At 72.8% G+C, this 230,686-nt stretch carries 193 protein-coding genes and 1 pseudogene (2 of these 194 running past the window's edge); 73 read left to right on the top strand and 121 right to left on the bottom strand.

The annotated features are described in order from the left end of the window. The 3 genes from ACZ5T9_RS07100 to ACZ5T9_RS07090 form a co-directional block, all read right to left on the bottom strand. Positions 1 to 1,552: the 5' portion of an ABC1 kinase family protein gene (locus ACZ5T9_RS07100; protein ID WP_464832395.1), read on the bottom strand. Its footprint begins 311 nt before the window's first position; 1,552 of the gene's 1,863 nt are visible here — the first part of the coding sequence; the start codon lies at positions 1,550 to 1,552; its stop codon lies off the left edge, out of view. Between the two features lie 37 nt (positions 1,553 to 1,589). Further along, positions 1,590 to 2,492: a Dph6-related ATP pyrophosphatase gene (locus tag ACZ5T9_RS07095; protein WP_464832394.1), complete on the bottom strand. Its 903-nt coding sequence runs from the start codon at positions 2,490 to 2,492 to the stop codon at positions 1,590 to 1,592. A 92-nt stretch (positions 2,493 to 2,584) separates the two neighbouring features. Further along, entirely contained in the window at positions 2,585 to 3,883 is a 1,299-nt protein-coding gene (locus ACZ5T9_RS07090; protein ID WP_464832392.1) for a M20 family metallopeptidase, read from the bottom strand. Between the two features lie 182 nt (positions 3,884 to 4,065). Here ACZ5T9_RS07090 and bshA point away from each other — a divergent pair, with 182 nt between their 5' ends. The 4 genes from bshA to ACZ5T9_RS07070 all read left to right on the top strand — a co-directional run bounded on the left by bshA (position 4,066) and on the right by ACZ5T9_RS07070 (position 8,174). Further along, positions 4,066 to 5,271: an N-acetyl-alpha-D-glucosaminyl L-malate synthase BshA gene (gene bshA / locus ACZ5T9_RS07085; RefSeq protein ID WP_464832390.1), complete on the top strand. Its 1,206-nt coding sequence runs from the start codon at positions 4,066 to 4,068 to the stop codon at positions 5,269 to 5,271. A gap of 31 nt (positions 5,272 to 5,302) precedes the next feature. Continuing rightward, entirely contained in the window at positions 5,303 to 5,665 is a 363-nt protein-coding gene (locus ACZ5T9_RS07080) for a S1 RNA-binding domain-containing protein (RefSeq protein ID WP_006903783.1), read from the top strand. A 272-nt stretch (positions 5,666 to 5,937) separates the two neighbouring features. After that, complete coding sequence (locus ACZ5T9_RS07075) at positions 5,938 to 7,554, top strand: oligosaccharide flippase family protein (RefSeq protein ID WP_464832389.1); 1,617 nt, start codon at positions 5,938 to 5,940, stop codon at positions 7,552 to 7,554. 194 nt (positions 7,555 to 7,748) lie between these two features. Continuing rightward, positions 7,749 to 8,174: a methylglyoxal synthase gene (locus ACZ5T9_RS07070; protein ID WP_464832388.1), complete on the top strand. Its 426-nt coding sequence runs from the start codon at positions 7,749 to 7,751 to the stop codon at positions 8,172 to 8,174. Between the two features lie 188 nt (positions 8,175 to 8,362). Here ACZ5T9_RS07070 and ltrA (ACZ5T9_RS07065) read toward each other — a convergent pair whose 3' ends face one another. After that, complete coding sequence (ltrA, locus tag ACZ5T9_RS07065) at positions 8,363 to 9,655, bottom strand: group II intron reverse transcriptase/maturase (protein ID WP_464834381.1); 1,293 nt, start codon at positions 9,653 to 9,655, stop codon at positions 8,363 to 8,365. Between the two features lie 670 nt (positions 9,656 to 10,325). Further along, positions 10,326 to 10,586, bottom strand: coding sequence for an alpha/beta-type small acid-soluble spore protein (locus tag ACZ5T9_RS07060; protein WP_006903780.1), 261 nt, complete (start codon positions 10,584 to 10,586; stop codon positions 10,326 to 10,328). Positions 10,587 to 10,925: 339 nt separating this feature from the next. On the opposite strand from ACZ5T9_RS07060, the gene ACZ5T9_RS07055 reads away from it, so the two are divergent. From ACZ5T9_RS07055 to ACZ5T9_RS07045, 3 genes are all read left to right on the top strand, one after another. Continuing rightward, positions 10,926 to 12,701 carry a 2-oxoacid:acceptor oxidoreductase subunit alpha gene (locus ACZ5T9_RS07055; protein ID WP_464832387.1) on the top strand — a complete coding sequence of 592 codons (1,776 nt, stop codon included), beginning with the start codon at positions 10,926 to 10,928 and terminating at the stop codon, positions 12,699 to 12,701. A 3-nt stretch (positions 12,702 to 12,704) separates the two neighbouring features. Next, positions 12,705 to 13,583, top strand: a complete 879-nt coding sequence (locus ACZ5T9_RS07050; protein WP_006903778.1) for a 2-oxoacid:ferredoxin oxidoreductase subunit beta — start codon at positions 12,705 to 12,707, stop codon at positions 13,581 to 13,583. 498 nt (positions 13,584 to 14,081) lie between these two features. Continuing rightward, the gene (locus ACZ5T9_RS07045) at positions 14,082 to 14,660 is read left to right on the top strand and encodes a DinB family protein (RefSeq protein ID WP_464832386.1); all 579 of its coding nucleotides are present in this window, start codon (positions 14,082 to 14,084) and stop codon (positions 14,658 to 14,660) included. 160 nt (positions 14,661 to 14,820) lie between these two features. Here ACZ5T9_RS07045 and yjjX read toward each other — a convergent pair whose 3' ends face one another. The 5 genes from yjjX to ACZ5T9_RS07020 form a co-directional block, all read right to left on the bottom strand. Continuing rightward, entirely contained in the window at positions 14,821 to 15,363 is a 543-nt protein-coding gene (yjjX, locus tag ACZ5T9_RS07040; protein WP_006903775.1) for an inosine/xanthosine triphosphatase, read from the bottom strand. Between the two features lie 78 nt (positions 15,364 to 15,441). Further along, a complete protein-coding gene (locus ACZ5T9_RS07035) occupies positions 15,442 to 16,260 on the bottom strand; it encodes a response regulator (protein WP_464832385.1) in 819 nt (272 codons plus the stop codon). Next, positions 16,253 to 17,485, bottom strand: a complete 1,233-nt coding sequence (locus tag ACZ5T9_RS07030) for a sensor histidine kinase (RefSeq protein ID WP_464832384.1) — start codon at positions 17,483 to 17,485, stop codon at positions 16,253 to 16,255. The genes ACZ5T9_RS07035 and ACZ5T9_RS07030 overlap by 8 nt, the downstream gene beginning before the upstream one ends. 351 nt (positions 17,486 to 17,836) lie before the next feature. Beyond that, positions 17,837 to 18,163 (bottom strand): AzlD domain-containing protein, encoded by a 327-nt coding sequence (locus ACZ5T9_RS07025; RefSeq protein ID WP_006903772.1) that lies wholly within the window; start codon positions 18,161 to 18,163, stop codon positions 17,837 to 17,839. Then, positions 18,130 to 18,798, bottom strand: coding sequence for an AzlC family ABC transporter permease (locus tag ACZ5T9_RS07020; RefSeq protein ID WP_051009301.1), 669 nt, complete (start codon positions 18,796 to 18,798; stop codon positions 18,130 to 18,132). The genes ACZ5T9_RS07025 and ACZ5T9_RS07020 overlap by 34 nt, the downstream gene beginning before the upstream one ends. Positions 18,799 to 19,249: 451 nt before the next feature. Here ACZ5T9_RS07020 and ACZ5T9_RS07015 point away from each other — a divergent pair, with 451 nt between their 5' ends. From ACZ5T9_RS07015 to ACZ5T9_RS07005, 3 genes are all read left to right on the top strand, one after another. Next, complete coding sequence (locus tag ACZ5T9_RS07015) at positions 19,250 to 20,041, top strand: NUDIX hydrolase (protein ID WP_464832382.1); 792 nt, start codon at positions 19,250 to 19,252, stop codon at positions 20,039 to 20,041. 2 nt (positions 20,042 to 20,043) lie between these two features. After that, positions 20,044 to 21,429 (top strand): M20/M25/M40 family metallo-hydrolase, encoded by a 1,386-nt coding sequence (locus tag ACZ5T9_RS07010; RefSeq protein WP_464834408.1) that lies wholly within the window; start codon positions 20,044 to 20,046, stop codon positions 21,427 to 21,429. A gap of 104 nt (positions 21,430 to 21,533) precedes the next feature. Further along, on the top strand, positions 21,534 to 22,244 hold the full coding sequence (locus ACZ5T9_RS07005) for a hypothetical protein (RefSeq protein ID WP_464832381.1): 711 nt from the start codon (positions 21,534 to 21,536) through the stop codon (positions 22,242 to 22,244). Here ACZ5T9_RS07005 and ACZ5T9_RS07000 read toward each other — a convergent pair. The 7 genes from ACZ5T9_RS07000 to yfmH all read right to left on the bottom strand — a co-directional run bounded on the left by ACZ5T9_RS07000 (position 22,241) and on the right by yfmH (position 28,069). Next, positions 22,241 to 22,789 carry a hypothetical protein gene (locus ACZ5T9_RS07000; protein WP_464832380.1) on the bottom strand — a complete coding sequence of 183 codons (549 nt, stop codon included), beginning with the start codon at positions 22,787 to 22,789 and terminating at the stop codon, positions 22,241 to 22,243. The two genes, ACZ5T9_RS07005 and ACZ5T9_RS07000, sit on opposite strands and share 4 nt — an antisense overlap. Before the next feature lie 93 nt (positions 22,790 to 22,882). Then, positions 22,883 to 23,725 (bottom strand): PIG-L deacetylase family protein, encoded by an 843-nt coding sequence (locus ACZ5T9_RS06995; protein ID WP_464832378.1) that lies wholly within the window; start codon positions 23,723 to 23,725, stop codon positions 22,883 to 22,885. After that, positions 23,718 to 24,503, bottom strand: coding sequence for a twin-arginine translocase subunit TatC (tatC, locus tag ACZ5T9_RS06990; protein ID WP_464832376.1), 786 nt, complete (start codon positions 24,501 to 24,503; stop codon positions 23,718 to 23,720). Before tatC ends, ACZ5T9_RS06995 begins: the two co-directional genes overlap by 8 nt. A 15-nt stretch (positions 24,504 to 24,518) precedes the next feature. Continuing rightward, positions 24,519 to 24,824 (bottom strand): twin-arginine translocase TatA/TatE family subunit, encoded by a 306-nt coding sequence (locus ACZ5T9_RS06985; protein ID WP_464832375.1) that lies wholly within the window; start codon positions 24,822 to 24,824, stop codon positions 24,519 to 24,521. 233 nt (positions 24,825 to 25,057) lie between these two features. Continuing rightward, positions 25,058 to 25,429 (bottom strand): hypothetical protein, encoded by a 372-nt coding sequence (locus tag ACZ5T9_RS06980; protein ID WP_464832374.1) that lies wholly within the window; start codon positions 25,427 to 25,429, stop codon positions 25,058 to 25,060. Beyond that, positions 25,416 to 26,771, bottom strand: a complete 1,356-nt coding sequence (gene yfmF / locus ACZ5T9_RS06975) for an EF-P 5-aminopentanol modification-associated protein YfmF (protein ID WP_464832373.1) — start codon at positions 26,769 to 26,771, stop codon at positions 25,416 to 25,418. Before yfmF ends, ACZ5T9_RS06980 begins: the two co-directional genes overlap by 14 nt. Beyond that, positions 26,768 to 28,069: an EF-P 5-aminopentanol modification-associated protein YfmH gene (gene yfmH, locus ACZ5T9_RS06970; RefSeq protein WP_464832372.1), complete on the bottom strand. Its 1,302-nt coding sequence runs from the start codon at positions 28,067 to 28,069 to the stop codon at positions 26,768 to 26,770. Before yfmH ends, yfmF begins: the two co-directional genes overlap by 4 nt. 234 nt (positions 28,070 to 28,303) lie before the next feature. On the opposite strand from yfmH, the gene ACZ5T9_RS06965 reads away from it, so the two are divergent. After that, the gene (locus ACZ5T9_RS06965) at positions 28,304 to 28,567 is read left to right on the top strand and encodes a DUF3243 family protein (protein ID WP_464832371.1); all 264 of its coding nucleotides are present in this window, start codon (positions 28,304 to 28,306) and stop codon (positions 28,565 to 28,567) included. A gap of 263 nt (positions 28,568 to 28,830) precedes the next feature. Here the strand turns inward: ACZ5T9_RS06965 and ACZ5T9_RS06960 are convergent, their stop codons facing one another. Then, positions 28,831 to 29,694, bottom strand: a complete 864-nt coding sequence (locus ACZ5T9_RS06960) for a substrate-binding domain-containing protein (protein WP_006903758.1) — start codon at positions 29,692 to 29,694, stop codon at positions 28,831 to 28,833. 152 nt (positions 29,695 to 29,846) lie between these two features. Here ACZ5T9_RS06960 and ACZ5T9_RS06955 point away from each other — a divergent pair, with 152 nt between their 5' ends. Then, the gene (locus ACZ5T9_RS06955; RefSeq protein WP_464832370.1) at positions 29,847 to 30,356 is read left to right on the top strand and encodes an SH3 domain-containing protein; all 510 of its coding nucleotides are present in this window, start codon (positions 29,847 to 29,849) and stop codon (positions 30,354 to 30,356) included. 289 nt (positions 30,357 to 30,645) lie between these two features. On the opposite strand, the gene ACZ5T9_RS06950 is transcribed toward ACZ5T9_RS06955, so the two are convergent. From ACZ5T9_RS06950 to ACZ5T9_RS06915, 8 genes are all read right to left on the bottom strand, one after another. Further along, positions 30,646 to 31,041 (bottom strand): response regulator, encoded by a 396-nt coding sequence (locus ACZ5T9_RS06950; RefSeq protein ID WP_006903756.1) that lies wholly within the window; start codon positions 31,039 to 31,041, stop codon positions 30,646 to 30,648. Positions 31,042 to 31,356: 315 nt separating this feature from the next. Then, positions 31,357 to 32,898, bottom strand: coding sequence for an acyl-CoA carboxylase subunit beta (locus ACZ5T9_RS06945; RefSeq protein ID WP_006903755.1), 1,542 nt, complete (start codon positions 32,896 to 32,898; stop codon positions 31,357 to 31,359). Between the two features lie 39 nt (positions 32,899 to 32,937). Further along, positions 32,938 to 33,150: an acetyl-CoA carboxylase biotin carboxyl carrier protein subunit gene (locus ACZ5T9_RS06940; RefSeq protein ID WP_006903754.1), complete on the bottom strand. Its 213-nt coding sequence runs from the start codon at positions 33,148 to 33,150 to the stop codon at positions 32,938 to 32,940. Positions 33,151 to 33,242: 92 nt separating this feature from the next. Then, positions 33,243 to 33,848: a 30S ribosomal protein S4 gene (rpsD, locus tag ACZ5T9_RS06935; protein WP_464832368.1), complete on the bottom strand. Its 606-nt coding sequence runs from the start codon at positions 33,846 to 33,848 to the stop codon at positions 33,243 to 33,245. Between the two features lie 85 nt (positions 33,849 to 33,933). Next, positions 33,934 to 35,742 (bottom strand): PLP-dependent aspartate aminotransferase family protein, encoded by a 1,809-nt coding sequence (locus ACZ5T9_RS06930; protein ID WP_006903752.1) that lies wholly within the window; start codon positions 35,740 to 35,742, stop codon positions 33,934 to 33,936. Positions 35,743 to 35,878: 136 nt separating this feature from the next. Further along, positions 35,879 to 36,469, bottom strand: coding sequence for a GTP cyclohydrolase I FolE (gene folE, locus ACZ5T9_RS06925; protein ID WP_006903751.1), 591 nt, complete (start codon positions 36,467 to 36,469; stop codon positions 35,879 to 35,881). A 243-nt stretch (positions 36,470 to 36,712) separates the two neighbouring features. Then, entirely contained in the window at positions 36,713 to 37,180 is a 468-nt protein-coding gene (locus ACZ5T9_RS06920) for a CopD family protein (protein WP_464832366.1), read from the bottom strand. A 197-nt stretch (positions 37,181 to 37,377) separates the two neighbouring features. Beyond that, complete coding sequence (locus tag ACZ5T9_RS06915) at positions 37,378 to 37,932, bottom strand: hypothetical protein (RefSeq protein WP_464832365.1); 555 nt, start codon at positions 37,930 to 37,932, stop codon at positions 37,378 to 37,380. A 140-nt stretch (positions 37,933 to 38,072) separates the two neighbouring features. Between ACZ5T9_RS06915 and ACZ5T9_RS06910 the strand changes: the two genes are divergently transcribed. Further along, on the top strand, positions 38,073 to 38,939 hold the full coding sequence (locus ACZ5T9_RS06910; protein WP_464832363.1) for a thioredoxin family protein: 867 nt from the start codon (positions 38,073 to 38,075) through the stop codon (positions 38,937 to 38,939). Between the two features lie 217 nt (positions 38,940 to 39,156). Here ACZ5T9_RS06910 and aceB read toward each other — a convergent pair whose 3' ends face one another. The 6 genes from aceB to ACZ5T9_RS06880 form a co-directional block, all read right to left on the bottom strand. Then, the gene (gene aceB / locus ACZ5T9_RS06905) at positions 39,157 to 40,752 is read right to left on the bottom strand and encodes a malate synthase A (protein ID WP_464832362.1); all 1,596 of its coding nucleotides are present in this window, start codon (positions 40,750 to 40,752) and stop codon (positions 39,157 to 39,159) included. Between the two features lie 378 nt (positions 40,753 to 41,130). Further along, the gene (locus ACZ5T9_RS06900; RefSeq protein WP_464832361.1) at positions 41,131 to 42,603 is read right to left on the bottom strand and encodes an Nramp family divalent metal transporter; all 1,473 of its coding nucleotides are present in this window, start codon (positions 42,601 to 42,603) and stop codon (positions 41,131 to 41,133) included. Between the two features lie 440 nt (positions 42,604 to 43,043). Then, positions 43,044 to 44,483 carry an FAD-binding oxidoreductase gene (locus tag ACZ5T9_RS06895; RefSeq protein ID WP_464832360.1) on the bottom strand — a complete coding sequence of 480 codons (1,440 nt, stop codon included), beginning with the start codon at positions 44,481 to 44,483 and terminating at the stop codon, positions 43,044 to 43,046. 76 nt (positions 44,484 to 44,559) lie between these two features. After that, complete coding sequence (locus ACZ5T9_RS06890) at positions 44,560 to 45,963, bottom strand: (Fe-S)-binding protein (protein WP_464832359.1); 1,404 nt, start codon at positions 45,961 to 45,963, stop codon at positions 44,560 to 44,562. A 61-nt stretch (positions 45,964 to 46,024) separates the two neighbouring features. Beyond that, positions 46,025 to 47,599, bottom strand: a complete 1,575-nt coding sequence (locus ACZ5T9_RS06885; protein WP_464832358.1) for an FAD-binding oxidoreductase — start codon at positions 47,597 to 47,599, stop codon at positions 46,025 to 46,027. Then, positions 47,596 to 49,128 carry an FAD-binding oxidoreductase gene (locus ACZ5T9_RS06880; protein WP_464832357.1) on the bottom strand — a complete coding sequence of 511 codons (1,533 nt, stop codon included), beginning with the start codon at positions 49,126 to 49,128 and terminating at the stop codon, positions 47,596 to 47,598. The genes ACZ5T9_RS06885 and ACZ5T9_RS06880 overlap by 4 nt, the downstream gene beginning before the upstream one ends. Positions 49,129 to 49,370: 242 nt before the next feature. Here ACZ5T9_RS06880 and ACZ5T9_RS06875 point away from each other — a divergent pair, with 242 nt between their 5' ends. Together ACZ5T9_RS06875 and ACZ5T9_RS06870 are read left to right on the top strand one after the other, a co-directional pair. Further along, positions 49,371 to 51,266 (top strand): glycerophosphodiester phosphodiesterase family protein, encoded by a 1,896-nt coding sequence (locus tag ACZ5T9_RS06875; protein WP_464832356.1) that lies wholly within the window; start codon positions 49,371 to 49,373, stop codon positions 51,264 to 51,266. A gap of 245 nt (positions 51,267 to 51,511) precedes the next feature. Then, positions 51,512 to 52,690: an alpha-hydroxy-acid oxidizing protein gene (locus ACZ5T9_RS06870; protein ID WP_464832355.1), complete on the top strand. Its 1,179-nt coding sequence runs from the start codon at positions 51,512 to 51,514 to the stop codon at positions 52,688 to 52,690. A 350-nt stretch (positions 52,691 to 53,040) separates the two neighbouring features. Here the strand turns inward: ACZ5T9_RS06870 and ACZ5T9_RS06865 are convergent, their stop codons facing one another. From ACZ5T9_RS06865 to ACZ5T9_RS06840, 6 genes are all read right to left on the bottom strand, one after another. Further along, on the bottom strand, positions 53,041 to 53,940 hold the full coding sequence (locus ACZ5T9_RS06865; RefSeq protein ID WP_464832354.1) for an SDR family oxidoreductase: 900 nt from the start codon (positions 53,938 to 53,940) through the stop codon (positions 53,041 to 53,043). Between the two features lie 175 nt (positions 53,941 to 54,115). Then, entirely contained in the window at positions 54,116 to 54,424 is a 309-nt protein-coding gene (locus ACZ5T9_RS06860; RefSeq protein ID WP_464832353.1) for a hypothetical protein, read from the bottom strand. Next, positions 54,421 to 55,308 (bottom strand): FAD binding domain-containing protein, encoded by an 888-nt coding sequence (locus ACZ5T9_RS06855; RefSeq protein ID WP_464832351.1) that lies wholly within the window; start codon positions 55,306 to 55,308, stop codon positions 54,421 to 54,423. Before ACZ5T9_RS06855 ends, ACZ5T9_RS06860 begins: the two co-directional genes overlap by 4 nt. Beyond that, on the bottom strand, positions 55,305 to 57,788 hold the full coding sequence (locus ACZ5T9_RS06850; RefSeq protein WP_464832349.1) for a xanthine dehydrogenase family protein molybdopterin-binding subunit: 2,484 nt from the start codon (positions 57,786 to 57,788) through the stop codon (positions 55,305 to 55,307). Before ACZ5T9_RS06850 ends, ACZ5T9_RS06855 begins: the two co-directional genes overlap by 4 nt. After that, positions 57,772 to 58,431, bottom strand: coding sequence for a (2Fe-2S)-binding protein (locus ACZ5T9_RS06845; protein WP_464832347.1), 660 nt, complete (start codon positions 58,429 to 58,431; stop codon positions 57,772 to 57,774). Before ACZ5T9_RS06845 ends, ACZ5T9_RS06850 begins: the two co-directional genes overlap by 17 nt. A gap of 17 nt (positions 58,432 to 58,448) precedes the next feature. Further along, positions 58,449 to 59,249 carry an enoyl-CoA hydratase-related protein gene (locus ACZ5T9_RS06840; protein WP_464832345.1) on the bottom strand — a complete coding sequence of 267 codons (801 nt, stop codon included), beginning with the start codon at positions 59,247 to 59,249 and terminating at the stop codon, positions 58,449 to 58,451. Between the two features lie 157 nt (positions 59,250 to 59,406). On the opposite strand from ACZ5T9_RS06840, the gene ACZ5T9_RS06835 reads away from it, so the two are divergent. Beyond that, entirely contained in the window at positions 59,407 to 61,521 is a 2,115-nt protein-coding gene (locus tag ACZ5T9_RS06835; protein ID WP_464832343.1) for a hypothetical protein, read from the top strand. A gap of 20 nt (positions 61,522 to 61,541) precedes the next feature. Here ACZ5T9_RS06835 and ACZ5T9_RS06830 read toward each other — a convergent pair whose 3' ends face one another. From ACZ5T9_RS06830 to ACZ5T9_RS06810, 5 genes are all read right to left on the bottom strand, one after another. Next, complete coding sequence (locus tag ACZ5T9_RS06830) at positions 61,542 to 61,892, bottom strand: hypothetical protein (protein ID WP_464832341.1); 351 nt, start codon at positions 61,890 to 61,892, stop codon at positions 61,542 to 61,544. Beyond that, positions 61,852 to 62,709 (bottom strand): cobalamin-binding protein, encoded by an 858-nt coding sequence (locus ACZ5T9_RS06825; RefSeq protein WP_464832339.1) that lies wholly within the window; start codon positions 62,707 to 62,709, stop codon positions 61,852 to 61,854. The genes ACZ5T9_RS06830 and ACZ5T9_RS06825 overlap by 41 nt, the downstream gene beginning before the upstream one ends. A gap of 110 nt (positions 62,710 to 62,819) precedes the next feature. Beyond that, the gene (locus ACZ5T9_RS06820; RefSeq protein ID WP_464832337.1) at positions 62,820 to 63,389 is read right to left on the bottom strand and encodes an HD domain-containing protein; all 570 of its coding nucleotides are present in this window, start codon (positions 63,387 to 63,389) and stop codon (positions 62,820 to 62,822) included. A 169-nt stretch (positions 63,390 to 63,558) separates the two neighbouring features. After that, positions 63,559 to 64,641 (bottom strand): GTP 3',8-cyclase MoaA, encoded by a 1,083-nt coding sequence (gene moaA / locus ACZ5T9_RS06815; RefSeq protein WP_464832336.1) that lies wholly within the window; start codon positions 64,639 to 64,641, stop codon positions 63,559 to 63,561. A 225-nt stretch (positions 64,642 to 64,866) separates the two neighbouring features. After that, complete coding sequence (locus ACZ5T9_RS06810; RefSeq protein WP_464832334.1) at positions 64,867 to 65,751, bottom strand: polysaccharide deacetylase family protein; 885 nt, start codon at positions 65,749 to 65,751, stop codon at positions 64,867 to 64,869. A gap of 314 nt (positions 65,752 to 66,065) precedes the next feature. Here ACZ5T9_RS06810 and ACZ5T9_RS06805 point away from each other — a divergent pair, with 314 nt between their 5' ends. After that, positions 66,066 to 66,692: a TetR/AcrR family transcriptional regulator gene (locus tag ACZ5T9_RS06805; RefSeq protein WP_006903728.1), complete on the top strand. Its 627-nt coding sequence runs from the start codon at positions 66,066 to 66,068 to the stop codon at positions 66,690 to 66,692. Positions 66,693 to 66,757: 65 nt separating this feature from the next. On the opposite strand, the gene ACZ5T9_RS06800 is transcribed toward ACZ5T9_RS06805, so the two are convergent. From ACZ5T9_RS06800 to purE, 18 genes are all read right to left on the bottom strand, one after another. Continuing rightward, positions 66,758 to 66,997, bottom strand: coding sequence for a hypothetical protein (locus tag ACZ5T9_RS06800; protein WP_464832332.1), 240 nt, complete (start codon positions 66,995 to 66,997; stop codon positions 66,758 to 66,760). Between the two features lie 93 nt (positions 66,998 to 67,090). Continuing rightward, positions 67,091 to 68,314, bottom strand: coding sequence for a Ger(x)C family spore germination protein (locus tag ACZ5T9_RS06795; protein WP_464832330.1), 1,224 nt, complete (start codon positions 68,312 to 68,314; stop codon positions 67,091 to 67,093). A 3-nt stretch (positions 68,315 to 68,317) separates the two neighbouring features. Further along, positions 68,318 to 69,547 carry a GerAB/ArcD/ProY family transporter gene (locus ACZ5T9_RS06790; protein WP_464832328.1) on the bottom strand — a complete coding sequence of 410 codons (1,230 nt, stop codon included), beginning with the start codon at positions 69,545 to 69,547 and terminating at the stop codon, positions 68,318 to 68,320. Positions 69,548 to 69,569: 22 nt separating this feature from the next. Then, entirely contained in the window at positions 69,570 to 71,144 is a 1,575-nt protein-coding gene (locus ACZ5T9_RS06785; RefSeq protein WP_464832326.1) for a spore germination protein, read from the bottom strand. Positions 71,145 to 71,293: 149 nt separating this feature from the next. Further along, a complete protein-coding gene (gene ribH, locus ACZ5T9_RS06780) occupies positions 71,294 to 71,767 on the bottom strand; it encodes a 6,7-dimethyl-8-ribityllumazine synthase (RefSeq protein WP_464832324.1) in 474 nt (157 codons plus the stop codon). A 3-nt stretch (positions 71,768 to 71,770) separates the two neighbouring features. Further along, positions 71,771 to 73,810, bottom strand: a complete 2,040-nt coding sequence (gene ribB, locus ACZ5T9_RS06775) for a 3,4-dihydroxy-2-butanone-4-phosphate synthase (RefSeq protein ID WP_464832322.1) — start codon at positions 73,808 to 73,810, stop codon at positions 71,771 to 71,773. Positions 73,811 to 73,885: 75 nt separating this feature from the next. Further along, the gene (ribD, locus tag ACZ5T9_RS06770) at positions 73,886 to 75,217 is read right to left on the bottom strand and encodes a bifunctional diaminohydroxyphosphoribosylaminopyrimidine deaminase/5-amino-6-(5-phosphoribosylamino)uracil reductase RibD (RefSeq protein ID WP_464832321.1); all 1,332 of its coding nucleotides are present in this window, start codon (positions 75,215 to 75,217) and stop codon (positions 73,886 to 73,888) included. Positions 75,218 to 75,859: 642 nt separating this feature from the next. After that, positions 75,860 to 77,206, bottom strand: coding sequence for a phosphoribosylamine--glycine ligase (gene purD, locus ACZ5T9_RS06765; protein ID WP_464832320.1), 1,347 nt, complete (start codon positions 77,204 to 77,206; stop codon positions 75,860 to 75,862). A gap of 87 nt (positions 77,207 to 77,293) precedes the next feature. Continuing rightward, positions 77,294 to 79,234: a bifunctional phosphoribosylaminoimidazolecarboxamide formyltransferase/inosine monophosphate cyclohydrolase gene (locus ACZ5T9_RS06760; protein ID WP_464832319.1), complete on the bottom strand. Its 1,941-nt coding sequence runs from the start codon at positions 79,232 to 79,234 to the stop codon at positions 77,294 to 77,296. Continuing rightward, the gene (gene purN / locus ACZ5T9_RS06755) at positions 79,231 to 79,923 is read right to left on the bottom strand and encodes a phosphoribosylglycinamide formyltransferase (protein WP_464832318.1); all 693 of its coding nucleotides are present in this window, start codon (positions 79,921 to 79,923) and stop codon (positions 79,231 to 79,233) included. Before purN ends, ACZ5T9_RS06760 begins: the two co-directional genes overlap by 4 nt. Beyond that, entirely contained in the window at positions 79,920 to 81,035 is a 1,116-nt protein-coding gene (purM, locus tag ACZ5T9_RS06750) for a phosphoribosylformylglycinamidine cyclo-ligase (protein ID WP_464832317.1), read from the bottom strand. The genes purN and purM overlap by 4 nt, the downstream gene beginning before the upstream one ends. A 175-nt stretch (positions 81,036 to 81,210) precedes the next feature. After that, on the bottom strand, positions 81,211 to 82,932 hold the full coding sequence (locus ACZ5T9_RS06745; RefSeq protein WP_464832316.1) for an amidophosphoribosyltransferase: 1,722 nt from the start codon (positions 82,930 to 82,932) through the stop codon (positions 81,211 to 81,213). Then, positions 82,890 to 85,769, bottom strand: a complete 2,880-nt coding sequence (locus ACZ5T9_RS06740) for an AIR synthase related protein (RefSeq protein WP_464832315.1) — start codon at positions 85,767 to 85,769, stop codon at positions 82,890 to 82,892. Before ACZ5T9_RS06740 ends, ACZ5T9_RS06745 begins: the two co-directional genes overlap by 43 nt. Positions 85,770 to 85,774: 5 nt before the next feature. Further along, on the bottom strand, positions 85,775 to 86,713 hold the full coding sequence (purQ, locus tag ACZ5T9_RS06735) for a phosphoribosylformylglycinamidine synthase I (RefSeq protein ID WP_464832314.1): 939 nt from the start codon (positions 86,711 to 86,713) through the stop codon (positions 85,775 to 85,777). An 82-nt stretch (positions 86,714 to 86,795) separates the two neighbouring features. Continuing rightward, a complete protein-coding gene (gene purS, locus ACZ5T9_RS06730) occupies positions 86,796 to 87,119 on the bottom strand; it encodes a phosphoribosylformylglycinamidine synthase subunit PurS (protein ID WP_464832313.1) in 324 nt (107 codons plus the stop codon). A gap of 290 nt (positions 87,120 to 87,409) precedes the next feature. Continuing rightward, on the bottom strand, positions 87,410 to 88,324 hold the full coding sequence (locus ACZ5T9_RS06725) for a phosphoribosylaminoimidazolesuccinocarboxamide synthase (RefSeq protein ID WP_464832312.1): 915 nt from the start codon (positions 88,322 to 88,324) through the stop codon (positions 87,410 to 87,412). Positions 88,325 to 88,351: 27 nt separating this feature from the next. Continuing rightward, positions 88,352 to 89,662 (bottom strand): adenylosuccinate lyase, encoded by a 1,311-nt coding sequence (gene purB, locus ACZ5T9_RS06720; protein WP_464832311.1) that lies wholly within the window; start codon positions 89,660 to 89,662, stop codon positions 88,352 to 88,354. Beyond that, the gene (gene purE / locus ACZ5T9_RS06715) at positions 89,659 to 90,387 is read right to left on the bottom strand and encodes a 5-(carboxyamino)imidazole ribonucleotide mutase (protein WP_464832310.1); all 729 of its coding nucleotides are present in this window, start codon (positions 90,385 to 90,387) and stop codon (positions 89,659 to 89,661) included. Before purE ends, purB begins: the two co-directional genes overlap by 4 nt. Before the next feature lie 496 nt (positions 90,388 to 90,883). Here purE and ACZ5T9_RS06710 point away from each other — a divergent pair, with 496 nt between their 5' ends. From ACZ5T9_RS06710 to cimA, 3 genes are all read left to right on the top strand, one after another. Continuing rightward, a complete protein-coding gene (locus ACZ5T9_RS06710; RefSeq protein ID WP_464832309.1) occupies positions 90,884 to 91,231 on the top strand; it encodes an antibiotic biosynthesis monooxygenase family protein in 348 nt (115 codons plus the stop codon). Between the two features lie 377 nt (positions 91,232 to 91,608). Continuing rightward, entirely contained in the window at positions 91,609 to 92,067 is a 459-nt protein-coding gene (locus tag ACZ5T9_RS06705) for a DUF4395 domain-containing protein (protein WP_464832308.1), read from the top strand. Between the two features lie 749 nt (positions 92,068 to 92,816). Continuing rightward, entirely contained in the window at positions 92,817 to 94,556 is a 1,740-nt protein-coding gene (gene cimA / locus ACZ5T9_RS06700) for a citramalate synthase (protein ID WP_464832307.1), read from the top strand. An 85-nt stretch (positions 94,557 to 94,641) separates the two neighbouring features. On the opposite strand, the gene erpA is transcribed toward cimA, so the two are convergent. From erpA to ACZ5T9_RS06660, 8 genes are all read right to left on the bottom strand, one after another. Next, complete coding sequence (gene erpA / locus ACZ5T9_RS06695) at positions 94,642 to 95,016, bottom strand: iron-sulfur cluster insertion protein ErpA (RefSeq protein ID WP_006903705.1); 375 nt, start codon at positions 95,014 to 95,016, stop codon at positions 94,642 to 94,644. Between the two features lie 292 nt (positions 95,017 to 95,308). Further along, positions 95,309 to 96,169: a 2-oxoacid:ferredoxin oxidoreductase subunit beta gene (locus ACZ5T9_RS06690; protein WP_464832306.1), complete on the bottom strand. Its 861-nt coding sequence runs from the start codon at positions 96,167 to 96,169 to the stop codon at positions 95,309 to 95,311. Next, a complete protein-coding gene (locus ACZ5T9_RS06685) occupies positions 96,162 to 97,955 on the bottom strand; it encodes a 2-oxoacid:acceptor oxidoreductase subunit alpha (protein ID WP_464832305.1) in 1,794 nt (597 codons plus the stop codon). The genes ACZ5T9_RS06690 and ACZ5T9_RS06685 overlap by 8 nt, the downstream gene beginning before the upstream one ends. Positions 97,956 to 98,674: 719 nt before the next feature. Next, entirely contained in the window at positions 98,675 to 99,889 is a 1,215-nt protein-coding gene (locus tag ACZ5T9_RS06680; RefSeq protein WP_464832304.1) for an NAD(P)/FAD-dependent oxidoreductase, read from the bottom strand. Positions 99,890 to 100,173: 284 nt separating this feature from the next. Next, positions 100,174 to 100,902, bottom strand: a complete 729-nt coding sequence (locus ACZ5T9_RS06675; protein WP_040827019.1) for an amino acid ABC transporter ATP-binding protein — start codon at positions 100,900 to 100,902, stop codon at positions 100,174 to 100,176. Positions 100,903 to 101,208: 306 nt separating this feature from the next. Next, complete coding sequence (locus ACZ5T9_RS06670) at positions 101,209 to 102,336, bottom strand: amino acid ABC transporter permease (protein WP_464832303.1); 1,128 nt, start codon at positions 102,334 to 102,336, stop codon at positions 101,209 to 101,211. Continuing rightward, positions 102,337 to 103,515, bottom strand: a complete 1,179-nt coding sequence (locus ACZ5T9_RS06665) for an amino acid ABC transporter permease (RefSeq protein WP_464832302.1) — start codon at positions 103,513 to 103,515, stop codon at positions 102,337 to 102,339. A gap of 252 nt (positions 103,516 to 103,767) precedes the next feature. Then, entirely contained in the window at positions 103,768 to 104,877 is a 1,110-nt protein-coding gene (locus ACZ5T9_RS06660) for an amino acid ABC transporter substrate-binding protein (RefSeq protein ID WP_242823249.1), read from the bottom strand. Positions 104,878 to 105,798: 921 nt separating this feature from the next. On the opposite strand from ACZ5T9_RS06660, the gene proC reads away from it, so the two are divergent. The 4 genes from proC (at position 105,799) to ACZ5T9_RS06640 (ending at position 109,398) form a co-directional block, all read left to right on the top strand. Further along, positions 105,799 to 106,749: a pyrroline-5-carboxylate reductase gene (gene proC, locus ACZ5T9_RS06655; RefSeq protein WP_464832301.1), complete on the top strand. Its 951-nt coding sequence runs from the start codon at positions 105,799 to 105,801 to the stop codon at positions 106,747 to 106,749. A 183-nt stretch (positions 106,750 to 106,932) separates the two neighbouring features. After that, positions 106,933 to 107,253, top strand: a complete 321-nt coding sequence (locus ACZ5T9_RS06650) for a 4a-hydroxytetrahydrobiopterin dehydratase (protein WP_464832300.1) — start codon at positions 106,933 to 106,935, stop codon at positions 107,251 to 107,253. Further along, entirely contained in the window at positions 107,250 to 107,960 is a 711-nt protein-coding gene (locus tag ACZ5T9_RS06645) for a PaaI family thioesterase (protein WP_464832299.1), read from the top strand. The genes ACZ5T9_RS06650 and ACZ5T9_RS06645 overlap by 4 nt, the downstream gene beginning before the upstream one ends. A gap of 154 nt (positions 107,961 to 108,114) precedes the next feature. Continuing rightward, positions 108,115 to 109,398 carry a class I SAM-dependent rRNA methyltransferase gene (locus ACZ5T9_RS06640; protein ID WP_464832298.1) on the top strand — a complete coding sequence of 428 codons (1,284 nt, stop codon included), beginning with the start codon at positions 108,115 to 108,117 and terminating at the stop codon, positions 109,396 to 109,398. Between the two features lie 76 nt (positions 109,399 to 109,474). On the opposite strand, the gene ACZ5T9_RS06635 is transcribed toward ACZ5T9_RS06640, so the two are convergent. Further along, on the bottom strand, positions 109,475 to 110,449 hold the full coding sequence (locus tag ACZ5T9_RS06635) for a TIGR01777 family oxidoreductase (RefSeq protein ID WP_464832297.1): 975 nt from the start codon (positions 110,447 to 110,449) through the stop codon (positions 109,475 to 109,477). A gap of 460 nt (positions 110,450 to 110,909) precedes the next feature. On the opposite strand from ACZ5T9_RS06635, the gene ACZ5T9_RS06630 reads away from it, so the two are divergent. The 4 genes from ACZ5T9_RS06630 to ACZ5T9_RS06615 all read left to right on the top strand — a co-directional run bounded on the left by ACZ5T9_RS06630 (position 110,910) and on the right by ACZ5T9_RS06615 (position 114,700). Beyond that, positions 110,910 to 112,382 (top strand): MFS transporter, encoded by a 1,473-nt coding sequence (locus tag ACZ5T9_RS06630; RefSeq protein ID WP_464832296.1) that lies wholly within the window; start codon positions 110,910 to 110,912, stop codon positions 112,380 to 112,382. Continuing rightward, positions 112,379 to 112,900, top strand: coding sequence for a DUF2089 family protein (locus tag ACZ5T9_RS06625; RefSeq protein WP_464832295.1), 522 nt, complete (start codon positions 112,379 to 112,381; stop codon positions 112,898 to 112,900). Before ACZ5T9_RS06630 ends, ACZ5T9_RS06625 begins: the two co-directional genes overlap by 4 nt. Then, entirely contained in the window at positions 112,897 to 114,165 is a 1,269-nt protein-coding gene (locus ACZ5T9_RS06620) for a DUF4097 family beta strand repeat-containing protein (protein ID WP_464832294.1), read from the top strand. Before ACZ5T9_RS06625 ends, ACZ5T9_RS06620 begins: the two co-directional genes overlap by 4 nt. Before the next feature lie 169 nt (positions 114,166 to 114,334). Continuing rightward, positions 114,335 to 114,700, top strand: a complete 366-nt coding sequence (locus tag ACZ5T9_RS06615; protein WP_006903689.1) for a hypothetical protein — start codon at positions 114,335 to 114,337, stop codon at positions 114,698 to 114,700. A gap of 106 nt (positions 114,701 to 114,806) precedes the next feature. On the opposite strand, the gene ACZ5T9_RS06610 is transcribed toward ACZ5T9_RS06615, so the two are convergent. From ACZ5T9_RS06610 to fdhD, 14 genes and pseudogenes are all read right to left on the bottom strand, one after another. Further along, a complete protein-coding gene (locus ACZ5T9_RS06610) occupies positions 114,807 to 115,139 on the bottom strand; it encodes an SgrR family transcriptional regulator (protein ID WP_464832293.1) in 333 nt (110 codons plus the stop codon). Between the two features lie 201 nt (positions 115,140 to 115,340). After that, a complete protein-coding gene (locus tag ACZ5T9_RS06605; protein ID WP_464832292.1) occupies positions 115,341 to 115,805 on the bottom strand; it encodes an ArsI/CadI family heavy metal resistance metalloenzyme in 465 nt (154 codons plus the stop codon). 150 nt (positions 115,806 to 115,955) lie between these two features. Then, positions 115,956 to 116,894, bottom strand: a complete 939-nt coding sequence (gene trpA / locus ACZ5T9_RS06600; RefSeq protein ID WP_464832291.1) for a tryptophan synthase subunit alpha — start codon at positions 116,892 to 116,894, stop codon at positions 115,956 to 115,958. Positions 116,895 to 117,148: 254 nt separating this feature from the next. Beyond that, positions 117,149 to 118,378 (bottom strand): annotated as a pseudogene (gene trpB / locus ACZ5T9_RS06595) (tryptophan synthase subunit beta); the annotation flags it as partial. Between the two features lie 135 nt (positions 118,379 to 118,513). Next, positions 118,514 to 119,464, bottom strand: a complete 951-nt coding sequence (locus ACZ5T9_RS06590) for a phosphoribosylanthranilate isomerase (RefSeq protein WP_464832290.1) — start codon at positions 119,462 to 119,464, stop codon at positions 118,514 to 118,516. Positions 119,465 to 119,720: 256 nt separating this feature from the next. Continuing rightward, entirely contained in the window at positions 119,721 to 120,563 is an 843-nt protein-coding gene (locus ACZ5T9_RS06585) for an indole-3-glycerol phosphate synthase TrpC (protein ID WP_006903684.1), read from the bottom strand. After that, positions 120,560 to 121,615: an anthranilate phosphoribosyltransferase gene (gene trpD / locus ACZ5T9_RS06580; RefSeq protein ID WP_006903683.1), complete on the bottom strand. Its 1,056-nt coding sequence runs from the start codon at positions 121,613 to 121,615 to the stop codon at positions 120,560 to 120,562. Before trpD ends, ACZ5T9_RS06585 begins: the two co-directional genes overlap by 4 nt. Beyond that, a complete protein-coding gene (locus tag ACZ5T9_RS06575; protein ID WP_006903682.1) occupies positions 121,616 to 122,332 on the bottom strand; it encodes an anthranilate synthase component II in 717 nt (238 codons plus the stop codon). Next, positions 122,329 to 124,224, bottom strand: a complete 1,896-nt coding sequence (locus ACZ5T9_RS06570) for an anthranilate synthase component I family protein (protein ID WP_464832289.1) — start codon at positions 124,222 to 124,224, stop codon at positions 122,329 to 122,331. The genes ACZ5T9_RS06575 and ACZ5T9_RS06570 overlap by 4 nt, the downstream gene beginning before the upstream one ends. A gap of 614 nt (positions 124,225 to 124,838) precedes the next feature. Further along, positions 124,839 to 126,320, bottom strand: a complete 1,482-nt coding sequence (locus tag ACZ5T9_RS06565; protein ID WP_464832288.1) for a S1C family serine protease — start codon at positions 126,318 to 126,320, stop codon at positions 124,839 to 124,841. Between the two features lie 447 nt (positions 126,321 to 126,767). Further along, a complete protein-coding gene (locus ACZ5T9_RS06560) occupies positions 126,768 to 128,033 on the bottom strand; it encodes an L-lactate MFS transporter (RefSeq protein WP_464832287.1) in 1,266 nt (421 codons plus the stop codon). 135 nt (positions 128,034 to 128,168) lie between these two features. Beyond that, a complete protein-coding gene (locus ACZ5T9_RS06555) occupies positions 128,169 to 130,520 on the bottom strand; it encodes an FdhF/YdeP family oxidoreductase (RefSeq protein ID WP_464832286.1) in 2,352 nt (783 codons plus the stop codon). Then, positions 130,504 to 132,729, bottom strand: a complete 2,226-nt coding sequence (locus ACZ5T9_RS06550) for a molybdopterin-guanine dinucleotide biosynthesis protein MobB (RefSeq protein ID WP_464832285.1) — start codon at positions 132,727 to 132,729, stop codon at positions 130,504 to 130,506. Before ACZ5T9_RS06550 ends, ACZ5T9_RS06555 begins: the two co-directional genes overlap by 17 nt. 118 nt (positions 132,730 to 132,847) lie before the next feature. Beyond that, positions 132,848 to 133,720 carry a formate dehydrogenase accessory sulfurtransferase FdhD gene (gene fdhD, locus ACZ5T9_RS06545; RefSeq protein WP_464832284.1) on the bottom strand — a complete coding sequence of 291 codons (873 nt, stop codon included), beginning with the start codon at positions 133,718 to 133,720 and terminating at the stop codon, positions 132,848 to 132,850. A 300-nt stretch (positions 133,721 to 134,020) separates the two neighbouring features. Between fdhD and mobA the strand changes: the two genes are divergently transcribed. The 11 genes from mobA to ACZ5T9_RS06490 all read left to right on the top strand — a co-directional run bounded on the left by mobA (position 134,021) and on the right by ACZ5T9_RS06490 (position 147,102). Continuing rightward, positions 134,021 to 134,737: a molybdenum cofactor guanylyltransferase gene (mobA, locus tag ACZ5T9_RS06540; RefSeq protein ID WP_464832283.1), complete on the top strand. Its 717-nt coding sequence runs from the start codon at positions 134,021 to 134,023 to the stop codon at positions 134,735 to 134,737. A 341-nt stretch (positions 134,738 to 135,078) separates the two neighbouring features. Beyond that, positions 135,079 to 136,404 (top strand): phenylacetate--CoA ligase family protein, encoded by a 1,326-nt coding sequence (locus ACZ5T9_RS06535; RefSeq protein WP_464832282.1) that lies wholly within the window; start codon positions 135,079 to 135,081, stop codon positions 136,402 to 136,404. Positions 136,405 to 136,605: 201 nt separating this feature from the next. Continuing rightward, positions 136,606 to 137,589, top strand: coding sequence for an NAD(P)H-quinone oxidoreductase (locus tag ACZ5T9_RS06530; protein ID WP_464832281.1), 984 nt, complete (start codon positions 136,606 to 136,608; stop codon positions 137,587 to 137,589). A 284-nt stretch (positions 137,590 to 137,873) separates the two neighbouring features. Beyond that, positions 137,874 to 138,683: an IclR family transcriptional regulator gene (locus ACZ5T9_RS06525; RefSeq protein ID WP_464832280.1), complete on the top strand. Its 810-nt coding sequence runs from the start codon at positions 137,874 to 137,876 to the stop codon at positions 138,681 to 138,683. 85 nt (positions 138,684 to 138,768) lie between these two features. Beyond that, positions 138,769 to 140,415 carry an ABC transporter substrate-binding protein gene (locus ACZ5T9_RS06520; RefSeq protein ID WP_464832279.1) on the top strand — a complete coding sequence of 549 codons (1,647 nt, stop codon included), beginning with the start codon at positions 138,769 to 138,771 and terminating at the stop codon, positions 140,413 to 140,415. Positions 140,416 to 140,563: 148 nt separating this feature from the next. Further along, positions 140,564 to 141,520 carry an ABC transporter permease gene (locus ACZ5T9_RS06515; protein ID WP_006903654.1) on the top strand — a complete coding sequence of 319 codons (957 nt, stop codon included), beginning with the start codon at positions 140,564 to 140,566 and terminating at the stop codon, positions 141,518 to 141,520. Next, positions 141,520 to 142,446, top strand: coding sequence for an ABC transporter permease (locus ACZ5T9_RS06510; RefSeq protein WP_464832278.1), 927 nt, complete (start codon positions 141,520 to 141,522; stop codon positions 142,444 to 142,446). Before ACZ5T9_RS06515 ends, ACZ5T9_RS06510 begins: the two co-directional genes overlap by 1 nt. Before the next feature lie 130 nt (positions 142,447 to 142,576). Then, positions 142,577 to 143,104 carry a chromate transporter gene (locus tag ACZ5T9_RS06505; protein ID WP_006903652.1) on the top strand — a complete coding sequence of 176 codons (528 nt, stop codon included), beginning with the start codon at positions 142,577 to 142,579 and terminating at the stop codon, positions 143,102 to 143,104. Between the two features lie 58 nt (positions 143,105 to 143,162). Continuing rightward, entirely contained in the window at positions 143,163 to 144,887 is a 1,725-nt protein-coding gene (locus tag ACZ5T9_RS06500) for a gamma-glutamyltransferase family protein (RefSeq protein ID WP_464832277.1), read from the top strand. A gap of 35 nt (positions 144,888 to 144,922) precedes the next feature. Next, the gene (locus ACZ5T9_RS06495) at positions 144,923 to 146,062 is read left to right on the top strand and encodes an ABC transporter ATP-binding protein (RefSeq protein ID WP_464832276.1); all 1,140 of its coding nucleotides are present in this window, start codon (positions 144,923 to 144,925) and stop codon (positions 146,060 to 146,062) included. Next, on the top strand, positions 146,059 to 147,102 hold the full coding sequence (locus ACZ5T9_RS06490; protein WP_464832275.1) for an ABC transporter ATP-binding protein: 1,044 nt from the start codon (positions 146,059 to 146,061) through the stop codon (positions 147,100 to 147,102). The genes ACZ5T9_RS06495 and ACZ5T9_RS06490 overlap by 4 nt, the downstream gene beginning before the upstream one ends. Before the next feature lie 91 nt (positions 147,103 to 147,193). Here the strand turns inward: ACZ5T9_RS06490 and arcC are convergent, their stop codons facing one another. The 4 genes from arcC to ACZ5T9_RS06470 form a co-directional block, all read right to left on the bottom strand. Next, entirely contained in the window at positions 147,194 to 148,252 is a 1,059-nt protein-coding gene (arcC, locus tag ACZ5T9_RS06485) for a carbamate kinase (protein ID WP_464832274.1), read from the bottom strand. A gap of 76 nt (positions 148,253 to 148,328) precedes the next feature. Beyond that, positions 148,329 to 149,126, bottom strand: coding sequence for a cyclase family protein (locus tag ACZ5T9_RS06480; RefSeq protein ID WP_464832273.1), 798 nt, complete (start codon positions 149,124 to 149,126; stop codon positions 148,329 to 148,331). Positions 149,127 to 149,228: 102 nt separating this feature from the next. Next, positions 149,229 to 150,302 carry an oxamate carbamoyltransferase subunit AllH family protein gene (locus ACZ5T9_RS06475; protein WP_464832272.1) on the bottom strand — a complete coding sequence of 358 codons (1,074 nt, stop codon included), beginning with the start codon at positions 150,300 to 150,302 and terminating at the stop codon, positions 149,229 to 149,231. A gap of 148 nt (positions 150,303 to 150,450) precedes the next feature. Continuing rightward, positions 150,451 to 151,794 (bottom strand): uracil-xanthine permease family protein, encoded by a 1,344-nt coding sequence (locus ACZ5T9_RS06470; protein ID WP_464832271.1) that lies wholly within the window; start codon positions 151,792 to 151,794, stop codon positions 150,451 to 150,453. A gap of 331 nt (positions 151,795 to 152,125) precedes the next feature. Between ACZ5T9_RS06470 and ACZ5T9_RS06465 the strand changes: the two genes are divergently transcribed. Continuing rightward, positions 152,126 to 154,147, top strand: a complete 2,022-nt coding sequence (locus ACZ5T9_RS06465; RefSeq protein WP_464832270.1) for a protein FdrA — start codon at positions 152,126 to 152,128, stop codon at positions 154,145 to 154,147. A gap of 127 nt (positions 154,148 to 154,274) precedes the next feature. Continuing rightward, positions 154,275 to 155,561 carry a YlbE family protein gene (locus ACZ5T9_RS06460; RefSeq protein WP_006903643.1) on the top strand — a complete coding sequence of 429 codons (1,287 nt, stop codon included), beginning with the start codon at positions 154,275 to 154,277 and terminating at the stop codon, positions 155,559 to 155,561. Positions 155,562 to 155,684: 123 nt separating this feature from the next. Here the strand turns inward: ACZ5T9_RS06460 and codB are convergent, their stop codons facing one another. The 5 genes from codB to ACZ5T9_RS06435 all read right to left on the bottom strand — a co-directional run bounded on the left by codB (position 155,685) and on the right by ACZ5T9_RS06435 (position 162,767). Beyond that, positions 155,685 to 157,040, bottom strand: a complete 1,356-nt coding sequence (codB, locus tag ACZ5T9_RS06455) for a cytosine permease (RefSeq protein WP_464834407.1) — start codon at positions 157,038 to 157,040, stop codon at positions 155,685 to 155,687. A 44-nt stretch (positions 157,041 to 157,084) separates the two neighbouring features. Further along, positions 157,085 to 158,359 carry a cytosine deaminase gene (codA, locus tag ACZ5T9_RS06450; RefSeq protein WP_464832269.1) on the bottom strand — a complete coding sequence of 425 codons (1,275 nt, stop codon included), beginning with the start codon at positions 158,357 to 158,359 and terminating at the stop codon, positions 157,085 to 157,087. 388 nt (positions 158,360 to 158,747) lie between these two features. Next, a complete protein-coding gene (locus ACZ5T9_RS06445; protein WP_006903640.1) occupies positions 158,748 to 161,090 on the bottom strand; it encodes a xanthine dehydrogenase family protein molybdopterin-binding subunit in 2,343 nt (780 codons plus the stop codon). Position 161,091: 1 nt separating this feature from the next. Then, entirely contained in the window at positions 161,092 to 161,874 is a 783-nt protein-coding gene (locus ACZ5T9_RS06440; protein ID WP_464832268.1) for a (2Fe-2S)-binding protein, read from the bottom strand. After that, positions 161,871 to 162,767, bottom strand: coding sequence for an FAD binding domain-containing protein (locus ACZ5T9_RS06435; protein ID WP_464832267.1), 897 nt, complete (start codon positions 162,765 to 162,767; stop codon positions 161,871 to 161,873). Before ACZ5T9_RS06435 ends, ACZ5T9_RS06440 begins: the two co-directional genes overlap by 4 nt. Positions 162,768 to 163,356: 589 nt before the next feature. On the opposite strand from ACZ5T9_RS06435, the gene ACZ5T9_RS06430 reads away from it, so the two are divergent. Next, positions 163,357 to 164,847, top strand: a complete 1,491-nt coding sequence (locus ACZ5T9_RS06430; protein WP_464832266.1) for an RRXRR domain-containing protein — start codon at positions 163,357 to 163,359, stop codon at positions 164,845 to 164,847. A gap of 170 nt (positions 164,848 to 165,017) precedes the next feature. Then, positions 165,018 to 167,156: a PucR family transcriptional regulator gene (locus ACZ5T9_RS06425; protein WP_464832265.1), complete on the top strand. Its 2,139-nt coding sequence runs from the start codon at positions 165,018 to 165,020 to the stop codon at positions 167,154 to 167,156. A 17-nt stretch (positions 167,157 to 167,173) separates the two neighbouring features. On the opposite strand, the gene ACZ5T9_RS06420 is transcribed toward ACZ5T9_RS06425, so the two are convergent. Beyond that, on the bottom strand, positions 167,174 to 168,061 hold the full coding sequence (locus tag ACZ5T9_RS06420) for an enoyl-CoA hydratase/isomerase family protein (protein WP_464832264.1): 888 nt from the start codon (positions 168,059 to 168,061) through the stop codon (positions 167,174 to 167,176). A 289-nt stretch (positions 168,062 to 168,350) separates the two neighbouring features. Between ACZ5T9_RS06420 and ACZ5T9_RS06415 the strand changes: the two genes are divergently transcribed. Together ACZ5T9_RS06415 and ACZ5T9_RS06410 are read left to right on the top strand one after the other, a co-directional pair. Then, positions 168,351 to 168,533, top strand: a complete 183-nt coding sequence (locus ACZ5T9_RS06415; RefSeq protein WP_464832263.1) for an acetyl-coenzyme A synthetase N-terminal domain-containing protein — start codon at positions 168,351 to 168,353, stop codon at positions 168,531 to 168,533. A gap of 111 nt (positions 168,534 to 168,644) precedes the next feature. After that, entirely contained in the window at positions 168,645 to 170,306 is a 1,662-nt protein-coding gene (locus tag ACZ5T9_RS06410) for an acyl-CoA synthetase (RefSeq protein WP_464832262.1), read from the top strand. 158 nt (positions 170,307 to 170,464) lie between these two features. Here ACZ5T9_RS06410 and ACZ5T9_RS06405 read toward each other — a convergent pair whose 3' ends face one another. Beyond that, on the bottom strand, positions 170,465 to 171,748 hold the full coding sequence (locus tag ACZ5T9_RS06405; protein ID WP_464832261.1) for an MFS transporter: 1,284 nt from the start codon (positions 171,746 to 171,748) through the stop codon (positions 170,465 to 170,467). A gap of 248 nt (positions 171,749 to 171,996) precedes the next feature. Here ACZ5T9_RS06405 and ACZ5T9_RS06400 point away from each other — a divergent pair, with 248 nt between their 5' ends. The 3 genes from ACZ5T9_RS06400 to ACZ5T9_RS06390 are packed head-to-tail and all read left to right on the top strand — an operon-like array spanning position 171,997 to position 175,706. After that, positions 171,997 to 173,910: a 2-oxoacid:acceptor oxidoreductase subunit alpha gene (locus ACZ5T9_RS06400; RefSeq protein WP_464832260.1), complete on the top strand. Its 1,914-nt coding sequence runs from the start codon at positions 171,997 to 171,999 to the stop codon at positions 173,908 to 173,910. Next, positions 173,903 to 175,249 (top strand): 2-oxoacid:ferredoxin oxidoreductase subunit beta, encoded by a 1,347-nt coding sequence (locus tag ACZ5T9_RS06395; protein ID WP_464832259.1) that lies wholly within the window; start codon positions 173,903 to 173,905, stop codon positions 175,247 to 175,249. The genes ACZ5T9_RS06400 and ACZ5T9_RS06395 overlap by 8 nt, the downstream gene beginning before the upstream one ends. A 25-nt stretch (positions 175,250 to 175,274) precedes the next feature. Beyond that, complete coding sequence (locus tag ACZ5T9_RS06390) at positions 175,275 to 175,706, top strand: DUF2267 domain-containing protein (protein ID WP_006903632.1); 432 nt, start codon at positions 175,275 to 175,277, stop codon at positions 175,704 to 175,706. A 102-nt stretch (positions 175,707 to 175,808) separates the two neighbouring features. On the opposite strand, the gene ACZ5T9_RS06385 is transcribed toward ACZ5T9_RS06390, so the two are convergent. The 9 genes from ACZ5T9_RS06385 to ACZ5T9_RS06345 all read right to left on the bottom strand — a co-directional run bounded on the left by ACZ5T9_RS06385 (position 175,809) and on the right by ACZ5T9_RS06345 (position 183,623). Further along, on the bottom strand, positions 175,809 to 177,047 hold the full coding sequence (locus ACZ5T9_RS06385) for an XdhC family protein (protein WP_006903631.1): 1,239 nt from the start codon (positions 177,045 to 177,047) through the stop codon (positions 175,809 to 175,811). Positions 177,048 to 177,052: 5 nt separating this feature from the next. Further along, on the bottom strand, positions 177,053 to 177,547 hold the full coding sequence (locus ACZ5T9_RS06380; protein WP_006903630.1) for a CoxG family protein: 495 nt from the start codon (positions 177,545 to 177,547) through the stop codon (positions 177,053 to 177,055). Positions 177,548 to 177,651: 104 nt separating this feature from the next. Next, positions 177,652 to 179,997, bottom strand: a complete 2,346-nt coding sequence (locus tag ACZ5T9_RS06375; protein WP_464832258.1) for an aerobic carbon-monoxide dehydrogenase large subunit — start codon at positions 179,995 to 179,997, stop codon at positions 177,652 to 177,654. Positions 179,998 to 180,000: 3 nt separating this feature from the next. Further along, on the bottom strand, positions 180,001 to 180,528 hold the full coding sequence (locus ACZ5T9_RS06370; protein ID WP_464834406.1) for a (2Fe-2S)-binding protein: 528 nt from the start codon (positions 180,526 to 180,528) through the stop codon (positions 180,001 to 180,003). A gap of 34 nt (positions 180,529 to 180,562) precedes the next feature. Further along, positions 180,563 to 181,435 (bottom strand): FAD binding domain-containing protein, encoded by an 873-nt coding sequence (locus ACZ5T9_RS06365; protein ID WP_006903627.1) that lies wholly within the window; start codon positions 181,433 to 181,435, stop codon positions 180,563 to 180,565. A 224-nt stretch (positions 181,436 to 181,659) separates the two neighbouring features. Beyond that, entirely contained in the window at positions 181,660 to 182,049 is a 390-nt protein-coding gene (locus ACZ5T9_RS06360; RefSeq protein ID WP_464832257.1) for a PfkB family carbohydrate kinase, read from the bottom strand. Positions 182,050 to 182,092: 43 nt separating this feature from the next. Then, positions 182,093 to 182,473, bottom strand: coding sequence for a class II fructose-bisphosphate aldolase (locus ACZ5T9_RS06355; RefSeq protein WP_464832256.1), 381 nt, complete (start codon positions 182,471 to 182,473; stop codon positions 182,093 to 182,095). Further along, on the bottom strand, positions 182,388 to 182,669 hold the full coding sequence (locus ACZ5T9_RS06350; RefSeq protein ID WP_464834405.1) for a class II fructose-bisphosphate aldolase: 282 nt from the start codon (positions 182,667 to 182,669) through the stop codon (positions 182,388 to 182,390). Before ACZ5T9_RS06350 ends, ACZ5T9_RS06355 begins: the two co-directional genes overlap by 86 nt. 576 nt (positions 182,670 to 183,245) lie before the next feature. Next, positions 183,246 to 183,623, bottom strand: a complete 378-nt coding sequence (locus tag ACZ5T9_RS06345; RefSeq protein ID WP_006903610.1) for a PH domain-containing protein — start codon at positions 183,621 to 183,623, stop codon at positions 183,246 to 183,248. A 211-nt stretch (positions 183,624 to 183,834) separates the two neighbouring features. On the opposite strand from ACZ5T9_RS06345, the gene ACZ5T9_RS06340 reads away from it, so the two are divergent. The 3 genes from ACZ5T9_RS06340 (at position 183,835) to ACZ5T9_RS06330 (ending at position 186,229) form a co-directional block, all read left to right on the top strand. Beyond that, positions 183,835 to 184,035: a hypothetical protein gene (locus ACZ5T9_RS06340; RefSeq protein ID WP_464832255.1), complete on the top strand. Its 201-nt coding sequence runs from the start codon at positions 183,835 to 183,837 to the stop codon at positions 184,033 to 184,035. A gap of 251 nt (positions 184,036 to 184,286) precedes the next feature. Continuing rightward, positions 184,287 to 185,906 carry a hypothetical protein gene (locus ACZ5T9_RS06335; RefSeq protein WP_464832254.1) on the top strand — a complete coding sequence of 540 codons (1,620 nt, stop codon included), beginning with the start codon at positions 184,287 to 184,289 and terminating at the stop codon, positions 185,904 to 185,906. 5 nt (positions 185,907 to 185,911) lie between these two features. Continuing rightward, positions 185,912 to 186,229: a metal-sulfur cluster assembly factor gene (locus ACZ5T9_RS06330; protein WP_006903607.1), complete on the top strand. Its 318-nt coding sequence runs from the start codon at positions 185,912 to 185,914 to the stop codon at positions 186,227 to 186,229. A 249-nt stretch (positions 186,230 to 186,478) separates the two neighbouring features. On the opposite strand, the gene ACZ5T9_RS06325 is transcribed toward ACZ5T9_RS06330, so the two are convergent. Then, a complete protein-coding gene (locus tag ACZ5T9_RS06325) occupies positions 186,479 to 187,231 on the bottom strand; it encodes a DUF2249 domain-containing protein (RefSeq protein ID WP_006903606.1) in 753 nt (250 codons plus the stop codon). A 680-nt stretch (positions 187,232 to 187,911) separates the two neighbouring features. Here ACZ5T9_RS06325 and ACZ5T9_RS06320 point away from each other — a divergent pair. The 5 genes from ACZ5T9_RS06320 (at position 187,912) to ACZ5T9_RS06300 (ending at position 192,797) form a co-directional block, all read left to right on the top strand. Then, positions 187,912 to 189,261, top strand: a complete 1,350-nt coding sequence (locus ACZ5T9_RS06320; protein WP_464832253.1) for a sulfurtransferase TusA family protein — start codon at positions 187,912 to 187,914, stop codon at positions 189,259 to 189,261. A gap of 502 nt (positions 189,262 to 189,763) precedes the next feature. Further along, positions 189,764 to 189,961, top strand: coding sequence for a hypothetical protein (locus tag ACZ5T9_RS06315; protein ID WP_464832252.1), 198 nt, complete (start codon positions 189,764 to 189,766; stop codon positions 189,959 to 189,961). A 16-nt stretch (positions 189,962 to 189,977) separates the two neighbouring features. Then, on the top strand, positions 189,978 to 190,775 hold the full coding sequence (locus ACZ5T9_RS06310) for a Fur family transcriptional regulator (protein WP_464832251.1): 798 nt from the start codon (positions 189,978 to 189,980) through the stop codon (positions 190,773 to 190,775). Positions 190,776 to 190,812: 37 nt separating this feature from the next. Next, complete coding sequence (locus ACZ5T9_RS06305; RefSeq protein ID WP_464832250.1) at positions 190,813 to 191,367, top strand: TQO small subunit DoxD; 555 nt, start codon at positions 190,813 to 190,815, stop codon at positions 191,365 to 191,367. A gap of 320 nt (positions 191,368 to 191,687) precedes the next feature. Continuing rightward, on the top strand, positions 191,688 to 192,797 hold the full coding sequence (locus ACZ5T9_RS06300) for an Mrp/NBP35 family ATP-binding protein (RefSeq protein WP_464832249.1): 1,110 nt from the start codon (positions 191,688 to 191,690) through the stop codon (positions 192,795 to 192,797). Positions 192,798 to 193,083: 286 nt separating this feature from the next. Here ACZ5T9_RS06300 and ACZ5T9_RS06295 read toward each other — a convergent pair whose 3' ends face one another. Both ACZ5T9_RS06295 and ACZ5T9_RS06290 read right to left on the bottom strand, forming a co-directional pair. After that, the gene (locus ACZ5T9_RS06295; RefSeq protein ID WP_006903600.1) at positions 193,084 to 193,320 is read right to left on the bottom strand and encodes a ferredoxin; all 237 of its coding nucleotides are present in this window, start codon (positions 193,318 to 193,320) and stop codon (positions 193,084 to 193,086) included. Positions 193,321 to 193,408: 88 nt separating this feature from the next. Next, positions 193,409 to 194,152 carry a DUF2249 domain-containing protein gene (locus tag ACZ5T9_RS06290; RefSeq protein WP_464832248.1) on the bottom strand — a complete coding sequence of 248 codons (744 nt, stop codon included), beginning with the start codon at positions 194,150 to 194,152 and terminating at the stop codon, positions 193,409 to 193,411. A 174-nt stretch (positions 194,153 to 194,326) separates the two neighbouring features. On the opposite strand from ACZ5T9_RS06290, the gene ACZ5T9_RS06285 reads away from it, so the two are divergent. The 5 genes from ACZ5T9_RS06285 to ACZ5T9_RS06265 all read left to right on the top strand — a co-directional run bounded on the left by ACZ5T9_RS06285 (position 194,327) and on the right by ACZ5T9_RS06265 (position 198,863). Further along, positions 194,327 to 194,809, top strand: coding sequence for a DUF4149 domain-containing protein (locus tag ACZ5T9_RS06285; protein WP_464832247.1), 483 nt, complete (start codon positions 194,327 to 194,329; stop codon positions 194,807 to 194,809). A 182-nt stretch (positions 194,810 to 194,991) separates the two neighbouring features. Then, the gene (nirK, locus tag ACZ5T9_RS06280) at positions 194,992 to 196,125 is read left to right on the top strand and encodes a copper-containing nitrite reductase (RefSeq protein WP_464832246.1); all 1,134 of its coding nucleotides are present in this window, start codon (positions 194,992 to 194,994) and stop codon (positions 196,123 to 196,125) included. A gap of 223 nt (positions 196,126 to 196,348) precedes the next feature. Continuing rightward, positions 196,349 to 197,446: a radical SAM protein gene (locus tag ACZ5T9_RS06275; RefSeq protein WP_006903596.1), complete on the top strand. Its 1,098-nt coding sequence runs from the start codon at positions 196,349 to 196,351 to the stop codon at positions 197,444 to 197,446. Positions 197,447 to 197,750: 304 nt separating this feature from the next. Next, positions 197,751 to 197,885: a hypothetical protein gene (locus ACZ5T9_RS06270; protein WP_464832245.1), complete on the top strand. Its 135-nt coding sequence runs from the start codon at positions 197,751 to 197,753 to the stop codon at positions 197,883 to 197,885. 3 nt (positions 197,886 to 197,888) lie between these two features. Next, complete coding sequence (locus ACZ5T9_RS06265) at positions 197,889 to 198,863, top strand: multicopper oxidase family protein (protein WP_464832244.1); 975 nt, start codon at positions 197,889 to 197,891, stop codon at positions 198,861 to 198,863. Positions 198,864 to 199,074: 211 nt separating this feature from the next. Here the strand turns inward: ACZ5T9_RS06265 and ACZ5T9_RS06260 are convergent, their stop codons facing one another. After that, positions 199,075 to 199,767, bottom strand: coding sequence for a Crp/Fnr family transcriptional regulator (locus ACZ5T9_RS06260; RefSeq protein WP_006903594.1), 693 nt, complete (start codon positions 199,765 to 199,767; stop codon positions 199,075 to 199,077). Positions 199,768 to 200,510: 743 nt separating this feature from the next. Between ACZ5T9_RS06260 and ACZ5T9_RS06255 the strand changes: the two genes are divergently transcribed. After that, positions 200,511 to 201,935: a hypothetical protein gene (locus ACZ5T9_RS06255; RefSeq protein ID WP_464832243.1), complete on the top strand. Its 1,425-nt coding sequence runs from the start codon at positions 200,511 to 200,513 to the stop codon at positions 201,933 to 201,935. Between the two features lie 145 nt (positions 201,936 to 202,080). Here the strand turns inward: ACZ5T9_RS06255 and ACZ5T9_RS06250 are convergent, their stop codons facing one another. The 6 genes from ACZ5T9_RS06250 to ACZ5T9_RS06225 all read right to left on the bottom strand — a co-directional run bounded on the left by ACZ5T9_RS06250 (position 202,081) and on the right by ACZ5T9_RS06225 (position 208,109). Next, complete coding sequence (locus ACZ5T9_RS06250; protein WP_464832242.1) at positions 202,081 to 202,935, bottom strand: YhfC family glutamic-type intramembrane protease; 855 nt, start codon at positions 202,933 to 202,935, stop codon at positions 202,081 to 202,083. Positions 202,936 to 202,981: 46 nt separating this feature from the next. Beyond that, a complete protein-coding gene (locus tag ACZ5T9_RS06245) occupies positions 202,982 to 204,508 on the bottom strand; it encodes an aldehyde dehydrogenase family protein (RefSeq protein WP_464832241.1) in 1,527 nt (508 codons plus the stop codon). Beyond that, positions 204,505 to 205,554, bottom strand: coding sequence for a R2-like ligand-binding oxidase (locus ACZ5T9_RS06240; RefSeq protein WP_464832240.1), 1,050 nt, complete (start codon positions 205,552 to 205,554; stop codon positions 204,505 to 204,507). The genes ACZ5T9_RS06245 and ACZ5T9_RS06240 overlap by 4 nt, the downstream gene beginning before the upstream one ends. 104 nt (positions 205,555 to 205,658) lie before the next feature. After that, positions 205,659 to 206,705 (bottom strand): alcohol dehydrogenase family protein, encoded by a 1,047-nt coding sequence (locus ACZ5T9_RS06235; RefSeq protein WP_464832239.1) that lies wholly within the window; start codon positions 206,703 to 206,705, stop codon positions 205,659 to 205,661. 98 nt (positions 206,706 to 206,803) lie between these two features. After that, complete coding sequence (locus tag ACZ5T9_RS06230) at positions 206,804 to 207,232, bottom strand: SCP2 sterol-binding domain-containing protein (protein WP_006903588.1); 429 nt, start codon at positions 207,230 to 207,232, stop codon at positions 206,804 to 206,806. A 151-nt stretch (positions 207,233 to 207,383) separates the two neighbouring features. Further along, complete coding sequence (locus ACZ5T9_RS06225; protein WP_464832238.1) at positions 207,384 to 208,109, bottom strand: TetR/AcrR family transcriptional regulator; 726 nt, start codon at positions 208,107 to 208,109, stop codon at positions 207,384 to 207,386. Positions 208,110 to 208,715: 606 nt separating this feature from the next. Between ACZ5T9_RS06225 and ACZ5T9_RS06220 the strand changes: the two genes are divergently transcribed. The 7 genes from ACZ5T9_RS06220 to ACZ5T9_RS06190 all read left to right on the top strand — a co-directional run bounded on the left by ACZ5T9_RS06220 (position 208,716) and on the right by ACZ5T9_RS06190 (position 217,141). Continuing rightward, positions 208,716 to 209,405, top strand: a complete 690-nt coding sequence (locus ACZ5T9_RS06220; RefSeq protein ID WP_464832237.1) for a nucleotidyltransferase family protein — start codon at positions 208,716 to 208,718, stop codon at positions 209,403 to 209,405. Further along, complete coding sequence (locus tag ACZ5T9_RS06215) at positions 209,405 to 209,971, top strand: PH domain-containing protein (protein ID WP_006903585.1); 567 nt, start codon at positions 209,405 to 209,407, stop codon at positions 209,969 to 209,971. Before ACZ5T9_RS06220 ends, ACZ5T9_RS06215 begins: the two co-directional genes overlap by 1 nt. Positions 209,972 to 210,085: 114 nt before the next feature. Next, entirely contained in the window at positions 210,086 to 211,102 is a 1,017-nt protein-coding gene (locus tag ACZ5T9_RS06210) for a WD40/YVTN/BNR-like repeat-containing protein (RefSeq protein WP_464832236.1), read from the top strand. 498 nt (positions 211,103 to 211,600) lie between these two features. Next, positions 211,601 to 213,397 (top strand): ABC1 kinase family protein, encoded by a 1,797-nt coding sequence (locus tag ACZ5T9_RS06205; protein ID WP_464832235.1) that lies wholly within the window; start codon positions 211,601 to 211,603, stop codon positions 213,395 to 213,397. A gap of 27 nt (positions 213,398 to 213,424) precedes the next feature. Next, the gene (locus tag ACZ5T9_RS06200; protein ID WP_464832234.1) at positions 213,425 to 216,043 is read left to right on the top strand and encodes a long-chain-fatty-acid--CoA ligase; all 2,619 of its coding nucleotides are present in this window, start codon (positions 213,425 to 213,427) and stop codon (positions 216,041 to 216,043) included. 33 nt (positions 216,044 to 216,076) lie between these two features. Further along, on the top strand, positions 216,077 to 216,451 hold the full coding sequence (locus ACZ5T9_RS06195) for a hypothetical protein (RefSeq protein WP_006903581.1): 375 nt from the start codon (positions 216,077 to 216,079) through the stop codon (positions 216,449 to 216,451). Between the two features lie 192 nt (positions 216,452 to 216,643). After that, positions 216,644 to 217,141 carry a CocE/NonD family hydrolase C-terminal non-catalytic domain-containing protein gene (locus ACZ5T9_RS06190; protein ID WP_464832233.1) on the top strand — a complete coding sequence of 166 codons (498 nt, stop codon included), beginning with the start codon at positions 216,644 to 216,646 and terminating at the stop codon, positions 217,139 to 217,141. A 53-nt stretch (positions 217,142 to 217,194) separates the two neighbouring features. Here the strand turns inward: ACZ5T9_RS06190 and tnpB are convergent, their stop codons facing one another. Beyond that, the gene (gene tnpB / locus ACZ5T9_RS06185) at positions 217,195 to 218,463 is read right to left on the bottom strand and encodes an IS607 family element RNA-guided endonuclease TnpB (RefSeq protein ID WP_464832232.1); all 1,269 of its coding nucleotides are present in this window, start codon (positions 218,461 to 218,463) and stop codon (positions 217,195 to 217,197) included. Between the two features lie 82 nt (positions 218,464 to 218,545). Between tnpB and ACZ5T9_RS06180 the strand changes: the two genes are divergently transcribed. Next, positions 218,546 to 218,872 (top strand): hypothetical protein, encoded by a 327-nt coding sequence (locus ACZ5T9_RS06180; protein WP_006903577.1) that lies wholly within the window; start codon positions 218,546 to 218,548, stop codon positions 218,870 to 218,872. 280 nt (positions 218,873 to 219,152) lie between these two features. Here ACZ5T9_RS06180 and ltrA (ACZ5T9_RS06175) read toward each other — a convergent pair whose 3' ends face one another. The 6 genes from ltrA (ACZ5T9_RS06175) to ACZ5T9_RS06150 all read right to left on the bottom strand — a co-directional run bounded on the left by ltrA (ACZ5T9_RS06175) (position 219,153) and on the right by ACZ5T9_RS06150 (position 226,967). Further along, positions 219,153 to 220,406, bottom strand: coding sequence for a group II intron reverse transcriptase/maturase (gene ltrA / locus ACZ5T9_RS06175; RefSeq protein WP_464834379.1), 1,254 nt, complete (start codon positions 220,404 to 220,406; stop codon positions 219,153 to 219,155). A gap of 711 nt (positions 220,407 to 221,117) precedes the next feature. Then, positions 221,118 to 222,371 (bottom strand): ribokinase, encoded by a 1,254-nt coding sequence (locus ACZ5T9_RS06170; protein WP_464832231.1) that lies wholly within the window; start codon positions 222,369 to 222,371, stop codon positions 221,118 to 221,120. Next, complete coding sequence (locus ACZ5T9_RS06165; protein ID WP_464834404.1) at positions 222,368 to 223,444, bottom strand: carbohydrate kinase family protein; 1,077 nt, start codon at positions 223,442 to 223,444, stop codon at positions 222,368 to 222,370. The genes ACZ5T9_RS06170 and ACZ5T9_RS06165 overlap by 4 nt, the downstream gene beginning before the upstream one ends. Positions 223,445 to 223,449: 5 nt before the next feature. After that, complete coding sequence (locus ACZ5T9_RS06160; RefSeq protein ID WP_464832230.1) at positions 223,450 to 224,598, bottom strand: pseudouridine-5'-phosphate glycosidase; 1,149 nt, start codon at positions 224,596 to 224,598, stop codon at positions 223,450 to 223,452. Further along, positions 224,595 to 225,941 (bottom strand): XdhC family protein, encoded by a 1,347-nt coding sequence (locus ACZ5T9_RS06155; protein ID WP_464832229.1) that lies wholly within the window; start codon positions 225,939 to 225,941, stop codon positions 224,595 to 224,597. The genes ACZ5T9_RS06160 and ACZ5T9_RS06155 overlap by 4 nt, the downstream gene beginning before the upstream one ends. A 138-nt stretch (positions 225,942 to 226,079) precedes the next feature. Next, complete coding sequence (locus ACZ5T9_RS06150) at positions 226,080 to 226,967, bottom strand: AAA family ATPase (protein WP_006903571.1); 888 nt, start codon at positions 226,965 to 226,967, stop codon at positions 226,080 to 226,082. A gap of 226 nt (positions 226,968 to 227,193) precedes the next feature. On the opposite strand from ACZ5T9_RS06150, the gene ACZ5T9_RS06145 reads away from it, so the two are divergent. From ACZ5T9_RS06145 to ACZ5T9_RS06135, 3 genes are all read left to right on the top strand, one after another. Continuing rightward, entirely contained in the window at positions 227,194 to 228,447 is a 1,254-nt protein-coding gene (locus tag ACZ5T9_RS06145; protein WP_135225720.1) for an ROK family transcriptional regulator, read from the top strand. Positions 228,448 to 228,576: 129 nt separating this feature from the next. Beyond that, positions 228,577 to 229,929, top strand: a complete 1,353-nt coding sequence (locus ACZ5T9_RS06140; RefSeq protein ID WP_464832228.1) for an ABC transporter substrate-binding protein — start codon at positions 228,577 to 228,579, stop codon at positions 229,927 to 229,929. A gap of 74 nt (positions 229,930 to 230,003) precedes the next feature. Beyond that, positions 230,004 to 230,686, top strand: partial view of a carbohydrate ABC transporter permease gene (locus ACZ5T9_RS06135; protein ID WP_464832227.1) — the 5' portion only. Its footprint extends 421 nt past the window's final position; only the first 683 of its 1,104 coding nucleotides appear in the window; the start codon lies at positions 230,004 to 230,006; its stop codon lies off the right edge, out of view.

Here is a 230,686-nt window from a genome sequence, read left to right as displayed (position 1 = left end):
GCTCGGCCCGTTCTTCCCAGCGGTCCAGCCAGCGGCGGCCCACCTCGGCCGGCGAGAGGTAATGGCGCAGCAGGCGCCGCCCCAGGGGCCGGGCCAGGTCCAGCACCGCCAGGTCGGGGTCGATGGCCCGCACTACGCCCTGCAGGGCCAGCAGGGTCTTGCCCACCAGGGCCAGATCGGCCGGAACCCGGATGCGGTAGCGGCGCAGCAGGTCGAAGAAGACCGGCAGGATCTCCCCCAGGTCGAGCCGGCTCAGGGGAACGTCCAGGTACCGGTCGAGGAGCAGCTCCAGGTCGCGGCGCAGCAGGCGCCGGTCCGTACCCGGCGGAATGACGGCCAGGCCTTCCACCGCCTGCAGCAGCCCGCCCGCGTCGCCGCGCCAGAGGGCGATCACCATGGCGGCCAGTCGCCGGCGGGTGATGCGGTCCAGCTGTCCGGTGATACCGAAATCCACCAGGCCCACCCGGCCCCCGGGAAGCACCAGGATGTTGCCCGGGTGCGGGTCGGCGTGGAAGAACCCGGCCCGGAAGAGGGGGTCCAGCACCGCATCGACCAGGGTGCGGGCCAGGCGACGGGCCCCGGCGGGCTCCAGCCGCCCCGCCTCCGCCAGGCGGACGCCCTCCAGCCGTTCCAGGGTGAGGACCCGCGGCGTGGTGTACTCCCAGATCACCTGGGGCACCTGGATTCCCGGCCGGCCGGCCAGAAGCCGCGCCAGTCGCTGCGCGTTCCGCGCCTCCCGGACGAAGTCCAGCTCGGCCCTCAGGCTGGCGGCCAGCTCCGCGGCGATGTCGCGGAAGGGGTAGAAGGCCGCCCAGGGGCTGTAGCGCTCGGCCAGTTCGGCCAGATCCATGAGCAGGGCCAGATCGGCTTCGACGGTGCGGCGGATCCCGGGCCGCTGGACCTTGACCACCACCGCCCGGCCGTCGGGCAGCTGGGCGGCGTGGACCTGGCCGATGGAGGCGGCGGCCAGGGGGCGCGGGTCGAAACGGCGGAACAGCTGGTGGAGGGGACGCCCCAGCTCCTGCTCGATCTGGGCGGCGGCCTCCTCGAAGGGAAAGGGCGGCACCCGGTCCTGCAGCCGCTCCAACTCCCGCAGCACGTCGGGAGGCAGGAGGTCGGGCCGCGTGCTGAGCAGCTGCCCCAGCTTGACAAAGGTCGGCCCCAGCTCTTCCAGGGCCTGGCGCAGGTGGACGCCAAATCTGCGGCCTCCCTCTGCGGCCGCCACCTTCCCTGCCGCGGCCGGGACCGTCCCGTCGCCGGCGGTTCGGGCCCCCGGCGTCCCCCGGGTGACGGCTTCCCCTGCCCCTGGCCCGCCCCGCCCCGCCGGCCCCCCGGCCGGCGGGGCGGCCGCCCCTGCCGGCGGCACCGCCGCCGTGCCGTCGCGCCGGAGGCGCCACCGGCGCCGCGGCCAGGGCCAGCGGTCCCGCCGTCCCTGGCGGGGCAGGCCGGCCTGTTCCACCAGCACCGTCAGGCCGTGGCGGGCCAGGACGGCCGCAATCTCCCGGTACCGCCGCAGGTTGCGCAACCGCTGGTAACGGCTGGTCGCCGCCATCCCTCCGCCTCCTCGCCGGCCCCTGGGGCGGGGCGGGTCAAAGCGCCCTCCCCGGCGGCCCGTCAGGTTCCCCCGGCGCCGCCGGCAGCAGATCCAGGTACCAGAAGCCGCCGCGTTCCACCCGCTCTCCGGGGCGGAAGGCCACCGGCTCCCGGAAGGCGGGCCCGTCATAGACAAAGGTGTGGAACTCGCCCCGCTCGCCGCAAGGGTCCACGGCGGCCGGCAGCTCCGCGAGCAACCGGGCGTCGTAGGGCCGGCCCAGCCACCGGGGCCCGAGCTCCGGACCCGACGCCACCACCACCGCGCGGATCCCCGACGCCACCACCTCGGCCGCCAGTTCCCGGGTATCTTTCCCCCACAGGGGAAACAGGGCGGTCATCCCCGCCCGGGCCAGTTGCCGTTCCCGGTAGGCGCGGATGTCGGCCAGGAAGAGGTCGCCGAAGGCGACGGTGCGGACGCCCTGGCCTGCCAGCCGGGCGAGGGCGCGGGCCATCCGTTCTTCGTAGTCGGCATTGGAACAGGGGTCGGGCAGGGGTACCCACCACAAGGGCAGGCCCAGGGCCCGGGCCTGGGCCTCCACCAGCGCCCGGCGGACCCCATGGATGCTGATCCGCCCCGTGACCTCGTTGCCGGTGGCCAGCAGGCCCGCCACCCGGACCTGCGGGTCGGCGGCCAGACGTGCCAGGGCCAGGGCCGAGTCCTTGCCACCGCTCCAGCTCAGGACCACGGGACGGACCGGCCCGGGCGCCGGTGGCGCCGTGGCGGCCCGCGGACCCACCGGCCGCGCACGGGCGCCCTGCCGGCCGGACCCCGCCCCCTTCGGGGCGTGGCCGGTCCCCCGGGCCTCCGCTCCGGCCACGGGCCGGGCGGCGCCATGCCCGGCCGGCGCCCGCAGCCCGGCACCGCCTGCCGCCTGGACGCCTCCGGACGGCCTGTCCATCCTCACCCTCCCCCGTTCCGCTGCAGGCATGGCCGGTCCGGACCCCACGGGGCACCTGGCGGCCCGGGGAGTGCCGGGCACGCGCCTGCCCCTCACGCCGGCCATCCGGCGACGCCGAGCCACCCGGCAAAGGCCGCCGCATAGAAAAGGGCGCCCTGAACCAGTTCGTCCACGGTGATGAACTCGCCGGGGGCATGGGCCAGATCGGGCCGGCCTGGTCCCGCGATCACCGTGGGGATGCCCGCGGCCACCAGGTAACGCATGTCCGTTACCGCCACCGTCCCGGCTTCGGGCATGTCCTGGCCCGTGACCGCCAGTCCCGCCGCCCGGACGAGCTCCACGATGGCCGCATCCGCGGGAGTTTCGGCCGGCTCGGCCCATTGCCAGCGGGTGATGGCGGCCGTCACGCCGGGATGGCGGGCCAGCACCTCGGCCACCACGGCTTCCACCTCCTGGCGCACCGACCCTGCGGTCTCCCCCGGCACCGCTCGCCGGTCGATCACCAGCTCGCAGCGCTCGGGGACCCGGTTGGGACTGTCGCCGCCGCGGATGCGGCCCACGCTGGCCGTGGGTGGGCCGAGCAGGGGGTGGAAGGCGTCCCAGACCCGCTCCTCCAGGGCCAGCACCAGCCGGGCAGCGGCCGCCACCGCGCTGGCCCCCAGGTGGGGCACGGCGGCATGGGCGGGCCGCCCCTGCAGGCGCAGGTGGATCCAGGCCGCCCCCCGCTGGGCCCGGACCAGGTGCAGGCGCGTCGGCTCGCCCACGATGGCGCCATCGGCCCGCAGCAGCCCGCGCCGGGCCAGCCAGCCCGCGCCATGACGCCCCATGGCCTCCTCGTCGGCCACCAGGGCCAGCACCAGCTGGCCGCGCCGGGGGCCGCCCAGGCGGGCGACGGCCGCAGCCGCCGCCAGGGCAGCCGCCACCGGCCCCTTCATGTCCACCGCCCCGCGGCCGTAGATCCGGTCGCCGTCCAGAACCCCGGCGAAGGGGGGATGGGGCCAGGCGGCCGGGTCCCCCGCCTCGACCACGTCCAGGTGCCCGCACCAGAGCAGGGTGGGTCCGGGCTCGGCGCCCTGGCGGCGGGCGATCAGGCTGGTCCGCCCGGGACGGGGCTCGTAGGTTGCCACGTCAAAACCGTGGCGCTGCAGCCAGGGTACGGCCACGGCCGCCGCCTGGGCCTCGCCGCCCGGCGGGTTGACGGTCCGGGCGCGGATCAACGCCTGGGCCAGCGGGACCAGCTCCTGCCGGGGAAGGGCCCCTTCCAGCCTGGGCAGGAGGGCCCGGATGGCGGCCGGGGCGGCGGCCCGCGGCGGCACGGCGGTCCGGGCCGGGGCGCCCGCCGGAGCCGGCCCGGCGGAGGATGCCGGTTCGTCCCTCGGGGGTTCTTGCACCGTGCTCTCCCTCCCTTCGCCGCCGTCGCGGGCGGCCCTTGCCGGCCCGCCGGGGCGACGCCAGTGGTTGTTGGCAGGCCGCCTGCTGGTACAATGGCGGCGGAAAACCCGCAATCCCCCGGAGGGCCGGTCCCCGCACCGGGGTTCCTGCGGGCCAGGGTCAGATCGGGAGGTGGGCGCCTTTGGCCCCCGGAGCGGCACGCTCCCTGCGCATCGGCATCAGCTGTTATCCCTCCTCCGGGGGCAGCGGCGTGGTGGCCACCGAACTGGGCCACCAGCTGGCCGCCCGGGGCCACCAGGTCCACTTTATCAGCCACGACGTGCCCTTCCGCCTGGACCTGACCCGGCCGGGGATCCACTTCCACCCCGTGGAGGTCCCCTCCTACCCGCTGTTCACCTACCCGCCCTACGACCTGGCCCTGGCCAGCCAGATGGCCGCGGTGGCCGAGGAACGGCAGCTGGACCTGCTCCACGTCCACTACGCCATTCCTCACGCCACCGCCGCTTACCTGGCACGGGCCATGCTGGCGCCCCGGCACCACCTGCGGGTGGTGACGACCCTTCACGGCACCGACATCACCCTGCTGGGCACCCACCCGTCCTTCCAGCGGATCGTGGAGTTCAGCATCAACCAGTCCGACGCGGTGACGGTGGTATCCCACTACCTGCGGGAGGCCACCCTGGCCGCCTTCCGGGTGGAACGGGAGCTGGAGGTCATCCCCAACTTCGTGGATCCGGCCGTCTTCCATCCCGGGCGGCGCGGCGATCCGGCCCTGCGCCGCGGGCTGGCCGAGCCAGGGGAGCGGGTGCTGGTGCATATCTCCAATTTCCGCCCGGCCAAGGATGCCCCGGCGGTCATCGCGGTCTTCGCCCGGGTGTGCCGGGAGGTGCCGGCCCGGCTGCTGCTCATCGGCCACGGTCCCGACGTGGACCGCTGCGCCCACATGGCCCGGCGGCTGGGAATCGCAGACCGGGTGCGTTTTCTCGGCGAGCATACCGACGTGGCCCGCCTGCTGGCGGCCGCGGACCTCTTCCTGCTGCCGTCCCGACAGGAGGCCTTCGGCCTTGCCGCCCTGGAGGCCATGGCGTGCGGCGTACCGGTGATCGCCGCCCGCACCGGGGGCCTGCCCGAGGTGGTCGAACACGGCCGCACGGGCTACCTGCTGCCGCCCGGGGACGTGGAGGGCATGGCCCGCCGCGCCCTGGAACTGCTGCAGGATCCCGCCCGCCACGCGGTCTTCTCCCGCGCCGCCGCCCGGTCCGCCCACCGCCGTTTCGCGGCAGGGACAGTAATCCCGCGCTACGAAGCCCTCTACCGGCGCCTGCTGGGCGAGGACGGCCCCTCCTCGGGCCCCTCCTCTTCAGTTCCGCGCCCGGATGTGAGATAATAGGCCCATCCTGGCATCTAGGAGGCGCGGCATGGCGGAAGCATATTCGGTCGGGGACATCGTCGAGGGCACGGTGGACGGGATCACCGGCTTCGGCGCCTTTGTCAAGCTGCCCGATGGGCGGACCGGGCTGGTCCACATCTCGGAAGTCGCCCACGGGTGGGTTGAAAACGTCAGCGACCACCTTTCGGTCGGCGACACGGTGAAGGTCAAGATCCTGCGCATCGACGAGGCCAACAACAAGATCGCCCTGTCCATCAAGGCGACCCAGCCGGCGCCGGCTGACGGCGGCCGCCGGCCCCGGCGCGACAATCGCGACTTCGAGCGCAAGCTGGCCGACTTCCTGAAGCAGTCGGAGAAGAAGTTGCGCGACGCCCGGCTCGAGCGCTGGTAAGCCCGAGGACCGGTCAGCGGGCGGCAGGCAGGCGACCGCCCGGCAGGCGGCAAGACGGGTTCCGTGAACGGCCACCTGTTGCGGAGCGGCGACCTCTTGCTCCCGTGACCCGTGGTTCCCTCACCCGCACATGGTTCCATCACCCGCACCCGGACCGCCGGTTCGACCGCCGGCGGTCTTGTTTTTCCGGCGGGCCTGGCCCGCGCGTCCTCCTGGTTTGAGCCCGTCCCCGGCGGCATAGGCATGGTGGCGTGAGAGGGGACGGGATCGGCATGGGGGGCATCCTGCGCGCCACCCTGTGGCTCACGGCGGGCAACCTGGCGAACCGGATCCTGGGCCTGCTCTACCGGCTCCTCTTGGGCCGGCTTCTCGACCCTGCTCGCCTGGGCCTGTTCCAGCTGGCCATGTCGCTGTACTTTTCCCTGCTGACCCCGGTGGTGGCCGGGCTGCCCGACGCCGTGGCCCGGGTGACGGCCCGCAGCGCCGGGCATCCGGCCCTTCCCCGGGTGATCACCCGCACCGCCGCCCTGGCGGTGGCCGGCGTGGCCCTGCCTGCCGCCTGGCTGCTGCTCACGGGCTGGACGCCGCCCGGCCCGGGCTGGGTGGAGGCCCGCCAGGCCGTGCCCCTGGTGCTGCTGCTCCCGGCCATCGCCCTGGCGGCGGCCTCGGCCGTGCTGCGAGGCCAGTTCCTCGGCGACGGGCGCTCGGCCTGGATCGTCATCGCCCAGCTGGTGGAACAGGTGGTGCGGGTGGGCGCCCTGGCCCTGGCGGTCCATCCCGGCGTCCGGCTGCCCTGGCCGCCCCTGGTGTTCCTCACCGGCCTTCTGGTGGCGGGGGAGGCCGTGGGTTTCCTCTCCACCTGGCTCGCTTACCGGTCCGTCGCGCCGCCGGCGGGCAGCGGCTCGCCGCCCGGGCGGGGCACGGTGGGGCAGCCGCCGCCCCCTGCCGGCGGGCCCGGGCACGGGGCGGCGGCCATGCGGCCGGCGGGCCCGCCCGGGCAGGGCGGCGGTCCGGCTCCCAGCCTGGGGGAGGTGCTGGCGCTGGCGGGCCCGGCCACGGTGGAGCGAATCCTGCTGTCTGCGGCACGGCTGCTGGAGGCCACGTTGATTCCCACCCGCCTGGTTCAGACCGGCCTGACGGTCACCCAGGCCCTGGCCGTGTACGGCGAACTGGGCGGGCTGGCCGCGCCCCTGCTCCTGCTGCCCACGGTCTTCAGCGGCGCCCTGGCCGCGGCCATCGTCCCGGCAGTGGCCCAGGCGGAACACGATCCCCGCAGGCTGCGGGACCAGGTGCGACGCGTGGTGGCGGTGGCGCTGCACCTGGGTGTGCTGGCCGCCGTGCTGTTCGCCCGGGAGGGAACCGCCCTGGCCGCCCTGCTCTTCCCCGGCGCTGCCGGTGGCGACTACCCGGGAGCCGGTCGCCTGATCCACTGGATCGCTCCGGCGGCGCTGCTGCTGTACGCCGACCAGGTGGCGGCGGCGGTGATGCGGGGTCTGGGCCGCCCCCTGGAACCCATGGTGGTCGACCTGGCCTCGGCGGGAGTGCGCATCGCCGTCATCGCCTGGGGCATCCGCCCGGGGATGCCGCCCGACGCGGCGGTGCGCGTGGTTTGCCTTTCCCTGGTCGCCGACGTGGTGGTGGCCGGCGGTGGCAACCTGGCCTGCGCCCTCTGGCGGACCGGCACGGCCCCGGACCTGGTGGGCTGGGTCGTCCTGCCGGCCTGCGCCGGGCTGGCCGCCCTGGGGATCCTGGACGGCCTGGCCCCCCTGCTGGGTTCCGGGCTGGCAGGCCGGCTGCTCAGCTGGAGCGCTGCCGGCGCGGCCGTGGCCGCCATCGCCTGGGTCGCCGCCGCGCCGCCCCGGCCACCCCGGACGGCGCTGCCGTCGTAAGCGCCCGCCGGAGGGAGGGTACGGGGGGCATGAAGGCCCCCCTGGCCAGGACCGGAGGCACGGGACCCGGGGAGGGCGGCCGTCTCCTCCCGGCCCGCAGGGGCTCTTGAAACGCGGCCGCCCCCGCCGGCCCGCTGGCGCCTGGCCGCTAGCCGGCCCGGCAGGGCATAATGGCAGCGGGGAGGCGGTTTGGCTTGAGGGTGGCACTCATTGCCCACGACAAGAAAAAGCCGGATCTGTTGCGGTTCGTCCAGCGATACCGCGAGGTGCTGGCCCGCCACCAGCTGGTGGCCACGGGCACGACGGGCCGCATGGTGGCCGAGGCGACGGGCCTGCCGGTGCACTGCTACCTCTCCGGACCTCTGGGGGGTGACCAGCAGATCGGCAGCGAGATCGCCGGGGGCCGGATCGACGTGGTCTTCTTCCTGCGCGATCCGCTGACGGCCCATCCCCACGAGCCCGATGTCAGCGCCCTGCTGCGCCTGTGTGACGTCCACAACCTGCCCATCGCCACCAACCTGGGCACCGCCGAGGCCGTGATGGCCCACCTGGCGCGCCAGGACGCGGACGCGGCCGGAGCTTCCGGCGACGGGGCGGTGACGCCGCCCGCCCGGGGGTAGAACGGGGCCGCAGCCCTCCTCGTCTTCGTCGGCCTGCGCGCTGGCGTGGCTGGGCTGGCGAGAGCCGCGTACCGGCGCGGGGGGTGGTCAGGGCTCCTGGGGGGCGAGGTGATCCCGGCGGGGGGCAGGTTCCGCCGCGGCGGATCCTGCGCAATCGAGTAGGAGGGGCCGGTCACGGCCCCGTCCTCTCACACCACCCGGCATGCGGGTCCGCACCGGGCGGTTCGTCGAGCATGGCGAAGTTGGTGGTAGTACTGGGTCAGGCTCAGCAGCCCCTGGGCAAGCCAGTAGCGCTTGCCCAGGGCGCTGTTGAGCGGGCCGCCAGCCATGGCCCAATAACCCCGGCGCGAAAAGGCCCACTGCCGGGCCTTCCACTCGGGATGTCCCAGGGCGCGGAGTTCCCGCAAACGGGTGCGGGGCCGTTTCCATTGCTTCCAAAGGCACGCCTGCAAGCGTCGCCGGAGCCAACCTTCCACGGTATCGAGGAGGCTTGCCATGTCCGCAATCCGGAAGTACGCAAGCCAGCCCCGCAGGTAAGTGTTGATCCGGCGGATCCGCTCGGTCATGGAAACGGACCACGTCCGGCTGGTCAGGGTGCGAAGCCGGTCTTTGAGCCGCTGCACCGTTTGGGGGGCCACCCGCAGGCGGACGCCGTCCCGGCCGTGATACATGCTGAAGCCGAGGAACTTGCGTCGCCACGGCCGATCAACCGCGCTCTTTTGTTCGTTGACCTTGAGCCGAAGCCGCTGCTCGAGGAAGCGCCGTACGCCTGCCATGACCCGGTGCCCTGCCCGTTCCGAGCGGACGTAGATGTTGCAATCGTCCGCATAACGGACAAAGCGGTGTCCCCGCCGTTCCAGCTCTTTGTCCAGGTCGTCGAGAAGGATGTTGGCCAAGAGCGGGCTGAGGGGGCCGCCCTGGGGCGTCCCTTCTTCCGTCCGCACCTTCACCCCACCGACCATCACGCCGGCCTGCAGGTAGCGGCGGATCAGCATGCGGACGCGCTTGTCCGCGACCTTCCGCATCACCCGGGCCATCAGGACGTCATGGTTCACCCGGTCAAAGAACTGTTCGAGGTCCAGGTCGACCACCCAGGCGTACCCTTCCTCGACGTGCCGCCGCGCCGCTTCGACTGCCTGGTGCGCGGAGCGTCCCGGCCGAAAGCCGTAACTGTGCTCCGAAAAGTCGGGGTCGAAGATCGGCGTCAGCACCTGCAGCAAAGCCTGCTGGATCAGGCGGTCCAGGACGGTCGGGATACCCAGTAGGCGCGTGCCGCCCCCGGGTTTGGGGATCGCCACCCGGCGGACGGGCTGCGGCTGGTAGGTTCCCGCCAGCAGCTGGGCGCGTACCTGCGGCCACCGCTCCCGCAGAAAACCCCGCAGTTGTTCGACGGTCATGCCGTCGATACCCGGCGCGCCCCGGTTCTGCTCCACCCGTCGTAGGGCGGCCCCCATGTTCTCCCGGGCCACCACCTGCTCCATCAGGTCCACGCCACCACGTCCTCCGCGGGGAGGGGCGCCGGTCTGTCCCGGCCGGGTGCTCCGCTCTCACCCAGGCCCCGGTGGGATTCACCACCGCTTCCTGGGCGAGGCCCTCTCGGGTTGGCTGCTCTCCTCGCACCCGGCGCGAACGCGCCAACACCCTCCCGGACTCGACGTTCGGCCCTTCCCGCCGGCCCGGCCGGCGGTACTACGGCCTCTGCTGACTCCTGCCGGCTCAGCCGCGCCTTGCGGTCGCGGGTTGCCAGCTCCGCTGGCCTACCGGCAGGCCTCCCCGGGTAAGAGCGAGCACTTTCGTCGCACACCCGCCGCGTTTACAGCGCCGCCCTTCGGCCCATCTCGGGCTTCGCTGTGTTGTGCCAGCTCGCCCAGACGGCGCCGCCTCGCCCGCGGTTCCTGGTCGTCGGGTCGCGACTTTGCCTCCGGCTTCCTTCGGATCCCGCGTCGCCGCGGGCACCCTTGCCTTCGGCTAGCGGTTGTACGGGGCCACCCTCCGCAGGGGACTTTCACCCCTTAGCACTCGCCCATGCCGGGCGCACACAGGAAGGAGGCGGGGACCTGAGCCCCCGCCTCATCGGGGTGTCCTGGGGCCGAGCCGGGAGCCGGTTCGTCCCGCGGATGCGGGCCCGTCACCCGGCATGCTCATGCCCGCTTACCGGGTCTGCTGGCCGGGGATCTGCTGGCTCACCGGCGGCAGCGTGCCCTGCTGCGCCAGCTGCTGCTCCGCCAGCGCGATCATGCGCCGCACCATGTGACCGCCCACGGCACCGGTCAGGCGGGTGGGCATGTCACCCCAGTAACCGTCCTGCGGGACCTGGATCCCCAGCTCCTGCGCCACCTCATACTTGAAGCGGTCCAGCGCCTGCTCCGCACCGCGGAAGAGGGCGCGGTTCCGCTGCTGACCCTGGGCCATTGTCGCACCTCCTTTTACGGCTTCTTGAGGGCCGTCGTTGCCCGAGGCAGTCATAGCATGAGGACGGCCTTCCCCCTTCATGCTGCCAAGCTCAGGCTTCTTCACCGGCATCCGGTTCCGGCCGCCTCAAGAGCCGGCACGCGGCAAGGTGCGCGGGTGATCCGGCCCCCGGCGCGCCACGCCGCCGGCGACGTTGTGGAATGGAATGGCAGACGTGCAGGAAACGTTGCGTCCCCCTGCAAAGTTGCATGGGCGGTTGCGGAGCGGTCGTAGTACAATGACGGTGCGGCAAAGAACGGATGGCGGCTTCCGCCGAATCCTTCTAAGGAGGCAGCGTCCGTGAGCAATGAGCTCACCTGGGTGGTAGGCGGCCAGCAGGGCGAGGGGATCGATACGACGGGTGAGATCCTGGCGTCGGCGCTGAACCGCCTTGGCTATTATATCTACGGTTATCGGACCTTCGGGTCCCGGATCAAAGGCGGGCATACGAACTACCGGATCCGTATCGCGCAGCGGCCGGTCTACGGCATTGCACCCCAGATCGACGTCCTCATCGCGTTCGATCAGGACAGCATCAACCGCCTCGCCGGCGAGATGGCCCCGGGAGGCGTCGTTGTTTTTAACGGCAAGGGCGGCCGGGGCAAGCTGCCACCCGGTGTGGAGGGCGTCCGGCTGATCGAGGTCCCCATGCTCGACCTGGCCCGCGAGCTGGGCAACCCGATCATGAAGAACATGGTCGGCGTCGGCGTCTCCGCCGCGCTGCTGGGGCTGGCCCCGGAAGACATCGAGCCCATCATCGACGAGCGCTTCGCCGGGAAGGGCGGCAAGCTCGTGGAGGCCAACAAGACCGCCCTGCGCCGGGGTTATGATGCGGCCCTGCAAGCCCTGGGCGAGGCGGACGGCCACCTGCACCTGGCCCCGGCCGACGGCCGGCGCCGCTACCTGATGACCGGCGACGAGGCGGCAGCCTTCGGCGCGCTGGTGGCGGGCTGCCGTCTGGTGGCGGCCTATCCCATCACCCCGGCCTCGGAGATCATGCACTGGCTGGTCAAGAAGCTGCCCCAGTACGGCGGCGTGGTCGTCCAGTCCGAGGACGAGATCGCCGCCATCAGCACCGTCATCGGCGCCGGTTACGCCGGCGTGCGCGCCCTGACGTCCACCTCGGGCCCGGGCTTCTCCCTGATGCAGGAGGCCCTGGGCTACGCGGGGATGATCGAGGCGCCTTGCGTCATCGTCAACGTGCAGCGCGCCGGTCCCAGCACGGGCATGCCCACCAAGCACGAGCAGTCCGACCTGTTCGAGATGGTGATGGGTTCCCACGGCGACCTGCCGCGCATCGTCCTGGCGCCGGTGACCATCGAAGACTGCTTCTACGGCGCCGTGGACGCCTTCAACCTGGCGGACCGCTACCAGACGCCGGTGATCCTGGCCCTGGACCTGGCCCTGGGCCTGGCGAAGCAGACGGTGGAAGGCATCGACTTCGAGAGGGTGCGCATCGACCGCGGCGCCGTGGCGCTGCCCGACGACCTGAACTGGGAAGGCGGCGACTTCAAGCGCTACCGGTTCACGGACACCGGGATCTCGCCCCGCTCCCTGCCGGGCATGCCGGGCGGCCTGCACCTGGCCACGGGCCTGGAGCACGACGAAACGGGTCATATCACCGAGGACCGCGGAAACCGCGTCCGCATGATGCAGAAGCGGCTGCGCAAGTTCACCCAGGTGGACGGGGTGGAGGCGGTGCGCTACGAGGGCCCCGAGCAGCCCGAGGTGCTGCTGGTCGGCTGGGGAGCCAGCTACGGCGCCCTGCGGGAAGCCCGGGAGATCCTGACGGAGCGCGGCGTTGCCACGGGCCACGCCCACATCCGGCTGCTGGCCCCCTTCCCCGTGGGGCCGGTGGCCGAACTGCTTGGCCGCGCCAGGCACGTGTTCGTGGCCGAGAACAACGCCCAGGGCCAGCTGGCGGCCCTGATGCGCCAGCACATTGACAGCGCCGACAAGGCGCGCCTGCGGACCGTGAACAAGTACGACGGGACCCTGTTCCTGCCGGCGGAGATCGTGGAGCCGGTGCTGGCCGCGGTGTCGCCCATGGCGGCGTCGGCCAAGGAGGTTGGATGAGGCATGGCGACGGTGATCCGCACGCCCAAGGACTACCGGACGAACGCGGCGCCCTGGTGGTGCCCCGGCTGCGGCGACTTCGGCGTGCTGCGCGCGCTGCAGGAGGCGGCCGCCAAGCTCAACCTGGCGCCGGAGAACGTGGTCCTGGTGGCCGGCATCGGCTGCTCGGGCAAGATCGGCGACTATTTCCGGTCGTACAGCGTGCACACCGTCCACGGCCGCACCATGCCCGTGGCGATGGGCATCAAGCTGGCCAACCGGGACCTCACGGTGATCGCCGCGGGCGGCGACGGCGACGGCTACGGCATCGGCCTGAACCACTTCATCCACGCGGTGCGCCGGAACATCGACATCACCTACATCGTGATGGACAACCACATCTACGGGCTGACCAAGGGCCAGTTCTCGCCCACCAGCGCCCAGGGCTTCAAGACCACCTCGTCGCCCGCGGGCACGGCGGACCGGCCCATCAAGCCCCTGCAGCTGGCCCTCTCGGCCGGGGTCACCTATCTGGCCCAGGCCTTCTCGTCCCATCCCGACCACATGGCCGAGATCATCGCCGAGGCCATCCAGCACAAGGGCTTCTCGCTGGTGAACTGCATCAGCCCGTGCGTGACCTACAACAAGGTCAACACCTACGACTTCTACAAGGAGAACCTGGTCAACCTGGACGAGGACCCGGACTACGACCCGCGCAACTACGACCTGGCCGTGGAGACGGTGCGCAAGTACGACGAGCTGGTCATCGGCCGGATCTACATCGACGACAGCCAGCCCTCGTACCAGGACCTTTTGCCGGGCTACGCGGAAGAGCCCCTGGTCAAGGCCCGGCTGGAATACGAGCCCGAGCACTGGCAGGCGATCCTCAAGGAGTTCGCCTGACCCGGGCGCCCCGGGCCCCTGCCGCCGCGCTGACCGGCGGGCGGCGGCCGCCGGTCAGCGCGGCGGCAGCGACAGCGTGACGCTCCTGCACGCCCCCGGAAGCACCCGGCCGCGGCACGGCCGGGTGCTTCCGGGGGCGCGTTCTTGGCGGGGCCTCCTGGCTCCGCCAACCCCGGCCCGCCCGGGACCGGAGGGGTGCCGGCAAAGCCACGGGGCAGCCGTTCCCGGGAGCGCCGTGCAGGCGCCCTGCTGACCCGCGGGCTCCGCCGCCAGGCGCCGCCTGGGCCGGCGCGCCGGATGCCGCCACCCGGCGGCCCGGCGCCACTGCTCACCGGCTGCCACCGGCCGGTGCGGGCCCGGCCACGCATGGACGTCGATGCTTGGGTACAATACGAACAAACCTTACAAGGGACGGGCGCCGCGGAAGCCGTGACGCCCTGCCCTGGGGCTCCGGCCGCGGGCGGCGGCCGGCCCGGCGGCCAGTGGGAGGTGCCCGCCATGCCGGTGCACACCCTGGAGGATCTGCAAAGCTACCTGGACCACTCCCGGCGCAAGGTGCTGCGCCTGGCCGTGCAGGTGCCGCGACCCCTGTGGCACCAGCGCCCGGCCCCCGATCGCTGGTCGGTGCTGGACAACCTGGAACACCTGGTGTTGACCGAGCGGTTTTGCGGGGATCTTCTGGAGCGCATGCTGGAGAGGGCCCGGCGCGAGGGCCGGATGAGCCGCGGCCTGCCCGTCCAGTGGGTCGATGCCCGCCCCGTCATGCTGGACGCCGAGGGCAAGACCTACAGCGCGCCCGTGTGGGCAGAACCCCGGGGCCGCTGGCACGACGAGGAGGTGGCGGAGGAGCTGGCGGCCAGCCGCCGGCGCCTCGAAGCCATTCTCCCTGACCTGCCGCGGTACGACGTGGAGCGGGTGATCGAGCCGCACCCTCTCTACGGCTGGCCCTTCAACGCCGCCCAGTGGATCCACTTCGTGGGCTTGCACGAGAACGTCCACGCCCGCCAGCTGGAACGCATCGCCCGCCACTGGGTCCAGCAGGGTGCCATGGAACCCTTGCCGCAGGACCCCCGCTGAGCCCCGCCGCCCTCCACCGCCGTCCGGACTCCCGGCGCCGGACCTCGGCGAAGCCGCTGATGACATCCCAGCAGGGCGGCCCGCCCGGGCGCTGGCCCCGGCGGCACCTGGCACGCTGGCGAAGAGGCGCCGGCCGTGGCGGGCGCTCACGGCGCCGGCATCATCCGGCCGGGGACGAGAACCAGTCCCACTGGGGCGTGAGCCAGGGCGCCAGAGCGCCGGCCACGGCCATTTGCCAGAGCTGGGTGCGGTCGACCAGCCCCCGGGTGAACAGGCCCACGGCTCCGGGGCCACGCCCGATGCCGGCCACGCCGCCCAGGCGCTCCAGCAACGGGCCCAGTTCCTCCCCGTGGAGGACGGCCCGCACCACCACCGGCGGCAGGGGCATCCGCAGGCTCCAGGCCACGCTTTCCCGGCCCTTCCGGTCGCGGGCGCAGCAGGCGCTGAGGAGGAACCCGGCCGGATCAACCCCACCCTCCAAGCCGATCCCCAGATCCGCCACCCCGCCCGCCCACTCCAGGGCCAGGCGGGCCCGCTGCCGCGCTCCCGCCTCCGTCTGGGCGGCTCCCAGCGGCTGGTCCGGCACCCCGCTGGGCACCTGGTGGCCCGTCACCTCCGCGCCCGGCCAGGCGGCGGTGATCACCCGGCGCACGGCCTCCACCTTGGTGGGGTTGGTCGAACCCACGGCCACCCGGCGTGGCACCAGCGCCTCCTCCACCTCCAGCCCCCCGTCCCCGGAGCCTCCGCCCTCCGCCGCCTCCGGCCCGCCGCCCCGGTCCCGTCAGTCGTCCAGGGAGATCAGGCCGTGGCGGATGGCGTACTTGGTGAGTTCCACGGCGTCATGCAGGTCCAGCTTCTCCATGATGTTGGAGCGGTGCGCCTGGACCGTCTTGATGCTGATGAACAGGCGGTCGGCGATCTCCTGGTTGGTCAGCCCCTGGGCGATCAGGGTCAGCACCTCGGTCTCCCGCTCCGTGAGGCCGTCCACCCGGCGGGGCGCCCCCTCGCCGGCCCCCTCCCCCTTCTGGCGCCGGGCGGCGCCGCCCACCACCTTGGCCGCCACATCGGGATGCAGGATGGTGTGCCCCTGCACCACCGCCCGCAGGGCCGACACCAGTTCCGTGGCCGCGGAGCGCTTGAGCACGTAGCCCGCCGCCCCCGCTTCCAGGATGGGGAAGATGTACTCCTCGTTGTCGTGCATGGAGAGGATCAGCACGCGGGTTTCGGGGCGCTGCTTGAGGATCGCCCGGGTCGCCTCGATGCCGTTCATCCCCGGCATCCCGATGTCCAGCAGCACCACGTCGGGCTGCAGCCGCCGCGCCAGTTCCACCGCCTCGCGGCCGTCGGCCGCCTCCCCCACCACGGCGATGTCGGGGTGGGCTTCCAGCAGGGTCCGAATGCCGTCCCGCAGGATGGCGTGGTCGTCGCAGACCAGCACCCGGATGGGCCGCTGGACCTCGCGGCCCGCGCCAGCTTCCGGCCCCCCCGGCTCCCGGCCGCCTGCCCCGCTCGCCGCGCCCGCCCCCCCTGCCGGGTCCGCCCGGCGGCCGGCGGCGTCGCCCGCGCCGCCGGGGCCGGTCCGTCCTGCGAACTCAGACATGGCCCATGGCCGCCTCCTCCCGGGCATCTTCCCCGCCGCCACTGCCGGCGACGGTCACGGGTGCCGCCGGCCCCGCGAGGGAACCCGGCGCCCCGGGCGCATCCGGCACTCCGGCAGGGTGCGTCCCGGCTCCTTTCCCAGGGGCCGCGGCGTCCCCGGCCGGATGGCCCGGCAGGCCCTCCAGGGGGATCCAGACCCGCAGCCGGGTGCCCTGGCCCGGCCGGGAATGCAGTTCGATCCGGCCGCCCACCAGGGCGGCCCGCTCCCGCATGCCGAAGAGCCCCAGGCCACGTCCCGGATCGGGACCCGCGCCAGGAATCATCTGGCGAGGATTGAACCCGACCCCGTTGTCCCGGATCTCCGCCGACACGCCGCCGGGTTCCCGCCGCAGCATGACCTGGGCCCGGGTCGCGCGGGAATGCTTGAGGATGTTGGTCAGGGCTTCCTGGACGATGCGGAAGAGGGCCGTCTCGATCTCGTCCCGCAACCGGCCGTTGAAGCCGCTGGCGCTGAGTTCGACCTCGATGCCGGCCGGCTCCAGCACGTTCTGGACGTACCACCGCACCGCGGGGACCAGCCCCAGGTCGTCCAGGATGGTCGGGCGGAGGTCAAAGGTGAGGCGGCGGATCTCCTCCAGCGTGTCGCTGGTCAGCTGGCGGATGAAGGCCAGCTTGCGCTGGACGTCCTCGGGGGCGTCGCCGCCCAGCCGCTCCTTCAAGAGGTCCAGGTGGATGAGCAGGGAGGTCAGCACCTGGCTGGTCTGGTCATGCAGCTCGCGGGCGATGCGCTTGCGCTCCTCTTCAAGGGCCCGCAGCACCTGGGAGGCCGTGGCCCGGCGGTATTCGTCCAGCCGGTCCAGCACCTCGTTGAAGATGGCGCCCATGGCCGCCACGTCCGGGTCCCCCACGATGGCCGGCGCCCGGGCGTGGAACTGGCCGGCCCGCACGTCGTCCATGATCTCCCGCAGCCGGAACAGGGGCAGGAAGGCCACCCGCAGGATGACCCAGTTGATCCCCAGGCTCACCACCAGCCCGGCGGTGAGGAAAGCCAGGATCACCACGGTCAGCGCCTGGTCCTGCAGCCACCGCTGGACCAGCGGCAGCTGCCGCACATGGGCCGCCAGCACCGCCGCCCCGATCCCCGTGGCCACCAGCAGGACCGCGTTGGCGATCAGGACCTTCTGGAAAATGTTCAAGCGATTGTGGATGGCGTAAATCCAGCGCATCCGCGGAGCCTCGCCCATGGCGGGGGTATGATACGCCCGCGCCGGCTGCCCGTCCATCGGACGGCAGCCGGAAGGCGGCGCCGACTCCACCGGGCAGAGAGCCGATGGTGCGTCGCAACGGCCCTTAAACGACCCGGTGAAGACCCGGCTCCACCCGGTTGGGCACCCGATCCCGCCATCGCCAGCATACGGCGCGGGGGGCGAGGGCGCAAGGCGCAAGGAACCAGGACCCCCGGCCCGGGGCACGGCGCCGCCGCCGGGAAGAGCACCACACCGGGGGACAAGGCCCGCCGCGCCGCGCCCTGGGGTACCCCCGCGGAGGACGGGGACACTCCGGCCCCGGGCGCTCCCCTAGCCGGCGGGCACGCCCCGCGACAACAGCGCGTAGGCCGCAACCCCCACCACCACCGTCCAGGCCATGTTGCGGGTCCACAGGGCGACGACGGCCGCCGGCACCGCCGCGGCCAGCCGGGGCCCCAGTCCCCAGGGCGGCTGTCCCCAGGTGGCCGCCAGGTCCGGCGCCACCAGGGCAGCCATGACGGCAATGCCGACGTACCGCAGGGCATCTTCTACCAGCCGGGGCAGGCGCACCCGGCTGAGGCCCACCAGCGGCAGGCAACGGGGCAGGTAGGTGACGATGCCCATCAGGAGGAAGGCCGCCACCACCGACGGGCGCACCGGTCCATCACCACCCCCACGGCGCTGCCTGCCACGGCGGCACCCAGGACGCGCCAGTGGGGCCAGCCGGCAGCGCCCAGAGCCAGGGACACGCCGGCCGCCACCAGGGCGACCACCAGGCCCCGGCCCACCCGCCCGCCCAGCTGGAGGGCGATCAGGGCCAGAAACATGGCCGGCAGCGCGTAATCCAGTCCCCAGTCCCCCAGACCGGTCAGGGCGTCGCCGATCCAGGCTCCCAGCCAGGAGGCACCGCACCAGGAGGCATAGGCGGCCACCTCCAGACCCAGCAGGTACGGCCAGGGCCGGGCAACGCCTTCCAGCGTGGCCTGGGCCACGGCGAACACCTCGTCGGTCAAGCCGAAGGCCGCCAACGCCAGGCGGCCCCAGCGCCTTTCCGCCAGGCGCGGGGCCAGGGCGGCGCCGAAGAGGACGTGGCGCAGGTTGATGAGGAAGGTGGTGGCCACCAGGGTGGCCGTGGCCGCGCCCGCTGCCATCATCCCCGCGGCGGCGAACTGGGCCGAACCCGCAAAGACCAGCACGGACATGGCCAGCGCCTCGAGGGGCGTCAGGCCCGCCTGGACGGCGACCACCCCGTAGGCCAGCCCAATGGGAAGGTAGCCGGCGACGATGGGCATACCCGCCACCAGCCCGCGGGCGAAGGCCCCCCGCTCGCCGGAACCAGCCCACGCCGGGGCAGGAAGAATCCTGTTCATATTCTTAAGGGGTTACCACGTGCCCGGCCGGGCTCCTGCCGGCAGCGGCGGGCGCCGGGGCAGGCGGGCACGAGGTCGGAACGCCGGCGGGAAGAGGCGCGGTTGCGGCGGTTACGGCCCTGGCGCCCGCTGACGCTGCCGCGGTGGGCACGGTGGTCCCAGGGCGGGCCCGCCCGGCACGGCGCTGGCGAGGCCGGGCCCGGCAGCGGCCATGGCGGCGGCCACCGGGAGGATCCGCCGGGGCTCGGGCGGCCCCGGGGGAGGGCCGGTTCGCCGGGGACGGGTGCTATACTGGGGATAGCGGATCGGGCTGGCAGCCCCGCCGGAGCCGGCCAGAACCCCATGGGAGACCGCCGGAGAGGAGTCCCGGGCCTTGTTCGACCCCGATTTCCCCGCAGAGGAGCTGGCTGCCGTGGAGGCCCGCCTGGGCCGGCCCCAGTGCCTGCAGTGGACCGGCGAGGTGGGTCCCGAGGAGCTGGAACTGGTCCGGGCCAGCACCCGGCGCGGGCGTCACCATGATCTGACCTTCTTCGTCTTCGACCCCGCGGGACGGGTCGCCGCCATCCGCAAGCCCTCTTTCCCCCCCGGCATCTACCGGGCACCCAGCGGCGGTGCGCGGCCCGGCGAGCCGCTGCTGGAAGGCCTGCGGCGGGAGGCGTGGGAGGAAACGGGGCTTGACATCGAACCCACGCGCTACCTGTTGCGCATCCATGCCCGGTTCACCTGCGGGGACCAGTGGGAGGACTGGGTAAGCCACGTCTTCGCGGCCCGCACCGCGTCGTCCCGGCTGGACCCCCACGACCCCGGGGAGATCGCCGAGGCGCGCTTCGTCACCCTGGAGGAACTGGCCGGGCCCATCCGCCAGCGGATGCTGGCCACCGGGCGCGGTCTCTTCCGCTATCGCGTGGCCCTGACCGATGCCGCCCTGGCCGCCCTGGCCGGAGAGCCCACACCGTGGGGAGCCGGTTCGTCCCGTACCGCCCCGCCGGTTCCTTCCCCCTGGGGCGCTGCCTCCCGGGGCGGCATGGCCCCCTGCAATCCGGACGGCGCGTCGGGCGAGCCCGGCGTCCGGGCGAATCTCCCTTCCGGGACCCGCGGCGCGCCGGGCACCCGTCCGGAGGTTGCAGGGCCGGAAGGGCGGGGGGAGCGTGACGGGCACCCGTGAGCATGCCGCCGCCGACTCCCGCCCGCTCCGCCGGGGAAGCCGCCGCGGCCGCGGCGGCCGGCCCGCTGGTCCGGCAGGTCCTGCAGGACCCCACCTGGCGCCACGCCTGGTCCTATCTCAGGCGCCAGCTGGACCGCTACGTGGAAGAGATCGTCCGGATCACCCAGATCCCCGCTCCCACCTTTGCGGAAGAACCCCGCGCCCGCTATGTGGCGGCCCGCCTGGAAGAGCTGGGGCTGGCGGTCCGGCGGGACGAGGCGGGCAACGTGTGGGCGCCCTGGCCCGCACTCAAGCCGGCCCCGGCCCCGGCCCCGCGGGACCTCGCGGGGCGCGGCCGCCCAACCGGCCATGGCACTGGGGACGGTGCCGGATCCCCGGCCCCGGTGGTGATCTCGGCCCACCTGGACACCGTGTTCCCGCCGGAGACCCCCCTGACCGTGCGCCGCCAGGGCCGGCGGCTGTACGGGCCGGGAATCGGCGACAACTCGGCTTCGGTGGCGTGCCTGCTGCTGCTGGCCGAGGCCCTGTCCCACGCCGGCTTCGCGCCGCCCGTGCCGGTGATCTGGCTGTTCAATACCGGGGAGGAAGGACTGGGCAACCTGCGGGGGATGCGCGCCTTCCTGGACGCCTGCCCCGTCCCCCCGGCGGCCATGCTCGTGCTGGACGGTGGCCTGGGCATGCTGTGCTACCGGGGCATCGGCAGCCGGCGGCTGCGGGTTACCTTCACCGGCCCCGGCGGGCACAGCTGGAAGGACTTCGGCCAGCCCAGCGCCATCGTCGCCGCGGGCCGCGCCCTGGCCCGGCTGGCAAGCCTGCCGATGCCCTCCGAGCCCCGCACCACCTGGAACGCCGGCCGCATCAGCGGCGGCACGTCGGTCAACACCATCGCCTCCACCTGCCAGCTGGAGCTGGACCTGCGGTCGGAAGACGCCACCGCCCTGGCGAGCCTGGAACAGGCCGTGCGCCAGGTGCTGGCAAAGGCCGCCGGGGAAGAAGGAGTGGATGTGGACGTGGCGGTGGCCGGTGACCGGCCCCAGGGCGCCCTGGCGCCGGACCACCCCCTGGTGGCCCTGGTGCGGGAAGCCATGCGCACCTGCGGCATCCCCGCCCACGACCTGCCGGCCAGCACCGACGCCAACCTGCCCCTGAGCCGCGGCATCCCTGCCGTGACCTTCGGCATCCGCCACGGCGACGGCGCCCACACCCTGGACGAGTACATCGATCGATCCGGCCTGGACCGGGGCCTCCGGCTGGCGCTCCTGGCCCTGCTGGCGACGGTAGGCTGGGCGGCGGCCGGCGGCGGGAGGGCAGCGGGGGCAGCGGCGGGACCTTCCAGCGCGGCCTCTCCGGGAGCCGCGGCATCGCAATCCTCCGGTCGGGAACAATAGGGCCGGACAAGGCGGCAGGCGGCCCGGTGCGCCAGGCGCCGGCAGCCCGCCCCGGCGGTGCACCGCCCTCTAAGGCGGTCCGCCGCCCGGAGGAGGCCCCCACGGTGACACGGTTTCTGCTCCAACCGGTGCCCTATGTCGTGCTCGGCATTCTGGGACTGGTCGCCCTGGCCGGTATGGTGGCGGGGGTCACCGCCATCGTCACCGGCCGCAGCAGCCTGTTCCGCCTGCGCAGCCATGCGGCGGGCTGGTTGACGGCGGCCGTCTCCCTGGCCGTGCTCTCCCTGGCGGTGTGGGTGGGCTGGGAGCCTCACAGCGCCGGCAGGGCGGCGGTGTTCACCAAGCCGCGGTGGAACGAGGGCCCCCTGCTGAGCGCCGACCTCCAGGCAGCGGTGACCCCGTCCAACCGGGGCGAAAACCGCAAGGTCTTCGTCCAGCAAGGGCCCGAGGATCACCGCCGATCCCAGGCGGCCAGCACCACGCTGCTGGTCACCCTGCGGGCCGACCGGGCGGCCTCCCGCGAGGCGCTGAAGGCCGCCATCCTTGAGGATTGCCGTCGGATCATGGACGTGGTCTTCGGCCGGCCGGAGTACGAGAAGTGGCAGGCCGTGTCGGTGGGAGCCACGTACCCCACCACCCGCGCCGGCGAGCAGATGGTGGCGGCGGTGACCCTCACCCGGGAGGAGTACCGTCAGGCCACCCGCGACGGCCGCCTGGACCCCCAGGAGCTGGCCGAGGTCGGTACGGTCACGTGGCTCCCGCCCCTGGCGCCGGGCGACACCCGGGGGGTCGGCGAGTTGCGCCTGGGCCGTTAAGCGCCCGATCCCCGGCTGAGATAGCGGGCGATGAGCTCCTCGAACTGCCGCAGGGTCTCCTCGATCACCTCCAGGCGGCGACCCGCGTAGTGGGGGCCTTCCATGGCTTTCACCTCGATGTTGCTCAGGATCACCGCCTCCAGGTCCCGCAGGAAGTCCGCCACCACCTCCGGCTCCACGGGTCCCCACTCGCCGGCGTCCAGTCGCTGCAGGAACTGCTCAAGATCGACGCCCTCCATGGACACCTCGTAATAAAGATCCATAAGGGCCTCCGGGTCGCTGGGGCCTGTGGCCGGCCCCGTGGCGCCTGGACCGGCCGGCGGCGTCGCGCCTGCGTCCGCGCCCTGTCCCGCATGGCCCCTGCCGGACGAACCGGCCCGCCCCGCCTCGCTCCCGGCGGGCCCGGCCGCACCCGGGTCCCCGGCCTGCGGGCGCCCTTCGCCCCGAGGCGCCGCCCCTGCGGATTTGGCCTGCCCCGGGCCGCCTGCGGCGTCGCTTCCCCCTACCCTCTCCGGCTCCGGCCGGTTCCGCTCCCGATCGTCCACGGTATCGCCTCCTGGGTTGCTGCGATCGCTGCCGGCGCGGCCCGCCTCGCCGGCGCCACCCGCCTCGCCGCCGCCGCCCGCTGGACCCGCCCGCTAGCCGGCGGCCGCAGGGAAGAGGCCCCACTCCACCGCGCCGGCTACGGCCGGGCGCACCTCCTCGGGAGCCGCCGCCGCCGCGGCCACCGCCTCTGGGTGGGGTGGCAGGCCTGCCGGGAGGGGCGGCCACGCCCTGTAAAAGAATTCCCATCCCAGCCGCGGTGACGGTGGCGGCGGGAAGCCGCCGAAGGCCCGTTCCACCGACCGGTGCTGGGTGCGGTGACAGGCCAGGGCGGCCCGCTTGCGCTCCGCCCAGGCGCGGGCATCGACCACGGTGGTGACGGTGGCGTCCAGGGGATGGGGCGGGCGACCCAGCCCGTTGAGCCGGTAGACGGCGGCAGGCAGGGTGAAGTAGTAGAGCCGCGACCGGTCCCCTGGTGCCAGCACTTGGCGGAAGGCCTGTTCCACCGCCCGGGACAGCACCCGGTGGTCGGTATGGCCAGAGATACCCCCCGGCGGAAAGGTCAGCACCACGTCGGGCTCGAGCCGCTCCATCCGGCCGGCCAGGACCGCGACCAGCTCCGCCGGGGCCACCTGGGCCAGTCGCCCGTCCTCGTAGTCCAGCATATGGACCCGGGCCACCCCCAGCTCCCGGCAGGCGGCCCGCAGTTCCTGCTCCCGCACGCGGGGCAGCTCGGCCCGGCTGCAGAGGGGCGGGTCACCCGCCTTGCCGGCCTGGCCGCGGGTGGCGCACACCACCGTCACCTCCACCCCTTCGGCGGCGTACCGGGCCAGAGAGGCGCCCGGACTGAAGGACTCGTCATCCGGGTGGGCCGTCAGGCAGAGCAAGCGGCGCCCGCCTCCCTGCAAGCGGTGGCCGCCTCCCTCCGGCTCAGGCATCGGCCACTCCTCCCCCCTGCGGCCCGCCTCCCTGGGGCGCGGGCCGCCCCTGCGACGACCGCCGCCGGTGGATGAGCCAGCACAGGCCGTAACCGGCCTCGTACAGCACGGCCAGGGGCACGCTGAAGACCAGCTGGGTGATGATGTCGGTGGTCGGCGTGAGGAAGGCCGCCACCACCAGGGAGGCCAGCAGAGCGTACTTGCGCAGGTGCGCCATGAACGGCGGGGTGAGGAGCCCGATCTCCGTCAAGATCCCCACCACCACCGGCAACTCGAAGATGAAGCCGAAGGGCCAGACCAGGCCGGTGACGAAGTCGACGTAGGCCTGCACCGAGAGGGTGCGCTCGATGGGGCCGGCATTGAACCCCAGGAGAAAGTCCAGCGCCATGGGCACCGCGACCAGGAGGCCGAAGGCCAGCCCCGCGGCGAAAAGGACCAGGGCCGGGAACGCGTACCAGCGCACGTACCGGCGCTCCGCCTCGGTGAGCCCCGGCCAGATGAAGCGCAGGGCCTGGTAGACCACCACGGGCGACGCCAGGCCGAGGCCCAGCAGCACGGCGATGCGCAGGGTGACCAGGAAGGCCTCCGCGGGAGCCAGGGCCACCAGCTTGACCTCGGGGCCCTTCTCGATCAGCCATTCCAAAACCGGCCGGGCGTAGACGAACCCTACCGCCACGCCGGCCACCAGGGCCAGCCCGCTGTAGATCAGGCGCAGCCGCAGCTCGCTGAGGTGCGCGGCCAGGGAGGGCCAGAAGCCGCTTCCTCCGGTCTCCTCCACCGCTGGGGCCATCCTTCATCCGGCCGGTTCCTGGCGGCTCGGCTCGCCGGCCGGAGCCCCCTCCGCCGGCTGCACGCCCGCCCCGGCCCCGGCCGTGCGGGCCGCTGCCGTGCTGCCCTTTCCGGCCGTCGCCGTCCCTCCGGCCGTCCCGCGGGCTGGGGAGGCGTCCTCGTCGCCGTCGTCCAGAGACCGGACCGCCGAGCGGAACTCGCGCATGGCCCGGCCCAGGGAGCGGCCCAGCTCGGGCAGGCGCGCCGGGCCGAAGACGATCAAAGCCACCGCGCCGATCAACAGGAGCTCTGGCAAGCCAATCGGTCCCACGCTGGCACCTCCTCGGGCCGCTCCCCCATCCCAGGGGAGCGCCCCACCGGCCGCGGGCGGCCGGCCTCGTCCCTCAAGGTTTCGTCGCTATTGTAGCGCACCGGTCCCTAGGGCGGGGACCCGGTTCGTCCCCGCACGCGGGCAGGCTCGGGCCCCGTCGGCCTGGCAGGCTTCCCTCCACCCCGCTGGCCCTGGCCAGCCGATCGCCCCGCCCCCTGCCCACCCGGCCCTCCTCAGCCGCCGGCGAGCAGCCACAACACGAACAGCACCGCCCCCGCCAGCGCCAGCTGGACGAACAGCTCGTCCCGCCGGGCCAGTTCTTCGGGCGGGGGGTGGGGCTGGGCCGTGACCAGCTCGAGAAAGGTCCGCCGGCCCCACAAGAACCCGGAGTAGTTCAGGGCCGACAGGAGGACCAGGGCCACCTCGACGGCCAGGGCCCGGCCCAGGACCTCCCGCCGGAAGGGCCCCGGCCAGAGGAACACGGCCAGGGCCGTCAACGCGCCCAGGGCCAGCGCCGCGGCCACGGGCACCAGCCACCGGGCGGGACCCGCCCCCCGGCCCGGGGCTTCGGGTTCCAGGGAACGGGGTTTTTCAGGCCGTGCCATGGCCACCTTCACTGCCCTGGGTTCCGGAGCCGCCGTGCAGGAAATAGACGGTATCCAGCCCCACCTGCCGGGCCACCGCCTGGATGTCCGCCCGGCCCATGCCCTGCCAGGCGCGGATCAGCTCTTCCGGGTCGTCCCGGTGACCGTGGACCTCCGCTTCCAGGGCGGCGCGGATCAGGGCACCCGGCTGGTCCAGCTCCGCCCGCAGGCGTTCCACCAGCGAGCGGCGGGTGGCCTCCAGTTCCTCGTCACTGATGCGGCCGGCCGCCATGTCTTCCACCTGGCGCAGCATGATGGCTTCGGCGTCCTGGCGGCGGCGGGGGTCGATGCCCGCCATGGCCAGGATCAGCCCCTTGCCGCGGACCAGGCGGGACCAGGCGGAGTAAGCCAGGCTGGCCCGCTCCCGCACGTTGAGGAAGAGCTTGGAGTGGACGAACCCGCCCAGGATGCCGTTGTACATCTCCAGCGCCGGCCGCAGCGGGTGGTCGAAACCGATGGGGGCCCTCAGCCCCAGGACCAGCCATCCCTGTTCCATGGGCAAGGTCTCCTCCACCCGCCGGGGTTCGGGGCGGGGGCCCCGGATCACCGCCGGAGGCAGGGACAGGACCTCCCTGGGCCCGCCGCCCGCCCGCTCCCAGGCGGCGGCCACCGCCTCCACCAGGGAGCCGGGCTCGACCGGCCCGGCGACGAACAGGTCCAGGGGAGCCACGGCCCGCACCCGCCGGTGCATGCGGAGCAGGTCCTCGCCGTCCAGCATGGCCAGGCGCTCCGGGTCCCCCAGCTCGCTGAGGCCGTAAGGCTCGCCGGCGCAAAGATGCTCCAGGCAGTGACGCAAGGCATAGGTCGCCTTGTCGTTGACCAGGGCCCGGATGCGCTGGATCTGCGCCTCCTTCTCCTCCGCGACCCGGTCCGCCGGAAACCCCGTGCCGTCCAGGTAGGGGTCGGTGAACACCTCCATCAACAGCCCTGCGGCGCGCGCCACCAGGCCGCCGGCGCCCTCCTCCCGGGCCCCCGGGACGAAGCGGCCCGCGGGCCACGTCAACGTCAAGGTGGCCACGTGCCGGTCGCCCATCTTTTCCACGCCCGCGCCCAGGCTGGCCCCGTAGAGCTCCGCCAGCGCCCGCTCCAGGGCGGGCAGGTCGGGATGGTGCCGGGTCCCGCGGCGCAGCAACCGGGGAAGCAGGGCGAAGGGGCTGGCGGTGTCCGTCGCCAGGGGCATCTGCCAGGCCAGGACGGCCGCCACCCGCTTGAACCGGGGGTCGGGCCGCACGTGCACGCGCAGGCCGGGCAGGTCATGCCGGATGAAGCCCGCCGCCCGCCCTAGATCCAGGCCGCCGCTCATGATGCCGCCTCCTTCCCCGGCAGCACCGCGGCCCGCACCGTGCGCCGCGGGTCGGCGTGCTCCCGCAGCCAGCGGTCGGCCGCTTCCACATCGACCCGTTCCAGGATCTCCAGCCGCCGGTAGAAGTCCCACCCCAGGAAGCGGTCCGTGAGGAAGGCGTGGGCCAGGTCTTCCGGCGAGTCCAGCACCGACAGGAACTCGCCCAGGGCCTTGCGCCGCACCGCTTCGAAAAGGCCAGGGTCGAGCCCTCCGCTCAGAGCCTCCCCCAGGCGCTGGCTGCAGGCCGCGGCGAAGGCGTCGGGGTCGCCGGTCTCGCCGCCCACCTCCCAGTGGGCGGCGCCGGGCACCACCGACAGGCCGAACCAGTAGCGGTCGGTGATCACGTGACGGCGGTACTGCTGTTCATACCACGGGCTCAGGCGGCCGAACAGCGCCTCCGCCACCAGATCCCCCAGGACGGCATCGCGCAAGCCCTCTTCCGCGGCCGGGAAGGGACCGAACTTGATGCCCCACTGCACGTAGGGGCGGGAAACGGCCATCTGCCGCTCCACCGCGGGACGCGCCAGGTCGGGACCCTCCTCGGGCACTTCCCGGCGCGGCCGGGGCCGCGCCGGGAAGCGGCGCCGGGCCAGGTCGGCGGCCACCATGTCCACCACCCGCCGGGGATCCACGTCCCCCACCACGCAGACGGTCATGTTGGCCGGGTGGTAGTAGGTGCGGTGAATGGCCTCCAGCAACTCCGGCGTCAGGGTGGCGATGGATTCGGGCGATCCCAGGATCCAGTCGCGCACGGGGTGCTCGCGGTACATGGCCTCGAGGAAGTCGTAGTAGAGCCGGTGCACCGGGTGGTCGTAGGCCGTGGCGATCTCCTGGCCGATGATCCCCTGCTCCTTCGCCACGCTTTCCGGGGTGAAGCGCGGGTCCTGCACGTAGTCCAGCAGCAGCTCAAAGCAGGGCTCGAAGGCTTCCACCACCGAGAAGAGGTAGACGGTGTAGAAGTGGCCCGTGTAGGCATTCATGCTGGCGCCCAGCCGGGCAAAGCGCTCGAGGATGCTGCCCTCGGGCTTGTCGAACATCTTGTGCTCAAGGAAATGGGCCGCCCCGGGCGGGATCTCCATCCGGCGCCCCGTCTCCGGGTCCTGCAGCACCCGGTCGATGCTGCCGTACCGGGTGGCATAGGTCGCGTATTTCTTCCCGAATCCCGGCTTGCGGATCACCACCACCTCGGCGCCCGGTTCCACCCGCGCTTCATAGACCCGCTCGTCCAGGGCCGGCAGCACCCGCTCCTCGAGCTGCACGCCCTCACACCTCCTCCATCCGCCTGCGGCACCCCGCCCTCCGCCCCCCTCCACGCCCTCCAGGTCCGCCACCTCGGGCCGCCGGGCCGGGCTCGCGCGGCCAGAGCTCGACCGGAGCGCGGCCGGCCCCTGCCCCGCGGTGGCCCCACGCTCCGGCCCGGTTCTTCCTTAGGAATACCGCCGCGGGGGTACGCGGATACTACGCCCGACCCAACGGGAAGGAGGCGGTTTCCCATGCCCGTGACCGACCAGTTCCAGCAGTTCGCCCGGGAACTCTCCCAGCGCATCCAGGCCGCCCGGCAGGCCGGGATGTCCCAGCAGGACATCAAGGCGCGCGCCCAGCAGATCGGTGACTGGCTGGCGCAGGAGGTCGAACCCCGCACGCCCGAACAGCGGCTGCTCAAGGAGATGTGGCAGGTGGCCAACCAGCAGGAACAGGAGGCCATCGCCAGCTCCCTGGTGAAGGTCATCCAGCGCCAGCCGGGCATCAGCGGCTGAGCGCCCGGGCCGGGCTTCCATCCGGTGGCCCGCTGGCCCGCAATGCCCGGCACCCAGGACAGGGCGGGGGCCAGGGGGCGCTACCGGCCACCAGGACAGAACCCCGCCGGGGACCGGCACTGCCGGTCCGGCCCGAGGCCGGCGGGGTTTGCGTTGCCAGGGGCCCGGTTCCGTCCTCCCGCCGTTCCGGTGCCGCCGGTTGCGACGGCCGGTTGCTACGGGTAGGGGGAAGAGGACCCGGCGGGGCCTCCGGCCTGGGGCATTCACGCACCCGCCGCCCGCAGGCCGCAGGACTGGCGAATGATCAGGCGGGGGGCCAGGCGTTCGGGCTCCGCCCGGACGTCCCCTGCCTGCCGGCCGGCAGCGGCCCGTTGGGCCAGCGCCGCGGCCGCCTGCCGGGCCAGCTCCTCGAGGGGCGGCACGACGGCCGTGAGCCGGGGCCGCACCGCCCGGGCCAGCATCCCGCCGCCGTAGGCCACCAGGGCCACATCCCCCGGAACCGTCTTGCCCAGCTCCTCAAGGGCCTCGACCGCCCAGGCCGCCAGCTGGGCCGAGGCCGCGAAGAGGGCCGTGGGGCCGGGTTCCTCGGACCACCAGCGGCGGCAGGCCTCCGCCACGGCGACGGGATCGGGCGCCACCTGGGCGACCCGCTTCGGCGGCAGCTGGCGGCCGTTATGGGCCAGGGCCTGGCGAAAACCCCGCAGCCGCTCGCCCGCCGCCGGCGACTCGCCTGCCGGGCCCAGGAACGCAACCTCCTGGTGCTTGAGGTTCACCAGGTGCTTGCCGGCCAGGTATCCGGCCCGGTAGTTTTCCACCACCCACGTATCCAGCCGGCTGCCGGGAAGAACCCGGCCCGCGGCCACCGCCACCCGGCCTGCCACCAGCTTCCCCAGCTCCGGACCCGCGTCCCGGGCGGGCACCAGCAGCACGGGCTCGCCCGGGGGCAGGGCGGCCAGGCAGCGGATCTGCTCCGCCTCCCCGTCGGCCACGGGCCAGACGGCGACCCGCGGCCAGTGACGGCGCAGGGCGGCCACCAGGGCAGGCGGCAGGTCTTCCTCCTCGCCCTCCAGGCCAGGGGTCACCAGATGGACCACCGCGGCCTGGGAATCAGTTGCCGAGACCGTCAAGGCTCCCTTCCTCCAGCCCGGTCTTGAATCCCCATCGCTCCCAGGTTAGCCCACCCCGCCCCGGTGGACAACGGGCCGTCGCCGGGGCTGGACGGGCGGAATAATCGCTGACAGCCCCCCATATTCCTGTACCACGAGAGGAGGGTGCGGGTATGGAGCGACTCAATCGCCTCTGGGTCGTGGTCGCCGTCCTGGTGGTGGCCTTCATGGCCTACAGCGTCGGGGGCTGGCTCAACAACGTCCAGCAGACGATGACCACCGTCGACGACCTGACGGTGCGCATGACCCAGCTCGAAGCCCAGCAGGCCGAGATCTCCGCGGCCCTGGCGGGCGGTGGCGACCTGGCCGCCGGCTGGCCGGACCAGGGCAGCACCGGGGATGACCAGGCCGCCGGCGGGGACCAGACCGGCTCCACGGGTTCCGGGGGCCAGGCGGCCGAGCCGGCGGAACCCCAGGCCAGCACCGGCCAGACGGCCACCGTCACCACCCAGTACCTCAACGTCCGCGCCGAACCCACCCAGGAATCCACCCGGGTCGGTACCCTGGCCAAGGGGAGCACGGTCCAGGTCCTGGAGGAACAGAACGGCTGGGCCCGGGTGCGCTACCAGGCCAACGGCCGGACGTACGAGGGCTGGGTGGACGCCCGCTACCTGCAGCGCTGAGCCGCCCGGCCCCAGGCCGGACCCGGCCGTACCCCGGCCCCATCCGCCCGCGGCGCCCACCCCGGGACCAACCTCCGGCAGCACCGGGACGGAACCCAGCACCAGCCCCAGCCCCATCTCCCGCGGCCTCGTTCGGAGGCCGCATTCTTTCGGCCCTTGCTGCGCCGGACCGGTGTGCAGCGGGAAAGGCCAGCCGGGGGGCAGGCGGGCTCGCGCCCTGCCTGCCCCCCGGCTGGCTCCCGTGAGGCTCCACCGCCCGAACCGGCCTCCGGCCCGCACCGCAGGCCGGTCAGGCCGGTTCCACGGCAGAAAGCGCCTCTTCCAGGATCAGAAAGAGGTCGGTCACGCCGAAAGGCTTTTCCAGAATCCACTGCACACCGTAGCCGGCGGCAATCTCGTCCACACCCACGCTGCCGGTCATGAGCACGACCGGGACCTGCTTCAGCCGCGGGTCTCGGCGCAGGGCCCGCAGCACCTGGGCCCCGTTCATCCGCGGCATCACCCAGTCCAGGAGGATCAGGTCCGGCTGAACCTCCCGGGCCATCTGCAGCGCGGTCTGGCCGTCGCCGGCCAGCATGACCTGATAGCCCTGCTCGGCCAGGGCCAGCTGGAGAAAGGCGCGCACCGCGGGCACATCGTCGACCACCAGCACGCGGCGCCCGCCGCTGGGTTCTTCCGGCGGCACCCCCTCAACCTCCCCACCCGGCCCACCGTGGGTTTGCGCGGGTCCCGGCCTCTCGCCGGGCCCGTCCAGCTCCGCTCCGGGCCGGGACGTATCTTCCCATACAAACAGGGATACCGCCTGCCCCGGGCCGTTCCTGCCGGTGTCGAACGAAAGACAGGATTCGACACGCCGCCTGCAGGCGGCCTCCGCCCGGGCAGCCTACCGCGACGCGGGGCAACCGGCCCGGACACCGGGTCCAGCGGCCGGCAGGGGCAGCCGGCTCCGGGCTCCCGCTCCGACGCCGGGACGGCGCCGGCGGCTGCGGAGCCCCGCGGCTCAGACCGGGTGCACCGGGTTGTGGCGGGCGGGCCAATCCCGCCGGCGGTTCTCGTAGAGGGCGAAGCGCCGCACCAGTTCCTCGCGCAACCGGGCCGCCGGGATCACCTCGTCCACCACCAGGTCCGAGGCCATGCGGTAGATGTCGATGTCCCGGGCGTACTCCCGCCGCTTCTCGTCGATGAAGCGCTGGCGCTCCTCCCCCTCCAGCTGGGCGATGTGGTTGTAGTAGACGGCGTTCACCGCCGCCTCGGGTCCCATGACTGCGATCTGGGCCGTGGGCAGGGCCAGGCAGGCATCGGCGCCGAAGGCCGGGCCTGCCATCGCGTAGAGGCCGGCGCCGTAGGCCTTGCGCACGATGACCGAGATCTTGGGCACCTCGGCCTCGGAGACGGCGGCGATCATCTTGGCCCCGTGCCGGATGATGCCCTGCCGCTCCACCGCCGAGCCGATCATGAACCCCGGCACGTCGGCCAGGAACAGCAGGGGAATGTTGAAGGCGTTGCAGAGCCAGATGAAGCGGGCGGCCTTGTCGGCCGAGTCGACGAACAGCACGCCACCCCGCACCCTGGGCTGGTTCGCCACCACGCCCACGACCCGGCCGTCCAGGCGCGCCAGCCCGGTGATCAGCTCCGGTGCAAAGAGGCGCTTGATCTCGAAGAAGGAGCCCTCGTCCACCAGGCGGTCGATGAGCCGGTACATGTCGAAGGGCACGTTGGCGCTGGCCGGGATGATGCTGTCGATGGCCGGTCCCGGGGCGGGGGGCCGCGGCTCCGCCCGGGGTGGACGCTCCTCCCAGTGGCTCGGCATGTAGGAGAGATAGGCTTGGGCGGCGGCGATGGCCTCCTCTTCGCCGGCGACCAGCACGTCGCCGCAGCCCGAGACGGTGCAGTGCATCCGGGCGCCGCCCATCTCCTCCAGGGTCACCTTCTCGCCGATGACCATCTCCGCCATCCGCGGCGAGCCCAGGTACATGCTGGCGTTGCCTTCCACCATGATCACCAGGTCGCAGAAGGCGGGGATGTAGGCGCCGCCGGCCGCCGAGGGGCCGAAGAGCAGGCAGATCTGGGGCACCACGCCCGACATGCGCACCTGGTTGTAGAAGATGCGCCCCGCGCCCCGCCGGCCGGGGAACATCTCCACTTGGTCGGTGATGCGCGCCCCCGCGCTGTCCACCAGGTAGAGCATGGGGATGCGCTGGCGCAGCGCCTGTTCCTGAATGCGCAGGATCTTCTCCACGGTGCGGGCGCCCCAGGAACCCGCCTTCACCGTAGAATCGTTGGCCATGACGGCCACCGGCCGGCCGGCGATGCGGCCGATGCCGGTGATCACCCCGTCGGCGGGCAGATCCCCCGCCAGCACGTTGGCTAAGGTGGCATCCTCCACCAGGCTGTCCGGGTCCAGCAACCGCCTGAGCCGTTCCCGGGCGAAGAGCTTGCCCTGCTCCCGGTTCCTGGCGTGATAGCGTTCCGGGCCGCCGCGGCGCACGGCAGCCAGCCGCTCCAGCAGCTGCCGGTCCAGCTCGCCGGTGCCGCCGGTCAATGGACTCCCCTCCCGCGCTCGACCGTGGCCTTGGCTGCCTCAGGTGTCCAGCTCGATGAGCACGTCGCCCTGGTTGACAAAATCGCCCGGCTGCACGCGCACCGCCCGGACGGTGCCCCCGGCAGGGCTGGCCACGGGGATCTGCATCTTCATCGATTCCAGGATCACCACGTCCTGGCCGGCCTCCACCGCCTGGCCTTCCTGCACCAGGACCTCCTGGACGATCCCGGCCATTTCCGCTTGAATCTGCACCTGCCGTCCCCTCCCGCTGGCCCGGCCGCCATGGCCGGTGAACGTCCCGCGAAAAAGCAAGGCCGGTGCCCGGGCACCGGCCTTGCCGTGCGTCAGCGCGAGTAGAACTCGACGATGAGGGATTCCTCGATGTCGATGGGGATCTCGTCCCGGGCGGGCACCCGCAGCAGCGTGCCCTGGAACCTCTCGGGCTCGACGCTCAGGTAATCCGGCGCCCGCTGGGCGTTCTCCAGGCTCTCCTGGATCAGGGGGATCCGGCGGCTCTTCTCCCGCACGGCGATCACATCGCCGGGACGAACCTGGTAGGACGGGCGGTCCACCTTGCGGCCGTTCACCTGGATGTGGCCGTGGACCACCAGCTGGCGCGCCGCCCAGATGGTCGGCGCAAAACCCATCCGGTAGACCAGGTTGTCCAGCCGGGTCTCCAGCAGCTGCAGCAGCCGCTCCCCCGTGTTGCCCTTGGACCGCTGCGCCCGCTCGAAGTAGCGCCGGAACTGGCGCTCCAGCACCCCATACATGAAGCGAAGCTTTTGCTTCTCCAGCAAGCGGCGGCCGTACTCGCTGAGCTTCTGCCGCCGGCCCGGACCGTGCTGTCCGGGCGGATAGGGCCGCTTCAGGGCGGGGCACTTGGGCGACCCGCAGAGCGGCCGGCCCACACGCCGGCACATGGCGTGCTTGGGGCCCGTGTAGCGTGCCATCCAACCGACCTCCCGAGTTGCCAGCAGCCAAAGGCTATTTTATCCCATCCGACCGGTCTGGAAAGGGGCAATTTGCAGCCTTCCTTCAGGAGGTGCCGCGGAAGGTGGCCACGTGGCCGCGCCAGCGCTGGGCCTCCTTGTAGATGCAGCGGTTCATCACCACGGCGAGGCCGCCTTCGGCCGCAATGCGCGCCGCCTCCGGGCTCACCACGCCCTCCTGCAGCCAGAACACCCGGGCGCCGCGGGCCACCGCCTCCCGCGCCACCGCCGGCGCGTGTTCGGGCGCCCGGAACACCACCACCACGTCCACCGGGCCGGGCACCGAGGCCAGGTCGGGGTAGGCCCTCTCGCCCAGGATCTCGCTGGCCCGCGGGTTCACGGGCACGATCTTGTAACCCATGCGCTGCAGCTTGCGTGCCACCCGGTAGCTGGGCCGCCCCGGATCGGACGAGAGTCCCACCACCGCCACCACCCGGGCCCGGGGACCGCCGGGTTCGTCCACGGTGGCGCGGCCCACCACCTCGCGGATCACCCCTTCGTCGTTGAGCCGCAGGGTCGACACCGGGTCGCCGTCCCCCTGGGCCGGGGGCAATCCCGCGGCGGCCCGCAGGCCGCGGTCCAGGTCCGCCTGCAGGTCGGCCAGCCCCTCGATGCCCACCGACAGGCGCACCAGGTCGTCGGGCACGCCGGCGGCCAGCCGCTGTTCGGAAGTCAGCTGCTGGTGGGTGGTGGACGCCGGGTGGATCACCAGGGACTTGGTGTCCCCCACGTTGGCCAGGTGGGACCAGAGCGACAGGTTGTCGATGAACCGGCGACCCGCCTCCAGGCCGCCCTTGACGCCGAAGACGATCATGGAACCGTACCGCCCGGGCCGCAGGTACTTCTGCGCCAGGTGGTGGGTGGGGTGGTCCGGCAGGCCGGGATAGGCCACCCACGCCACAGCGGGGTGCTCCTTCAGCCACAGGGCCAGGGCCAGGGCGTTCTCGCAGTGGCGGTCCATGCGGACGTGCAGGGTCTCAAGCCCCTGCAGGAACAGCCAAGCGTTGAAGGGACTCAGGCAGGCGCCTACGTCGCGCAGCAGGTGGACGCGCAGCTTGGTGATGTAGGCCAGCGTGCCGAAGTCGTTCCAGTAGGAGATGCCGTGGTAGCCCGGATCGGGTTCCACCAGCCTGGGGAACTTGCCGTTCCCCCAGTCGAACCGGCCGGAATCCACCACCACCCCGCCGATGGAGGTGCCGTGGCCGCCGATCCACTTGGTGGCCGAGTGGACCACGATGTCGGCACCCCACTCGAAGGGCCGGCAAAGGTAGGGGGTGGCGAAGGTGTTGTCGACGATCAGCGGGATCCCGTGCTGGTGGGCGATCCGCGCCACGGCCTCCACGTCCAGCACGTCCAGCTTGGGGTTGCCGATGATCTCGGCGTAGATGCAGCGGGTGCGCTCGTTGATGGCCCGGCGGAAGTTCTCCGGGTCCGACGGGTCGACGAAGCGCACCGTGATCCCGAGGTCCTTGAAGGTGTTGGCGAACAGCTGGTAGGTGCCGCCGTAGAGGCTGGAGGAGGCCACCACCTCCTCGCCGGCGCGGGTGATGTTGGTGATGGCCAGCGTCGTCGCCGCCTGGCCGCTGGCCGTGGCCACGGCCGCCACGCCGCCCTCCAGGTAGGCCATGCGCTTCTCGAACACTTCCGTGGTCGGGTTGCTGATGCGGGTGTAGATGTTGCCGGGTTCGTCCAGGTTGAAGAGCTGGGCGGCGTGGTCGGTGTCCTGGAACACGAAGGACGTGGTCTGGTAGAGCGGCACGGCCCGCGAGCCCGTGGCGGGATCGGGCGCCTGGCCCGCATGCACCGCCAGGGTCTCGATGGAGTACTCGCGGAAGGGGTCGCGGCGGTCGGTCAAGGGGATCCCTCCTTGTCGATGGGCATTCCCGTTCCCCGCGCGGCCGCCGATTCCTGCCGGGACCCGGGGGCGGGCGCCGCCGCGGCCGCCGGCGGGACGAACCCGGCCCGGGCGCGCCCGTCCGGGGCTGGCGCCCTCAGGGCCGCAGGTCGCTGCGGATCAGGGCGAAGACCTCTTGACGGCTAGCCACGTTCTCCCGGAAGAGCCCCCGGACGGCGGAGGTGACGGCATAGGACCCGGGCTTCTGGATGCCCCGCATGGTCATGCACAGGTGTTCGGCTTCGATGACCACCACCACGCCCCGGGGGTTGAGGCGCTCTTCGATGGCATCGGCGATCTGGACCGTCAGCCGCTCCTGGAGCTGGGGGCGGCGGGACGCCACCTCCACCGCCCGCGCCAGCTTGCTCAGCCCCGTGATGCGGCCGTTGCGCGGCAGGTAGGCCACGTGGGCCCGGCCGTGGAAGGGCAGCAGGTGGTGCTCGCACATGGAGTAGAAGGGGATGTCCTTGACCAGGACCACCTCATCGTGGTCGGTCTCGAAGAACACGCTGAGCTCGTCGGCGGGATCGCGGCCGAGACCGCTGAACAGTTCCTGATAGGCCTCCGCCACCCGGCGCGGGGTGTCCACCAGCCCCTCGCGCCGGGGGTCCTCGCCCACCGCCTCGAGGATGTCGAGCACCGCGCGCTTGATCCGGTCCAGGTCGAATTCTTCAGCCCGTCGTGGCATGGGGCGTCCCCTTTCCTAGGCGAAGTCGGCACGGCCGGGCTCGTCCGACCCGGCCGCCGCGGTACGCCCCCATTGTAGCCCAACGGATGCCGGTCCCCGGCACCGGCGGCGCACCCCGGCCCGGGCGGCCCGTCCGGCCCGGCGCCGGCGGCCCGCGCCGCCTCCCGGAGCCGCCCGATCCCGGCGTCCCGCGGCGCCCCAGGCCAGGCCTTGACGGCTTGATGGCCGCGGCACGACGCCGCCTCAGCCGCCGTGGATGCGCGCCACACACCACAGCACCACGGCCCCCAGGCCGGCCTCCAGGGCCAGCAGCAGGACCAGCCAGCGGGCCGCCAGGGGAAAGCGCTCCATGCCCCGGGGATCCCGCAGCATGGCCGTCACCCCGAAGGCCAGGGCCGCCCCGGTGATCAGCATGCCTGCCGCCCCGGCCATCTTGGCCAGCAGCAGGCGCCCGTACAGGGTTCCGGGCAGCTGGGCCAGGGGCCAGGGCAGGGCCAGCACCCGGGCCATGCCGCTGGCGACCACCGCTGTGGCGGCCACGACGGCCACCCCGTGAAACCGGGCCACCAGCTGCAACCACAGGCGCCGGCGCAAGAGGGGCGGCTGGCCGGCCAGGACGGGCGCCACCACCAGCAGCTGGTAGAGGACGCTGCCCAGCCACAGCACGGCCCCCAGGTCGTGCGCCCAGACCCACCACGCCTTGGGCCCCATGGCGGGACATCCCCCCGCTGCACCTTACGAAGCGGGGGCGGGGGGTAGAACCCGGCGGGCCCGCGGGGGCCGGGCCCGGGCCGGGCCACCGGGCTTTGGGGGCCCACCCGGCTCCGGGTTCTGTTCCGCGGGCCTTCGGGGCGCCTGCGGCCCACCGGCCTGACGCAGCCTGCCGTCGCGGCAGTCCGGGGTCCTCGTCACGGCGCGGGATGTTCTGTGGTGGCCGCACCGCCTTCTCCGGCCTCTTCGGCCCGGGGAGGCCAGGGCCGGACCGCCAGTTCTTCCCGCTCGCCGTACCGGGCCAGGTCGATCCGCAGCACCGCCCGCCGGGCCTGCTCCTGCCCACCTTCCCCGTACCACTCCCGGACGAACTCATCCACCAGCGGGTCAATGTATACCTCCGCTGCCGGCACCGCCGGCTGGGGCGACCCGGCCGCCGCGCCTGCCGCCCGGGCAGCCGCCGGGCTCGCGGCACCGTCGCCCGCCGGGAGCGGCCCACGACCCGGGGCAAGACCGCGGTCGGATTCCCGGCCCGCGCCGGCGGGCCCGCCGCCGGGGACCGCCAGGGGCACCGTCACGGCCCGGAAATCACCGCTGGGCGGAGGCCCCAGGTGCACCTCGGGAGGCAGGTTCGGCGAACAGCAGCCCGAGACCAGGAACGCTTCCACGGTGAGGGTGTAGTTCAGTTCCGGCCGCCGCGCCAGCTCGCGCGCCGCAAAGGCCGCGGCCTTCGGCGTCAACTGGACGCGCACGCTGTCACCTCCCCAGGGAGCGGGGTCCTTTCGCCGGGCTCCGGGATCCCGCCCCGGCCCGGCCGGAGGCCCTCCTCCTTGTAGTACAATGTTTCCTGGTAGTCATGTCGATTGCTCGGGACGAAGGAGCGTGCAGGGCGATGGCGACTGCGACCCCATCTCTCACCCGGCCCGTGGAGATTCCCCGCGACCGTTTTGAGCAGGAGGTCCTGCAACACAAGGGGCAGGTCCTGGTGGAATTGTGGCGGCCCGGGAAGGACACGGAGTTCTTCACCCGGGCCCTGGCCGAACAGGCCCAGCGGCATCCCGAGGTCAAGCTGGTCCGGATCAACGTGGACGAGTACGGCGATCTGATCCAGGAATACCACCGGCGCCGGGCCATCAACCAGACCTACGACCTGGCCCACGTGCCGGGGGTCGCCCTCTTCCGCAACGGCAAGCTGATCACCACCATGAAGCCGCTGATCGTCAACTCCGACCCCGAACTGATCGCGTACAACGTCCGCCGGCAGCTGGACGTGTTTCTGGCCAAGTTCGTCGAGGACGTGAAGACGTCCGTCCCCACGGACGAGTCCGATGCGCCCGGGGGCGCTGCGGGGGGCGACGCGGGGGGCGCCGCCGGCGACAAGGACGCCAAGATCAAGGCCGCCCTGGAGAAGGCCGCCCGGCTCAAGGCCGAACGGGCGAAGCAGAAGGCCGCGGCCGGCGAAGGCGGGAGCGCCGGTAAGGCAGCGACCGCCCAGGGCGAAGGGGCCGGCGGCGACCAGGCGGGTCCGGCGGCCGCAGGGCGGCCGCGGGCTGCGGCCGCCGGCGACAGGGACGCGCGGGTGCAGGCGGCCCTGGAGAAGGCGGCCCGGCTCAAGGCGGAGCGGGCCAAGCAGCAAGCCGCGACCCCTGAGGCCCAGGGCGGTGCGGCCGCCGCGGGTGAGAAGCCCGCTGGGGAAGGCACCGCCGAGGCCGGCACGGCTGCACCGGCGGGGGATGCCGGAAGCGACAAGTCCTCCTGACGGGCCCGCTGGTCGCCCTGACGGGCCCGCCGGTCGCCCCGGGACGCCAGGGACGGGGCGACCGGGCGGGCAGCACCGATCACCTGCCGGCCGAGCCAACAGCGCCCGGGGCGGGGACCCGCCGGTCCCCGCCCCGGGCTTGTTCGTCCGGCGGTGTCCCCCGCAGGGCTTCCGCCGGGTCGCCCGCCCCATCCCGCCCGGCCGGTCCCGGCCGGGATCAGTCGATCCGCTCGTACGCCGGCAGGGTGAGGAACTCGATGAACTCGGGGCTCAGGGCCACCAGCTCGAAGAGCTCCCGGGCCTCGTCGAAACGTCCCCCGCGGAAGAACTCGTCCCCCACCGCCCGGCGGATGGCCTCCATCTCCTCATCCGCCACCTTCCGCACCAGCTCGGCGGTGATGGCGGGACCGCCGTCGATCCGCGCCCCGTGGCGGGTCCACTGCCAGACCTGGGCGCGGGCGATCTCGGCGGTGGCCGCGTCCTCCATCAGGTTGAAGATGGCCGCGGCGCCGTTGCCCCGCAGCCACGACGCCAGGTACTGGATGCCCACGCTGACGTTGTTGCGCAGGCCCTCCTCGGTGATGCGCCCGCCGGGGACCCGGACGTCCAGCAGGTCCTGCGCCGAGACCTGCACGTCGTCCCGCTGGCGTTCCACCTGGTTCGGCCGGGCGCCCAGGACCCCGTCGAAGACCTCCATGGCCACGGGCACCAGGTCGGGGTGGGCGACCCAGGTGCCGTCGAAGCCGTCCCCGGCCTCCCGAATCTTGTCTTCCCGCACCTTGGCCAGGGCCACCTCGTTGACCTGGGGGTCCTTGCGGCTGGGGATGAAGGCCGCCATGCCGCCGATGGCGTGGGCCCCGCGCCGGTGGCACGTCTTGACCAGCAGCTCGGTGTAGGCGCGCATGAAGGGCACCGTCATGGTCACCTGGGCCCGATCGGGCAGAAGGAAAGCGGGATCGTGGCGGAACTTCTTGATCACGCTGAAGATGTAGTCCCACCGCCCGGCATTGAGCCCGGCCGCATGATCCCGCAACTCGTAGAGGATCTCGTCCATCTCGAAGGCGGCCAGGATGGTCTCGATCAGCACCGTGGCCTTGATGGTGCCCCGGGGGATGCCCAGGGCGTCCTGGGCCAGGTTGAAAACGTCGTTCCAGAGCCGCGCCTCCAGGTGGCTTTCCAGCTTGGGCAGGTAGAAGTAGGGCCCCGTCCCCTTCTCCAAAAGGCGCCGGGCGTTGTGGAAGAAGTACAGGCCGAAGTCGAAGAGGCTGGCGGATACGGGCTCGCCGTCGACCAGGACGTGCTTCTCTTCCAGGTGCCAGCCCCGCGGGCGCACCACCAGGGTGGCCACCCGTTCGCCCAGGCGGTAGACCCGGCCGTCGGGGCTCGTGTACTCGATGGTCCCCGCCACGGCGTCGATCAGGTTGATCTGCCCCTGGATGCAATTGTCCCAGGTGGGCGTGTTGGCGTCTTCGAAGTCGGCCATGAAGACCCGGGCCCCGGAGTTCAAGGCGTTGATCATCATCTTGCGGTCGACGGGCCCGGTGATCTCCACCCGGCGGTCCTGCAGGTCGGCGGGCACCGGCGCCACCCGCCAGTCGCCTTCCCGGACGGCACGGGTCGACTCCAGGAAGCCGGGCCGGACCCCCGCTGCCAGCTCCAGCTGCCGCTCGGCGCGGCGCCGCAGCAGGTCCTTGCTTACGGGATTGAACTCCCGTTGCAGCCGTGCCACGAAGGCCAGCGCCTCCGGGGTCAGGACCTGGTCGTACCGCTCCCGGACTGGACCCCGCACTTCGATGCCGTCAAGGAATGCCATGCCCATACCTCCTTCTCGGTTCGCCGGCGACCCCGCCTCGCTCGCCGCCCTGCCCCATCCTCCCAGAGAGGGGCCTTCCATCCGGCCGGTCCGGGGGTTGCCGCCGGGCGCCCGGAGGCCGGGGCCCGGAGGCCCCGCCATCGGGTGCCGGGTTCGACCGGCTTGGCGGCAGGACCCGGCCGGGTGGTGGTTTTTGACATCGGCGCTTGTCTCCGCTTCGCGGCCGGTGACAGCCGTTCCTTCCCCCCGGCGCCAGGAGCCGCCCGCAGGGGGCAGGCGGCCGCCCCCGGGGGGTGAACGGCAGGGCGGCGGGGGAGGCGGCCATCCACCCGAGCGCCTCCCATCCGCCGAGCCCCTGCCGCCCGCCCCGCTCCCCCGTCAGCCGCCGAAGAGCTGCCGCAAGACCTGCTGGCCCGTCTGGTACACGAAGAAGGCGTAGAAGGCCGAGAGCAACACCAGGCCCAGGCGCGACGGCCAGCCGGGGCGCAACTCGGGCGGAAGCACCCGGGTGTTCAGCCACAGCAGCGTGAGTCCGCCGAGAACGAAGGCGACGCCGGCCATGTTGGCCACCAGCAGCACCAGGGTCAGGGGGTTGTACGCAAACAGGATGGCGAGCCACACGGTGATCACGGCCATGATGATGTAGTAGACGACCCGGATGTCGTTGCGGGTCCAGCGCCCCAGGCCGGCGGACCACAGGGTGTCCGTCAGGTGCCGCACCACGGCGTCGGTGGCGCTGATCTGGGTACCCCACAGGACCCAGAAGCCGATCAGCAGCACCCAGACCCAGCCGAGCCCGCCGATCACCTGCGAGACCGCATGGGCCTGGATGGCTGCGACGTCGTAGTTCCCCTTCAGGGGCGTGCCCGGCTCGATGAGGCCCACCGCCAGCAGCACGCAGAGGTACATGCCCAGCAGGCAACCCCCGCAGTAGAGGGTCCACTGCTCCCAGCGGCTGTACCGGAGCCACTCCCGGAACCGCGCCAGGCTCTCGGCCGTCAGGTCGAAGATCTTGCCGGTGGGCGAAACCTCCACCTTGCGCCCGCCCACCAGGGCCGGGATGTAACCCACCTGGCTTCCCATGCCCCAGCCGCGGACGCGCATCCAGTTGGAGGCGGCCATGTTCAGCACGCCGCCGGTGGCGGCGTAGGCGGCGAACCCGCCGATGAGGGCCCAGTCGACCCCGCCGCCGGACCCCGACGGCAGGTACCCGAACTGGAAGAACCCGGCCGCCACGCGGCCCCACCACTCCAGGGGCACAAGCCACAGGTCGAGGATGACCAGGCTGGTGAAGATGAAGGCCACGGCAAGGGTCGAAACCCGGGCCAGGGTCCGCTCGACCCGGGAGCCGAAGGCCATCACCAGCATGACCAGCAGCATGGCCAGGATCCCGTAGACCAGCACCAGGCCCCGATCCGCATCCGTGGGCAAGCGCCCCAGGTGCAGGGCGGCCAGGGCCGTGGCCGACGACGCCGCCCACCCGGGCGACACCGAGAGCAGGCAGATGAGCGCCCACACCGGCCCCCACACCCACCGGCCGGGCCAGAGGCGCATCAGGCCGGGAATGATGGACTCGCCGGTGGCCAGCGTGTAGCGCTGGCACTCCAGGTTGAACACCGTCTGCAGCACGGTGGCCACGGTGGCGATCCACAAGAGCGCCGGGCCGTACTGGATCACCGAGCGCGGGCCCAGGAGCCACTCGCCGCTGCCGATGGAGATGCTGATCAGGATGGCGCTGACCCCGATCATGCGGATGAAGTTTCGGAAGTTGAAGGGCGGCGGCGCCGGGAGCTCGCCGATCTCCATCGGCGGGCCGTAGCCCATGGGGACGGTACGAACAGCCTTCGCCACGGTTCACCCCTCCCTGGGCGGGGCATGCCGGTGCCTCAGGCACAGGGTTGCTGCCCCGCGCTGTGGTCCGCGGAGGCCGTCACCGGACGCGGCCGGTGGCCGGGCTCCGCATCTTGGGCCGCCGGCCCGTCCCCCAGCGGGCCGGCACGAGCCCTTGGAGGCCGGCACGAGCTATGCCGGCACGGTCCCGGTTCCTCTGGGTTTCCGCCCGCTCTGTACCTCCCGTTTCCGGTGCCGGGTCGCGCCCTGCCGGTCTCGGAACCCCTCAACCGGGCCCCCGGCGGCCAGAGGCACCTCCGCCCGGCGGGCACCGCCGCCCGGGGTACACCCTGCACTGCACCCGCCCGGCGGCCCGGCAACCAGCGCGCCTGCCGGCGGCGGCCGCCGGAGGAACCCGGCCCGGCATCCCCCCTTTCCCGGCATCACCCGCCTTCTCACCCCTATGCCTGGCCGGCGGGCGCCACCACCTTGCCGGGGTTGAGGATCCCCAGCGGATCCAGCATCGCCTTCAGCGAGCGCATCCAGTGGACGCCCTCCTCCCCGTGCTCGGCCACCAGGTACCGGATCTTGCCCATGCCGACCCCGTGCTCGCCGGTACAGGTGCCACCCCGCGCCAGGGCGTCTTCGACGATGCGCCGGTTGACGGCCTCGGCCCGGGCCACCTCCGCGGGGTCCTCGGGGTCGACCATGAAGGTGACATGGTAGTTGCCGTCGCCCACGTGCCCCAGGACGGCGGCTTCCAGGCCGTGTTCTTCCGCCACCTGGCGGGCGAAGCGGATGCTGGCGGGCAGCTGGGAGAGGGGAACGCAGACGTCGGTGGCCATCATGCGCCGGCCCGGAGCGGCCGCAGCGATGGCCAGGGCCGCCTGGTGGCGCGCCTCCCAGAGCTTTTCCCGGGCCGCCGGGTCCGTCTCGAAGGTGAAGTCCACGGCGTCCTCCAGGGCCGCCAGCTCCCGGGCCAGGGCCACCTCTTCCCGGACGGCCGCCTCGGTACCCGCGAACTCCAGAAACAGCGTGGGCCGCTCAGGGTAGGCGGTGCCCTTGTAGCCGTTGACCGCCCGGATGGTGGCGGCATCCACCAGTTCGACCCGGGCCACGGGCACGCCGGCCCGGATCAGGGCCACCGCCACCCGGGCCGCCGCCTCCACGTCGGGGAAGCTGGCCCGGGCAGCCAGCACGAACTCGGGCAGCGGGTAGATGCGCAGGATGGCTTCCGTCACCACCCCCAGGGTGCCTTCGGACCCCACGAAGAGGGCGGTCAGGTTGTATCCGGCCGAGGACTTCACCGCCCGGCTCCCCGTGCGGAGGACCCGGCCCCCGGCCAGCACCACCTCCAGACCCAGCACCTGGTGCTTCATGGCCCCGTACCGGACGGCGCTGGTCCCGCTGGCGTTGTTGGCGATCATGCCGCCGATGGTGGCGTCGGCGCCCGGATCCACGGGGAAGAACAGGCCTTCCCGGGCCAGGCGCTGGTTGAGCCGCGACCGGGTGATGCCCGGCTGGACCCGGACCAGGAAGTCCTCGGGCCGCACCTCCAGGATGGCGTCCATCCGGGTGAGATCCAGGCTGATGCCCCCGGCCAGGGGCACGGTGTGGCCCTCCAGGCTGCTGCCCACGCCGAAGGGCACCACCGCCACCCGGTGGCGGGCGGCCCATTCCAGGACCGCCTGGACGTCGGCCGTGGATTCGGGATAGACCACGGCGTCGGGCAAGTGGGGCGGGTGGTAGCTGAAGTCGCGGCTGTGGTGCTCGCGGGCTGCCCGGCCGGTGGTGACCTTGCGCGGGTCCCCGAGCCGGGCACGGAGCTCCTCCAGCTGCTCCGGGCCGGGCCGGTTCAGCGGAGGCTGTGACGACGGTTGCGACGCGGGGGAGTCGAACACGCCCCATCCTCCCTTCTCGTGCTCACCGGCCGGGAAGGCTTGCCGCCGGCCGCCGGTCCCGGGGGCCGGGACCGCCTTACGGTGCCGCCGGGAGGGCCTGGTACGCTTCGGCCAGCAACTGGACCGTATGGACCACCGGCACCGGGAGGCCCGCCTGTTCCAGCCCCTGGCGGATCTGCACCAGGCAGCCGATGTTCCCCGTGGCCACGGCTGCGGCACCGCTGCGGCGGATGCTGGCCACCTTGCGCTCCTGCAGGACCCGGGCCACCTCCGGGTGCTCCAGGTTGTAGGTGCCGGCGGAGCCGCAGCAGAGGTCGGGTTCGTCCAGCTCCACCAGCTCCAGGTTGGGGATGGCCGCCAGCAGGCGGCGGGGGGCCGTGCGGATCCCCTGGCCGTGGGCCAGGTGGCAGGCGTCGTGATAGGCCACCCGGAGGGCGGCCGGCAGGGGGCCCGGTTCCCGGGGCCCCAGCTCGTCGAGGAACTCGGCCACGTCCCGGACCCGGGCGGCCAGGCGGCGGGCGGCCTCCTCCTCGGGGTGCCCGGCGAAGAGGTGGCCGTACTCCTTCATGGCCGAGCCGCAACCGGCGGCATTGACCACGACGGCATCGATGTCCGCGGGAAAGGCCCGCAGGTTGACGGCGGCCAGGCGCCGGGCCTGCTCCAGCTCGCCGGCGTGCATGGGCAGGGCCCCGCAACAGCCCTGGGCGGGTGGAACCACCACCTCCACCCCGTTGGCGGCCAGCACCTGGGCGGTGGCCCGGTTGATCTCCGGTGCCAGCACCTGCTGCACGCAGCCCGCCAGCAAGACGACCCGGGCCCGCCGGGGCCCGCGGGCCGGGATCACCGGCGGCAGCGGATCCGGCGGAGGCACGCGGGGCGGGGTGAGGGCCACAACGGCAGCCAGTTGCCGGGCCAGCTCCCCGCCCCGGGAACGGGCCGGACTTTCTCCGGCGGGCTCGCCGGGTTCTTCCCCGGGTGCGACCGGAACCTCCTGCGGGGCCTCCCCCTCCGCCCGCTTCCCCGGCCTTGCCCGGCCCTCCAGCCAGGCGGCCAGCAGGGGCCGGGCGGCGGTCGCCAGCGCCAGCGCCCGGCGGAAGCGGCGGGGATGGGTCAGGGTGGCCAGCAAGGCCTGCCGCAGCCGGCGCTGCATCCAGGGGCGAGGAGCCTGTTCCTCCCGCAGGGCGCGGAAGGGGGTCAAAAGCTGGCCGTACTGGACCCCCGACGGGCAGGCGCTGACGCAGGCCAGGCACCCCAGGCACCGGTCCACGTGCTCGCTCACGCTGCCCGCCAGGGGGAGGTGGCCTTCCAAGGCTTCCTTCATCAGGTAGATCCGGCCCCGGGGCGAGTCCATCTCCTCGCCCAGCACCAGATAGGTGGGGCAGGCGCTCAGGCAGAAGCCGCAGTGGACGCAGGCATCGACGGCTGCCGCCATGGCCGGCCCGGCCGGTCCCAGTTGCTCCACGGGAATCTGGTGCTGCAACGGTCTGCCCCCCTCTTGCCGCAACCCGCGCCATGTCCCGAACCGGCCGCCGCCGGGAAGGTCAGCCCGGGGGGCTTCCCGCCGGCGGTTCCGCCCAGGGGAGGTCCAGAAAGCGCCCGTGGGGATCGAACACCTGCTTGAGGGCTCGGGCCACCGCCGTTCCTGCCGGCGGCACGGCGAAGGCGGGCGGCGGCTGGCTGGCCCAGCCGCGGCCCCGCCAGCAGAGGACCGGGATGCCGAGGCCGGCCAGTTCGGCCAGGAGCCGGGTCCGCTCGCCGGCGCCGGGCGCCTGCGGGAACAGGGCCCAGGCCGCCGTCCCCGCCTGGGTGTGCAGGACCACGGCCCCGTGCCGGCGCAGCAGGGCGTCAAGGGCCGGCAGCAAGCCGGGCCGGGAATACAGCCGCAGCAGGTCGGGCCCCCGGCGGGATCCCTCGGAACCGCCCGCCTCCGGTGACCGCCCCGGTCCCGCGGCGCCGGCGGCCGGTACAGCGGGTGCGGCCGGTGCCGGTCCGGCAACCGGTGCCCGCCTGGCCTCCGGTGCCGGCCCGGCCGCCGGTACCGGCGGACCGGGGTCGTCCTCGGCGGCGGTCCAGGCCAGTTCCCGCAGCCTTTGCCACAGCCGCTCTTCCGGCTCCCCCTGCAAGATCTCGGCCTGGCGGGCCGCGGCGGCTCCGCCCACCACCGCCACCACCCGGTCGACCCAGGCGGCGAGGATGGCGGCCGGCCCGCCCACCCGCACCAGCAGGGTATAGGCCTCGCCGAAGCCCTCCAGGCCCGCAGGAGCACCGTCCGCGCCTGCACCGGCCTTTCGCATCATCACGCCGGGACCGGCCACCTCCAGGGCGTGGGGCTCCAGCGGCGAGCGGTAGACGGCCGCCAGGGCCGTCGCCGCTTCCTCCGCCGAGGGGAAGGCGAAGCAGGCCGTGGCGAAGGCCTCGGGCCGGGGGAACACCTTGAAGGTGAGCTCCGCCAGGATGCCGAAACGTCCCAGGCTGCCACACAGGAACTTGGGGAGGTCGTAGCCGGCGGCGTTCTTCACCACCCGCCCGCCGCCGCGGGCCACCTGGCCCCGGCCGTCCACCAGGGTCACGCCGAGCACGAAGTCCCGCACGCCGCCGTAGCGCATCCGGCAGGGACCCGAAACGCCCGTGGCCACGGTCCCGCCCAGGGTCGCTCCCGCGCGCACCAGCAGCGGGTCGAAGGGCAGGTACTGGCCGTGCCGGGCCAGAAGCTCCTCGAGCACCGCCACCCGCGTTCCCGCGCGGGCCGTGACGGTAAACTCCGCCGGGTCGTAGTCCACCACCCCCGCCAGGCCCGTGGTGTCGACCACCAGGACGCCCGCGGGGCCCCGGCCGCCTTCCGGGCTCTGGTGCCGGTCGCCGGCCGGGCCGCCGAGCCCCTGCGCCGCCGGGACCGGCTGCCCGGCCGGACCTGGGCCCTCGGGGCCTGGGAAGGCGGGCAACCCGGGCGAGCTCTGGTCCTCGTCAGCTGGAAACGCCGGCTGGCCAGCCTTGGTCCCGCCGCCCCGGGGGAACACCCGGGCCGCCTCCCGCACCAGGGCCGCCAGCTCCTCCAGGGTGGACGGCCGCGCCACCGGCCCGCCCGCAGGCGCCGCAGCGGGAAGGGGCTCGCTCACCGAACATCCCTCCCCCGGCCCGCGGGCCCGGGCACCGCAGGCGGCTCGACCAGGGGCCCTGCCCCCGCGGGCACCACCACCCCCGCCTGCCCCCAGGCCGCCGGCTCTCCCGCCGGGATGCCGGCCGGCGGAGCCGGCTCGTCGGGGAAGACCTTGCCCCGGTTGGCCAGTTCCAGAGGGTCGAAGGTGCGGCGAATGCGGCGCATCAGGTCCAGGGTCACGGGGTCGAACAGGCGGGGCAGGAAGCGGCGCTTCTCCAGCCCCACCCCGTGCTCGCCGGTGATGGAGCCGCCCAGCTCGATGCAGGTCTCGATGATGGCCGCCGCCAGCTCCTCGGCCCGCTCCACGGTCTCGGGGGAGCGGTCGTCGAAGAGGATCAAGGGGTGGAGGTTGCCGTCGCCGGCATGGAAGACGTTGGCCACCCGGAAGCCGTGGCGGGCGGCCAGCTCCTCGATCCGGGCCAGGGCCTCGCCCAGGCGGGTGCGGGGCACCACGCCGTCCTGCACCAGGTAGCCCAGGCTGATGTGGCCGACGGCGGAGAAGGCACTCTTGCGCCCCTTCCAGAGGCGCTGCCGCTCGGCTTCGTCCTCGGCCAGCCGCACTTCCGTCGGCCCGGACGCGGCGATGACCTCCATGAGGCGGCGGAAGTCGGCCTCCACCTCGCCGGCGGGCCCGTCCAGCTCCACGATCAGCAGGGCGCCGGCCTGGCGGGGGTAGCCGGCGCCCACCGCCGCCTCGGCCGCGTCCATGGCCAGCCGGTCCATGATCTCCATGGCGGCGGGCAGCAGCCCCGCCTTCACCACGGCGCCGACGGCGTCGCCCGCCTGGTCCAGGCGGCGGTACGCGGCCAGCACCGTGCGCACCGCTTCCGGCCGCGGCAGCAGCCGGACCGTCACCTCCACCACCACCCCGAACTGGCCCTCGGCGCCGGTGAACAGCCCCGGCAGGTCGGGACCGGCCACGTCCAGGCTGCTGCCGCCGATGGTCACCGTCTCGCCGGTAGCCAGCACCACCTTCATGCCCAGCACGTGGTTGGCGGTCATGCCGTACTTCAGGCAGTGGGCCCCGCCGGAATTGAAGGACACGTTGCCGCCGATGGTGCAGATCACCTGGCTGGAGGGATCGGGGGCGTAGTAGAGGCCGTAGGGTGCGGCGGCCCGGCTGATCTGCAGGTTGACCACGCCGGGTTCCACCACCGCCAGGCGGTCGGCGGGATCCAGGTGGAGGATGCGGTTCATCCGGTTCAGGGCGATGACGATCCCGCCGGGGACGGGCACGGCACCCCCCGAGAGGCTGGTGCCGCTGCCCCGGGCCACGAAGGGAACGCCGTAATCCCGGCAGAGGCGCACCGTGGCTTCCACCTGCTCCCGCCGGGTGGGCAGGACCACCGCCACCGGCCGGGCCCGGAACACCGTCAGGCCGTCGCACTCGTACGCCGCCAGCTGGGCCGGATCGGTATGCAGCGACCCCGGCGGGTAGATCCGGCTCAGGGCCGTGAGAAAGGAACCCGTCTCCGCCTCCGCCGCCATGGCGATCCCCCCGGTTGCTCCCCCAGCGCCGGTCATGGGGCCTCGGGCCCCGCCTCACCCTGCCGTCATGACGGGATGTCCGGACCGGATTCCGGATTCTTGTGCGGGAAGGTACTGGGATTCTTATTCACGACGCGCAGCCAAGTTCCTGGTTCCGTGAGCCGCCGGTAGGAACCGGGTCCGGCGGGCGCGAAATGTGCCCCATCCTACCCAAACCGTTGCGCCGGAACGGAGGCGGTGCGGTGTTCGACGGCAGCGGGGTCCTCTGGTTCCAGCAGGCGGCCCACCCGGTGCTGGACGCCGTGGCCCGGATCTTCACCTACCTGGGCAGCGAGTACTTCTACATGCTGATCCTGCCGCTGTGGTACTGGTGCGCCGACCGGCGGCGCGGCCACCAGCTGGCGTTCCTGTTCCTGGTTTCCATGTGGTTGAACGGCCTGCTCAAGGACGTGGCGAACATGCCCCGCCCGTCGGCCCTGCTGGACGGGGTGCAGGTGCTGGTGCGGGAGAGCAGCAACGGCTTCCCGTCAGGCCACGCCCAGGGTGCCATGACGGTGTTCGGGTACCTGTTCGCGGAATACCCGGTGGGCTGGTGGCGGGCCCTCTGCGCGGTGCTCATCGTGCTCATCGCCTTCTCGCGGCCGTACCTGGGCGTGCACTACCTGGGCGACACCCTGGGCGGGCTGCTGATCGGCCTGGCGGTGCTCGTCCTTTTCCGGTGGGGCTTCGCCCGAGGCCTGGGGGGAGCCTGGCCCCGGCGGCGAAAGCTCCTGCTGGCGCTGGTGGTGCCGGTCATCCTTTTGCCCCTCTATGGCGAATCCGTCGCCTACCAGACCCTGGGTTTCCTCATGGGCTTTCTGGCCGGCGACCTCTACGCCATGCAGGCCCTGCCCTACTCCACGCCGGCGCGGCCTGCCGTGGCCGCGGCCCGCCTGGGCGTGGGGCTGGCGGGGTTTGCCGTCCTCTACGTCCTGCATGGCGCGCTGATTCCCAACGGGCTGCCGGAACTGCCGGGCTATGCGCTGCTGGGCCTGTGGGTCACGGCGGGAGCGCCGTGGCTCTTCCGGCGGCTGGGCCTGGCCGGAGGAGGGCCCGGAACGGCCGGCGAGACGCCCGCGGCGGAGGGCCTGGTGGTGCCTGGTGGAACCGGGTCCGCCGCCCTGGCCGGCGCCCGCATCCAGCCCGCGGCGGCAGGCCCGGCCGCCGGCGCCGCCGCCCTGGCGGCGCCGGTTCGTCCCCTGCTGCGTCTGGCGGCGGGGTTCCTGGCCGCCACCGCGCTGGGCGCCGCCCTGGCCCAGCCTCCCCTTGACCGGGCCCAATACGGCCCCATGGCGGGCGAGCCGGCCCGCCGCCCGGTGCCCCTGGTCATCGCCCACCGCGGCGGCGACCAGCGGCCGGAAAACACCCTGGAGAGCTTCCGGTACGCCGCCGCCCTGGGCGCGGACTGGATCGAGCTGGACGTCCACCGCATCCGCGACGGGTCGCTGGTCGTCCTCCACGACGAGACGGTGGACCGGACCACCAGCGGCAGCGGGGACGTCCACGCCATGACGCTGGCCGAGGTCAAGGCGCTCGATGCCGGGTACTGGTGGACCCCCGACGGGGGGCGGACCTACCCGTATCGCGGCCGGGGCCTGACCGTCCCCACGCTGGAAGAGGTCCTTCAGGCCCTGCCCGGCCAGCGACTCCTCATCGAGCTCAAGGACGACGATCTGCAGCTGGCCGAGGCGGTGGCCCGGGTTCTGGAGGCGCACGGCGCCACGGACCGGGTCATGGTGGCCTCCTTCCACGACCGGACCCTCCAGCACTTCCGCCAGGTGGCTCCTCGGGTTCCCACCAGCCTGGCCAGCGGCGAAGCCCTGCGCTTCGTCATCCTGCAGCGGCTGGGGCTCACGCCCTACCACCGGCCGGCGGGCGTCGCCCTGCAGGTGCCCGAATACCACGGGATCCTCAGGGTCTTCTCCGGGGGCCTGGTGCGACTCGCCCACGACCGCGGGGTGGAAGTCCACACCTGGACCGTCAACGACCCGCGCAAGATGGAGCAGATGTTCCTGGCCGGGGTCGACGGCATCGTCACCGACCGGCCCGATCTGGCCCTCCGGGTCCGGGCCAGCCTGTTCCCCACCTCCCGCCGCTAGAGCTTCCGGCGGGGCGCGGCGGCCGGTCCGGGCATCCGGGGTTCGGGGCCGGACCCGGTGCAGCCGGTGGCCGGGGTGCCGGCACGGGCCGGCTCCGCGCCGGCCGCCGCTCCCTGGCCCGCCCCGTCGCGGTGGGGGGACGGCCTGGTACCAGGGGGTGGCGCGGGGGTGCCCCGCGGGGGAAACCCGCCGGTGGCGGTCTGCCGGTGCGGGCCAGCCCCGCCGCGGCGAAAGGAGTGACGCGCATGAGCAGCCTTCCCTCATCCCAGGGGAACTTCGGCCTGCAAGCCCAGGTGGAGATCTACCTGTCGGCGGGGCAGGCCCAGCGGCTTCCGGTGAGCGTCGACCGGTGGCGGGAACGGGCCCGGGCCGTGCTGCCCGACGGACCCTGGTGGTACGTGGAGGGCGGAGCGGGCGGCGGGGCCACCATGGCCGCCAACCGCCAGGCCTTCGACCGCTGGCGCCTGCGGCCGCGGATGCTGCGGGACGTGGCCCAGCGGGATCTTTCCACCGAACTCCTGGGCCGCCGCCTGCCGGCACCGGTGCTGCTGGTGCCTGTGGGCGTACTCTCGGTGGTCCACGGCGAGGCGGAGCGGGCGCCCGCCCGGGCCGCGGCCCGGCTGGGCCTTCCCTTCATCGCCAGCACGGTCTCCTCCGTCACCCTGGAGGGCATCGCCGAGGCCATGGGCGACGGGCCGCGCTGGTTCCAGCTCTACCCGGCCCGGGACCGGGAGATCATGGCCAGCCTGATCCGGCGGGCCGAAGCGGCGGGCTACGAGGCGCTGGTGGTCACCGTCGACACCACCATGCTGGGCTGGCGGGAGCACGACCTGGAGAACGCCTACCTCCCCTTCCTGCTGGGGGAGGGGATCGCCAACTACCTGTCGGACCCGGCCTTCCGGGCCCGCCTGCCCCGGCCGCCGGAAGAGGACCGGGAGGGGGCCATCCTGCAGTTCCTCCAGGTCTTCGTCAACCCGTCCTTCACCTGGGACGAGCTGGCCTTCATTCGAGGCCAGACCCGCCTGCCGGTCCTCATCAAGGGGATCACCCACCCCGGCGACGCCCGCCAGGCGGTGGAGCACGGGGTGCAGGGGATCATCGTCTCCAACCACGGCGGCCGGCAGGTGGACGGGGCCGTGGCCGCCCTGGACGCCCTGCCCGAGGTGGTGGAGGCGGTGGCCGGCCGGGTTCCCGTCCTGTTCGACAGCGGCATCCGGCGCGGGGCGGACGTCCTCAAGGCCCTGGCCCTGGGGGCCCGGGCGGTGCTGGTCGGCCGGCCCTACGTCTATGCCCTGGCCGCCGCCGGGGAAGCGGGGGTGGCCCGGCTGCTGCGGCACCTGCTGGCCGATCTGGACCTGACCATGGGCCTTTGCGGCGTCCGCTCCGTGGCCGAGATCGACGGGAGCCTGGTGACCCGGGTGTGACGAACCGGCCGGGTGCGGCGTCAGGCCACGCTCCCCCCGAAGGCAAGCGGCGGGAGCGCCCCCCCTGGCCCGGAGCGACCGGTCCCGAGCCGGTCGCGGGCCGGCAGGCTCCAGACCGGAACCGGTCCGGGGCCCGGGAGGGCGGTGCAGCCGGCCCAGGCAAGAGCTGGGGCGGCGGAACGCCACCTTGCCGGTCCACGGCCGGGCCAGGCATGGGTTCGCGGCCCGGTGGGCCTGGGGCATCCAGGCGGGATCCGGCCGTCCACCGGCCGGCCAGGCCCAGGGCCCGCCGGGCCGCGTTCCATCACCGCCGGACACGCCGGTGACCACCCTGTCGCCGGCATGTCCGGCTACCCTCGGGCCCGCCCCGGCGCACCGGGGCCCTGCCCCGCACCACGGCCCAGCATGCGGCGGACGGTGGCCAGGACCAGGCGGTCCCGCAGCCCCGTGGGCAGCCACCGCAGCAGGCGCACCTCCCGGGCCCGCTCCGGGGCGGCCACCAGGTAGCGGGCCCGGGGGCGAGGGGCCGTCAGCGCATGGACCACCGCCCGGGCCACGGCCTCCGGCGGCAGGCCTTGCCGGGCGTTGCGCTGGGCAATCCGGGTCGTGGCGGCGACCGCCGCAGGGTAGACCGCTTCCGTACCCGGTGGAGGCGCCAGCAGGTAACCCTGGGCCGCCTCCGCCGACCGGGTCCAGATGGGCGTCACCACCGAGCCGGGCTCGATGAGGCTCACCGCGATGCCCCAGGGGGCCAGCTCGATGCGCAGGGCGTCGGCCAGGGCCTCCAGGGCGAACTTGGAGGCGGAATAAGGCCCCATGAAGGGCAGGGACACGAGGCCCGATACGGAGCCCATGAGCACGATCCGGCCGCGCCCCTGCCGGAGGGCCGGGAGCAGGGCCCGGGTGACGGCCACCACGCCCACCACGTTGACCTCCAGCTGCTGGCGCCAGACGGCCTCGGGGATCAGCTCCACCGGACCGGCGGCGGCGATGCCGGCATTGTTGACCAGCCCCTGGAGACCCCTTTCGCCGGCGCGGCGCCGGACGGTCTCGGCCGCGGCTCGCACCTGCTCTTCGTCGGTCACGTCGAGGAGCAGCGGCTCCACCGCCGGCCCACCCGCCTCCCGCAGGGCCTCGCCGTCTTCCGGGCGGCGGACGCCGGCCAGCACCGTCCACCCGGCGCGGGCCAGGGCCAGGGCGCTGGCCCGCCCGATGCCGCTGCCGGCACCCGTGATCAGCACCAAGGGCATCCCCGTCCCTCCTCAGCCCACCCCGGCCCACCCGGGGTGCCGCGGCCTGCCGGCCCGCGCCATCCGGACCCACGACCGGCGACGTACTGCAACCTGCCGAAGGCGCGGCCGGCGAGGGACCCGACCTGCCGGACCCGCAACCTGCCAGCTGTCGCGCCCTGCCGGGAGCGGAAACCTACCGGGCCACCGCCCGGGCACCGGCCCTCTCCTCCGCCAGCTCCAGCAAGGTATCGGCCACCAGCGCCCGGATCAGCTCGACCTTGTACTCGCTGCCCGGCAGAGGACGGGCGCCTTCCACGGCCAGGGCGCCCGCCTGCCGGGCCGCCTCCGGATCCAGCCGCCGCCCCTCCAGCCAGGCCTCCACGCTCTCCAGCCGCCAGGGCTTGAGGGCGACCCCGCCCAGCGCCAGCCGGGCCACCCGGACCCTCGGCCCGGTCCCCGGTTCACCGCCTTCGTCCCAGCGGATGGAGGCCGCCAGGCTCACCAGGGCAAACTGCCAGGCCCGCCGGTCGGTGAGCTTCCGGTAGGCGCTGGTCCAGTGAGCTCCGCCACCGGCCGCCGGCAGGTCGATGGCGACCACCAGCTCGTCCGGTTCCCGGACCGTGAGGGCCGGCCGGCCGGCACCCGCCCCGTGAAGTACTCCCCGGCGGGAACCCGCCGGCGGCCAATCCCCCCCGCCTGCCACCGGGCCAGCTCCACCTCGGCCCCCAGGGCCACCAGGGCCACGGCGGGGTCCGAGGGGTGAACGGCCCCGCATCCTGCCCCGTCTTCGCCCGGACCGTGGCCGAAGACGGCCTGGAAGGGACCGGCGGCACCGGGAGCGGCACAGGTGCAGTGGTCGTGCCCCGCCAGGCGGCAGGGCAGGCCGGTGCGGAAGTACCAGCAGCGCACCTGCTGCTCCAGGTTCCCTCCCAGGGTGGCCCGGTTGCGCAGGGCCGGCGTGGCCGAGGCGGCCGCCGCCTGGGCCAGGGCCCGGTAGGGTCCGGGCAGGGCACCCGGCCGGGCCAAGTCGGCCAGGGTGGTCAGGGCGCCGATGCGCCACCGCCCGTCGTCCAAAGGTCCCATGCCGCGCAGGCCGCCGATCCGGCGGATGTCCAGCAGCCACCGGGGCCGCGCCCGGCCCTGGTGCATCAGGGTGAGGAGGTCCGTCCCCCCGGCCAGGGCCACCGGCCGCTCGCCCTGGTGGGCAGCGGCCAGGGCCTGGAGGGCGTCCTCCAGGGTCACCGCCCGGCCATAGGCCGGGCCGGCCGCCGGCAGGTGCCCCTCGTCCCGGCGGGCTCCTTCCGCCGCTGCCGCCGGCGGGGCCGGCGGCGCCGCGCCGCCGCTCGCAGCAGCGGAATTCCGTTCCTCTCCCCAGCGCTCCGTCACCGGGGATCACCTCCCCCCGCAGCCTGGCGCTGCCGCCGGCCGTCGGGGCCGATGCCGTGGCGGCGCAAGAGGGCCAGCACCCGATGGCGGGTGAGGGGCAGTTCCCGCACGGGGATGCCCGTGGCGTGGTAGAAGGCGTTGGCGATGGCCGCCGCCGTGGGGATGATGGGCGGCTCCCCCGCCCCCTTGACCCCCAGGTTGTTGCCATGAGGATCGGGCTCGCCGGTGAAGGCCACGTGCAGCCGCGGGATGTCGGCCACCGTGGGCACCCGGTAGTTCTCCAGGTTGGGGTTGAGCACCCGGCCGCTCAGCGGATCCATGACCCGTTCCTCCATGAGCGCGAACCCCAGTCCCTGGATCATGCCGCCCTCCATCTGGGCCGCCGCCGTCAGGGGGTTCACCACCCGGCCGATGTCGTGGACCGCCCAGAGGTCGAGCACCCGCACCTCGCCGGTGGCCGGATCGACCTCCACCTCGGCGAACTGCGCGCCGAAGGTGTGGATGGCGTACTCGTCGGGGTTGGGGCCGCGGCTGCCGCGGCCGGTGATCACGTACTGGCCGAGGGTCTTGCCGAGCTCCTGGAAGGTGACCGCCCTGTCGGGAGCCCCCCTGACCTGCACCCGCCCCGGAGGAACCAGCTCCAGATCCCGCGGATCGGCCTCCAGGAGCCCGCCCGCCAGCTCCAGGATCTGGCGGGCGGCATCCGCCGCCGCCGACCGCACCGCCGGTCCCATGGAAGGTACCGTCATGCTGCCGGCGCTGATGGGAGCGTAAGGCCCGCCGTCGGTGTCCCCCAGCTGCACCCGCACCCGCTCCAGGGGCAGGGCCAGTTCTTCCGCGGCGATCTGGGCCAGCACGGTGCGCGTGCCGGTTCCGATGTCCTGGCCCGCCGTCACCACCGTAGCCGTACCGTCCGGATGAACCCGCACCTCGGCCTGGGCCGGAGGACCGCCCGCGCCACCCCAGATCTGGCTGGCCATGCCGATGCCCCGCAGCCGGCGCCGGCGGCCGGCTCCGCCTTCCACAACCGGGCCGCCCGTTCCCCCCGTCGCGGGGGCCCCGGCACCGGTCCCGGTGGCGGTCCCGTCGCCGCCGGCCCCCTGAGCAGCGGCCTCAAGGGCGACAACGCCCGGCACACCCCATCCTCTTCCGCCGCGCTTGGCCTGCCAGCCCGCCATGGCGGCGCCCATGGCGTAGGCCTGCCGCAGCCCCTTGGAGGAGTAGGGCCGGCCGCTGGTGGGGTCGACCTCCGCGTAGTTGCGCAGCCGCAGCTCCAGGGGGTCCAGGTCGAGCCGGCGCGCCAGCTCGTCCATCAGCACCTCCAGGGCCACCGTGCCCTCCACGTAGCCCGGCGCCCGGAAGGCGGAGGTGGGCCCGGTGTTGGTGTGGACCGGCACTTCGACCGTGCGCACGTTGGGAATGGCGTACAGCTGGCGGGCCGGGCCGCCGATGCTGCCGGGACTGCCCAGGACCCCCACGGCGGCATAAGTCTCCAGGTCCAGGGCCACCAGCCGGCCGTCGGCCCGGGCGCCCAGCTTGAGCCGCTGCAGGGTGCTGTGGCGGTTGCCTGCGGCCAGGTTCTCCTCCTCCCGGTCCAGCACGCAGCGCACCGGCCGCCCCAGCTGCCGGCTGAGGATGCCCGCCAGCACCGTGTACTTGTGCAGCCCGTTCTTGCTGCCGAAACCGCCGCCCATGTGCTCCTTGACCACCCGCACCCGGTGCACGGGCAGCCCGAAGAGCTGGGCAAACCGGTCCCGGACGCCGAACAGGTGCTGGGTCGAGTCGTAGATGGTCACCCGGTCCTGCTGCCAGTCCACCACGCTGCCGTGGGTCTCCATGCAGTTGTGCAGCTGCACCGGGGTGCGGAAGGTGCCCTCCACCACCACCTCCGCCTCGCGAAAGCCGGCCTCCACGTCCCCGCGGCTGTAGCGGGTCGCCCGGTCCCAGCGCACGTTGCCCTGGGGCCGCACGGGCGGGGCATCGGGCTTCATGGCCTCTTCCAGGTCGACCACAAAGGGCAACGGCTCGTACTCCACCTCCAGGGCCGCCGCGGCGGCCCGGGCGGTCTCGAGGTCGCGGGCCGCCACCACCGCCACCTCATCCCCGTGGTAGCGCACCACCGGGTTGAGGACGCGATCCCCCTCGCGGCCCCAGGGAATGGGCGGGCAGTTCTCATGGGTCAAAACGGCCAGGACCCCCGGGATGGCCAGGGCCCGCTCCGCCCGGACAGAGCGGATCCGGGCGTGGGGATAAGGGCTCCGTACGACCACCGCATGGACCATGCCGGGCAGCCGCACGTCGTGGGTGTAGCGGGCGCGCCCGGTGACCTTCTCCCAGCCGTCCACCCGCGGCACGGGCCGGCCGATGTAACGCAGCCGGTCTTCTCCGGGCAGCGGCCCCGCGGGGTCGTCCTCGACCACCACGAACCGCTCCTGCACCCGGCCCTCGAACTCGAAGCGGGTCTTAACCAGTCGCGGCACCGGACACCCCTCCTCCGCCACCGGCCCCACCCAGCGCCCCGGCAGCCCGCAGGGCGGCCTGCACGATCCGGGTGTAGGCCCCGCACCGGCAGAGGTTGCCGGACAGCGCGGCCACCACCTGCTCCCGGGTGGGGTGGGGCTCCCGGTCCAGCAGGGCCTTGACGGCCATGATCTGCCCGGGCGTGCAGAAACCGCACTGCAGGGCGTCCTCCGCGATGAACGCTTCCTGGATGGGGTGCAGGCGATCGCCCCGGGCCAGCCCCTCCACGGTCTCCACCCGGCTGCCGTCGCAGGCGGCCACGGGCACCAGGCAGCTGTACACCAGCTCCCCGTCGACGATCACGCTGCACGCCCCGCAATTGCCTTCCCCGCAGCCGATCTTGGTCCCCGTCAGGCCAAGCCGCTCGCGGAGGAACGCGGCCAGGGTGAGGCTCGCCGGAACGTCCCCCACCCAGGTCTCCCCGTTGACCACCAGGCGGACGGGAACCTGGGCGCGGAACGCCGGCAGGGTCGATTCTCCGGCTCCCGGTTCCGGTTCCCGGGAGCCGGGTTCGTCCCCGACCCCGGGGAAAGCGCCGCCGAGAGGCTCGCCGCCTGGAAGCCCGCCGCGGCCCCCGTTCCCGCCGCTGCGATCCCTGGACAACGTGTCCCGTCGCCTCCTTACCGGCCTTTCCACTGGGGGGCCCGCTTCTCCAGAAAGGCCTGCATGCCTTCCTTCTGGTCTTCCGTGGCGAACAGGCTGTAGAACAGCCGCCGCTCGAACTCCAGCCCCGCCCCCAGGGGCGTCTCGTAAGCCTGCAGCACCGCCGCCTTGGCCATCTGCACCGCCAGCGGCGGCATGCCCGCGATGGCGTGGGCCAGCCGCACGGCCTCGGGCAGGCACTGCTCGTCGGGCACCACCCGCGTGACGAGCCCCCACGCCTCGGCTTCCCGGGCGGGGATCATCCGCCCCGTCAGGATGGCCTCCATGGCCTTGTACTTCCCGGCCACGCGGGTCAGCCGCTGGGTGCCGCCGGCGCCGGGGATCACGCCGATCTTGATCTCCGGCTGGCCGAACTGGGCCGACTCGCCGGCGATGATGATGTCGCATCCCATGGCCAGCTCGAACCCGCCGCCCAGGCAGTAGCCCTGCACCGCCGCGATGACGGGCTTGCGGATGCGCCAGAGGCGCTGCCAGGCGCCCAGCAGGTCGTCCCCGGTCACCTCGGCCAGGCCCTTGCCCGCCATCTCGGCGATGTCGGCGCCGGCGGCGAAAGCCCGCTCGTTGCCGGTCAGGACCATGCAGCGGATGTCCGGGTCGCGGTCGAACCCGGCCAGCGCCCCGGCCAGCTCTTCAATGAGGTCCCGCCGCAGGGCGTTGAGCACCTTCGGCCGGTTCAGCCGGACGATGGCCACCGGCCCGTCGGTCTCCACCAGCAGGTACTCGTAACGGCGGTCCGCTCCGTCCTCCGTTGCGGTCAAGCCCGGTCACCTCCGCCCATCCATTCGCCTGGGAGGAACCGGTTCCCTGCGGCGCCGGCAGGCAGCGGCCTCAGCCGTTGTGCGGCGGCTTTGCTATGATGAGCAGGGTGCCGCCCGCGGCACCAACCCTTGAACGCCCCTGTGGAGGAACGAGCCCGTGACCAGCAACGCCCACCCGCAACCCCGGCCGGGTGCCGGTCCGGAGGTCCGCACAGTGACCGGCACGGCCGCCCCTGACCCGGAGCCAGCCGGCGCCAGGCCGGCAGGCGCCAGCGGGACTCCTGGGGCTCCGCCTGATGGCGCCCCCTCCACCGCACCGCCGGTGGCCGCAACCCCGGCGGGTCCACCCGGCGGCAGGCCGGGCGACGCCCCCAGGGGGGAGGGCAGCGGCCTCAACCTCGCCGGGACCGGACCCCTGGCACCCTGGAGCCTTCTACCTCATGCCTGGCTGGAGCCGGCCGGCGGGCGCCCGGGCCCGTGGCGCCGGGAAGAGGTTCTGGCGCCGCGCCCGCTGACCCGCTATTCCGCCGCCCTGTGGCGGCAGGAGCTGCCGGACCTGACGGGGCGGATCAGCCGGGACCTGTCGCTGCCCAGCGCCGGTGTCGACCTGACCGTGGACGAACAGGGCCATCTCCTGGCCCGCCCCCTCCCGGCCGCCGCCTGGCCGGGGGCCCTGGCCTGGCGGGCCGCCCGCCACGGCTGGATCGCCGCCCGCCAGGCGGCCGAGCTGGTTCGCTGGTGGGACGAGCAGGGTGCCCGGACCCTGCTGGCCGACGCCGGCGAGCTGCGGCTGCGGGTGATCCCCCTGGAGCGGGCCGGGGGGACCCCCGGCGATCCCGGCCGTTCCGGCGAGTTCGGACGGTTCCAGGAATGGCGGCGGACCCTGGAACGCTGCCGGGACATCTGGCGGGCTCACCTGGACCGGCTCCTGCGCCTCGAAGCCCTGGCGACCCTTAGCCTCTGGCAGCTGGACGCCCTCTTGCAGGCTTTTCAGCTGCCCGGTGCCCCGCGGGCGGGCGACCTGGTCCCCGTTCCGGCGGTGGTGGCGGAGATGGGCCAGCGGCTCTGGCACCTGGCCGCCCGCGGCCGGGAAGCAGGGGCGGTGGCCGCCGTCTTCCGGGAACCGCCCTACCACCCCCGGCTGTCGCGCCTTGCCCAGGACGCCCCCGGTGCCGGCGCAGGAGCGTCGCCGGAACACGGCGGGCCGGTGGCCGCCTTCCTGGAGCTGTGGGGCCAGTTCCTCGAGCGGTACGGGTATGTGGCCCTGCCCGCGGCCGAGCTGGCGGAGCCCACCTGGGCGGAAGACCCCGAGCCCGCCCTGGCATGGCTGGCCCGGTTCTTCCAGGACCGGGGGCTCAGCCCCATCGCTGCGGAGATCAACGCCCAGCGGCGCCAGCAGCAGCTGGAGGAGGCCATCCGCCGGCACCTGGCCCGGCGGCCCCTCGACCGGGGCCGCATCGAGGAGACCCGGCGGCTGGCCGAGGCCACCACCCGGGTGGCCGCGGAGATGGGCTACCACATGCTGGTCCTCAGGTCCTGGTGGCGGCGGGCGGTGCTGGGGGCCGGAAGGGACCTGGCCGCCGCCGGGCGGCTGGAGGATCCCGCCGCCGCGTGGCAGCTCGCACCCCATGAGCTGGAAGCGCTCCTAGGTGGAGGGCCCGGCGGTGGCCAAGCCTCGTCCCACGGCCCGGCCACCGCGACGGCCGGGCGCCACCCGGAGGGCCCCGGGGCCCCTGCGGGGACCCCAGGCCAGGCAGGCCCCGCTGGCGCCGCCCCGGCGGCCCGCCTGGAGGGTCATGACGGGGCCGCCGCACCGGCCGGGGGCCACCCCGGCCAGGGCCGCGGCGGGGACCGTCACGAGCACGAGCAGCCGGACGAGGGCCGTCACGAGTTACCCGGCCGGGGCGGTCCCGCGCAGCCCGGCGGGGGTCGTCACGAGCAGCGCACCGAGCCGCCCGCTCCACCGGACGAGGAACGCCTCGAGCGGGCCCGCCAGCGGGCGCACCGCTTCTTCCGCTACGCCGGGATGGCGTACTTCGCCCTGCTGGCGCTGATCCCGCTGATCATGGCCCGCCAGGGCCTGCTCTGGTGGGGCCTGCGGGAGATGGCCCTCCTGGTCGTCGAGATCGTGGTGGTGCTGGCACCGCTCGCCGCCGTCGCCGGGGCCGCCTACCTGCTGGCCCGGGGCAGGAAGGGGCGGCCCCGAGCCCGGACCCGGGACGAACAGGCAGGCGGCGCCGGGGGAGCGGCCGGGCCGGGCCAGCCCGGATAGCCGCCGGCCCCGCGCGCCGGCTACGGCCGCCGGGCGGCCAGGTGCCCGCTGCGCTCCAGCCCCGCCCGCACCAGGTGGGCCAGGCTGTCTTCCTCCAGCCGGCCGATCATCTCTTCCAGGGTGGAACCGGAGCAGGCCCAGTTGTCCTTGGCCGAATCGTAGCAGTACAGCAGCCAGCCCTCCGGGCAGCGGTAGATCTCCACCTTGCCCGGACGGGTGAAGGGTTCGATGCGGGCCACCAGATCGGCTTCGAAGCGCAGGCGATCGCCCTGCGGCTGCACCCCGGGCGCCACGCGCCGCACCTCGTTCACCACCGTCGCCGAGGCGGGGTCAGCGGCCGGGTGGGACAGCTGCACTTCCTGAAGATCCATCTTCGCCGGGCCCTCCTTCCCCTGCCTCCTCCTGGACGAACCCGGCCAGGAGGCCGGCCAGGCGCTCCAGCCCCTCGACCAGGCGGGGACCGGGCCGGCCGAACAGGGCTTCGGGCAGGGGCACGACGCGGCCTCGGGCCACGGCCTCCAGCCGGCTCCAGCCCGGCCGGGCCGCCACCCGCGAGGGGTCCATGTGCCCCTGCAGCGTCCCGCACCAGCACAGCAGGATCACGTCGGGCGCCCGGGCCACCACCGCCTCCGGCTCGACGACGCCGCTGGTGCGGTCGAGATCGGCGAAGATATTCTGCCCTCCGGCCATCTCGGCCATGTCGGTGAACCAGCTTCGCCGGCCGGGTGTGATCAGCGGCCGCGGCCACCATTCGAGGTAGAGCCGCCAGGGCCGCCCCCGCCGGGCGGCCAGCCGCGCCATGCGCTGCCGGACCGCGGCGGCCCGGGCTTGGAGCTGCCGGACCAGCCGGCGGCCGCGTTCCTCCCGTCCGGTGGCGGCGGCCACCGCCTGGATGGACTGCAGCACCTCGGGCCAGCGCTGGGGATTGAGCACCAGGTGGGGCAGGCCCCGGCGCTGGAGGGTTTCGACGTTGCGCTCCATGCCGGGAACGCTGAGGGAGGCCAGGACCAGGTCGGGCTCAAGGGCGGCCACCCGGTCGATGTCGACGGTCAGGTCCGGTCCCACCCGGGGCAGGCGCGCCACCTCCGGAGGGTAGTCGGAGTGGTCGTCGACCCCGACCACGAACTCCCCCAGGCCCAGGGCAAAGGCGATCTCCGTGTTGCTGGGGGCCAGGGAGACGATGCGCACGGCGAATCCCTCCCGCAACCGGGCCTGCCGGCCCGGCCGGCCCCCGGCGGCAGCATGCCGGCAGGGCCGGACCGCCGCCACCGGGCGGCCGTCCAGGGCGGGCGGCAGGCCTACCCGGCCAGCTCCAGCTGCGGCGCGATGCCCCGCAACGCCTCGATGACGTGGGCGATGTGCTGGTCCAGGGGGACGCCCAGGTCCTCCGCCCCGCGGATCACGTCCTCCCGGTTCACCCCGCGGGCGAAGGCCTTGTCCTTGAACTTCTTCTTCACCGACTGCACGGTCAGGTCGGCCAGGCCGGCGGGCCGGACCAGGGCACAGGCGATGACGAAGCCCGTCAGCTCGTCCACGGCGTAAAGGGCCTTCTCCATGAGGGTCTGCCGCGGCACGCCGGTGTGATCCCCGTGGGAAAGGATGGCCCGCACGATCTCCTCGGGCCAGCCCCGCTCGCGCAGGATCTCGGCGCCGCGGAAGGGGTGGTCGTCCAGGGAGGGGTAGCGGTCATAGTCGAAATCGTGGAGCAGGCCGGTGATCCCCCACTTCTCCTCGTCCTCGCCGAAGAGGCGGGCGTAGTAGCGCATGCACGCCTCCACCCCCAGGGCGTGCTTGATCAGGTGGGGGGACTGGGTAAACTCCGTCAACAGCTGCCAGGCGGCCTGGCGGTCGAAGGTTGATTCGGCCATTGCCATCCCTCCAGTTGCCACCAGGATAGCGCGAAGGAGGGACGGGGGCCAGTCTTCCCGGCCGCCTCCAGCCGGCAGGCCCGGGCGGCACCTCCGGCTCGCGAAGCCACAGCGAGCCCCGCGGCGCCGGGCCCGGTATCCGCCCCGCCGGCCGGCCCCATCGCCTGCTCTAGCCGCCGATGGCGTACATCGCCCGCTGGGGTTTGACGAAACCCTTCTGGTTGATCAGGTGACCGGCCCACTTGACCCACACCGCCCGCCGGATGGCCGCCGCCACCGCCTCATCACCGGCCCCGCCGCGCAAAAGTTCCCGCAGGTCGAACTCCTCGACGGCGAACAGGCAGTTGCGGATCTTGCCGTCGGCCGTCAGCCGGATCCGGTCGCAGCTGGAACAGAAGGGCTGGGAGACCGATGCAATGATGCCGAAGGTGCCCCTGCCGTCGGCGAACCGGTAGAGGCGGGCCGGGTCCGCGGGGTCGTTGTGCAGGGGCACCACGGGCGCAATGCGCTGGGCCTGCTGGAGGATCTCCTCCGCCGTGTACACCAGGTCGCGGGTCCACACGTTGGAACCGTCCAGGGGCATGAACTCGATGAAGCGCAGGGTGAGCCGGACGGGCTGTTCCCTGGCCCAGCGCAGGAAGGTCTCCACCTCGCCGTCGTTGATGCCCCGCATCACCACGGCGTTGATCTTGATGGGCTCCAGGCCCGCGGCGGCCGCCGCCGCGATCCCGTCCAGCACCCGGTGCAGCTCGTCCCGGCGGGTGAGCTGCCGGAAGCGGTCGCGGTCCAGCGAGTCCAGGCTGACGTTCACGCCCGCCAGGCCCGCCGCCTTGAGGGCCCCGGCCTTTTCCCGCAGGAAGAAGCCGTTGGTCGTCATGCTGACGGAACGGATCCCCGGCACCCGCACCAGCCGCGCCACCAGCTCCTCCACGCCGGGTCGCAGCAGGGGCTCGCCGCCGGTCAGGCGGATCTTTTCCACCCCCATCCCGGCGACGATCCGCACCACCCGCTCGATCTCGGCAAAGGTCAGGATCTCGGTCGTGGGTATCCAGGGGATGTCCCCTTCGGGCATGCAGTAGACGCACCGAAAGTTGCAGCGGTCCGTCAGGGAGATGCGCAGCTTGCGCACGACCCGCCCGAAGCGGTCGACCAGCGGGCCCGTGGTCGGCATCCCCGGCGGCGCCGGATCGGTGGCCCGGCTGATCACGGTCCGCACGGCTGCGGCGGCCGGCTCCGGCCCTCCCAGCGTCATGGCCTCACCCCCAGCGGGTCCCGGCAGGCCGGGTTCGTCCGGCGGCCGAACCCGCCCCCTCCCGCGGCCCTTTCCCCTACCATTCGGACGGGAGGGCGGGATTCCTTTTCCGGTCCGGCGGCGGGTCACAGGAATGGCGCAGCCGGACCGCCAAGCCCATCCAGGGCCGGCCGGCCCGGGACCGGCTTGGGGCGCCCTCGCGGCGGCCGCTCTTACGATGCGTTCTCACTCCCGTTCTCGCCCCCCGCCGCCTTCAGGCTCCCGGCCGGGAGACGGGGCCGGCGCCAGGCGCGGCGGGCCGGTGGGGATCTGGCGCCCGGTGTGATCGATGTAGTAGGGCCCCTTGTGCAGGAGCTGGGAGACGGGGACGATCTCGTACCCCTCGCCCTGGAGGCGCCGCAGGATCTCGGGCAGGGCCGCGGGCGTCGACTCCGCGTTGTTATGGAAGAGCACGATGGAACCGGGACGAACCAGCCGGGTCACCCGGTCCACGATCTGCTGCGGCGTCACGTCCATCCAGTCCAGGGAATCCACGTCCCACTGGATGGGGATGATGCCCATGCTCTCCACCACCGTGATCACCCGGTCGTCGTAGGCGCCGAAGGGCGGCCGGAACAGCCGGGCCTCGAAGCCGGCGGTTTCCCGCACGGCCCGGAGGTTGTCTTCCAGCTCGCGCCGGATCTCGGCGTCGGAGAGGGTGCGGAAGTCGGGGTGGGTGGCGGAGTGCAGCCCGATCTCGTGCCCCTCCCGGGCGATCATGCGGGTCTCCTCGGGATACTTGCGGATCCACATGCTGACCAGGAAGAAGGTGGTTTTCACGTTGTGCTGGCGGAGGATCTCCAGGATCTTGGGCGTCTTGTCGGCGCCCCAGGTGGCGTCGAAGGAGATGGCGATCCGCCTGGCGTCCGTCTGGACGCTGTAGATGGGCAGCTTCTTCTTGGCGGGAGCCGGCGGCTCCCCGGCGGCAAACCGCGGCACCACCGGCGCCGGGCCGGCGGGGGATACCATGTCGTCCGCCGGGGTGGGCGCGGCCATGCGCACCGCCAGGACCAGGACGAACAGGCCGGCCAGCAGCCCGGCCGCAAACCAGCGGCGTTCCTCCCCTGCCACGATGGTCCCTCCGTCCCTGCGCCCGCCGGGGCCGGGTCCGTCAAGGCTGCCGGACCGGAATGCGGCATGCCGCGCCGGCCCGGGCCGGCGCCGCGGAGGCGGTCCGGGCGCCGGGATCCTCCGGCCGGACCGGCCGGCAAGGTGCGCCGTTCCTGGGCGTTGGGCCGGGCCCCGGCGCCCTTTCATGCCTATGTCCGGGGGCAGGCCGCCATGCTACAATGAACCAGTTGCGAGGCCGGTTCCGCACGTGAGGCTTTGCCCGTGATGCACGTAGGAGACCCGTGAGGCATACAGGAGGCCAAGGAGCCCGGATCATGGCCAAGCAGCCGCCCCTGGCGGGGCGCAACGACCCCCGCCTCCAGGAACGGTACGAGCAGTTGCTGGAAGCCGCCGCCGCGGAGTTCGCCACCCGGGGTTACCACCAGACCACGGTGAAGGACATCGTGGAGCGGGCCGGAGTGGCCACGGGGACCTTCTACCTCTACTTCGCCAACAAGGAGCAGTCTTGCATCGCCCTGATCGAGCGCCTGTACGGCCGGGTGCTGGCGGAGGTGGTGGCGGCCCGGGCCGGCATGGCCACTACGCTGGATAAGCTGGCGGCTTCCATCCGGGCGGCTCTGGGGGTCTTCGGCGCCCATCGCAACCTGGCCCACATCGCCCTGGTCCGGGCGCCGGGCGCCCATCCCCTCTTTGACGAGCTCCTGGCCCGCATCCACCGGGAGCTCTGGGACCTTGTCGCGGAAGACATCCGCGAGGCGGTGGAGGAGGGCCTGCTCCCTGACCAGCCGGCGGACATCGCCGCCCGCGCCCTGATCGGCGCCCTCTACGAGGTGGTGATCAGCTGGCTGCAGGCGGAGGTGCCGGCCGATCTGGCCGAAGCCGTAGAGCCGCTGGTAGGGTTCTGCCTGCGGGGGCTCGGGGCGGCTTGGCCGGGCGCCTGAGCCTGTCCCTGCCCGTCACGGCCCGCCCGGCGGGCCCGATCCCCCAGTAGGGGGCAGGACGCCGGTCACCCGTGTTCTGCCAGGCCCCAGGGCACGATGCCGGTGATCAGCAGGACACCGATCACGCCGGCCAGGACCAGGTACGCCCAGCCCACCCGGCGGGCCAGCCGCCGGGCGGCGGGTCCCAGGTCCCCGGCCGTCGCTTCGAACCGCAAGAGGAACAGGCCGCTGCCCAGGAAGGCCAGAGCCGTCACGGGCTCCGCGGCCTCGGCCAAGAGGGCCACCACCGCCAGGATGATGGACATGCCGGCACCTCCCTTGCCCCGTCCTGGTGCCCCTCCCGTGGGGACGGTCCCGCCTTGCGGCTGGGCCGGCACCCCGGGCCCAGGGGCGCGGTTCTACCGGATGGTCAAGCCGGTGCGGCGCACCCGGACCACGACCTCGACCCGGGCCTCGATGCGCTCTGCCGCTTGCCGCGTCGCGCTGCCCGGCTGCCGCCAGAGGGACGGCTCCACCACCCGTAAGGCGCGCCCGATGCCGAAGGGATCCGCCCCCAGGTCGCGGACGCGGGCGACGATCCGCTGCACCCGCTGTTGCAGGTCCCGCTGGGTACGGGCCTGGATCCGGCGCATGGTGGCGGTGTCCGTCAGGTCGATCCCGCCGGCCCGGTGCTCGATCACCCGCCCCTCCACCAGCAGGCGAAGCACCGCCTCACGGCTGTCCGGCGGCCCCTGGAGGTTGAGGCGCGAGTCCACGTGGAAGATGTCGAGCACCACGCCGCCCGATACAGGCTCCCGCACGGGGACGTACAGGGTGGTCCGCCGCGGGCTGCCCATGGCCCACATCAGGTACCATGCCTCGGGCGGCCGGATGATCGTCTGGAGGCGGTCGTCCCGGAACACCGCCAGGCCGGCCCAGTCGATGCCCGCTTCCGTTCCCGCCGCCTGCCGCAGCACGGAGGCCACGGGATCGACGCCGGGCTCCGAGACATCGGTGAGGAACCGCGACAGGTCTACGTTGGGGGCACGGCCGGTGCGGGTCAAATCGTCCAGCATCTGGCTCAGGTAGAGGGCGGCCGTGGCGTCCTGGGCCATGGCCGTCGTCAGGAAATCCTTCGCCCGGCCCCGCACGACGGCCAACGGGATCAGCCGCCGGATCTCGGGGTTCTGCACCAGCATCTCCAGGTGTTGCAGGACCCCAGCCCGGGCCAGGTCCTCCCCGACGAGGACCACCCGCACGTGGCCGAGGAAGATGTCAAAGCGGGCGGCATCCCGAAGGTGCGCGATCGCCTCGTGGATCGTGGCTCCCGTAGCGGCAAGCACCACCTTGGTGCCCCCCTGGAGGCCGCCACGCTGCCCCGGCTGGTTGCCGCTGATGCCCGGCCGCGTGGTGGTGCCCCCGGGAATGGTCACCTCCAGGCTCACCTCGATGCGCCCGCCCCGGGCCCGGTCCAGGCCGACCCCCACCACGATGGCCCGATCTTCCACGTCCCGGGCGTCCCAGCACCCGCCTAGCACCAGAGCGGCCGCCACCAGCACCAGAACCAGCCGCCCGCCGGGGCGGCGAGAGGGACGCCGGTCCGCAGCCACCGCCCGCCGGGCGCCCTGGAAGCACCGGGCCACGGGCTACACCCCGCGCTCGGGGCCGGAGGCCGCCCCGGACCCGGCGGGCGATCCAGCACCGGCGACCCGCCCGAATGGACCCCCGGACGGGCGGACGGGGGAGGGACCGGCCCCGGCGGCAGCCGCCGCCGCGGGGCCGCGGTGAGCCCGCTGCAGGCGCCGGCCCTTGATCGCTGCCACCGCCCAGAGCAGCAGGGGCACGGCCACCTCCAGGCCCAGGCTCACCCAGCCCAGCACGGTCATCAGCTGGCCCACAGCCGCGAAGTTGGCCGGCAGGAGCGCCACCACGTACATGAGGGGCAGGGCCATGGGGGCCAGGACCCGGTGCTCGTCGATCTCGAACAGGGCCTGCAAGGCCTTGGCCGCGGCGAAGAGGGCCGGACCCACGGTGGTGAACACCGCCGTCACCCACACGGCCAGGAAGGCCGACTCCAGCCGCTCGAACACCCGGCCAGGGATCTGGGTCACCTTCACCAGCTCGATGGTGGGCCAGGTGATGCGCTGGACCTCCACCACCCCGAAGGTGCCCACCGCCGAAAACACCACCATGCTGTAGATCAGGCCGACCAGGCCTGCCACCAGCCAGGGCATGGCCCGGCGGGGCCGGGCTTCCAGCTCGGGCAGCAGGAAGAGGTACACTGCGAACCCTGAATAGGCAAACAGCGACGCCGCGGCGCCCTGGATGAGGGGGCCGGCGCCCAGCGCCCACTGGGGCCGCACGTAGATGAGGTTGACCCGGCCCATGGTGGCCAGGGCCAGCAGCACCAGGGTCACCACCAGCACGGGGAAGGTCAGCTCGATGGCCCGCATCACGGTGACGGTGCGGTGGTGGACCAGGAAGACCGCGGCGAGCAGCATGGGGATCATGATGGCCTCGACCGGGGTGTTGCGCAGCACGTTGGCGTTGACCACCTCGGCAAAGGCCCGGGCGATGACCGATGCCAGCACGCCAAAGTAGATCGCGTAGGCCACGAGCAGGATCCGGGCCGGCCAGCGCCCCACCAGCATTTCCAGCCCGTGCTGCAGCCGGCGCCGGTGCATCCATGGGGAGAGCCCGTTCAGGGCGGCCAGCACCACGGCCACCGGCAGGGCCCCCAGCAGGGTGGCCACCACGCTGTCGGGGCCGCTGCGGGCCGCCACCTCCCGGGGCAAGGTGAGGATGCCCACCCCGATCATGACGTTGACGATCACCGTCAGGGCCCCCCGTACGGTGACCGCCTGGCTGTTCTGCAACGGCGACACCTCCCCCGCCGGGCTACGGGCGGGTGGCACCCTCACCCCGCTGCACCGCGGGCAGGGGCGCCCGCACCAGGGTGTCCCTGAGTTCCTTCAGCGACCGGGGCGGGGTGAAGGGATACAGGTAGGGTAGTCCAAAGGATTCCAGGTCCGCCAGGTGGACGATGATCAGCAGGAGTCCGACGACCACCCCGTAGAGGCCGAACACCGACGCGGCCAGCATCAGAGGATAGCGCAGGATGCGCAGGGCGATGGCCGCGCTGTAGTTGGGCGTCGCAAAGGAGCCGATGGTGGTCACGGCCACCACGATCACCATGGCGGGACTGACCAGGCCCGCCGAGACCGTCATCTCGCCGATGATCAGGCCGCCGACGATGCTGATGGCAGGGCCAATGGGTCCGGGCAGCCGGATGCTGGCCTCGCGCAGGATCTCCACCGCCGTTTCCAGCAGCAGCGCCTCGCCGATGGCGGGAAAGGGCACGCCGCCGCGCATGGAAGCCAGCAGCACCGCCAGGGGCGTGGGGATCATCTCCGGATGGAAGGAAACGAAGGCGATGTACAGGGCCGGCACCAAAAGGGCCAGGGTCATGGACAGGACCCGGATCAGCCGGATCAAGGTGGAGATGATCCACCGCTGGTAGTAGTCCTCGGGCGACTGGTAGAACTGGCTGAACAGGGCAGGCGCCACCAGGGCGAAGGGGCTCCCGTCGGTAAAGAGCACGATGCGCCCGGCCAGCAGGTTGGCCACGGCCCGGTCCGGCCGCTCCGTCTCCATCAGCTGGGGGAAGGGCGACCACGGCCGGTCTTCCAGCCACTGTTCCAGCTGCCCCGAATCCAGCACCGCGTCGGAGCGGATGCGAGCCAACCGCCGCTCGACCTCCGACACCAGCTCCGCAGGAGCGATCCCTTCCAGGTAGACCATGCACACCCGGGTGCGGGCCACATCCCCCAGGCGGTAGGTCCTGAGCACCAGGTTTGGGGTGACCAGGCGCTGGCGGATCAGGGCCACGTTGACCTCGACGTTCTCGACGAACCCGTCCCGGGGGCCCCGCACCAGCCGCTCCGCCTGGGGCTCGTCCACGGCCCGCTGCCGGAAGCTGCGCACCTCGAAGACCCAGACCCGCCGCTGCCCTTCCAGGCAGAGGACGGCGTGACCCGTGAGCAACCGGATCACCGCCTCGTCCAGCCCGGGCAGGGTCTCCACCTCGTCGCCCAGGCGCCACCAGGCCGGGTCCAGGGCCGCCTTGGCCGTTCCCTGGCGCAGGAACTTGTCCAGGTCTTCCACCAGCCCGCCCAGGCGCCGGGTGTCCACCAGGGGCTCAAGGAAGAGGAGGGCGGCCACCGGCCGCCCGCGCCAGCGGAAGGCCCGCACGTTCAGGTCGGCCGTGTGGTGAAGGGCTGCCCGCAGCCGCTCCACATCCACGGCCACCACCCCGGTGAACCCGCCGGTGAACCCCGCCCGGTTGGCGGACTCCAGCTGCTGGACCAGATCGCCCAGCCGCTCCGACAAAGTTGACGACAGCCGGGTCAGTTCCTTGACCTGGTGGGCCAGCCGGGCATGTCGCTGCCCGTCCAGCCCGGCGCCACGCACCATGAGCCCCACCCCCGGCACGAGTTCAGCATGTGCCGGTGGCAGGGGCGCCATTCCGATCCAGGCGGGGCCGGAATCCAACATGGGAGGCGGCCGGCCGGCCCGGGTACCGGACACCGCCTCCCATCGCCCGTCCGGCGCCGTATCCTGGGTCAGGTTCGCACGGGGAGTTGCCGAAACAGATTGGCCATCTCGAGGGCGGTCAGCGCCGCCTCGGCGCCCCGGTCGCCTGCCCGCAGGCCGGTCCGGTCCAGGGCTTGTTCAAGGGTTTCGCAGGTGAGCACGCCGCAGATCACGGGCACGCCGCTCAGAAGGCCGGCCTGCATCAGCCCTTGGGTTGTCGCACCGGCCACGTATTCGAAGTGGGCCGTGGCCCCTTTCAGCACCGCGCCCAGGGCGATCACCGCCTGATAGCGCCCTGTTTCTGCCAGACGGCGTGCCGTCAGGGGGAGTTCGAAAGAGCCAGGCACCCAGACCACGTCCACGTTCTCATCCCCGATCCCGTGGCGCCGCAGCGCGTCCTGGGCTCCTGCCAGCAAGGCCGCGGTGATCGGCCGGTTGTACCGGGCGACCACCACAGCCATCCGAAGTCCGCCGGCATCCAACCGCCCCTCGTAAACGGCCACCGGTTATTCCCCCTCCTGTGCAGGCTCTCCGCTTACCCGGCGCCGCCCGTCCCCTCCAGAGGGGCCGGCCGGCACCGCGGCCTCCGTGGCCGGGAGCCAGTCCAAAGAGTGTCCGAGACGGTCGCGCTTCGTCATCAGGTAGCGAAGGTTCTCCGCATGGTAGGCGGCCGGCAGGGCGACCCGTTCTGCGACCTCGATGCCGTAACCCTCCAGTTGGGCGATCTTGTCCGGGTTGTTGGTCAGGAGCCGGATCCGGCGGAGCCCCAGGGAGCGCAGGATCTGGGCCGCCACTCCGTAATCCCTGGCGTCCGCAGGGAAGCCCAGGGCCCGGTTGGCATCCACCGTATCCAACCCGCGGTCCTGCAAGGCGTACGCCTTGATCTTGGCCGCCAGCCCGATGCCGCGTCCTTCCTGGGCCAGGTAGACGAGGGCACCCCTGCCTTCGGAGCCGATCCGCTCCAGGGCGGCATGGAGCTGGTCTCCGCAGTCGCAGCGCCAGGATGCCAGGGCATCTCCCGTTAGGCACTGGCTATGGATGCGGACCAGGACGGGCGCCGACCCGGCCGCCGCAGGACTCGGCTGAACCGCGCTTGACCTCGCCGGGTGGTGCCGCGAAGCCGGGCGGTCCAGGCCGCAGGTCAGAGCCAGGTGGACCGTGCCGTCCGGCATGTATTCGAAGGCCGTCAAGTGGAACTCGCCATAGCGCGTGGGCAGCCGCGTTTCGGCCACCGCCCGCACCAGCGTGTCATGGCGAAGGCGGTACGCCACCAGATCGCCGACGGTGACCCACGGCAGGCCGTTGGCCATGGCCCACGCGATGATCTCCGTTCCCCGCAGGGGCGTGCCGTCGCCCCCCAGGATCTCGCAGATGGCCGCCACCGGTTCCATCCCTGCCAGGCGCGCCAGGTCCACGGCGGCCTCCGTGTGGCCCCGGCGTTCCATGACGCCCCACGGGCGCGCCCGCAACGGGAAGACGTGGCCGGGCCGGACCAGGTCCGCCGCCGTGCTGGCCGGATCTGCCAGCACCTGCAACGTCCGTGCCCGGTCGGCCGCCGAGATGCCGGTGGTGACACCGTGCCGGGCGTCGATGCTGACGGTGAAAGGCGTACCCATGGGATCGGCGGGCGGATCCACCATCAGCGGCAGCCCGAGGGTTTGGCAGCGGTCCGCCGCCATGGCCGCACAGATCAGCCCGCGCCCATGAAGCAACATGAAGTTGATGCGGTCCGGGGTCGCATGCTGCGCCGCCAGCACCAGATCCCCTTCGCCCTCCCGGTCGTCGTCGTCAAGGACCACCACCATGCCTCCCGCCCGCAGTTCGGCCAGGGCCGTCCGGACCCGCCCGACCGCGTCGGGCTCCTGGCCGTGGGGGCCGGCGCCGCGCTTGGGCCGTTCCAGAGTGGCCAGGGTCATGGCCGCTCCCGGCAAGCGGGCCGGCGGTTCCGGCACCGGGGCCCCCGCCGCCGGCCGATGCCGGGCGGCATACCGGGCCAGCCAGTCGACCTCCAGATTGACCCGGTCACCAGGCCGGTGCCGGCCCAACGTCGTGTACTCGAGGGTGTGGGGAACCAGCGCCACGGTAAAGCGGCGGCCCCGCACTTCGACCACCGTGAGGCTCACACCGTCCACCGCGATCGAGCCCTTCGGCGCGATCAAGGGGGCCAGGTCTGCCGGTGCCTCGATCTCCATCGACACGCCGGCGTCCTGAGCCGACACCGCCATCACCGTGCCGGTGCCGTCCACGTGGCCCATCACCAGGTGTCCTCCTAAGGGACTGCCCCAGCGCAAGGCCGGTTCGATGTTGACCTCGTCGCCGGGTCGCAGGTCGCCCAGGGTGGTGACACGCAGGGTCTCGGGGACCGCCGTGAAAGCCAGCCGGTTCCCTCGGATGGCGGCGACCGTCAGGCACACCCCGTCCACGGCCACGCTGTCGCCGGGGCGCACCTGGCCGAGAAAGGGCGCTTCGATCCAGATCTGCAGGCTTGAGCCCGTCGCCTTCAGGTCAACGCACCGGCCCCTGCCCTGAACGATACCGGTGAACATCACCAGACCTCCCTCGTGCCCTTGCCCCACCCCGCGAGGGACCGAGACGGCCTCCGGACAGGAGGGCAGGACGTATTAGTGGGTTCCCGCGCTCTCTCCTGGAGTCGCCGGCCCCGGTGTACCGCCGGGAGCCCGGGGCGCAGGTGGCGGGCCTTCCCGGCAGGCCGGCGGCTGATCGCAGACCAGGGCCGCGGGATCCCGAAGGTAGCCGCTGATCATCCAGTCCTCGCCGATCCGGCGCCAGGTGGGCCGGTGCAGGGCGGGCGCGGCAGCCAGCGCATCCACCCCCGGGTCCCCGATGGGCCCCGGGGCCGCACGGCCCCCGACGAGCTTGGGCGCGATGAAGACCACCACCCGGTCAACCAGCCCGGCGGCGAAGAAGGATCCGTGGACCGACGCCCCTCCCTCGACCAGCAGGTGCACGATCCCGCGGGACGCCAGCTCCCGCAGGAGATGGAGAATCGAAACACGGCCGTGGGGATCCGCCGGCACCCGCAAGACCTGCACCCCCGCCGCCTCCAGGCGGGCGGTCCGGACGGCGGGAGCCTGGGGTGTCACGGCAACCCATGTGGGCGCCGGGGAATGCCGGGCCGCCCGGATCACCTGGGCGTCCGGGGGGGTGCGGGCGTGACTGTCCAGGATGACCCGGACGGGGTCCCGGCCTCCTGGATGCCAGCGGACGGTAAGGCTGGGGTCGTCGGCCAGGACCGTTCCCACCCCGACCAGAATGGCGTCGACCCGGTCCCTGAGGCGGTGGACCCAGCGGCGGGCCCTGGGACCCGTGATCCAGCGGCTTTCGCCCCGAGCGGTGGCGATCCGGCCGTCCAGGGTCATCGCATACTTGGCCGTCACCATGGGACGACCCAGCACGCGGTGCACGACATACGCTTCGTTCAGGCGCAGCGCGCGGTCCGCCTCGACCCCGACGGCAACCTCTACGCCCGCTTGCGCCAGAACGGAAAGGCCGCGGCCCGCCACCCGCGGATCGGGGTCCACCATGGCCACCACGACCCGCCGCAGGCCCGCCGCCAGGATGGCCTCGGTGCAGGGTGGCGTCCGGCCATGATGGCAACAGGGTTCCAGGGTGACATACAGGGTCGCCCCCCGGGCCTGGTCTCTTGCCGACCGCAGGGCCTCAACCTCGGCGTGGGCCTCCCCTGCGCGCCGGTGGTACCCTTCGCCCACCACCACCCCGTCCCGGACGATGACGGCCCCCACCATGGGGTTGGGATGGGTCCGCCCGGCGGCTCTCGCCGCCAGGTCCAGGGCCCGCCTCATGAAGTGGCGGTCGGTCTCCCGGTCCACCGCCAGCCGGGCACGGCCGGCCACAGGAACCGCCCCGCCAGCGGAGGCACGGGACGGGAGGATTGTCCCGGGCGAAGACCCGGGCGCGCGATCGTCGCCCATCGTGCAGCCAACCCCCTCGAGAGCCGCCCCCACGGGCTGCCGGGCGATGGCCGGCGCCCTGCCTTGCCGATGGACCCCAGCCCGGCACGTCAGGTGCGGGGTGAGGGAAGGCCGGCGCCCGCCAGGGCCCAAGCCGGGACACGGACCGGGATCCGTGCCGGCGAGCCCTCGCCCCACGGGCAGGTGAAACCGTTGCCAGGGATGGGGGAAAAGGGAGAAGCAGGCCCCGTAGGCGGGGCGAGGGCAGGCGGGCACCCGCCCGGCCTGGCGCCGGTCGGGATGCGCACGAAACCCCATCGCCCCACCACGAAAAAGGCCCCAGCAGACGCCGGGGCGGGACGAGACAGGTCAACGGCAGGCCGCGGGAAAGGACAAAGGTTCCACGGCCCGACGCCCTGCCCCCTTCTCCCATCCGGACTTTACCGTCGGCGCCGGGATCGCACCGGCTCCTGCCCTGCGGGGGTCACTGGATCCCCGCCACCGGGCTCGCGGGCTCGTCGCGGCACCGGAGGTGCCGCGCATCACCGCCGGTCGGGAATTGGCGCGCAGGAACCAGCCTCGGCGGGCCGGTTCCTGGACCTCACCCTGCCCCGAAGGAGACACGGCTCGGTTGTCCGCTACTTGTGATCGGTTTCACAATAGTCATTCCACAGAGAACGGCCGGGTCCTGCCATTGGCCGGGTCCTGCTCTTGATCGGTGAGGGAGTTGCCCGTTCCTTCCCCGTGGTGGAACCGAGCGATGTCCCTGCGGAACCGCAGCCCCGGGAAGCGGATCCGCTCGACGGCGGCGTAGGCCTTCCGCCGCGCCTCCTCCAGGCAAGAACCCAGGGCCGTTACCCCCACCACCCGGCCGCCCGCGGCGACCCAGCGGCCGCCCTCCCGCCGCGTGCCGGCGTGGTCGATGAACACCCCGGGAAGGCCCGCCGCCCCTTCCAGGCCGCTGATGGGCAGGCCCCGGGCGGGTTCGTCCGGGTAGCCGGGCGCCGCCAGCACCACGCACACCGCCGCCTCCGATCGCCAGGCCGGCGGCTCGGCCGGAAGCCGGCCCGTGGCCGCCTGCCAGGCCAGCTCCGCCAGGTCGCCGGCCAGCCGCGGCAAGAGCACCTGGGTCTCCGGATCACCCAGCCGGCAGTTGAACTCCAGCACCCGGGGTCCCTGGGCCGTCAGCATGAGCCCCGCGTAAAGCACGCCGCGGAAGGGGCAGCCTTCCGCTGCCAGGCCCGCCACCGCGGGTTCCACGATGGAGTGCCGGATGGCCTCGAGCAGGGCGGGCGATACGCCCGGCACGGGGGAGAAGGCCCCCATGCCGCCGGTGTTGGGTCCGCGGTCGCCGTCTTCCAGGCGCTTGTAGTCGCAGGCCGGAGCCAGGAGGTGGGCCCGGCGGCCGTCGGTCACGGCCAGGACCGAGAGCTCCCGCCCCTCCAGCCGCTCCTCGATCACCACCCGGCGGCCTGCGGCCCCCAGCACGCCCTGCCGCATGAGGCGCCGGACCGCCTCGAGGGCTCCGGCGGCATCGTCGCACACGACCACGCCCTTGCCCGCCGCCAGGCCGTCGGCCTTGACCACCCACGGGCCCGGGTGGCGGCGGAGAAAGTCCTCCGCCGCCGCCGGGTCGTCGAAGACCCAGCCCGGGGCGGTGGGGATGCCGTGGCGAGCCATGAAGGCCTTGGCGAAAGCCTTGCTTCCTTCGATGCGGGCGGCCGCCTGGCTCGGTCCGAAGACGGCGATGCCGGCGGCCTCCAGCCGGCCGGCCAGCCCTGCCACCAGGGGAGCCTCGGGCCCGACCAGGGCCAGGTCGACCCGCCGGGCCTGAAGGCGCCGGGCGGTGTCGTCCAGGTCCAGGGGATCGCCGCCCAGGCACTCGGCACCCAGAGCCGCCATGCCGTCGTTGCCGGGCAGGGCCAGGACATGCTCCACCCGGGGACTCTGCATGAGCGCCCGCACCAGGGCGTGTTCCCGCCCGCCGCTGCCGATGACCGCGACCCGCATGCCCCTCCTCCCTCCCCTTGGGACCTCACGGCGTGCCGCTCCAGGCGCCACCGGCCGGCGGTGTCGCCGCACGACCGGGCGGGCGCCTCAGTGCCGGAAGTGGCGCCGGCCGGTGAAGATCATGGCGATGCCCGCCTGCTCGGCGGCGGCGATGACCTCGGCGTCACGCACCGACCCGCCCGGTTGCACGATGGCGGCAATCCCCGCCGCCGCCGCCCGTTCCACCGAATCGGGGAAGGGGAAGAACCCGTCGGAGGCCAGCACCGCCCCCCGGGCCGACTCGCCCGCCAGGGCCAGCGCCTGTTCCACCGCCCGCACCCGGCTGGTCTGGCCGGCGCCGATGCCCAGGGTGCGCCAGCCGCCGCCCGGCTGGGCGGCCGCCACCACGATGGCGTTGGAGCGGCAGGGCTTCACCGCCCGCCAGGCGAAGTCCAGGGCCTCCCACTGCCCGGGCGAGGGGGCGGCCCGGGTCACCACCTGCCAGCCGGTCCGGACGCCGGCGGGAAGGGGCGGGTCGGCCTCCTGGACGAGCCAGCAATCGCCCAGACCCCGGACCTCCCGGGCCCCCCAGGACCCGCTGCTGCCCGTGGCCGCTACGGCCCTTCCGGCTGGACCGGCATGCCCCGGCCCGGGTGGGGGTGATCCGCCGGCGGCCGCCGCCGGGCCCGGCGCCTCCAGGATCCGCAGGTTCTTCCGCCCGGCGAGGAGGGCCAGCGCCTCCCGGCTGAAGCCCGGGGCGACGACCACCTCCAGGAAGATCTCCGCCAGCAGCCGGGCGGTGACCTCGTCCACGGTGCAGTTGAAGGCGACGATGCCGCCGAAGATGGACTCGGGGTCGGCGTCGCGGGCCAGCCGGAAGGCGTCCGCCGGGGTCGGGGCGGCGCCGATGCCGCAGGGTGTGGCGTGCTTGACCGCCACCGCCGCCGGCAGGGCGAACTCCTGGACGGCCCGCCAGGCGGCCAGGGTGTCGAGCCAGTTGTTGTACGACATGGGCTTGCCGCCGCGCTGGACGAACCCGCCCGGCGCCCCCGCCGGCGCGGCGGCGGTCACGAGGTCGCCGGTGGCCGCGCCGCCGTCCTGAGGCGTGTGGAAACCTCCCGGCGGCAGCAGCGGCCGGTAGACGGCCGCCGCCTGGTGGGGGTTTTCGCCGTAACGGAGGACGCTTTCCCGGCGCAGGGGCAGCACCAGGAGTTGAGGCCAGGCGCCGTCCCCCACCCGGTCCGGAGCGCCTTGGGCGGAAGCGGCCCCGGCGACAGGCGCCTCCTCCCCGGCCGGCCGCACCGTTCCAGCAGGGGCCGGCCGCTCCGTTTCAAGAGGCAGCACCTCCCCCGGCATCCGGTCTGCGGGCACAAAGTCTTCCGGCCGGGTCCCCGCCAGCACCTGGGCGATGACCGCATCGTAGGCGGCGGTGTGGGCGAAGGCCTTGACGGCCAGCCGGTGGCGCAGGGCCGCCGGCAGCCCGCCCTGCGCGAGGGCCGCGACGATCTCCGGGTAGTCGGCCGGATCGACCACCACGGCGACGTGGGGCCAGTTCTTGGCGGCGGCCCGGATCAGGGCGGGCCCGCCGATGTCGATCTCTTCCAGCAGAGCGGTGCCGGCCACGCCGGCGGCGGCCGCTTGCGCGAAGGGGTAGAGGTTGACCACCACCAGGTCCACCGGCACGATGCCGTGGGCGGCCAGGGCCGCCATGTCGTCCGGCCGCCGGCGCCGGGCCAGGATGCCGGCGTGGAGGGCCGGGTGCAGGGTCTTCACCCGCCCCTCCAGCAGCTCGGGAAAGCCCGTCACCGCCTGGACGGGGGTCACCGGCAAGCCGGCTTCTTCCAGCACCCGGGCCGTCCCCCCGGTGGAGACCAGCTCCCAGCCCAGGCGGTGCAGGGCCCGGCCCAGTTCGGCGATGCCCTGCTTGTCGGCCACGCTCAGGACGGCCCGCCGCCGGGCGAGGCGCCGGCCAGGGCCGGACGCCACCTCCGGGCGGTCCTCCTCGCCGGCAGGTCCTGGCCGGCTGCCCTTCTGCTGCTGCTCCGTCAACCCGCCACGCCTCCTTCCCGCACCGGGGCGCCCGGCCGCGGGCCGGCGCCCCGCCCCCCTCGAGGCCCCTTCAGGATCCGCACCCGGCGCCCCTCGAGCCGCACCCGCCCCGTGGCCACCAGCCGCACGGCCGCCGGGTAGAGGCGGTGTTCCACCCGCTGGATCCGGCGGTGGAGGGTCTGGGGATCGTCACCGTCCCGCACCGGCACCGCCGCCTGCAGCAGGATGGGGCCGGTGTCCACACCCTCGTCGACGAAGTGGACGGTACAGCCCGTCACCTTGACGCCGTGCTCCAGGGCCCGGCGGGGCGCGTCCTTGCCCGGGAAGGCCGGCAGCAAGGAGGGGTGGATGTTGAGGATCCGGTTCCGGTACGCCGCCACCACCGCCGGCCCGAGCAGGCGCATGAACCCCGCCAGGACCACCAGGTCCGGCTGCCAGCGTGCCAGCTCGTCCAGGACGGCCCGGTCCCAGTCCCCCGCCGGCCGGAGCAGTATCGCGGGCTTGCCCGCCGCCCGTGCCCGTTCGAGGGCCCCCGCGCCGGGGCGGTCGGACAGCACCGCCGCGATCTGCCCGCCCAGGCGGCCCGCCGCCTCCGCGTCGAGGAGCGCCTGCAGGTTCGTCCCGGCCCCCGAGGCCATCACCACCATCCGGCACGGCCCCGGCCCGGCGGGCGCTACCCCCTGCGTCACAGCCCAGCACCCCCCGGCGGGTTCGTCCCCGGCGGCGGCTCGAAGTCGACCCCGCGGGGCCCCGCCACCACCCGGCCGATGACCGGCACCTCGGTCCCCAGCACCTCCGCCGCCAGCCGGCGGGCCCCTTCCGCCTGGGCCGCCGGCACCACCACGGTCATGCCGATGCCCACGTTGAAGACCCGCACCATCTCGGCCCACGGCACCCCGCCCCGCCGGTGGAGCCAGTGGAAGACCTGGGGCACCGGCCAGCTTCCCCATGCCAGCACCGCCCGGCACCCCGCCGGCAGGGTCCGGGGCACGTTGCCCGGCAGGCCGCCCCCGGTGATGTGGGCCATGGCCCGCACCTCAAAGGCCTCCCGCAGGCGGCGGGCCGCGGCGACATAGAGCCGCGTGGGGGCCAGCACGGCCTCGCCCAGGCTGGCGCCCGTGCCCGGCAGGGGGTCGTCCCAGCGGGCGCCCGCCACCTGGGCCACCCGCCGGATCAGGGCGAACCCGTTGCTGTGGGGACCGCTGGACGGCAGGCCCAGGATCACGTCCCCGGGTCGCACCGCCCGCCCGTCCAGGGGTTCCCCGCCCGGCACGTGGCCCACCGCGAAGCCCGCCAGCTCCATGCCGCCGGGCGGCAGGAGGCCGGGCAACTCCGCCGTCTCGCCCCCCAAGAGGGCGCAACCCGCCTCCCGGCAAGCCTCCGCCATGCCCTGGACGACCCGCGCCACCCGCTGGGGATCCAGCCGCCCCACCGCCACGTAGTCCAGGAAGAACAGCGGCTCGGCCCCGTGGACCACCAGGTCGTTGACGTTCATGGCCACCAGGTCCCAGCCGGCGGTCTCCAGGGCGTCCCGCTCCAGGGCCACGGCCAGCTTGGTCCCCACGCCGTCGCAGGTGGCGGCCAGGAGACCGCCCCCCGCCCCGCCCCAGCGGAAGAACCCGGCAAAGGCGCCGATGCCGCCCACCACCTCGGGGCGGCGGGCCGTGGCCGCCACCCGGGCGATGGCCCCGACGGCCGCCTCGGCCGCCTCCAGGTCGACCCCGGCCTCCCGGTAGGTGAGCCTGCTGCCCCCGCCCCCCTTGCTCCCGGGGACCACCTCCCCGGGCGCCCTGTCGTGCATCCCGCGGCCCTCCTTCCTCCCCCACCCTGCCCCCTCTGCACCGTGTCCGGCCCTGCCTGGTTGTCCCCCTGCGCCGCCCCGTTTACGGGGAGCCGTCGGCCCGCCGTCCGGCGGGTCCACCGTCCAACCCCGTCCGGCCCTGCCCGCCCGGCCGGCCCTGGCCGTCCAGCCGGCCTCAGCCGCCCCCCGCGCCGCCGCCGGGGATCCCACGGTCGCCGGGGTCCCCACGGTGCCCTATCCGGCGCACCTTGCCTTCCGGATCCAGGGGGTAGTGCCCGGTGAAACAGCCCAGGCACAGGGACCCTGCGGGCCGGCCGGTGGCCTCCACCACCTGATCGAGGGGCAGGAAGGCCAGGGAGTCGGCCCCCACGGCCCGGGCCATGGCCTGGGGCGAGCGGCCGGCGGCCAGGAGCTCCTCGGCCCGGCCCGTGTCCACGCCGAAGTGGCAGGGGAAGCGGTAGGGTGGGGCGGTGATGCGCAGGTGCACCTCCCGGGCTCCCGCCTCCCGCAGGGCCGTCACCAGCCAGCGGGCGGTGGTGCCGCGGACCAGGGAGTCGTCGACCAGCACCACCCGCCGCCCCGCCAGGACGCCGGGCACGGGATGGAGCTTGAGGCGCACCGCTTCCTCCCGCTCCCGCGCCCCCGGGCGGATGAAGGTGCGGCCGGTGTACCGGTTCTTCACCAGGCCCAGCTCGTGGGGCAGCCCCGCCGCCTCGGCGTAGCCCGCCGCGGCGGGGAGGCTGGAGTCGGGCACCCCCACCACCACGTCGGCGCTGGCGGGGTGGACCCGGGCCAGGCGCCGGCCCAGCTCCTTGCGCACGGCGTACACGCTCCGGCCGGCGAAACAGCTGTCGGGCCGGGCGAAGTAGATGTATTCGAAGACGCAGAAGGCCTCCCGGGCAAGCCCGGCCCGGTCCCAGCCGGGCAGGGCGCCGCGGGCGGGTCCAGGGGCCTCCCCGCAGCCCAGCCACACCCAGCTGCCGGGCGGCAGTTCCTCCTCCACCCGGCCCCCCGCCGTCTCCAGGGCGCAGCTCTCCGAGGCCACGGCCCAGGCGTCGCCGATGCGGCCCAGGACCAGCGGCCGGATGCCCCAGGGATCGCGGGCCGCCAGGAGCCCGCGGCGTGTCAGGATGACCACGGCATACGCTCCGGGCACCGCCGCCAGCGCCTTGAGCAAGGGGGCCGGCGGGCCGGCCGGGTTGGTCCCACCCGGCCCGGGCGGCCCCGCCATGGCGCCACCGCCCTCCGGCGCCGCCGGCCGGGCCGGGCAGGTCCCGGTGCGGGCGCTCCGCGAGACGGCCAGGCGCGAGGCCCGGGCCGCGTGCCGCTGGGCGACCCGGCCGATGACCTCCGAATCGGCCGTGGTGGCCAGGGGAACCCCCAGGCGCTCCAGGACGGCCCGCCAGCGGTCGCCGCCCGCCAGCTGGCCGTTATGGGCCAGGGCGAAGTCGCCCCCGAAGAGCACGGGCTGGGCGTTGCGGGGACCGGGGTCGCCGGCGGTGGCGTAGCGAACGTGGCCGATGGCCGCCATGGCCCCCTCCCCCAGTCGCGCCAGGCGCCCCGGACGGCCAAAGACGTGGCCAACCAGGCCCGGGCCCCGCTGCACCCGCAGCCTCCCCGAGCCGTCCAGCACGGCGATTCCCGCGCTCTCCTGCCCGCGGTGCTGAAGGGCCACCAGCGCCCGCACGGTGCACGCCACCGCTTCGGGATGGCCCCAGATGCCGAAGATCCCGCAGGCTTCCCGGGGGCCGAAGGGCCCGGCCGGCGCGTCGCAACGGCTTCCCGCGGGGCTGCCAAGCGCCGCATGGCTGCCGCCCGCCGCCGGGAAGCCGCCCGCTGCAAGGGCGCCGGCCGTCACCCCGCCGCTACCTGGGATTCCGGACCGTCCAGCCGGCACGGGAGCGCCTCCTCCCACAGGGTCCGCAGGGAAGCCGCCGGTTCGTCGAGCCACAGCCCGCCGTCCAGCCGGACCCGAATGCGGCCGCCGGGTTCCGCCGTCAGGCCCAGGGGGTGGAGTGGGACGTGCAGGGCGGCCGCCCGCCGGGCCAGGGCATCCCATGCCCCCGGCGGGACGGCCACCACCACCCGGGTCGGTCCTTCACCGAAGAGCAGGGCGTCCCGCCGCGGGGCGGGCGCACCCGGCTGCCGCCGGATGGCGATGTCAAGCCCCAGGGCCGCCCCTTCCGCCGTCTCGCCCGGCGGCAAGGGGCCGCCGGCAAAGGCCATCTCCACCAGGGTGACCAGCAGCCCGCCCCGGCCGGCCGGGCGGGCGGCCACCACCCAGCCCTGGGCCACCGCCTCCTGCAGAAGCCGCTGCAGCCGGCGCTGCAGCTCCCACGGCACCTGGGGCAGGGCCGCCTGGCCCCCGCCTAGTGCCACCCGGTCCCCGGGCCGCGGCACCTGGTCGCCGGACCGCAGCACCTGATCCCCGGCCCGTGCCGCCGGGTCTCCGCCGCCCCGGGCCTGGGCCGCATGGCCGGCCAGGCCCGCGGGCCGCTCCGGCGAAGGGCCGGCCGCCCCGCCCCCCTTCACGTACTCGCTGCCCGCCAGGTGGCCAGCCAGAGGTCCCAGCAGGGCCACCCGGAGCCCCGGTCCGGGGAAGAACCCGGCCGCCCAGCGGCCCGGCGGGGGAATCACCCCGGCCACGCCCACCGCCACCGTGGGGTCGATGTCGTGCTCGCCCGTGGCGTTGTAGAGGCTGACGTTGCCGCCCGTCACCGGCAGGTCCAGGGCCCGGCAGGCCGCGGCCATACCGTCGATCAGGCCGGCCAGCTGGGCGTAGACCGCCGGCCGTCCCGGGTCGCCCAGGTTGAGCCCGTTGGTCAGGCCGAGGGGAATCCCGCCCACACAGCTGGCCCGCAGGGCCGCCTCGGCCACGGCCAGGGCGGCGGCCCGGAAGGGGTCCAGGGCCGCCTGCCGGCCCGTCCCGGCCATGGCCAGCACCAGCAGCCGGTCGCTGCCCGGGACCTCCAGGACCGCCGCGGGGCCCGCCCCCGGGCGGAGCCGGGTGCGGCCGCCCACCAGGTGGTCGAACTGGCTGTAGATCCAGCTCTTGCTGCCCAGGGCGGGGGATGCCAGCAGGCCGCGCAGGGTGCGGGCCACGGCCTGGGGGTCGCTGAGATCCGGGGCCTCTGCCCGGCCGTCCCTGTCCCCACGGGGGTGCAGCCCCACCCCCGCCGCCCTGGTGGCGCCGGTGGGCCCGGGACCTGCCCCCGGCCGTGCCGGGGTCGACCCCGGCCGTGGACCGGCCGGCGCTCCGGCGGGCTGGGACGCGCCCCATGCCGCCGGGGCACGGTCCGGGCTTCCCGGCAGCATCGCCAGGGCCGCGGCGGCCGCGGGCCCACCGTCAGGCCAGGACACGGGCCGGCCGCCAGACCAGGCTCCGGACCCGCCGTCAGGGCGGGCCTCAGGGCCGCCCTCCGTTCCGGCCCCGGGCCCACCATCCCCGCGCCGGCCCTCGCCCGGCAGCTCCACCCCGGGCGGCCCGTACACCGGCGCCTGGCGGGTCAACAGGTCGACGGGCAGGTCCACCACCCACCGGCCCCGGTGGCGGGCCCGGAATCGGGTGCCCCGGTCCCGGGCTTCCTCCAGCCGGCCTACCACGGCGGCGGGCAGGCCCCAGCGCCGGGTCACCCGCCGCAGCCGCGGTAGGTGGGCCGGTTCGACCACCGCCAGCATGCGCTCCTGGGACTCGGAGAGCAGGATGACCTCCGCGGGCAGGCCCGGCTCCCGCAGGGGCACCCGGTCCAGGTGCAGCACCGCACCCGTGCCTGCCCGGGACGCCAGCTCGGCCGCCGCGGCACCCAGGCCGCCCGCCCCCAGGTCCTGGAAGGCGGCCACCAGACCGGCTTCCACCAGCTCCAGGCACGCTTCGATCAGCACCTTGCCGGCGAAGGGGTCGCCCACCTGCACCGCGGGCCGGCGGCCGGCGGCGTCATCCGGGCCCAGGCTGGCCGAGGCGAAGGTGGCGCCATGGACGCCGTCGGCCCCCGTGGGCGGGCCGATGAGCACCAGCCGCGCACCGGGCCCTGCCGCCACGCCCTTGAGCAGCCGCCGGGCCGGCGCCACCCCGGCGCAGAGCACGTTGACCAGGGGGTTCGTCTTGTACCCCGGCTCGAACAGGACCCGGCCGCCCACCACTGGCACCCCGGTGCGGTTGCCGTAGGCGGCGATGCCGGCCACCACACCCCGCACCAGCCGGCGGTCCCGGTCATGGCGGGGCTCCGCGAAGCAGAGGAAGTCCATCAGGGCGACGGGCCGGGCCCCTGCGGCCAGCACGTCGCGCAGGATGCCGCCCACGCCCGTGGCGGCGCCCTGGAAGGGTTCCACGAAGGACGGGTGGTTGTGGGACTCGATGCGGAAGACCACCGCCGTCCCGTCGCCCAGGTCGACGGCGCCGGCGTTCTCCCCCGGCCCCAGCAGCACCTGGGGCCCGCGGGTGGGCAGCCGGCGCAGCAGCGGCCGGGAGTGCTTGTAGGCGCAGTGCTCCGACCAGAGCACCCCGATCAGGCCGAGTTCGGCGGGACCGGGTTCCCGTCCGAGCAGCTGCAGGACCCGCCGGTACTCGGCAGCGGTCAGGCCGGCCGCCTGCCAGGGCTCGCCGGCCGCGCCGGGGGCCCGGCCCGCGGGGTCCTGGGACGCCGGCACCCCGGACGGAGGTTGGGCCCGGTGCCGGCTACGGGGCCCGCCCTGGGGCTTCGATCGGGATTGCGGTTCTCGAACCTGGCGCTCCATGGATCTCAGCCTCCGGCCCGGCCGGTCAAGGCGGCGTGGCTCGGGCCGCTGCGCGGGCCGGCCCGGCGCTGGCTCCACCAGGCTGCGGCAGCCGCCACCCACCGGGCCAGCAGGTCGAGGCCGTCCCAGCAATGCCAGTCCGGTATGCCTGTTGGGCCTGTTGGGGCGGCTCCGCCGGCGGCTCCGGCGCCGGTGCCGGTTCCGGCCTGGCCACCGGGCACCGGGGAAGGAGCACCGGATCGGGGTCCCCCGCCGGCCCTCCCACCCGGCGCAGCCCGCCCGCCGTCCCCACCGGCCCAGCCGGTCCCCGGCCTTTCCGCCGGCCGCCGCTCAGGGTGGGGCATCAGGCCCACCACGTTGCCCGCCGCGTTGCAGATCCCGGCCACGTTGTCGACGGACCCGTTGGGGTTGGCGTCCGGGTCGATCCGGCCCGCGGCGTCGCTGTACCGCAGGATGACCCGGGCCCCCCGCCCCGGTACGAAGGCACCCTGGGGCCCCTCGCCCACGTACGCCCCCTCGCCGTGGGCGATCTCCAGGCGCACGACCCGTCCCGGCGGCAGCCCCGCCGTCAGGGCGGAGGGCCCCTCCACCCGCACCCGGACCGGCCGGCACTGGAAGAGGCCCTGACGGTTGGGCCGCAGGGCCCCGGGCAGAAGCCCCGCCTCGCACACGATCTGAAAGCCGTTGCAGATCCCCAGCACCGGGCCGCCCGCGGCGGCAAAGTCCCGCACCGCCTCCATCACCGGCGTCCGGGCGGCCAGGGCGCCGGCCCGCAGGTAGTCGCCGAAGGCGAACCCGCCCGGCAGCACCACCCCCGCGAAGGGGCGCAGGTCCCGCCGGCGGTGGTCGATCACCTCCACCCGCTGGCCCAGTTCCCGGGCCAGCACCACGGCCACGTCGTGCTCGCAGTTCGAACCGGGAAAGCGCACCACGGCCAGGCGCACCGGCGATCCCCCATTCCCTGCGCGTCGCCCGCGTCCCGCCCCGAGCCAAGGTTGGTTCCCCCGGCCCGGGTCGCAGGTTCCCTTAGACGCCGCGATCGGCACCATGCTCCGCCGACACCCCGGCGGCGGCCGGGTCGAGGCCCCCTTCCACCCGCACCCGGTACACCTCCAGCACCGGGTTGGCCAGGAGCCGCTCGGCCATGGCCCGGGCCTGTTCCGCCGCCGCCCCCGGGTCCCGCGCCGCCAGGTCCAGCTCGATGCGCTTGCCCACCCGGACCGCGGCCACGCCCGGGTAGCCGAGGGCCCGCAGGGCCGAGCGCACCGCCTCCCCCTGGGCATCCAGCGCCCCGGGGCGCAGGCTCACCTCCACCACCACCCGGAAGAACCGGCGCCCTGCCGGCCTCACGCCGGGGGCCGGCCCGCCGGGGGGGGACCCTGGATCACCGCTTGTCGCCGCGATGGCGGACCGGCCTTTCTCTCTCGACCGTCCCCGGGCCGGTTTCCCCTGCGGCCGGAGGGCTTCGCCCTGGCCGGACTTGCGGGAAGCCCCTGACGCCGGGTTGCCGCCGGTCCCCGAAGGCGCCCGGCCTGCCACCGGGCGTCCGTGCCGCCCCGGAACGGGGGCCGCCGCCCCGGCGCCGTCCCGGGCCGGGCCGCGGCCCGCCGCCAGGCCTTCGCCGGCCTCGCACAGGCGACTCATCGCTGTCCCTCCAGCCGCCGCCACACCTCGGCGTAGGCGCCGGCCACGCCGCCCAGGTCCTGCCGGAAGCGGTCCTTGTCCAGGGGCTCGCCCGTGACCCGGTCCCAGAGGCGGCAGGTGTCGGGGGAGATCTCGTCCGCCAGCAGTAAGGTGGAACCCGGCCCCGGGGTGCCCCGCGAGCCGGTGCCCGGGCCGGACCCGCCGCCTCCGTCCTGGCCCGGCGCGGGGCCGGTGCTCTGACCGGAGGGACCGGCCCCAGGTTCCGTGGGCGGGACCGCCCCCGCGCCTTCAGCCGGCACGGCGGCGGGGGCGGCGGCCGGCGGAGCCGCCGGGGTCCATGCCCGCCCGAACTCCAGCTTGAAGTCGACCAGCACCAGGTCACGCTCCAGCAGGTAGGAGCGCAGCACGCGGTTCACGGCCAGGGCTATGGCCTCGATGCGGTCCACTTCCTCCGCGGTCGCCAGCCCCAGCAGCCGCACGTGGGCGCGGTTGATCAGGGGATCGCCCAGATCGTCCCGCTTGTAGTAGAGCTCGGTGACCGGTTCGTCCAGCACGCGGCCCGGCTCCAGACCCAGGCGGCGGGCCAGGCTGCCGGCCACCACGTTGCGTACGACCACCTCCAGCGGGATGATCTCTACCCGCCGGCACAGGAGCTCCCGCTCGCCCGCCTCGGCCACCAGGTGGGTGGGAATGCCCGCCGCCTCCACCACCCTCAGCAGGTGGGCGCTGATCCGCGCATTGAGGCGCCCCTTGTCCCCGATGGTGCCGCGCTTGCGCCCGTCGAAGGCGGTGGCATCGTCCTTGAAGCAGATCCGCACCAGCCCCGGATCCGGGGTGGCAAAGACGACCTTGGCCTTCCCCTCGTAGAGCCGCTCCCCGCGCGGGGGCAGGGCCGGTTCCGCCATCGCCACGGCTGCTCCCCTCCCTGAAACGCCGCGTCAGCCGTCCTCGCCGGGCTCCAGGCCGGCCCGGCGAAAGATGAAATCCACGTGGCGCAGGTCGTCCCGGGGGTCGAACAGGGCCTCGATCTCGCCGGGCGCCAGGACCCGCCGGATCCGGGGGTCGGCGGCCACCAGCTGCTGGAAGGGCGCCTCCCCCTGCCAGCCCCGCATGGCCAGCTCCTGGACGATGGCGTACGCCTCCTCGCGGCGCAGGCCGCGTTCGACCAGCGCCAGCAGCACCCGCTGGGAGTAGATCAGGCCGCCGGTCCGCTCCAGGTTGGCCGCCATGGCCTCGGGATAGACGTGCAGGTCGCGGACGATCTCCGCCAGCAGGGCCGTCATGTAATCGGCCAGGATCAGGGCGTCGGGCAGGATGATGCGCTCCACCGAAGAGTGGGAGATGTCCCGCTCGTGCCAGAGGGCCTGGTTTTCCAGGGCGCTGACCAGGTAACCGCGGAGGACCCGGGCCAGGCCGGAGATGCGCTCGCACTTCTCGGGGTTGCGCTTGTGGGGCATGGCCGAGGAGCCCTTCTGGCCGGCGCGGAAGGGTTCTTCCACCTCCCGGACCTCGGTCCGCTGGAGGTGGCGGATTTCCACGGCCATCTTGTCGTAGGTGCCGGCCAGGATGGCCAGGGCGGCCAGGAGCTCGGCATGGCGGTCCCGGGCCACGATCTGGCTGGAGACCGTCTCGGGCTCCAGGCCCAGGCGGCGGCAGACGTAGGCCTCCACCCGCGGGTCGACCCGGGCGTAGGTGCCCACGGCCCCCGAGATCTTGCCCACCGCCACGGTGCGTCGAGCCCGCTCCAGGCGCTCCAGGTTGCGCCCCAGCTCGGCGTACCAGAGGGCGAGCTTCAGGCCGAAGGTGATGGGTTCGGCGTGGACGCCGTGGGTGCGGCCGATCATCACCGTGTGCTTGTGGCGCCGCGCCTGCTCGCCCACCGCCTGGCGCAGCGCCCGCACCTCGCCCAGCAGCAGGTCCACGGCCTGGACCAGGTTGACGGCCAGGGCGGTGTCGACCACATCGGAGGAGGTCAGGCCGTAGTGGACCCAGCGGGCGTCGTCGCCCACCTGCTCGGCGATGGCTGTGGTGAAGGCGATGACGTCATGGTGCACCTGGCGCTCGATGGCCAGGATGCGGTCGACGTCGATGCGGGCCCGCTGCCGGATGCGGGACGCGGTGCCGCGGGGCACGGTGCCCAGTTCCTCCCAGGCCTCGACGGCCAGGAGCTCCACCTCCAGCCAGGTGGCGTACTTGTGCTCCAGGGTCCAGAGGCGGCCCATGGCGGGCCGGGTGTAGCGCTCGATCATGAGGCCACCGCCTGCCCTCCGGGGGTGGCCCGCCCGCCGCCAAACCGGGGCTGGGGCTGGCGCTCGGGCTGCGGCTCGGGCCCAGGATGAGGCTGGGGATGAGACGGGGGCTGGGACACCGGCCGGGCCGGCGACGGCGACGGGGGCTCGGAGGCCTCCTGAAGGTGGGCCGTGGCCCTCCCCAGCTCGGCCTGCAGCCGCCGGTCGGCCTCCTCCACCCGGGCCTGCATGCGCTGCCGGTAGGCCTCCAGGCGCCGGCGCAGCTGGGGATCCTTGAGGGCCAGGATGCGGGCCGCCAGCAGGGCGGCATTGGCTGCACCGTCCAGGGCGACGGTGGCCACCGGCACGCCCCGCGGCATCTGGGCCGTGGCCAGCAGGGCGTCCAGGCCTCCGGCCGCGCCGCCTTTGAGGGGCACGCCGATCACCGGCAGGAGGGTATGGGCCGCCACCACGCCGGCCAGGTGGGCGGCACTGCCCGCGGCGGCGATCAGGACCTCCAGGCCTCGCTCGGAAGCCGTGGTGGCGTAATGGGCTACGCGCTCGGGGGTGCGGTGGGCCGAGGCGACGGTGGCCTCGAAGGGGATGTCCAGCTCCTCCAGAACCGCGAAGGCCTCGCGCAGGGTGGGCAGGTCCGAATCGCTCCCCATCAGGATGCCGACCCGGGGCGCGGCGGCCCGCCCGCCCAGGGCTTCGGCCGGGCTGCCCGCCGGTTCGTCCCGTTCCACGGTGATCCCTCCCCGGTACGTGGATGGCAACGGGTTGCCGAGCATTGTTCGGTTCTATAGTGGGTACGTTCCTCGTCCACCTCCCATTTCAGGCGGATCATTATCGAATGTCAATCCTGAATTGTCGGGGAGAATGTTCGGTTTTTGGCGGCGAGCGGGACGGTCCTGGCGGCGGGCGGGACGGCAGGAGCCCTGTGGCCGCCCGGGGAACCCTGGGAAGGGGAGCCGCCCGCCGCCCACCCTGCACGCTACGGGGACGGCCCCCGGCGGAGCGGCCGCCCCCGGCGCGACCCGTGCGGCCGGGCGGTCCTGGGGCAAGGCGCCGCCCCCATGGCGCCCGTTGCCAGGGGGCCGCCGGCGTTCGACCGGCATTCGGCAGGCGCCCTTCACCCCGAGGATCACCGGGCCCAGGGGCCGCCCGCCCGTGCCCCGGGCCACCCCCGCGCAGGGCCATGCCCCCGGGGCGCCCCTGCGCCGCAAGGAGGAGGTAGGTGCCATGCTGATCGTCATCAACCGCATCTGGCCCGAACCAGGCTCCGAGCAGCGCCTGGAGGAGGCCTTCTCCCGCTCCCCGGGCATGAAGGATGTCCCCGGCTGCCTGGGATTCGAGTTCTGGCGCAGGGAAGCGACCGGCCTGGCCGGTCATCCCGGGGCCGGCGCAGCGGATGCTGCGGGCGGCGCCGGCGGCCGCAGCGAGTACCTGGTGGTGACCCGCTGGGAGTCCCGGGAGGCGTTCGAGGCCTGGCGCCGGAGCGCCCACTTCCAGCATGCCCATCGCGACACCGGGGCCGCCACCGGAGCCCGCAGCGAGCTCGGGGTCTACGAAGTGCTGCGCCGGGTGTGAGCCCCACCGCCCGGGCCGCACCGCCCGCCCGCACCGGCCCAAGCCCCGGCCCGTTCCCGCGGCAGCCTGAGGAGCGGGTTTCCCGTGTCTGGGGGGACAGCAGGTCCGGTGACCCGGTGAGCCCCGACCGTGACGGCCGCAGCGCCGGCCGTGACGGCCGGGACGCCGGCCGGGGTGCCACTGCGGGCGCCTCGAACGGCGGCGCTTCGAGCAGCGGGTCTTCGGATGGGCAGTTTGCCGTTGACGAGGATGACGGCGGGGTCCCATAATCGGGCCAGGGAATATCGAGTAAGGCGATAGGGTTTCGAGGCAAGGTGTGAGCAGCCCCACTGCCTGCCCGATGGCCCCTGGCCGCCTACCCCGAGGAGGGACCCACCGTGCGCGACGGCATCCCGGTGCCCCTGGTGCGGGCCAACCAGACCTTCATCATCCTGGCCGCGGTGCTGAGCTTCCTGTTCCAGTTCCGCCCCGGCGCCCTGATCGGGCTGGTCGTGCTGGTTTTGCCTCTGGTCTTCGGTCCCCGGGCCCACCTGGTGTTCCACCTGGCCCGGCCGCTGCTGGCCCGCCGCCTGCCCGGGGCCGAGCGGGAAGACGCCCACGTGCAGCGCTTCAACCAGACCCTGGCCAGCCTGTTCTTCGGCATCGGTGCCGCGGGCCTGTACCTGCTGGCGCCGGTGGCGCCCCTTTCGGGCGCCATCGTGGGCTGGGGGGCGCTGCTGGCGGTGGCGACGGTGGCCTTCATCGCCACCCGCGGGTTCTGCCTGGGCTGCACCATCTACTACCAGCTGGTGCGGCGCGGCTGGATCCGCAGGCCCGGGTCGACCCCGGCGGTGTGAGGGGCCGTCCCGGCGGCCCCAACGCCAGGTCCCGGCCCGCCGGCCAGAGCCGCCTGACCCCTTGACAGGCCGGCGCCGGGACCCCATAGTAATCGGCAAACCGTGGTAGCCCCGTGACAACGGCCGTGACCGGCCCCATCGTGCCCAACGGCGCCGGGAGGACGAGTACTCGGCGGCCGCCCGGCCAGAGAGCGGGACCTGAGCGCTGAAAGTCCCGTCCGGCGGCCCCGCGGGAAGATCCCCTCCCAGGCCGTTTCCTGCCCCTGCCGCTGCAGGGGCAGGAAACGGCCCGCCGCCGCCCGAACGGGTGGTTCCCTGCATCGCGTTCAGGTGCCGCCTGCATCGCGTCCGGGTTCCACCCCAGTAGACGCGGCCGGGTTCTCCCGTTAACGGGACAGGGCATCGCCCCTTGCGGGCCGTGCCTGGCGAGAGGGCCGGCAGCCCTTGCTCCGTCTCCTCCCGCACCGGCTCCTGCCGCCCAGCCCGGTGGGAACGGTCCGGCGGGGCTGCAGGCCAATGAGGGTGGTACCGCGGATGGCATCGCAAAGGAAAGCCCCCGTCCCTCGGGACGGGGGCTTTTTGCATCCAGACCCCCCAGGAGGTGATTCCCCATGGGCGACGGCAAGGCAGCCCGTCTCCCCCAGGCCGGCGGCGCCCCGCTCTAGGCGCGTTCCCCCGGCCGCACCCACCCGGCAGTGCGTCCAGGCCCCGGATCCCTCGCCGCGGGACCAGGGACTGGGCCCGTTGACGTGGTGCTCTATGACACCACCCTGCGCGACGGCACCCAGCGGGCGGGCATCCACCTCACCCTGGCCGACAAGCTGCGCCTGGCGCGCCGCCTGGACGACTTCGGCATCCCCTACATCGAGGGCGGCTGGCCGGGATCGAACCCCAAGGACGCCGCCTTTTTCCGGGCCCTGGAGGACCAGCCCCTCCAGCGATCCCGGCTGGTCGCCTTCACCAGCACCCGCCGCCCGGGCGTGGTGGTCCAGCACGACCCAGCCCTGGCGGCCGCCCTGGCCGCCGGCACGCCGGTGGTCTGCGTGGTGGGCAAGGCCTGGGACCGGCACGTGACCGTCGCCCTGGGCACCCGCCTGGAGGAGAACCTGGCCATGATCCGGGAGACGGTGGCGCACCTCGTGGCTCACGGGCGGGAGGTGATCTTCGACGCGGAGCACTTCTTCGACGGGTTTGCCGCCAACCCGGAGTATGCGCTGGCCGTGCTGGCCGCGGCGGAAGAAGCCGGCGCCAGCTGGCTCGTCCTGTGCGACACCAACGGCGGCTCCCTGCCGGACGCCGTGACCCGGGCCGTCCGGGCGGCGGCCGCCGCCACCCGGACCCCCCTGGGCATCCACTGCCACGACGACGCCGGCCTCGGCGTGGCCAACTCCCTGGCCGCCGTGGCCGCCGGGTGCCGCATGGTCCAGGGCACGATCAATGGCTACGGCGAGCGCTGCGGCAACGCGAACCTGCTCACCGTGGCCGCCAACCTGGAGCTCAAGCTGGGCCTGCGCTGCCTGCCCCCCGGGGCCCTGGCCGAACTGACCGCCGTGAGCCGATTCGCCAGCGAGGTGGCCAACCTCCCCCACCGGGAGGAAGCGCCCTACGTGGGGGCCAACGCCTTCGCCCACAAGGCGGGCATCCATGTCTCCGCCCTCCTCAAGGAGCCGGCCCTCTACGAGCACGTGGATCCGGCCCGGGTGGGCAACGACCGCCGGGTGCTGGTGTCGGAGCTGAGCGGCCGCGCCAACCTTCGCTATGTGCTGGGAGCGGAGCTGGACGAGCCGGCCCTGGCCCGGCTGCTGGAGCGGATCAAGGAGCTGGAGCACGAGGGCTACCAGTTCGAAGGCGCCGAGGGCACCCTGGCCCTGCTGGCCTGGGAAGTGCAGCAGGCGGCGGGCAGCGCCGGCACCCCGGGCAGGCCGGCGGCCTTCCCGGAAGGCCCCGCCCCGGAGACGGCCGGACCCGGGTGGCCCTTCCTCCTGGAGTCCTACCGGGTCACCGCCCTGCACGACCCGGCGGCGGGATCCCGGGTGGAGGCCACCATCAAGGTCCGGGTGGGTGAGCGGGTCGTCCACACGGCGGCCGAAGGCAACGGCCCGGTCAACGCCCTGGATGCCGCCCTGCGCAAGGCGCTGTCGGAGGTCTATCCCGATCTTGGGAAGGTGCGCCTTGTGGATTATAAGGTGCGGGTGCTGGAAGGGGACGCCGGCACCGGAGCCCGGGTACGGGTGCTGGTGGAGTCCACCGACGGCCGGGCCCGCTGGGGGACGGTGGGCGTCTCCACCAACATTCTTGACGCCTCGTGGCAAGCTCTGGCCGACGGCTTGCGGTATTACCTCCTGGGGTTGGCCACGGCCCCGGTCCCCGGCGGACCGGACCCGGGCCCGGAAGTCGGGCCCACCGTACCCGCGCGGCCCGGCGCCGCCGCGAGGCACACAGCGCCGGCAACGCAGCCGGCACAGGGGAGACAGGCGCGGCAGGCGTGAAGCGCAGTCTCACGGCGGTGCCGGACCCGCCATACCGCCAGGAACGGGCCGCCCAGGTCCCCGGAGAGAGCAGGGGCGCCGCCCTTCAGAGGGCGGCGCCCGCTTCGTCACAGGAGGCCGGCTGGCCGGCTTCGTCCCGGGTGCGGAAGGACTGGCCGCAGCCACAGGTGTGGACGGCGTTGGGATTGTGGATGGCGAAGCCCGAGCCCGACAGCGACTCGACGTAGTCCACCCGGGCACCCTTGAGGAAGCGGGCGCTGGCGGAGTCGACCACCACCCGCACCCCGTCCTGATCGATCACGGTGTCGTCGTCGTGAAGGTTGGAGTCCAGGGCCAGCCCGTAGTTGAAGCCGCTGCAGCCCCCGGGCTGGATGAAGACGCGCAGGGCCAGGTCGTCCCGCTGGCGCTCGGCCAGCAGTTCCTTGACCTTGGCCACCGCTTCCGGTGTCAGGGTGATCATGCCCTCACCTCCCTGGCCGGGGACAAGCGAACCGGGCCGCGGCCGCCGGGCCGCCCACCCCCTTTTTCATACACCTTATCACAGCCGCCCGATGCCGGCGGCCGGCGGCAGGGGACCTATCGCAATGGGTGGAGGCTGCGCTGCGGCACGGGGCGGTCGACCGGATGCCAGCCGCCCCTCGATGCGAGCCGCCGCCCGGCCCGCCACCCCGGCGTACCAAGGGACGGGGCCGGGCCCATCCCGTTGTGGACGACCCGGCCCCCTGTGCCCTTCGGCAGCGTTGCCCCAACCTTTACGCGAACTGGGCCTCCAGCTCCTGGTAGTCGTCCTCGCCCAGCTCCAGGTCCTGCTGGACCAGGCCCTCCTCCGGAAAGCCGGGCAGCTGCTCTTCGAAGGTCGGCTTGTCGGTCTCGTAGACCACGCCGATCACCATGCCGCCCGTTTCCATCACCTTGCGCAGGGCGGCGGCCCGGTCGTGACGGTCGTAGTCCGGGTCTTCGTCCAGGTTGACCAGCCGCGCCTTGAAGTAGTCGTAGGTGTTCAGCTTGTTGAAGGTCACGCAGGGGCTGAAGACGTTGACCAGGGAGAACCCCTTGTGCTGGATGGCCTTCTTGAACACCTCGGCCATGTGGTTGATCTCGCCGGAGAAGGCCTGGGCGACGAACCCGCAACCCTGGGCCAGTGCCAGCTCCAGGGGCCGGATGGGCTCCTCCACCGAACCGTAGGGCGACGTTTTGGTCTTCATGCCCTTGTCGCTGGTGGGCGCCAGCTGGCCCGTGGTGAGGCCGTAGATGTGGTTGTCCATCACGATGTAGGTCAGGTCCACGTTGCGCCGGATGGCGTGGATCACGTGGCTCAGACCGATGCCGTAGCCGTCCCCGTCGCCGCCGGCGGCGATGACCGTCAGCTCCCGGTTGGCCAGCTTGACGCCCTGGGCGATGGGCAACGCCCGGCCGTGGATGCCGTGGAACCCATATCCGCCGAAGTACTGGGAGATCTTGCCCGAGCAGCCGATGCCCGAGACGACCACCACGTCCTCGGGCTCCAGCCCCAGGTCGGTCACCGCCCGGGCCAGCGCGTTCAGCACGCCGAAGTCACCGCAACCCGGGCACCACGTGGGCCGGGCCGCCCGGAAATCCGCCACCTTAGCCATGGAGCAACACCTCACGCGCCCGGGAATAGATCTCGCTGGCCAGGAAGGGGTCGCCGTCGTACTTGGTGCAGTTCTGGATCTTGTCGTGGAAGCCCACTTCCCGCGCCAGATACCCCGCCAGCTGGCCGGTGTAGTTGTTCTCCACCACCAGCACCCGGGGCGCCGCCTGCAGGTAGCCGCGAACCTTCGCCCGGGGGAAGGGGTGCAGGGCCCGCAGGTGCAGGTGGCCGACCTTGTAGCCGTCCTTTTCCAGGCGGGCTACCGCCTCCTGGATGCGGCCGATGGTGGATCCCCAGCCGACCAGCAGCAGATCGACCCGCTCCGCCGGTTCGTCCCCGTAGTAGTCGACGTAGTCGCTGAGATCCAGGCTGTCGAGCTTGCGCATGCGCTTCTTCATCTGGATCTCGCGGGTGGCGGTGTCCTCGATCTCCTCGGTGCCCGCCTCGTCGTGCTCGTTGCCCAGCGCCACGTAGCGGCCGTTGCGCATGCCCGGCAGGCTGCGCGGGGAGATTCCGGACTCGGTGACCAGATAGCGCTTGTAGGCCCCGCGCTCCATGGCGTCCAGCTCTTCCTGGGTGATCAGCGCGCCCCGGTCGATCCGCACCCGGCTGTAATCCAAGCCGTCGATGGACTGGCGCGACATGCCCAGGGACAGGTCGCTCACCAGGTAGACCGGGCACTGGTAGCGCTCCGCCAGATTGAAGGCCTCGACCGCCAGGTAGAAGCAGTCCTCCACCGTGGCCGGGGTCAGCACGATGCGCGGGATCTCGCCGTGGGTGCCGAAGATCAGCTCGTTCAGGTCGCTCTGCTCCGTCTTGGTGGGCAGGCCCGTGGAGGGGCCACCCCGCATCACGTCGACGACGACCAGCGGCGTCTCCGACATCCCGGCCAGGCCCACGGCCTCCTGCATGAGGGAGATGCCCGGCCCCGAGGTGGAGGTCATGGCCCGGACGCCCGCATAGTTGGCGCCGATGGCCATGTTGACCGCCGCGATCTCGTCCTCCGCCTGGACCACCACGCCGCCGTACTTCGGGAAGTTCTTGAGGAACCAGTACATGATCTCCGTGGCCGGCGTGATGGGATAGGCGGCCAGGAAGCGGCAGCCGGCCGCCAGGGCGCCGAAGGCGATGGCCTCGTTGCCGGAGATGAACAGGCGCCGCTGCACCTGGGGGCGCCGGGGCAGGGTGGCCACCTGGCCGATCTCCCGAACGCCGTACTCGAATCCCCGGCGCAGGGCCTCCATGTTGAGTTCGACCACCTGGTCGCCCTTGCCGCCGAAGCGCGCCTCGATGGTGGGCCGGAACTCCTCCACGGGCAGGCCCACCAGGGCGGCGGTCACGCCCACGGCGACCATGTTCTTCATGATGGGGTTGCCCAGCTCCCGGGCGATCTTGGTCAGCGGCACGCCGTAGACCCGCACCGGCCGGCCCTCGGGGACCCGCGCCTTGAAGGTGTCGTCGTAGACCACCACGCCGTCCCGGACCAGCTCGTGCAGGTTGTGGTCGATGGTCTTCTGGTCGAAGGCGATGAGGACGTGCAGCTCGTCCCCGTGATGCCGGATCAGATGGTCCGCGGCCCGCACCTTGTAGTTGGTGTGGCCGCCCTTGATCAGGGACATGAAGTGCCGGTACTGGTAGACGTAATAGCCCAGGCGGTTGAGGGTCTGGGACACGATCTCGCCCGTGCTGTCGATGCCCTCGCCCTGCTGCCCGCCCACCTTCCAGTTGAACTCGCCGGTCAAGGTCCTGGGTGCACCCGTTGCAGGGTCGTGCAACTCCCTGGCCACTGCCCTCACCCCTTTGCCTAACACCACTATACCACCAGTTGGCGATGATTCTAAGGCATCCTGCCGCTGCCATGCATTTCACCGTCGAGGGCCGACCGTTCACCTCCGGGGAACGACCGCTGGCGGCGCCAGGTTTGTACCGGAAGAACCATCCGTTGCCATGGCGGAACGACTTGCACAGCGCATCCGGGGGTCTTCTCTGCAAGTGGGGAGCATCGGACTTGCACCCGCCGCAGTCCCAAGCAAGTTGGGTAAGCCGCCCCTTGCAGCCCACGGGCCCCGGCGGCCCGTCGCCGGCGCCGGGCAGCCGGGAGCGCCCGTCCGGGCACAGCGGGGATCGGCGCCCATCGGCTCGGGCATCAGGGGCGTTCGGCACGGGGACGGAGCGGCAGCGAGGGAACTCTCCAGCGGTGCGGCGGCCTGGGCCCGGAAGGGCGGCCCAGGCCGGTGGGAGGTGGCACGGCAGGGCGAGGCCGGCGGAGGAACGGCAGGGGGGCTCGCCCGGGCCGGCCGGACCCGCCCGGGCGCGAGCAGCCGCCGGCGGGCTGAAAGGGCGGCCCCGCCCGTGGGCGGGGCCCCACGGCAGGCAGGAGCTGCCATGCCCGGGGCGGCCGGGCACGGCGGGCATCGCCGTGGGGGGGGCGGCTTGCTGCCCGCCGGCCCCCCCAGCCTCCCCCCGGAGGTCCGGGGGGGTCCGTGGTGCGGGATGGGTTCCGGGATCAGGTCAGGGACAGGATCAGCCGGTTGGGATCGTCCACCGTCTCCCGCTGGGTGATCATGTCGACGATCTTCTTGCGCGCCCGCAGGTCGCCGATCAACACCGCCCCCACCAGCCGCCCGTCCAGGAAGAACAGGCGCTGGTACTGGCGGTTCTCCCAGTCGACGTGGGAGACGGCCTCCACCTCGGGGTGGTTCTCGGGGGTGGCGCCGATAGCCGTGATCTTCGAGTCGAAGAGACCGCTGGAGTAGACGGGCACCTCGCGGTAGGGCCGGTTGGCCCCCACCATGTTGGCGCCCACCACACGGCCATGGGTCATGGCGTTGTTCCACGTGCCCATCTGGTTGTGCCGCCCGATGAACACGTCGAAGAAGCGGGCCACGTCCCCGGCGGCATAGATCCCCGGCACGCTGGTCTCCAGCCGCTCGTTGGTCACCACGCCGCCCTGGACTTCGACCCCGCTGCCCGCCAGCAGCTCCGTGTAGAAGTCCAGGCCCAGGCCGCAGCCGACCATGTCGGCCTCGATGGTCTGCCCGCCGGTGGTGGTCACGGCCTTGACGGTGCCGCCGGCGGCGTGGACCTGGGCCACCTCTTCGCCGTAGAGGATCTCGATTCCGTGGTCCCGGGCCAGCAGGTCCACCAGCCGGCCGCCGTCCTCGTCCAGGATGCGGCGCAGCCAGCGGGGGCCGCGGATCAGCCACACCACCTCGAGGCCGCGGCGGCGGAACCCTTCGGCCAGCTCGTAGGCGATGAAGCTTCCCCCCACCACCACGGCCCGCCGGGCGGTGGCGAAGCGCTCGACCATCTGGCGGGTGTCGTCCAGGGTCTGAAAATAGTAGACGCCGGGGGTGTCGGCGCCCGGCGCGGGCAGGGGCCGCGGCCGGCCCCCGGTGGCGATCAGCAGCCGGTCATAGGGATAGGTCTCGCCCGCCTCGGTCACCACGACCCTCTCGTCCGGGTGGACCGAAACCACCCGCGTCTCCAGGCGCAGGTCGATCCCCTTGTCGGCGTGCTGCTCCACCGACCGCATGAAGACCTTGTCTTCGGACACCGTGCCCTTGAGGTAGTGGGGCAGGGAGACCCGGTTGTAGAGCGGGTAGGGCTCGGCCGCCAGCAGGGTGACCTGGCTCTGGGGCTCCAGCTTCTTGATGGTCTCGGCCGCCGTGGTGCCGGCGACACCGTTGCCTACGATGACGTATCGCTTCGAGTCGGCCATCGACGCTCCTCCTCGCCGCCCCCGGCGGGCGCCGAGGGCGGCGCCCCGCGGGGCGGCCACCCGGGGCTCCGCGGGCCCGGCCACCTTGGGGCCGGTTCGTCCCGCGCCCGTCACCCGGCGCGCCGGTATGCAGACCACATCCATTATGTTGGTCTGTCGTGGGCAGCGCAACCAATCGCCCGTCCCCTGTAGCCCTACGCGGCGGCATCCCGTGGCGGCCGCCTCCGCCATCCCCCTGCCCCCTGCCGCCGGTTCCCGGCCAGGGCTGCAGGATCTTGAACCAGTCAGGGGTGCAGGATCTGGGATAAGAAGCGCCGGGCCCGCTCGTGGGCCGGCTCGCGGAAGAACCGGTCGGGCGGCGCCTCCTCGAGGAGCATGCCCTCGTCCATGAAGACGATGCGGTCGGCCACCTCCCGCGCAAAGCCCACCTCGTGGGTGACCACCAGCATGGTCATGCCCGAGGCGGCCAGCTCCCGCATGACGTCCAGGACTTCCTTGATCATCTCCGGGTCCAGGGCGGAGGTGGGCTCGTCGAAGAGCATGATGCGCGGCTGCATGGCCAGGGCCCGGGCGATGGCCACTCGCTGCTGCTGGCCGCCCGACAGCTGGGCGGGGTACTTGTGGGCGTGGTCGGCCAGGCCCACCCGCGCGAGTAGCTCCCGAGCCAGTTCCTCCGCCCGGCGGCGGGGCCACTTGCGCACCCAGATGGGGCCCAGGGTCACGTTCTGCAACGCCGTCAGGTGGGGGAACAGGTTGAACTGCTGGAAGACCATGCCTACTTCCCGGCGCACTGCCTCGATCCGGTGCAGGTCGGGCCCCAGCTCGATGCCGTCCACGACGATGCGGCCCCGCTGGATGGGCTCCAGGGCGTTGATGGTCCGGATCAGGGTCGACTTGCCCGAACCCGAGGGGCCCATGATCACCACCACCTCGCCGGGCTGGACCTGAAGACTCACCCCTTTGAGCACGTGGACGGCACCGAACCACTTGTGGACGTCTTCGCAGATCACCATGGGCTGGGCTCCGATTGCCGGCGCCGTGCCACCCGCCGCGGCCGGCGTCGCCGAACCGCCGGTCGCGGCCGCCCGGCCCGTCGCCGGGAATGCGGTTCCGCCGCGTCCTTCCGGCCCCGTGGCGCCCGGCCGGTTGCCGTTCCGGGCGCCCTCACTGGCCATGCCCTTGGGCATCATCCGTCTCGCCTCCCTCCCGGTCGCCGCCGGCGGCGGGCCCGCGCCCTTCCGGCCCGCGCCGGCCCGCGCCCCCGGCCTGCCGGGGCGACCCGCCGTCCGATAGCCGGGGTCCTTGAACCCGCCGGGGCCTCAGCGCTCCCCCACGCCCAGACGCCGCTCCAGCCGCCGGCTGGCCAGCGACATGCCGTAGCAGAAGACCCAGTACACTGCGGCGACGAAGGCATACATCTCCACGTGCCGGCCCAGGTAGGAGGGGTTGGACAGCACGCTCTGGGCGACGCCGACGAACTCCAGCAGGCCCCACACCGCCACCAGCGACGTGTCCTTGAACAGGCTGATGAACTGGCCCACCAGGGCGGGGATCACCGCCCGCAGGGCCTGAGGCAGGATGATCAGCAGCACCGCCTGGGTTCCCGTCAGGCCCAGGGCCTGGGCGGCCTCCACCTGCCCGCGGGGCACACCCTGCAGGCCGCCGCGCACCGCCTCGGCCACGTACGCCGCGGTGAACAGCACGAGCCCGGCCGCCGCCCGGGTGACCAGGTCCGGCCGCACCGACGGCGGCAGGAACAGCGGCAGCGCCGTCATGGAGAAAAACAGCACCACCATGAGGGGCGTGCCGCGCACCAGCTCGATGTAGGCGATGGACAGGGCCCGGACCACGGGCAGGGAGCTGACGCGGCCCAGGGCCAGCAGCACCCCCAGCGGAAAGGACAGCGTGATGCCGGCCACCGCCAGCACCAGGGTCAGGATCAAACCGTACCCCGTGCCCGCGCCGCCTTGTCGCGGCACCGACAGCACCAGCACCATGGCCGCCGGCACCAGCACGACCCAGGCCGCCACCACCGGCATCTGGGCGCGCCGCCAGCGGGCCGGTCCGGCCCACGCCAGGCCGCTGACCACCGCCAGCACCGCCAGCAGCACCAGGGCGGCCACCACCCGCCACAGCTGGTCGCGGGGGTAGGCGCCCACCAGCAGGAGCAGCAGGTTGTCGGTCACCACGTCCCACCGGGCCCGACCCAAGGCCCAGGACAGGACCGCCCGGCCGGCCAGGGCCAGGATGGCCAGGGCCACCAGCGTGAGCAGGCCGTGATACCAGCTGGCCAGCAGGTTCTGGCGGGCCCAGGCGGCGGCCCGCTGCGGCCAGGGCGCCTGGGGCGGCGGCACCGCCACCGTGGTTGCGGCCGGGCCGGCCTGCCCTGCCGCCGGCCGGACCGGTGCCGGTTCGGGCAGGGCAGGACCCGTCGCGGGTTCGTCCATCTACGCCACCCCCCGCCGCAGCGACCGGTTGTAGAGGTTCATCAGCAGGGACGTCAGCAGGCTGAAGGCCAGATAGGTGGCGCCGACCAGCAGGAGCATCTCCAGGGTCCGGCCCGTCTGGTTGACGATAGTGCTGCTCACGTTCAGCAGGTCGGGGAACGCCACCGCCATGGCCAGGCTCGAGTTCTTGATCAGGTTGAGGTACTGGCTGGTCAGGGGCGGCACGATGATCCGGAGGGCCTGGGGGAACACCACCAGGCGCTGCACCAAGAAAGGCGAGAGCCCCAGCGACCGGGCCGCCTCCCACTGGCCCCGGGGAACGGCCAGGACGCCGCCCCGCACCACCTCGGCGATGAAGGCTCCGGTGTAGATCACCAGCGCCAGCAGCAGGGCGGTGAATTCCGCGGACAGCATGAGGCCGCCCTGGAAGTTGAACCGGGCCAGCTGGGGCCTCTCCAGCACCAGGGCCGGGCCCGCGGGGAGGATCGCGGCCGCCAGACCGCCCGCCGCCAGCAGGCCCAGGGCAACCAGGCCCGGCCTGGTTTCCCGGCCTTCCTCCAGCCGCTTGCGCAGGAGGATCCGGTACGCCGTCGCCGCTGCCACCAGCGCCAGTCCCAGGATGGCCACCGCCGTGGGGAAGCCCGGACCCGGCCGCGGGGCCGGCAGCACCAGCCCCCGGTTCATCAGGAACACGGACCCGGGAAGGGCCAGGGCCTGGCTCGCCGGCGGGAGGGTGTAGACGATGGCACCGTACCAGAAGAAGAGCTGCAGCAGGAGGGGCGTGTTGCGGGTCACCTCCACGTACAGGGAGGCCAGGAGCCGCACCAGCCCGTTGGCGGACAGGCGAGCCAGCCCCGCCACCACCCCCACCGCCGTCGCCAGGACGACCCCCAGCACGGCCACCCGCAGGGTGTTGACCAGGCCGGCCAGGAAAGCGCGGCCGTAGGGGTCCGTCGCCTGGTAGGGGATCGAGCTTTCCCCGATGGCAAAGGAGGCGGGATGGCGCAAGAAGTCGAAGCCGGGCGTGATGCCCAGTTGCTGCAGGTTGCGCTGGACGTTGCCGAAAAGGTAGGTACCCGCTGCTACCGTAACCAGCACCACGGCCAGCTGAAGGAGCAGCCTCCGCAGGCGGATGTCACCCACCCCGGACCGCACCCGTCGGGTGGGCCATGCCGTCATAAACCCCCCTCCTCTTGACCAGAAAACGCGGGATCTGCGGACGCCCCTGACGCCCGGCGGCGTGGCCCGGCGGCTCCGGGCCCGCGTCCTGGGCCGGCACCGCTGCTCGCCGCGGCGGCGGATCGGCCGAACCTCTGGGGGCCCGCAGCGCCGGGGCCAGCGGAACGGGCCCGAGGCGACCACGCCGGGCGCCTGCCCGGATGCCGCTGGCGGCGGGAACCGCCACGTTCCCGCCGCCAGCGGCCCGCGGCATCAACGGAAGGGCGGCGAGTAGAGGAGACCACCGTTGGTCCAGAGCTCGTTGAGGCCCCGCTCCAGCTTGAAGGGCGTGTCGGGTCCCAGGTTGCGCTCGTAGATCTCGCCGTAGTTGCCCACGTGCTTGATCACGCGGTAGGCGAAATCGTTGCTGATGCCCAGCCCCTTGCCCAGCTCGCCCTCGACGCCCAGGAAGCGCCGAATGTCCGGGTTGTCGCTGTTCTTGAACTGGTCCACGTTCTGCGAGTTGATGCCGAACTCCTCGGCTTGGATGGTAGCGAAGACGATCCACTTCACCACGTCGAACCAGGTCGAGTCGTTGTTCTTGACGGCCGGTCCCAGCGGCTCCTTGGACAGCATCTCGTCCAGGATCACGTGGTTGTCAGGATCCGAGAGGACCGCCCGCCGCCCGGCCAGCTGCGACTTGTCGCTGGTCACCGCATCGCAGCCGCCCGATTCATAGGTAGCATAGAGCTGGTCCGCATCTTCGAAGGTCTTGGGCGTGAAGCTGGCGCCCAGGGCGCGCATCCGGTCGGTCAGCACCATCTCGTTGGTCGTGCCGCTCAGCACGCAGATGGTGGCGCCGTCCAGGTCCGCCAGGCTCTTGACGTTGCGGTCCTTGCGGACCATCACGCCGCCGCCGTCGTAGAAGGTGGTGGGCAGGAACTCCATGCCGTTGACGGTGTCCCGCCCCAGGGTCCAGGTGGTGTTGCGGATCAGGACGTCCACCTCGCCGGACTGGACGGCGGTGAACCGCTCCTGGGCGCTGAGGGGCCGGAACTCCACGGCGTTGGGATCATCAAACAGGGCCGCGGCGATGGCGCGGCAGAAGTCGGCATCGAAGCCCGTCATCTGGCCGCTGGGGTCCAGGTAGCTGAAGCCGGGCAGCTGGCCGTTGACCCCGCAGATCAGCTTGCCCCGGCTGAGCACCACCTGCAGCCGGCTCTGCCCCGCCTGGTCCCCCGTGCCCCCGCTGCCGCCGCTTCCACCGCCGGTCGAACCGGCCGGCTGGGAGCCGCCGCTGGAGCAGGCGGCCGCCACCAGGGCGACCGCCGCCACCAGGGCGGCCGCGGCCACCCGAATGCGCCGTAACGACAAAAAGACCACCCCCAGGAGACTGGTGCGTTGAGGAATCCCGCGGGCCCAGGGACTCAATCGGCCCGCCGCCGCCGGAATTCGGCGATAGATCCTTGCTTTCGGCAGAAACCAGTCAAACCCTGCTGCTGCCAGCGGCCGGGCGACCCCTTTCGACCGCCCCTGGGCCCTCAGGCGGCGGCCCCGCGCCGGTTGCACAGGACCGGACAGGCACCCGCCGGTGGCTGGTGCGGCGGCTCGGCCCGGTTCGGCGGGACGGCGGCTTCGCGCAGGCTTGTAATCTCGCCGGCCGGCATGTATAAATATCCGAAAGCACCTATGCGGCCTTGGCGATGACGGGACCCGGAGGCACCCCCACGGCCGGGACAGAGAGCCGGCCCCGGCGGCTGCAAGGGCCGGCCCGGCCCGGTGCCTCGACCCACCCCTGAGCCGTGCGGCAACGGCCGTGTTCGCCCTGCAGGACCAACCGCCGCAGGAAGAACCGGCCCGAACCGCACCGGCGCCCGCCCGTTACGCGGGCCAGGGGATGGCGCCATCCCGCCATCCCTCAAGACCGGACGGGCGGCTGGCAGGTCCGGCCCCTGGTAGGCCTGCCGCCGGCGGCCGCCGCGGGTGGTCTCGCCCCGGATCGGGCGGGCCGGCGCCGCCGGCGCCCCTCGCCCCGGCGCCGTCGCCCCCTCGCCTTCGCGCCTGGCGGGGAGGGCGCGGCAAGGATGGGATCACGCCCTGCCGCGGCCGGCCGTCCGGTGAAGCAAGGTGGTACCGCGGTACCCCCGCCCTTGCAGGGCGGGGGTTTTTGATTTCCCGGCGCGGCGGCACCGGAACAGCTCCTGCCGGGCCGGCTGGACCTGGGGCGGCCCGCCGCCCGCCCGGACAGCCCCGAGGCAGGAAGCAAACCCGAAGCCGCAAGCACATCCCAGGGAAGTGGCCTCCATGACCGGCCTTGACATCCCGGTGGCCCTCATCGGTGCCGGCAAGATGGCCGAGTGCCTGATCGCCGGCTGGGTCGATGCCGGGTTCGACCCCCAGGCCCTGGCCGTGACCAACCGGCGCAACGACCAGCGGCTGGCCGAACTGGCGGCCCGGTACGGCGTCCGGGCGGAACGCGACAAGGGCGCCGTGCTGGCCGGTGCCCAGGTGGTACTGATGGCGGTCAAGCCCGCCGACATGGCGGTGGCGCTGGAGCAGGTGGCGCCCTACCTGGACCCCGGGGCGGTGGTGGTGTCGGTGGCGGCGGGCATCCGGCTGGAGGACATGGCCCGCCGCTTGCCGGGCCGGCGGCACCTGGTGCGGGCGATGCCCAACACGGCCAGCCGCTTGCGTCAGTCGGTCACGGCCCTCTGCGCCGCGCCCGGGTGCAGCGAGGAAGCCTTTGCCAGGGTCCGGCGGCTCTTCGACCTGGTGGGGGCCACCGTCGAGGTGGACGAACCGGCCTTCGATGCCGTCACGGCCCTGAGCGGCAGCGGCCCCGCCTATGTTTACCTGCTGGTCGAGGCCATGCTCACCGCCGCCCACGAGCTAGGGCTCCCCGCCGAGGTGGCGCGCCAGCTGGCGGTCTGGACGGTGGTGGGGGCGGGCAGCATGCTGCGGGATACGGGCCTGCCGCCCGAGGAACTGCGCCGCCAGGTGACCTCCCCCAACGGCACCACCGCCGCCGCCCTGGCGGTGCTGGAAGAGATGGCGGTCCCCGACGCCGTGCGGCGGGCCGTCCACCGGGCCGCGGCCCGCTCGGCCGAGCTGGCGGCCCTGATCGCGGCCGCCGGCCCCGCGGCCGCAATCGACGCCGCGGCATCCTTCGCCGGGGCTGCCGCCCGCCACCCCGGCCACCCGGAGGACCCGGGCCACGCCGGCCACGCCGGAAAAACCGCCGTCCGGGACCGTTGAAGCCCGGCCCGGCGGCGTGGTGTACCGGCGTGGTGTACCATGGAAGGGCGAACCCGGGCCCTCCAGGGGGGGCGGGCCTTCAGGACCTTCCTCCCATGGCGGTTCAGGGCCCGGACCGGATGGGGCGGCGGTGCGGCCTGGCCCGGGGTCTGGGCCGCCGCCTGGACGGGGGGAGGCATGGGAATGCCCCAGCGTCTTGACGAGCCGGCCATCCAGGAGCGGCTGGCGTCCCTGCCGGGGTGGGAGCGCCAGGGCCACACCCTCCGCCGGGTGTACCGGCTGGCTTCCTTCCGGGACGCCGTGTTCTTCGTGGGCGTGGTGGCCGGGCTGGCCGAAGGGATGAACCACCATCCCGACATCGACATCCGCTACCGGCAGGTCACCCTCGCCCTGACAACCCACAGCGCCGGGGGCCTCACCGATCTGGACTTCACCCTGGCCGAGGCCATCGACCGCCACACCGCCCGCTGGCGGGGTGCGGCCGGGGAAGGATCGGGCCCATGACGCACCGGGAAGTCCCGGCGCCGGGGGCCGCGGTGCCGGGCGGGCAGCCCGGTGCACAGCAGGGCGAAACCCCTGGGGGCGGGGAGCCCCGTCCACCCCAGGGCCGAACCCCTCCGGGCAGGGGGCCCGGGGCGCCCCAGGGCGGAACCCCTCCGGGCGGCGAGCCTGCGGGCGGCACCGGCGCGGACCCCGGTTCCGGCCACGGCGCCGGCCCCGACGCCGCTGGTCTGGCGAACCCGCGCCATCCCGACGACGCCATCCCCTTCCGGCGCCACCTGGGCATCCAGGTGGTCGAGGCGGCCGCCGGGCGGGCCCTCTTGCGCCTGCCCGCCCGGCCCGAGATCGGCAACCGCTTCGGGAATGTCCACGGCGGGGCCCTGGCCACCCTGGTGGACGGTGCCATGAGCAACGCCATCCTGTCGCTGCTGCCGGCCGGCGACCGCATCGGCGGGACCATCGAGCTGTCCATCCGGTTCCTGGAGCCGGTCCGGGGCACCGTCATGGCCGAGGGACGGGTCCTGCGCCTGGGTGGCCGGATCGCCTTTGCCCAGGCCGACGTGCGGGACGGCGCCGGCCGCCTGGTGGCCACGGCCCAGGGCAGCTACGCCCTGCACCGGCACCGGCCGCCGGAGCGGCCCGGCTCCGAGCCGGGCCGGCCGGGCTCCGGCCCGGACCCGCTGGGCCGGGCGGGGCGCCGGCGGGCGTGACGGCTGGCGTACCGCGGCGCGGGCCGGGCCACCGGCGGCCCGCAGCCGGCCTGTGCCGCACCGGACGCAACGGCAGGCCGGGCTTGATGCGGCGACGGACCTGCCGGCTGGTGCGGAGGAAACAATTCCATTGCCTGATCTGGAGGGTCCAAGCTTGCCTCCAACCTCCTCGGACGCAGGGGACGCAGGACGAAGCGGCACCGGTCCCGCCGTGGCGAGCCTGCCGCGGGAACGGGCGACCCGGGTCCAGCTCAAGCCGGGGCGGGATGCCGCCCTGCGCCAGGGCCGGCTCTGGGTCTACCGCACCGACGTCTACACCGTCTCCGACGACGCCTACGACCCCGGCGACATCGTCCAGGTGGTGGACGCCCGGGGGCGGTTCGTAGGCAAGGGTTACATCAACCCCCGGTCCATGATCTTCGTCCGCCTGCTGACCGCCGACCCGGACGAAGGCATCGACCGCACCTTCTTCCGCCGCCGCCTGGAGCGGGCCCTGGCCCTGCGCCGGCGCCTGCAGGCGACCCAGCCCGACACCGACAGCTTCCGGCTGGTCTTCGCCGAGGCCGACCTGCTGCCCGCCCTGATCGTCGACCGGTTCGCCGGGGTGCTGGTGGTCCAGACCCTGGCCCTGGGCATCGACCGCTGGCAGCCGCTGCTCGTCGAGCTGCTGGACGAGCTGGTGGCGCCCGAGGGGATCTACGAGCGCAACGACGTGCCGGTCCGGGAGCTGGAGGGATTGCCCCAGCGGGCCGGGTTCCTCAGGGGCCGGTTCGACCCGCGGGTGGTGATCCGGGAGAACGGCCTGCCGCTGGTGGTCGACGTGGCCCGGGGGCACAAGACCGGCCACTTCCTGGACCAGCGGGACAACCGGGCCGCCCTGCGGCGCTACGTCCGGGGGGCCCGGGTCCTGGATGCCTTCTGCCACACCGGGGCCTTCACCTGCCACGCCCTGGTGTACGGCGCCCGGGAGGTGGTGGCGGTGGACATCCAGGAAGAGGTCCTGGCCGTGGCCCGCGAGAACGTGGAGCAGGTGCGCCGCCAGCTGGGCAGCGGCGAGGCCCGGGTGACCTTCCACCACGCCAACGCCTTTGACTTTCTGCGGGCTCGGGCGACCGAAGGCGAGCGCTATGATGTGATCATCCTCGATCCCCCGGCCTTTGCCAAAAACCGCCAGGCGCTGGCCGGTGCCTACCGCGGGTACAAGGAGATCAACCTGCGGGCGATGAAGATGCTGCCGCCCGGAGGGATCCTGGTCACCTGCTCCTGCTCCTACCACATGACCCGCGACCTGTTCGAAGAGATGCTGCTGGACGCCGCCCGGGATGTGGGCCGGCGGGTCCGGATCCTGGAGCGGCGGGGCGCCGCCCCCGACCATCCCGTCCTGCTGGGGGCGGGGGAAAGCGACTACCTCAAGTGCTACATCGTCGAGGTATGGTAGATGGGGCTTGCCGCCCAACCGGCACGGGTCGCACGGGCCCGGGCTCGACCCGCACGGGCCGCGACCGCCCCCGGTGCTACCGGCCTAAGAGATCTTGCAGCGCCGGTTCGACCTCCGGGAACCGGAAGCGGAAGCCGGCTTCCCGGGCCCGGCGCGGCACGGCCCGCTGGCCGCTCAAGAGCAGGGCGTCGGCCATCTCCCCCAGGGCCAAGCGCAGGGCGAAGGCCGGTGCCGGCAGCCAGGACGGCCGGCGCAGCACCCGCCCCAGGGCCCGGGCCAGGTCCCGGCTGGTCACCGGCTCAGGCGCCGTGCCGTTGAAGGGGCCTTCCAGGTCCGGCGTTTCGATGAGGAAGACCAGAAGGGCCACCAGGTCGTCCAGGTGGATCCAGGGAACCCACTGCCGCCCATGACCCAGCGGCCCACCGGCACCCAGCCGGAAGGGAAGAACCAGCCGGGGCAGGGCGCCCCCCTCCCGGGCCAGGACGAGCCCCGTCCGCACCAGGACCACCCGCACGCCGGCCGCTCCGGCCTTGCGGGCCTCGGCTTCCCAATCCACGCAGACCCGGCTGAGGAAGTCGTCCCCCGGCGGCGCTTCCTCGTCGATCACCTCGTCGCCCCGGGGCCCGTAGTAGCCCACCGCCGACCCGCTCACCAGCACCGCCGGCCGGGGCTCTGCCGCCTCGATGGCCTGGACCAGCGCCCGGGTGGCCTGGATGCGGCTTTCTCGGATCCGCTCCTTCTGGCGCGGGGTCCAGCGGCCGGCGGCGATGGACTCCCCCGCCAGGTTGACCACCGCCCCCGCGCCGGCCACCGCCTCCCACCAGCCCGGCCGGGGGTCCCCGGGCGCCACCGGTTTCGCCGTCCAGGACAGGTAGCGCAACAGCCCTCCGCCGCCATCCGCCCCCTCCCCGGCCGCCGCGCCGGCCGCCGTACCCGTGGGCCCGCCCTTCGCCCCCCGGGTGAGGATGACCACCTCATGCCCCTGCGCTCGCAGCCGGCGGGCGAGGGCCGATCCGATCAGGCCCGTGCCGCCGCTGATGACCACCCGCATGGCCGTCCCTCCCTCGCGGCCCTTGACCCTCTAGACGCCCTCTAACCCTCTAGACGCCCTCTAACCTCGACCGATCCAGATCATCGTCGCGTTGAGATTCCCGCTTCCCCCAGAACGGCGCGGACCGTCGCCACGGCCCTTTCAGGCCCGGCGGCTCACAGTACAGGTTGCTGCCGCAACTGCCCAACCCTTCCAGTTCACCGTCTGGACCGGGGGTCCCTGCCCCGCCGTTGCCGCGGCCACCGGGCGGGACATCCTCGGGGTACGTGCTGTCCCTTCGGAGCCGGCGGCGGGGTGCCCCGGCCGGGCCATCCTCCGGGCACCTGCCTGCCCCCTTGAGCCGCGGCGGGGCATCGGCGACGTAATCTAATTAAAAATTTTTATTGTATGATTGACATCTTCGACTATCCTGTTCATCATCGTCATGGAAGCCTTCCCAGGAACGGGAGGAGGAATCCCCGTGTCGGCCAGCGGCACCCCCACCGGCGCCCCGGCCCCTGACGCCTGCCCGGCCCGCCCTCCGGCGCGCCAGGCAGCGCCTGCACCCTCGGCGCGTGGGCCTTCCCTCTGGCACCACCGCCCCTTCGTCGTGCTGTGGCTGGCCCGGATCGTCTCCGTGGCCGGCGGCATGGCCAGCATGATGGCCATCCAGTGGTGGGTCCTGGAGACCACCGGCTCGGCCCAGCGGATGGCCAGCGTCAACGCGGTGGCCGCCCTGGTCATGGCCGTGGCCGGGCTGCCCGCCGGCGTGCTGGTGGACCGCTGGCACCGCGGCCGGTTCTTCCTGGTTCTCGAGGTCGGGCGCGGCCTGGTGATGGCCGCCCTGGCCGCCCTGCTCTTCACCGGCCACGCGACCCTTCCCGCGGTCCTGGTGCTTCTCGCCGTGGACGCCGCCGGCCTGGCGCTCTTCATGCCCCTGAGCAGCGCCATCTGGCCGGAACTGGTGCCGCCCCAGCAGCTGGCGGCGGCCAACGGCCTGGTGGCCACCGGCGAGAGCGTCGGCCGCATCGCCGGTCCCGCCCTGGGCGGCATGCTGGCCAGCCGGCATGCAGGCTGGGCCGCCCTGGTCGACGCCGTCTCCTACGCCGTCTCGGCCGTGGCCATCCTGCTGGCGGGGGCCCTGGGCTGGAAAGCGCCTGCGGGGTCTTCGCCGGCCGGGGGCGTCGCCGGTGGATCGGGGGCCCCACCGCAGGCCGGCGGCCCAGCGGCGCCCCGGGCGGGCCGTGGCACCGGCAGGCGACCGGCGGGCCCGGCCGGGGACCCCCACGGGTCCTTCGCCGCCCAGTTCCGGGAGGGGGTGGCGGCCGTCTTCGGGCGGCCCGACCTGGGCCCCTTCTTCATCCTGGTGTCGGTCCTGAACCTGGCTTTCGCCGCTTCCTTCGTCCTGATCCCCGTGGTGGTGCAGCGGGTGCTGCAAGGGGGACCCCAGGTGCTCGGGTGGATCCAGGCATCCTTGGCCGTAGGCGCACTGGCCGGCGGCCTGCTGGCGGGGACCGGTCGAGGGCCGCGCCGGGCCCGGGGCTGGATGCAACTGATCGTCCTCCAGGCCCTCCTTGGCGCCGTACTGGGCTCCAGCCGCTGGCTGCCCGCCAGCATCGCCGCCGGGTGCCTCTTCGGCGTGGTGAACGCCCTGGTCAACGTGGCCGCCACCACCATGCTCCAGCAGGCCGTGACCCCCGATCTCCGCGGCCGGGTGTTCGGCCTGCTCTACACCGTGGCCATGATCCTGCAACCCCTGGGTCAGATGGCCGGCGGCACCCTGGCCGACCGGGTCCCCGTCCCCATGATCTTCGCCACTACGGCCCTTTTGACCGTGCTCGCCGTGGCGGCGGCCTGGTGGCGGGCCCCGGCCATGCGCACCCTGCTGGATCACCCCGCCGCCGGGAACGCCGCCGCGAGCGGGTCCGGGGCTGTGGAGGTGAATCGCGGATGAGACCGCCCTTTGAAGTTCCCGCCCGCTGCCCCCACTGCGGCCATGACCTGGAGGTCCGGGAGGTGGCCTGCCCGGCCTGCGCGACCCAGATCCGGTCCCGCTACCGGCTGAGCCCCTTCGACCTCCTGGATCCGGAACAGCGGCGGTTTGCCCTGCTCTTCCTGCGGGCAGCCGGCAACCTGCGGGAGATGGAGCGGATGCTGGGGGTGTCGTACCCCACGGTGCGCAAGAAGCTGGACGAGATCATCGAGGCCCTGGGCGGCCCCGCCACTGCGGGCTCCGGCGAAGGGGGAGCCGGTTCGCCCGGCACCGCTTCCCCCCGGGGACGAACCCGGCAGGCCATCCTGGAGCGGGTGCGGCGGGGCGAGCTGGTGGTGGACGAGGCGCTGGAACTGTTGAGCGCCGCGGGTCCGGCCAGCAGCCCGGGGCCCGGCTCCCGCCCGGCAGCCGGCTCGGGCGGCGGCCCGGACCTTGAGGACCACCGTATTCGGCCTGGGGAAGGGGAGGAACCACAATGAAGGAGCACACGGCCGGGTCCCGGCTGGTGGAAGGCGTGCGCCGGGTGGAGGTCCACGGCGGGCGGCTGGCGGTGCGGGTTCGTCCGGGCTACGGGCTTGACTGGGAGGGCCCGCCCTCCCTGGTGGCAGAACGGGAGGGCGAGGCCCTGGTCCTGCGCACCCCCCACCCCCGCCGCTGGACGGGCTGGATTGGGCCTGAGGAGCAGCTCAGCCTGACCTTGCCGCCGGCGGTGGAGGCCCTGGTGGTGCGCTGTACGGGCGAGGTCGACCTGCGGGAACTGGACCTGGAGGGCGACCTGCACGTGCGGGCGGGGGATCTCAGGGCCTCGGGCTGCCGCGGCCGCTGGCGCATCCGCACCGGCGCCGGGGACGTCACCCTGGTGGGCCAGCACGGGGACCTGGAGGTGCAGGCGGGGGCCGGCGAGGTGGCGGTGCGGGGCGGCCGGCTGCGCAGGGTGCGCATCCGCACGGGGGCAGGCGACGTCTTCCTCGACGCGGAGGTCGAGGCGGAGGCCGAGGTGACCACCGGGGCCGGCTCCGTCGACCTGCGGCCCCACAACCAGGGGGCGGCCCGGATCCAGGCGCGATCCGGGTTCGGCAACGTGGTCCTCGACTTAGCCGGCGTGCGGGGCGGGCGCCTGGAGCTGCAAACGGGGGCGGGGACGATCCACGTGCCCGGGGGGATCCACGTGGGCCGCCGGGGCGGCCTGGGCCAGCGGGTCGTGGACAGCCTGGGGCCCGGCGAGGGCACCGTGGAGATCACCACGGGAGCGGGGAACATCCGGGTGGTGGGCTATGGTGCGGCGGACCGCTCCGGCGGGGGTGAGGGCGCCGGACCGGTGCCGGGGCCCTCAACGGCTCCGCCCGCCGGACCGGCCCGGCCGGAGGATCCGGCCCCCAGTCCCGGCCCGGCCGGAGCCGGCTCGCCGCCAGCGGGAGCGGGATCCGGTCCTGGGCACCCCGCGCCGGGGCATCCTGGCCCCGGTGGTGCCGCCCTGGGCTTCGCCCCCGGCTCCGGCGCCGGTGCGGCCGCCGCCGGCGGGACTCCGGCCCCCGCAGGAACCCCCGAGACCACGGGGCCCAGGGGGGATGTACCCGCTCCGGCCGGTCCGTCGCCGGTCCCCGAGGGCGGAGGCCGCGGCCCCTACCACCACCCGCGCCAGGTGCTGGAGGCCCTGGCCCGAGGAGAGCTCACGGTGGAAGAGGCCGACCGCTGGCTCGAGGTCCTGGAGGGTGCCGGTCGGGATGGCGAAAGCGAGGCCTGACGGCCCGGCCGCCTCCGGCCGCCTGCCGGTTCAGGACACCCCCCGCGCCCCTGCCCGGCGGCCTGCGCCATGCATAGTCCTGGAAAGGCGTGGGCACCTTGGAACCGGCGCCCCACCACGGGAGCGGGCCACCCCTGCGGAGGGTGGGGCGCCGGGGAGGGTTCGTCCCGTGCACGTGCTGATGTTCGACCCGGCCAGCACCACCTGGCATTACGGGTACATTCCCGGCGCCTCCCGCACCCCCACCCAGGGCACCCTGCGACCGGTCAGCGCCACCCTCTGGTTCGGCATCGTGCTGTCGCTGCTGCGCGGGGCGGGGTATGCCCTGCCGTCGCCGCCCTCGGGGGAGACGGCGTCGGTGCTGGTCAGCTGGGACCGGGAGGGCAACGCCTCCGTCTTTCCCCTGGGGAAGAACGCTGCCGACCGCTGGACGGAACTGGGCCACGTCCTCCACCGGGTGGCCCAGTCGCTGATCGAGGATCCCGAGGCCTGGGAGACGGCCATCATCGAACCCGAGGGCGGGGGCAAGGGCTAGCCGGCCGTTCCCCCACCCCCGTGCCCCTCGTCGCGGGCCCCACGACCGGCTTGCCCTTGGCACACGGTTCCTCGGCAAACCGGCGATGCTGCCCCGCGCCCGCCTTTCATCCCCCGCAACAGGCCCATCCGCTGGTGGCGGGCGGCAGCCCCAGCCGGATCCGGACCTCTGCCAGCAAGGAAGGTACCTGGGGGATGCAGGGGCATTCCCTCAGGATCTCGGACAACCAGAAGGCGGCTTCCGCCCACTGCTGGCGTTCTATAGCAACCGCCGCCCGGTCAAAGTAGGCGTGGACGGGATGGACCATCACCTGCAGGTGGGACCTTCCGCCCCGCCCGGGTTGGGGCCGCCAGGCGACAAGGCCCCAGCGGGCCAGACGCCGCAGCATCTGCTGGGCGGCACGGCGAGAACATCCCCAGACTCGGGCGATCTCATCCACGGTGACCTGGGCACCGAACGGCTCCCTTCCAAGCTGACCGCGACCAGGACCGGTGGGCTCGGCACCCCGCTGGCCCAACCAGTGGGCGAGGGCGATGAACCGTTCCAGGACAAGCCCGGCCTTGCCGGTCGTGCGAGCCGGGGCTTTATCTCGAGCCGCTTCCCTGTTCCGTAATTGATTGAGAGGTGGCGGATTCATCGCTCATCCCGCACAGCATCCGGCGCAACAGGCAGAGGCGCCGGCGGGCTCGCAGCAGCCGGAACCTGGCGCGTCGCTGCCGTATCGTTCCGCTACGAAGAAGACTTCCCAGCGGTGACCGTCAGGGTCCTCCACCCAGATCTTTTCCTGCCTGGAGTAGCAACACAGGGCGTCCTCTTCCACCTTCGCCTTCAGGCCGCTGTTCTGCAACCTTTGCAAGGCGGACCGGACGGCAGCCACCGACTCCACTTCGATCCCAAAGTGGTGCCCTGGGGTGGCCGGCGTCGGCGTACCATCACCGGTTGCTGCCGCCTTGGTTGCGGTCAACGCCAGATTGAGGGCCGGTTCGTCCAGAAGAAACTGGGCGTAACCGGGTAGCACGCGGCTCGGCGACCGACCCAAGAAGCGCTGGTAGAAGTCGACGGACGCCGTGAGGTCGGTGACGGGGAGGCCGACGTGAACCCGCATTCGAATCACCTCCGGGGGATTTCTACTCCCATGGTGCGAGGCAACGGCTGCAGAGAAAAGTGAGAGTTCTGTTGCCCATCTTGCACGGTTTAGGCCTCCCGGAGGCCTCCGGTGCGGCTGGGTTGCTGCCCGGCGTCCGCCTCGCCCTCCTCAAGGCCGGCTCCCCGTCAGTGCCTGCCGGAGGGCCGCCACGAAGGCGGTCGCCGCATCCACCACGGCGCGGACCCTCGCCTGTTCGTCTGTGGACGAGCCATCCCGGGCCGCCTCCTCGATGCGCTCTACCAGGGCGGAGCCCACGATGACGCCGTCGGCATGGGCGGCCAGGGCCCGGGCCTGCTCCGGACCCGAGACGCCGAAGCCGATGGCCACCGGCCGCGGCCCCGCCGCCCGGATGCGGTCGAGCCACGCGGGCAGCTCCTCGGGCAGGTTCTTCCGCGCCCCCGTCACCCCCGTCACCGAGACGCAGTAGACGAACCCGCCCTGCCCGGCCGCGGCCCGCCGCACATGCTCGGGCGAGCTGGTGGGCGCCACCATGGGGATCAGGTGCAGACCGGCCGTGCGGAAGGCGATCTCGGCCCGGCCCCGCTCCACCATGGGCAGATCGGGGACGATCACCCCGTCCAGGCCGGCGGCGGCCAGGGGGCTGGGGTCATCCAGCAGGCCACGGGCCAAGAGGGGGTTGGCGTAGGTCAGCAGCACCAGGGCCCCGTCCACGCCCTGGACCCGCAGGTCCCGCACCAGATCCAGGACCCCCGCCAGCCGCACCCCGCGGGCCAGGGCCTTCTGGGTCGACTGCTGGATGGTGGGCCCGTCGGCCAGGGGATCGGAAAAGGGCATCCCCACCTCCACCACGTCGGCGCCCGCGGCGAACAGCGCGGGCACCAGTTGCCGGGTGACCGCCAGGTCGGGGTGCCCAGCGGTGACGTACACGATCAGCGCCGCCCGCCCCTCGGAGCGGGCCCGGGCCAGAGCGGCGTCCAGGCGGTTGACCGGCTCGGGCACCTCCGCGCCGGCCTCCACCCCACCGGCCGCCACCCGACCGGCCGCCGCTCCACCGGCTACTGCCCCACCCGCTACCGCTGGATCCACCGGCTCTCCTCCTTTCCCCGGGACCCCGCCGGGCCCGTGGTCCCGCAAGCCGCTGCTGGCGCCATGGGGCCCGCGGCCCCGGCCGCCGCCGCGGGCGCCCCGGCCGCGGCAGCCACCGGCGCCGCTGCGGGCATCCCCCGCCCCACAGGTCCCGCCGTGATCCCGGCTCCCGCTGGGTTGCCGGGTACGGAGCGGCCGGCGTCGTGGCTCGGGTTGCCGCCGGGAGCGCTCTGGTTCACGCCCCGGCCGGCGCGGCCCCGCAGCCGCGCCACCTCCGCCACGTCCTTGTCGCCCCGCCCCGACAGGCTGACCACCACGACGCTGCCCGCCGGCAGCTGGGGCAGCAGGCGCCGCAGGTAGGCGATGGCATGGGCGCTCTCCAGCGCCGGGACGATTCCCTCCGTCCGGCAGAGCAACTCGAAGGCTTCCAGCGCCTCCTCGTCCGTCACCGCCTCGTACCGGGCCCGGCCGCTGGCCTTGAGGTAGGCGTGTTCGGGCCCGACGCCGGGGTAGTCCAGGCCGGCGGAGACGGAGTGGGCCGGCTGCACCTGGCCGTCCTCGTCCTGCAAGAGGTAGCTCAGGGCCCCGTGGAGGATCCCCGGCCGCCCGGCCGTCAGGGAGGCCGCGTGGCGCCCCGTCTCCAGGCCCTCTCCCGCCGCCTCCACCCCGATCATGGCCACCCCCGCGTCGTCCACAAAGGGGTAGAACAGGCCCATGGCGTTGCTGCCCCCGCCCACGCAGGCCACCAGCACGTCGGGCAGGCGCCCCTCCTTCTCCAGGACCTGCGCCCGGGCCTCCCGCCCGATCACCGACTGGAAATCCCGAACCATGCGGGGATAGGGGTGGGGACCCACCACCGACCCGATGATGTAGTGGGTGTCCCGCACGTGGGTCACCCAGTGGCGGATGGCCTCGTTGGTGGCATCTTTGAGAGTGGCCGTTCCCGAGGTCACCGGCCGGACCCGGGCACCCAGCAGCTCCATGCGGAAGACGTTCAGCTGCTGGCGGCGCATGTCCTCGGCGCCCATGAAGACCTCGCACTCCAGCCCCAGCACCGCCGCCGCCGTGGCCGTGGCCACGCCGTGCTGCCCTGCCCCCGTCTCGGCGATCACCCGCCGCTTGCCCATACGCCGGGCCAGCAGCGCCTGGCCCAGAGCGTTGTTGATCTTGTGGGCCCCGGTGTGATTCAGGTCTTCCCGCTTCAGGTAGACCCGCACCCCCGGGTTGCCGCAGGCGGCCGCCAGCCGGTCCGCCCGGTAGAGGGGCGTGGGCCGGCCGCAGAACTCCGCCAGGTAGCCCTCCAGCTCCGCCCGGAAGGCCGGGTCCGCCGCGGCCTCCCCATAGGCCTGCTCCAGTTCTTCCAGGGCGGGGATCACCGTCTCCGGGACGAACCGGCCCCCGAAGGGCCCGAAGTAGCCCCGGGCGTCGGGCCCCGTCCCCGACCCGCCCGGAGCCGCCGCCCCCTGGGCTGCGTGGTGGTGCATCGCTCTCTCCCTCTTTTCCTGCCCTGCTCGCTGGCGATGGTTTCCTTCCCGGCATGCCGGCGATGGTGGTCGCTGCCGCTGCTCCAGGCGGCGCTCACCGCCCCGGTCCCTTCCTATCTGGGTTACGGTCCCTTCCTATCTCAAGCCCGCCCATCGCTTGTCCGCATGGCTTGCCGGCGGCTTCTCCCGGACCGGCTCGGGACCGCCGCCGGCCGCCGCCCGGGCGGCGGCGATGAAGCGGGCGATCCGCTCAGGGTCCTTGACCCCGCGGGCCCGTTCGACCCCGCTGGAGACGTCGACGCCCCAGGGGCGCACAGCCCGCACCGCCTCGGCCACGTTCTCGGGATTGAGCCCCCCGGCCAGGATCAGCGGCCGCCGGCGGGCCAGCCAGGCGGCTGCCGCCCAGTCGGCCCGCTGCCCCGTTCCCCCGCGCTGGCCGGGCACCGCCGCATCCAGCAGCACGCGGTCGGCCCGGGTGACCAGGGCCTGCTGCAGCTCGGGGGACTCCCCTTCCCCGGCCGTGGTCGCCGCTGCGCTGGAGTGCCCTGCCCCGTCGGCCCCCGCGGTTTCGCCGGGGTCGTCTTGGCTGCAGGTGCCCGTGGCTTCGCTGGCGGCCGCTACCGTGCCATAGGCCACGGCTGCACCGCGGCCCGCGGCCGCGGCGGTCCCGCCCGCAGCACCCCTGGCCGCCGCCGCCACCGCCCGGATCACCCGCAGCCCCTCGGCCTGGAGGGCAGCCACCAGGTCCTCCGGCTCGTCGCCGTGGAGCTGAACGTGGGTCAGCCCCGCCTGGCGAGCGACGACCAGGATCTCGGCCAGCGAGGCATTGACGAACACGCCCACCAGGGCAGGGCGCGGTCCGAAATCGCCGGCGGAACCGGCCCTGCCGGCCCCCGCCGGTCCCCTCTCCAGCGGCAGTTCCCGCGGTAGCCCGGCTACGATGCGCGCCACGGTGGCCGGGTCGACCTGCCGGGGGCTCGGAGCAAAGACGAAGCCCAGGGCGTCGGCGCCCGCCTGCAGGGCCGCCCGGGCGGTGGCCGCATCCCGCAGGCCGCAGATCTTGATCCAGAGACCGGCCGTGCTCACCGCTCCCCGCCTCCCGGCAGCACCTTCGGGGTGCGGTCCCCCGCCGCGCCGGGCCACCGGCTCAGCACCGGGTCCCGCGACCGGCCCCATGCGAGGTTCCGCAGCCCGTCCGACAGCCCGTCCGGCACCGGATCCCGGGGCCGGACGGGTGCCGCACCCCGCGACCAGCCTGGGACCGGTGGGCGCGACCGGACCGGTTTCGCCTCCGGCCAACGGTCCCGGGCGCCCTTCGGATACAAGCCGCCGCTACCGCGGCTCACGGAGCCCCACCCCCTGCGCCCGCCGCCAGCTGGCGCAGCCACCCGGCCGGATGCCCGCTGCGCATCAGCGCCTCGCCCACCAGCACGGCGTCGGCTCCCAGGGCGTGCAGCTCCCGGGCCCGCTGCGGGGTGGCGATGCCGCTGGCGGCCACCCGGATGGCTTCCTCCGGCAGGAGGGGCACCAGTTCCGCAAACCGCCCGGGGTCGAGGGTGAAGGTGTCCAGGTCCCGGTGGTTCACGCCGATCAGCCGCGCCCCCGCGGCGACGGCCGCCTCCACGTCCCGGCGGTCGTTGACCTCGACGAAGGGCTCAAGGCCCGCCTCTTCAGCCGCCCGCACCAGCCGGGCCAGCAACCGGGGCGGCACGATGCGGGCGATGAGCAGCACGGCGTCGGCCCCGGCCAGCACGGACTCCAGAAGCTGGTACCGGCTGACGATGAAATCCTTGCGCAGCACCGGCAGCCCCAGGGGCCGCACCCGCCCGAGATCCGCCACATCGCCCTGGAAGTGATCCGGTTCGGTCACCACGCTGAGCGCCGCCGCACCGCCTTCCACGTAGGCGCGGGCTTGCCCCTCGGGGTCGAAGCTCCCGCCGCCGGCGCCTGCCAGGCGCCCGGCCGCCGGCGAGGCCCGCTTGATCTCGGCGATCACCGCCGGCACCGGCCGCCGGCGCCCTCCGGCCAGGGCCGCAGCCAGGCTGCGGCGGGGTTCCCGGGCTAATACCTCTTCCACCGCCCGCTCCAGCACGGCCTCGGGCCGCCGGGCCTGCCGCTCCGCCAGGCGCCGCTCCACGCTGGCCACGATGGCGGCCAGCCGGCCCGCCAGGGCGCCCTGGGTCATCCCGCCACCTCCCCGGCTGGCCGGGGGGCCAGCGCCTGGGCCAGGCGCACCCACTCCTCCAGCTTCGCGGCCGCCGCACCGCTGTCCAGGAGCCGGGCCGCCTCGGCCACCCCTTCCCGCAGGTCGCCCACCCGGCCGGCGGCCAGAAGGGCGCCGGCAGCGTTGAAAATGACGGCGTCGCGGTACGGCCCCCGGCGCCCCTCCAAGACCTGGCGGGCGATGGCCGCGTTGCGGGCGGGATCGCCGCCGGCGATGGCCTCGAGGGGATACACCGGTAGCCCGGCGGCGGCCGGTTCCACCGTCGTGAGGGTGACCTGGTCGCCGTCCACCCGGCCCACCAGGGTGGGACCGCAAACGGACATCTCGTCGAGGCCCGGCGCCCCGTGGACCACCAGGGCCCGTTCCACCCCCAGCTCGGCCAGCACCCGGGCCACCGGCTCCACCAGCTCGGCGGCGTAGACGCCCAGCAGCTGGTAGCGGGCTCCGGCCGGGTTGGTCAGCGGGCCCAGCAGGTTGAAGATGGTCCGGATCCCCAGCTCCCGGCGGGGGCCGGCGGCATGGCGCATGGCCCCGTGGAGCCGGGGTGCGAAGAGGAAGGCGATGCCCACCTCGTCCAGGCAGCGGCCCAGGGCCGCCGGCTCCAGGTCCAGGGGCACGCCCAGGGCCTCCAGCACGTCGGCGCTGCCGCAGCGGCTGGAAACGGACCGGTTGCCGTGCTTGGCCACCGGCACCCCCGCGGCCGCCGCCACGATGGCCGCCAGGGTGGAGATGTTGAAGGTGTGGCGGCCGTCGCCCCCGGTGCCGCAGGTGTCCATCACCCCCTGGCGCCGGGTGGGCACCGGGGTGGCGTGGCGCCGCATCGCCCGGGCCGAACCGGCGATCTCTGCCGGCGTCTCCCCCTTCATGCGCAGGGCCACCAGATAGCCGGCCACCTGGGCCGGGGTGGCCGCCCCGGACATGATGACGTCCATGGCCGCTTCGGCCTCGGCGGCCGTCAGGTCGCGGCCCGAGAGCACCCGGGCCAGGGCCGCCTGCAGGGCGTTGCTCTCCATTCAGGACCCCTCCTCCACCCGTGGGGACGAACCGGCCGGCACTGCCTGCGGGCCCGCGGCGGCCGGCACCGCCGCCGGGCGGCCCTGGTGCCCGGACGGCGCGGGCCGGGACTGGACCCGGCGGCGCTCGGCCTGGAACCGGCCGGCAATGGCGAGGAACTGCTCGAGCATGTCCCGGCCCCGGGGCGTCAGCACCGACTCGGGATGGAACTGCAGGCCGTAGACCGGCCGGTGCCGGTGCCGCAGGCCCATGATCAGGCCGTCGGCGGTCCAGGCGCAGGCCTCCAGCTCGGGGGGCAGGCTGGCAGGGTCGACCACCAGCGAGTGGTACCGGCCGGCCTCCAGGGGCGAGGGCAGGCCCGCCAGCAGTCCCGTGCCGTCATGGAAAACCGCCGACGCCATGCCGTGGACGGGCTCGGGGCCCCGCACCACCCGGCCCCCCAGGGCGGCGGCGATGGCCTGGTGCCCCAGGCATACCCCCAGCAGGGGGCGGCGAGCGTCCAGCCGGCGCACCACCTCCATGGAGCAGCCGGCCTCGCGGGGGGTGCAGGGTCCCGGGGAAAGGACTACCGCATCGGGATCCCGGGCCTCCACTCCCTCCCCGTCGATGGCGTCGTTGCGGAAGACCTCCACCTGGGCGCCCAGCTCGGCCAGCAGCTGGACCAGGTTGTAGGTGAAGGAGTCGTAGTTGTCGATCACCAGCACCCGCAGGCTCACGCAGGACCCCCTCCTTCCCCTTCGGCAGCCGCCACCGCCGCGGCCGCGGGCCCGGCGGGTGCCCCCTGGGCGACGGGGCCGGGGGCAGCGGGCCCGGCGATGGGGCCGGAGCCACCGGCCGGGGCCCAACCGGCGGCCGGGCCCCCGGCGGCGAGCCCCCGGCGGCCGCCGGCAACGCGGGCGGCGGCCGGCGCCGAGCCGGGTTCGTCCGGTAGACGGGACGGGGCCTTGCCCAGGGCGGCCGCCAGGGCCAGGGCCCGCAGCCCCGAGCGGGCCTTGGCCTCCGTCTCGGCCCACTCGCCCTCCGGTTGCGAACCGGCCACCACGCCGGCCCCGACCTGCAGGAAGCCCCGGCCGGCATGGAGCACCAGGGTCCGGATGGCGATGCACATGTCCAGGTCGCCGTCGTAGCCCAGATACCCCACCGCCCCGCCGTAGGGACCGCGGGCGACGGGTTCCAGCTCGTCGATGATCTCCATGGCCCGCACCTTGGGCGCCCCCGTCAGGGTACCGGCGGGGAAGCAGGCGGCCAGGGCGTCCACGGCGTCGCGGCCTTCCGCCAGCTCGCCGGCCACGTCGGAGGCCAGGTGCATCACGTGGGAGTAGCGCTCCACCGCCATGAACCGCTCGACCCGCACGGTGCCCGGGCGGCACACCCGGCCCAGGTCGTTGCGGCCCAGATCGACCAGCATGGTGTGCTCGGCCCGCTCCTTGGGATCCGCCAGGAGCTCGCGTTCCAGGGCCCGATCGTCCTCCTCGCCGGCGCCCCGGGGCCGGGTGCCCGCCAGCGGCCGGGTCAGGGCCCGCCGGCCCTCCACCCGCACCAGGAGCTCGGGCGAGGCGCCGAGCAACGTGGTGTCCCCGTCAAAGCGGAGGAAGAACATGTAAGGGGAGGGCGAGATCACCCGCAGGGCCCGGTAGAGGTCGAGATCCTCTGGGACCGCACTGGCGGCACCGGCAAGGCCCGGCGCCGGCGGGCCCCCACCGGCCCGCCCGTCCCGGGCCTGCGCGCCCGTCACCGGCGCACTCCCAGCGCCGGCAGGCCCGTCCCCGGCCGGCACGCCCGGCGCCGGCGCGCTCCCGGCGCCGGCGGGCCCGGCCACCGCCGGCCCGTCCCCGGCACCCGCTGCGGGAGGCCAGGCGAACTCGAGCCGGCGGGAGAGCACCACCTGGAACACGTCCCCGGCCCGGATGTACGCCTGGGCCCGGCGCACCGCCGCGAGGAAGTCCCCCGCCGCCATGTTGCTGTGCAGGCCGGCCGGGACCATGGCCTGCGCCCCGGCGCCGCCGTCCAGGCGAAGAAGGGGCCGGGGCGGCAGGGGCGCCTCCAGGGCGGCCAGCGCTTCCTCCAGCCGGCGCCGGGCGGCCCGGCGCGCTTCTTCCTCGGACCGCCCGGGAAGGTCCAGCACGGGCGCCATGAGGTAGAGCCGGTGGGTGCGGTGATCCAGCACCGCCAGCAGGGCGCACTCCATGAACCGGGCCACGGGGAGCAGGGGATCGGCGGGCGGCCGCCCCGGCAGCCGCTCGAGGAAGCGGACGGCATCGTAGCCCAGGTATCCCACGGCGCCGCCCGCGAAGCGGAAGCCGGGGGCAACCGGGCGCCGGGGGACGAACCGGCGCAGGGCGGCGAAGGGGTCGGCCGGACCGGGCGTGACGTCGAGGACGGTACCGCCGGGTTCGTCCCGGTGATAGATCACCGACCCCGAGCCGGTGCAGACCAGTTCCCGGACCGGCCGGACACCTACGTACGAATAGCGCCCCGACCGCTCACCGCCGCCCAGGCTTTCCAGGATGAATCCGGGCCCGTCGCCGGCCAGCCGCCGGAACAGGGTCACGGGCGTCTCCTGATCCAGAGCCAGCTCCAGAACCAGGGTCGCGGGTGCACTGGCCATGGCGGTCTCCTCTCCCTTCCCTTGGCGGCCGCCCGGTCAGCGGGGGCCGGAAGACAAGCGGCGCCTTCCGTCCGGGGACGGAAGGCGCCGTTCCGTGGTGCCACCCCAATTAGGTCCACCGGGCCCGCCCTCGCCGCCCGGCCCGGCCGCCGTCGTGGCAGCGGGCGGGGAGCGGTGGGCTGGCTGTCGGGGACCGCGGCGCCAGCCGGAAGGGACCGCGCCGGTGCCTGCACAGCGCGATCCAGACCGGCCCAAACAAAAAACCCCTTTCGCCTTCGGGGCGAAAGGGAGCTTCCGCGGTGCCACCCGAGTTAGGCCGGTGGGCCTCACTCGTTCGGGTACGGGCTTTCGGCCGATACCCTCCCCCGGGTCACGGTGGGGGCTCCGGCAGGGCCTACTGGCGGTCCCGCCGGGCGGGCGCCGCGTTCGGCCTGCGGCTTGCGGGTCCATTCAGCGTGCCCTGTGACGGACCGGCCTCCCACCATCCCGGGTGCCCGGGTCGCCGGCTCGCTGGCCGCCGGTACACGCCTACTCGTCCCGCGCATTGCCTTTGGCGAACTGAACTGTTACCTCGGATTGTAGAAGGACCCGCCGCCGATGTCAACTCAGTGGCCTCAGTCGCCGCCCAGCTCGTCGGGGAAAGCCCCCAGCACCACCAGGACCTGCAGCTCCTGCCCGTCCCGGTTGATGCGGAGGGTCACCCGGTCCCCCACCCGCTTCCGGTCCAGGTAGGCCACCAGATCGGGTACATCCCGCACGGCCTGCCCGTCCACGGCCAGGATCACGTCCCCGCCATAGGGGATCACCGTGCCGCCCAGGCGGCGGGGCTCGGCGGCCCGCAGGCCCGCCCGGTCCGCCGGGCCGCCCGGCACCACCTCGGCCACCTGGATGCCCTGGTCGACGGCCAGGCCGCGCTCCCGGTAGGAGGCCGGATCCACCGCCACGCCGCCGATGCCCAGCCACGGGTGCTGGACGGTGCCACCGGCCAGGAAGAGGTCCAGCTCCCGCTTGAGGATGTTGATCGGCACGGCGAAGCCGATGCCGATGGACCCGGGCCGCGACTCCACGTTGGAGAGGATGGCGGTGTTGATCCCCACCACCTCGCCGCGGGCGTTGACCAGCGCACCGCCCGAGTTGCCGGGATTGATGGGCGCGTCGGTCTGGATCACCTCGCGGATGATCCGGCCGTTGGGCGCCTGCAGGTTGTTGCGGTGCAGGCCGCTGATCACCCCGGTGGTGGCCGTCTTGGGCAGGCCGAAGGGGTAGCCCACCGCCATGACGGGCTCGCCCACCCGCAGGGCATCGGAGTCGCCCAGCCGGGCCGGGCGCACCTGGCCGGCGGGCAGGTCGGCCTGCAAAAGCGCCAGGTCGTGGCTGGGGTCCTGGGCCACCAGGCGCGCCTCCACCTGGGTGCCGTCGTCCAGCACGATCCAAAGCCGGGAGGCGTTCTCGACCACGTGGTAGTTGGTCACCACGTGGCCCTGGTCATCGATCACCACCCCTGAGCCCGAGCTCTCCTCCTGGACGATGCCGAGCCAGGGGCTCACCCCTCGGGCGGTGCGCACCACCCGCACCACCGACGGCGCCACCTGGGCGTAGACCTGCGAAAAATCGACCACGGGCGCACTCGGGCTGCCGGACGGCGCAGGCTCCGTCACCGGGGCGGGCGCGCCGTTGCCCGTCCCCGAGCCGCCTGGGCTGGCGTCGGGCGCCCGGCCCGGCGCGGCCGCCAGGGGGCCGGCCGTCACGGCGTAGAAGACAAGGCCGCCTCCCACCAGCCCACCCACCAGGGCGGTCACCAGCCGGGACCACCAGCCATGCCGCTCCTGAGGACGCTGCCGGGCAACGGCACCGGCCGCGTGCGGTTCGTAGCTGCCCCCGTCCTCGCCGTACCCACCGCCTCCACCGTACCGGTCGCCGCTCCACCCGCCCGCCTGGGCACGGGCCCAGGCGGGGCCGTCGCTGTCCGAGGGCTCGTCGCCGCCATCGGGTCCGGGCCGGTCCGGCACCGCCGGCTGGGGTGACTCCGGGTCCAGGCCGGACCGGACCAGGGGGTTCAGAGGACGGTCAAGCGGGCTGCCGTCATTGCGATCCATGGCGTCCGGCTCCTTCCCGCGGGCAGCCTGTGCCCCGACCGCCCGCCCAGCTTCCCATGCCATGTCACTGCAGTCTTCACCGAGGTCATTTTAACCCGGCGACCCGGGCCGGCCGTTGCCGAGGGGGCAAGGGGCTGTAAACGTTCTGTAAAAGAAGCCGGTTACGAAAGGAAGCCGGAACCACGAGCCCGTTACAGGGTGGGCCGGCTTTCGGCGCCGGGCCCACCGCTGCGGGCCGGAGGGCCGGCCAGGACCAGGCCGCATGAACGCCCATGGCCGCCGGCCGGTACCACCGTCTCCTTGTTGGTCCGGTCCCGTACCTTCTCGACCCCTCCCATCCGTCCCCGCGCACCCGTTCCCGCCGCCGGGTCCTGCCGGACGGCCCCGGCCCTCCAGGGGCCGAATTCGTCCCTTTGGCCGGGTTCGTCCCGTTGGGTTCAGGCTGGATCAGGATCCCGCCGCTTCCGCCGTCCCCGTCGCCGCCCTCCGCGCACCTGCCGCCGGCGGCCTCGCCACCAGCGGAAGCATCAGTGCCACCAGCATCGCCCCGGCGATGACGTACAGGGCGGTGGTGTAAGTGCCCGTCAGCTCCCGGACCCGGGCGATCATCAGCGGGCTCGGGATGGCACCGAGCCCCCACGCCAGCAGCATGATCCCGTAGATGCTGCCCGCGTAGCGGGGCCCGAAGTAGTCGGCGCTCCAGGAAGGCATGGTCCCGAACCCGCCGCCGTAACACAGGGCGATCAGGGCCGTGGCCGCGACGAACAGGAAGGGAGTGCGCAGAGCCGGAAGCAGGGCGAAGAGTGCCACCTGCAGCGCAAACATGGTGAGGAAGACGGCCCGGCGGCCGATGTAGTCTGACAGCGCCGCCCAGAACATCCGGCCCAGGGCGTTGAAGATCGAGATGGTCCCCACCACCAGGGCCGCCGCCTCGGTCTCCGTCATCCCCACGATCTCCTGCCCCATGGGCGAGGCCTGGGAGATGATCATGATGCCGGCGGACACGTTGAGGAACAGGGTGACGAAGAGGACCCAGAAGTGCCAGGTCCCCAGGGCTTCCCTGACCGTGAAATCCCGGGCGGCCCGGGCCGCCTGCTGCCGGGCCGACGGCTTCCAGCCTGGCGGCGCCCAGCCCTCGGGCGGGTTCCGATAGAACTGGGCGGCAGCGACGACCACCACCAGGTACACGAGCCCCAGGGTGAAGAAGGTCGGAGCGATGCCGCGGGATTGGAGGCTCACCGCCGCATAGGGACTCATCACCAGCGCCCCCGCACCGTAGCCGGCGACGGCCAGGCCGGTGATCAGGCCGCGCAGGTCAGGGAACCACTTCACCAGCGTGGCCACGGGCACGATGTAGCCCATGCCCATGCCCAGGCCCCCCACCACGCCGTACCAGAGGTAGAGCTCGGACAGGCGATCGGCCGTCCCCGTCAGGGTGTACCCGAGGCCGTAGATCAGTCCGGCCAGGGTGGCCACGAGGCGCGGCCCACGCCGGTCCATGAGCAAGCCCCCGATGATGGTGCCGACGCCCAGGAAGGCGATGGAAAGGGTAAAGGCCAGGGTGACCTGCGACCGGCTCCAGCCATACGCATCCATCAAGGGTTTGACGTAGACGCTCCACCCGTAGACAGCACCAAGACAGAGCTGCATCAGGATGGCCGCGACGACCATCAACCAGCGGTTGGGCAATCGCTCCCCCGCCGCCGTGGTCATGACGCACCCCTCCCCGATTGCAGGGCGGCCGGTCCGGACGAACCGGGCCCAGGGCCTGGGGCCCCCTGCCCCCGCCCGCGCCTTCCCTCCCGGCCGCCCCGGGAGCAGGGTGGGGACAGGGCGCCCCGGCGGCCGTCACGGTGCCACCTGGGTTCCTGCCGCCGGTGCCGCCGCCGCATCCCCCTGGCGCAGCGGCACCAGCTCGCAGATGGCGTTGTAGTCCGGCTCTCCGCAGTACGGGTCGCAGACACCCGTGGGGATCAGCACATTCCCCTCGGGCCAGTGAACCTGCAGGTTGCCGGGCCGGATGCGGCTCAGGCGCACCCGCCCGCGGAACTCGCCGTGGTCCGAACGCAGCAGGACCGGATCCCCGTCCTTCAGCCCCAGGCGCTCGGCGTCTTCCCGGGCCATGAACACCTGGTCGCGGCGGGCACCCGTGAGCGGGTCCACCTCGTCCCACACCATGCTGTTGAACTGCTTGCCCCGGCGGGTGCTGACGCGGAACCGGCCCTCGGGTACGTCCTGCTCGGGCAGCGGCGCCAGCACGAAGTGGGCCTTGCCGTCCGGGGTGTTGAACCGGTTCCCCGCGCAGAGCAGCGGCCCGCCCCACTGGAACTGGTCGCCCTTTTGCCGCAGGTGCTGGATGCCGTCGTACAGGGGCACCGTGCGGGCGATGTCCTCGCGGATCTGCTGGGGGCCCTCGTAACGAATGAGGTGCGCTCGCGCCGGATCGACCCGCTCGGCGATGCGGACGGGGATCTCCCACTCGGGCCAGGCTTCGCCGATGCGGCGTCCGGGGATCTCCGGGCTGAAGATCACCCGCCGCTCGGTGGTGGTCTGGGTGACGCCCCCCGGCGTCTCGTAGCGGGTCGCCCCGGGCAGGATCACGTTCACGTCGGCGGGGTCGAGGAGCATCATGGGGTTGATCACGATGTCCTGGAAGACCCGCACGGGCACCCGCTCCAGGGCCGCCCGGACGTACGCGGGGTCGGGCAGCGTCTCGAGGAAATTGCCGCCCGCCGAGTAGAGCACGTCGATCTCCCCGCGGTACATGGCGTCAATGGCGGCCGTGGCCGTCAGTCCGGGCCGGGCCGGCACATCGAAGCCCCAGATGGCCTTCATCGCCTCCATGGTGGCCGGATCGCCCACGGGCCGGCCCATGCCGTAGCTGTTGGGCACGGCACCCATCTCCGCCCCGCCCTGGACGCCCGAGTGCCCGCGGATGGGCATCAGGCCGCAGTGGGGCTTGCCGATCCGGCCCAGGGCCAGGGCCAGGTTGGAGATGGCCAGCACGTTGTGGGTGCCGTGGCGGTGCTGGGTGACGCCCATGCTCCAGACGGTGATGGAGGTGCGGGCCCCTGCGTAGAGTTCGGCGAAGCGGCGCATCTCCGCCGCCGTCGTGCCCGCCGACCGCTCCAGTTCCTCCCAGGACAGCTCCCGCAGGAAGGCCGCCAGTTCGTCGAAGCCCGCGGTGTGCTCCCGGATGAAGGCATGATCGAGGCGGCCCGTCTCGACCAGGTGCTTGAGCGCCCCGTTGAAGAAGGCCACGTCCCCACCCTGGTTGATCTGGAAGAACTCGTCCATGATGCGGGTGCCGAAGAGGGCGCTCTCCACGCTGGAGGGAACCCAGTAGCGCTCCAGCCCCTCCTCGCGGTAGGGGTTGACCACGGCCACCCGGGTCCCCGCCTTCTTGGCTTCGTAGAGGTACTTGGTGGTCACGGGCTGGTTGTTGGCCAGGTTCGTCCCCACCAGCACGATCAGGTCGCAACCGATCCAGTCCTTGTACGAGACGGTGGTGGCGCCGTAGCCGATGGTCTTGGCCAGGGCCGAGGTGCTGGGCGCGTGGCAGATGCGGGCGGCGTTGTCGATGTTGTTGGTTCCGAGGAACCGGGCCACCTTCTGGAACGCGAAATAGGCCTCGTTGGGCATGCCGCGGGAGGTCATGTAGAAGTAGAGCCGGTCGGGGTCGCGTTCGATGGTGCGCCGGATGCGGCCGGCGATCAGATCCAGGGCCTCATCCCAGGAGACCCGCCGGTACCCCGGCTCGCCCTTGCGCCAGACCATGGGGTACGGCAGCCGTCCCAGTTGCCGTAGCTGGCGGCTGGTCAAGCGGCGCAGGGCGGCCGGGTCTTCCAGCACCCGCGGGTCTACCGCCGGCATGGTGTTCAGGCGCAGCATCTTGAGCCGGATGGTGCACAGGTGGATCCCGTCGATGGTCCAGTCCCGCATGCCGCTGGTGCCCAGGGAGCAGCCGTCGCAGCAGCCGTCCCGCAGGATCCGCCAGGCGTAGCCCAGCTGATCGCGGTTCTCCCAGATGGTCTTGAGGATCTCCAGGTAGTGGTTGGGCCGCTGCTGGCCCATGCCGTAGGGCACAAGCCCAGCCCAGTTCCTGCGGTCGAACCGGCGGCGCCGTCCCTGGCCGGCGCCCGGCTGCCGCTGGGGCTCCTGGCCGGCAGCACCGGAGGCAGGCTCAAGCTCCGCCGCCATGACCGTCCCTCCTTTCCCGGGGCCCCGCCGGCCCCGCTCCATTGCCTGAAGCCGTTCCAACCCGTTCCGTCCCGTCCTGCGCTCCGCTGCGTGGCCCGGCGCCCCCGGCCCCCGGCGGCAAGGCAGTGGCCGCCGTCCCCGGCGGTAGAGCGGGGGCCGCCCTCCTCAACGGCAGGGCGGGGGCGCGGGTGGCGAGCCACCGTTCCAGGGCCGCTGCCGCCGCCACCAGCTCCGCGGAGCCGAATCCGGGTGGCAGCCGGGTGATCACCTCCCCTGCCGGTTCGGTCTTGGGGTCGCCGGTGAGGATCTCAGGCCAGCCGGCTCCGGCGCCCCCTTCCACCAGCACCAGATCGGGCAGTTCCCCGGCCAGCTGCCGGTAGGCCGCCACCAGCCGGGCAATCCAGCGGGTCCAGCCGGGGGCCGCTCCCGCGGCGCCACCCGGGGTTGCCGTCCCCGGGGCAGGCTGGCCGGTGCCGCCGGCCGGTCCGGCCCCGGCGTCAGGGCCCGTGACGGTGCAGCCCGGACCCGTGCCCTCAAGACCCAGCAGCCGCAGGGCGGCCTCGCCGGGCCCCACCAGGGCCACGGCGGCGGCCCCCGCCTCCGCCAGCCGCTGGCTGTCGCTGCCGGGAACGTCCAGCGCGAAACCATGGGCTGCATGCTTCACCGCGAGGACCCGCAGGCCCCGGGCCGCCAGCAGGGCGATGAGCCCGGTCGCCGCCTGGGTCTTGCCGCTGCCCGAGCGGCCCGTCACGGCCACCACCGGCGGCAGCCCGGGGATGGCGGGCCCGGCGGCAGCGGGGAGGGCTTGAGGGCGATCCCCGCCCCCGGTCCCGCCGGGCCAGTCCCGGTGGTCCCCGCCCCCGGCGCCGCCGGGCCAGGCCCGGTGGTCGCGGCCCACCGGGAACCAGTCCGGCCAGCCCCGGTCCTCGGGCGCCTCCAGGTCCAGCGCCTCGACCCAGTCCCCCGGCTCCGGCACCGGCTGGCCGGCCCGCCGGTACAGCAGGGCATTGGCCTGGCCCACACCCACCAGCCGCCCCCTGGCGGGCACCAGCGGCTCCACGGTCCCTGCCGCCCGGTCCAGCCGGGCCCACAGGACCCGGGTCCGGTCGCTTCCCCGGGGCCAGGGACCGGCCAGGTGCACCCGCACCACCGGGCGGGCGATGGCCCGCTGCCCGGCCAGGCGAAGCAAGAAGGGCCGCACCAGCACCTCGAAGACGGCCAGGCAGGCCGGCGGGCTGCCCGGTAACCCCACCGCCCACACCGGACCCAGGCGCCCGGCGAAGAAGGGGCCACCGGGTTTGAGGTCGATCCGGCCCAGCACCCGGCGGCAGCCCAGATCCAGCCAGGCGCGGGCAACCCGATCCCGGGGGCCCACCGACACGCCGCCGGTGGTGATCACCACGTCGGCGCCCGCGGCGGCCGCCCGGGCGAGGGCCGCCCGCAGGGCGGCCGGTTCGTCGGGAAGGATGCCGGCCGCCTCGACCAGGAAGCCCAGGAATTCCAGGGCTGCGGTCAAGGTGAGGAGGTTGCTGTTGGGTACGGCGGCGGGCTGGGCTGGGGGTGACCAGCGGCCCGGCGGGACCAGCTCGTCCCCGGTGGCCAAGAGCACCACCCGCGGCCGGCGGCGGACCTTCACCCAGCCCACACCGGCGGCAGCCAGCAGGCCGGCCCCCCGCGGGGTGATCCGCTCGCCCTCTGCGACCAGCTGCTGGCCGGGCAGGACGTCTTCCCCCGGCGGGGCCACGTGCCGGCCCGCCGGGAGCCGGGTGGGCACTTCGACGAATTCACCCGCCCGGCGGGCGTGCTCGATGGGCACCACCACGTCCGCCCCCCGCGGCAGCAGGGCGCCGGTGGACACCTGCCAGGCTTGGCCCGCCCCCACCTCCTGCCCGGCCACCGGCCCTGCGGGCTCCTCCCCAGCGCCTTCGCCAGGCCCGGCGGGCCCGGGTCCCCGCCCCGCCTCCACGCCCGCCCAGCGGCACCCGGCCAGCCGCAGCCGGGCGGGCCGCCCGGGTGCCGCACCCGCCAGGTCGGTGGCCCGGCAGGCAAAGCCGTCCATCATCACCCGCGGCGCCACCGGCACCGGCCAGGGCGCCTTGACGGGCTCCGCGGCGATGCGGCCCGCCGCCCGCACCACCGGTACCTGCTCGCCGGGCACGGGCACGGCGGCATTCAGCAGGATGGCAAAGGCCTGGTCCAGGGGGATCACGGTCACGCCTCCCACCGGTCCGCGGCCACCTGCCGGCAGCCGGTTGTCCAGCCTCCCCCGGCAGACCCGGCCGGGCCGGCAGACCCCGCCATCCCGGCCGGCCGGTTCCGCCCCCGGCCTAGCCCGGGGTAGAGGCGGGATGGCCCACCCGGGCAGCGCCTGTGTAGACGTTGAACCGGTCGCCCCGGGCAAAGCCGATCAGGGTCAGGCCGAACTCGCGGGCCGCGTCGCAGGCCAGGCTGGACGGGGCGGAGACGGCCACCACCACGGGGATGCCGGCCACCACCGCCTTCTGCACGATCTCGAAGCTGGCCCGGCCGCTGACCATGAGGATGGTGCCGGCCAGGGGCGTCCGCCCCTGCAGGAAGAAGTGGCCGATGAGCTTGTCGGTGGCGTTGTGGCGGCCGACGTCTTCCCGCAGGGCCAGGAGCCGCCCGTCCAGGTCGAAGAGGGCTGCGGCGTGCAGCCCGCCCGTGCGGTCGAACAGCGCCTGCTGCCGGCGCAGGGTCTCCCCCAGGGTCGCCAGGACCTCGGGCCGGACCATGGCCTCCTGGGACTGCGGCAGGACGCAGGCCCCCCGGCTGTGGATGGCCTCCAGCGAGGCCTTGCCGCAGACGCCGCAGCTGGAGGTGGTGTAGAAGTTCCGTTGCAGCGTCCGTGGCTCGACGGTCACGCCCGGCCGCAGCCAGACGTTGACGATGTTGTACTGCTGGTCGCCGTCCACGTCGGGATCGGTGCAATAGGTGATGGCTTGGATCTGGTGGGGATCGTCCAGCAGTCCTTCGGTGAAGAGGAACCCGCCTGCCAGCTCGAAATCGTGCCCCGGCGTCCGCATGGTGACGGCCACCCGCACCGGCTCGGCCTGGCCGGCCGGGCGTAAGCGGATCTCCAGGGGCTCTTCCGTCACCAGCACGTCGTCCGCCCACCGGCAGCGGCCCTGCTGCCACCGCTGCACCCGCCGGCGGACCGTGCTGGTCCGCACCGCCTCCACCGCCGTTCCCCTCCCCCAGAGGTGTACGCGGTGTTGCCAGGAAAGTATTCGACCAGGCCCTGGTACCTCAAGCCGGGCCGGGGCCCTGGGCCGCCCCCGCTCGGAAAGCGCCGCCCCGCGGTGGGAGCCGCTGGCCTGTGGTTTGAGGAGCTGCCCCGCTACGGTGCATACGTTAAACTTCATTTTACCAGAAGGATCCAGGTGCGCAAGGTCCTGGCCCTCGCGGGCGCCCGACGTCCAAACCCGGCCGGGGGGACGGAAAGTCCGGCCGGCAAAGAATTGTCAGGAGAAGGGAACTGGATGAACCGGCTTCACCCGCCGCACCCCGGAAACGAGGAGGTTAGGCCTCTGTCAACTACCGGCGTCAAGGAGGCGGGGCCACTGCCCGCCGCCGGGGTCATCCTGGCCGGCGGCCTCAGCCGGCGCATGGGCCGGGACAAGGCCCTGCTCCCTACACCGGACGGCCCCCTGCTCCTTCACATCGCCGGCATTCTGGCCTCGTTCTGTGCCCAGGTGCTGGTGGTCGACCGGCCCCCCGGCCGCTATGGTGATCTGGGCCTGCCACTGGTCCTGGACCGTTACCCGGGTCTGGGGCCCCTGGCCGGTCTCCACGCGGGCCTGGAGGCCATGGCCTACCCCTACGGCCTGTTCGTCGCCTGCGACATGCCCGGCCTGACCCCTGCCGTGGGCCGTTTCCTATTAGCTGAGGCGCTGGCGGCCGCTGCCGCCGGCTGCCCGCCCGACGCCGTGGTCTCCCTGCGGGACGGGCGCCCCGAACCGCTCCTGGCCGTCTACTCCCGGCGCCTTGCACCCTGGGTCCGGCGCCGTTTGGAGCAAGGGGGCGGTCCCCTCCGGTCGCTGCTGGACGAACCCGACCTCCGGGTGCGCTGGGTGGCCGAAGACCGCCTGCGCCAGATCGACCCGGCCCTATCCTCCCTGACGAACCTGAATACCCCGGGCGACTGGGACGCCTGGACTCGCCGGATGTTCCCGTCCACCGGCTCGCCTTCACCGTGAGAGCCCAGTAGGGTCGCGGGGTACCATCTCGACCGATGGCGTATCGGGACGATTGGGGCGGTCGCCGCAGAGGGCGTAGGTTCGTTGCTTTTTACTGCAGTGATTGTGAAGTGGCGCAACCGAATCCCTCGCTGTACTGTTTCGCCTGAACCGGCCCCCCACCGGCCCTCGCCCCGCAACGCCCCCCTTCCCCCCCTGCCCCGCCCCGGCAGGGGCTCCCGCCACGCGTAGGGACTACCACCCTGGGCAGGGGCTCCCGCCCCGGGCGGTGAAGTCCCCGCTGGGGATCGCCGCCCTCCGGCCTGGGGGCGGCGGGCGGCAGCGTCACGGGAGGGATCGTCATGATCTGGGACCGGGATGGGGAGACCGCGTCCCGGGAGGCGTTGCGGCGCCTGCAGCTGGAGCGGCTTCAGGCCACGGTGGAGCGGGCATACCAGCGGGTGGAGCTGGTGCGCCGGCGCATGGAGGAGCGGGGCCTCACGCCGGCCAGCATCCGCCACCTGGAAGACCTGGCCCGCCTGCCCTTCATGACCAAGCAGGACCTGCGGGACCACTACCCCTTCGGCCTCTTCGCCGAGCCCCTGAACCGGGTCGCCCGGATCCACGCCTCCTCGGAAACCCGGGGCAAGCCCACGGTGGTGGGCTACACCCGCCACGACCTGGAGGTCTGGGCCGAGTGCGTCGCCCGCTGCTTCTGCATGGCCGGCGGCGAGCCGGGCCACATCCTGCACAATGCCTACGGCTACAGCCTCTTCACCGGGGGCCTGGGCCTGCACGCCGGTGCCGAGCGGGCGGGCGCCACGGTGGTTCCCGCCTCGGGCGGCAACACCGCCCGGCAGGTTCTTCTGATCCAGGACCTGCAACCCCACGGCATCGCCTGCACCCCCTCCTACCTGCTCAACCTGGCCGACTACATGGACGAACACGGCCTGGACGCCCGGTCCACCAGCCTGCGGTACGGCATCCTGGGCGCCGAGCCCTGGTCCGAGTCGCTGCGCCAGGCCCTGGAAGAGCGCCTGGGCATCGACGCCGTGGACATCTACGGCCTGAGCGAGGTGATCGGGCCGGGGGTCGCCTGCGAGTGCCGGGAGGCGAAGGACGGCCTGCACATCAACGAGGACCACTTCCTCCCCGAGGTGGTCGACCCGAGCACCGGCGAGCCCCTTCCCCCCGGCGAGTACGGGGAGCTGGTCTTCACCTCGCTGACCAAGGAGGCCTTCCCGGTGATCCGCTACCGCACGGGCGACATCGCCGCCCTCTACCCGGAACCCTGCCGCTGCAGCCGCACCCTGGTGCGGATGAGCCGCGTCAAGGGCCGGGTTGACGATATGCTGGTCGTGTGGGGAGTGAACGTCTTCCCCTCGGAGGTGGAGTACCAGCTCCTGCGGATTCCCGAGCTGGCGCCCCACTACCAGCTGGTCGTCGAGCGGGGCCGCGTCCTGGACCGGATCGAGGTGTGGGTCGAACCGGCGCCCGCCGTCACGGCGACCTGGGGCGGGTTCGACCCCGAGGCCGAGGCGGCCCGGCGGTTGCAGGAGCAGGTGGAAGACGTGCTGGGCGGAGCCCTGGGCCTGCAGGTGGCGGTCCGGCTGGTGGCGCCGGGGTCGGTTCCCCGCAGTGAAGGGAAGGCCGTCCGGGTGGTCGACCGCCGCCAGGTGAGCGGGTGAAGTCCGGCCCGGCCGAGACCGCCTGGTGACCGAGGCCTGGGAGGAGCACTGCGGCCGGCGGACGGCCCTTTACCGGCTGGAGGTTCGCCGGGCGGCGGACGGGCGACTGGTGACGGCCGGACAGGGCCGCGTCTTCCGGCAAGGGGAGGAAGGCGACGGGGCCCGCCCGCAAGAGGACCGTCCGCGTGGGGAGGTTCGGTGATGAAAGCCATCCTGGTGCGACAACCGGGCGGGGTAGAAAACCTGGTGATGGGAGAAGTTCCCGACCCCGAGCCCGGACCCGGCGAGCTGCTGGTGCGAGTGCGGGCGACGGCCCTGAACCGGGCCGACATCCTGCAGCGGCGGGGCCTGTACCCGCCACCCCCCGGGGCCAGCCCCCTTTTGGGCCTGGAGGCCGCCGGAGAGGTGGTGGCGCTGGGCACGGGCTGCGAGGGGTGGCACCCCGGGGACCGGGTGTTCGCCCTGCTCCCCGGGGGCGGCTACGCCCAGTACGTCACCGTTCCGGCGGCCATGGCCCTGCCCATCCCGCCCAACCTCAGCTTTGAAGAGGCGGCGGCCATTCCGGAGGCCTTCCTCACCGCCTACCAGTGCCTGTTCTGGATCGGCGGCTTGCAGGCGGGTGAATGGGTCCTCATTCATGCGGGGGCCAGCGGCGTGGGCACGGCCGCCGTCCAGCTGGCTCGCGATGCGGGCGCCCGGGTGGCGGTGACGGCCGGCACCGAGCCGAAGCTGGAGGCCTGCCGGCAGCTGGGCGCCGAGGTGGCGGTGAACTACAAGCTCGGGCCCTTCGCCCCCGTCATACGCGAAGCCACGGGCCAGGCCGGGGTCCAGCTCATCCTGGACTTCGTCGGCGCGCCCTACTGGGAACAGAACCTGGACTGCCTGGGCATGGACGGGCGGCTGGTGCTCATCGCCACCATGGGCGGCGGGGTCGTCGACCGCTTCGACCTGCGCCGGTTGATGGGCAAGCGCCTGCAGATCACCGGCACCACGCTGCGCTCCCGCAGCGCAGAATACAAGGTGCAGCTGACCCGGGAGTTCGCCGTGCGGTACCTGCCCAAGCTGGCTTCCGGAGCGATCCGGCCGGTGATCGACCGCATCTTCCCCTGGGATCAGGTCCGCGAAGCCCACCGCTACATGGAGCGCAACCGCAACACGGGCAAGATCGTGCTGCGGGTCGAGTGAAGGCACCGCCGGCGGGCGGCCCGTCCCCAGGCAGGGTCCCCCGCACCCCTTTCCGCCGCGGCCGTCCCGGCCCGGTCCGCGGCCCCGCGTTCCAGCGGTTCCCGCGCTGGGAACCGTCTTTTTTTGTCGAGAAACCGGGTGGCCGAGCAGGAATCGCAGCGAAAGGCGCGAATAGGCGAATCCAATCTCCCGGGAGAGAAACACCGTTTCGTATTAGGAAACGAAAATCGCCACCGGGCGGTGGCGGGGAGGTGAGGGCCGCGCCACGCTCGACCATACAGTCCTTGGGGCGTGCCCTGCGCCTGCTGCAGCAGTTCTCCCCCTCGCACCCCGAGTGGAGCGTCGGGGAGCTGGCGGCGGCCGCCGGGCTCCCCAAGGGCACGGTGTCGAAGATCCTGGCCACCTTTCAGGAGCATGGCTACCTGATCCAGGACCCGGTCACCCGCCGGTACCGGCTGGGCCCCGCCCTGCTGGTGGCCGGGCGGATGGCGGAGAACGGGCTCGACATCGCCCGGCTGGCCCTGCCCTTGCTGCGGCGGGTCACCGAAGCCAGCGGCGAAACGTCGATCCTGATGGTCCAGGCCGGATGGCGCAGCATCTGCCTGGCGAAGGTGGACAGCCCTCATCCCGTGCGAATGGCGGCGGAGGTCGGCCGGTTTGCGTCCCTGCACTCCGGGGCGTCCAACAAGCCCATCCTGGCCTATCTGCCCGAGGAGGCGATCGACGCCTACCTGCGCTCGCCCTACTTCGTGCGGCGGGGGCCCCGCACCATCACCGACCGGGAGCAGCTGCTGGCCAACCTGGCCGAGATTCGCCGGCGCGGCTATTCCGAGAGCGATTCCGAGGTGGAAGTGGACATCCAGGCTTTCGGAGCCGCCGTCTTCGATGCGTACGGGTGGGTGACCGGGGCCATCAGCATCGCCGGGCCCCGGCAGCGGATGGCGCAGCGACCCGCGTCCGCCATGGTGGCGGCCGTTCAGGATGCCGCCCGGGAGCTCAGCCGCCTCCTGGGGTGGCAGGGGACCTGGCCGGCCCCCTGGCCACCGGCCCGGCCCGGGCAGCGGAGACGATCCTCGACCCCATCCTTGCCCTGACGTACCCAGCCCGGGCGGGCGGCGGCGCGGCAAACGCCGGCCGCCGTGAACTCGTAACGTCCTTGTCTGGAAAGGAGGCCCCTTCATGCCTCGGATAGCCCAGATGGTGAGATGGCTGGTGGGCCGTCGGATCCGGACCCTGCGCCAGGCGGCACGGGCCGGCGCGCATGCCCGCGCCCGGCAGCGGGTGCTGGCCCTCGCAGCGGCCGTCGTACTGATCCTGGCGGGATGCGGCGGCGGCGCCACCGGCGGTGGCGGCGAAGGCGCTTCCACGCCGCCGGCGCAGGGCGGCGCCGGCGGGCCGGTGACCATCACCATCGGCATCAACGCCGACCCGCCCAACCTGGACCCCGCCATGTCCAGCGCCCTGGTCGATCGTTACGTGCAGAACAGCATCTTCGACAAGCTGTACGATCTGGACGAAAACCTGCAGGTGGTGCCCGAACTGGCCGAGTCCCTGCCCGAGGTGTCGGAGGACGGCACGGTCTATACCATCAAGCTGCGCCAGGGCATCACCTTCCATGACGGCACGCCCTTCAACGCCGACGCCGTGGTGTTCAATCTGCAGCGGTACCTGAACCCGGATTCGGCCCGCTACAGCGAGCTGTCGGCCGTCGACCGGGTGGAAAAGGTGGACGACTACACCGTCCGCATCGTCCTGAAGCAGCCGTACAGCCCGCTGCTCTACACCCTGACAGACCGGGCCGGCATGATGGGCTCGCCCAAGGCCATCCAGGAGGCGGGCGACCAGTTCGGCCAGAACCCCGTGGGGACGGGCCCTTTCAAGTTTGAAAACCGGATCAAGGGCGACCAGATCGTCCTGGTCAAGAACCCGGACTACTGGCGGGAGGGCCTCCCCAAGGCCGACCGGATCGTGTGGAAGGTGGTCACCGACGACAACATCAAGGTGGTCAACCTGAAGGCCGGCCAGCTGGACATCATCGACACCGTCCCGGCCCAGTCCATCGCCGACCTCCGGTCGGTCCCCAACCTCAAGGTGGAGATCGGGCCCGGCCTGGGCTTCCAGGGCATCTACCTCAACACCGAGAAGGAGCCCTTCAACAACCCCTACCTGCGCCGCGCCGTGGACCTGGCCATCGACCGGTCCACCCTGGTGCAGGTGGTCTTCCAGGAGACGGCGGAACCCGGGTACGGTCCCTTCCCGCCGTCCAGTCCCGCCGCGGCCGCTTCCGGGGAACCGCCCCAGCGCGATCTGGACCAGGTCAAGGCCCTCCTGGCCCAGGGCGGCCACCCCGAGGGCTTCCAGTTCACCCTCAAGACGGCCACCGGCCCCGTGACCCAGCAGGTGGCCCAGGTCATCAAGGACATGCTGGCCGACGCGGGGATCCAGATGGAGATCCAGCAGGTCGAGTTCGGCAGCCTGCTGGACGACACCGACAACGGCAACTTCCAGGCTGCCGCCCTCGGCTGGAGCGGCCGCCCGGACCCTGACGGGAACATCTACCCGTGGCTGTACACCGGCGGCAGCCAGAACGACTCCCGCTACAGCAACCCCGGCGTCGACCGGTTGCTGGACCAGGCGCGGCAGGTCCTGGACATGAACCAGCGGGTGGAGCTGTACCGGCAGGTCATGGAGCAGGTTCATCAGGACGCGCCGTACATCTACCTGTACTACCCGAAGAACGTCAAGGCGTACTCGGCCCAGATCCAGGGCTTCGTCAACTATCCCGACGGGATCATCCGCACGGAGAACCTGACCAAGGTGCGGTGACCCCGGCCGGCGCCGACGCCGTCCCAACCGCCAGGGCCCGGGTCCCGCTGGGCTGCCCCGGCTGCCCGGGCCCTGGCGGTACTCCCAGCACCCGGAGTCGCCGGGGCGGGGCGACCTTCGCCCCGCCCCGGCGAGGGGAGGTGAACCTTTGCTTCAGTTTGTGGCTCGCCGGCTGCTGCTGAGCCTTCCGGTACTCATCCTGGTCACCTTGCTGGTCTTCGTCCTGATCCATGTGGTGCCGGGCAACCCGGGGCGGGCCATCCTGGGTCCGGAAGCCTCGCCCGAAGCCGTGGCAGCCTTCAACCGTGCCCACGGCCTCGACCGGCCCCTGCACGTCCAGTATCTCACCTGGCTGGCCGGGGTCCTGCGCGGGGATCTGGGCCGGTCCCTGGTCGACGGGACGCCCGTCACCACCCTGATCGCCCAGCGCCTTCCCGCCACGGTCGAGCTGGCCGTGGGGGCCATGCTGGTGGCCACCCTGGTCGCCATACCGGCAGGGATCCTGGCCGCCACCCGCCAGGGTACGGCGGTGGACCACACGGGCACGGTGCTGGCGCTGGCCGGCCTGTCCATGCCCCAGTTCTGGCTCGGGCTGCTGCTGATCATCTTCTTCGCCGTGCGGATGAACTGGCTGCCGGCGTCCGGTTACGTGCCCATCACCGTGGATCCGGTGCAAAACCTGAAGACCATGATCCTTCCCATCGTGGTCACCGGCCTGCGGGAGTCGGCGGTCCTCATGCGCATGATGCGCTCAAGCCTGCTGGAGGTCCTGCGGCTCGATTTCGTCCGCACCGCCCGGGCCAAGGGATTGGGCGGTTGGGGCGTGATCGTCCGCCATGCCGCCCGCAACGCGCTGGTCCCCGTGCTCACCGTCAGCGGACTGCAGCTGGCCGGGCTGCTGGGCGGGCTGGTGATCACCGAGCAGATCTTCGTGATCCCCGGTTTCGGCCGCCTGATCGTCGACAGCATCTACAGCCGCGACCTGATCACCCTCAAGGGAGCCGTCCTGGTGGCGGCCACGCTGGTGGTGCTGGTCAACCTGGTGGTCGACATCCTCTACGCATGGCTCGATCCGCGCATCAAGGTCACGGGAGGGAGCCGGTGATGAGCCTGCACCCCGAGCCCCTGCCGGTACCGGAACCCGGCGGTTCCTCCCCGGCGGCACCGGCGGCCCCCGCCAGCCGCCCGGCCGCCGGCTGGCGGCGGCTGCTGCGCCGGTTCGTCCGCCACCGCCTGGCCACCGTGGGGGCCGTGGTCGTCGCCCTGCTGGTGGTGGTGGCCGTCCTGGCCCCGCTGCTGGCTCCTTACGACCCGGCTGAACCCGACTACGGGGCCGTCCTCCAGCCGCCGTCGGCCCAGCACCCCCTGGGCACCGACGAGCTCGGCCGCGACATTCTGTCCAGGCTGATCTACGGCGCCCGGGTGTCGCTAATGGCCGGGCTCATCTCCGTCGGGCTGGCCCTGGCCATCGGCCTGCCCGTCGGCGTGGTGGCGGGCTACTTCCGCGGCTTCTGGGACGAGTGGATCATCATGCGCCTGACGGATGCCTTGATGGCGTTCCCGTCCCTGGTCCTGGCGCTGGCCATCGCCGCCGTGCTGGGTCCGAGCTTCGGCAACGCCATGATCGCCATCGGCATCAGCCTCTCGCCCACCTTCATCCGGCTGGTCCGCGGGCAGGTGCTGGCCGTGCGGGAACTGGAATACGTGGAAGCGGGGAGGGCGGTGGGCGCCGGCCACCTGTGGCAGATCGGGCGCCACATCCTGCCGAACATCCTGAGCCCGGTGCTGGTCCAGGCCACCTTGAGCCTGGCCGCCGCCGTGATCAGCGAGGCCAGCCTGAGCTACCTCGGCCTGGGTACGCAGCCGCCCGATCCCAGCTGGGGCTACGACCTGAGGACCGCCCAGGGATACCTGCACGTGGCGCCGTGGATGGCGTACTGGCCCGGCCTGGCCATCTTCGTCACGGTGCTGGCGTTCAACCTGCTGGGCGACGGGCTGCGCGACCTGCTGGATCCGCGCCTTCGGTCCTGAGACGGTGTGCCCGTACCTTGTGGGCGGCCCGCCCCTGAGGCGCCGGCGCCCTTGAGGCACGCCGGGCGGTACGCCCGCCCGGCCGCGCCGGGAAGATCGCACGCAACGGATGGCAGGAGGAGGGACCCCGGTGTCGTGGGAGCGATTATGGCAACTGGCCGTCGCCTTCGGGCAGAGCGGCCTTCTGGGATTCGGCGGCGGGCCGGGCGTGGTGCCGTTCATCAAGGAGCAGGTGGTCGATCGCTACCACTGGCTGGATGAAGCGGGCTTCGCCGAGACCCTGGCCCTGGGCAACGCCCTGCCGGGCCCCATCGCCACCAAGCTGGCCGCCTTCATCGGTTTCAAGGTCGCCGGGCTGCTGGGGCTTCTCGTGGCCGTCACGGCGGCAGTGGCCCCTACGGCCATCGCCATGATCGCCCTGGTCGGCGTCTTCCAGGCCTACCGCCACTCTCCCGCCGTGGCGGGAGCCCTCAATGCGGTCAAGCCGGTGGCGGTGGCCCTGATGTTGCAGGTGGCATGGGACCTGGGCACCCGCTCCTTCCCGGGTGTGGCCACATGGGTGGTCGGCGTCGCCAGCACCGTGCTGCTCTTCGCCGGCGTCAACCCGGCCCTGGTGGTGGCCCTGGCCCTGGTCGCCGGGGCCGTGTTCCGGATCTAGCGGCGCCTGCGCCGCAAAAGCCTTCCACAAAAAAACAGGCTTGGTGAGGTGAGCTCCCGTGATCGATCCCGCCCTCACGTCGGATCCCGGCCGGCCCGTGTGGGCGACCCGCGGCATGGTGGCGTCCGGCCAGCCCCTGGCCACCGCCGCCGGGCTGGAGATGCTGCTGCGGGGCGGCAACGCCGTGGACGCCGCCCTGGCCATGGCCGCCGTCACCAGCGTGACCATGCCCGAGATGTGCGGGCTGGGCGGTGACGCCTTCGCCCTGGTGTACGACGCGCGCACCCGCACCGTGACGGCCTTCAACGGGAGCGGCCCCGCTCCATTGGCCGCCAGCGTGGAACGGTACCGGGCCGCCGGCTACACCGAGATGCCCTTCGAAGGCTGGTGGTCGGTGGCCGTTCCCGGTGCGGTGGGCGTCTACCTGGAGATGCACGCCCGGTACGGCTCGCTGCCCCTGGAAGAGGTCTGGGCGCCCGCCATCCGCTACGCCCGGGAAGGATTCCCCATCGACGCCCGGCTGGCAGCCAACATCGCCGCCGGGGCGGACAAGCTGGCGCAGGATCCCGCCGCAGCCGCCGTGTTCCTCGCCGCCGGTTCCCGCCCCCGGCCGGGTACCATCCTGAAGAACCCCGACCTGGCCCGCAGCTTCGAGCAGGTGCTGGCCGAAGGGGCCGAGGGCTTCTACAAGGGAACCCTGGCCCGCCGCATCGGCGAAGCGTCCCGCGCCGCCGGCGGCCTGCTGACCGCGGAGGACATGGCGGCCTTCGAGGTGGAGGTCTACCGGCCCCTGGTCACCACCTACCGGGGATACCGGGTCTTCGAAACGGCACCGCCGTCCCAGGGCCTGATCCTCCTGGAAATGCTGAACCTGGCGGAAGGCTTCGACCTGTCCGGCGGGTCGCCCACCGATCCCGACGTGGTGCACCTGCTGGTCGAGATCAAGAAGCTGGCCTTTGCGGACCGCAACGCCTACCTGGGCGACCCCCGCTTCGTGAAGGCGCCGGTGGAGAAGCTGATCAGCAAGGCCTACGCAGCCCGGCGCCGCCAGGATCTCGACCTCCGGCGGGCCAACAACGCCCCCTCGGGGGGCGACCTGGACGGGGACACCACGTCCTTCGTCGCCGTCGACGGGGAGGGGAACGCCGTTTCCTTCATCCACAGCATCTCCGCCCTCTGGGGTGCGGGCGTGATGGTGCCGGGCACCGGCTTTCTGATGAACAACCGGGCCGGGCGCGGCTTCGTCCTCAGCGAGGAGCACCCCAACGGCCTCGCACCCGGCAAGCGGACCATGCACACCCTGAACACCTACCTGGTGACCCGCCCGCAATCCCCCGATCTGGAGGAGGGCGGTCACCCGCAGCCCGCCGCCCCGGAGCAGGGTGCCGGCAGCTCCCGGCACGATGCAGGGCGGCCTGCGGGCGACGGCGAGCTGGTCCTGGTGGGCAACACCCCCGGCGGGGACGGCCAGCCCCAGTGGAACCTCCAGGTGCTGGTCAACGTGCTGGACTTCGGGCTCAACGCCTACCAGGCGGTGGCGGCACCCCGCTGGACCAGCTTCCCCGGGACCGATCCCATCAACCTCAAGGCGCCCCTTGAGCTGCGGCTGGAGTCCCGCTTCCCGGCCGAGACGGCGGCGGAGCTGCTGCAGCGCGGCCACGTCCTGCGCGGGATCGGCCCCTGGGCGGCCGGCGGCTCGGCCATGCTGATCCGGGTGCTGGAGGGCGGCGTCTACGAGGGCGCGGCGGACCCGCGGGACGGCGGCGTGGCGCTGGGCTTCTGACGGAACGAACCTGCACCGGGAGGAGGTGCGGCGGCATGAGGATGCAGGCGGCTCACACCCCGCCGCCGGGCGGGGCGCCACCGGACCGGCCGGGCCGGGACACACCGGCCTCCGGAGGCGAGGCCGGGCGCCGGGGGGAGGCCGGCCGGGAGATGGCGGCGGAACGGCGGGCCGGTTCCACCGCCCCGGTGCTGGCGGTGGACGATCTCTGGGTCCGCTTCCGGACCGAGGACGGGCCCTTTGATGCGGTGCGTGGCGTGACCTTCCATGTCAACCCCGGGGAAACGGTGGCCCTGGTGGGTGAGAGCGGGTGCGGCAAGAGCGTGACGGCCCTGTCCATCATGCGGCTCCTGCCCGAGCCGCAGGCGCAGATCCGGCGCGGCCGGATCCTCTTCGAGGGCCAGGACCTGGCCGGGGCTTCCGAGCGGGCCATGCGCCAGATCCGGGGCAATCGCATCGCCATGATCTTCCAGGAACCCATGACCAGCCTCAACCCCGTGTACACCTGCGGGGAGCAGGTGGCGGAGGCCATCCGCACCCACCGGCGCTGCAGCCGGAAGGAAGCCCGGGAGCTGGCGCTGGAAGCGTTTCGCCAGGTGGGGATCACCGATCCCGAGCGGCGCCTGGACCAGTTCCCCCACGAGCTCTCGGGCGGGCTGCGGCAGCGGGTGATGATCGCCATGGCCATCGCGTGCCGGCCGCAGCTCATCATCGCCGACGAACCCACCACGGCCCTGGATGTGACCATCCAGGCCCAGATCCTGGACCTCCTCCGGGACCTGCAGGCCCGGCTGGGGACCAGCATCCTGTTCATCACCCACGACCTGGGCGTGGTGGCCGAGATGGCCGATCGGGTGGTGGTGATGTACGCCGGCGAGGTGGTCGAGCAAGGTCCCGTGCAGGCCATCTTCCGCCGCCCGGGGCACCCCTACACCGCCGGTCTTTTCCGCTCCATCCCCCGGCGGGATACGCCGCGGAAGGCCCCCCTGCCGGCCATCGAAGGGGTGGTGCCCCACCCGTCCCGGAGGCCTCCGGGCTGCCCCTTCGCACCGCGCTGCCCTGAAGCCCGCGGCGTGTGCCGGGAGCAACCGGCGCCCTGGGTGGAGCTGGGGGACGGCCACGGCGCGCGGTGCTGGGTTCATGTCGAAGAGGCTCGGGAGGTGACGGCCCGGTGAACGCAGCGCTGGCCAGCGCGCCCCAGGAACAACGCTTGCAAGGCTTAGCCGCCGGGGAACCGCTCCTCGAGGTGCGCGACCTGAAAAAGTACTACCCGATCCGGCGGGGGCTCTTCGGACGGGTCGAGGGCTTCATCCGGGCGGTGGACGGCGTCTCCTTCACCCTCCGCCAGGGGGAGACCCTGGGACTGGTCGGCGAGAGCGGCTGCGGCAAGACCACCCTGGGCCGGACCATCCTGCGGCTGCAGGAACCGACGGCCGGGCAGATCATCTACCGCGGCCAGGACCTGACCCGCCTGCCACCGGCGTCCATGCGCCGCTTGCGCCGGGAGATGCAGATCATCTTCCAGGACCCCTTCGGCTCCCTGGACCCGCGGATGACGGCGGGGCAGATCGTGGCCGAGCCCCTGTTGGTCCACGGGGTGCCCCGGGCCGAGCGCCAGCGGCGGGTGGCCGAGCTCCTGGAGCGGGTGGGCCTGTCGCCGCAGGACGCCCGCAGGCTGCCCCACGAGTTCTCGGGCGGCCAGCGCCAGCGGCTGGGCATCGCCCGGGCCCTGGCCCTCAACCCGCGCCTGGTCGTGTGCGACGAGCCCGTCAGCGCCCTGGACGTGTCGATCCAGTCCCAGATCCTCAACCTGCTCATGGAGCTGCAGCGGGAGCTGGGGCTGACCTATCTGTTCATCGCCCACGACCTCAACGTGGTGCGCCACGTCAGCGACCGGGTGGGCGTGATGTACCTGGGGCGCTTGGTGGAGCTGGCCGGCGCCGACGAGCTGTATGCCTGGCCGGCCCATCCCTACACCCAGGCCCTGCTGTCGGCCATCCCCGAACCCGATCCCGAGCGGCGGCGGGAGCGGATCGTCCTGCAGGGGGACGTCCCCAGCCCGGCCCGGCCCCCCAGCGGCTGCCGCTTCCACACCCGCTGCCCGCTGGCCCGGGAGCGTTGCCGGCTGGAAGAACCGGCCTGGCGGGCCGTCCGGCCCGGCCACTGGGTGGCCTGCCACTTTGCCGAGGAGGCTCTCGGCCGGACGGCCGGGTAAGCCCCCGCCCTACCCTGAAGCACCGCCCTGCCACCGTCGTGAGCTTTCGCCCACAGGGACGGGCGGCAGTCGTGCCACCGGCCTTCGGGCCTCAGACCACGGTGGCCGCCGTGGCCGGCACCACCTGGGTGCCGGCCCGCCCGTCCACCACGTCCATCGCCCGCTCCAGCGGGCCGATGGCCGCCCGGCGGCCCGTGGCCTCGACGAAGCGAAGCACCGCCTCCACCTTGGGCCCCATGCTGCCCGCTGCAAAGTGGCCTGCGTCGCGGAAGGCAGCCAGCTCGGAGGCGGTGACCCGCTGGAGCGGTCGGGCCCGGGAGGTGCCCCAATCAAGGGCGACGTGCTCCACGTCCGTCAGGACGAACAGGCCCGTCGCATCCAGCGCCACCGCCAGCCGCGCCGCGGCCAGGTCCTTGTCGACCACGGCGTCCACCGGCTCGTCGCCCGCCACGGGCACCCCGCCACCGCCGGCGGCCACCACGGTGACACCGGCCGCCACCAGCTGGGCCACCACCGCCACCTCGGCCACGGCCACGGGATCAGGCGACGGCACGCGGCGCCGCCAGCCCCGGCCGGCGTCTTCCGCCACCACCCAGCCCCGCTCGCGGGCCAGGGCCCGCGCCACGTCCTCGGGGTAGAAGGGACCGATGGGCTTGTCCGGACGGGCGAAGGCCGGGTCGTCCCGATGCACCAGGGCCCGGGTCACCAGCACCGCCGTGGGCCGCCGGATGCCCCGCCGCGCCAGGGCCCGCTCCAGCGCTTGCTGGAGCATGAACCCCAGCAGCCCCTGGGTCATGGCGCCACAGGCATGCAGGGGCAGGGGCGGGACGCGGGACGCGGCCTCTTCCTGCTGGATCAGCAGGTTGCCTACCTGGGGGCCGTTGCCATGGGTGATGACCAGGCGGTCCCCCCGGGCGATCAGCGTGGCCAGCTGCCCGGCGGTGGCCGCCAGGTTGGCTGCCTGTTCTTCGTAGGTGCCCCGCTGTCCATGCCGCAGGATGGCGTTGCCGCCCAGGGCCACCACCCAGAGGGGCCCACCGGCCCCGCAGCCGGTCCCCTCGTCGGCCCCCGGCTGCCGTGATTCCCTGCCCTGGTCCGTGCCGGAGACGGGTCCGGCTTCCCCGGCCTGCCTGCCCTTCACGCCTGCCACGCCCCTTCTCCCGCCACGCCCCTTCATCGGCCCTGCCCCTCCGTCGCCCCGCCCGCCGGCCGGAGGCCGCCGGGTCCTACGCCCCTTGCCTCTGGACGAAGGCGACCACCCGGCAGAAGGCCGCCTCGCCGCCCTCGAACTTCCAGGGGAAACAGCCGATCCAGACCCGCTGGTTCAGCACCCGGTCGATGTCCCCGCCCACGTTCTCCACGTGGACCAGGTCATGGGGGAAGAGGAAGTTGTGCATCAGCTGGAACTCGTGATCGGGGAAGATCTCGTCCAGCGGCCGGCCCAGTTTCCGCTCCGCCTCCCGGGCCAGGTCGGGGCGCAGCTTGCGGATCACGGTGTTCATGGGGTGGTCGGCGGAACCGGCGTCGATGCCGATCCAGCGCAGCTCCATGGACAGGGCCCACTCGGCAAACTCCCGGGTCGGGCCGGGGTGCTTGCAGAAGTACCGCTCCTCGTCGGGCCGGTCGCCGTGGTTGTAGTAATGGTGGTAACCGGTGTGGATGATCAGGATGTCGCCCTTGCGGACCTCCACCTTGCGGGTGATGTGCTCGGGAGTGTAGATGTCGTAGTCGCCCACCTCGTCGCTGATGTCGACCACCACCCCCGGGCCGAAGAGGCGGTCCAGGGGAAGGCTGGCGATGTCCTTGCCCCCTGTGATGAAGTGGATGGGCGCATCCAGGTGGGTCCCCACGTGCAAGGTGGTCTCGATCTTCTGGCCACCCACCCGGTCGAAGGCGGGGCGCTTGATCCACTTCACCACCGGGCCGTCGTACCCGGCGAAGGCCGGGGTGTTCACGCCCCAGGGATGGGACAGGTCGATGAGCTCGACGTGACGGAGATCCACAGGCACGATGGGCTGGTTCATGGGCGCGCCTCCTTTACCCGGTTCGGAGCTGGGTTAGGGTGACGGCGGGGCGAACCCTTTGTGCTGTGTTCACAAGGGACAAGCGGCGGGAATGGGTTGAGCTCACCATCTGCCGTTCTCGCCATGGGCAGCACCGGCACCCTCCTGACGGGCGTGGTCCCCGCCGGCATCCCGGCGGGCGGCCATCCATAGCCCCCAGGCCAGGTCGATGCCTGAGGAGTGGCCGGTGCGAAACAGGCGGCGGGCTGCACGGGGGACGGCAGGGGCGTCGCCGGACCAGAGGGCGGCCAGCAGGCCGGCGGCCGGTTCCGGCAGCTCGCCGTCCAGCGCGGCATCCAGCAGGGCACGGCTGACGGGACCCGTCCGGCGGGCGGCTTCGTTGCGGAGCCAGGCCGCCCACGGGTGAAAGGCGGCGCCCCCGCCACCACCGCCCGGCCCGCCGCCGGCGGCCGGCTCCCAGGCCGGGCTCCCCGGCGGAGGGGCCGGCCTCCCCGGCCGGGCGCCGGCCCGCCAGGCCCAGTAGGCGCTCCAGCCCGCCAGCCAGTCGTCGCCCGAGGGGGTGAGCCCCGGCCCGGCACCCAGCAGGGCCCGGGCTGGTTGGGCCGCCTCATCCCAGCGTCCCGCTGCCACCGCCCGCTCCAGCTGCGCCACCGCTTGGGCCAGGGGCTTCCAGCCCGGCGGCGGTGCGACCGCCAGCAGATGGCCCAGCACGGCCGCGGCCCGGCGCCGGGCCCTGGCCGCACCCCGCGCCCCCCCGGGAGGAAACCACCGCCGCCACAGGCCAGGTGGCGGAATGGCCACGGCCGCGGTGCCCCTGCCCGCCTGCCCACCCCCGCGCCCCCAGCGGACCGGGTCGCCTACGGCGAACCATCGCCGCCAGCCGCCGTCAGGGGGCGCCGGGGTGCTGCTGCCCGGTGCGGCGGGCACGCTGCCGGGTCCCGCGGGCAACCGCAGGTGCCACGGGCCGGGCGGCAAGGCGCCGTCGCCCAGGGCAATGACCGTCACCGGGGCAAGGGGGGCCGGGAAGGCCGGGGGAGCCGGGGACCAGGGGCCGGGGCCGGGTTCGTCCCATCCGGCGACGCCCTCGGCGTACACACCCTGCCGGTGCACCGCGACCACCCTGCCCGTGAACCGAGGGGGCACCCGGCCGCCGGCTTCGGCTTGCCTGCCGTTCACCGCCCGGGCACCCCCCTTTCGTGACCCGTGACCGGATCCTGTGACCTTGCCCCGCCGCCGTACCGCCGCCTTCCTCGGGTCGGTCCGAGCCGGCATTCGTTGTCCCACCGGACGCCGGCCACGAAGCCCGCGTATCGGCCCGCTGGCTTCAGTCGTCGCCCCCTGCGGGCGAGGGCGCGGGTTCCGCTACACCCGCTTCCTGTCCCGCAGCGCGGTTCCGGTCGAAGGCGACGAAGATCAGGTTGAGCAGGATGCCCGCCACGGCCGCCGTGGCGATGGCCGGCAGCTTCATCCCCCAGATGGGAATGTTGCCGCCCTCGAAGGCGTTGCCGCCCAGGCCCACCACCAGGATCACCGCACCGATGGCCAGCTGCCGCGGGTCAAAGAGGTTCACGCGCTCGGACATCATCAGGGCGATGCCCTGCATGCCGATGACGCCGAAGAGATAGATGGCCAGCCCGCCGGTGACGAACTCGGGCAGCGTGCCCACCAGGGCCGACAGCTTGCTGAAGAAGCCCAGGATCATGGCGATGGCGCCGGCCGCGATGAGCACCGCCGTGGAATAGTTCCTGGTGATGGCCATCAGGCTGTTGTTCTCGCCGTAATTGGTGCCCGACGACGCTCCCAGCATGCCGTGCACGATGTCCGCCAGGCCGTCAAGGATCAGGTTCAGGCCGATCAGGTTCTTGATGCGCAGCGGGCGCTGCCGCTTCTCCTCGGCCAGGCGGTCGATGTAGAGGCTGATCTGGTACAGGTGGGCCGTGCTCTCGGGAATGGTGGCGATGGCGATGGGTGCGATGGCCAGGATGGCCTGCCAGGCGCCGGGCGCCGTGAAGGCCGGCAGCTGGAACCTGGGCAGGGCGAACCACGGGGCCTCCAGCACCGGGGTGAAGTCCACGTGGCCGGTGGCAGCCGCCACCACGTAGCCGCAGGCGGCACCCAGCAGAACGGGCAGCATGCCCAGGAGCCCCCGCCCCTGCAGGTACACGGAGAACAGGATGGTCAGGACCAGGGTCAGCAGGGCGATGCCCCAGTTCTTCGAGGCCATGTCCATGGCCGTCTTGGCCAGGGCGATGCCGATGACGATGGCCACCGCCCCCGTCACCGCCGGCGGCAGAACCCGGTCGAGCCGGGCCTTGCCGGCCCGCTGGATGAGCCACCCGCAGATGGCGTTCAGCACGCCCGTGGCCACCACGCCCACCTGGGCCACGGCGAGCCCTGAGGTCTGGGCTACCGACTGCACCGGGGCGATGTAGGCAAAACTGCCGCCGTAGTAGAGGAGGATCCGGCCCCGGGAACCCACCACGGCCACGATGGTGGCCAGGCCCGAGGCGAACAGCGTGACCCCCACGTCAAACCCCGTCAGGATGGCCACCAGCACGGTGGCCGGGAACATGGTCAGCACGTGCTGGAAGCCCAGGCTGACCAGTGCGCCGAAGGGCGGCCGGTCCTGGGGGAGATACCCCACCACCCGTTCCCGCTCTGCCGCCATTACGCAACGCCCCCCTGGGAGATGCCCGGCACCTCCCCTACATGATGGAAGAACCCGCCGCCCCTGGGCCGCGCCCGCCGCGGGCGCGGCCCAGGGGCGCACTTCCGGCGCCATTCGGCACCGGGAGGAGACTTCCTCTTGGCGACCATGCGTTCGCCCCGAACGGTTCGCCGCCTTTGTTTCTGCGTTGCAATCCCCACCATGACAGTTTGTGTGGTTTTCACCAAAGATCGGGCCGCTTCACCGGGGAAAGGGGATCCCACCAGCCCCTGCGTGGGGCGGTTGCCGCGGCGCACCGCCCCACGCAGGGAGGTACGGGAGGCGCGGCCCGATGACAACCCTGCCACCGCCCGGGCAGGCCGGGCTCGTCCGCAGCCTGGTCCGCCCGGGAGCCTACTTCGACTCCATCACCTTGATGCAGCTGCAGCGGCGCCTGCGCGAGATGCCGGGTGTCGAGGAAGCCGGAGCTGTCATGGCCACTGAGGCAAACAAGCAACTGCTCGCCATGGCCGGCCTGTTGGACCAGGTGGGAGTCGCCGCCGGCCCCGGCGACCTGGTGGTCGCCGTCCGCGGCGCCGACCCGGACCGGCTTGAGGCGGCGCTGGGCCAGGTCGACACCCTGCTGCGGCAGCGCCCGGGCACCTGGAGCGCCGCCGGCCGCCCGCTGGAGGCGGGCGGGTTCGTCCCCCCAGGGCCGGAGGGAGAGGCCCCTCAAGTTATGGTCCCGGGACCCGGCGTCCGGGAATCTACGGGTCCGCCGCCCCGCACCCTGCGCCAGGCCGTGGCCCTGCTGCCCGGCGCCAACCTGGCCCTGATCTCGGTGCCCGGCCGGTTCGCCCGGTGGGTGGCGGAAGAGGCACTGGACCTGGGCCTGCACGTCTTTTGCTTCTCGGACAACGTCCCCCTGGATGACGAGGTGGCCCTCAAGGCGCAGGCCGCCCGCCGGGGACTGCTCTTCATGGGCCCCGACTGCGGGACCGCCCTGATCGCGGGGACGGGATTGGGGTTCGCCAACGCCGTACGGCCCGGACCCGCCGGCATCGTCGCCGCCTCGGGCACCGGCTTACAGGAGGTAGCCTGCCAGCTGGATCGCCTGGGCGTGGGCGTGCGCCACGCCATCGGCACCGGCGGCCGCGACCTGCACGAGGCGGTGGGCGGTGCCACCTTCCGGGCCGCCGTGGCGGCCCTGGCCCGCGACCCCGGCACGCGGCTGATCGTGGCTCTGTCGAAACCGCCGTCGCCGGCCGTCAAGCAGCAGGTGCTGGAGGCCCTGGCCACCTGCGGCAAGCCGGTGGTGGTTCACTTCCTCGGCGAGCCGGACCAGCCCTGCCCCACCCTGGCCGCTACGGCCCGGGCCGCGGCGGCCCTGGCGGCTCACGACGCCCGGACGCGAGATGCGGCCCCCCAGGCCGCTGGCGGCCCGGCGGAGTCGACCGGATCGCCCGGCGCCGGCCGGCAGGCGGAGATCGAAGCCGGGGAGCTGCTGGCCCGGGCCCGCCGGCTGGCCTCCCGGCTCCACCCGGACCAGCGCCGGGTCTGGGGCCTGTACGGCGGCGGAACCCTCTGTTATGAGGGACAAGGGCTGGTGGAACACCTGGCCGGGCCCGTGGCCTCCAACGCCCCGCTCCCCGGCCGGGCCGCCTACCGGCCCGGGGAGCCCGTCCCCCCTACCCACCTGCTGCTGGACCTGGGAGCCGACGAGTTCACCACCGGCCGGCTCCACCCCATGCTGGACGCCGAGACCCGGCTGCGCTACCTGGCCATGGCTGCCCGGGATCCGGCCGTGGCCGTGGTCCTCCTGGATGTGGTCCTGGGCTACGGCGCCCATCCCGACCCCGCGGGCGAGCTGGCCCCGGCCATCGTGGACGCCCGGGCCACGGCGGCAGCCTCGGGCCGCCACCTGGTGGTGGTCGTCGCCCTCTGCGGCACGAGCGCGGATCCCCAGGGCCTGGCGGAACAGGCCCGGCGCCTGGAGGCGGCCGGGGCCGTGGTCCTGCCTTCCCACGCCGAGGCCGCGCTGCTGGCGGGGTGTGTGGCGGCTCTGGCCGCCGGCCGGACCATCGATGCGGCCGGCTTGCACCGCTGGCTGGCTCCCCGGGGGGATGCCGTCCTGCCGGCCGCCGCCGGACCCGATCAGACCCCGCCCACCGGGACCACCGCCGGCACCGGAACGGCGCGCGGGGACGCCCTCCCCGGCAACCTGCTGCAGGGCGTGGTGGCCGTCAACATCGGCGTGCCCCTCTTCGCCGAGAGCCTGGCCCAGCAGCAGGTGCCGGTGGTCCACGTGGACTGGCGCCCGCCGGCCGGGGGCAACCCGCGGCTGCTGGAAGCCCTGCGGCGACTGCGCAGCTGAAAAAGCCGGCCGGCCTGGGGCCGGTTCTTGCCGGCCGCGTTTCCGCCGCGAGCCCCGGGCCGCCGGGGACCGCCCGCCCCGGGCGTCCTGGGCAGCTGCACGGACAATCCACGGGAAGGTGAGCGCCGTGTCGCAGGTCGATACTGCCAATGCCGAGGCCCTGCGCCGCATCCTGGAGGCCCACCCGGTGCTGGTGGGCGTCGCCCCCGCCGGCCGGGTGGTGCCCGGCCTGACGGAAGGCGTGATCCTCCACGCCGGCCCCCCCATCACCTGGGACCGGATGTCAGGCCCCCTGCGCGGCGCCGTGATCGGCGGCATCCTCTTCGAAGGCTGGGCCCGGACGGAGGCCGAGGCCGCCGCCCTGGTCGAACGCGGCCAGATCCGCTTCGAACCCTGCCACCATCACCAGGCGGTGGGGCCCATGGCCGGGGTCACCACCCCCTCCATGCCGGTGTGGGTGGTGGAAAACCGGACCTTCGGCAACCGGGCCTTTTGCAACCTGAACGAGGGGCTGGGCAAGGTCCTGCGCTACGGGGCCTACGGCGAGGAAGTGCTGCAGCGCCTCGCCTGGATGCGGGACGTGCTGGGCCCTGCCCTGGCGGCGGCCCTGGAGTCCCTGCCCGGCGGGCTGGACCTCAAGATGCTCATCGCGCAGGCCCTGCACATGGGGGACGAGGGCCACAACCGCAACAAGGCGGGGTCGGCCCTGCTGCTGCGGGCCTTGGCGCCCGCCCTGGCGCGGAGCGCCGGGGCCGGCCGGCCGGGGCTCGGGGACCGGCTGGCGGAGGTCTTCGACTTTCTGGCTGCCAACGAGATGTTCGCCCTGAACTTGGTCATGGCCGCCTGCAAGGCCACCATGGACCCCGCCCACGGCATCCCGGCTTGCTCCCTCGTGACCGCCATGGCCCGGAACGGAACGGACTTCGGCATCCGGGTCAGCGGCCTGGGGGACCGGTGGTTCACCGCTCCCTCCCGCGTGCCCCGGGGCCTGTACTTCCCGGGCTTCAAGGCCGAGGACGCCAATCCCGACATCGGGGACAGCACCATCACCGAGACCGCCGGCCTGGGCGGTTTCGCCATGGCCGCCGCGCCGGCCATCGTCCAGTTCGTCGGCGGCAGCCCCCGCGATGCCCTGCAGGCGACCCTGGACATGTACGCCATCACGGTTGGGGAAAACCCGGCTTTCGGCATCCCCGTGCTGGACTTCCGGGGCACTCCCACGGGCATCGACATCCGCAAGGTGGTGGAAACGGGCCTCCTGCCCCGCGTCAACACCGGCATCGCCCACAAGGAGGCCGGGGTGGGCCAGATCGGCGCGGGGCTCGTGGAACCGCCCATGGAGTGCTTCGAGGAGGCCATCGTGGCACTCGCCGAAGCAGTCAGCCCTGCCGGACAAGACACCACGACCACTTGACATGTTACAGGCGCAGGCGACCCCACCGCGCCCCAGCAGGACGGGAGCAGTACCAGCGGGATGCGCCGGAGTCGTCCCCTTGCGCATCCCGCTGTCCTTTCTCTCGTAGACCTTGCCTTGGTGTCACGCTGGTTCCGGCGCGATGGGCTCTTCAGCAATCCGATGCTCCTGTGCACGCCCCAAACCAAGGAAAACGGCCCGAAGTGCAGGCACCGCCAGAGCAGCAACTACGATGCCCACCAGGGGAGGCACTAGAATACCGGCACTGCTGCTCCACTGGGCTGCAACCGTTCCAAGCAGATACGCCAGAACAGCGTCCCAGCGAACTGCCCGGAATTGGACGCGGTCGAGTCTGGGAAGTTGCTGCCTCCACACGAAGAAGTAGTCTCCTATGATCGCCCCACCCAACGGTGGAATCAGCACACCCAGTGCAACTAGCCATGGGATCAGGGCCTGATCGATGCCTAGAACGGCCAACAGCGTGCCGGTGGCCACCCCGGCCACAACGAAAGGCTTCTTATTCGGTATATTGAAGAATTCGGCGCCCGCTACCCCAAACGCATATGCGGCGTTATCATTCGTCGTCCACAGATTGAGAATAAGGAAAATCACACCCCACACGATAAGTCCCATTTCATACAAAATGTTGACGAAGTCTCCCTGAGAGGCTGGGTAAGCCGTGCTTCCCACGGCACCAAAGAACAACATCGCGCCGTTCCCTAAAAGAAAGGCGATCAGCGCAGCCCAGAACGCAACACCAGCCGAACGGGCAAACCGCGTCCAGTTCGGCGCTTGAGTACCCCCACTGGCGAAGGTACCGACGATCACGGTAATCGCTGCAGCCAACGACATTGAGTTCTGAGGTTCCATGGCAAGCAGTCCGGTCCACCCTCCTACTTCGGCGACGGAGCGGAGAGTGACCCATGCTGCCATGATGAGCAAGAGGGGAACCGATACGGCACTAAGAAGCTCCATACCCTTGTAGCCGTAATAGGCTGTGATGCCCATGAGCACCCCTGCAAGAACCACCAGGATCTTTATGCCGATAACCGACCCCACACCCAAGGCCACCGCCAGCAGTGACCCCATGACGCCCGCCGTCACACCATACCAACCTACCTGGGTGCCTCCTAGAAGCAGATCCGCCCATTTCGCCCCATAGTGGCCGAGCGTATAGCGACTCATCAGCACCGTGGTGAGGCCGGTACGCGCCCCGATCGCACTGAGCACGCCAACATACCCTGCGAGAAGAAGGCTGCCAAAGATGATGATTTGCACGAGTTCTGCGAAGGGGAAGGCCGTGGCCAAGCGCGCTCCCGCGAGCATGGTTGGTGTAAAGAAGGTGAAGCCAAGGAGGATGATGCTTACCGACCATAGTCCTTGCCGTGCCGTTGCAGGAACGTGAGTGAGCGGGAAATCGGGGTCCACACGACCCTTGTTGCTTCGCCCGTCTTGCATCACACCCGTTCCACGGTTCATACCCACGCACCCCTCTCCCCAGTCAGGGATGATTGATCCGAATGCTACATCCGAAAGGTAACGTCTCGTACGTCGCCGCTCGCTTCGTATACGCGGCTCTGCGATGGTACCGTCTCGGCCACAACGCGTCCGCGGCGCAGTACATAGCGTGCCACCGCCTGGCGCCGTAAAGCATCGATCTCGTCGACGGCGTCAAGGATGACGAGATTGGCAGGATTACCAACCCCAATGCCGTACTCGTGCGCAATTCCTAGGCACCGAGCGGCATTGTCCGTGATGGTGTCGAATACCTTCTTCATCTCCGTACGACCACTCATATGCGCTACATGCAACAGCAACCATGCAGCCTGTAGCATGTTTCCTATGCCAAGGGGGTACCACGGATCCATGATGGAATCATGACCTGTGGCCACGTTGACACCCATCTCGAGAAGTTCCTTAACACGAGTCAAACCACGTCGCTTCGGATAGGAATCGAATCGGCCCTGGAGGATGATGTTGTCTAGCGGATTGGTGATCACGTGGAGTTCGGCCTTCGCCATGAGACGCATCAATTTAAAGGCGTATGCGTCGTTATAGGATCCCATGGCTGTGGTATGGCTCGCCGTCACCCGCCCTTCCAAACCGTCCCGTATGGTCCGTGCAACCATTGTCTCAACAAAGCGCGAGTGTGGATCATCTGTTTCGTCACAATGAATATCGATAAGACGATCAAACTCAAGCGCCAGGTCAAAGGCGGCATGGACGCTGGCCACCCCGTCTTCGCGGGTATACTCGTAATGAGGAATCCCGCCGACCACGTCGGCACCCATGCGTAAGGCTTCCCTCATGAGGTCGAGACCGCCCGGATATGCAAGGATACCCTCTTGGGGGAACGCCACGATCTGAATCGCACAAAGGTGACGCACCCGTTCCTTCACTTGCAGCAGAGCCTTTAGGGCGGTAAGGTTCGGGTCGCACACGTCGACGTGGGTACGGATGAACCCGACGCCCTGGGCCACCTCCCAACGCACGGCCTCCGTGGCCCGGCGAATGATATCCTCTTCGGTCAACATGGCCTTGCGCTCGGCCCAGATGGCGATGCCCTCTAGTAACGTTCCGCTCTCGTTGAAGCGCGGCTGCCCGACGGTGAGCACAGCATCAAGATGCAGATGCGGATCGACCAATGGCGGTATCACCAGGCGGCCCGCAGCATCGATTTCCTTTCCCGCCGGGCCCTCGTACCGAGGTTCGATGGCTGCGATGATCCCGTCCCGGATGGCAATATCGACGAGATCGGAACGGTCCCGGAGCTTACAATGCTTGATGACGGTGTCCACTTTCCCCCGCCTCCCATTCCAGTTCCGCCGCAACACACAGCTTCAACACTGAAACCTCATTCCGAAATACGACACAAGGCGTGATTGTCTGGACGGTTACCGTATATTCGTCTGCACTACCTACGTAAAATCGGACCAAACATCGACATGGCTATTTGTGTTCTGTGCATAGGGCGGCTCCACCGGCAGCTCCTGCCACTCCGGCGTCACCACGGCAACGGCCCCCGTCGGCATCCAGGAACCCAGGTCCCGACAAGGCCGCCAGTCACCGCCCAGAACCGTGCCCTGGCGAACCAACGGCGGCGGGCCCCTACGGGGATTCGCCCCGCAACAGCCCGCCGCCGTTCGTCACCTGCCTTTCGGGGCAGAGGTGCCGCCCTACGGAGATTCAACCGGCCTCCTGCACCCGTACCCGCGCCTCCCGGATCCGCTCCGCTAGCCAGTTGGGGTCGATGGGCATGTGGTCGACCCGGATGCCGAAGGGCTTCAGAGCATCTTCAATGGCGTCGGCGAACAGGGCCGGCACGGGGATCACCCCCGCCTCCCCCGCGCCCTTGATGCCCAGGGGGTTCAAGGGCGAGGGCGTCTCGACGTGGGCCGTCTCGATGGGCGGGATCTCGGCCGCCGTGGGCAGGAGATAGTCCATGAAGGAGGCGTTGAGCAGCTGGCCGTGCTCGTCGTACACGAGCCGCTCGTAGAAGCAGCCGCCGATGCCCTGGGCGACGCCCCCGTGGATCTGCCCGTCCAGGACAAGGGGGTTGATCACCTTCCCGCAGTCGTGGACCACCACGTAACGCAGGAAGCGGGCCATGCCCGTTTCCGGATCGACCTCCACCAGCGCCGCGTGGCAACCGGCGGCAAAAGTACCCCGGGGTGGAGCGAAGTAGCCGGAGGCTTCCAGACCGGGCCCCTCCCACTCCTCCGGGATGGTCCCCCGCAGGGGGTTGGCGGCCCGGGCCACGTCCCCCAGGGCCACGGCCCGCTGGGGCGCCCCCTTGACCCGCACCTTCCCCTCCGCCAGCTCCAGGTCTTCCGGCCGGCATTCCAGAAGCCCAGCCGCCACCTGGAGGGCCTTCTCCCGAACCTTGACCGCCGCATTGTAACAGGCGTTCCCCGCCACCACCGCCCCACGGCTGGCGAAGGTCCCCGTGCCCCAGCCGAACAGGGCCGTATCGCCGGTCACCACGGTGACGTCCGACGGGTCGACCCCCAACTGGTCGGCCACGATCTGGGCAAAGGTGGTGGCGTGGCTCTGGCCCTGGGTGCCCACGCCCGTGGCCACGAAGACCTTGCCGCTGGGTTCCACCGTCACCCGGGCGCCCTCGTAGGGGCCGATCCCCGTCCCCTCCACGTAGAAGGCCACGCCCAGGCCCACGTAGCGGCCCTCGGCCTGGAACTGCCGCTTCCGGGCGGGCCACTGGTCGTACTCGATGAGCTCCAGGCACTTCTCCAGCACCGCGGGGTAGTTGCCGCTGTCGTAGACCAGGGGCGCGTTGTCCTGGTAGATCAGGCCCACATCGTAGGGGAACTCGTGGGGCTGGATGAAGTTCCGCCGCCGCACCTCGTTGGGATCGAGGCCCAGGTGCTCGGCGATGCGCTTGATCACCCGCTCCATGACGAAGACCCCGTGGGGCCGCCCCGCCCCGCGGTAGGGGCTGGTCTGGGTCTTGTTGGTGTACACCGCCTTGAACTCGGCCCGGTAGTGGGGGATCTTGTACGGCCCCGGCAGGGTGCACTCGGCCACGATGGGGATGATCAGGCCGTAGGCGGTGTAGGCGCCGCAGTCGTGGAGGAACACGGTCTGGAGGGCCAGGATGCGGCCCTGGTCGTCGAACCCCACCTCCACGTCGTGGATCTGCAGCCGCTCGTGGTTGGTGGCCACGAAGTGCTCCCGCCGGTCCTCGATCCACTTCACGGGCCGGCCCAGGCGCATGGCCGCCCAGGGGATCAGCACCTCTTCGGGGTAGAACATCATCACCTTGCAGCCGAAGCCGCCCCCCACGTCGGGGGCCACCACCCGCACCCGCTGCTGGGGCAGGCCCAGCATCTCCGCCAGCCCGTTGCGGATGGGGATGGGGGCCTGGGTGGAGTCCCACACCGTCAGGCTGCCTTCCTGGCGATCGAAGTGGGCCACCACCCCCCGGGTTTCCATGGGGGAGGCGGCCCCCCGCTCCAGGGAGAAGCGCGCCCGGATCACGTGGGGCGCCCGGCGGATGGCGGCGGCGAAGTCGCCGCGTTCCTGCACGTAGTGGGCGGCGATGTTGTCCCCCAGTTCCGGGTAGATCAGCGGGGCACCGGGCCGCGTGGCCTCCTCCAGGTCCACCACGGCCGGCAGGGGCTCGTATTCGACTTCGATCAGATCAAGGGCATCCTCGGCCAGGTACCGGCTCTCCGCCACCACCAGGGCCACCGGCTCCCCCACGTGGCGGACCACCCCCGGCGCCAGGGCGTACTGGGTCCGGGCCCGCAGGGTGGGATGAGGGATCAACAGGGGCAGGGGCCCGGCCAAAGGCCCCAGGTCCTGGTTCGTCCACACGGCATGGACGCCGGGCAGGGCCCAGGCCCGGGAGGTGTCGATGCGGAGGATCCGGGCGTGGGCGTGGGGGCTGCGCAGGACGGCCGCGTGCAGCATGCCCGGCAGGTGGACGTCATCGACGAACAGGCCCCGGCCGGTCAGCAGGCGGGGGTCCTCGTTGCGCGGAACCGGCAGGCCGAAGGAACGGGTGGTCATCTCAGGCGCCCTCCCCTCCCGCGGGCTGGTGCCGCGGCACCGCGGGCACCCCGGCCTCGGCCAGCAGGCGGGCCGCCCTCTTGACGGCCGCCACGATGTGCTGGTAGCCCGTGCACCGGCACAGGTTGCCCGACAAGGCCTCGCGGATGGCCGCCTCATCGGGGTCGGGGTCCGGGTGGTCGCGGAGGAACGCGGCCACCGTCAGCAAAAATCCCGGCGTGCAGAACCCGCACTGCAGCCCGTGCGCCTCGCGGAACGCCTCCTGGACGGGGTGCAGCCTTTCGTCGGGGGAGGCCAGGCCCTCCACGGTGGTCAGGTGGGCGCCGTCGGCCTGGACGGCCAGCAGCAGGCACGACCGCACGGGTTCCCCGTCCCAGAGCACGGTGCAGGCACCGCAAACCCCGTGCTCGCAGCCCACGTGGGTGCCGGTCAGTTCCAGCTCGTGGCGGAGGAAGTCGGCCAGGAGCATGCGCACCGGCACCTGCCGCCGGTAGCGGATCCCGTTGACCCAGACAGTGATCTCCCTGCGGGGTTCGGCAGCCTCTAGGGCCCCGGGCGGCTGGGCCATGCCGGTCTCGGCCGCCGGCGAGCCGGGTTGCACCTCCCGGACGTCCCCTTCGCCCGCCGCCCGTTCGAGCCCACCACGGGCCTGCCCCGGCCGGCCCCCCGCGTCCGGCCGGGCTTCCGCCGGGCCCGCCGGCTGCCGCGCGGAGCCCGCCGCGTCCATCGCTTCGTGATGCGGCGCCGGTCCCCCGGTCCCGAAACCGTACCGTTCTGCCGTCACCGGCCCTCACCTCCGCCGCTCGCCGGCACCACGGCCCGCCGGGCCGCCTGATCCAGGGCCCGGCGAGCCAGCACACCCGCCAGCTGGCGCCGGTAAGCGGAGCTGGCGTGCAGGTCCGAATCGGGTTCGACCTCGTCTTCCACCAGGGCGGCCGCCTCCTTCCAGGTGGCCTCCCCGGGTTCCCGGCCGGCCAGGTAGGCCTCGGCCCCGCGGGCCCGGCAGGGGACCGGCCCCATGCCCGCCAGGCCGAGCCGGGCCCGGGCGATCCGTCCCTGGGCGTCGAGTTCCACCACCGCCGCCACCGCAGCCAGGGCAAAGTCGCCGTGGCGGCGGGCTACCTCCACGAAGGCCCAACCGGCGCCCGGCGGCAGGAGGGGCAGCCCGGCGCCCACGACCAGCTCGGTGGGCTCCAGGGTGGTGGTGAAGTAGGTCAGGAAGAACTCGGCCGCCGGCACCTCCCGCTCACCTTGCGGCCCTCGGGCTCGCACCACGCCGTCCAGGGCCACCCAGACCGCGGGGATCTCGGCGGCCGGGTCGGCGTGGGCCAGGCTGCCGCACAGGGTGCCCCGCTGGCGGATGGCCGGATGGCCGACCCAGCCCATGGCCTCGGCCAGGAGGGGACAGTGGCGGCGCACCAGCTCCGACCGCTCCACCTGCCGGTGCCGAACCAGGGCGCCGGCCTCCAGCCGGCCGCCGGCCAGGGTCAGGGAGTCGAGTCCCGGGATGCGGTTGATGTCGATCAGCGCCGCGGGCCGGGCCAGGCGGAAATTCAGGAGGGGGATCAGCGACTGCCCCCCCGCCAGGACCTTGGCCTCCCCCCCGTACCGGCCCAGCAGCTCCACAGCTTCGTCCAGCGACCGGGGGTCGTGATAAGCGAACCGCGGCGGCTTCATGGCACGTCCCTCTTTCTCCCGCCCATGGCCGGGCGCGTTCTCGGCCCTTCAGGGTACCGGTGGGTTCGTCCCTCCGGGCGATCGACCCTTTGGTGGGTTTTCCTAAAGACCATCAAGGCGGGTTGGCGATTTTTTACGAGGATACGGGCTCCTACGGAAGGAAACCGCCGGGGGGCGGGCCAAAGACCCTCTTGGTGCGGGAAGCCCGCTCAAGCTCACGTTTGATAGCGCGTAGTGCCATGCCGCGCGATGAGCGCTGCTCGACGTGAGTCAGCCCGAGCGACGAACCCCGCCGGCCGACACGTCCGGCGGGATAAGGGTGAGCTACCCGTACCGGGTTGCCCAAGTGCCACTCCGGAGTGATGCGCCAGCTCCGGACCCTGGAAGCGGAGGGCGGCGGCATCCCGGGCATGCGGGGTGTCGCCGAACGACGCAGGCGGCTACCGGTGCGGTTGGGCGAGGCGCGCCCGCTCATGCGGCGACCCCGCCGCAGGGGGCGGGAGTCACGGCCCCGGGCTTCGGCCCGGGGATCGGGAAGGCGGCTTGCGCCGCCCCGGCCTTGCCGGCCGGAAGGAAGGAGGATGCCGCCATGCGGCGCGTTCCCGTGCTCTCCCGCCGGGGAGAGCCGCTGATGCCGTGCCGGCCCGACCGGGCCCGGCACCTGCTCAAGCGGGGCAAGGCGAAGGCCGTCTGGATCGACGGGATGATCTTCGCCGTGAAGCTGACCTATGATCTGCCACGCCCGGCGGTTCCGGGCCTTTGGGCCGGGGACGATCCGGGCGGCAAGACCCGGGCGCTGAGCGTCATCCTACCGCGGGCCCGGCGGCGCCCGGAAGAAGTGCTGGCCGTCGCGATTCCCGTGCCCCAGGGGGAGGTGCGGCGGCGGTTGGAGCAGCGGCGGGGCTACCGCCGGCTGCGCCGGTACCGGCTGCGTGGCCGGCCGGCCCGCTTTGCGAACCGGCGGCCGCCGACGTGCTGGGTGTGCGGCGGCAACGCCCGTCCGGGGACGGACACCTGCCGCCACCACCGGGGCACGCCGCGCACGGGCTTGTCCCAGGCGGCGCCGTGGCTCCCGCCCTCGGTCAAGGCGCGGGAGGACGTCCTGCTCCGGGTGCTGGCGAAGCTGCAGGCGTTTCTGCCCATCCGGCGGGTGACCGTGGAGGTCGGGCGGTTCGACCTGCAAAAGCTCCGGGATCCCGACATCGGGGGCGAGGCGTACCAGCGGGGCCCGCGCTACGGGCACGACAGCACTCTGGCGGCGCTGGTAGCGGCCTACGGTGACCGGTGCGCCTACTGTGGCGGGCCAGGGCCCTTGACCATCGACCACGTGCGGCCCCGGAGCCGCGGGGGGACGAACGCCTGGGAGAACCTGCTTCCGGCCTGCCGGCCGTGCAACCAGGCCAAGGGCAACCGCACGCCGGAGGAGTGGGGCGTCCGGCCCCGGGTTCGACCGAAGCCTCTGGGCAAGGCGCTGCGGATGGCGACCTGGACGCAGCAGGGGAAGGGCTATTTGCTCTGGCAGCTCCGGCACCTGGGCCTGGAGGTGGGCATCACCTTTGGCGCCTACACGGCCTGGGCCCGAAAGGTCCGCGGGGCCGAAAAGAGCCACATCACCGACGCCGGGCTGATTGCCTTGAGCGACTATCCCAGCCCCGAAGCGCCTCCCGTACCGCTTCCGGGGCTTCGGCTGCAGGCCCGGCCCGCGGCCGGACGGCCGCGGCAGGTGTACAAGGCCGAGCGCTACGGCGAGGGGAAGCGGCCGAGCCAGGCCGTGCGGCTTTCCTCGGGGTGGGCACGGCCGGTGCGGGTCAACGCGGGCGTGCGCCTTGGCGCCAGACCCCAGGTGCTCCGGGCGGGCGAGCGGAAGGGCGTCCCGCGGCAGGAGCTGGTAACCTGCGGGGATCTCGTCGGGCTGGAGGGCGAAAGCCGGCCCGTGGTGGTGGCCGCCATCAGGAGCCGGGGCACCATCGTCTGCGTCCGTCCCGATGGGACCGTGACGGAAGTGAGCGCCCGGCGGATCCGCTGGCACCGGCCCCGGTCGGGCATCGTGCTGTGGGCGGGCGGGGGCGGCGCCCGATAAGCCGCCCCCTCTCAGCGCCCTTGTCGTGCCACGCAACACCGTGATCCCCCGCGGTAATGCCACGTAAAGAAGCCAAGCGTAATGCGGGTTCGTCCGGATCGCTGTCAAAGGTAAGTCAAGGGGGGGCAAGCCGGTTCGTACGAGGCAAGACGCCTGGGGGAGGGATGGGGATGACGGGGTGTGCCGGCGGCGGCCCGGCTCCCGGCGGGGCCGCCGACGCCGTGACCCTGGCCGAGGTGCTGCGCCTGGAGCCGCTGCGCGAGATCAGGGTACTGGCCGGGAACGGATCGCTGCACCGGCCGGTGCGCCTGGTGAACGTCATCGAGGTGCCCGACATCGTCGACTGGGTGCTGGAAGGCGAGCTCCTGCTGACCACCGGTTTCACCTTCCGGGACGACCCGGGGCACCTGGCGGCGCTCGTTCCCGGCCTCGCAGCCAAAGGAGCGGCGGGCCTGGGCATCAAGCCCCGCCGCTACATGGCCGAGGTCCCGGGTGAAGCCATCCGCCAGGCCGAGGAGTGCGGTCTTCCCCTGCTGGAGATCCCCTACCATCTCTCCTTTTCCGAGGTCATCGGCCCGGTGATGCAGGCCATCGCCCACCGCCAGGCCGCGGCCACCCTGGCCGCCGACGGCCTCCAGCGGGAACTGCTCGACCTGGTCCTGCGGGGGGCGAGCCTGGACGACCTGTGTGCCGTGGTGGCCCGCCACCTGGCCCGCCCGGTGTGGATCGAAGACGCCGCAGGAGCCCTGGTGAGCCAGGCCGTGCCGGGGCTGCCGGGCCCGCCACCGGCCCTGCAGGAAGGCGGTACCCCAGCGACCGTCACCCCGGACCCCGCGGCCGGACTTCAGCGCGGCCCGGCCTGGCGGGTCCCCGTCGCCTCCGGTGACCGGTTCTTCGGGACCCTGTGCGCGGCCTCACCCGGCCGCCCTCCCCTGGCCGTGGAAGCCGGCCTGCTGGAGAGGGGGGCCGCCATTCTGGCGCTGCAGTGGGGCAAGCAGGCCGCGGTGGTGGAAGTCCAGCGCCGCTTCCGGACGGAGTTCCTGGACCGGCTGCTCTCGGGCGACCTCCCCCACCCGGCGGAACTGGCGGAGCGGTGCCGCGCCCTGGGCTGGGACCTGAACCGCCCCCACACCGTGGTGGTCTTCGGCCCCCTGGCACCCCCCGGCCCCGGACCGGCGGCCGGTCGTCCGGACGCGGCCGCCGGGCAGCCGGCCCGCGGGAGCGCCGGTTCGTGCCCCCGGGACGAACCCGGCCCCGACCGGGACCTGCAGCCCCTGCTGCGGGCGGCGGAGATGGTGCTCTCCATGGAGGGCGGCGAGCCGGTGGCCGGCATCCGCGACGGCCTGGTGGTGGCCCTGATCCCGGGCGACCCGGCGGATCTGGCCGGGCGTCACCGCATCCTGACGGTGGCCAAGGCGGTGCTTCGTTCCTATGCCTCGAGCACGGGCGCGGCCCGGGGGTCGCGCGGCCCGCTGCCCTCAAGCCATGGCCCCGCGGCCGGCATCCCTCCCGCCACCGGCACAGCTGGACCCGAGCGGCGTTCGGTCCGGGACGGCGGGCCGGCAGGGACGCCCGGCGCCGGATCGCCCGCCAGTTGGGGGGACGGGATGGCCGCCGCAGGCGTGGGGCGGGTGGCGCCCGGACCCGCTGCCCTGGCCCGCAGCTACCGGGAGGCCCGCACCGCCCTTCAGGCAGCCCGGGCCACGGCCGCCCACCGGGACAGCAGGGCCGAAGGAACCGGCATCACCGGCCGGGCCGGCATCACAGGGCGGGCCGGCATCACCGGCCGCCCTGCCGCCGGCGTCCCAGGACGCTCCTCCCGCCGCGCCCCAGCCGGCATCCCGGGCGGCTCCCCCGGGCGCGGCACCGGACGAGCCCCCGAGCCCGTCCAGTTCTTTGCCGAACTGGGCATCCTGCGCCTGCTGCACCACCAGCCCCGGGAGGAACTGGCCGGCTTCGTGGCCGACTACCTGGGCGCCCTGCTGGCCTACGACCGCCGCCACGACGGCAAGCTGCTGGAGACCCTGGAGGCCTACTTCCGTTACGGCGGCAACATGAAGCGGATGGCGCAGGCCCTCTACACCCACTACAACACCGTGGCCTACCGGCTGGGCCGGATCCGGCAGATCACCGGTCTCGACCTGAAGGACCCCGACCAGCTGTTGAGCCTGCAGGTGGCCCTTCGCGCCCTGCCGCTGCTGGACGGGGGGCCGGCATGGGAAGGGCCCGGCGAATCGCGCGGCGCCCCGGCCGCGGCTCCGGGTTCCGGGCGGCTTGCCCCGGGACGGCGCGGCCAGGAAGGTTCCTGAGCCGGCGGGCCCGGCGGTCACCGCGGCGCTTCGGGCCGGTGACCGTTGCGCTCGGCCGGGCCGGCGGAGCGGGGCGAATCCGGGGAGAGCGCGGGGCGCAGCGGGCGGGCCGGCCGGTCGAAGCGCGGCGCCCTCTTCTCGAGAAAGGCCCGCACGCCCTCGCGGAAGTCGTCCTCGTCGATGTAATAGGGCACCGGCTCACCGGCCGGATCGGGCGGCGGAGCGGGCTGGGACAACAGCACCGAGCGCTTGGCGGCCCGGATGGACGACGGCGAGAGGCGGGCCATGTTCTCCGCCAGCCGGCGTGCGAAGGGATCGACCTCTTCGTGGGCCACCACGTGGGTCACCAGGCCCACCGCCCGGGCCTCAGCGGCGTTCAGCAGGCGGCCGGTGAAGAGGAGGTCCTTCGCCTGGTTGGGCCCCATGAGGGCCACCAGCCGCCGGGTGAATTCGGGGCTGAGCATGATGCCCAGCCGGGCGACCGGCATCCCTACCTGGGCCCGCTCCGAGGCCACCTGGAGGTCGCAGGCACAGGCCAGCTCGAAGGCCGAGCCCAGGGCGTAGCCGCCGATGGCCGCGATCACCGGATACGGCAGGCGCTCCACCTTGCTGATGGTCTGCTCCATGGTCAAGAAGCAGCGCCGCACCTCGTCGATGGTCATGGTGGAGAACTCCTTCAAGTCCGACCCGGCGGAAAAGGCCCGCCCGCCCTCACCCCGCAGGATCACCACCCGCAGGTCGCTGTACCGGCGGGCTTCCTCCGCCAGCCGGTCCAGGATGCCCCCCAGGTCGCGCCACATGGCGAAACTGATGGCGTTGTGCTGCTCGGGACGGTCGATGGTGATGGTCACCACGGCACCGTCCTCGTCGACCCGCAAAAACCCCATGTCCTCGCCCCCTTCCACGGCCCCGGCGTCCCGCCGCAGCGCCGCGCCGGTCCGGCCGGCGCCGCATCCATGTTCACTCCCGGCGCTTTCATCCTCGGCGCCGGCCGTCCAGCGCCCGGTGTCCGGCGAGACTTCCCAAAGGGTTCCACCAGGGACCCCGCAGACCCTTGTGAACCCTTTACAACCTTGGCGGCACCCCCTTCGGGCGGCCCGGTCCTGGCAGGATCGGGCAGGTCGGACCCCGAATGGCCGCCCCAGGATGACGCGGGGGCGGGTACCGGCCCGCCCCCACCGGGGGGAGAGCGTCATGGACGGCATGCCTTCCGAGGCCGCCCCGGTCCCGCTGCCGGGGCTCAACCCGCTGGTGCGGCGGCGGGTCGAAGAGGGCCTGGCGGACTGGGAGGGATTCTGGGCCCGCGAAGCCCGCAAGCTGCCCTGGTTCCGCCCGTGGGACCGGGTCTTCCAGCCCGAGCCGCCTTCCTTCCGCTGATTCGTCGGGGGCCTGACCAACCTGGCCCACAACGCCCTGGACGTCCACCTGGAACGGGACTGGGGCGGCCACGCGGCCCTCATCGCCCTGAACGAGCGGGGCGAGCGGCGGGTGTACACCTATGCCCAGCTCTGGCACCAGGTCCGGCAGGTGGCGGCCGCCCTGCGGGGACTGGGCGTGCAGCGCGGCGACCGGGTGGCCCTCTACATGCCCACCATCCCTGAAGCCATCTGCACCATGCTGGTCTGCGCCCGCATCGGCGCCATCCACATGGTGGTGTTCGCCGGCTTCGGCAGCGCCGCCCTGGCCCAGCGCATGCAGCTGGCCGGGGCCCGGGTGCTGGTCACGGCCGACGTCACCTGGCGCAAGGGCCGGGAAGTCGACCTCTGGGGGCTGGCCCTGGACGCCCTGGCCACGCCGGGCTGCCCGGTGGAGCGGGTGGTGGTCCTGCCCCGCAGCGGCCTCCGCCTCGCCCTGACCCCGGGCCGCGACATGACCTGGGACCAGTTCCTCTCCCTGGCCGCCGACGGCTCGCCCGAGGTGGAGTGGATGGAGGCCAACGAACCCGCCTTCATCCTCGCCACGTCGGGCACCACGGCCCAGCCCAAGCTGGTGGTCCACAGCCAGGGAGCCTACCAGGTGGGGGTCTACAACGCCGCCACCATGGGCTTCGGGCTCCGGCCGGGAGACATCTGGTGGTCGACCTCGGACATCGGCTGGATCGTGGGCCACGGGTACATCGTCTACGCGCCGCTGCTGGTGGGGTGCACGACCATCGCCTACGAGGGCGCCCTGGACTACCCCGGACCCGAGACCTTCTACCGGATCCTGGAGGAGAACCGGGTGACGGGAATCTTCACCGCGCCCACCGCCGTGCGGATGCTGATGGCCTACGGCACCGAACCGGCCTGCCGGTTCGACCTGCGTTCGGTGGAGCGGGTGTTCTGCGCGGGAGAGGTGCTCAACCCGCCGGTCTGGGATTGGTTGCAGAACCAGGTCTTCGGCGGGCGGGTGCCCGTCATCGACCACTGGTGGCAGACGGAAACGGGGGCGCCGGTGATCGGCAATCCCTACGGCATCGGCCTGCTGCCCATCAAGCCGGGCTCGGCCGGCATCGCCCTGCCGGGGCGCCAGGTGGAGGTGCGGACGCCGGAAGGGGCACCCTGCGCCCCTGGCGAGAAGGGCGTGCTGGTCATCACCCGGCCCTTCCCCGGCCTGACGGCCGAGCTGTGGGGCGATCCCGAGCGGTACGCCTCCGATTACTGGGGCAGCATCCCCGGCGTGTATTTCACCGGCGATGCGGCCGCCATGGACGAGGACGGCTACGTCTGGTTCAGCGGGCGCAGCGACGAGCTCATCAAGATCGCCGGCCACCGCATCGGCACCATCGAGGTGGAGACGGCCTTCCTGCGCCACCCGGCCGTGGCCGAAGCGGGGGTGACGGCCCGCCCGGACCCGGTGCGGGGCGAGGTGATCGTCGCCTTCATCGTCCTCAAGAGGGGCTACGAGCCGTCCGCCGCCCTGCGGGACGAGCTCATCGCCACCGTCCGGCACCACCTGGGCCCCGTGGCCGTCATCGGCGACCTCCACTTCGTGCCCCTGCTGCCCAAGACCCGCAGCGGCAAGATCATGCGGCGGGTCCTGAAGGCGGTGGTACTGGACCGCGACCCCGGCGACATCTCGACCATCGAGGATGAAGGGGCGGTGGAGCAGGCCCGCCAGGCGTGGCAGGCCATGCGGGCCAGCCTGGAGTCGGACGCGGCCGGGAGTTGACGGGACGAACCGGCCCTTCCGGCCGTGGCACGGGGGTGGCACCGGCCCGGGGAAGGCCCGAAGCCTCCGGGCCCGGGGCCGGGCCAATGCCCCTTGGGGCGCCGGTTCCGGGGTGCTCCGGGCGAGGCCTCGCGGAGCTGCGGGCCGCGCCGGGCACTTCACCGGGCGGCTGGGGCTCCGGCTCCACCCGCCGCCCGGCCTGCCGGCGCCGGGCCGCTGGTGCCCCGGGGCCGCCGGGCGCCACCTCCCGCTCCCAGGGCACCCAGGCCGAACACCGCCGCCGCGAGCACGCCCAGGGCGGCCATGGCCGGCCAGAGGAGCCCCGGGCCCCCGGAGCCCAGCAGCACCCCGCCCACCAGCGGCCCCAGGGTCCAGCCCATGCCGAAAAGCAGGCTGGCCGCCGCCTGGTACCGGCCGCCCTGACCGGGTGGCGCCATGGCGGCCACGCCCGCCTGCAGCAGCGGGGTGAACATGATCTCCCCCACGGTCAACACCGCAAAGGCCGCCAGGAACGGCCCCACCGGCTTGGCCACCAGGATCAGCAGGGCCGCCACCGCATAGAGCAAGGCCGCCACGACCCGCCGCGGCCGCGGGCTGTACCGCTGCAGCCAGCGGGTGGCAGGGTACTGCAGCAGGGCGATCATGGTGCCGTTGAGGGTCCACAGCCAGCCGTACCAGTCCACGGGGCCGAAGCGCCGGTTCAGGTCCAGGGGCAGGTTCGACCCCATCTGGCTGTAGATCAGGTTCATCATCAAAGCGCCGGCCGCCAGCTGCCAGAAGGCCGTGTGCGAAAGGGGCGGGAAGAACGCCAGGAACCCTTGCAGTGCCCGGCGCCAGGCGGCCCCGGGACCGCCGCCGGCAGGACGCGGCCGGGCTCCGGCCCCTGCCGCTCCCTCCCGCAGCGCCGGGACCCAGCGGGCCACGATGACGGAAAAGGCAAGGAAAGACAGCCCATCCAGCAGGAAGATCAGCCGGATGTCCCGGTTCACCACGTAGCCGCCCAGCACCGGCCCGATGGCGATCCCCGCGTTGGACAGCAGGTTCATGATGCTGTAGGCCTCCTCCCGGCGCCGCGGCGGTACCAGCAGCCCCGCACCGTGCAGCAGGGCCGGGAAGGACCCCCAGACCATGGCGCTCATCAGCGCGTAGCAGAAGGCGAAGGCCCAAGGCCCGGGCGCCCAGCCGGCCAGCATCACCGCCACGCCGGCCCCTGCCAACCCCGCCACCACCACCGGCTTGAAGCCGAACCGGTCGGCCAGCCAGCCCGCCGGCATGCGGGCGGCCAGGGAAAACAGCCCGGCCGTGCTCATGATCAACCCCACCTGCTCCGGGGGAAGGCCGTGGACCCGCTGGAGGAACACGGCGATGAAGGGGAAGAAGAAGCCGTCGCCCAGGGCGCTGATGAACCGCCCCGCGGCCAGGGCCCAGAAGGCCGGGGTCATCCTTCGCTCCGTCTCCTCTCCGCCGGCCGGCGGCGGCCGCGCCGGCAGTCTACGACTGATGGTAGCCCAGCCGCCCCACCGGACCAATGGGAAGGCCCATCCAGGCAGGAAGGCCCACCCAGCCGGCCGGCGCCCCGTTTTCCCACCCCGCAACGGCAGCGCAACGCCCGGCCGTCGCCCGCCGGCGGGTATAATCGCCCCCCGTTTCGGCATCCTGACCAGTGCCAGCGCATTGGGGAGGGTTGCCCATGTCCGCTGATCACGGCCGGACCCAGCGTCACGGATCCACGCCCCGCCTTGCGGCCGGCGAGTCCCTGGCACCAGAGCCCGGACCCCGCGAAGCCGGCGCGGCCCTCGCCGTGGCGCCCGGGGCCCGCCGGGCCGGCACCCCGGAGGCCGGCACCCTGGACCTGAGCATCACCATCGGCGGCGATGCCGGCCAGGGCGTGGAGTCCAGCGGCGCCGGCTTCACCAAGGCCCTGGCCCGCAGCGGCCTGCACGTCTTCAGCGTCACGGACTACCGCTCACGGATCCGCGGCGGCCACAACTTCTACCAGGTCCGGGTGGCGGACCGGCCGCTGTACTCCCACGCGGATCCGGTTCACGTGCTCATCGGCCTGACCGAGGAGACCATCAAGATCCACCTGGACAACCTGGCACCCCGCGCCGCCGTGATCTACGACGAGGAATTCCGCCACGTGGACGCCGATGCGCTGCGGCGGCACCACGTCCAGCCCGTGCCCCTGCCCCTGGGCGAGGTGGCCAAAAAGCACGGCAGCAAGGTGATGATGAACACCGCGGCCCTGGGCGCGGCGGCGGGGCTGATGAACTACAACATCGAGTACCTGGAATCGGTCATCAAGGAGAACTTCGCCAGCAAGGGCGACCGGGTGGTCGAGGCCAACCTCAAGGTGGTGCGGGAAGGGTGGAAGCTGGCCCGGGACGCGGCGGGCGACTTCCCCTACACCTTGCCCGACCCGGGAGGCCGGACGCGCCGCATGGTGCTGCACGGCAACCACGCCTTCGCCCTGGGCGCCGTGGCGGCCGGCTGCCGGTTCGTCGCCGCCTATCCCATGACCCCCGGGACCAGCCTGTTCGAGTGGATTGTGGCCCACGCGGACGAGCTCGGCATCGTCACCAAGCACGCCGAGGATGAGATCGCCGCCATCTGCATGGCCATCGGCGCCGGCCACGCGGGTGCCCGCAGCATGATCACCACCTCGGGCGGCGGCTTCTCCTTGATGGTCGAGGCCCTGGGCATGGCCGGGATGGTCGAGGTCCCCGTGGTGCTGGTCGTCTCCCAGCGCGGCGGCCCCTCCACGGGCCTGCCCACCCGGACGGAGCAGGGCGACCTGCTCTTCGCGATCCACGCCTCCCAGGGCGAGTTCCCCCGCATCGTCCTGGCCCCGGGCACCGTGGACCAGTGCTTCGAGGCGGCGGTGCGGGCCTTCAACTTCGCCGAGCACTACCAGACGCCCGTCATCGTCCTCCTCGACCAGTTCCTGTCGAACCACCTGCGCTCGGTGGACCCGGACACCTTCCGCTGGGAGGACGTCCGCCACGACCGGGCCACCACCTTGACCCACGAGCAGCTGGACCGGCTGGACGGGCCCTACCTTCGCTACAAGGACACCGACGACGGCATCTCGCCCCGGGCCATCCCCGGTCACCCCCGGGCGGTCTACGCCATCACCACCGACGAGCACGACGAGGAAGGCCACATCAGCGAGGAAATCCGCAACCGCCGGCAGCAGATGGAAAAGCGCATGCGCAAGCTGGACACCGCCCAGGCGGAGATGCGCGGGCCCACCTGGTACGGGCCGGAAGACGCGGACCTGACCTTGATCTGCTGGGGTTCCACCTACGGGCCCTGCCGGGAGGCGGTCGACCTGTTCAACCGCGACAAGGGCGAGGGGGCCCGCCTGAACCTCTTGCACTTCACCGACATCTGGCCCTTCCCGGTGGAGCGGACCCTGGCCGAGCTGCCCAAGATCCGCCGGGCCGTGGCCGTCGAGCAGAACTACACCAGCCAGTTCGCCCGGCTGCTGCGGATGATGACGGGCTTTGAGGTCCACGCCACGGTGAACAAGTTCGACGGGCGGCCCATCGCACCCCAGGAGATCCTGACCCAGATCGAAGGGGAGGTGCCGGTCCATGCCTGAAGACCAGGGACGCGGTACGGGCGCCGGGAGGGCCCGCGGCGTGCCCCCGGACGGCCCGGCCGGTAAGGGGGGCCAGCCCTCGCGCGCCCGCCCCGCCGCCAGCGACTTCCACGGGGCGGTGAAGCGGCCGGCCTCGCCCCACGGCGCCGGCTGGGGCAAGACCCAGCGGGTCGACCCCGACCTGGGCGGCGGCCGGGGCGGCGACGGTTCGTCGCTGGGTGCCCGTGGCGCCGGCGCGGGCGGGCCGGACGGGGCGCGCAGGGAGGTGCCCGGCGCTCCCGCACCCGGCGGGGCGAGCGGAGCCGCCGCGGGGGTCGAAGGCGGGTATGTCCCGGCGGGGGAGGTTCCACCCAGCGCCTTCCGCGGGGGTGAAGCCGGCGGCACGGGGGCCGGCCTGGGCGGCGCCCGGCCCGCGGCCGGCGGCAGCCGCACCCCGGCCCGGGTGGCCGTGGCCGACCGGGCCGAAAAGCTGACGGTCAAGGCCTACGCCAGCGACCACCGGCCCACCTGGTGCCCGGGCTGCGGCGACTTCGGCATCCTCACCGCCCTGAAGAAGGCGCTGGTGGACCTGGAGATCTGGCCCCACGAGGTGATGATCGTCTCCGGCATCGGCTGCGGCAGCAAGCTGCCCGACTACATCAACGCCAACGGCTTCATGACCATCCACGGCCGGCCTCTGGCGGTGGCCACGGGCATCAAGCTGGCCAATCCGAAGCTCCACGTCATCGTGGTCCACGGCGACGGCGACGGCTACGGCATCGGCGGCAACCACTGGCTGCACACCATGCGCCGGAACGTGGACCTGGTGGACATCGTGGAGAACAACCAGATCTACGCCCTGACCAAGGGCCAGTACTCGCCCACCAGCGAGCGGGGGTTCAAGACCACCACCTCGCCCACCGGCGCGCCCGAGGACCCCGTGCTGCCGACGCGGGTCGCCTTCGCCGCCGGGGCGAGCTTCATCGCCCGGGGGTTCGCCGGCCAGCCCAACCAGCTGGCGGACATCATCGCCGCCGCCATCCGGCACCGCGGCTACGCCCTGATCGACGTGCTCCAGCCCTGCGTGACCTTCAACAAGCTGAACACCTACGACTGGTACGCCGAGCGGGCCTATTCCGTGGAGGAGGAGGGGCACGACCCCACGGACCCCGAGGCGGCCTGGGCGAAGTGCAACGAGTGGGGGGAGCGGATCCCCATCGGCATCCTGTGGCGCAATGACACCGTCCCGGCCTACGAGGAGCGGGTCCCCGGGCTCCCCGTAGACCCACCCATCGTGGAACGCCCGCTGGACGAGCTGGGCGAGGAGGGGCTGGAGCGGCTCAAGGCCGAGTTCTTCTGAGTCCTTCGGAGGAGGCGTCCTTGGCGTGGATGCGCGGGAGATCTACCAGGCGGTACAGCGGCGCGGGCGGATGGGATCGTCTGAGGAGGCGGCGGCCGCCACCCGCATGACCCTGCAGAGCATGGCCCAAGTGCTGGGGCGGCAAGCCGCGGGCGCCCTGGCGGCCGCCCTGCCGGCCGAGCTGGCGGCCGAACTGGCACGGGCACCGGACCGGCCGGACCCGCTGATCGACCGCCAGGTCTTCGTAGGGCCGCTGGTCAACCACATGGACACCGAGTACGGCTACGACCAGACGGTGGGCGGCCTGGATCTGGTGGCCGCGTACATGGACGACGACGCCGCCACCCGGATGCAGGCGGTCTTCGCCACCCTCAAGGAGCGGCTCGATGCGGGCACCCAGCAGGCCGTGCGAGCCGCCCTCCCTCCTGAGATCCGGGACTGGTGGGACAGCGCCTGAGCGGCCTGCCAGTCAAACAAGAATGCCGGGACCTGTCGGCCTTGGCGGCCGACAGGTCCCGGCGTGGCGGTTGGGCGATTGTGCCGTCACGTGCGGTTGCCATCAGGCGCTTTCGACGTAGCGCTCCGGATCCTTGAGGAAGGTGGCCTTGCAATGGGGGCAACAGAAGTAATACTGCCGCCCCTCGTATTCGGCCACGTGGCGGGTTTCCCCGGGCACGACCTCCATGCCGCACACCGGATCGCGAGCGACGGCGGGAAGTTCGGCCTCCCTTGCCGCCCCGTCTGACGCCGCCCTTGACCCGGATGCCGCAGCAGCCACCTGCGTTGCAGCGCCGGTCGAGACGGGCCGGGAGGCCGTGTGGGTCGTGGAAGCCGCGGGTTGCTCGGCGGCTCTCTCCGCGGCGCCCGCTGCCGTACCGGCACCTTCGGCCCCGAGTCTGGCAGCGACCTCATCGCCGACGACCATCCCCGCGTGGGCCCGCAAGCGGGCCCGCCGCTGCCGGATGATGTCGGCCAGGATGGAGACGGCGATTTCCTCCTGGGTGACGGCCCCCAGGTCCAGGCCGGCCGGATTGCGGACCCGCTCCAGATCGGCGGCCGGCACGCCCGCCCCGGCCAGCACCTCCTTGACGGCCGCCGCCCGCTTGCGGCTGGCCACCAGCGCCACGTAGGGAACGCCGGCCGCGAGCCAGCGCTGCAGGCACTCCTCGTCGAAGTGCCCCATCGTCGCCACGACGGCGTACGCTTCCGGCACCGGCTCGAAGTCCTCCAGGGCATCCACGGAGATGGCCCGCCCGCCGGGCACGGCAGCTTCCGGCGGCGCCTCCCGGCCGTACACCAGCACGGGCTCGAAGCCCACCATGGCGGCCATCTGCACCAGAGCGTAGGCGAGGGGCGTATCGCCGCACGCGATCAGTTGGGGCGGCCGAACGAAGGGCTCGATGTATACGTCCACCTCGCCGCCGCTGGGGCAGGTCATGGCGACGGTGACGACCCGGGCGTCCCCCTCCCCGCCGGCCGCTCCGGGTTCCTGCCCCTCGTCGCTCTCCTCGGCGGTGGCGGCATCGGCCGGTACGTCGACACGGATCTGGATGAGGCGCGGCTGCCCGTCGGCCAGCGCCGCCAGCGCCTGCCGCCGGACGATGGACTCGGAGCAGCTGCCCCCGATCCAGCCCTCGATACGACCGTCCGCGGTGATCAGCGCCTTGTCCCCCGCTCTGGACGAAACGGGGGGACGTCGCCGGATCACCGTAGCCAGGGCGAAGGAATGGCCCCGGGCCCGCAACGCCGCCGCCCGGGCCAGAACTGCGTCAGGTCGCCCCGCCGTTCCCACTTCCACCGGATTCAGGCCCCCCCGCCAGCGCCACCCGTGCCGGTTAAGGCGGAACCCGCCTGATCCTCCAGGTTGGCCCGAATCGTGGCGAAGAGCTGCTCGGTGATCTTGCGGGCCTGGTTGTCCAGCAGCCGGCCGCCCACCGTGGCCAGCGGCCCGCTGACATCCGCGTCCGCTCCCCAGCGAAAGCGGGTCGCGCCCTCCCCCGCGGGTTCGAGCTCGATGCGTGCGGTCAACTGGAGCCCGCTCCCCATACCGCTCCCCCGGAGCCGCAGGCCGCCGCGGCGTGGCGCCTCTTCCGGCTGCAGCTCCACCTCCATCTTGAACCGGCCGCGCACGGGGCCGACCCCGATGCGCACCACGGCATCGAAGTGACGGTCATCTTTGACGTTCAGTTCCTGCAGATCGGGCAAGCAGTGACCGACCTGGCCGGGATTGTTGATGAACGCCCAGACCTTCTCCTGCGGGGCCTCGATGGTCAGTTCACCGTCGTAGTGCAGGTGCAATGCCGTCTCTTCCCCCTCTACGGATGATGTGGCTGCGGGGCGGGACACGGGCCCGCCCCGGAGGGCCGCCGGCCGGCCTGCCGGCGGCCCTCCGCGAACCCGCCTCACTCGATCCCGTGCTCGCGCAGGATCTTCCAGATCTTCCACGGCGTGATGGGCATGTCGATGTGGCGCACGCCCAGGTGGGAGAGGGCGTCTACCACCGCGTTGACGAAGGCGGCCGGAGAGCCGACGTTGGGCGACTCGCCGACGCCCTTGGCGCCGATGGGATGGTGGGGCGACGGCGTCACCGTGCGGTCCGTCTCCCACTTGGGGGTCTCCATGGCCGTGGGCAGCAGGTAGGTGGAGAAATCGCTGGACAGGTTGTTGCCGTTCTCGTCGTAGACGATCTCCTGCATGAACGCGATGCCGAAGCCCTCGGTCAGCCCGCCGTGGACCTGCCCTTCCACCACCATCGGGTTGATGACCGTGCCACAGTCATCGACCGCCACGAAGCGGCGCACCTTGACCTGCCCGGTGCCCTTGTCGATGTCAACGACGCAGATGTACGCGCCGTTGGGGAACGTCAGGTTGGGCGGGTTGTAGTAGTAGACGGCTTCGAGACCGGGCTCCACGCCCTCGGGCGGGTCGGTGTAAGCGGCGAAGGCCACCTCCTGGAAGCTCACCGACCGCCCGGGCGCGCCGGCCACGTGGAAGCGGCCGTTCTCCCAGACCACGTCCTCCTCGGACGCCTCCAGCAGGTGGGCGGCGATCTTCCGTGCCTTGTCCCGCACGCGGCGTGCCGCCATGGCCGTGGCAGCGCCGGCCGTCGGCGTGCTGCGGCTCGCGTAGGTGCCCAGGCCGTAAGGTGCCGTATCGGTGTCGCCTTCTTCCACCAGGACGTCGTCCACGGGGATCCCCAGTTCGTCCGCGACGATCTGGGCGAAGGTGGTCTCGTGGCCCTGGCCCTGGTGCCGCACGCCGGTCCGCACCAGCACCTTGCCCGTGGGGTGCACGCGGATCTCACAGGAGTCGAACATCTTGATGCCGGCGATGTCGAAGGTATGGGCCGGCCCGGCACCGACGATCTCCGTAAAGGTGGATACGCCGATGCCCATCAGCTCGCCGCGCTTCCGCTTCTCTTCCTGCTCCTTGCGGAGATCCCAGTACCCGATGATGTCCATCGCCTTCTTGAGCGTCTCGGCGTAGTTGCCGCTGTCATAGGTCCACCCCAGCGGCGACGGGTATGGGAACTTCTCCGGCGGGATGAAGTTCTTCAGGCGCAGCTCCACCGGGTCCATCCCCAGCTCGTCGGCCAGGACATCCATGGTCCGCTCGATCAGGTACGAAGCCTCGGTCACCCGGAAGGAGCAGCGGTAGGCGACACCGCCGGGCGCCTTGTTGGTGTAGACCGCGTCCACCTCGACGAAGGCAGTCGGGAAGTCGTAGGACCCGGTCACGATGCTGAAGAGACCGGATGGGAACTTGGACGGGTTGGCCGCGGCGTCGAAGGCGCCGTGGTCGGCGATGGTCTTGACCCGCAGCGCCTTCACCCTGCCGTCGCGGTCGGCGGCGATCTCGCACGTCATGTGGAAGTCGCGGGCGAAGTGGGTGCTCTGGAGGTTCTCCGTCCGCGTCTCCACCCACTTGACCGGCCGGCCCAGCTGCAACGAGGCCACCACCGCGCAGACGTATCCGGAGTACACCGGCACCTTGTTCCCAAAGCCGCCGCCCACGTCCGGCGAGATCACCCGGATCTTGTGCTCGGGCAACCCGGAGACCAGCGCCAGCAGCGTGCGATGGGCATGGGGCGCCTGGGAGGTGACGTAGAAGGTCAGCCGCTCCGTGGCCTTGTTGTAGTCGGCGATGCAGCCGCAAGGCTCCAGCGGCGCGGGGTGCACACGCGGGTAGGAGACCTCCTGCCGCACCACCACCTCCGCCTCGGCGAAGGCGCGTTCCGTGCGGTCACGGTCGCCGACCTCCCAGTGCCAGATATGGTTGGTCTTCTGCTCCCGGTCCTCCCGCAGGATGGGCGCGTCGGGCTCCAGGGCCTTGAACGGGTCGACCACCACCGGCAGCGGCTCGTATTCCACCACCTGCGCCAGGGCATGGGCGCCGTCGAAGGCCGCCTCGCGGGTCTCGGCGACCACGGCCGCCACCTCCTGGCCCTGGAAGAGCACCTTGCCCACTGCCAGGACCATCTGCTTGTCGCCGGCCAGCGTGGGCATCCAGGCCAGGCCGGCCTTCTCCAGGTCCTCCCCGGTGATCACGGCGACGACCCCGGGAACGGACAGCGCCGCTTCCTTGGGGACCGCCTTGACCCGCGCGTGGGCGTAGGGGCTGCGCACGATCGCCATGTAGAGCATGCGCGGGAGCACGATGTCGTCCAGATAGCGGCCGGCGCCCTGGATGAAGCGCGGGTCCTCCTTCCGCTTTACGGGCTGGCCAAGAACGCGCTCGGCAACCGCCATCGGTCAGTTCCCCCCTCGCGCCTGCGGCTCCGCGGCGACAGCCACGTCCTCGCCAGCTGCAGCGGCCGGGGTCTCCCCCCGGAGCTCCGCCGCGGCCTGCTGGACGGCCTTGACGATGTTCTGGTACCCGGTGCACCGGCACAGGTTGCCGGAGATGGCGAACCGGATCTCTTCCTCCGTCGGGTTCGGATTGCGCTGCAGCAGGGCGTAGGCGGTCATCAGCATGCCCGGCGTGCAGTAGCCGCACTGGAGCCCGTGCTGATCCCAGAAGCCCTTCTGCAGCGGGTGGAGCTGGCCGTCCTGGGCCAGGCCCTCCACCGTCATGATCTCGCTGCCGTCCGCCTGCACGGCGAACACCGTGCACGACTTGACGGGCCGCCCGTCCAGGATCACGGTACACGCGCCGCAACTGGTCGTGTCACAACCGATGTGCGTCCCCGTCAGGCCCAGTTCTTCACGGAGGAAGTATGCCAGCAGGCGGCGCGGCTCCACTTCGCGCTCGTACGTCACCCCGTTGACGGTCACCTTCATGCGCTTCCGGATCGTCTCCAACGGCGACACCTCCTCACGCGGCCCGGGCCCGCTCGGCGGCCTCCTGCAGGGCCCGCTGGGTCAGCACCCGCACCATGTCACGCTTGTATTCCTCCGGCCCGCGCTGGTCGGAAGTGGGCTCGGCCTGCTCCGCGGCCAGCCGGGCGGCCTCGGCGATGGTGTCCGCCGTCAGGGGCTTGCCCACCAGGTATTCCTCCGCCCTGCTGGCCCGCAGGGAGATGGGCCCCACCGCGCACAGGCCGATGCCGGCACGCGTGCATTCGCCCGCCGCGTTGAGGGTGACCTGCACGCCCACCGCGGCGATGGCGAAGTCCCCCAGCTTGCGCTCCAGCTTCAGGTAGGCGCCACCCGACCGCTCCGGCGGGATGGGCACCCGCACCTCGGTGAGCAGCTCGTCCTCGCCCATCGCCGTCGTGAAGGTGTCCACCAGGAATTCGTCGATGGACAGGGTGCGGGAACCGTCCGGCCCCGTCACCACCACCTGCGCCCCGGCGGCCAGCATGGCCGCACCCCAGTCGCCGGCAGGGTCCGCGTGGACCAGGGAGCCGGCCACGGTCCCGCGGTTTCGCACCAGGGGATCGGCGACGACCCGCGCCGTGGCGACCAGCAGCGGGTAGCGCTTTTCGAGGCCGGGCGCGTTTTCTACGTCGGCGTGCCGGGTCAGGGCGCCGATGCGGAGGAACCCGTCCTCCTCGCGGAGGTACGCCAGGTCCTCGATGCGGTTGATGTCCACCAGCAGGGCGGGCTCCAGCAGCCGGAAGCGCAGCATGGGGATGAGGCTCTGGCCGCCCGCCAGCACCTTGGCCTCGTAACCGTGCTTGCGCAACAGTTGCACCGCCTCGGCCACCGTACGCGGTGCGACGTAGTCGAAAGGCGGTGTAATCATGACACTCCCCCTATCGCGATTCTTCCGGGCATGCGGGGAGCGGCGCCTTGCACGCCCAAACGGGGCACTGGGGACGGGACAAGGTTGGACCCTCCAGAGATGTAGCGACGACCTGGGAACTGCAGTGACTGTGCGGCGATACGGAGAGCAACGTCGGCCGCTCCCCGCCCCGTGTCTTCTCCCCCAGCCACGGTGCCGTGGTTCGGTTTCGTTGTCTTCGCGACTTAACAACAAATTCCTTCCTGGGCCCACGGCCGACGAATTTTCTTAAGGCGTACGCGCCCGCGTAGCTCCCCGTAGACGCCGGCGTCGATCTCCCCGGCCACGGGAGCCGCCACGACAGCGCCCGTGGCCGCCGCCGCATGAGACAATCGTTCCGGCCAGGACCACCCTCGCAGGCTCGCGTCCACGAGGGCGGCCACCACGGCATCGCCGGCGCCCACGGGATTTGCGACGCAACGCCGGGTCTCGCCGTCGATCCATACCCAGCGCGTCTCATAGCCGGACGCCGTCAGCGCTGCATCGATCCGGCGGCCCGTCGTGCCCCCGACGAATCCTGCAACCGTCGTACGCACCCCCAACTGGCCGAGGACCCTGGCTACGTTCACCGCCATGCCGCCGGGGCGCTCGTACACGCGCCGTACGCGGGTCCATCGCTCAGGCCCGCCCCCTCGCTCCGCAGAGCCGGATCTTTCCCGCCGCGGCGACCTTGAGGGCCTCAAGCCCCGCCCGTGACACGTGCCTGGGGTCCGATGCCGCTGCGCCGGCGAGGGCGGAGCGCACGGTATGACTCCAAGCGTGTTTCAACTCCGTTGCGAAGTTGATCTTGGTAATGCCCCGGGCGATGGCCTCCCGGAGCAAGTCCCCCGGTACTCCCGACCCACCGTGCAGGACCAGCGGTACCGGAACCCGGCACCGGATCGCTTCCAATCGCTCCATGTCCAATTGGGGTTCACCGCGGTATGCCCCGTGTACCGTCCCGATCGATACCGCAAGGCTGTCCACGCCTGTACGGGCGACGACGGACTCGGCCCTCATCGGGGCGGGTGAAGGAGTCCCGGGTATCCCCCCCGGTTGTGCCGTCCCCTGTCGAGGCTGGCGGTGCCTGCTCGCCGGTGGGGGGGACGTAGCCGAGCTCCCCCTCCACGGCCACGCCGGCCGCGTGGGCAGCCTCCACGACCTTGCGAGTGAGCTCGACGTTTTGGGCGAAGGGCCGGGAAGAATAGTCGGCCACCACCGAGGTGAAACCGTGCCGCTGGCCAGGATGCACCGTAGTGCGGCGTGCGCCACCACGTAGCGTCACCGGTCTTGAATGCGTCGAAAGCTCAACACTCGCGCACGCTCTGCGGGGTCGATTAGTTGGAAAGCGGCCTCCCACTCTAACTCCATCGCGTCCAACTTCACCATCCACACGTGAACTTCGTCCGGACCCAGTGCCGCAGCCACGCCCCTCGCTGCCCCCGTTGTCATCTCTTCTTTGACCGAATCCGCGATTTATCACTTCTCCGCCGCCAAAGCCGCCGCAGTAGCCAAGAGGCGGGGCGGTGTGCCAAAGCGTATGCCGTCCACTACGGCCCGTCGGTAGTAACGTTGAGCATCAGCTTCTTCCGTTATGCCAAAGGAGACGGGCCGCCGGCGGCCGCGGCCTGTTCGGTCCGGGGCACCACCCGAGCCGTCCCGGCGGCACCCCCTTCGGGAACCCTTGCTTGCATACGCATCCCCCCATGCCAATAACCCTTCGCATGCGGCGCCGCCGGTGGAGGGTAGAGCAGCATGATGCACAGCCGCTTTTCGTCATTCGGGGCGCCCTTCACCGAAGGACGTAGGTCGCCAGCAGCCGCTGCACGTAGTAGATGTCCAGGTCGCGGTGGAAGGTCTTGACCAGCGGCTCCCGGCTACCCGCCAGCCAGATCTTCAGCTCGGCCTCCAGATCCAGGTGGCCCGCCGTCTCGACGGCGAACCGGTTGATGCTGCGGTACGGGATGGACAGGTACTCCACCTTCTTGCCGGTCAGTCCCTGCTTGTCGACCAGGATGAGGCGCTTGTTCGTGAAGATGAAGAGGTCGCGGATCACCTGGTACGCGGCCTCGATCCGCTCCCCTTCCGCCAGGAGGACGCGGTATTCCTGTTGAACCCGCTCCAGGTCGGCTTCCCCGGCGTGGCCCATCATGCGGCCGATCCAGCTCACGGGCGGCTCCCTCCCCACGGCGTGCCCCGGGCCGCGCCCCGTCAGCCCCGCCGCCGGCACCGGCTGCGGACTCGGTCCCGCACAGCCGGGTTCGTTTCTTATACATTAAACGTATACGGCAAGGGGCCGGGGCTTGACCGGCAAGATGCCCGCATCACCGGACGGGTCTGCCCTCGCCACCGGCCATGCCCCGCCCCGGGAAGGAGTGCCCATGCGAATCCGGCCCGGTCAGGTCGTTTCCCACCCCGAGCTGCCTCTCCGCGGTCTGGTGCTGGCGGTCCGCACCAACCCCGCCTGCCTGATGCCCGTGGTGGTCGTCCGCTGGGAGAACGGCGTGGTGGAAGAGCTCGATGCCCTGCGTTGGGGCCCCCTGGAGGACGCCCCGGACGAGGAAGACCCGCCCGGCAGCTGACCGGCCGGCGCGCCGCAGCCCGCGCCGCCGCCAGACCCCGCAGCCGAGACCCACCGGGCCTTGCCCCGGCGGGGCTCCGTACGGCCCGGTCCAGGCTCCCTGCGGCAGCATGTCCCCTTGTGACGGCCATCACGGCACCGGCCCCGGGCGATCCCCTAGTCTAAAGGCGACACCGCACCGGGACGGTCCTGGTGCCGCCGGGCCGCTACGCCCGCACCCGGCGCACCAGGCAGGAAAGGGAGGCAATTCCCATGGGCGTGCGCGTCTCCCGCTGGACCCTCCCCTATTTCACCGCCGCCCTGGCCTGCTTCGCCGTCGCCCAGGGGGTCCTGGCCGTTGGCTGGGCCTACCCGGAGGCAGGCCTCGGGGCTCCGTCCACCCTGGCCGTGGTCCACCTCCTGACCATCGGCTGGCTGAGCCTTTTGATCCTGGGCGCCCTGCAGCAGTTCGTGCCCGTCATCACCGAGCGCTCCCTGGCCAGCGACACCGCGGCGGCCTGGGCTTTGGGCCTCATCCTGACCGGCCTGGCGGGCATGGTGCTGGGCTTTTTGGCGTTGCCGGGCGGCCCGCTGGCCGGCAGCCCGGCTTCGGACCCGGGCCCGGCCGGCGGGTCACTGGCCGTGGCGGCGCCTGCGCCAGCCCTGCGCGGCGGGCTCCTGGTGGCGGCGTTGCCCGCGGGGGGCACCCTGGTGCTGGCCGGCTTCACCGTCGCCGCCGTCAACCTGGCCATCGGCCTCTGGCGGGCCCGGCCCCTGGTCCTGCCGGCGCGCTTCGTGGCGGTGGGCCTCGCCTTTCTCCTCCTGACGGGCGGGCTGGGGGTCAGCCTGGCTCTGGTCCTGGCCCTTCCGGACGTCGCCGGCCGCCACTTGTCGCCCGCTCTTGCGGCCCAGCTGCTGGCCCGCGGGCTCCCCCTGCACATGGCGGCGGGCCTTGGCGGCTGGTTCACCCTGACGGCCATGGGCGTCGCCTACAAGCTGCTCAGCATGTTCACCCTGGCGCCGGAAGAACGCGGCCCCGTGGGGCGCTGGGTCCTGCGCCTGGCCGGCGCGGGCCTGGCCGTCGCCTGGCTGGGCGGCCTGGCATCGTTGCTGCGGGCCGGAGCCGGCGCCACCGGCCCGGCGGGGGCCGGGACGCCGGATCCGGCGGGCGCCGGCATCCCGGCGCCCGGCGCCCCAGGTCTCCCAGGGACGGATGCGCTGGCAACCGGACTGGCAGGCCTGGCCACCACCGGCTGGGTCGCCGCCGGCGCGGGGGTGCTGCTCTACCTGTGGGACATGCGGCGCCTGTACCGGCAGCGCCGGCGGCAGGCGCTGGAACTCAACGCCCGGTACGCCCCCATCGCCTTCGGGGCGCTGGCTGCGGGTGTGGTGTTGATGGCCGCCGGCGCCGTGCTGGGCCGGCTGGCCGGCCTGGCCCCGGCACTGGTGTACCTGTTGCTCTTCGGCTGGCTCTCCGGCCTGGGGCTCACCCAGCTCTACAAGATCGTTCCGTTCCTCACCTGGCTGGAGAGGTTCGGGCCCCGCCTCGGGCGCGGCCCGGCCGTCCGGGTGCAGGACCTGGTCAACGAGGACCGCGCCCGGCCCTGGTTCTGGCTTTACTTTGCGGCGGTGGCCGCGGCCACCGCGGCGGCCCTGGCCGGCTGGGCCGGTCTCTGGCGGGCCATGACCGGCCTGACCCTGGTGAGCACGCTGGCCATCGCCCTGGAGCTCTGGCGGGCGCGCCGGGCCGACCCCAAGCCGCAGGCCGCGCCGGTGCCACCCCCCTGGCTCGGGCAGCGCGGGCGGGCCGGCGCCGCGGGCCGGGTTCCACCAGGGGGAAGCGGCAGCCTGTCGCCGGTTCGTCCCGGTGAGGGCGCCGTGCAAGGGAGGTGAAGGGTGTGGCGGAGCCCATGGTGACGGAGGACGACATCCGCGAAGCCTTGATGGACGTCATCGACCCCGAACTGGGGTTCAACATCGTCGACCTGGGTCTGATCTACGGCATTACCGTGGAAGACGGCAAGGTCCACATCGTGATGACCATGACCACCCCGGGCTGCCCGGCCACCAACTACCTGCAGGAAGGCACGCGGGAACGGGCGCTGGCGGTCCCCGGGGTCAAGGAGGTCGACGTCCAGGTGGTCTGGTCGCCGCCGTGGACGCCCGACCTGATGAGCGACCGGGCCAAGCGGTTCTTCGGCTTGATCGAAGGCTAGCCGCTGCCGGTGGCGGCCGGTGACCGGGACGGGATCCCGGATTCGGCACCCGGGCACCGTGGCGGCCTGCCGGGTCGCCAGAGCAGGCTGCTCGGCTGCTCGGACAGTGCCCAGACCGCGCCCCGCCGGCCGGCCGAACCCGCCTTCGGCGGCGCCCCCGGCAATTCGAAAACGCGGGCCGGGTCTTCGGGGGCCCGGCCCGCGTGGTGCTCGCGCCGCCTGGGAGCGACCCCGCCAGCCTCCCGCCGCCTATTCCGGCCGCCAGAAGGTGACCCGCCAGGCCCCGTCCGGTTGCCGCTCCGCCCGGTGCTCGAACCCCTTGCGCTTCATCACCCAGTAGAGGGGCACGGGCTCGAACCCGACGATCAGCACGAAGGGCTGGCCCGGCTTGAGGCGTGCCACGTTGGCCATGATGTCCCGGAAGGGCTCCTGACGGCGGGCGAAATAGGGCCGGACGTCCATGACCAGCGGCTCCACGCCCGCGCCAGCCGCCGACGTCCCGGGATCCTGCTCCTTGCCGCCCGCTGCGGGCTGTCCGGCAGGGTCAGCCGGTTCGGCCGAACCCGGCACCTCCTGGGCGGGCGGCTCGCTCCCCGCCGGCAGGGCGGCCGCATCCTGCGGACCCGGTGCCGCGCCGGCCCGCCAGATGCGGATGATCACCGATCCGTCGTCCTGTTCTGCCATGGCGTATTCGAAACCGCGCTCGTCCAGGTGGGGCAGGAGGAACATGGGCTTGCGGTCGTTGTGGGCCTGCAGCACCTGGCCGGGCTCCAGGCGGTCCAGAGCGGACAGGATCCGCACCATGGGTTCGGGCGGCTGCAGCCCGCGGTTGTCCAGCTGAAGCGCCGGTTCGGCCGGAGAGGGCGGCAACCGCAGGCCCTCGCGCGCGATCCCGCCCGGCGCAGCCTGCCCGTTCGGCGAAGCCTCCGTGCCGCCCGCCGCCCCTGGGCGTTCCCCGGCAGGTCCGGCCCGGCCGGCACCCTTGCCCCTGCGGAAGAACATGCTCCCACCTCCACGTGTCCTCGGAACGTCCCTCAGGGGCATGGTGCCCGATCGCAGGGGCACCGGCTGTGACGCCCGTCACCGGGCCGCGAGGCAACGCGGCCGTGGGGCCATGGCCTACGGCCGGTCCTCCCGCGGATCCCGCCTCGGGACCTGCAGCAAGTTCCCCACCACGGGTTCCGCCTCCGGGTGTGGCGGCCGGTCCCCCACCACGGGTCCCGCCTTTGGGTGTGGCGGCCGGAGCCGCCGAAAGATCCCGCCCCGGGCCGCGGCGCCACCCCTCCCCCAGCCTGCGGGCCGCGGCGACCGTGGCCGGAGGGCCTCCTTGCCGTGCTCCGAGGCGCCACGCCCGGCGGGCCGGGACCGGTTGACCTTGCCCGCGGGACCGGTGACCTTGCCCGGGGGACCGGTTGACCTGGCCCGGCCCCTCGCCCCGCCGGGCGGCGACCACCGCCGGCGGTGACGGCCGTCACAGCCCGGCCGGTCCGCCTTGGGGCAGGGTAGAAGCGAAGGGAACACGGAGGTGACGGATGATGCCGGTCCCCACGCAGATCGCCGGCCCTGAGCGGCTTGCCCGGGGGCCCGCACCCGCCCCGGCAGGTCGCCCGTCCCCCGCCAGAAAGGGTGGCGTCCCGTCCCCGAGCACCGCCGCCCAACCCGGTTCATCGACGGCTCCGCCCATGTCCCTCCCGGCGGTTCCGGCCGGGCCTGCTGCGCCCGGCGCGGCCGGAGATGCCGCGACGGCCGACTCCCTGCTGGGACGCTACGTCAACCGCTACCTGCTTCCCCGGGTGGCGCTGACGGTCATCAGCCTGGCCTCGCTGGTCGGTGTTTACCTGACCCTGCGCATGCAGGGCATGCCGCCCTGGCTGGTCGTGCCGCGCTGGGCGGGCCTGGTCGGGCTTGGCATTCTGGCCGGCGGCACCATGTGGTGGTCGCGCTTCGTCGTGCCCCGGGACACCCAGCCCGCCGCCGTGGCCCGGCTGGCGGCCGCCCAGGCCCGCCACTACCGGCCGCTGATGGCGGGAGGACTGGTGGCGGCGCTGGCCGGCGGCGGGTTCTGGGCCGCCTGGGTCGGCCCGGTGGCCGCCGCCCGCGGTTGGGTCGGGCTCTGGCTGCTCGTCGTCGCGCTCTACGGCGGCCTGGTCGCTGCCACGCTGGCGCTGTCAAGCCTGCCGGACGGCGAGGCCCTGGCGGCACGCCGCCAGGCGCTGGCCGTCCTCTGGTCCGCCACCGCCCTCCTGGTTGCCATGGGCCTTCTGGACGCGGCCCTGACCTTCGGCACCTGGTGGCCAGCCTGGGTCCTGCGCCCCCTTCACCTGGGGGCCTTCGGCCTCTGGCTGGGCGGGGCCGTGTGGAACATCTTCGTCGCCGTGCCCGCCGCCCGGGACGAGCTGGCCTTTGCCACGGTGGCCGCCTCGGCCACCCAGCTGGAACGCTTCCGCAAGCGGGTCCGGGTCTTCCTGCCCCTGCTGCTGGCGACCGGCCTTGCCCAGGCGGCCGCCTATGCCGGGTGGAACCCCTTGGCCTGGCCCGGGAACTGGGTGGGGCGCCTGGCCCTGGTCAAGCTGGGGCTGGTGGCGGCCCTCTTCGTCATCTTCATCACCTGCCCCCTGTGGCGCGCCTGCTCGCCGATCAAGGGGATGTGCGATCTGGAGGAACTGGCCGGTCCAACTGCTGGAACGAGCCGGGGCCGTGCCTTGCGCCGGCGGGGTGAAGCGGGCCGTCCAGCCGCCGCCTCCCTGCCCGGGGCGGCCGCGGCCGCCCCGGTACGGCGTCTCGACCGGCGCGGCGCCGGTTGTGCCGGGTTCGTCCACGTGGAAGAAGCCCTGGCCGGCATGGCGCCGGGCGAGGTGCTGGAGCTCTTGAGTTCCGATCCCATCTCCTGGTGGGAACTGCCGGCCTGGCTGGAAGTCCACGGGCACCGGCTGCTCTTCCGCGAGCGAAGGCGCATCTGGCCCTGGCGGTATTTCCGGTTCCTCATCCAGCGGGGGGCGGGAACGTCGCCGGGTCGTCACGCAGCCAGGTAGCCAGGTCGCGGCGTCGCGAGGTCGCGAGGCCGCCAAGCGGCAACGTGGCAACCTGGCGCGGTGGCCACCGTAGCAGCGTGGCCCTGGTCACAGGAGGCTATGGAAACCCGGCGCGAGCCGGGCACGCGGAAACCGGGGCGCGAGGACGGCCCCACAGGACGCCGGGCCTTGTGGTGGAACGGGACGGGGGGAGACGACCGTGCTGTGGCAACCCCGCCAGGCCGAACACGGCCCAGAGGCGCCGGGAAGCGAGGCGGCCCGAGAGGACATCGCCGGCGGCCACAAGGACGCCGGCCGCAGCCGCCGGGAACCAGGGGACGGAGCCGGGCGGCCCATCCTGCCATCCCTACAAGGCAGACGCCCGGCGGCCGGCGTGGGCCGGTCGATCGCCACCCCCCGCTCCGGCAGCCCCGGGGCGCCAGCGGGGCCGGCTGCTCCAGCGGTTGAAGCGGGTAGCGGGCGGGCGCCAACCGGCCCGGCCCTGCCCTCCCGGGAGGCTCCCGTGGTCCCGCCCCTGGTTCGCCTGTTCGTCCAGGCCTTGCGCGAGCTGGCCGCCGCCGGGGAACCGGAGCGGGCCTGCATGATGGCAGCCCAGGCCTGGTCCCTGCTGCGCCACGACTTCCCCCGGGAAGCGCAGCGCCTCAACGGCCTGCTCCACGCCCTGACCGGTGCGACCCACCCCCGTCACGCCGGCCATTGAGATGGGAGGAACCTGCATGGCCCGACAACGAGCGTGGCAGCAGCTGGCCCGCCACCTGCGCCGGGCCGGCCAGCGCCCGACCATCCAGCGCGTGGCGGTCTACGAGGCCCTGCTGCGCGCAGCCCGGGCGGGGATCCATCCGACGGCCGACGAGGTGCACGCGACCCTCCGGCCCTCCCTGCCGACCTTGAGCCCCGTCACCACCCGGCGGGTCCTGGCCGCGCTGGTCGAGGCGGGGCTTGCCCGGCGGGTGGTCATGCCGGGCGAGCCCGACCGCTACGACGGGGATCCGGCACCCCACGCGCACCTGGCCTGTGTGCGCTGCCACCGGTTGCAGGACGTGGCGCTGCCCGAGCTGGACGAGATCGTCCGCCAGGTGCGGGAACAGACGGGCTTTCTGATTACGGGCCAGGAACTGGTGCTCGAGGGGCTGTGCCGCCACTGCCGTCACGGGCGGCCCGTTCCCCCGGCTGCCGCCGGTTCCCAAAGAAGCTCGCGGCGGTTGATCCCCGGCGCACCCGGTGGAGGGCCCTGCGCCGAACCGGTCGGTGCCGGCGGAAGGCCTGTGCCGCCGGCTCCCGTCCGCGGCCCCCGCCGCCGCTCCCCGGACCCCGCCCGGTCCGCCGGCCCGGTGGTGACGGGTGGCCGGGAAGATGGGGTCTTCTGCGCCGGCAGGCGTCGTCCGGTGCCTGCGTACTCCTTTTTCCGTTGCTTTTCTCCCCCTCGTCCTGCATCATGGGGCCATGGAATGTCAACCCACGTGCCCCCGGTGACCGGCGGCGGGAGTACCACGGGCCGCCGTGGCGCACAGTAACGTAGGACGCAGGGGCGGAAAGGACAGGAGGGGGACCGTGGCCCGCGACGTCTTCCCGGAAATCCACGAGCCTGCGCCCGTACGCTGGCTCCTGGCCAATCCACGGGCTGGGTGGGTATGGTTGTTGCCGCGCCTCTGGCTCGGGTGGCAGTGGCTCCAGGCCGCCCTTGGCAAGGTGGGGGACCCGGCGTGGACTGGTCCGCAGGCCGGCGCGGCCCTGCAAGGCTTCATCCAGGGCGCCTTGCAGCGCGCGGGGGGGCCACATCCCGAAGTGACGGGCTGGTACGCCCGTTTCCTGCGCGACGTGGTGCTCCCCAACGCCGCCACGTGGGCCAAGCTGGTGGCTTACGGAGAGCTGCTGGTGGGCATCGCCCTGCTGACCGGCATGCTCACCGGGATCGCGGCCTTCTTCGGAAGCTTCATGAACTTCAGCTTCATGCTGGCGGGCACGTCCAGCGCCAACCCGGTGATGTTTGCCGTCGCCACCGCGCTGGTGCTCGCCTGGCGGGTGGCGGGATGGATCGGGCTGGATCGCTGGCTCCTGCCCCTGCTGGGCACGCCGTGGGAGCCGGGGCGCGCCTTCCGGCGGTAGGAGCCACCATCACCCTGGTGGCGAAAGCGGGTGGTCAGGGACCGGCAGGGCCCCTCCCGGCCAGGTGACCCGGTCACCAACCGGGACGGGGCCCCAATCGCCCCAAGGGGCAGGGCCGGGCTCAGCGATCACCGCCAGCGCGACGGGCCCGACCGCCTGTCGCGGCCGCGCCGGCACCCTGCCTGGGAGAACCGCGTCTCCGGCACCCCCCACCTCTTCAGCGGCTTCCCCTGTGACCCCCATCACCGACCGCGCCCGGCTCGCGCGGTACGCTGGAACCGGCAGGAGCCAATGGCCTGACAACAGGAGGAAGCCGGCCCATGAACAAGCGCGACGTGTTGCAGCAGCTGGTCCGGGTGCGACTGGCCGACGGCAGCAATCCGCTGGCCGACGGCCGCATCCAGGACGTGCTGGTGGAGATGCACGGCGAGCGGGCCCACGTGGCGATCCTGATCGATGAGAACTGGGACGGCGGCTCGCCGCCGGCCGACGCCCAGGAGCGCCTGCGGCAGGCGGTGCTGGCGATGCCGGGGGTCGCGTCGGTGCGCATCGTCCCGCGGCCGCGCCCCCGCGCCCGGGGGGTGACGGTGCCCGGCGCCGCGCCCGCCCCGGGGGGTGGCGACGCCCCGGCCCGGAAACTGCCCGAGGGCCTGCAGGGCGCGCGCGTCGTGGCCGTGGCCAGCGGCAAGGGCGGCGTGGGCAAATCCAGCGTCACCGTCAACCTGGCGGTGGCCCTGGCGCGGCGCGGCCTGAAGGTGGCCGTCCTCGATTGCGACATCTACGGGTTCAGCGTCCCCGCCCTGATCGGCCTGGAAAGGGCGCCGGCCCTGGATGACGACCGCAAGGTCATTCCCGGTCACGGCCACGGCGTCGACGTCATGTCGATGGAGTTCTTCGTCCAGAACAACCGCCCGGTGGTGTGGCGCGGGCCCATGCTGGGCAAGGCTCTCCGCCAGTTCCTGTTCGACACCGTGTGGAACCACCCGGACGTGGTGGTGCTGGACCTGCCCCCGGGCACGGGCGACATGGCGCTGGACGTGCAGCAGCAGTTCCCGCCCATGGACGTGCTGATCGTGACCACCCCGGACCCCTTCGCCGCCCGGGTGGCCGAGCGGGCGGGGTCCATGGCCCAGAAGATGGGTCACCGGGTGATGGGCGTGGTGGAGAACATGGCCTACCGCCAGTGCAGCGGCTGCGGGCAGCGGGAATACCTCTTGGGACGCGGCGGCGGGGATGCCGTGGCGGCGGCCCTTGGTACGGAGGTCCTGGCCCGGATCCCCATGGAACCCCCGCCGCCCGGACTGCGCCGGGACGGCCTCTTTCCCCCGGAATCCGGCGCCGGCGCCGCCTTTGCCGAGCTGGCCACCCGGGTCGCCGAGCGCCTGGGGGTGGGCGTCCCGCAGCCGGCCGGGGCCGACGGGGTCCGCTGACGGCCGCCGCCCGCACGGGGCGGCCGGTGTTCCTCCCGGGCCGCCCTCGCGCTGGGGGCGGCGCCGGTCATCCCCCCGGCGCCGGTCCTCCCCCGTGGGCCGGCCGCCTGACCGCAGGCGGCCGGCTCGCGGGCCCCGGCCGGAGGTGCGTGCCATGGGCTGCGCTCAGCCCGGGGCGCGCACCACGGGCCGGTTCGACTCAAGCATCAAGCGCCGGGCACCCACCGGCACCCGGCGCAGCCCTCAGCCGTGACACCGCCCGCCCCTGCTCTCCCCACGGTGGCCGTCACTGCTCAAAGAACTTGCGGTTCTTCTCGATGTAGCTCTTCCACTGCTCGGGGACCTCGTCCTCGTCGTAGATGGCTTCCACGGGGCAAACGGCCGCGCACGCGCTGCAGCCGATGCACTCTTCAGGGTTGATGTACAACTGGTCGTCGCCCTCGTAGATGCAGTCGACGGGACAGACTTCCTGGCAGGACTTGTCCTTCACCCCGATGCAGGGCTCGCAGATCACGTAGATCACGGGTCTCACCTCCACCTTGACGGTAGAACCGGCCGGCGCCGGCCGCCGTGACGCCGGTCACGCCCCGCCGGCACCTGCCGCGGGCAGGTCACACCTTGCCGATGCGCACGCGCCAGGCTTCGGGACCTTGCTCAAGGTATTCCCACTCGAACGCACCCGGATGCTCCGCAGCGAACTGGTAGTACAGCGGCTTGGGATCGTGATCGTTGACCAGGATGAAGGCCTGGCCCGGCCGCATGGCCTCGTAGGTGGCAAAGATCAGCTGGTGGCGCTGGAAGGGTGGAAGGGCGCGAACGTCGAGCTCCGGCGTACCGTCCTCCTCCGCGACGGCTCCCCCGCTCGTGCCCGCTTTCCCGCCGGCCTCCGGGGCTTTACCCGTCAGCCGCTCGTGCATGCCTTCCAGCAGGGCCTCCAGGTCCTCTGCCGGTTCTTCCATCAAGACGGGAAGCAGGGCGTCGTTCTCCTCCGCGGCGTGGCTGATGAAGAGAGCCGTCAGCGCGGACGCCAGGGCGACGGCCTCCAGGGCGTCCCCGGCCCCCTCCAGCCGCCGCAGGGTCTCCTGGATCGTCCCGTGCTCGGCCGTCAGCCCCTTCACCAGGGCGCGCCCCGCCTCTCGCCGGGACGCGGCGGCGTAGAGGGTTTCCTCCTCGGCTGCAGCGTGGGGCAGGATCTCCTGGCGGACGTACTGCAGCACGTTCTCCAGGGCCGGACGGTACGGCTCACCCCGGCGGACGGCCGCCACCAGGGCGTCCAGCCGCCCGTCCAGCTCCCGGGCCATGGCGTCGTGGTGGGCGCGGATCCGCGCCGCCACCGTTTCGTTGCGCGTGGTCACGTAGACCCCCTCCTTCGCAGTGCGACCCTGCGCCTGCGGGTCGATGCCAGCGTATCGCCGGTGCGCCGGCCGAGGCTGTGATAGCAGTCACAGCCCCACCGGACCGGCATGGTACCGTTACATCGGTGACGGCCGCCGCCGGCGGAGACATCCTGGGCAAGGAGGAGGCCGCCGATGACCGGGTACGAGCTGATCGTCTACATCCACATCCTTGCCGCCATGGTCTGGGTGGGCGGCATCCTGTTCCTCAGCCTCGTGGTGGTGCCGGCCTCACGGCGTTATCCCGAAGACGTCCGGGCGCGCCTTTTCACCGACGTGGGGCGCCGGTTCCGGAACGTGGGCTGGACCGCCCTGGGGATCCTCGTGGTGACGGGCGCAATCCAGATGGCCGCCCGCGGCGCCACGCTGGCCAGCGTCCTGGACGGCACCTTCTTCGACAGCCCCTGGGGGCGGGTGATGGGGGCGAAGCTGCTGGCCGTGTTCGTCATGATGCTGCTGACGGCCCTCCACGACTTCGTGGCCGGACCGGCCGCCGAGCGAGCCGCCCGGAGCGGAGCGGATGCCACCACCCTGCGGCGCCGTTCGGGGCACCTGGCGCGCCTGACGGCGCTGCTGGCGCTCGTCGTGGTGTTCCTGGCGGTGCAGCTGGTTCGCTGACGGCGAGCACCAATCCTCAGGCGGCGTTCACACCCGCCTCAGCGCAGACTCAGGATCCTCCCCCAGCATCGGAAGTGAGCACCGCAGCGCGCTCCGGGATCACCAAGGAGCGGAGCGCACCAGCGGCGGGGATGCCGGCGAGGGCAGAGCGGTGCGCAACTTCCGAAAGGGGAGGGTCTCCGATGGCACGTCCAACGAGCGGTCCCCAGGGCCGCGCGGCACAGAACAGGCGGCGTACTCGCGGATGGCTGGCGCTGCTTCTAGGTCTCAGCATGGTGGCGGTGACGGCCTGCGGCAGCAGCACCGCCGGCGACAGCAACAAGGGGCAGGCGGGTTCGTCCGGTCCGGGTACGGAGCAGGCCCAGCAGGTCGAACCGGCCCGTGCCGACGCCAAGGTGGTGGCCGCCGATCCGACGGCCGTCCCGGAACCGGTGGGCAAGCGGCCGCCCAAGACGGTACGCATCGACCTGGAGGCGGTGGAACTGGACGGCCAGCTGGCCGACGGCACCACGTACACCTACTGGACCTTCAACGGCCAGGTGCCCGGGCCCATGCTGCGGGTGCGGGTCGGCGACACGGTGGAGCTGCACCTGAAGAACTCGCCCCAAAGCGGCCAGATCCACTCCATCGACCTGCACGCCGTGAACGGGCCGGGCGGCGGCGCGGTGGCGACCCAGGTCAAGCCCGGTGAGGAAAAGGTCTTCACCTGGAAGGCGCTCAACCCGGGCCTGTACATCTACCACTGCGCGTCGCCCCACATCCCGACCCACATCGCCAACGGGATGTACGGCCTGATCCTGGTGGAGCCGGAAGGCGGCCTGCCGCCCGTCGACAAGGAGTTCTATATCGTCCAGGGCGAGATCTACACCGACCTGAAGCACGGCGAGAAGGGCCATGCCGGATACGACTATGAGGCCCTGCTGGACGAGGAGCCCAACTACGTGGTCTTCAACGGCGCCAGCGCCTACTGGACGGGCGAGCGGGCGCTGAAGGCCAAGGTGGGCGACCGGATCCGGATCTTCGTCGGCAACGGCGGCCCGAACCTGATCTCCAGCTTCCACGTGATCGGTGAGGTCTTCGACGCGGTCCACGACCAGGGGGCCACGGAAGCGGTGCACAACGTGCAGACCACGCTGATCCCCGCGGGCGGCGCGGCCTGGGTCGAGTTCACCGTCGACGTCCCGGGCACCTACACCCTGGTGGACCACTCCATCAGCCGGTCCATCGACAAGGGCGCCCTGGCCCAGATCGTGGTGGAGGGCGATCCGAACCCCGAGGTCTTCGACGCGCCCGAGATGACGGCGGAGGGGCACTGATCCCGGTCCCTCCGCCGGCCCTGACCGGGCGGGCGAACCAGCCGCGGCGATCCGGCGGCCCCGCCGCCGGATCGCCCTTTCGCTGGGGCCGGTGCCGCGCCCCATCCGCGCCGGGCAGCCCGATGGACGGGGGCACGATGGACGGCGGCAGCCCGTCGGACCGAGCCGGCCGGCGGAACCCGCGGAGCCCGCGGAGATCCTTCGCCAAACGGAGGTGCTGGTCGTGAACCACCTGCCGAAACCCCCGGATGTCGCCCGCGCCCGCCCACCCATCGACTTCGACCGCGCTCCCGTCATCCTCATCTGGGAGACCACCCAGGCGTGCGATCTGGTCTGCCGTCACTGCCGCGCGTCGGCCCAGCCTCACCGCCACCCTCTCGAACTGGCCACGGACGAGGCGCGCCGGCTGATCGACGAGGCGGCGGAGATGGGGACGCGCCTTTTCGTCTTCACCGGGGGCGACCCGCTCAAGCGCCCGGACCTGAACGTCCTGATCCGCCACGCGGCGCACCGGGGCCTGCATCCCTCGGTGACTCCCAGCGCCACGCCCCTTTTGACCGCCGAGCGCATCCGGGCCATGGCCGAAGCCGGCGCCGAAGCCATCGCTCTCAGCCTGGACGGGGACGAGGCCGCCCTTCATGATGCCTTCCGCGGCTGGTCGGGATCCTTTGCCCGCACCCTGGAGGCGGCGCGGGCGGTGCGGGAGGCCGGGCTCCGCCTGCAGATCAACACCACGGTGACCCGGCTCAACTGGCGGCGACTGGACCGGATCGCCCGCCTGGTGGCCGAGCTGGGCGCCGGCCGGTGGAGCGTGTTCTTCCTGGTGCCCACGGGCCGGGGCGCGACCTTGGAGCCCCTCGACGCCGCCGAGCACGAGGCGGTGTACCGCTGGCTGGCGGACCTGGAAGGCAAGGTCCCCTTCGCCATCAAGACCACGGAGGCGCCGGCATACCGCCGCGTGCTGGTCGAACGCGGCCGGCCGCCGCGCCCGGCCATCGGCGACGGCAAGGGGTTCTGCTTCGTTTCCCACACGGGTGCCGTCTTCCCCAGCGGCTTCTTGCCCCTGGCGGCGGGCAACATACGGACCAGCTCCCTGGCGCGCATCTACCGGGACAGCCCGCTCTTCCGCTCCCTCCGCGACCCCGCCCAGCTGAAGGGGAAGTGCGGCCGCTGTCCCTTCCGCCAGCTGTGCGGCGGGTCCCGGGCCCGCGCTTACGCCTTGACGGGCGATCCGCTGGCGGAAGAGCCCACCTGTGCCTACGATCCCGGCACCGGGACCGCGGCGGTGGCGGAGCTGGTGTTCGCCGGGGAAGGCGCCTGAGGCCGGGCGGCCCCGCCGCCTCCCAGCGGTCGGGGTTGCCCGGCTGGGCCCGGCGGCCCGCTTCCGGCTGCGTTCCCCGGCGCCCGCGCGGTTCGGGCACATGCGTCCTCGCAACCGCCGCCGGTCTTTCCCGGCGGCGGCCCGTATTTAGCGGCGGCTTGCATTTGGCGCCGGTTCGCATTTGCGGCCGGGCCACCCATTCCTCAGGTGCTCCTCAGGTTTGCCTTAGGTACCCCTCAGGATCACCTGCCACCATGGCCTTGCGGACGCTGATCCAGCCCACGTCGCAGGAGGTGCGGCAGTGATGGGAACGGGCGCAATGGACCGCCAGGGTGGTGCAGGCGGCACGGGCGGGCACCGGGGCAAGGCGACGGCCCGCTTGCGCTGGTGGATGCTGGCGGGTGTGGTGGTGCTGGGCCTTGTGCTCTGGGCCGTCTAGCCCATGGCCGGCGCCTCGGGCTCGGGCAACGACGGGACCCCGGCAGGGGCCGGTTCGTCCGCCGGGGACACCACCGGCGCTGCCGGGACGGGCCACGATGGCCAGCCAGGCGGCGAAGCGGCTGCGGATTACACCATCTACCCCGCGGGCACGGGCTCGGAGGGCCAGAAGGCGCTGCCCGAGGGGCAGCAGCTGGCCCGGTACCGCGTGGAGAATGGCGTCAAGGTCTTCGAACTGACGGCGCTGCCCGTCAAGTGGTCCGTGGGCGACAAGGAATATGAGGCCTGGACCTTCAACGGCACGGTGCCCGGCCCCCAGATCCGGGTCAAGGAGGGCGACCGGGTCCGCATCATCGTGAAGAACCAGCTGCCCGAGTCCACCGTGGTCCACTGGCACGGGCTGGCCGTACCCAACAAGATGGACGGGGTCCCCATGGTGACCCAGGATCCCATCCCGCCCGGAGGCCAGTTCGTCTACGAGTTCGTGGCCCAACCGGCGGGAACCCACATGTACCACACCCATCACAACACGATCAAGCAGAAGGGCATGGGGCTCTACGGCACCTTCATCGTCGAGCCCAAGGACCCCGAACCGTGGAAGTATGACGCCGACTACAGCCTGATGATCTCCGACGGCCAGCTGGGCTACGTGATCAACGGCAAGTCCTTCCCCCACACGGCGCCCATCAAGATGAAGGTGGGCGAGACGGCCCGCGTCCGGTTGATCAACATCGGCGACCAGGTCCACCCCATGCACCTGCACGGTGCGGACTTCACCATCATCGCCAAGGACGGCCAGCCCCTGCCCCAACCCATGAAGGCCAACACCCTGGACATGATGCCGGGCGACACCTATGACGTCCTGGTCCACTTCGACCGTCCGGGCACGTGGGTCTGGCACTGCCACATCATCTCCCACGTGGAAGACGCCCAGGGCAACATGATGGGCCTGATCCAGGTGCTCCAGGTGGAGGAGTAGGGATCGCCGTTCCGGAAGTCCCGGCGGGTGCAAACGGCCGGAGCCAACGACCGGAAGGGTCCAGGCAGGGCACGGGTGATCTGCGGGGGAGTGGCGGCCTGGCGGCCGTTGCTCCCCCGTTCTGGCCATACTGCCCCGCTGCGGCCCGATGGGCCGGCCGGCGGCGGGATCGCCGCCGGCGTGGGGCAGGGCCTGCCGCGCGTAACGGCCGCTACCGCCCCTCGCCCCCTCGGGATCGCACGCGCCAGCGGCCGCTGGGGTCCCGGGTCACCAGTCCCTGGCGCTTGAACTCGCTGATCACCCGGCTGACGCTCTCCCGGGCGGCCCCCACCAGGGCCGCGATCTCCTGGTGCGTGAGCTGGTCGCCCATGTGCTTGACCAGGACCTCAAGGACCCGGGTGCGCAAATCGCGCCAGACCAGGCTGCGGATGCGATCCTGCAGGTAGCGGATGCGTTCTTCCTGGGCCATCAGCAAGGCCATGGCCAGATCCCCGTGCCGGCGCACCAGGTCGAGGATGGCCTCCCGGGTTACCGTCCCCACCACGCCGTCCTGGATCACCTCGGCGGTGGCGGGGTAACCGCCGCCGGTGAAAAGCCCCACGGCGGGGAAGAGATCACCCGGTCCCAGAAGATGCATGATGTACTCGCGGCCCTCGTCGTCGACGGCCACGATCTTGACGCGCCCCTGGCGCAGGAGGAACACGGCCTTGACCGGCTCGCCCTCGCGAAACAGCACGTCGCCGGCGTGGCACGGTCGCCAGCGCACCTGCTCGGCCACCCGGGCCACCAGCTCGGCGGGCACCTGGTCGAAGGGGTGGATGCGGCGCAGAGCGGCCACCACCGCCTCCCGGGTGTCGAAGGCCCCCCGCCGGGAGGGCGGTACGGGCTGGTCCATGGGGTCCATGACGATCCTCCCCGGGTCTTCCCCAGCATAGGTTTTCTCCCGCACAGCCCATTCCTGCCGGCGGGGCCGGGGCCGCGTTGCCGCGCCGGCGCCTCCGCTGTCCCGTGCGGCGCCCTGGCGGGGGCCGTGCCATCCAGGTGCCGCGCCCTCGCGGGGTCGCCGCGTGGCGATGCCGCGTCAGGGCTGGGTTGCGCCGCCCCGATGCCGTTGCCGGCGCCCCCCTGTGACCCAGCGCACTGCGGGGCGGGCAGGCTGTGGGGTATGATCAGGGCGAAGCAGCATATGGAAACCGGCACGCGGGGCCGGTGGCACGCGGCGTGGAAGGCGCAGGATGAATGGACAAGGTACCGAGAGAGGTGGCCAGCATGACCCGTGAACCCCAGGCTCCCCAGGGCGGGACCGCAGGGCACACCCTTGAGCCGGCGCGGCCCCTTGCCCATCCCGTGGACGAACCCGCACCCCGCCCCCGCCCATCCGAACCTGGTCCCCGCCCGGCCGGGGGAGAAACGGCAGGGGGAGCCGCCGGAACAGGCTCCCTTACCTCAGTCGTCGCGGGCGGCGGCCCGCCCCGGCAGGCGGCGGCGCCGGAGGAGCCGCGGGCGGCCCCGACAGCGGCGGCTCCGGGAGAGCGGGCGGCGGGCCCCAGGGGTGCGGCCCCCCGGAGCCGGCGCCCCAGCGCGCCGGCCTCCCGGCACCGGGCGAACCGGCACTGGCCCTGGCTTCCCTTTTTCGACCTGGCGGTGGTGGCCGCCCTGGTTCCGGGCTTCCTGCTGGGGGGCGTGCTGGCGGCTGCTGCCTGGCAGGGATGGAGCTGGGCTTCCGCCTACCCGGCCCTGGCCCAGGCCCACGGCCACGCCCAGCTGCTGGGTTGGGGCGGCGCGCTGATCCTGGGGGTGGCGCTGCAGTTCCTGCCCCGGCTGCGAGGCAGCACGTTGAGCGACCCGCGGCGCGTGCCCCTGGGGTTCATGCTCCTGGCCGCCGGTCTGGCCTTGAGGGTGGGCGGCCAGGTCCTGGCCGCCCTGGCGGCGGCACCCGCCGCGCGGGCAGCGGGCCTCTGCATCCTGGCCGCCGGTGCCGCCCTTGAGGCGGTGGCGGCGGGGTTGCTGGCCGGGCTGCTGGCCCGTTCGTTGCGCCAGGGCCCGCCCCTGGGCCAGAAGAAGGCCTTTGCCCAGGTGGCCCCCCTGTTCGTCCTGGCCGGCGCCAGCCTGCTGGCCGGCCTCCTGCTGTGGACCCTAGGCGCCTTCAGCGCAGCCACCGCGGCGCTGCGGGCGGCCGCGGGCTTCAACGCGGCCTCCGGTTCGGGAGCGGCGGCTCCCGCCAGCCTCCCCGCCGCCGTGCCGGCCACCCTACCGGGGCCGGTGGATGCGGCCGCCCTGCGGCTCCTCCTGTTCGGCTTCATCGGCGCCATCTCGGTAGCCATGTCCGCCCGGGTGTTCAGCCTGTTCTTCCGGATTCGCCCAGCACGACCCGGGTGGCTGGCAGCGGCGACCGGCGCCTTCGGGGTAGCGCTGCTGCTGGATGCGGCAGCGGGAACGGGCGCCCTCCTCACCGGCCGGCCCGCCTCGCCCGGGGTGTCGGCAGCCGCCGACCTGGCCTGGGGTGCAGCCCTGGTCCTCGGCACCATCGGGGTGCGCGTCTTCGAGCCCCGGCTGGTGTTCCCCGGCGATAAAGGGGGCTATCGCTGGTGGAGCGATCCCGCCGGAGTGGCCGCCGTGCTGGCCTACGTCTGGGCCCTGGTGGCGGCGCTCCTGCTGGGGCTCCGGGGCCTGGGAACGCTGGGCGTGCAGGTGGCTGCCAGCATCCCGCCCGCCGACGCGGCGCTCCATGCCGTGGGCGCCGGCTTCATGACCCTGCTCATCATGGGCGTTGCCCCCACCATGCTGCCGGGTTTCGGCGGGGGACGCCTGCGGAGCCGCGGGGGGGTCGCCGTGGCCGTGGCCCTGGCAGCGCTGGCGGCCCTGTTGCGGGTTCTGCCCGGCCTTGGCCAGACCCTGACGGGACGGGCCGTCCCCTGGGGCACGCCGGTCATGGCCGCGGCCGGCGCGGCCGGCCTGGGCGCGGTGATCGCGCTGGTCCTGGTGCTGCGGGCCAGCTGGCAGGCTCCGGGGGCCGCCCGCGACGGGCACCACGACATGGGCAAGGGACGCCGGAAACCGCACCCGTCTTAGGGATGGTTGCCCGGCCCGCACCCCCTCTCGCCCGTTCAACGCAGCGGGCGGCCGTGCGGATCTCGGGACCGAGCCCGCGCCCCGTACGGTAGCCGGCGCCACGGGGCAGTCACGGGGTCGGCGGCACGGCGTTGGATCCCCTGCTCTACGGTGCCGCCGGCCGCTCCCCCGTCGGGCCGTCCCACCCCGCCGCCGCATCCAGCAGCGGCCCCCAGCGCAGGCCGGTGTAGAGGGTCAGGCCCGCCAGCACGAGCACGACCGCCTCCGCCGCCACGGCGTGGCCCATCTGGGCCAGGGCCACGGCCGCCGCATTGGCCGCGAAGTGGATGCCCACCGCCGCCAGCCACAACACGGCACGCCGCTGGACCCATGCCGCCGCCACCAGGATGCTGAGACCCACGTGCAGGGTCAGGGCGGCGGCCCGTTCGACCAGGGCGAGGACGGGAGCCAGCACCCCGCCCTCCAGGGCGACCTGCCGCAGCTGGTCCAGTGCCGGCCCTGCCTCGGCGGGCAGGGCTGGCCATCCCGGCCCCGGGGCGGTCCCACCCCCGGGGCCGGGACCGCTCCCGCCCGCCCCCAGCAGCGGCAGGGCCAGCAAGGCGATCCCCGTGCCGAGCAAGGAGAGCCCCACCAGCACCGCCGACTCGAAGCCGCCGTGCCCGACCCCCATGGCGGCGGCATCGGCCAGCCGGGGGCGCCGGACGGCCACCCGGTACGCCACATAGCGCCCCGTCTCCTCCCACAGGGCCGCCGTCAACGACGCCAGAAGCCCCGCGGCCGCCACGCCCCAGCGGGCGGTGGCCCAGGCGCTGAAGGCCGGCTGCCACGGCAGCCGCAGGACGCCCTGAAAGACGAGGAACGTGGCCGCCCCCACCAGTGCCACCCGGGCCCGCCACCCCCACCGGCGATACCCCGCGGCGAAAACGAGGGCGGGCAGCACGATGGCTCCCGCCCCGGCCATCATGTAGGTCACGGCGATGGACCGCAACGGATCCCCCACTCCGTCTCCCCCCAAGGACCCCACCCGCGCCCGGCGCTTTGCCGGTTCAACCCAGATTGATCCAGACGCTCTTCACCTCGGTGTAGTGCTCGAGGGCATAGCGCCCCATCTCGCGCCCGATCCCGCTCTGCTTGAACCCGCCCCAGGGGCTGGTGGCATCCAGCAGGTTGTAGCCGTTGATCCACACCGTCCCCGCCTTGAGGCGGTGGGCCACCTTGATGGCCTTGGCCACGTCCCGCGTCCAGATCCCGGCCGCCAGCCCGTAGGGGGTGTCGTTGGCCCGCCGCACCACCTCGTCCAGGCTCTCGAAGGGCAGCACCGTCAGGACCGGCCCGAAGATCTCCTCCCGGGCGATGGTCATGTCGTCCCGGCCCAGGAACACCGTGGGTTTGACGAAATAGCCCGTTCCCGCCTCGGGGTTGGGCTCCCCGCCCACCAGCAGCTCGGCCCCTTCGGCGCGACCCTTTTCGATGTAGCCCAGCACCCGCTCCATGTGGGTTTGGCTGATCAGGGGTCCCATCTGGGTCATGGGGTGGATCCCCGGCCCCTGGCGCAGCCGGCCCGCCCGCTCGGCGATGGCGCCCACCACCCGGTCAAACTGCTCCTTGTGGACGAACAGGCGGGAGCCGGCGCAGCAGACCTCGCCCTGGTTGAAGAAGATGCCCATCATCGCCCCCGCCACGGCGCTGTCCAGATCCGCGTCCGGGAAGACGATGTTAGGGGACTTGCCGCCCAGCTCCAGGGTGACCCGCTTGAAATCCCGGGCCGCCGCCGTCATGATCTTGCGGCCGACGGCCGGTGAGCCGGTGAAGGAGATCTTGTCGACGCCGGGGTGCTCGACCAGGGCCCGCCCCGCCGGTTCGCCATATCCTGGCAGCACGTTCACCGTGCCCGCCGGGAAGCCCGCCTGGCGCACCAGCTCGGCCAAACGCAGGGCCGTCAGCGGGGTCAGCTCGCTGGGCTTGAGGATCACCGTGTTGCCCGTGGCCAGGGCCGGCGCCAGCTTCCACGAGGCGATCAGCAGGGGGAAGTTCCAGGGCACGATGGCCCCCACCACGCCCACCGGTTCCCGCCGCGTGTAGGCCAGGTACTCGCCCGGGAAGGAGACGGGCAAGGTCTCGCCCGTCCACTTGGTCGCCCAGCCGGCGAAGTAGCGGAAGTGCTGGACGGCCAGGGGCACGTCGGCCATGGTGGTCTCCGTCACCGGCTTGCCGGTGTTGAGCGACTCCAGCTGGGCCAGCTCCTGGGCGTTCTCCTCCAGGAGGTCGGCCAGCTTCCAGAGCAGCCGCCCGCGCTCCGCCGGGGGCAGCTTCGCCCAGGTGCCCTCCAGGGCCCGCCGGGCCGCCTGGACGGCCAGGTCCACGTCCTCCTCCCCCGCCTCGGCCACCTCGGCCAGGGGCTCGCCCGTAGAGGGGTCGGTCACCACCAGGTAGCGGCCCGACCGGGGCTCCTGCCACCGGCCGCCGATGAAAAGCTGCTTGGGCGAGCTCAGCCACTGCCGCAGGGCTGGGGCCACGAAGGGAAGCTCCAGGGTCTGCGACCGGGACGAACCCGGCCCCTCCCGCGAACTCATGCGCCGGACCCTCCTCCGCCGGCCGCCAGGCCGCCCGGGCCCGCTCCGGCAGCCGGTTCTTCCGCGGCGCCGGTGGCCTCTTCCACGTGGTCGGCGGCCAGCCGGTAGACCTCGGCCAGGGACTTGCCCCGGGCCTGCTCGATGCGCTGGGCCCGGAGGCTGAACTGCTTGATGGCGTAGTCGATGAACTCCTTCTGGTCGACCTCGAAGGGATGCTGGCCTCCATAGGCCGCGTAGATCTCGTGGGTCACGCCCAGGGCGTAGGGGAGCAGGTCATTCAGCCGCCGGTCGATGACCTGCCAGATGGCGTCGTCGGCCGCCACCAAGCGCTGCAGCAGGAAGACCCCGTAGGCCAGGTGCCGGGATTCGTCCCGCTGGAAGTTGCGGATGCCCTGGATGAAGCCCGGCATGACCCCCTGCCGCTGGAGGGTGCGGTAGAAGGCGTAGTAGCCTGTCTCGGCCAGCACCCCCTCGACGATCAGGTTGTAGGTCACCGAGGCCTCCGCCTGGGCGGCCGGCGAGGGGTCTTCCAGCAGCCGGTTCATCGCCCGGGGCAGTTCCTCGTAGAAGATCTTGCGGTAGTTGGGGGTGTGGTAATGGTGCAGGTCGGCCCCCGAGACCCCGGCCACCTCGTCGAGGAAGCGGCGCATGAACTCGGTATGCTTCGCCTCCTCCCAGAGGAAGGTGGTGAGGAACATCTCCTCCTCCAGGCGCCCCTCCCGGGCGATCACCATGATGAGGGGCAGGAGGTCCAGGGTGACGGACTCTTCACCAGCTGCGAACAGCGACACCAGCCGTAGCAGAGCGTCCTTCTGGGCGTCGCTGAGCAGGTTCCAGTCCTCCCGGTCCTGGCTGAGGTCGATGGCCCGCGGATCCCACGTGCCGAACTTCTTGGCCTTGTGGTAGAGCCGCATCGGCGGCAGGTCGTGGTTCAGCCCGCGGCTGCTGGTGGTGGTGAAGGCGTCGTGCCGCGCTGCCGCCACCGCCGGGCGCCCCCGGCCCGGCTCCGGCGCGGCCCCTGCACCGGGCGTCACTGCACCGGCCATGTGCATCCCCGCCCTTTCTGGCGATCTGGCCCCGCGATCCTCCCGGGATCGCCGGCGATGGCTCCACCCCCCAGGGACCCATCCTGCCGGCCAGCCCGCCGCCGTCACTCGCCGGGGATCAGCACCACCTTCGTCGCCTCCCGGCTGTCGAAGAGGCGGTAGCCTTCGACGGCCTCCGTCAGGGGCAAGCGGTGGCTGATGATCACTTCAGGGTCGATCCGGCCCCCTGCCACCAGGGCCAGGGTGGCGTCGATGTCCCGGTGGATGTTGGCCAGGCCGATGCGGAAGCTGATGTCCCGGGTCAGGCTGGTGGCCAGGGGGAAGGGGAAGCTCTCGGCCGTGGTGACCCCCACCGCCGAGATGCGCCCACCGCCCCGCACCAGCTCGAAGGCCAGGGCGACGGTCTTCGGCCCGCCCACCGCCTCGATCACCACGTCGGCCCCCAGGCCTCCCGTCAGCTTGTTGACCTGGGCCACGGGGTTCGTCTCGCTGGCGACGATGGGCACCGCCCCCAGCCGCTCGGCCAGTTCCACCCGGTCGCGCAGCAGGTCGATGGCCAGGACCCGCGCCGCTCCCTGGGCAAGGGCGCTCTGGATCGCCATCAGGCCCACGGGCCCGCAGCCGATCACCGCCACCGTCTCTCCCGGCTGCAGCTGCGCGTTGCGGACCGCGCCGTAGGCGGTGGTGAGGATGTCCCCGCAGAAGAGGGCCTTCTCGTCGCTGAGCTCCCGGGGAATGGCCCGCAGGTTGACGTCGGCGTAAGGCACCCGGATGAACTCGGCCTGGGATCCGGGCAGGTTGCCGAAGGCCACCCCGTAACCGAACACCCCGTATTCCCGGCACTGGTTGTAGGCGCCTTTCCGGCACATGGGGCAGTGACCGCAGGCGGTGTGGAAGGTGCCCACCACGCGGTCGCCCTTGCGGAAGGCCTGGACGCCGGGTCCCACCTCCTCCACCACGCCGGTGAACTCGTGGCCGCAGACGGACCCCGGCACCATGCCGGGGATGTGACCGTGGTAGATGTGCAGATCCGAGCCGCAGATGGCGCAGCGGGTGACGCGGACGATGGCGTCACCGGACTGCTGGATCTTGGGCTCGGGGACGTCTTCGATGGCCACCTGGCCCACGCCGCGGTAGGTGACCGCCTTCATGTCAGGCCACCCCTCCCTCGCTCCGGCCGCACCGCCGGGGTCGTCACGGGACCGTCTCGGAGCCACCATGGGGTCGCCATGGGGCCGCCGAGGGGCCGTCATGCCACCCCTTCGGGGAACTCCGTCTCCACCCGCTGGGCGGAGGTCACCAGCTCCTTGGCGGCGATGACGTAGCCCGACAGCACCCCCATGTCGCCCTTGAGGATCTTGAGCTTGCCCCGCATCATGGCCGCCAGCGGGTCCAGCTGGCCTTCCATCACCTGCTTCCACGTGTAGGCGTCGGCACTGATGACGTAGGGTACGTTCTCCAGGTCATCCTTGCCGCCGATGCGGGCATCCCGGCACTCGCCCTGGTAGAGGTCCAGGATGATGGCCCGTTCCTCCTCGATGCCCAGGGACGGGTCCGCCTCCAGGACGAAGGCCAGGGGCCACTCCCAGGTCCGGGCCGCCTCGCGATAGTTGGGGTTCGCGTTGATCTGCTCCTTGTAAGCCTTGGCCCACTCCTCAGAGAACGCCTGGTACGCCACCGGTCATCCCCTCCCGAAAACGCGCGGTTCGGAATTGAAGTGCACAGATCAGCGAGCGGATCGCGGGAATGGAACCTGCCGCACCGGTACCGGCATGCCACCGGCCTGCCGGCTCTCTTTCCTCGCTCTCCCGCCGGCCGGCCGGATCCCCCTACGGCCGTCCCCTGGCGGCCGTGGGGCCCCCGTCACGGGCACCGGCCGCCCCTGCCTTGCGACCGGACGAACCCGGCCGCGGCGGGCAGCCGGCCGTGGCCGCCACCTGGGCGACGAGCGCTCCGGCCACTTCCGGCCGTAACACCCCCTTTGCGATGTACAGCAGGAAAGCGTCGGCGATGGCCTCCGGGCTCTGGGGACCGTCCGGCCGGTACCACACCGTGACCCAGTTCATGGCCCCGAAGCCGAAGAGGCGGAGAAGCCGCAGGTCGACGTCCGCCTGGAAAAGCCCTGCCGCAGCGCCTTCCTCCAATGTACGAGCCCACAGCGCCTCGTAGGCATCCCGGGCGGCCACCACCTGTTCGGCCGCCTCCGGGCTCAGGTAGCGGCTCTCCTGCAGGATCACGGCGACGAAGTCCTGGTGCTCCAGGCATGCCAGCAGGTGGGTCCGCAGCCCGGCCCAGACCCGCTCGGCCACCCCGGGACCGGCCGCCGCCATCGCCGCCTCCACCCGGCGGTGGACCACCTGGATCCCGTGCAACATCACCTCGAGCAGCAGCTGGTCCTTGTTGCTGAAGTGGTAATAGAGGGCGGCCGGGGTGACCCCCAGCGCCGCCGCCAGATCCCGCATGGTGGTGGCGGGGTAGCCCTGACGGGCAAACAGGCTGGCCGCCTGCTGGAGGATGGTCTCCTGCTGTGGTGCGAGGATCTTTCCCTGCGCCAACGCCGTCCCCCCAACCGCCGGTTCACCTCACCGGCCGGGCCGCCGGACCGCCCGGTGGCCGGATTGCCGGCCGGTTGGCTCGCAGGATTACTTAACGTTTATTAAGGGTGCATTGGAGATTCCTTTTCGGCACCGGCTCCCCGGTTCCTTCCGGATCCCGGGCCGGAATCCTGCTCTGAGCTGCCGTGGCCGGCTCCGTATCCCGTGCCCGCCGGCAGGCAGGAGGGCTTCAGCGGGCAGCGCGCCGTCCCCGGTGGGGCCGGGAGCCCGCATCCGCTGCCGGCCCCGCCGGTTCCTTCTCCGGGGACGTACCGGCGTACCCAGGGCGCCCCGCCGGCCGCCAGCAACCCGGTGACAGCGCTCCGCCCAGGGTGGACAATAGCGACGGCAGATCTCGACGGGCCGGTGCGGCGTCCTGCGCCGATCCCAGGGGGAAGGGCGGGTCCCAGCCGGAGCCCGGTCCCTCCAGGCTGAAGTCCCTGCCTGGCGGCCAACAGGGCGAATACCGGGCGGCCCCTAGGGCGAGCAACCGGCCCAGCCAAAAGCCCGGCTCTCATTCGGGGGGTGGATGTGCTGGAAATCCAGACCACGGCTCGGGGCGGCGGCATGACGTCCCCGGCATTCTCCCGGATCGGCATCATCGTGCTGGCGGCCGGTCAGGCGACCCGCATGGGCCGGCTCAAGCAGCTCCTGCCCCTGGGCGATCGATCCCTCGCCCAGCGGGTGATCGACGCGGCACTGGCCGCCACGGCAGGTCCGGTGGTAGCCGTCCTGCACCCCGCCGTGGCCGCGGCCGGCATCCCCCGGCCCCCCCACCCCTGCCTGCACCCGGTGGTGAATCCCTGGCCCGAGCAGGGCCAGGCCCGGTCGCTGCGGCTCGGCTTGCGCTACCTCCTTCAGGTCGAACCCGCCCTGGCGGCCGCCATGATCGTCCTGGCCGATCAGCCCTTCATCACCCCCAGGGCGCTGGCCGGCCTGGCCGGGGCTTTCGACCGGGCGGTGAAGCAGGCGGCCGCCGGTTCGACCTCGCCGGCGACCTTCTGGCCGAGCAGGGCTCCCGTTGCCGCCCGCCCCGTCTGGCAGGGCCGGCCGGGGCACCCCGTGGTCCTCGGCCGGCCCCTGTTCGCCGAGGTCTTGACGCTGGCGGGCGACGAAGGGGCCCGGCCGCTGCTTCAGCGGTACCGGGACCGCGTGCTCGGCTGGCCGGCACCGGGACCGGAGGTCACCCTCGACGTGGACACCTGGGAAGACTACCTGGCCGCCTGCCGGCTGCTTGAGAAGGAGGAACAGCCGTGATGTCGCCACCCCGCCGGTCTGCACCGTCCCAGCCCCCCGCCTGGCGGGCGCTGCCCTTGGTCCCGGCGCGGGACGAGAGCCTTTGGACCGCCCTCATCCTGCTCCTCTTCGGCCTGGCGGCCTGGGGCACCCGCGTCCCCTGGCTCTTTGCCTTCGGACCGGCCCTGGTCTTCCTGGGCTACCTGGCCCGGGCCCGGCTGGCCTATCTGGCCGGACCCGACCGGCTGATCGTCCAAACCCTGGTCGGACGCCGCGTGATCCCGTACGCCGCCATCCAGCGGGCTGAGTATCTGGAACTGGCCGGGGGCATCCGCCTGCTGGCCACCTATGCGCCGGGGTACGCGGTGGGCTGGTTCTACCTCAGCGGCCTGGGCCGCCAGCTGCTGCTGGGGAGCACCGACCGGGGTCCCGCCGTCCGCCTGCACCTGCACCGGGGCGCGGTGATCGTGACACCGCAGGACCCCGTGGAGGCGCTGGCGCTTGTGGAGGAACACGGGGTACCCCTGGACGCTCCCCGCTGGGTCCTCAAAGAGGTACGCCGCCGCCGTAAGGGTGGGCGCGGTTAGCAACAACGTTAAAGACCCAGACGCCACCAGCAGGATCAATTTCCAGCACACCGAATCCTGGCCCTAGCCGAATCGGGACGATGTGCTCCTGTTTCACAGAAAGGGCGGCGGCCGATGCCCAGGAGCCGGCGGCACCCCCCGCAAAGCATCGGGGTCGGCATCCTGATCCTGTTGCTGCTGACGGGTTGCACCCCAGGACGCGGCAGCCAGCCGCACGAGGGAGACCGTCCACCGGCAGGTGAAGGCAGGCAGGGGCAACTGCAGCAGCTGGAGCAGGTGCCGCTGGCGCCCGTGGATGTCGACCTCGCGGATCCGGACACGGGTTTTGTCCTGGGCGAGGACGGCCGGCTGGCCCGGACGGAAGACGGCGGGACGTCCTGGCACGTGATCCACGAATTCGATGAGCCGATCACCCGCATCGATTTCGTCTCGGCGAGCGTGGGCTGGGCAATGGCCCAGGACGGCATCTGGTCGACGACCGATTCGGGAGCGTCGTGGACCAGGGTCCAGACGCCGTTCCCGCCGGGCTTCGTCGACCTGGTGGGCGACGGCGTGGCCTGGGCGACCGACGACCGGTTCCAGTTGTACCGCACCACCGACGGAGGAAAGCACTGGGAACCCAAGACAAACCCGTGCACTTCGGTCGAGAATCCGGCAGCTTGGGCGGCCTCCTTCATCAGTTCCCATGACGGCTGGTTCATTTGTGGGAGCGATGAAGGAATGGGCGGCGAAACCAAGGTACTGCTGCGAACGGCGGACGCTGCCCGTACATGGGAACGAATCGCGGCGGTCCAGCGCGATGGCGAGGAGGTGCCGGGCGGCCTTCCCACGGGTGGCTACGTGGGCGACCTGTTCTTCCTTGACCCGAAGACGGGCTGGTTTGGAACCACCCGGTATGGCGAAGTATGGCATACGCAGGACGGCGGGAGGTCCTGGCAAAAGGTGAGCCAGGGGCCGTCCGGCGTGCGGGCCTTTATCGAGCTGGACTTTGTCACGGCGGAACTGGGCTGGAGCCTTCTCTTCGTGCAGGGCGACGACGGTTGGCGCCTGGCCCGGACGCAAGACGGCGGCGTCACCTGGGAGACGGTCAACGTCACCGTCGAAGCGCCGCCGGCACCGGGTTCATCTTGACCCGCGACCTGCCTCCTGGCTCCTGGCTCCCGCCGCCTGGTTCCCAGCTGGTGGTTTCCAGGTCCCTCAGCGGGCGGAGCCCCCACCGGCGGTGGAACCGGCCCTGCCGGTTCCATGCCCACCCTTCTGCCGCCGGGCCGGCAGGGGCCGGGGCATGGCGGAACATCCACGACGCTTCCCGTCAGGGTGGCATCGCTCCCCGTGGCGCAAACCGGGATCCCTCCCGCGAATATCCTTTGCCGAAACGAGCCTGCCGGCGAGCAACCGGCACGGGGGCGGTCCCGAGCCGGCGGGCTCTGGGGGATGCCCGTTCCGCCCATCGCACCCTGTTTCCTTAACGACCGTTCGGTGGAACCGGCCCAGGGCCTGCAGGCTGCTCGCGGGTCGGCCGGGCGACCGGCGGGCGGTGCCGGCACGGCGCGAGCGCCGCGATGGCCAACCCAGCCTGCCGCCGTCACGGCGGGCCCGCCCGCCGCCCAGAAAGCGAGGGGGGTTCCCATGGCCATGGCCACCCTGCCCCCGCGGCAGGCGGCCACCCCAACCGGCCGGCGGGTCGACCTGTCGGCCGCCTGGTGGTCGTCGCCCCGGTGGGCGGAAGAGAAGCAGCGCATCAAGGCGGAACTGGCCGCCCTGGAGGCTGGCATCACGCCCCGCAAGCGGCTGCGGGCCGTGGTCCGCACCCTGGCCCGCCACGGCCTGCTTCACCTGCTCCAAGATCGCAAGGCGGTGAAGGAGCTGGCCGGCACCGGGCCGGGCAGCCCTCAGGACCAACGGCTACGGCAGATTGGCCGCCGGGTGCGGCTGGCCTTCCAGGAGCTGGGCCCCACCTTCATCAAGCTGGGGCAGGTGCTGGTGACCCGCCAGGAACTGCTGCCCGAGCCCATCACCATGGAGCTGGCTCACCTCCTCGATCAGGTCCCGCCCATGCCCTTCCCCTACATGGCCGTCGTGCTGGACGACGAGCTGCCCGAGGGGCTGCAGACCTTCGCCTGGATCGACCCCGACCCCATCGGCTCGGCCTCCCTGGCCCAGGTCTACCGTGCCCAGCTGCGGGACGGCCGGCTCTGCGCGGTCAAGGTGGTTCGTCCCCTGGTCGACAAGCTGTTCCAGACGGACATCGCCAACATCACCAAGCTCGCCAAGCGGCTGCAGAAATTGCTGCCACCGCCCATGGCGGCCTCCTCCGACCTGCCCGGGGTGATCCGCGACTACTACAGCAGCGTGGCCAGCGAACTGGACATGCGCATCGAGGCCCGCAACACCAAGGAGGGCCGCGCGATCGTCGAGGAATTCGGCACGCTGGCCGTACCCGAGGTCTACCTGGCCACCCGGCGCGTGCTGGTCACCGAGTACATCGACGGCTGGAACATCAAGGACTTCCCCGTCGACTTCTTCACCTTCGAAGAGCGCTTCGAGCGCATGATCGACCTGGCCCACCTCTACATCAAGGAGTTCCTCGACGGGCGCTACCACGCCGACCCCCACGGGTCGAACCTGATGGTCTGCCGCCACACCAGGAAGGTGTACGTCATCGACTGGGGCATGGTGGGGCGGATGGACGCCCTGCACACCGAGGCCATCTTCCGCCACCTGCTGCACATCCGGCTCAACCAGGCCGAAGATGCCGCCGAGGTGATGCTGGACGTCTTCGAGCCCACGCCCTATACCGACACGGGCCGCCTGAAGGACCAGCTTCGCTCCCTCTACATCCAGTACGTCGACACCGAACAGGCCGGGTCCCACAACTGGGGCCACCTGCTGGTGGAAGAGATTCGCATCGCCATGGAGAATCATTGCCGCATCCCCGCCGGTCTCTCCCTCTGGGCCAAGGGGTGGTCGGCGGCGGAAGGCACGGCCCGCTGGCTCTGCCCGGAGATCACCTACCATACGGTGGTCGAATCGGCCGACGTGCAGATCCTGCGCCGGCTGCTGGCGCGCCGGTTCAACTACCGGGCCAACGCCGCCTGGATTGCCGAGGCTTCGGAGCTTGTGGCCACGCTGCCGCGGCGGCTGAACAAGATCCTGGAGCGGGCGGCCTGGAACGACTTCAAGCTGCCGGTGGAAGGGAGGCTCAGCGAACAGGCGACCCGGAACCTGAACCGGATGGTCAACCGCGCCACCCTGGGCCTGATCTCGGGCAGCTTCTTCCTGGGTTCCGCCCTGCTGGCGGCCCTGGGCAGCGGCGCCCTGGACCGGATTCCAGGGCTGGCGGCGGTGACCACCACCGCGTTGTGGGGATCCCTGGGAGTTGGCGTCTACACCGTCTGGCGCGTGTTGCGGTCGAACAAGGCCTGAAAAGTCAAGTGGGAGGGGTGAAGGACCATGTCCATGCAGCATACAGCCTCCGGCCCGGGCGGACCCGGGACCGCCCTGGCCCGGGACCCGGCGGGTCCCGGCACCGGAGGCGCAGGGAGGGGACCCCAGGGGGTTCCTGCCCGGCCCGGCGGCGGCTTCCGCGCCTGGAAGGCCCAGCGGCCCTTCTGGGGAGCCACCTTGAGCCTGATCGCCGGGTTCCTCATCCTGTGGATGCCGCTCAACCTGTTTCCCTTCGCGTTCCTGCCCGACACCCTGATCTTCTTGGGATATCTCTTCTCCGGACTGGTCATCGCCACGGCCATCGCGGGCTTTCTGCTCCCGGCGGCGTCGACGTACCTGGGAATCCTGGTCATCCTGTTCTCCATCGTGTCGATCTTCGGCGCCCTGGGCGGCCTGTTCGTGGGAGCCATCCTTGGGATCCTCGGCGGGTCGCTGATGGTGGCCTGGCAGCCGGTGATCGTGACCCCCGCGATGATGAACGGGCAGGCCCATGGCGCCGCGGGTGCGACCCCTGGCGAGGACGCGGCGGGCCCGGGTTCCGCCGGTACAACCCGGGGCCGCGGCCGCAGCGGCACCGGGCAGCACCAGGTCCCGGCCGGCGCCACCGTCCATGCCACCGAGCTGGTACCTGAAGAAGAGGTCCGCCAGCGGCCTTGGCTCCGGTACTACCCTGCCGGGGTACGCCCCCACCTGAACTACCCGGAAATCCCCCTTCAGCGGCTGCTGGAGCGGGCTGCGGAGATGCGGCCCCGGCAGGCAGCCATCCACTTCTTCGGCCGCACCATGACCTACGGCGAGCTGAACCAGCTGGCCGACCGCTTTGCCCGGGTGCTGGCCAACCTGGGCATCCGGCCCGGCGACCGGGTGGCCCTGATGATGCCCAACTGCCCCCAGTTCGTCATCGCCTACTACGGCGCCCTCAAAGCGGGGGCCGTGGTCGTCAACTGCAACCCCCTCTACAGCCCGCGGGAGCTGGAATTCCAGCTCAACGACAGCGGTGCCCGGGTCATCGTCGCCCTGGACCTGATGTATCCCACGGTGCGGCAGGTGGTCCACGCCACGCCCCTCGAGCGGGTGCTGGTGACGCGCATCAACGAGTTCATGTCGCCCCTGCTGCGGCGGCTCTACCCCCTCAAGGCCAAGAAGGACGGCACCTGGGTGGAGATCGGGCGGCATGAAAACGTGCTCTGGTTCGGCCGGCTTCTCCGGGAGGCGCCCCCCGTGCCGCCGCCGGTGGAGGTTCAACCCGACGACCTGGCCCTCTTGCAGTACACCGGCGGCACCACCGGTACGGCCAAGGGCGCCATGCTGACCCACCGCAACCTGGTGGCCAACGTGCTGCAGACGGCGGAGTGGACCCTGCGGGGCCGCTGGGATGAGGCGCACCAGCAGGTGATCCTGGGCGTCATGCCCTTCTTCCACTCCTACGGCATGACCACGGTGATGAACCTGGCCATCGCCCTGCAGTGCACCATGGTGCCCCTGCCGCGCTTCGAGGCGGAGATGGTGATCAAGGCCATCGCCAAGTACCGGCCCACCATGGTGCCGGGAGTGCCCACGATGTATGTGGCCTTGATGAACCACCCCAAGTTCCACAAGATCGACGTCTCCTCCATCGAGGCCTGTGTCAGCGGGGCGGCTCCCCTGCCCCTGGAGGTGCAGGAGCGCTTCGAGGCCAGCACCGGCGGCCAGCTGGTGGAGGGGTACGGCCTGACGGAGGCATCGCCCGTCACCCACGCCAATCCCCCCAACGAGTACAAGCGCAACGGGACCATCGGGCTCCCCGTGCCCGACACCGACGCCCGCATCGTGGACATCGAGACCGGGACCCGGGTGCTGGGGCCGGGCGAGGTGGGCGAGCTCGTCATCCGCGGCCCCCAGGTGATGAAGGGCTACTGGAACCGGCCCGAGGAAACGGCCCGGACCCTGCGGGACGGCTGGCTCTACACGGGTGACATCGCCACCATGGACGAGGACGGCTTCTTCCGGATCGTGGACCGGAAGAAGGAGATGATCATCAGCGGCGGCTACAACGTCTACCCCCGCGAGGTGGAAGAGGTCCTCTACGAGCACCCCAAGGTTCTGGAAGCCGCCGTCATCGGCGCCCCCGACCCCTACCGCGGCGAGATGGTCAAGGCCTTCGTGGTGCTCAAGCCCGGCCAGACCGCCACGGAGCAGGAGATCATCGAGTTCTGCCGCCAGCGCCTGGCCAAGTACAAGGTGCCGCGGGCCGTGGAGTTCCGCAGCGAACTGCCCAAGACGCTGATCGGCAAGGTGCTGCGCCGGGCCCTGTTGGAAGAGGAGCGCCAGAAGCAGGCCGTAGGGAGCCCGGCGGCGCCCGCCCAGGCCGCCGGTGCTGCAGGCACCCCCGCCACCGGAGGCGACGATGAGGAAGCAGGCCCCGATCGTGCCGGCGGAGGCCACGGTGAGGCCGGTGGCGCCGGCGGGGGTACCGGGGAATCCGATACCCCGGCCGGCGCGGCGGCGGGCGAACAGGCCGGCGGGCCGGCCCACCTCCCGCCCGAACCGCCCGCCCGCATGGTCACGCCGCAGGAGCTGCTGGAGACGGGACCCCAGGGCGAGGCCGCCGAGGGCGAAGGCGACTGGCGCAAGTGGTTCCGGTAACGGCCCAGATGGTACCAGGCGGGAGGTGACCCTATGCCGGCCAGCAACGGGCGCCGCATGACGATGGAAGAGCGGATCCAGGCCTTCTTCCGGCAGAGCGGCGGCCCCAACAACCCCCAGATTCCCAAGCTGGTGGAGAAGCACCTGCTCTACGGCAAGGACCACGGCATCCCCGGTTACCGGGAGACCTTCGCCGACGCCTTCATCGACGCCGTGGTGGGCGACCCCTCGCTACTCTTGATCTACGAGCGGCTGCAGCGCTGGCGGGCCCAGCGCCAGCGGGAGCGCCAGCAGGCCGGCGGGACCGGCGGAAGTACCGACCCGGAGCTGCTGCGGCGTTTGGAGCGGCTGGAGCGGGAGGTGACCCGGCTGCGGGAGGCCGTCGAGCGGCTCGGGCAGAGCGTCTAGGTGAAAGCGTCGAGGTGAAACGGAATCAAGGCGAGGCACCATTTGCAGCCGGGCCCGGGGGTCCCAGGCCCCCGGGCCCGCCCCTTGGTGACCCGCGGTCTCTGCCAGTGTCCCCTCGAGGATAGGAGAACCTGCCAGGACGAGCAGACGGGCCCCCGCGGGCCGGCCCACCTGTGGGAGGCGGTGCAGGGCGTGCCCAAGCGCCTGGTCCTGACCAACGGCGTGCACGGCACCCAGATGGACCCGCCCGAGATCTGGAAGGACCGGCTGGCATGGATGGACCACTGGCTGCGCGGGGTCGACGGCGGATTCGGCACCCTGAGCCAGAAGCGAACCTCGGTGGTCACCCTGCTGGAGGTGCACCGCCAGGGCGGCGTGCTGGCCTCCAACGGCCGGAAGGTCTCCCGCACCTTCCCTCTGGAGGATACCCGCTGGACCAGCTGGTACCTGCACGGGGACGGGAGCCTCTCCACCACCCCGCCCACCACGCCGGAAGAACCGGCCCGCTACCTCTCCGGCCCCGGCCGCCAGTCCTGGAGCTACCAGCTGGGGCCGTCGGCGGGCCCGCCCCTGACCACCGCCCACCTGCCCGATGAGGTGGAATACCGCAGCAAGCCCTTTGACCGGCCCATGCTCATCACCGGACCCATCACGGCCACCCTCTACCTGTCGACCACGGCCGTTACCTGAAACATCGTCATCTGTTTCAGGCAGTCGACCCTCACGGATCGACGGTGCCGGTCTTACCCAGCGATGAGCCGGCGCCGGCTTCCCGTTTCCTCCGGGACCGCCTGCCGGAGGGCAGGTCTTCCGTCCCGTCCACGGGCGTTTAACGTCTCCGGGCCACTCCCGGCGACGGCGGCCACCAGGGTCGCGAGATTTCGGGCCGCGTTTTCGTCCCGGTCGAGCACGAGCCCGCATTCCTCACAGCGGAAAACACGCTGCGAAAGCGGCAGCGACGGCTTGATCGCACCGCACCGGGAACAACGTTTGCTGCTGGGATAGAAGGGCGGTGATTCGACTAGGACCGCCCCGTGCCAGGCACACTTATACCTGAGCTGACGGCGGATCTCCGCCAGGGCCGCATCGGCCAGCGCCCGGGCCAGCCGCCGGTTCTTCAGCATGCCCGCCACGTTCAGCTGTTCGACGACCACCACGCCATAGGTGCTCGCTAGGTGGTGCGTCAGCTTGTGAAGCGCGTCCTGGCGGATGTTCCGGACCCGCCCATGGAGCCGGGCCAGCCGGCGGCGGGCCTTTCGCCACCCCCGGCTGCCCTTCTGCCGGCGGGCCAGGGCGCGGTTCCACCGGGCCAGTTGTTTCAGGTTCTTCTCCAGCGCTCGGGGATTGGGGCAGACCTCGCCGGTGGAGAGCACCGCCAGGTGCTTGACGCCCGCATCGACGCCGACGACCCTCCAGTGGAACCGGGGGCGTCCCGGCGGTCGCTCCACCTCGCAGGTGAAGCTGACGAACCACCGGCCGCCTTCCCGCGACACCGTGGCCGAGAGGATGCGGGCCGTTCCCGCTTCGATGCGCCGGAGCAGGGCCGTGGTCGGCTCGTGGATCTTGACCCGCCCGATCCGGGGCAGGACGACGTGGCTCTTGTCGTCCACCCGGATCGCGCCGGTGGTGAACCGCACCGACTCCCGCCCCCGGCCCTTCTTCCGAAACCGGGGGAACCCCACCCGGCGGCCCTTGCGTTCACCCTTGCGGCTTTTTGACCAGTTCTGAAGGGCCCGGACCAGCCCGTCCAGGCCGGAGGAGTAGGCCTCCTTCGAGTTCTCCCGCCACCAGGGGGCGACGACGTGCTTTTGCCGGTTCCACTCCCGTCTCAGGGCGGAAAGGGTCCATGGCACTTCCACGTCGTCGCCCCGAGCGCAGGCGTCCAGGCGCTCCTTCACCAGGGCCAGGCCCCAGTTGAAGGCGAAGCGGCGGGCGCCCACGTGGGAGGCCAGCGCCCGTTCCTGGCGGGGTGTGGGGTCGAGGGCGAAGCGGTACGCCTGCAAAACACGCATGGGGAAGCCCCCCAAAATCATCCAAGGACAGCGTATCAGAACATTTGTTCTGAGGCAACGAGCCGGCCGAGGAGGGGAGGGGATGCGAAGATTTGATGACGTTGGGCGAGAAACGGTAAGAAACGCACTAGCTGTTCTCAGCCCCCAGCACCCCTCCCGCCTGATGCTGCCTGTGGTGCCCCTGACGGGCGTCAAGCTGGGCCCCGAACTGCCCTGCGGCGCCCAGGTGGGGGTGCGGTGCATCCCGGCGGGAAGCCGGGAGCTCCTGCCCGGCGGCGGCGATCCGGGCTCCGGTGGCGGGGATCCGGCCCCGGGCGGTGGCGGCGGCGCCCAGCCGGCCCCCTCGGCCCGCCTTACCGGCCGGGGGCACCTGGAGATCCGCATCGGTTCGGGGACGGCGCAGCGGTAAAGGGCCAACCCGCAGGCAGCAACAGCGCCCTGCAGAAGCAGGTATCCAAACCCTGCCACGGCGAACCCGGGCGGCAACCCGCCCAGGGCACGCCGAAACCGGGGCTACCCGCCCGGGCGGAACGTTGGATCCGGGCGGCCAACCCGCCCCGCCCGCGGCCAATCCCGAAGGCGACCCCGCCTCGAGCAAGCGGTGGTCACCGGTAAATCGAGTAGGAGGGGCCGGTGAAGGCCCCGTCCCCTCACACCACCCGGCATGCGGGTCCGCACCGGGCGGTTCGTCAAGCACGGCGAAGTTCGTGGTAGCATCGAGTGAGGCTCAGCAGCCCCTGGGTAAGCCAGTACGGCTTGCCCAGGGCGCTGTTGAGCGGGCCACCGGCCATGGCCCAGTACCCGCGTCGCGCCATGGCCCACTGCCGGGCTCGCCACTCGGGGTGGCCCAGGGCCCGCAGTTCCCGCAACCGGGTGCGCGGCCGTTTCCACTGCTTCCAAAGGCACGCCTGCAAGCGTCGCCGGAGCCAACCTTCCACGTTGCGGAGCAGGTCCGCCATGTCCGCGATGCGGAAGTAAGCGAGCCAACCGCGCAAATAGACATTGATCCGGCGGATGCGCTCGGGCATGGAAACCGGCCAGGTCCGGCTCGTCAGGCCGCGGATGCGGTCTTTGAGCCGCTGCACCGTTTGCGGGGCCACGCGCAGGCGGATGCCTTCCCGGCCGCGGTACATGCTGAAGCCGAGGAACTTGCGTCGCCAGGGCCGGTCCACCGCGCTCTTTGGCTCGTTGATCTTGAGCCTCAGCCGCTTTTCGAGGAAGCGTCGCACTCCCGCCATGACCCGGTGCCCCGCCCGTTCCGAGCGAACGTAGATGTTGCAGTCGTCCGCGTAGCGAACGAAGCGGTGTCCCCGCCGCTCCAGCTCCTTGTCCAGCTCGTCCAGCAGGATGTTGGCCAAAAGCGGGCTCAGGGGGCCGCCTTGGGGCGTGCCCTCCTCCGTCCGCACCTTCACCCCGCCGACCATCACACCGGCCTGCAGGTAGCGGCGGATGAGCATCCGGACGCGCTTGTCCGCAACCTTCCGCATCACCCGGGCCATGAGGACGTCGTGGTGGACCCGGTCGAAGAACTTCTCGACATCCAGGTCCACCACCCAGGTGTAGCCTTCCTCGACGTGCCGGCGCGCGGCTTCGACCGCCTGATGGGCGGAGCGCCCCGGCCGAAAGCCGTAGCTGTGCTCCGAAAAATCGGGGTCGAAGATCGGCGTCAGCACTTGCAGCAAAGCCTGCTGGATCAGGCGGTCCAGGACGGTCGGAATCCCCAGGAGGCGCGTGCCACCTCCGGGCTTGGGGATTTCCACCCGGCGGACGGGTTGCGGCTTGTAGGTTCCCGCCAGCAGCTGGGCGCGCACCTGCGGCCACCGCTCCCGCAGAAAACCCCGCAGTTGTTCGACGGTCATGCCGTCGATACCCGGTGCGCCCCGGTTCTGCTCCACCCGTCGCAGGGCGGCCCCCATGTTCTCCCGGGCCACCACCTGCTCCATCAGGTCCACGCCACCACGTCCTCCGCGGGGAGGGGCGCCGGTCTGTCCCGGCCGGGTGCTCCGCTCTCGCCCAGGCCCCGGTGGGATTCACCACCGCCTCCTGGGCGAGGCCCTCTCGGGTTGGCTGCTCTCCTCGCACCCGGCGCGAACGCGCCAACACCCTCCCGGACTCGACGTTCGGCCCTTCCCGCCGGCCCGGCCGGCGGTACTACGGCCTCTGCTGACTCCTGCCGGCTCAGCCGCGCCTTGCGGTCGCGGGTTGCCAGCCATGCTGGCCTACCGGCAGGCCTCCCCGGGTAAGAGCGAGCACTTTCGTCGCACACCCGCCGCGTTTACAGCGCCGCCCTTCGGCCCATCTCGGGCTTCGCCGTGTGCTGCCGGCTCGCCCAGTCGGCACTGCCTCGCCCGCGGTTCCTGGTCGTCGGGTCGCGACTTTGCCTCCGGCTTCCTTCGGATCCCGCGTCGCCGCGGGCACCCTTGCCTTCGGCTAGCGGTTGTACGGGGCCACCCTCCGCAGGGGACTTTCACCCCTTAGCACTCGCCCATGCCGGGCGCACGGCGAAGGGGGCCACGCCGACAGGCGTGCCCCCTTTTCCGTTCAGGCTTGTCATCTCGTTTGGTTCCCGCCGGGCTTCTCGCCCCGCCGCGGGCTCGGCCCTCGGCCGCCCCACGATCGCCATGGGCGGTGGTGGATGCGGCGAGCCTCCTCGTTCAGCGAGGCGGCACCGGCGGGGCAGGCTCCCTGCTCCCGGGACCGGGCCACGCTTCCACCTCCGCCCGGGACGGCATGGAAGGCTGGGCGCCGGGCCGCGTGACGGAAATCCCCGCCGCCCGGGTGGCGAACCGCAGGGCTTCTTCGACGGGCCGTCCTTCCGCCAGGGCCACCGCCAGAGCACCGGCGAAAGTGTCCCCCGCCGCCGTGGTGTCGACCGCCGCGACGGGTAGCGCCGGTATGGCCCGGGCCGCTCCCGCCGGCGGGACGTAGAGACAGCCCCGCTCGCCCAGGGTGACCACCACGTGGATCCGGCCCCCGCCCAGGCGGCGGGCCGCAGCTTCCAGCGCCCCGGTCCCGCCGGGGCCCGCCGCCGGTCCCGCTGCCCCCATCGCGGGCCCCGCCGCCGGGCCCGGCGCCGGCCGCCCGGCCCCGGGAACGGAAGAACCGCCCACCGGCCCTGGGACCGGAGGCTCCGCCGGGGAATCTGCGCCGGGCGGGCCGCCCTTCCCGCCAACCAGCGCCCACAGCTCATGCTCGTTGGGCACCAGCCAGTCCACCGCCTCCAGCAGGCCGGGGGGTAGGGGATCGGGGGGAACGGGAGCGGGCGTCAGGATCACCGTCACCCCCGCCGCCCGGGCCACCCGGGCGGCCTGTTCGACCAGAGGCAGGGGCGACTCCAGCTGCAGGAGCAGCACCCGGGCGGAGGCGATGCAGCGGCGGGCCACGGCGTCCAGCTCCGTGAAGCGGGCGTTGGCCCCTGGAACCACCACGATCCGGTTGGCCCCGCCGGCTTCCACGGTGATGGCTGCCACACCGCTGGGTCCCGGTACCCTCCGCACCCCTGCGATGTCGATGCCCTCGGCCCGGAGGGCGGCCACCAGCTGCTCGCCGAAGGCATCGTCCCCGACACAGCCCAGCATGGCCACCGGCGCCCCGAGGCGGGCGGCCGCGACGGCCTGGTTCGCCCCCTTGCCGCCGCAGGCGGTGAAGAACCGCTCGCCGGACACCGTCTCGCCCTGCTCGGGGGCGCGGCGGCAAACCACCACCAGGTCCATGTTGAGGCTGCCCGCCACCACCACGGCCGCGCGGGAAGCGGGCAGGCGCCCCGCCGGCCGGGACTCGACGCCAGGCGCACCAGCGGCCGGTGCACAGGACGACGGAGCCCACCCGCCTTGCCATCCCCTGGCGCCACTCGGTGGTTCCACGGAGCCGCCTTGTGGTTTGACGGGCCCGTCTTGCGGTTCCATCATGGCCTCCCTCCTCCGGCAGAGGGCTCGCGGGCGTGATCCCAGGCCGCCTGCCTGTCGGCCGCCGTCCAGCCTGGCGGCACGGCACCCGGCCGCTGGGCCACCCAGGCCGCCACGAATCGCCCCAGCCGGGCGGCCGCCTCAGGATCAAGGCCCGCCCGGAGGCCGGCCAGCATGCCCGCATTCCAGGCATCGCCGCAGCCCGTCGTATCGACAACCCGCGGCACGGGCAGCGCCTCGACCCGCCAGCGCCGGCCCCAGGCCACCCCCCAGGCGCCCCGCGGGCCGGCCTTGATCCCCACCACCGGAAAGAGCCCGCCAAGCCGCTCCGCCACCCCATCCCCGGGAGTACCGCCCGCCAGCAGCGCCGCCTCCTCCTCATTGGCGAAGAGGATGGAGACGCCCTGCCACTGTTGCAGCACCCCCTCCGCTCCCTGGCGGGCAAGGAGCGCCGCCGACGAGGCGTCGACGGCCACGGGCACCCCTGCCTCCAGCGCCCGCGCCATCACCGCCCGGGCGGCATCCCGGGCATCTTCCCAGAAGAAGGAGTAGCCGGTGAGGTAGCAGAGGCCGGCCCCCTCCACCAGGCCGGGCGGCAGGTCGCCCGCCTCCAGGCGGTGGTTGGCCCCCGGGCCGATCACCATGGACTTCTCCCCGTCCGGTCCCACCAGCGCCAGGATGACACCCGTGGGCGCCTGGTCGTCCGGGACGGCCCGGACCTCCACGCCCTCGGCCTCCAGGGCGACAACCAGGGCGTGGCCCAGCGGATCCCGGCCCACCCTGCCGCAAAACACCACGGGTACCCCCAACCGGGCCAGCCAGGCGGCGGTGTTGGCCGCCGAGCCGCCCTGGCGGGGGTGCAGGGCGCCCCAGGTGTCACTGCCGCGGTGCAGCCGCTCCGGAACCTGGACCACCAGGTCCAGCACCAGGTCACCGGCCACCACCACGGGCCCTTGTCGCCGGATCGGAAGAACGGGGCGCCCCGCCGGCGGCAACGGGCGCCCTGACGGCCGGCCGCCCGCCATGCCGGCGGGCGGCACCCCCGTGATGTCCAGCCCTGGACCCCCTCCATCCATCGTGCTCACCGCAGCGCCGGGCGCCCTCCCCGCCCCCGGGCGGCCGGTTCTTCCGGCCCGGGGCCGGCCGGGAGGGGCGGCAGCCCGCACAGGCTGCGGGCGATGGCTGCGCCCAGCCGGGCATTGTTCAGCACCAGGGCCCGGTTGGCGGCCACCGTCCGCCCCCCGCTCAGGGCGTGAAGCCGGGCCAGCAGGAAGGGCGTGACCGCCTTGCCCTTGACCCCCTCGGCCGCCAGGTCGGCCTCGGCCTGGGCCAGCCACCGGTTGAACTCCGCCTCGTCCACGGCGTCGGCGGGGGGAATGGGATTGGCCACCACCACGGCACCCGGGAGCCCAAGAGCCCGCCGGGCCCGTAGCACCGCCGCCGCATCGTCCGGGGAGTCGATGCGGGCGTCCACGGGCAACCCCGTCGAGCGCAGGTAGAAGCCCGGAAACTCGCTGGTCCCGTAGCCCAGCACCGTGACGCCGTGGGTTTCCAGGTACTCCAGGGTCGCCGCCACGTCCAGCACCGTCTTGGCCCCCGCCGACACCACCACCAGGGACAGCCGGGCCAGGGCCGGCAGGTCGGCCGAGATGTCCAGGGTCTGTCCCCAGCCGCGGTGGACCCCGCCCAGGCCGCCCGTGACGAACACGTCGATGCCCGCCCAGGCCGCCACCTGGGCCGTCGACGCGACGGTGGTGGCGGCGCTGCGCCCAAGGGCGCACAGCACCGGCAAGTCCCGGATGGACGCCTTGGGCAGGTCGGGGCTCCGGGCCACCCGCTCCAGTTCCGCCCGGTTCAACCCCACCCGCAGGCAGCCGTCGAGGATCGCCACCGTGGCCGGGACCGCACCCGCCCGCCGTACCTCCTCTTCCACCGCCAGGGCCATCTCCAGGTTGTCAGGATAGGGAAAACCGTGGGCGATGATGGTCGACTCCAGGGCCACCACCGGCCGGCCCCGGCTGAGCGCCTCCCGCACCTCGTCCCCCAGGTGGAACCGGGGCGGTGGGGAACCCGGGGGAAACCCGCCCTGGAGCCCGGTGCGAGTCCCGCTCCGGAAAGGGGCGGGTGGCGCCGCGGGTCCGGCCGGGGCCACCGGGCCGCCGGGACCCTCCTCTCGTGCCGGGGACGCCCCGGCCTGGGACGGGGTCTGGGACCGGGTCTGGGACGTCATCCTCGCGCTCGCTCCTCCTCGGCCCGGGGGTGAATGGGGCCCGGCCGGTCGCGGAGGAACCCGCCCTTCCGGCCGTACCGCACCGCCTGCACCTCCGCCAGCAGGCTGCAGGCGATCTCCTCGGGCGTCTCGCCCCCGGTGTCAAGCCCCACGGGGGCATGGATCCGGGCCAGTTGTTCTTCCGCCGGCTCGATCCCGCGCCGGCGAAGTTCGTCAAAAAGCCGCTCCGCCCGGTGGCGGGGGCCCAGAAGGCCAATATACCGCACCGGGCTGTTCAGAACGGCCTCGAGAAAGCCCGCGTCCTGCAAAAAGTTATGGGTCATGATGACCACGAAGGTGCGGTCGTCCAGGGTGACGTGGCGCCGCAAGTCCTCGGGGTGGGTGCGCACCACCCGCCGTGCCCGGGGGAACCTGTCGTGCCGGGCGAAGGCCGGCCGGCTGTCCGCCACCACCACGTCGTAGCCCAGGGGCGCCGCCGCCTCCACCACGGGCACCGCGTCGTGCCCGGCCCCGCAGACCAGGAGGACCGGCGGCGGCAGCACGACCTCGATGAAGAACTCGCCCTCCCCGGGCACGGCCAGGGTGCCCGTGCGGCCGGCGGCCAGCCACTGGCGGGCCGCGGCGGCGCAGTGGGCGTCCCGCTCCGGCGAGCCCAGGGAGCCTTCGCTGCCACCGCCCGCCCACACCACCAGCTGCCGGCGGGGGACGAACCGGCCGGCCCCGCCCCCTGCCGGGCGGCCGGTCCCGCGGGCCCCCGCCGCGCCGGTCTCCGTCCCGCCCTCCGCCGCCGTCCCGGGCAGCGGAGCTCCCGGGGCAGCGCCGGCACCGGCCCCGGGGGAGACGCCGTCCCCCTCGCCCGGCCACGCCGTCGCGCAGCCGGCCACCACCCCGCTCGCGTCCGAACGGCCCGGGGTGCCCGCTGCCGGCTCGGCCCCCGCCGGGTCCCGGGGCTCCAGGGGCGGCAGGGGCACCACCACGGCCAGGCGATGCCCCTGCTCCCGCCAGCGGAGCACCTGCCCGTGCCCGGGGTGCAGCGGCTCGACCAGCACGTCGACCGCCCCGTTGCAGCCCAGACCCAGGCCCCAGACGGCATCGTCGTCGGCCGTCATATCGTACCCGACCCGCCGGGGTCGCCCCGTGGCGATGACCTCCGCCGCCACGGCCAAGACGTCGCCCTCCAGGCAGCCGCCGCTCAGGCTGCCCACCGGCTCGCCCGCAGCGGGGATCCACATCCGGGCCCCTTCCCGCCGGTAGGTGGACCCCCGCGCCCGGGTGATGATCGCCACCGCACCCGCCCGGCCCTCCTCCAGGGCCGCCAGGATGGCTGCCGTCACCGCCTCCATGGTTCCACCCCTCTCCCGGACTCTCCCGAACGCCCTCGCGTACCACGCTCCGTACCCACCGCGCCGCCCGGCATCGCCCCCGGCGCCGGGAACCGGTGCTCACCCGGCGCCGGCCCCCACAGCGCCCTCAACGCGGGCCTAGGGCTCGCCCCGCACCGAGGCCAGGATCTTCTGCAGCTCCCCCCGGCCCAGCCGCTCCACGTCTTCCACGTGCTTGAGGACGCAGCCCAGGGTCGCCTCCACCGTCTCCTCGTCCAGCTCGTCCCGGTGCAGGGCCACCAGCGCCCGGGCCCAGTCCAGGGTCTCGGCCACCCCCGGCGGCTTGTTCAACCCGAGGGTGCGGAGCCGCTGGATGAACCGCACGATCTGCTCGGCCAGCCGCCGGTTGATGCCGGGTAGGCGGGCCTCCACGATCCGCGTCTCCTTGGCGAAGTCGGGATAGCCGATCCACAGGTACAGGCAGCGCCGCCGCAACGCCTCCGACAACTCCCGCACCCGGTTGGAGGTGAGGACGACAAAGGGCCGGTGCCGCGCCCGGATCGTGCCCAGCTCGGGAATGGTGACCTGGAAGTCGGCCAGCACCTCCAGCAGGAAGGCTTCGAACTCCTCGTCGGCCCGGTCGACCTCGTCGATGAGGAGCACCGGCGCCCGGTCTTCCCGGGTGATGGCGTCGAGCAGCGGCCGCTTGAGCAGAAACTCCGGGGAGAAGATCTCGGCCTCCCGCTCGGCCGCGTCCCGCCGGTCCCCCTCCTGCATCCGGATCCGCAACAGCTGGCGCGGGTAGTTCCACTCGTACAGGGCGGAGGCAGCGTCGAGCCCTTCGTAGCACTGCAGGCGAATCAGATCGGTCTCGAGGACGTCGGCCATCACCCGGGCGATCTCCGTCTTGCCCACGCCGGCATGCCCCTCGATGAGGAGAGGCTTCTCCAGCCGGATCGCCAGGTGGATCGCCGTGGCGATGGACCGGTCGCCGATGTAGCCCCGTTCCTCCAGCCGGGTCAGGATGTCCTGAACGGCCTCGTGCACCCCCGTGTCCCTCCCGCAGCCGGGGCTCCGCACCCCGTGCTCCGTTGCGTTGCGTCAGGAAAGGCCATTCGCCGCCGGCCAGCCGATTCCCCCCCAGTCCGGCGGCTCCCACGGCCCTCCGGGCGCCGGCTGGGGTCTTGGGGAGCCGGGGCCGGCAGGAAACGGGGCCGGTTCCAACTAAGTTATTTACTGTTAGCAATTATCTTGGGAGGTCCGCCACCGCACCATGAAGCGCCGGCCCCCACAGCAGGGCAAGGGCAAGGGCTTGGCCGCACCTTCCGGCCGGCCCCAGCTGCTGCGGCTCCACAACCGCACCCTGATCCTTTCCCTGCTCCGCCAGCAGCCGCTGTCCCGGGCCGAACTGTCCCGCCGGGCCGGACTGGCCTTGCCCACCGTATCCCGGCTGGTCGATCAGCTGATCCGCGACGGGCTGGTGGAGGAAGGCCAGAAGCAGGCCACGGGCGGGCGCCACGCCACCCGGCTGCACCTGCGGGCGGAGGCCGGGTTCGTCCTGGGTGCCGAGCTGGGCCGGGACCAGATCTCCGTGGTGCTCAGCGACCTGCAGGGCGGCGTCCGTGCCCAGGCCGGCCAGCCGCGGGGCGAGACGGCCGAGCACGACGTGGCCCGGCTGGCCACCATGGCCGGCGGCCTGTTGAAGGAGGCCGGGGTGGATCCCCGGCGCCTGGTGGGCATCGGGGTGGGTGTGCCCGGCCCGCTGGACGCCAGTGCCGGCACGGTGATCCAGCCGCCCAACTTCCGCGGCTGGTCCTACGTGCCCTTGCGGGACCTGCTCCGGGAGCGGTTCCGGGTGCCGGTCTGGATCGAAAACGACGCCAATGCCGGTGCCCTGGCCGAACACGTCCTCGGCTATCCCCAGAGCCGCAACCTGGCCTTCGTCCTGGCCGACGCGGGCGTCGGCGCGGGCCTGGTGCTGGAGGGCCAGCTGTACCGCGGGGCCGGCGGCGCCGGCGAGCTGGGCCACTGCCCGGTGCAGCTGGGCGGCCCGCCCTGTCCCTGCGGCCGGCGGGGCTGTGTGGAGGCCATCGCCTCCACCGATGCCATGCTGGAACGCTTCGCCGCCCTCCGGCACCAGCCTGCCGGCCCGGCGCCCGCCGGTTTCGACGACCTCCTGGCGGCCGAGGCGGCGGGAGACCCCCTGGCTCGCCAGGTGCTGGCCCGGGGCGGGCGAGCCCTGGGCGCCGGTCTGGCCATCCTGGCGAACCTGGTGAGCCCCGAAGTGGTGGTCCTGGGAGGCCGGTCCATCCGCAGCCCGTCCTTCCTCCAGGCGGCCCGCCGGGAGCTGGGGCGCCGCCGGTTCGGCACGGGGGAGGTGAAGCTGGCCACCACCCAGCTGGGTCGAACCAGCGTGGCCCGCGGGGCCGCGCTGCTGGCGCTGCAGGGTCTCTTCCAGTCGCCCTTCACCATGGGTGCTGAGGCGCTGCCCCCCTCGGGGCCGGTGCCCCAGGGGGCCGGGGGCTAAGCGAAGAGGCAACTCGCCCTTTCGGGATGGGCTGCTGCGACGATGCGGCAGGCAATCCCCCGGAGGGGGGTCCCGTCCAGACCAACTCCGCCCGGAGCCGGAACCGGGCGGGAAAAAGGGGGAGCTACGGTGAATCTCGTCACCTGGTTCAAGCAGCGGGCACTGGGCCGCTGGGCCCGAACCCTGACCGTGCTGCTCGCCACGGCCGTGCTGGCCACCGGCTGCTCGCTCCCGTCCGCCGGTGGCGGCCAGCCCTCCGGTTCGACCGGCAGCAGCGAGCCGGCCGCCGGCGGGTCCGGCGGCGAGAAGGTGGCCATCCGCCTGGCCACCTGGGCCCATGCCGAGGAAGCCAAGGAGCTGCAGGCCATCCTGGACCGGATCAACGCCGAGAGCGACCGCTGGCAGATCGTCCACGAGCCCATCCCCAGCGACTACGCCACCAAGATCCAGACCATGCTGGCGGGCAACACCGCCCCCGATCTCTTCTGGCTGGCCCAGGAAGACGTGATCCCCTTTGCCGCCACCGGCGTCCTGCTCAAGCTGGATGAGCACCTCCAGGGCGATTCCCGGCCGGCGGCCAACCTGAGCGACTACTTCGAGCCCATCCTGGGCGCCTTCACCCATGAGGGCGGGGTCTACGGCCTGCCCTGGATCGCCCAGCCCGTGGTCCTGTACTACAACAAGGCGCTCTTTGACGAGGCCGGCGTGCCGTATCCGGACGAGACCTGGACGTGGGACACCTTCAAGGAGGCCGCGGCCAAGCTGACCCGCGACACCAACGGGGACGGCAAGGCCGACGTCTACGGGTTCACGATGAACGGCTGGCCGCCCTTCGCCATGTTCGTCTGGCAGGCCGGCGGCGACATCGTCGGCGAGGACGGCCGCACGGCCCCCATCGACTCGCCGGAGGCCCTGGAGGCGGCCCGGTTCTACCAGGAACTGATCTACAACCCCAAGTACGCGGTGCCCGAGGAGGTCATCGCGGAGCAGGGCTTCGCGGACATGTTCAAGGCCGGCAAGGTGGCCATGTTCATGGGCGGCGCCTCCGACGACCTGGACCGCGTGCCCAACCTGGACGTGGGCGTGGCGCCCGTGCCCAGCGGGCCCGCAGGCCGCGTGACCTTCGCCTGGACGGCGGCCACGGTGGTCAACGCCCGCTCGCCCCACGTAGAGGAGGCGGTCGACGCGCTGGTCGAGCTGACCGAGGGCATCCACCACTGGAAGATCGTGGCCCCGCGGAAGTCCCTGGCCACCCGGGAGCACCTGCTGGCTTCGGAGCCGCGCAAGGAGAAGGCCGCCGATGTGATCCTCCAGTCCCTGGAGTTCATGCGGCCGCTGCGCATCGTGCCGCAGTACAAGGCCTTCGACCAGGCCCTCTGGGAACAGTACCTGGATCCTTTGTTCCACAAGCAGGGGAAGCCGGAGGAACTGGCCCCCAAGGTGCGGCCCGAGCTGGAGAAGATCCTGCAGCAGTCGTCGTGAGCGCGTAGCCCGGCGGGGGCGGGGGCTCGGGGGTACCGGCCCCCGCCCGCCCTGCCGGAAAGGAGGGGGTGGCGGTGTGGTCCTGGTACGCGGACGCCCTGCGGGACTACGTGGCCACGGTGGTCCTGCTGGGCGCGCTCATGCTCCTGGTGTACGCGGGCTTGCGGGCCCTGGGGCGTAGCCGTGACACGGCCCTGGGCTGGACCTTCGTCCTGCCCTGGCTGGCCGGTTTCCTGGCCTTCCAGCTCTTTCCCTTCGTCGCCTCGCTCTACCTGGCCTTCACCGACTACGACGTGCTCACGCCTCCCCGCTGGGTCGGCCTGGCCAACTTCGCCCGCCTGCTGGACGATCCCAAGTTCGCGGCGTCCCTGAAGTTCACGGCCCTCTATGCGCTCTTCAGCGTGCCCCTGGGGATCGCGGGGTCGCTGGCCTGTGCCCTGCTGCTCAACCGCAACATCAAGGGCGTGGGGTTCTGGCGCACGCTGTATTACGTCCCCGCCGTGATTCCCGCCGTCGCCACCGCGGTGCTCTGGCGCTGGCTGCTCTCTACCGACGGGCTGGTCAACGCGGTGCTGGGGCCGGCCTACGCGCTGCTGGGCATGGAGAAGCCCCGCTGGTTCCTCGACCCGGAGACCATCCTGCCGGGGTTCGTGCTGATGAGCCTGTGGGGCGTCTTCGGCGCCAACACGGTGATCCTGCTGGCCGGCTTGAAGAACATCCCGCGGGAGCTCTACGATGCCGCGGCGGTGGACGGCGC

It is taken from the genome of Thermaerobacter nagasakiensis (genome assembly GCF_055396825.1).
This window is presented reverse-complemented; position numbering and strand designations above follow the sequence as displayed.

Coding starts and splice junctions, on each gene's coding strand:
- ACZ5T9_RS07095 (WP_464832394.1), bottom strand. CDS start 2,492: ATGGACAGGCCGTCCGGAGGCGTCCAGGCGGCAGGCGGTGCCGGGCTG.
- ACZ5T9_RS07080 (WP_006903783.1), top strand. CDS start 5,303: ATGGCGGAAGCATATTCGGTCGGGGACATCGTCGAGGGCACGGTGGAC.
- ACZ5T9_RS07075 (WP_464832389.1), top strand. CDS start 5,938: ATGGGGGGCATCCTGCGCGCCACCCTGTGGCTCACGGCGGGCAACCTG.
- ltrA (WP_464834381.1), bottom strand. CDS start 9,655: ATGGAGCAGGTGGTGGCCCGGGAGAACATGGGGGCCGCCCTACGACGG.
- ACZ5T9_RS07060 (WP_006903780.1), bottom strand. CDS start 10,586: ATGGCCCAGGGTCAGCAGCGGAACCGCGCCCTCTTCCGCGGTGCGGAG.
- ACZ5T9_RS07050 (WP_006903778.1), top strand. CDS start 12,705: ATGGCGACGGTGATCCGCACGCCCAAGGACTACCGGACGAACGCGGCG.
- ACZ5T9_RS07045 (WP_464832386.1), top strand. CDS start 14,082: ATGCCGGTGCACACCCTGGAGGATCTGCAAAGCTACCTGGACCACTCC.
- ACZ5T9_RS07035 (WP_464832385.1), bottom strand. CDS start 16,260: ATGTCTGAGTTCGCAGGACGGACCGGCCCCGGCGGCGCGGGCGACGCC.
- ACZ5T9_RS07030 (WP_464832384.1), bottom strand. CDS start 17,485: ATGCGCTGGATTTACGCCATCCACAATCGCTTGAACATTTTCCAGAAG.
- ACZ5T9_RS07020 (WP_051009301.1), bottom strand. CDS start 18,798: ATGCCCATCGTCGCCGGCTACCTTCCCATTGGGCTGGCCTACGGGGTG.
- ACZ5T9_RS07010 (WP_464834408.1), top strand. CDS start 20,044: ATGCCGCCGCCGACTCCCGCCCGCTCCGCCGGGGAAGCCGCCGCGGCC.
- ACZ5T9_RS06995 (WP_464832378.1), bottom strand. CDS start 23,725: ATGCCTGAGCCGGAGGGAGGCGGCCACCGCTTGCAGGGAGGCGGGCGC.
- ACZ5T9_RS06980 (WP_464832374.1), bottom strand. CDS start 25,429: ATGGCACGGCCTGAAAAACCCCGTTCCCTGGAACCCGAAGCCCCGGGC.
- yfmF (WP_464832373.1), bottom strand. CDS start 26,771: ATGAGCGGCGGCCTGGATCTAGGGCGGGCGGCGGGCTTCATCCGGCAT.
- ACZ5T9_RS06965 (WP_464832371.1), top strand. CDS start 28,304: ATGCCCGTGACCGACCAGTTCCAGCAGTTCGCCCGGGAACTCTCCCAG.
- ACZ5T9_RS06955 (WP_464832370.1), top strand. CDS start 29,847: ATGGAGCGACTCAATCGCCTCTGGGTCGTGGTCGCCGTCCTGGTGGTG.
- rpsD (WP_464832368.1), bottom strand. CDS start 33,848: ATGGCACGCTACACGGGCCCCAAGCACGCCATGTGCCGGCGTGTGGGC.
- folE (WP_006903751.1), bottom strand. CDS start 36,469: ATGCCACGACGGGCTGAAGAATTCGACCTGGACCGGATCAAGCGCGCG.
- ACZ5T9_RS06920 (WP_464832366.1), bottom strand. CDS start 37,180: ATGGGGCCCAAGGCGTGGTGGGTCTGGGCGCACGACCTGGGGGCCGTG.
- ACZ5T9_RS06910 (WP_464832363.1), top strand. CDS start 38,073: ATGGCGACTGCGACCCCATCTCTCACCCGGCCCGTGGAGATTCCCCGC.
- aceB (WP_464832362.1), bottom strand. CDS start 40,752: ATGGCATTCCTTGACGGCATCGAAGTGCGGGGTCCAGTCCGGGAGCGG.
- ACZ5T9_RS06880 (WP_464832357.1), bottom strand. CDS start 49,128: ATGGCGGCGGAGGCGGAGACGGGTTCCTTTCTCACGGCCCTGAGCCGG.
- ACZ5T9_RS06870 (WP_464832355.1), top strand. CDS start 51,512: ATGAGCAGCCTTCCCTCATCCCAGGGGAACTTCGGCCTGCAAGCCCAG.
- ACZ5T9_RS06865 (WP_464832354.1), bottom strand. CDS start 53,940: ATGCCCTTGGTGCTGATCACGGGTGCCGGCAGCGGCATCGGGCGGGCC.
- ACZ5T9_RS06830 (WP_464832341.1), bottom strand. CDS start 61,892: ATGGATCTTCAGGAAGTGCAGCTGTCCCACCCGGCCGCTGACCCCGCC.
- ACZ5T9_RS06820 (WP_464832337.1), bottom strand. CDS start 63,389: ATGGCCGAATCAACCTTCGACCGCCAGGCCGCCTGGCAGCTGTTGACG.
- moaA (WP_464832336.1), bottom strand. CDS start 64,641: ATGACGCTGGGAGGGCCGGAGCCGGCCGCCGCAGCCGTGCGGACCGTG.
- ACZ5T9_RS06805 (WP_006903728.1), top strand. CDS start 66,066: ATGGCCAAGCAGCCGCCCCTGGCGGGGCGCAACGACCCCCGCCTCCAG.
- ACZ5T9_RS06800 (WP_464832332.1), bottom strand. CDS start 66,997: ATGTCCATCATCCTGGCGGTGGTGGCCCTCTTGGCCGAGGCCGCGGAG.
- ACZ5T9_RS06785 (WP_464832326.1), bottom strand. CDS start 71,144: ATGGTGCGTGGCGCCGGGCTGGACGGGCAGCGACATGCCCGGCTGGCC.
- ribB (WP_464832322.1), bottom strand. CDS start 73,810: ATGTTCACCGGTATCGTTCAGGGCAGGGGCCGGTGCGTTGACCTGAAG.
- ribD (WP_464832321.1), bottom strand. CDS start 75,217: ATGGGCGACGATCGCGCGCCCGGGTCTTCGCCCGGGACAATCCTCCCG.
- purD (WP_464832320.1), bottom strand. CDS start 77,206: ATGCGGGTCGCGGTCATCGGCAGCGGCGGGCGGGAACACGCCCTGGTG.
- purM (WP_464832317.1), bottom strand. CDS start 81,035: ATGCACGACAGGGCGCCCGGGGAGGTGGTCCCCGGGAGCAAGGGGGGC.
- ACZ5T9_RS06740 (WP_464832315.1), bottom strand. CDS start 85,769: ATGGAGCGCCAGGTTCGAGAACCGCAATCCCGATCGAAGCCCCAGGGC.
- purB (WP_464832311.1), bottom strand. CDS start 89,662: ATGATCGAGCGCTACACCCGGCCCGCCATGGGCCGCCTCTGGACCCTG.
- ACZ5T9_RS06710 (WP_464832309.1), top strand. CDS start 90,884: ATGCTGATCGTCATCAACCGCATCTGGCCCGAACCAGGCTCCGAGCAG.
- erpA (WP_006903705.1), bottom strand. CDS start 95,016: ATGATCACCCTGACACCGGAAGCGGTGGCCAAGGTCAAGGAACTGCTG.
- ACZ5T9_RS06690 (WP_464832306.1), bottom strand. CDS start 96,169: ATGGCTAAGGTGGCGGATTTCCGGGCGGCCCGGCCCACGTGGTGCCCG.
- ACZ5T9_RS06680 (WP_464832304.1), bottom strand. CDS start 99,889: ATGGCCGACTCGAAGCGATACGTCATCGTAGGCAACGGTGTCGCCGGC.
- ACZ5T9_RS06675 (WP_040827019.1), bottom strand. CDS start 100,902: ATGGTGATCTGCGAAGACGTCCACAAGTGGTTCGGTGCCGTCCACGTG.
- ACZ5T9_RS06670 (WP_464832303.1), bottom strand. CDS start 102,336: ATGGACGAACCCGCGACGGGTCCTGCCCTGCCCGAACCGGCACCGGTC.
- ACZ5T9_RS06665 (WP_464832302.1), bottom strand. CDS start 103,515: ATGACGGCATGGCCCACCCGACGGGTGCGGTCCGGGGTGGGTGACATC.
- proC (WP_464832301.1), top strand. CDS start 105,799: ATGACCGGCCTTGACATCCCGGTGGCCCTCATCGGTGCCGGCAAGATG.
- ACZ5T9_RS06650 (WP_464832300.1), top strand. CDS start 106,933: ATGCCCCAGCGTCTTGACGAGCCGGCCATCCAGGAGCGGCTGGCGTCC.
- ACZ5T9_RS06645 (WP_464832299.1), top strand. CDS start 107,250: ATGACGCACCGGGAAGTCCCGGCGCCGGGGGCCGCGGTGCCGGGCGGG.
- ACZ5T9_RS06635 (WP_464832297.1), bottom strand. CDS start 110,449: ATGCGGGTGGTCATCAGCGGCGGCACGGGCCTGATCGGATCGGCCCTC.
- ACZ5T9_RS06625 (WP_464832295.1), top strand. CDS start 112,379: ATGAGACCGCCCTTTGAAGTTCCCGCCCGCTGCCCCCACTGCGGCCAT.
- ACZ5T9_RS06620 (WP_464832294.1), top strand. CDS start 112,897: ATGAAGGAGCACACGGCCGGGTCCCGGCTGGTGGAAGGCGTGCGCCGG.
- ACZ5T9_RS06605 (WP_464832292.1), bottom strand. CDS start 115,805: ATGCGGGTTCACGTCGGCCTCCCCGTCACCGACCTCACGGCGTCCGTC.
- ACZ5T9_RS06585 (WP_006903684.1), bottom strand. CDS start 120,563: ATGACCCAGGGCGCCCTGGCGGGCCGGCTGGCCGCCATCGTGGCCAGC.
- trpD (WP_006903683.1), bottom strand. CDS start 121,615: ATGGAGAGCAACGCCCTGCAGGCGGCCCTGGCCCGGGTGCTCTCGGGC.
- ACZ5T9_RS06570 (WP_464832289.1), bottom strand. CDS start 124,224: ATGGCCAGTGCACCCGCGACCCTGGTTCTGGAGCTGGCTCTGGATCAG.
- ACZ5T9_RS06565 (WP_464832288.1), bottom strand. CDS start 126,320: ATGGATCGCAATGACGGCAGCCCGCTTGACCGTCCTCTGAACCCCCTG.
- ACZ5T9_RS06560 (WP_464832287.1), bottom strand. CDS start 128,033: ATGACCACGGCGGCGGGGGAGCGATTGCCCAACCGCTGGTTGATGGTC.
- ACZ5T9_RS06555 (WP_464832286.1), bottom strand. CDS start 130,520: ATGGCGGCGGAGCTTGAGCCTGCCTCCGGTGCTGCCGGCCAGGAGCCC.
- mobA (WP_464832283.1), top strand. CDS start 134,021: ATGAACCGGCTTCACCCGCCGCACCCCGGAAACGAGGAGGTTAGGCCT.
- ACZ5T9_RS06535 (WP_464832282.1), top strand. CDS start 135,079: ATGATCTGGGACCGGGATGGGGAGACCGCGTCCCGGGAGGCGTTGCGG.
- ACZ5T9_RS06530 (WP_464832281.1), top strand. CDS start 136,606: ATGAAAGCCATCCTGGTGCGACAACCGGGCGGGGTAGAAAACCTGGTG.
- ACZ5T9_RS06520 (WP_464832279.1), top strand. CDS start 138,769: ATGCCTCGGATAGCCCAGATGGTGAGATGGCTGGTGGGCCGTCGGATC.
- ACZ5T9_RS06510 (WP_464832278.1), top strand. CDS start 141,520: ATGAGCCTGCACCCCGAGCCCCTGCCGGTACCGGAACCCGGCGGTTCC.
- ACZ5T9_RS06495 (WP_464832276.1), top strand. CDS start 144,923: ATGAGGATGCAGGCGGCTCACACCCCGCCGCCGGGCGGGGCGCCACCG.
- ACZ5T9_RS06480 (WP_464832273.1), bottom strand. CDS start 149,126: ATGAACCAGCCCATCGTGCCTGTGGATCTCCGTCACGTCGAGCTCATC.
- ACZ5T9_RS06470 (WP_464832271.1), bottom strand. CDS start 151,794: ATGGCGGCAGAGCGGGAACGGGTGGTGGGGTATCTCCCCCAGGACCGG.
- ACZ5T9_RS06465 (WP_464832270.1), top strand. CDS start 152,126: ATGACAACCCTGCCACCGCCCGGGCAGGCCGGGCTCGTCCGCAGCCTG.
- codB (WP_464834407.1), bottom strand. CDS start 157,040: ATGAACCGTGGAACGGGTGTGATGCAAGACGGGCGAAGCAACAAGGGT.
- ACZ5T9_RS06445 (WP_006903640.1), bottom strand. CDS start 161,090: ATGACCACCCGTTCCTTCGGCCTGCCGGTTCCGCGCAACGAGGACCCC.
- ACZ5T9_RS06435 (WP_464832267.1), bottom strand. CDS start 162,767: ATGAAGCCGCCGCGGTTCGCTTATCACGACCCCCGGTCGCTGGACGAA.
- ACZ5T9_RS06430 (WP_464832266.1), top strand. CDS start 163,357: ATGCGGCGCGTTCCCGTGCTCTCCCGCCGGGGAGAGCCGCTGATGCCG.
- ACZ5T9_RS06425 (WP_464832265.1), top strand. CDS start 165,018: ATGACGGGGTGTGCCGGCGGCGGCCCGGCTCCCGGCGGGGCCGCCGAC.
- ACZ5T9_RS06415 (WP_464832263.1), top strand. CDS start 168,351: ATGGACGGCATGCCTTCCGAGGCCGCCCCGGTCCCGCTGCCGGGGCTC.
- ACZ5T9_RS06405 (WP_464832261.1), bottom strand. CDS start 171,748: ATGACCCCGGCCTTCTGGGCCCTGGCCGCGGGGCGGTTCATCAGCGCC.
- ACZ5T9_RS06400 (WP_464832260.1), top strand. CDS start 171,997: ATGTCCGCTGATCACGGCCGGACCCAGCGTCACGGATCCACGCCCCGC.
- ACZ5T9_RS06395 (WP_464832259.1), top strand. CDS start 173,903: ATGCCTGAAGACCAGGGACGCGGTACGGGCGCCGGGAGGGCCCGCGGC.
- ACZ5T9_RS06375 (WP_464832258.1), bottom strand. CDS start 179,997: ATGGCGGTTGCCGAGCGCGTTCTTGGCCAGCCCGTAAAGCGGAAGGAG.
- ACZ5T9_RS06370 (WP_464834406.1), bottom strand. CDS start 180,528: ATGAAGGTGACCGTCAACGGGGTGACGTACGAGCGCGAAGTGGAGCCG.
- ACZ5T9_RS06365 (WP_006903627.1), bottom strand. CDS start 181,435: ATGATTACACCGCCTTTCGACTACGTCGCACCGCGTACGGTGGCCGAG.
- ACZ5T9_RS06360 (WP_464832257.1), bottom strand. CDS start 182,049: ATGGCGGTGAACGTAGCCAGGGTCCTCGGCCAGTTGGGGGTGCGTACG.
- ACZ5T9_RS06355 (WP_464832256.1), bottom strand. CDS start 182,473: ATGAGGGCCGAGTCCGTCGTCGCCCGTACAGGCGTGGACAGCCTTGCG.
- ACZ5T9_RS06340 (WP_464832255.1), top strand. CDS start 183,835: ATGCGAATCCGGCCCGGTCAGGTCGTTTCCCACCCCGAGCTGCCTCTC.
- ACZ5T9_RS06335 (WP_464832254.1), top strand. CDS start 184,287: ATGGGCGTGCGCGTCTCCCGCTGGACCCTCCCCTATTTCACCGCCGCC.
- ACZ5T9_RS06325 (WP_006903606.1), bottom strand. CDS start 187,231: ATGTTCTTCCGCAGGGGCAAGGGTGCCGGCCGGGCCGGACCTGCCGGG.
- ACZ5T9_RS06320 (WP_464832253.1), top strand. CDS start 187,912: ATGTCCCTCCCGGCGGTTCCGGCCGGGCCTGCTGCGCCCGGCGCGGCC.
- ACZ5T9_RS06310 (WP_464832251.1), top strand. CDS start 189,978: ATGGCCCGACAACGAGCGTGGCAGCAGCTGGCCCGCCACCTGCGCCGG.
- ACZ5T9_RS06300 (WP_464832249.1), top strand. CDS start 191,688: ATGAACAAGCGCGACGTGTTGCAGCAGCTGGTCCGGGTGCGACTGGCC.
- ACZ5T9_RS06285 (WP_464832247.1), top strand. CDS start 194,327: ATGACCGGGTACGAGCTGATCGTCTACATCCACATCCTTGCCGCCATG.
- nirK (WP_464832246.1), top strand. CDS start 194,992: ATGGCACGTCCAACGAGCGGTCCCCAGGGCCGCGCGGCACAGAACAGG.
- ACZ5T9_RS06270 (WP_464832245.1), top strand. CDS start 197,751: ATGGGAACGGGCGCAATGGACCGCCAGGGTGGTGCAGGCGGCACGGGC.
- ACZ5T9_RS06265 (WP_464832244.1), top strand. CDS start 197,889: ATGGCCGGCGCCTCGGGCTCGGGCAACGACGGGACCCCGGCAGGGGCC.
- ACZ5T9_RS06260 (WP_006903594.1), bottom strand. CDS start 199,767: ATGGACCCCATGGACCAGCCCGTACCGCCCTCCCGGCGGGGGGCCTTC.
- ACZ5T9_RS06245 (WP_464832241.1), bottom strand. CDS start 204,508: ATGAGTTCGCGGGAGGGGCCGGGTTCGTCCCGGTCGCAGACCCTGGAG.
- ACZ5T9_RS06240 (WP_464832240.1), bottom strand. CDS start 205,554: ATGGCCGGTGCAGTGACGCCCGGTGCAGGGGCCGCGCCGGAGCCGGGC.
- ACZ5T9_RS06235 (WP_464832239.1), bottom strand. CDS start 206,705: ATGAAGGCGGTCACCTACCGCGGCGTGGGCCAGGTGGCCATCGAAGAC.
- ACZ5T9_RS06220 (WP_464832237.1), top strand. CDS start 208,716: ATGACGTCCCCGGCATTCTCCCGGATCGGCATCATCGTGCTGGCGGCC.
- ACZ5T9_RS06215 (WP_006903585.1), top strand. CDS start 209,405: ATGTCGCCACCCCGCCGGTCTGCACCGTCCCAGCCCCCCGCCTGGCGG.
- ACZ5T9_RS06210 (WP_464832236.1), top strand. CDS start 210,086: ATGCCCAGGAGCCGGCGGCACCCCCCGCAAAGCATCGGGGTCGGCATC.
- ACZ5T9_RS06205 (WP_464832235.1), top strand. CDS start 211,601: ATGGCCATGGCCACCCTGCCCCCGCGGCAGGCGGCCACCCCAACCGGC.
- ACZ5T9_RS06200 (WP_464832234.1), top strand. CDS start 213,425: ATGTCCATGCAGCATACAGCCTCCGGCCCGGGCGGACCCGGGACCGCC.
- ACZ5T9_RS06195 (WP_006903581.1), top strand. CDS start 216,077: ATGCCGGCCAGCAACGGGCGCCGCATGACGATGGAAGAGCGGATCCAG.
- tnpB (WP_464832232.1), bottom strand. CDS start 218,463: ATGCGTGTTTTGCAGGCGTACCGCTTCGCCCTCGACCCCACACCCCGC.
- ACZ5T9_RS06180 (WP_006903577.1), top strand. CDS start 218,546: ATGCGAAGATTTGATGACGTTGGGCGAGAAACGGTAAGAAACGCACTA.
- ltrA (WP_464834379.1), bottom strand. CDS start 220,406: ATGGAGCAGGTGGTGGCCCGGGAGAACATGGGGGCCGCCCTGCGACGG.
- ACZ5T9_RS06170 (WP_464832231.1), bottom strand. CDS start 222,371: ATGATGGAACCGCAAGACGGGCCCGTCAAACCACAAGGCGGCTCCGTG.
- ACZ5T9_RS06165 (WP_464834404.1), bottom strand. CDS start 223,444: ATGGATGGAGGGGGTCCAGGGCTGGACATCACGGGGGTGCCGCCCGCC.
- ACZ5T9_RS06160 (WP_464832230.1), bottom strand. CDS start 224,598: ATGACGTCCCAGACCCGGTCCCAGACCCCGTCCCAGGCCGGGGCGTCC.
- ACZ5T9_RS06155 (WP_464832229.1), bottom strand. CDS start 225,941: ATGGAGGCGGTGACGGCAGCCATCCTGGCGGCCCTGGAGGAGGGCCGG.
- ACZ5T9_RS06145 (WP_135225720.1), top strand. CDS start 227,194: ATGAAGCGCCGGCCCCCACAGCAGGGCAAGGGCAAGGGCTTGGCCGCA.